Source organism: Sphingobacterium sp. GW821-FHT03E03, from assembly GCF_059420745.1.
In genome coordinates this window covers 403,701-634,386 of record NZ_JBWKUH010000001.1, presented here as the reverse complement: position 1 = coordinate 634,386, position 230,686 = coordinate 403,701, and the positions used below count along the sequence as shown (strand labels likewise).

At 40.2% G+C, this 230,686-nt stretch carries 177 protein-coding genes and 2 tRNA genes (2 of these 179 only partly in view); 105 read left to right on the top strand and 74 right to left on the bottom strand.

The annotated features are described in order from the left end of the window. Positions 1–52: the 5' end (the start) of a winged helix-turn-helix transcriptional regulator gene (locus AC07UV_RS02545; protein ID WP_495182624.1), read on the bottom strand. It extends 308 nt beyond the left edge of the window; the window shows 52 of its 360 coding nt (coding positions 1–52); its start codon is at positions 50–52; its stop codon lies off the left edge, out of view. Between the two features lie 157 nt (positions 53–209). On the opposite strand from AC07UV_RS02545, the gene AC07UV_RS02540 reads away from it, so the two are divergent. Continuing rightward, positions 210–740, top strand: coding sequence for an NAD(P)H-dependent oxidoreductase (locus AC07UV_RS02540; RefSeq protein ID WP_282253555.1), 531 nt, complete (start codon positions 210–212; stop codon positions 738–740). A 101-nt stretch (positions 741–841) separates the two neighbouring features. On the opposite strand, the gene AC07UV_RS02535 is transcribed toward AC07UV_RS02540, so the two are convergent. Then, on the bottom strand, positions 842–1,471 hold the full coding sequence (locus AC07UV_RS02535; protein ID WP_495182623.1) for an SDR family oxidoreductase: 630 nt from the start codon (positions 1,469–1,471) through the stop codon (positions 842–844). Between the two features lie 396 nt (positions 1,472–1,867). Between AC07UV_RS02535 and AC07UV_RS02530 the strand changes: the two genes are divergently transcribed. The 4 genes from AC07UV_RS02530 to AC07UV_RS02515 all read left to right on the top strand — a co-directional run bounded on the left by AC07UV_RS02530 (position 1,868) and on the right by AC07UV_RS02515 (position 6,824). Further along, complete coding sequence (locus tag AC07UV_RS02530; RefSeq protein WP_495182622.1) at positions 1,868–2,767, top strand: dihydrodipicolinate synthase family protein; 900 nt, start codon at positions 1,868–1,870, stop codon at positions 2,765–2,767. Positions 2,768–2,848: 81 nt separating this feature from the next. Then, on the top strand, positions 2,849–4,306 hold the full coding sequence (locus AC07UV_RS02525; RefSeq protein ID WP_495182621.1) for an aldehyde dehydrogenase (NADP(+)): 1,458 nt from the start codon (positions 2,849–2,851) through the stop codon (positions 4,304–4,306). 231 nt (positions 4,307–4,537) lie between these two features. Beyond that, a complete protein-coding gene (locus tag AC07UV_RS02520) occupies positions 4,538–5,536 on the top strand; it encodes a 4-hydroxyproline epimerase (RefSeq protein ID WP_495182620.1) in 999 nt (332 codons plus the stop codon). Between the two features lie 22 nt (positions 5,537–5,558). Next, positions 5,559–6,824 (top strand): NAD(P)/FAD-dependent oxidoreductase, encoded by a 1,266-nt coding sequence (locus AC07UV_RS02515; RefSeq protein ID WP_495182619.1) that lies wholly within the window; start codon positions 5,559–5,561, stop codon positions 6,822–6,824. Between the two features lie 136 nt (positions 6,825–6,960). Here AC07UV_RS02515 and AC07UV_RS02510 read toward each other — a convergent pair whose 3' ends face one another. The 3 genes from AC07UV_RS02510 to AC07UV_RS02500 form a co-directional block, all read right to left on the bottom strand. Next, positions 6,961–8,634 carry a M1 family metallopeptidase gene (locus AC07UV_RS02510; RefSeq protein ID WP_495182618.1) on the bottom strand — a complete coding sequence of 558 codons (1,674 nt, stop codon included), beginning with the start codon at positions 8,632–8,634 and terminating at the stop codon, positions 6,961–6,963. 4 nt (positions 8,635–8,638) lie between these two features. Beyond that, positions 8,639–10,813 carry a S9 family peptidase gene (locus AC07UV_RS02505; protein WP_495182617.1) on the bottom strand — a complete coding sequence of 725 codons (2,175 nt, stop codon included), beginning with the start codon at positions 10,811–10,813 and terminating at the stop codon, positions 8,639–8,641. A 70-nt stretch (positions 10,814–10,883) separates the two neighbouring features. Beyond that, entirely contained in the window at positions 10,884–12,272 is a 1,389-nt protein-coding gene (locus AC07UV_RS02500) for an aminopeptidase P family protein (RefSeq protein ID WP_495182616.1), read from the bottom strand. A gap of 480 nt (positions 12,273–12,752) precedes the next feature. On the opposite strand from AC07UV_RS02500, the gene AC07UV_RS02495 reads away from it, so the two are divergent. Beyond that, the gene (locus AC07UV_RS02495; protein ID WP_495182615.1) at positions 12,753–13,637 is read left to right on the top strand and encodes an AraC family transcriptional regulator; all 885 of its coding nucleotides are present in this window, start codon (positions 12,753–12,755) and stop codon (positions 13,635–13,637) included. A 334-nt stretch (positions 13,638–13,971) separates the two neighbouring features. On the opposite strand, the gene fabF is transcribed toward AC07UV_RS02495, so the two are convergent. From fabF to AC07UV_RS02480, 3 genes are all read right to left on the bottom strand, one after another. Then, positions 13,972–15,210 carry a beta-ketoacyl-ACP synthase II gene (gene fabF, locus AC07UV_RS02490; RefSeq protein WP_282253565.1) on the bottom strand — a complete coding sequence of 413 codons (1,239 nt, stop codon included), beginning with the start codon at positions 15,208–15,210 and terminating at the stop codon, positions 13,972–13,974. A gap of 62 nt (positions 15,211–15,272) precedes the next feature. Continuing rightward, entirely contained in the window at positions 15,273–15,866 is a 594-nt protein-coding gene (locus AC07UV_RS02485; RefSeq protein ID WP_495182614.1) for a TetR/AcrR family transcriptional regulator, read from the bottom strand. A gap of 85 nt (positions 15,867–15,951) precedes the next feature. After that, a complete protein-coding gene (locus AC07UV_RS02480; protein ID WP_495182613.1) occupies positions 15,952–16,578 on the bottom strand; it encodes a helix-turn-helix transcriptional regulator in 627 nt (208 codons plus the stop codon). 197 nt (positions 16,579–16,775) lie between these two features. Between AC07UV_RS02480 and AC07UV_RS02475 the strand changes: the two genes are divergently transcribed. The 5 genes from AC07UV_RS02475 to AC07UV_RS02455 all read left to right on the top strand — a co-directional run bounded on the left by AC07UV_RS02475 (position 16,776) and on the right by AC07UV_RS02455 (position 21,363). Beyond that, positions 16,776–17,402 carry a superoxide dismutase gene (locus tag AC07UV_RS02475; protein ID WP_495182612.1) on the top strand — a complete coding sequence of 209 codons (627 nt, stop codon included), beginning with the start codon at positions 16,776–16,778 and terminating at the stop codon, positions 17,400–17,402. Between the two features lie 45 nt (positions 17,403–17,447). Then, complete coding sequence (locus AC07UV_RS02470) at positions 17,448–17,939, top strand: DUF2480 family protein (protein ID WP_495182611.1); 492 nt, start codon at positions 17,448–17,450, stop codon at positions 17,937–17,939. Between the two features lie 6 nt (positions 17,940–17,945). Next, complete coding sequence (locus AC07UV_RS02465; RefSeq protein ID WP_495182610.1) at positions 17,946–18,497, top strand: NADPH-dependent FMN reductase; 552 nt, start codon at positions 17,946–17,948, stop codon at positions 18,495–18,497. Between the two features lie 305 nt (positions 18,498–18,802). Beyond that, positions 18,803–20,725 carry a sensor histidine kinase gene (locus AC07UV_RS02460; RefSeq protein WP_495182609.1) on the top strand — a complete coding sequence of 641 codons (1,923 nt, stop codon included), beginning with the start codon at positions 18,803–18,805 and terminating at the stop codon, positions 20,723–20,725. A 14-nt stretch (positions 20,726–20,739) separates the two neighbouring features. Beyond that, complete coding sequence (locus tag AC07UV_RS02455; protein WP_282253572.1) at positions 20,740–21,363, top strand: response regulator transcription factor; 624 nt, start codon at positions 20,740–20,742, stop codon at positions 21,361–21,363. Positions 21,364–21,381: 18 nt separating this feature from the next. On the opposite strand, the gene cydB is transcribed toward AC07UV_RS02455, so the two are convergent. After that, positions 21,382–22,458: a cytochrome d ubiquinol oxidase subunit II gene (cydB, locus tag AC07UV_RS02450; RefSeq protein WP_282253573.1), complete on the bottom strand. Its 1,077-nt coding sequence runs from the start codon at positions 22,456–22,458 to the stop codon at positions 21,382–21,384. 6 nt (positions 22,459–22,464) lie between these two features. Further along, positions 22,465–23,802 (bottom strand): cytochrome ubiquinol oxidase subunit I, encoded by a 1,338-nt coding sequence (locus AC07UV_RS02445; protein WP_282253574.1) that lies wholly within the window; start codon positions 23,800–23,802, stop codon positions 22,465–22,467. A 101-nt stretch (positions 23,803–23,903) separates the two neighbouring features. Between AC07UV_RS02445 and AC07UV_RS02440 the strand changes: the two genes are divergently transcribed. Then, positions 23,904–24,890: a hypothetical protein gene (locus AC07UV_RS02440; RefSeq protein ID WP_495182608.1), complete on the top strand. Its 987-nt coding sequence runs from the start codon at positions 23,904–23,906 to the stop codon at positions 24,888–24,890. Between the two features lie 291 nt (positions 24,891–25,181). After that, positions 25,182–26,546 carry a sulfatase-like hydrolase/transferase gene (locus AC07UV_RS02435; protein ID WP_495182607.1) on the top strand — a complete coding sequence of 455 codons (1,365 nt, stop codon included), beginning with the start codon at positions 25,182–25,184 and terminating at the stop codon, positions 26,544–26,546. 367 nt (positions 26,547–26,913) lie between these two features. Here AC07UV_RS02435 and bglX read toward each other — a convergent pair whose 3' ends face one another. The 5 genes from bglX to AC07UV_RS02410 form a co-directional block, all read right to left on the bottom strand. Beyond that, positions 26,914–29,190, bottom strand: a complete 2,277-nt coding sequence (gene bglX / locus AC07UV_RS02430) for a beta-glucosidase BglX (RefSeq protein ID WP_495182606.1) — start codon at positions 29,188–29,190, stop codon at positions 26,914–26,916. 169 nt (positions 29,191–29,359) lie between these two features. Continuing rightward, a complete protein-coding gene (locus AC07UV_RS02425; RefSeq protein ID WP_495182605.1) occupies positions 29,360–30,745 on the bottom strand; it encodes a glucoamylase family protein in 1,386 nt (461 codons plus the stop codon). 76 nt (positions 30,746–30,821) lie between these two features. Beyond that, positions 30,822–32,252: a RagB/SusD family nutrient uptake outer membrane protein gene (locus AC07UV_RS02420; RefSeq protein ID WP_495182604.1), complete on the bottom strand. Its 1,431-nt coding sequence runs from the start codon at positions 32,250–32,252 to the stop codon at positions 30,822–30,824. Positions 32,253–32,271: 19 nt separating this feature from the next. Next, positions 32,272–35,379 (bottom strand): SusC/RagA family TonB-linked outer membrane protein, encoded by a 3,108-nt coding sequence (locus AC07UV_RS02415; RefSeq protein ID WP_495182603.1) that lies wholly within the window; start codon positions 35,377–35,379, stop codon positions 32,272–32,274. Between the two features lie 265 nt (positions 35,380–35,644). Further along, positions 35,645–38,530 carry a helix-turn-helix and ligand-binding sensor domain-containing protein gene (locus tag AC07UV_RS02410; RefSeq protein ID WP_495182602.1) on the bottom strand — a complete coding sequence of 962 codons (2,886 nt, stop codon included), beginning with the start codon at positions 38,528–38,530 and terminating at the stop codon, positions 35,645–35,647. Positions 38,531–38,851: 321 nt separating this feature from the next. Here AC07UV_RS02410 and AC07UV_RS02405 point away from each other — a divergent pair, with 321 nt between their 5' ends. The 11 genes from AC07UV_RS02405 (at position 38,852) to AC07UV_RS02355 (ending at position 63,330) form a co-directional block, all read left to right on the top strand. After that, positions 38,852–41,953: a SusC/RagA family TonB-linked outer membrane protein gene (locus AC07UV_RS02405; RefSeq protein ID WP_495182601.1), complete on the top strand. Its 3,102-nt coding sequence runs from the start codon at positions 38,852–38,854 to the stop codon at positions 41,951–41,953. Positions 41,954–42,073: 120 nt separating this feature from the next. Next, on the top strand, positions 42,074–43,588 hold the full coding sequence (locus AC07UV_RS02400; protein ID WP_495182600.1) for a RagB/SusD family nutrient uptake outer membrane protein: 1,515 nt from the start codon (positions 42,074–42,076) through the stop codon (positions 43,586–43,588). A 288-nt stretch (positions 43,589–43,876) separates the two neighbouring features. Next, positions 43,877–46,966: a SusC/RagA family TonB-linked outer membrane protein gene (locus tag AC07UV_RS02395; protein WP_495182599.1), complete on the top strand. Its 3,090-nt coding sequence runs from the start codon at positions 43,877–43,879 to the stop codon at positions 46,964–46,966. Between the two features lie 11 nt (positions 46,967–46,977). Continuing rightward, entirely contained in the window at positions 46,978–48,546 is a 1,569-nt protein-coding gene (locus AC07UV_RS02390; protein ID WP_495182598.1) for a RagB/SusD family nutrient uptake outer membrane protein, read from the top strand. 18 nt (positions 48,547–48,564) lie between these two features. Beyond that, positions 48,565–50,019 (top strand): alpha-L-fucosidase, encoded by a 1,455-nt coding sequence (locus AC07UV_RS02385; RefSeq protein ID WP_495182597.1) that lies wholly within the window; start codon positions 48,565–48,567, stop codon positions 50,017–50,019. Positions 50,020–50,056: 37 nt separating this feature from the next. Continuing rightward, the gene (locus AC07UV_RS02380) at positions 50,057–52,531 is read left to right on the top strand and encodes a glycoside hydrolase family 2 TIM barrel-domain containing protein (protein ID WP_495182732.1); all 2,475 of its coding nucleotides are present in this window, start codon (positions 50,057–50,059) and stop codon (positions 52,529–52,531) included. 4 nt (positions 52,532–52,535) lie between these two features. Further along, positions 52,536–55,106 (top strand): glycoside hydrolase family 95 protein, encoded by a 2,571-nt coding sequence (locus AC07UV_RS02375; protein ID WP_495182596.1) that lies wholly within the window; start codon positions 52,536–52,538, stop codon positions 55,104–55,106. Positions 55,107–55,125: 19 nt separating this feature from the next. Further along, positions 55,126–56,313 carry an alginate lyase family protein gene (locus AC07UV_RS02370; protein WP_495182595.1) on the top strand — a complete coding sequence of 396 codons (1,188 nt, stop codon included), beginning with the start codon at positions 55,126–55,128 and terminating at the stop codon, positions 56,311–56,313. Positions 56,314–56,398: 85 nt separating this feature from the next. Further along, the gene (locus tag AC07UV_RS02365) at positions 56,399–58,465 is read left to right on the top strand and encodes a glycoside hydrolase family 88 protein (protein ID WP_495182594.1); all 2,067 of its coding nucleotides are present in this window, start codon (positions 56,399–56,401) and stop codon (positions 58,463–58,465) included. Positions 58,466–58,546: 81 nt separating this feature from the next. Then, entirely contained in the window at positions 58,547–59,092 is a 546-nt protein-coding gene (locus AC07UV_RS02360) for a hypothetical protein (RefSeq protein WP_495182593.1), read from the top strand. Between the two features lie 62 nt (positions 59,093–59,154). Further along, positions 59,155–63,330, top strand: coding sequence for a hybrid sensor histidine kinase/response regulator transcription factor (locus AC07UV_RS02355; protein WP_495182592.1), 4,176 nt, complete (start codon positions 59,155–59,157; stop codon positions 63,328–63,330). 280 nt (positions 63,331–63,610) lie between these two features. Here the strand turns inward: AC07UV_RS02355 and AC07UV_RS02350 are convergent, their stop codons facing one another. Continuing rightward, positions 63,611–64,810: an MFS transporter gene (locus AC07UV_RS02350; protein ID WP_495182591.1), complete on the bottom strand. Its 1,200-nt coding sequence runs from the start codon at positions 64,808–64,810 to the stop codon at positions 63,611–63,613. Positions 64,811–65,074: 264 nt separating this feature from the next. Here AC07UV_RS02350 and AC07UV_RS02345 point away from each other — a divergent pair, with 264 nt between their 5' ends. Next, the gene (locus AC07UV_RS02345; RefSeq protein ID WP_495182590.1) at positions 65,075–66,265 is read left to right on the top strand and encodes a M20 metallopeptidase family protein; all 1,191 of its coding nucleotides are present in this window, start codon (positions 65,075–65,077) and stop codon (positions 66,263–66,265) included. Position 66,266: 1 nt separating this feature from the next. On the opposite strand, the gene AC07UV_RS02340 is transcribed toward AC07UV_RS02345, so the two are convergent. The 3 genes from AC07UV_RS02340 to AC07UV_RS02330 form a co-directional block, all read right to left on the bottom strand. Next, positions 66,267–66,944: a YiiX family permuted papain-like enzyme gene (locus tag AC07UV_RS02340; protein ID WP_495182589.1), complete on the bottom strand. Its 678-nt coding sequence runs from the start codon at positions 66,942–66,944 to the stop codon at positions 66,267–66,269. 319 nt (positions 66,945–67,263) lie between these two features. After that, positions 67,264–68,220: a hypothetical protein gene (locus AC07UV_RS02335; RefSeq protein ID WP_495182588.1), complete on the bottom strand. Its 957-nt coding sequence runs from the start codon at positions 68,218–68,220 to the stop codon at positions 67,264–67,266. Beyond that, positions 68,213–68,707: a hypothetical protein gene (locus tag AC07UV_RS02330; protein WP_495182587.1), complete on the bottom strand. Its 495-nt coding sequence runs from the start codon at positions 68,705–68,707 to the stop codon at positions 68,213–68,215. Before AC07UV_RS02330 ends, AC07UV_RS02335 begins: the two co-directional genes overlap by 8 nt. A gap of 399 nt (positions 68,708–69,106) precedes the next feature. Here AC07UV_RS02330 and AC07UV_RS02325 point away from each other — a divergent pair, with 399 nt between their 5' ends. The 9 genes from AC07UV_RS02325 (at position 69,107) to AC07UV_RS02285 (ending at position 80,371) form a co-directional block, all read left to right on the top strand. Continuing rightward, positions 69,107–69,916 carry a phosphoribosyltransferase family protein gene (locus AC07UV_RS02325; protein WP_495182586.1) on the top strand — a complete coding sequence of 270 codons (810 nt, stop codon included), beginning with the start codon at positions 69,107–69,109 and terminating at the stop codon, positions 69,914–69,916. Continuing rightward, on the top strand, positions 69,909–71,417 hold the full coding sequence (locus AC07UV_RS02320; RefSeq protein ID WP_495182585.1) for a nicotinate phosphoribosyltransferase: 1,509 nt from the start codon (positions 69,909–69,911) through the stop codon (positions 71,415–71,417). The genes AC07UV_RS02325 and AC07UV_RS02320 overlap by 8 nt, the downstream gene beginning before the upstream one ends. Beyond that, positions 71,407–72,189 (top strand): NAD(+) synthase, encoded by a 783-nt coding sequence (nadE, locus tag AC07UV_RS02315; RefSeq protein ID WP_495182584.1) that lies wholly within the window; start codon positions 71,407–71,409, stop codon positions 72,187–72,189. The genes AC07UV_RS02320 and nadE overlap by 11 nt, the downstream gene beginning before the upstream one ends. Before the next feature lie 62 nt (positions 72,190–72,251). Further along, the gene (locus tag AC07UV_RS02310) at positions 72,252–73,166 is read left to right on the top strand and encodes a cysteine hydrolase family protein (RefSeq protein ID WP_495182583.1); all 915 of its coding nucleotides are present in this window, start codon (positions 72,252–72,254) and stop codon (positions 73,164–73,166) included. A 4-nt stretch (positions 73,167–73,170) separates the two neighbouring features. Continuing rightward, complete coding sequence (locus AC07UV_RS02305) at positions 73,171–73,875, top strand: NUDIX hydrolase (RefSeq protein ID WP_495182582.1); 705 nt, start codon at positions 73,171–73,173, stop codon at positions 73,873–73,875. A 175-nt stretch (positions 73,876–74,050) separates the two neighbouring features. Next, entirely contained in the window at positions 74,051–74,863 is an 813-nt protein-coding gene (locus AC07UV_RS02300; protein ID WP_495182581.1) for a hypothetical protein, read from the top strand. 209 nt (positions 74,864–75,072) lie between these two features. Then, complete coding sequence (locus AC07UV_RS02295) at positions 75,073–77,550, top strand: tetratricopeptide repeat protein (RefSeq protein ID WP_495182580.1); 2,478 nt, start codon at positions 75,073–75,075, stop codon at positions 77,548–77,550. A gap of 8 nt (positions 77,551–77,558) precedes the next feature. Further along, positions 77,559–80,132 carry an SEL1-like repeat protein gene (locus AC07UV_RS02290; protein ID WP_495182579.1) on the top strand — a complete coding sequence of 858 codons (2,574 nt, stop codon included), beginning with the start codon at positions 77,559–77,561 and terminating at the stop codon, positions 80,130–80,132. Between the two features lie 8 nt (positions 80,133–80,140). Beyond that, complete coding sequence (locus tag AC07UV_RS02285; RefSeq protein ID WP_495182578.1) at positions 80,141–80,371, top strand: hypothetical protein; 231 nt, start codon at positions 80,141–80,143, stop codon at positions 80,369–80,371. A gap of 66 nt (positions 80,372–80,437) precedes the next feature. Here the strand turns inward: AC07UV_RS02285 and AC07UV_RS02280 are convergent, their stop codons facing one another. Further along, positions 80,438–80,974, bottom strand: a complete 537-nt coding sequence (locus AC07UV_RS02280) for a YfiT family bacillithiol transferase (RefSeq protein ID WP_257091754.1) — start codon at positions 80,972–80,974, stop codon at positions 80,438–80,440. 224 nt (positions 80,975–81,198) lie between these two features. On the opposite strand from AC07UV_RS02280, the gene AC07UV_RS02275 reads away from it, so the two are divergent. Next, positions 81,199–81,864 carry a DUF2625 domain-containing protein gene (locus AC07UV_RS02275; RefSeq protein WP_495182577.1) on the top strand — a complete coding sequence of 222 codons (666 nt, stop codon included), beginning with the start codon at positions 81,199–81,201 and terminating at the stop codon, positions 81,862–81,864. Between the two features lie 5 nt (positions 81,865–81,869). Here AC07UV_RS02275 and AC07UV_RS02270 read toward each other — a convergent pair whose 3' ends face one another. The 3 genes from AC07UV_RS02270 to AC07UV_RS02260 form a co-directional block, all read right to left on the bottom strand. After that, a complete protein-coding gene (locus tag AC07UV_RS02270; protein WP_346087579.1) occupies positions 81,870–82,715 on the bottom strand; it encodes a hypothetical protein in 846 nt (281 codons plus the stop codon). Positions 82,716–83,034: 319 nt separating this feature from the next. After that, positions 83,035–84,345: an NYN domain-containing protein gene (locus tag AC07UV_RS02265; protein WP_495182576.1), complete on the bottom strand. Its 1,311-nt coding sequence runs from the start codon at positions 84,343–84,345 to the stop codon at positions 83,035–83,037. Between the two features lie 424 nt (positions 84,346–84,769). Continuing rightward, the gene (locus AC07UV_RS02260) at positions 84,770–85,615 is read right to left on the bottom strand and encodes a helix-turn-helix domain-containing protein (protein ID WP_495182575.1); all 846 of its coding nucleotides are present in this window, start codon (positions 85,613–85,615) and stop codon (positions 84,770–84,772) included. A 96-nt stretch (positions 85,616–85,711) separates the two neighbouring features. Here AC07UV_RS02260 and AC07UV_RS02255 point away from each other — a divergent pair, with 96 nt between their 5' ends. Continuing rightward, a complete protein-coding gene (locus tag AC07UV_RS02255; protein ID WP_495182574.1) occupies positions 85,712–86,920 on the top strand; it encodes a CynX/NimT family MFS transporter in 1,209 nt (402 codons plus the stop codon). A gap of 123 nt (positions 86,921–87,043) precedes the next feature. Here AC07UV_RS02255 and AC07UV_RS02250 read toward each other — a convergent pair whose 3' ends face one another. After that, on the bottom strand, positions 87,044–88,903 hold the full coding sequence (locus AC07UV_RS02250; protein ID WP_495182573.1) for a CocE/NonD family hydrolase: 1,860 nt from the start codon (positions 88,901–88,903) through the stop codon (positions 87,044–87,046). A gap of 500 nt (positions 88,904–89,403) precedes the next feature. Here AC07UV_RS02250 and AC07UV_RS02245 point away from each other — a divergent pair, with 500 nt between their 5' ends. The 6 genes from AC07UV_RS02245 to AC07UV_RS02220 all read left to right on the top strand — a co-directional run bounded on the left by AC07UV_RS02245 (position 89,404) and on the right by AC07UV_RS02220 (position 95,192). Next, positions 89,404–90,732, top strand: a complete 1,329-nt coding sequence (locus AC07UV_RS02245) for an inositol-3-phosphate synthase (protein ID WP_120260811.1) — start codon at positions 89,404–89,406, stop codon at positions 90,730–90,732. Positions 90,733–90,930: 198 nt separating this feature from the next. Further along, the gene (locus AC07UV_RS02240) at positions 90,931–91,671 is read left to right on the top strand and encodes a nucleotidyltransferase family protein (RefSeq protein ID WP_495182572.1); all 741 of its coding nucleotides are present in this window, start codon (positions 90,931–90,933) and stop codon (positions 91,669–91,671) included. A gap of 13 nt (positions 91,672–91,684) precedes the next feature. Beyond that, entirely contained in the window at positions 91,685–92,569 is an 885-nt protein-coding gene (locus tag AC07UV_RS02235; RefSeq protein WP_346087569.1) for an ATP-grasp domain-containing protein, read from the top strand. Continuing rightward, positions 92,550–93,503: a CDP-alcohol phosphatidyltransferase family protein gene (locus AC07UV_RS02230; protein WP_495182571.1), complete on the top strand. Its 954-nt coding sequence runs from the start codon at positions 92,550–92,552 to the stop codon at positions 93,501–93,503. Before AC07UV_RS02235 ends, AC07UV_RS02230 begins: the two co-directional genes overlap by 20 nt. Then, entirely contained in the window at positions 93,493–94,482 is a 990-nt protein-coding gene (locus AC07UV_RS02225; protein ID WP_495182570.1) for a lysylphosphatidylglycerol synthase transmembrane domain-containing protein, read from the top strand. Before AC07UV_RS02230 ends, AC07UV_RS02225 begins: the two co-directional genes overlap by 11 nt. A gap of 2 nt (positions 94,483–94,484) precedes the next feature. Beyond that, positions 94,485–95,192, top strand: a complete 708-nt coding sequence (locus AC07UV_RS02220) for an HAD family hydrolase (protein WP_346087564.1) — start codon at positions 94,485–94,487, stop codon at positions 95,190–95,192. Here the strand turns inward: AC07UV_RS02220 and AC07UV_RS02215 are convergent, their stop codons facing one another. From AC07UV_RS02215 to AC07UV_RS02185, 7 genes are all read right to left on the bottom strand, one after another. After that, positions 95,193–96,065 carry a helix-turn-helix domain-containing protein gene (locus AC07UV_RS02215; protein ID WP_495182569.1) on the bottom strand — a complete coding sequence of 291 codons (873 nt, stop codon included), beginning with the start codon at positions 96,063–96,065 and terminating at the stop codon, positions 95,193–95,195. It lies immediately after the preceding gene. Positions 96,066–96,067: 2 nt separating this feature from the next. Continuing rightward, positions 96,068–96,676 (bottom strand): M15 family metallopeptidase, encoded by a 609-nt coding sequence (locus AC07UV_RS02210; RefSeq protein WP_257091735.1) that lies wholly within the window; start codon positions 96,674–96,676, stop codon positions 96,068–96,070. Between the two features lie 202 nt (positions 96,677–96,878). Next, the gene (ppk1, locus tag AC07UV_RS02205) at positions 96,879–98,948 is read right to left on the bottom strand and encodes a polyphosphate kinase 1 (protein WP_495182568.1); all 2,070 of its coding nucleotides are present in this window, start codon (positions 98,946–98,948) and stop codon (positions 96,879–96,881) included. A 166-nt stretch (positions 98,949–99,114) separates the two neighbouring features. Next, positions 99,115–99,492, bottom strand: coding sequence for a hypothetical protein (locus tag AC07UV_RS02200; RefSeq protein ID WP_120260818.1), 378 nt, complete (start codon positions 99,490–99,492; stop codon positions 99,115–99,117). Between the two features lie 10 nt (positions 99,493–99,502). Further along, positions 99,503–100,081, bottom strand: coding sequence for a DJ-1/PfpI family protein (locus AC07UV_RS02195; RefSeq protein WP_495182567.1), 579 nt, complete (start codon positions 100,079–100,081; stop codon positions 99,503–99,505). 77 nt (positions 100,082–100,158) lie between these two features. Continuing rightward, entirely contained in the window at positions 100,159–100,722 is a 564-nt protein-coding gene (locus AC07UV_RS02190) for an NADPH-dependent FMN reductase (RefSeq protein ID WP_495182566.1), read from the bottom strand. 106 nt (positions 100,723–100,828) lie between these two features. Beyond that, on the bottom strand, positions 100,829–101,764 hold the full coding sequence (locus tag AC07UV_RS02185; RefSeq protein WP_346087558.1) for a 1-aminocyclopropane-1-carboxylate deaminase/D-cysteine desulfhydrase: 936 nt from the start codon (positions 101,762–101,764) through the stop codon (positions 100,829–100,831). Between the two features lie 18 nt (positions 101,765–101,782). Between AC07UV_RS02185 and AC07UV_RS02180 the strand changes: the two genes are divergently transcribed. Beyond that, positions 101,783–102,829 (top strand): RluA family pseudouridine synthase, encoded by a 1,047-nt coding sequence (locus tag AC07UV_RS02180; protein ID WP_495182565.1) that lies wholly within the window; start codon positions 101,783–101,785, stop codon positions 102,827–102,829. A 20-nt stretch (positions 102,830–102,849) separates the two neighbouring features. Further along, complete coding sequence (locus AC07UV_RS02175; protein ID WP_495182564.1) at positions 102,850–103,716, top strand: aminotransferase class IV; 867 nt, start codon at positions 102,850–102,852, stop codon at positions 103,714–103,716. A 39-nt stretch (positions 103,717–103,755) separates the two neighbouring features. On the opposite strand, the gene AC07UV_RS02170 is transcribed toward AC07UV_RS02175, so the two are convergent. Beyond that, a complete protein-coding gene (locus tag AC07UV_RS02170; protein ID WP_259180645.1) occupies positions 103,756–104,331 on the bottom strand; it encodes an NADPH-dependent FMN reductase in 576 nt (191 codons plus the stop codon). Positions 104,332–104,548: 217 nt separating this feature from the next. Here AC07UV_RS02170 and AC07UV_RS02165 point away from each other — a divergent pair, with 217 nt between their 5' ends. Then, entirely contained in the window at positions 104,549–105,085 is a 537-nt protein-coding gene (locus AC07UV_RS02165) for a hypothetical protein (RefSeq protein ID WP_495182563.1), read from the top strand. Between the two features lie 314 nt (positions 105,086–105,399). Further along, positions 105,400–106,326 carry a polysaccharide deacetylase family protein gene (locus tag AC07UV_RS02160; RefSeq protein WP_495182562.1) on the top strand — a complete coding sequence of 309 codons (927 nt, stop codon included), beginning with the start codon at positions 105,400–105,402 and terminating at the stop codon, positions 106,324–106,326. 93 nt (positions 106,327–106,419) lie between these two features. Here the strand turns inward: AC07UV_RS02160 and AC07UV_RS02155 are convergent, their stop codons facing one another. Continuing rightward, positions 106,420–107,001, bottom strand: a complete 582-nt coding sequence (locus tag AC07UV_RS02155; RefSeq protein ID WP_120260825.1) for a PhnA domain-containing protein — start codon at positions 106,999–107,001, stop codon at positions 106,420–106,422. Positions 107,002–107,174: 173 nt separating this feature from the next. Here AC07UV_RS02155 and ypfJ point away from each other — a divergent pair, with 173 nt between their 5' ends. Further along, complete coding sequence (ypfJ, locus tag AC07UV_RS02150; protein ID WP_495182561.1) at positions 107,175–108,044, top strand: KPN_02809 family neutral zinc metallopeptidase; 870 nt, start codon at positions 107,175–107,177, stop codon at positions 108,042–108,044. A 73-nt stretch (positions 108,045–108,117) separates the two neighbouring features. On the opposite strand, the gene AC07UV_RS02145 is transcribed toward ypfJ, so the two are convergent. Together AC07UV_RS02145 and fabG are read right to left on the bottom strand one after the other, a co-directional pair. Then, positions 108,118–109,098 (bottom strand): LuxE/PaaK family acyltransferase, encoded by a 981-nt coding sequence (locus tag AC07UV_RS02145; RefSeq protein WP_495182560.1) that lies wholly within the window; start codon positions 109,096–109,098, stop codon positions 108,118–108,120. A 171-nt stretch (positions 109,099–109,269) separates the two neighbouring features. Further along, positions 109,270–110,013 carry a 3-oxoacyl-[acyl-carrier-protein] reductase gene (gene fabG / locus AC07UV_RS02140; RefSeq protein ID WP_495182559.1) on the bottom strand — a complete coding sequence of 248 codons (744 nt, stop codon included), beginning with the start codon at positions 110,011–110,013 and terminating at the stop codon, positions 109,270–109,272. 316 nt (positions 110,014–110,329) lie between these two features. On the opposite strand from fabG, the gene AC07UV_RS02135 reads away from it, so the two are divergent. The 3 genes from AC07UV_RS02135 (at position 110,330) to AC07UV_RS02125 (ending at position 113,733) form a co-directional block, all read left to right on the top strand. Continuing rightward, positions 110,330–111,829 (top strand): malate:quinone oxidoreductase, encoded by a 1,500-nt coding sequence (locus AC07UV_RS02135; RefSeq protein WP_282253646.1) that lies wholly within the window; start codon positions 110,330–110,332, stop codon positions 111,827–111,829. A gap of 214 nt (positions 111,830–112,043) precedes the next feature. Next, positions 112,044–112,664, top strand: coding sequence for a nicotinamide riboside transporter PnuC (gene pnuC / locus AC07UV_RS02130; RefSeq protein WP_495182558.1), 621 nt, complete (start codon positions 112,044–112,046; stop codon positions 112,662–112,664). Further along, positions 112,639–113,733, top strand: a complete 1,095-nt coding sequence (locus tag AC07UV_RS02125; RefSeq protein ID WP_495182557.1) for an acyl-CoA dehydrogenase family protein — start codon at positions 112,639–112,641, stop codon at positions 113,731–113,733. Before pnuC ends, AC07UV_RS02125 begins: the two co-directional genes overlap by 26 nt. Positions 113,734–113,856: 123 nt before the next feature. Here the strand turns inward: AC07UV_RS02125 and AC07UV_RS02120 are convergent. Further along, positions 113,857–113,928: transfer RNA gene (locus AC07UV_RS02120), tRNA-Arg, on the bottom strand. 392 nt (positions 113,929–114,320) lie between these two features. After that, positions 114,321–115,223, bottom strand: coding sequence for a site-specific tyrosine recombinase XerD (gene xerD, locus AC07UV_RS02115; protein ID WP_495182556.1), 903 nt, complete (start codon positions 115,221–115,223; stop codon positions 114,321–114,323). A gap of 235 nt (positions 115,224–115,458) precedes the next feature. Between xerD and AC07UV_RS02110 the strand changes: the two genes are divergently transcribed. Then, positions 115,459–118,314 carry a M16 family metallopeptidase gene (locus AC07UV_RS02110; RefSeq protein ID WP_495182555.1) on the top strand — a complete coding sequence of 952 codons (2,856 nt, stop codon included), beginning with the start codon at positions 115,459–115,461 and terminating at the stop codon, positions 118,312–118,314. Between the two features lie 144 nt (positions 118,315–118,458). Here AC07UV_RS02110 and AC07UV_RS02105 read toward each other — a convergent pair whose 3' ends face one another. Beyond that, positions 118,459–119,319, bottom strand: a complete 861-nt coding sequence (locus tag AC07UV_RS02105) for a sigma-70 family RNA polymerase sigma factor (RefSeq protein WP_028068906.1) — start codon at positions 119,317–119,319, stop codon at positions 118,459–118,461. A gap of 387 nt (positions 119,320–119,706) precedes the next feature. Here AC07UV_RS02105 and AC07UV_RS02100 point away from each other — a divergent pair, with 387 nt between their 5' ends. Next, complete coding sequence (locus AC07UV_RS02100; protein ID WP_120260837.1) at positions 119,707–119,928, top strand: helix-turn-helix domain-containing protein; 222 nt, start codon at positions 119,707–119,709, stop codon at positions 119,926–119,928. Here AC07UV_RS02100 and fmt read toward each other — a convergent pair. Next, positions 119,925–120,842 carry a methionyl-tRNA formyltransferase gene (gene fmt, locus AC07UV_RS02095; RefSeq protein WP_495182554.1) on the bottom strand — a complete coding sequence of 306 codons (918 nt, stop codon included), beginning with the start codon at positions 120,840–120,842 and terminating at the stop codon, positions 119,925–119,927. The two genes, AC07UV_RS02100 and fmt, sit on opposite strands and share 4 nt — an antisense overlap. Positions 120,843–120,991: 149 nt before the next feature. Here fmt and AC07UV_RS02090 point away from each other — a divergent pair, with 149 nt between their 5' ends. The 12 genes from AC07UV_RS02090 to AC07UV_RS02035 all read left to right on the top strand — a co-directional run bounded on the left by AC07UV_RS02090 (position 120,992) and on the right by AC07UV_RS02035 (position 135,966). Further along, a complete protein-coding gene (locus tag AC07UV_RS02090; RefSeq protein ID WP_495182553.1) occupies positions 120,992–122,209 on the top strand; it encodes an ABC transporter permease in 1,218 nt (405 codons plus the stop codon). Between the two features lie 115 nt (positions 122,210–122,324). Continuing rightward, positions 122,325–124,448 (top strand): cation:proton antiporter, encoded by a 2,124-nt coding sequence (locus AC07UV_RS02085; RefSeq protein ID WP_495182552.1) that lies wholly within the window; start codon positions 122,325–122,327, stop codon positions 124,446–124,448. A 25-nt stretch (positions 124,449–124,473) separates the two neighbouring features. After that, complete coding sequence (gene icd / locus AC07UV_RS02080; protein ID WP_495182551.1) at positions 124,474–125,736, top strand: NADP-dependent isocitrate dehydrogenase; 1,263 nt, start codon at positions 124,474–124,476, stop codon at positions 125,734–125,736. A 14-nt stretch (positions 125,737–125,750) separates the two neighbouring features. Next, positions 125,751–126,008 carry a hypothetical protein gene (locus AC07UV_RS02075; protein WP_495182550.1) on the top strand — a complete coding sequence of 86 codons (258 nt, stop codon included), beginning with the start codon at positions 125,751–125,753 and terminating at the stop codon, positions 126,006–126,008. Between the two features lie 186 nt (positions 126,009–126,194). Next, complete coding sequence (serC, locus tag AC07UV_RS02070; protein ID WP_223582652.1) at positions 126,195–127,262, top strand: 3-phosphoserine/phosphohydroxythreonine transaminase; 1,068 nt, start codon at positions 126,195–126,197, stop codon at positions 127,260–127,262. Between the two features lie 158 nt (positions 127,263–127,420). Continuing rightward, positions 127,421–128,368, top strand: coding sequence for a D-2-hydroxyacid dehydrogenase (locus tag AC07UV_RS02065; RefSeq protein WP_495182549.1), 948 nt, complete (start codon positions 127,421–127,423; stop codon positions 128,366–128,368). Positions 128,369–128,492: 124 nt separating this feature from the next. After that, complete coding sequence (locus AC07UV_RS02060; RefSeq protein WP_495182548.1) at positions 128,493–129,806, top strand: aspartate kinase; 1,314 nt, start codon at positions 128,493–128,495, stop codon at positions 129,804–129,806. Between the two features lie 14 nt (positions 129,807–129,820). Further along, complete coding sequence (gene lysA, locus AC07UV_RS02055) at positions 129,821–130,981, top strand: diaminopimelate decarboxylase (RefSeq protein ID WP_282253679.1); 1,161 nt, start codon at positions 129,821–129,823, stop codon at positions 130,979–130,981. Positions 130,982–131,084: 103 nt separating this feature from the next. Next, positions 131,085–131,846, top strand: coding sequence for a prolipoprotein diacylglyceryl transferase (locus AC07UV_RS02050; RefSeq protein WP_495182547.1), 762 nt, complete (start codon positions 131,085–131,087; stop codon positions 131,844–131,846). Between the two features lie 3 nt (positions 131,847–131,849). Then, complete coding sequence (locus tag AC07UV_RS02045; RefSeq protein ID WP_120260848.1) at positions 131,850–132,086, top strand: hypothetical protein; 237 nt, start codon at positions 131,850–131,852, stop codon at positions 132,084–132,086. Positions 132,087–132,100: 14 nt separating this feature from the next. Further along, the gene (locus tag AC07UV_RS02040; protein WP_282253682.1) at positions 132,101–133,504 is read left to right on the top strand and encodes a radical SAM protein; all 1,404 of its coding nucleotides are present in this window, start codon (positions 132,101–132,103) and stop codon (positions 133,502–133,504) included. A 137-nt stretch (positions 133,505–133,641) separates the two neighbouring features. Then, a complete protein-coding gene (locus tag AC07UV_RS02035) occupies positions 133,642–135,966 on the top strand; it encodes a mechanosensitive ion channel family protein (protein WP_495182546.1) in 2,325 nt (774 codons plus the stop codon). Positions 135,967–136,016: 50 nt separating this feature from the next. Here AC07UV_RS02035 and AC07UV_RS02030 read toward each other — a convergent pair whose 3' ends face one another. Next, positions 136,017–136,847 carry an AraC family transcriptional regulator gene (locus AC07UV_RS02030; RefSeq protein ID WP_495182545.1) on the bottom strand — a complete coding sequence of 277 codons (831 nt, stop codon included), beginning with the start codon at positions 136,845–136,847 and terminating at the stop codon, positions 136,017–136,019. 106 nt (positions 136,848–136,953) lie between these two features. On the opposite strand from AC07UV_RS02030, the gene AC07UV_RS02025 reads away from it, so the two are divergent. Continuing rightward, positions 136,954–137,868, top strand: coding sequence for an AEC family transporter (locus AC07UV_RS02025; protein WP_495182544.1), 915 nt, complete (start codon positions 136,954–136,956; stop codon positions 137,866–137,868). A 134-nt stretch (positions 137,869–138,002) separates the two neighbouring features. Next, positions 138,003–138,449 (top strand): DoxX family protein, encoded by a 447-nt coding sequence (locus AC07UV_RS02020; RefSeq protein ID WP_282253687.1) that lies wholly within the window; start codon positions 138,003–138,005, stop codon positions 138,447–138,449. A 45-nt stretch (positions 138,450–138,494) separates the two neighbouring features. Here the strand turns inward: AC07UV_RS02020 and purL are convergent, their stop codons facing one another. Further along, the gene (gene purL / locus AC07UV_RS02015) at positions 138,495–142,169 is read right to left on the bottom strand and encodes a phosphoribosylformylglycinamidine synthase (RefSeq protein ID WP_495182543.1); all 3,675 of its coding nucleotides are present in this window, start codon (positions 142,167–142,169) and stop codon (positions 138,495–138,497) included. Positions 142,170–142,742: 573 nt separating this feature from the next. On the opposite strand from purL, the gene pheT reads away from it, so the two are divergent. From pheT to rny, 4 genes are all read left to right on the top strand, one after another. Further along, on the top strand, positions 142,743–145,139 hold the full coding sequence (gene pheT / locus AC07UV_RS02010) for a phenylalanine--tRNA ligase subunit beta (RefSeq protein WP_495182542.1): 2,397 nt from the start codon (positions 142,743–142,745) through the stop codon (positions 145,137–145,139). A 40-nt stretch (positions 145,140–145,179) separates the two neighbouring features. Beyond that, positions 145,180–145,485, top strand: coding sequence for a hypothetical protein (locus AC07UV_RS02005; protein WP_077432703.1), 306 nt, complete (start codon positions 145,180–145,182; stop codon positions 145,483–145,485). Positions 145,486–145,542: 57 nt separating this feature from the next. Beyond that, positions 145,543–145,833 (top strand): cell division protein ZapA, encoded by a 291-nt coding sequence (locus AC07UV_RS02000; RefSeq protein WP_077432704.1) that lies wholly within the window; start codon positions 145,543–145,545, stop codon positions 145,831–145,833. Between the two features lie 419 nt (positions 145,834–146,252). Next, a complete protein-coding gene (rny, locus tag AC07UV_RS01995) occupies positions 146,253–147,806 on the top strand; it encodes a ribonuclease Y (RefSeq protein ID WP_495182541.1) in 1,554 nt (517 codons plus the stop codon). 160 nt (positions 147,807–147,966) lie between these two features. On the opposite strand, the gene AC07UV_RS01990 is transcribed toward rny, so the two are convergent. Continuing rightward, a complete protein-coding gene (locus AC07UV_RS01990; protein WP_495182540.1) occupies positions 147,967–148,620 on the bottom strand; it encodes an HAD family hydrolase in 654 nt (217 codons plus the stop codon). A gap of 140 nt (positions 148,621–148,760) precedes the next feature. On the opposite strand from AC07UV_RS01990, the gene AC07UV_RS01985 reads away from it, so the two are divergent. Further along, entirely contained in the window at positions 148,761–149,288 is a 528-nt protein-coding gene (locus tag AC07UV_RS01985; protein WP_495182539.1) for a DUF962 domain-containing protein, read from the top strand. Between the two features lie 156 nt (positions 149,289–149,444). Here the strand turns inward: AC07UV_RS01985 and AC07UV_RS01980 are convergent, their stop codons facing one another. Then, positions 149,445–150,770 (bottom strand): ABC transporter permease, encoded by a 1,326-nt coding sequence (locus tag AC07UV_RS01980; protein WP_495182538.1) that lies wholly within the window; start codon positions 150,768–150,770, stop codon positions 149,445–149,447. Further along, positions 150,763–151,698 carry an ABC transporter ATP-binding protein gene (locus tag AC07UV_RS01975; RefSeq protein ID WP_495182537.1) on the bottom strand — a complete coding sequence of 312 codons (936 nt, stop codon included), beginning with the start codon at positions 151,696–151,698 and terminating at the stop codon, positions 150,763–150,765. The genes AC07UV_RS01980 and AC07UV_RS01975 overlap by 8 nt, the downstream gene beginning before the upstream one ends. Before the next feature lie 191 nt (positions 151,699–151,889). Here AC07UV_RS01975 and yihA point away from each other — a divergent pair, with 191 nt between their 5' ends. The 3 genes from yihA (at position 151,890) to AC07UV_RS01960 (ending at position 155,229) form a co-directional block, all read left to right on the top strand. Next, positions 151,890–152,519, top strand: a complete 630-nt coding sequence (gene yihA, locus AC07UV_RS01970; RefSeq protein ID WP_165308090.1) for a ribosome biogenesis GTP-binding protein YihA/YsxC — start codon at positions 151,890–151,892, stop codon at positions 152,517–152,519. A gap of 98 nt (positions 152,520–152,617) precedes the next feature. After that, positions 152,618–153,472: a UbiA-like polyprenyltransferase gene (locus AC07UV_RS01965; protein WP_165308089.1), complete on the top strand. Its 855-nt coding sequence runs from the start codon at positions 152,618–152,620 to the stop codon at positions 153,470–153,472. A gap of 80 nt (positions 153,473–153,552) precedes the next feature. Continuing rightward, on the top strand, positions 153,553–155,229 hold the full coding sequence (locus AC07UV_RS01960; protein ID WP_495182536.1) for a PNGase F N-terminal domain-containing protein: 1,677 nt from the start codon (positions 153,553–153,555) through the stop codon (positions 155,227–155,229). Positions 155,230–155,314: 85 nt separating this feature from the next. On the opposite strand, the gene AC07UV_RS01955 is transcribed toward AC07UV_RS01960, so the two are convergent. Beyond that, on the bottom strand, positions 155,315–155,776 hold the full coding sequence (locus AC07UV_RS01955) for an Lrp/AsnC family transcriptional regulator (RefSeq protein WP_104381061.1): 462 nt from the start codon (positions 155,774–155,776) through the stop codon (positions 155,315–155,317). A 158-nt stretch (positions 155,777–155,934) separates the two neighbouring features. On the opposite strand from AC07UV_RS01955, the gene AC07UV_RS01950 reads away from it, so the two are divergent. Together AC07UV_RS01950 and AC07UV_RS01945 are read left to right on the top strand one after the other, a co-directional pair. Next, positions 155,935–157,002, top strand: coding sequence for a PLP-dependent cysteine synthase family protein (locus tag AC07UV_RS01950; protein ID WP_108633246.1), 1,068 nt, complete (start codon positions 155,935–155,937; stop codon positions 157,000–157,002). A gap of 125 nt (positions 157,003–157,127) precedes the next feature. Continuing rightward, a complete protein-coding gene (locus tag AC07UV_RS01945; RefSeq protein ID WP_495182535.1) occupies positions 157,128–158,774 on the top strand; it encodes a protein-disulfide reductase DsbD family protein in 1,647 nt (548 codons plus the stop codon). Between the two features lie 547 nt (positions 158,775–159,321). Here AC07UV_RS01945 and AC07UV_RS01940 read toward each other — a convergent pair. Together AC07UV_RS01940 and AC07UV_RS01935 are read right to left on the bottom strand one after the other, a co-directional pair. Next, positions 159,322–161,919: a DUF5686 family protein gene (locus AC07UV_RS01940; protein WP_495182534.1), complete on the bottom strand. Its 2,598-nt coding sequence runs from the start codon at positions 161,917–161,919 to the stop codon at positions 159,322–159,324. 301 nt (positions 161,920–162,220) lie between these two features. Next, the gene (locus tag AC07UV_RS01935; protein ID WP_495182533.1) at positions 162,221–163,909 is read right to left on the bottom strand and encodes an RluA family pseudouridine synthase; all 1,689 of its coding nucleotides are present in this window, start codon (positions 163,907–163,909) and stop codon (positions 162,221–162,223) included. A gap of 150 nt (positions 163,910–164,059) precedes the next feature. On the opposite strand from AC07UV_RS01935, the gene AC07UV_RS01930 reads away from it, so the two are divergent. From AC07UV_RS01930 to AC07UV_RS01885, 10 genes are all read left to right on the top strand, one after another. Next, positions 164,060–164,533: a Dps family protein gene (locus AC07UV_RS01930; protein WP_120260870.1), complete on the top strand. Its 474-nt coding sequence runs from the start codon at positions 164,060–164,062 to the stop codon at positions 164,531–164,533. Between the two features lie 141 nt (positions 164,534–164,674). After that, complete coding sequence (locus AC07UV_RS01925) at positions 164,675–167,134, top strand: glycoside hydrolase family 31 protein (RefSeq protein WP_495182532.1); 2,460 nt, start codon at positions 164,675–164,677, stop codon at positions 167,132–167,134. A gap of 2 nt (positions 167,135–167,136) precedes the next feature. Next, positions 167,137–169,095 (top strand): 1,4-alpha-glucan branching protein GlgB, encoded by a 1,959-nt coding sequence (gene glgB / locus AC07UV_RS01920; RefSeq protein WP_282253701.1) that lies wholly within the window; start codon positions 167,137–167,139, stop codon positions 169,093–169,095. A 90-nt stretch (positions 169,096–169,185) separates the two neighbouring features. Further along, positions 169,186–170,598 carry a glycogen synthase gene (locus AC07UV_RS01915; RefSeq protein WP_282253702.1) on the top strand — a complete coding sequence of 471 codons (1,413 nt, stop codon included), beginning with the start codon at positions 169,186–169,188 and terminating at the stop codon, positions 170,596–170,598. Between the two features lie 6 nt (positions 170,599–170,604). Further along, positions 170,605–171,888: a glucose-1-phosphate adenylyltransferase gene (locus tag AC07UV_RS01910; protein ID WP_120260874.1), complete on the top strand. Its 1,284-nt coding sequence runs from the start codon at positions 170,605–170,607 to the stop codon at positions 171,886–171,888. A gap of 63 nt (positions 171,889–171,951) precedes the next feature. Continuing rightward, complete coding sequence (locus AC07UV_RS01905; protein WP_282253703.1) at positions 171,952–172,707, top strand: hypothetical protein; 756 nt, start codon at positions 171,952–171,954, stop codon at positions 172,705–172,707. Between the two features lies 1 nt (position 172,708). Then, complete coding sequence (locus AC07UV_RS01900; RefSeq protein WP_282253704.1) at positions 172,709–173,491, top strand: M90 family metallopeptidase; 783 nt, start codon at positions 172,709–172,711, stop codon at positions 173,489–173,491. Between the two features lie 74 nt (positions 173,492–173,565). Next, on the top strand, positions 173,566–175,347 hold the full coding sequence (locus AC07UV_RS01895; RefSeq protein WP_282253705.1) for a DUF4091 domain-containing protein: 1,782 nt from the start codon (positions 173,566–173,568) through the stop codon (positions 175,345–175,347). 241 nt (positions 175,348–175,588) lie between these two features. Continuing rightward, positions 175,589–177,322, top strand: a complete 1,734-nt coding sequence (locus AC07UV_RS01890; protein ID WP_282253706.1) for a thiamine pyrophosphate-dependent enzyme — start codon at positions 175,589–175,591, stop codon at positions 177,320–177,322. A 661-nt stretch (positions 177,323–177,983) separates the two neighbouring features. Continuing rightward, positions 177,984–178,451: a hypothetical protein gene (locus tag AC07UV_RS01885; protein WP_282253707.1), complete on the top strand. Its 468-nt coding sequence runs from the start codon at positions 177,984–177,986 to the stop codon at positions 178,449–178,451. Here AC07UV_RS01885 and AC07UV_RS01880 read toward each other — a convergent pair. Then, on the bottom strand, positions 178,431–178,826 hold the full coding sequence (locus AC07UV_RS01880) for a diacylglycerol kinase family protein (RefSeq protein WP_282253708.1): 396 nt from the start codon (positions 178,824–178,826) through the stop codon (positions 178,431–178,433). The two genes, AC07UV_RS01885 and AC07UV_RS01880, sit on opposite strands and share 21 nt — an antisense overlap. A gap of 276 nt (positions 178,827–179,102) precedes the next feature. Between AC07UV_RS01880 and AC07UV_RS01875 the strand changes: the two genes are divergently transcribed. Beyond that, entirely contained in the window at positions 179,103–180,275 is a 1,173-nt protein-coding gene (locus AC07UV_RS01875) for a MalY/PatB family protein (RefSeq protein ID WP_495182531.1), read from the top strand. Between the two features lie 97 nt (positions 180,276–180,372). On the opposite strand, the gene AC07UV_RS01870 is transcribed toward AC07UV_RS01875, so the two are convergent. Then, positions 180,373–182,535, bottom strand: a complete 2,163-nt coding sequence (locus AC07UV_RS01870) for a S46 family peptidase (RefSeq protein ID WP_282253710.1) — start codon at positions 182,533–182,535, stop codon at positions 180,373–180,375. Between the two features lie 227 nt (positions 182,536–182,762). Here AC07UV_RS01870 and AC07UV_RS01865 point away from each other — a divergent pair, with 227 nt between their 5' ends. Then, positions 182,763–183,701 (top strand): hydrogen peroxide-inducible genes activator, encoded by a 939-nt coding sequence (locus tag AC07UV_RS01865; protein WP_282253711.1) that lies wholly within the window; start codon positions 182,763–182,765, stop codon positions 183,699–183,701. Between the two features lie 6 nt (positions 183,702–183,707). Next, the gene (locus AC07UV_RS01860; protein ID WP_282253712.1) at positions 183,708–185,507 is read left to right on the top strand and encodes a chloride channel protein; all 1,800 of its coding nucleotides are present in this window, start codon (positions 183,708–183,710) and stop codon (positions 185,505–185,507) included. Between the two features lie 139 nt (positions 185,508–185,646). Here AC07UV_RS01860 and AC07UV_RS01855 read toward each other — a convergent pair whose 3' ends face one another. The 7 genes from AC07UV_RS01855 to AC07UV_RS01825 form a co-directional block, all read right to left on the bottom strand. Further along, a complete protein-coding gene (locus AC07UV_RS01855) occupies positions 185,647–186,237 on the bottom strand; it encodes a riboflavin synthase (protein ID WP_223582711.1) in 591 nt (196 codons plus the stop codon). 642 nt (positions 186,238–186,879) lie between these two features. Then, positions 186,880–187,473 (bottom strand): RNA polymerase sigma factor, encoded by a 594-nt coding sequence (locus AC07UV_RS01850; protein WP_282253714.1) that lies wholly within the window; start codon positions 187,471–187,473, stop codon positions 186,880–186,882. A gap of 207 nt (positions 187,474–187,680) precedes the next feature. Further along, positions 187,681–189,171, bottom strand: coding sequence for an arylsulfatase (locus AC07UV_RS01845; RefSeq protein ID WP_282253716.1), 1,491 nt, complete (start codon positions 189,169–189,171; stop codon positions 187,681–187,683). Continuing rightward, on the bottom strand, positions 189,168–190,691 hold the full coding sequence (locus AC07UV_RS01840) for a sulfatase family protein (RefSeq protein WP_495182530.1): 1,524 nt from the start codon (positions 190,689–190,691) through the stop codon (positions 189,168–189,170). Before AC07UV_RS01840 ends, AC07UV_RS01845 begins: the two co-directional genes overlap by 4 nt. Positions 190,692–190,745: 54 nt before the next feature. Further along, a complete protein-coding gene (locus AC07UV_RS01835) occupies positions 190,746–192,401 on the bottom strand; it encodes a RagB/SusD family nutrient uptake outer membrane protein (protein WP_495182529.1) in 1,656 nt (551 codons plus the stop codon). A gap of 19 nt (positions 192,402–192,420) precedes the next feature. Then, positions 192,421–195,813: a SusC/RagA family TonB-linked outer membrane protein gene (locus AC07UV_RS01830; protein ID WP_495182528.1), complete on the bottom strand. Its 3,393-nt coding sequence runs from the start codon at positions 195,811–195,813 to the stop codon at positions 192,421–192,423. A 226-nt stretch (positions 195,814–196,039) separates the two neighbouring features. Beyond that, positions 196,040–197,212 carry a FecR family protein gene (locus tag AC07UV_RS01825; protein ID WP_495182527.1) on the bottom strand — a complete coding sequence of 391 codons (1,173 nt, stop codon included), beginning with the start codon at positions 197,210–197,212 and terminating at the stop codon, positions 196,040–196,042. 256 nt (positions 197,213–197,468) lie between these two features. Between AC07UV_RS01825 and AC07UV_RS01820 the strand changes: the two genes are divergently transcribed. Then, positions 197,469–197,885 carry a hypothetical protein gene (locus AC07UV_RS01820; RefSeq protein WP_282253721.1) on the top strand — a complete coding sequence of 139 codons (417 nt, stop codon included), beginning with the start codon at positions 197,469–197,471 and terminating at the stop codon, positions 197,883–197,885. Between the two features lie 56 nt (positions 197,886–197,941). On the opposite strand, the gene AC07UV_RS01815 is transcribed toward AC07UV_RS01820, so the two are convergent. The 3 genes from AC07UV_RS01815 to AC07UV_RS01805 form a co-directional block, all read right to left on the bottom strand. After that, positions 197,942–198,811: a DMT family transporter gene (locus AC07UV_RS01815; protein WP_495182526.1), complete on the bottom strand. Its 870-nt coding sequence runs from the start codon at positions 198,809–198,811 to the stop codon at positions 197,942–197,944. A 95-nt stretch (positions 198,812–198,906) separates the two neighbouring features. Next, positions 198,907–199,617, bottom strand: coding sequence for an alpha/beta hydrolase (locus tag AC07UV_RS01810; RefSeq protein WP_495182525.1), 711 nt, complete (start codon positions 199,615–199,617; stop codon positions 198,907–198,909). 74 nt (positions 199,618–199,691) lie between these two features. Then, positions 199,692–200,264, bottom strand: coding sequence for a Crp/Fnr family transcriptional regulator (locus tag AC07UV_RS01805; RefSeq protein WP_495182524.1), 573 nt, complete (start codon positions 200,262–200,264; stop codon positions 199,692–199,694). Between the two features lie 442 nt (positions 200,265–200,706). Between AC07UV_RS01805 and AC07UV_RS01800 the strand changes: the two genes are divergently transcribed. Beyond that, the gene (locus AC07UV_RS01800; protein WP_282253725.1) at positions 200,707–201,789 is read left to right on the top strand and encodes a sensor histidine kinase; all 1,083 of its coding nucleotides are present in this window, start codon (positions 200,707–200,709) and stop codon (positions 201,787–201,789) included. 7 nt (positions 201,790–201,796) lie between these two features. Beyond that, complete coding sequence (locus AC07UV_RS01795) at positions 201,797–202,519, top strand: LytR/AlgR family response regulator transcription factor (protein WP_282253726.1); 723 nt, start codon at positions 201,797–201,799, stop codon at positions 202,517–202,519. Positions 202,520–202,609: 90 nt separating this feature from the next. Here the strand turns inward: AC07UV_RS01795 and AC07UV_RS01790 are convergent, their stop codons facing one another. The 8 genes from AC07UV_RS01790 to AC07UV_RS01755 all read right to left on the bottom strand — a co-directional run bounded on the left by AC07UV_RS01790 (position 202,610) and on the right by AC07UV_RS01755 (position 212,333). Then, a complete protein-coding gene (locus AC07UV_RS01790; protein ID WP_495182523.1) occupies positions 202,610–203,395 on the bottom strand; it encodes a DUF4249 domain-containing protein in 786 nt (261 codons plus the stop codon). 128 nt (positions 203,396–203,523) lie between these two features. Continuing rightward, positions 203,524–205,851 (bottom strand): TonB-dependent receptor, encoded by a 2,328-nt coding sequence (locus AC07UV_RS01785; RefSeq protein ID WP_495182522.1) that lies wholly within the window; start codon positions 205,849–205,851, stop codon positions 203,524–203,526. 158 nt (positions 205,852–206,009) lie between these two features. Then, positions 206,010–206,798 carry a hypothetical protein gene (locus AC07UV_RS01780; protein WP_495182521.1) on the bottom strand — a complete coding sequence of 263 codons (789 nt, stop codon included), beginning with the start codon at positions 206,796–206,798 and terminating at the stop codon, positions 206,010–206,012. A gap of 415 nt (positions 206,799–207,213) precedes the next feature. Continuing rightward, the gene (locus AC07UV_RS01775) at positions 207,214–207,726 is read right to left on the bottom strand and encodes an AAA family ATPase (RefSeq protein WP_495182520.1); all 513 of its coding nucleotides are present in this window, start codon (positions 207,724–207,726) and stop codon (positions 207,214–207,216) included. A 618-nt stretch (positions 207,727–208,344) separates the two neighbouring features. After that, positions 208,345–208,420, bottom strand: a tRNA-Lys gene (locus AC07UV_RS01770). Positions 208,421–208,562: 142 nt separating this feature from the next. Beyond that, positions 208,563–208,841, bottom strand: a complete 279-nt coding sequence (locus tag AC07UV_RS01765; protein WP_495182519.1) for a hypothetical protein — start codon at positions 208,839–208,841, stop codon at positions 208,563–208,565. An 87-nt stretch (positions 208,842–208,928) separates the two neighbouring features. Then, positions 208,929–211,769 carry a heavy metal translocating P-type ATPase gene (locus AC07UV_RS01760; protein WP_495182518.1) on the bottom strand — a complete coding sequence of 947 codons (2,841 nt, stop codon included), beginning with the start codon at positions 211,767–211,769 and terminating at the stop codon, positions 208,929–208,931. 264 nt (positions 211,770–212,033) lie between these two features. Continuing rightward, the gene (locus AC07UV_RS01755) at positions 212,034–212,333 is read right to left on the bottom strand and encodes a hypothetical protein (protein ID WP_495182517.1); all 300 of its coding nucleotides are present in this window, start codon (positions 212,331–212,333) and stop codon (positions 212,034–212,036) included. A 202-nt stretch (positions 212,334–212,535) separates the two neighbouring features. On the opposite strand from AC07UV_RS01755, the gene fbp reads away from it, so the two are divergent. Beyond that, positions 212,536–213,543, top strand: a complete 1,008-nt coding sequence (gene fbp, locus AC07UV_RS01750) for a class 1 fructose-bisphosphatase (protein WP_120256995.1) — start codon at positions 212,536–212,538, stop codon at positions 213,541–213,543. Positions 213,544–213,661: 118 nt separating this feature from the next. Next, positions 213,662–215,110, top strand: coding sequence for a L,D-transpeptidase family protein (locus tag AC07UV_RS01745; RefSeq protein WP_495182516.1), 1,449 nt, complete (start codon positions 213,662–213,664; stop codon positions 215,108–215,110). 52 nt (positions 215,111–215,162) lie between these two features. Here AC07UV_RS01745 and AC07UV_RS01740 read toward each other — a convergent pair whose 3' ends face one another. Continuing rightward, on the bottom strand, positions 215,163–216,752 hold the full coding sequence (locus tag AC07UV_RS01740; protein ID WP_495182515.1) for a DUF3943 domain-containing protein: 1,590 nt from the start codon (positions 216,750–216,752) through the stop codon (positions 215,163–215,165). 168 nt (positions 216,753–216,920) lie between these two features. On the opposite strand from AC07UV_RS01740, the gene AC07UV_RS01735 reads away from it, so the two are divergent. Further along, positions 216,921–218,453: a SulP family inorganic anion transporter gene (locus AC07UV_RS01735; protein WP_495182514.1), complete on the top strand. Its 1,533-nt coding sequence runs from the start codon at positions 216,921–216,923 to the stop codon at positions 218,451–218,453. Position 218,454: 1 nt separating this feature from the next. Here the strand turns inward: AC07UV_RS01735 and AC07UV_RS01730 are convergent, their stop codons facing one another. Then, positions 218,455–219,045, bottom strand: coding sequence for a methyltransferase domain-containing protein (locus tag AC07UV_RS01730; protein WP_495182513.1), 591 nt, complete (start codon positions 219,043–219,045; stop codon positions 218,455–218,457). Between the two features lie 241 nt (positions 219,046–219,286). On the opposite strand from AC07UV_RS01730, the gene AC07UV_RS01725 reads away from it, so the two are divergent. Further along, entirely contained in the window at positions 219,287–220,171 is an 885-nt protein-coding gene (locus AC07UV_RS01725; protein ID WP_495182512.1) for a bestrophin family protein, read from the top strand. 119 nt (positions 220,172–220,290) lie between these two features. On the opposite strand, the gene AC07UV_RS01720 is transcribed toward AC07UV_RS01725, so the two are convergent. Continuing rightward, positions 220,291–221,175: an NAD(P)-dependent oxidoreductase gene (locus AC07UV_RS01720; RefSeq protein ID WP_495182511.1), complete on the bottom strand. Its 885-nt coding sequence runs from the start codon at positions 221,173–221,175 to the stop codon at positions 220,291–220,293. A 140-nt stretch (positions 221,176–221,315) separates the two neighbouring features. On the opposite strand from AC07UV_RS01720, the gene AC07UV_RS01715 reads away from it, so the two are divergent. The 7 genes from AC07UV_RS01715 (at position 221,316) to AC07UV_RS01685 (ending at position 225,684) form a co-directional block, all read left to right on the top strand. Further along, on the top strand, positions 221,316–221,672 hold the full coding sequence (locus AC07UV_RS01715; RefSeq protein WP_495182510.1) for a winged helix-turn-helix transcriptional regulator: 357 nt from the start codon (positions 221,316–221,318) through the stop codon (positions 221,670–221,672). Positions 221,673–221,846: 174 nt separating this feature from the next. Further along, on the top strand, positions 221,847–222,374 hold the full coding sequence (locus AC07UV_RS01710) for a hypothetical protein (protein WP_495182509.1): 528 nt from the start codon (positions 221,847–221,849) through the stop codon (positions 222,372–222,374). 267 nt (positions 222,375–222,641) lie between these two features. Continuing rightward, complete coding sequence (locus tag AC07UV_RS01705; RefSeq protein WP_495182508.1) at positions 222,642–223,184, top strand: hypothetical protein; 543 nt, start codon at positions 222,642–222,644, stop codon at positions 223,182–223,184. A gap of 70 nt (positions 223,185–223,254) precedes the next feature. Continuing rightward, positions 223,255–224,052 carry a hypothetical protein gene (locus AC07UV_RS01700; protein ID WP_495182507.1) on the top strand — a complete coding sequence of 266 codons (798 nt, stop codon included), beginning with the start codon at positions 223,255–223,257 and terminating at the stop codon, positions 224,050–224,052. Between the two features lie 85 nt (positions 224,053–224,137). Then, complete coding sequence (locus AC07UV_RS01695; protein WP_495182506.1) at positions 224,138–224,938, top strand: class I SAM-dependent methyltransferase; 801 nt, start codon at positions 224,138–224,140, stop codon at positions 224,936–224,938. Positions 224,939–224,996: 58 nt separating this feature from the next. After that, positions 224,997–225,191: a hypothetical protein gene (locus AC07UV_RS01690; protein WP_495182505.1), complete on the top strand. Its 195-nt coding sequence runs from the start codon at positions 224,997–224,999 to the stop codon at positions 225,189–225,191. Between the two features lie 235 nt (positions 225,192–225,426). Continuing rightward, positions 225,427–225,684 (top strand): hypothetical protein, encoded by a 258-nt coding sequence (locus tag AC07UV_RS01685; RefSeq protein ID WP_495182504.1) that lies wholly within the window; start codon positions 225,427–225,429, stop codon positions 225,682–225,684. Positions 225,685–225,710: 26 nt separating this feature from the next. Here the strand turns inward: AC07UV_RS01685 and AC07UV_RS01680 are convergent, their stop codons facing one another. From AC07UV_RS01680 to AC07UV_RS01670, 3 genes are all read right to left on the bottom strand, one after another. Then, a complete protein-coding gene (locus AC07UV_RS01680) occupies positions 225,711–226,247 on the bottom strand; it encodes a hypothetical protein (RefSeq protein WP_495182503.1) in 537 nt (178 codons plus the stop codon). Positions 226,248–226,308: 61 nt separating this feature from the next. Then, positions 226,309–227,169, bottom strand: coding sequence for an AadS family aminoglycoside 6-adenylyltransferase (locus tag AC07UV_RS01675; protein WP_495182502.1), 861 nt, complete (start codon positions 227,167–227,169; stop codon positions 226,309–226,311). Positions 227,170–227,288: 119 nt separating this feature from the next. Then, positions 227,289–227,747 carry a hypothetical protein gene (locus tag AC07UV_RS01670; protein WP_495182501.1) on the bottom strand — a complete coding sequence of 153 codons (459 nt, stop codon included), beginning with the start codon at positions 227,745–227,747 and terminating at the stop codon, positions 227,289–227,291. A gap of 345 nt (positions 227,748–228,092) precedes the next feature. Between AC07UV_RS01670 and AC07UV_RS01665 the strand changes: the two genes are divergently transcribed. Then, the gene (locus tag AC07UV_RS01665; RefSeq protein WP_495182500.1) at positions 228,093–229,292 is read left to right on the top strand and encodes an MFS transporter; all 1,200 of its coding nucleotides are present in this window, start codon (positions 228,093–228,095) and stop codon (positions 229,290–229,292) included. A gap of 57 nt (positions 229,293–229,349) precedes the next feature. Here the strand turns inward: AC07UV_RS01665 and AC07UV_RS01660 are convergent, their stop codons facing one another. Further along, positions 229,350–229,901 carry a 5' nucleotidase, NT5C type gene (locus AC07UV_RS01660; RefSeq protein WP_495182499.1) on the bottom strand — a complete coding sequence of 184 codons (552 nt, stop codon included), beginning with the start codon at positions 229,899–229,901 and terminating at the stop codon, positions 229,350–229,352. 110 nt (positions 229,902–230,011) lie between these two features. Between AC07UV_RS01660 and AC07UV_RS01655 the strand changes: the two genes are divergently transcribed. Beyond that, on the top strand, positions 230,012–230,686 hold the 5' portion of the coding sequence (locus AC07UV_RS01655; protein WP_120257019.1) for a DeoR/GlpR family DNA-binding transcription regulator. Its footprint extends 72 nt past the window's final position; only the first 675 of its 747 coding nucleotides appear in the window; it begins with the start codon at positions 230,012–230,014; its stop codon lies beyond the right edge, outside the window.

Genomic DNA, 230,686 nt, shown 5'->3' with positions numbered 1-230,686 from the left:
CTAAAATTTGTTTATTGGCAAAATTGGTTGAACTCTCTTTGATTTTTGTCATCACACACATTTTTTATAGTACCGAACATTGGGCTACCTGTGAGCCAAAATAAGGAATATCTCGCTATTTTTGAGTCAAAATAATCGAGTTAATAAAACAATTACGGCTATCGAATGCCGTGTTAATTAGCATCCAAACTATTGAATAATTAGCTATAATGAAAACATTGGTCATTGTAATACATCCAAATATTAAAGAATCACTTATTAATAAGAGGTGGATCGAGGAATTGGAAAAACATCCGGAGAACTATGAAATCCATCAATTGCATGAAAGATATCCAGATGAAAAAATTGACGTTACTGTGGAACAGCAATTGATTGAAAAGCATGATAAAATCATATTTCAATTTCCATTTTATTGGTTTAACTGCCCTCCATTTTTTAAAAAGTGGTTGGATGAGGTATTGACCTATGGCTGGGCATATGGAAAGACGAGTGGTTACAAGTTAGCAGGAAAGAAGATCGCTTTGGCCCTTTCTGTTGGGATTGACGAAGTAGAATATAGTGCAAATGGAAAGTATAAATATAGCCTAGATCAATTGACAAGTCCTTTTGAGATTACATTCAACTATGTTCACGCCAATTATCAACCACTTTTTGCATACTATGGTATCGAAAAACATGCTTCCGAAGAATGGGTTGAACAGAGTGTACCCCATTATCTCAATTTTTTAGAACAGTTGTAGACGATCAATATGAATTGAAATTTTTGCAGGATTTGGTAAGTTAGACTTACTAAACATCAAAGGCATCTTTTAAATAGAAAGATGCCTTTGATGATGGTACACTATCGTGTTGTATACCCTCCATTGGCAAAAATGGTTTGTCCGGTAATCCACCAACCATCTGTCACCAGAAATTCGACTAGAGGAGCAATATCTTTAATGTCAGTCAGCCCCCCAAGTGCAGAAGCGGATTTATGGTAAGCTACTGCATCCTCGCTCTCTTGTCCATAAAAAAATGGTGTATCCATTGGACCAGGAGCAACTGCTGTCACCGAAATACCTCGATCGCCAAATTCTTTGGACGCAGCACGCGTAATATGTTCAACGGGTGCTTTCAGTCCTTCATATGTAGAATAAAACCCTGTGTATGCCGCAAGTAACGATGTGACAATCGTGCAAACTTTACCATTGTTGTTCAATTTTTTGCCTGCTTCTTGGATAAAAAAGTAGGCAACTTTGGAATTAATATCACTCATGCTGTCATATTCATCCACTGTTGTATCTACGATCGGTTTTTTTAATACTTTACCGACCGTATTAATTGCAATATCGATTCCTCCATATTGCAACACCGCCGTATCAAAGAGCTTGCTCATATTTTCGATCTTAGTAAGATCCGCTTGAAACAGGATCGCTTCCGCTCCAGCAGCCTTTACTACTGCCAGTGTTTCTTCTGCATCTGCCTTGCTCACTGTTATAATGGATCAAATACATCAACACAATATATTTCACAAATTTTAGTGTAATGTAAAAACGAAAAAAGGTTTTCAAACGGGGAGAATGAAAACCTTCAATAACCAATTATAAACCTAAATTATGATAAGACAAAGGTAGTGTGTTTTGTACACACTTGCAAGGGTTTTTAAATAAAATGCTTGTTTTGTATTTTATATTAGTTATCCAGTTATGATATTACTAACTGATGTTTTATTATATTGATTCTAATTGTATTTTCCAGTTATAAGTCTTTGGCCAGTGGATACTCATAAAAGGTCAATATTAGGTCAGAGTTGATTAATTCATAAGAAGACTGAGCAACTTATTGCATATAGATTTGTGTTAAGGAATTTAAAAAAATTTATTAAACTATGGCACAATTGAATTGGGAAGGAATTTATCCAGCAATGTTATCTCCATTTGATGAGAATGGAAATTTGGATTTTGACATGTTTGCAAAGAACATTGAAGCACAGGTAGAGGCCGGAGTCCACGGATTAATTATTGCAGGGTCATTGGGCGAAGCTAGTGTTTTGAGTAATGAGGAAAAATACGAGTTATTAAAACATGCATTGAAAGTAGTGAATGGACGTGTTCCTGTTTTGCTCAATATTGCGGAGAATACGACTGCCGATGCCATTAAAGTTGCAACAACCAGTGAAAATTTGGGCGCGGATGGATTGATGTTGTTGCCTCCTATGCGTTATAAGTCTGATGATAGGGAGACTGTTGCTTATTTTCGCGCTGTTGCGCAGAGCACAACATTACCAATTTTAATCTATAATAATCCTGTTGATTATGGTACCTATGTGTCTTTGGATATGTTTGAGGAACTGTTGCTGGAGCCAAATATTCAGGCCGTGAAAGAGTCAACACGAGATGTAACTAATATTACTCGTCTGAAAAACCGCTTTGACGATCGCTTAAAGATCCTAGCGGGAGTGGATACGTTGTGCTTAGAATCTTTAATGTTGGGGGCTGACGGTTTGGTTGCGGGACTGGTGGATGCCTTTCCAAAGGAGACTGTTACAATGTATCGTCTGGCTCATAAAGGCGAGTATAAGCAAGCGCTAACGATATACCGCTGGTTTATGCCTTTATTGGAATTGGATATTCACCCCAAGCTCGTTCAATATATCAAATTGGCGGCTACAGCGGAAGGGATTTCAACACCCTATACAAGAGCTCCGAGATTACCATTGATTGGTGAGGAAGAGCAACGGGTTAAAAAGATCATTGCTGATGCAATAGCAACAAGACCCTTATTATAACAGGGCTTCTTCAAGTTATATTCCGACGGCGAAGACTTGGAAAGTTTCTACTGAACATTTAAATTGGCAAAATAGAAAAGAATGATTCAAAACGAAAATGAGATTGATGTTGTAGTAAAGCAGGCTGAAGCAGGGTTTCAGTTTCTACAACAACGAAATGTGATCGAAAGAGCAAAATTGATGCATACGATTGCTGATGAAATTGAAGCAATTGACAGTATACTGATAGAAACTGCTCATTTGGAGACCGCTCTACCTGTTACTAGACTTGAAGGTGAAAAAGTAAGAACAGTGAATCAGTGGCGTATGTATGCAAATGCGGTTCATACAGGTTTGTATAGTGAGGTTAGAATTGACCAAAGTCCCGATGGAAAGATCGATTTACGTAAATACAATAAAGGATTAGGGCCTGTGGTTGTCTTTGGAGCGAGCAATTTTCCATTTGCTTTTTCCACCGCTGGTGGAGACACTGCAAGTGCCATTGGAGCTGGATGCTCCGTCATTGTTAAAGCTCATCCCGCACATGTCAAAACATCTCAATTGATGGCCGACGCCATCCATCGGGGAATTTCAAAATACGGCGCTCCTGCTGATATCTTTAGCCATGTTATGTCCAATTCATTTGAAATAGGACAGCAATTGGTTAAACACGGGTTGGTAAAAGCGGTGGCTTTTACGGGATCGTTTACTGGGGGGAAGGCCCTGTTTGATTTAGGGCAATCAAGACCTGATCCCATTCCGGTCTTTGCAGAGATGGGTAGTATAAATCCTGTATTTGTTTTGCCGGACTATTTAAAAGACAATGTCGAAGCATTTTCAAAACAATATATTGGATCATTAACATTGGGTGTGGGACAGTTTTGTACCAACCCTGGAGTGTTGATTGGCCTTGAGGGAGAAAAATTGGATACACTCAAAGCTCATCTGAAGCGTGAAATACAATCTGTTGCTGCTGGTAAAATGTTACACCAAGGTATATTGGATCATTATAATCAGTTGAGAGGCGAGATGATTGGATGTAACGGGGTCAATATATTGGCAGAAGGCACAGATAATGTGCAAGAAGGTTTTGCTCAAGCGATGTTGGTGGAAACAGATGCAGCACAGGTATTGCGCAATCCTGAACTAATAGAAGAGGTTTTCGGACCATTTGGATTGGTTATCTCTTGTGCCGATCGTCATGAAATGAAGATTTTAATGGAACATTTGGTTGGTCAGATAACCTTGACTTTCGCAGCATCTGACGATGATATGTGGAAATACCAGGATTTGTTCACCATTGCACAGAACAAATGCGGAAGACTGTTGTTTCAAGGTATGCCAACTGGTGTTGAAGTAAAACACGCTATGCAACACGGCGGGCCATTTCCAGCGACGACCGATTCACGCTTTACCTCTGTAGGACCCGATGCGATCAAACGTTTTCTCCGTCCAATCAGTTTTCAAAATTGGCCGAATGAGTTTTTGCCGAAAGAATTGCAAGATGGTAATCCGCTGCAAATAGAACGATTGGTAAATCAGCATTGGACAAAAGAATAATAACGCTAAAAAAGATTATAAATCTATCATGATTTATTCAAACCGGATGATTGAGCTCACGAATACCTCAAAATACCAATTTGGTGAGTAAACGACTTTATTTATACCGATGAGACCAACACTTATACCGCCGAAAGCTGTGTGAAACGAGCTCATGAATACCATTGAAAATAAATACTTATGAATAATATCTCAATCTAAAAATAAATGATGAACAAATAATTTATACAAATGAAAAAGACTTTTTTTTGTATTGACTCGCATACCTGTGGATGCCCGGTACGATTGGTTGCTGGCGGCGCCCCACTTTTAAAGGGTAACTCAATGATGGAGCGGAGACTGCACTTTATGCAAGAATATGACTGGATTCGCAAAGGATTGATGTTTGAGCCCCGTGGACATGACATGATGAGTGGAAGTATGCTTTATCCACCTTTCAATACAGAAAATGATATGGCTGTTCTTTATATTGAAACCAGTGGCTGCCTGCCTATGTGCGGGCATGGTACAATTGGTACAGTTACCATCGCTATAGAAGAGGGATTAATCCAACCAAAGATACCAGGAAAATTAAGATTGGAAACCCCCGCTGGGTTGGTGCATATCGACTACGTTCAGGAAGGATCAAAAGTAAAAAGTGTCAAGTTAACAAACGTAAAATCTTTTTTATATGCAGAAGACCTAACTGTCGATTGCCCAGATTTGGGCCTTATTTCTGTTGATGTAGCGTATGGCGGAAATTTTTATGGTATCATCGACCCCCAGACTAATTTTAAAGATATCAAATTTTATTCAGCGAGTCAGTTGATCCACTATGGTAAAATAATTCGAAAATTACTTAATGAAAAATATAGATTCACCCATCCTGAGGACTCTAATATTCATGGATTAAGCCACATACAGTGGACGGGAGAGCCTGTACATATTGGCTCCTCTGGACGGAATGCTGTTTTGGTCGGCGAGAATGCGTTGGATCGCTCTCCCTGTGGCACGGGTACTTCAGCACGCATGGCACAATGGTACGCAAAAGGTAGGCTGAAAAAAGGTGATGAATTTGTGCACGAAAGCTACATTGGCTCTCAATTTATTGGTAAAATAGAAGGAGAGACTACGGTCGACGGAAAGCCAGCGATCATACCTTCGGTAGAAGGCTGGGCAAGAATAACAGGATACAATACCATTTTTTTGGATGATGAAGATCCATATTTTGGCGGTTTTCAAGTGATTTGATAGATTAATTGATAATAATAAAGTGAAAGAACATAAAAGAGGTACAGTAGTCGTAATAGGTGCTGGAATTGCTGGGCTTGCTTCGGCCTATTATCTTGTTAAAGATGGATGGGATGTGAAAATCCTGGAGAAAAATGAGGTTGATAATAATTGTTCCTATGGCAACGCTGGAATGATTGTGCCAAGCCATTTTACCCCATTGGCGGCACCGGGAATGGTGGCGCAAGGAATAAAATGGATGTTTAATAGCAAAAGCCCCTTCTATGTACGGCCTTCGTTAAATCCACGATTGATAGATTGGGGATTGAAGTTTTTTAAACATGCAAATCGGACACATGTTGAGCAGCACGCAACTGCGATCCGTGACCTCAATCTTTACAGTAGTCGGTTATACGATGAATTGAATGCAGAAGATGGTTTCGATTTTGAGTTGGAACAAAATGGTATTCTGATGATGTATAAATCTAACGAGGTGAAGCACGAGGAAACCGAATTGGCGCATCGCGCACAAGATCTTGGGTTAGACGTAGAAGTATTAGATGCGGACGCTGTAAAAGTACTGGAACCGAATCTCAAACTAGATATCTTGGGTGCGGTACTTTATCGTTGCGATGGAAAATTATATCCCCCGAAGTTAATGCAACAGTTGATTCAGTACTTGAAAACTGCAGGTGTGGTGTTTTTTGAGAAAACTGAAGTCCAAAAATTTATTACAATCGGAAATACCATTAAAACTGCCGTAAGCAACAAGGGGAATTTTGAAGCTGATGCATTTGTACTAACAGGGGGAGCTTATTTACCGCAATTGATGTCAAAATTGCATGTCCATACACCACTTTTGCCCGGAAAAGGTTATTCCTTTATGTACGACACAAAAGGAGAAAGGAAATTAAATCATGCGGCATTATTACTTGAGGCCAAGGTTGCTGTCACGCCAATGAACGGCCAGATCAGATTTAGTGGCACCATGGAATTAGGGGCTGCAAACGACAAAATTTATGAAAATCGAGTGAGGGGGATTGTAGAATCTATACCCAAATATTATCCCGAACTACAGATCGATTATCCTAAAGACAAAATATGGTATGGTTACAGACCCTGTTCACCGGATGGATTGCCTTATTTGGGAAGATTAAAAAAATACGGCAATGCTATTGTAGCTGGAGGAGGAGGGATGATGGGGCTGAGTTTGGGACCTGCCTATGGCAAGATCGTTTGTGACCTATTGGCTGCTAGAGAAATTGAGCCCAGTATTGTCGGATTTAAACCAGATCGTTTTGACCGTTAACAATTCGTTTTATAAACAGTTGCCCCAAAAATAGGATTACCTGCTTTTGGGGCAACTGTTAAATTTTTGTCTCCAAAGTCTTCAAAATCATGCTATTTTCTCGTATCGTATCTTCCAGCATGCTTTTGAATAGCTGTTATTCTGATAAAAGGCCTATATAATAATTGAATGTATCGACATCGATGTTTCCCTTATTTAATCCCGCAATTTTTATCGTTCTGAACTGTTGATCTAGTTGAATGAGCTGTCTCTTTTTGCCTTTTATTCCAATATGGATTGGCATCTGAAACCCTTTGATCTCGCTAATCCACCTACCCATTATTCTACCAGAAGCATCTTGTTGGATTTCTAATGTTGGAATAGAGGTATGCTGAACATACTGTTCAAATACTTTTGATAGATCCAGACCAGACTGCTGGCTTACATAATTCACAATGTCACTGTAATTTACCTGTTGATGATAGAATTTACTATTCAAACCTCGTAATATAGCACGCCATTTGTCGTCATTATCTATCATAGTACGGATCATATTGAGCATGACACCTCCCTTTGGATACATATCACCAGAACCTTCTTTGTTGACGTGATATGGCCCTTGCATGGGGCTGTCATTGTGAATGCCACTTCGGATACCATGCGCATATGCCTGGCTGGCTTCTTTGCCGTAGAAATAGTCTATAAATAAACCCTCAGAATAATTTGTGAAACTCTCATGAATCCACATATCCGCGAGATCGGCAGAAGTGATATTATTGCCAAACCATTCATGGCCCGATTCGTGGACTACAATGAAATCCCACTTTTGCCCCCAACCTGTTCCCGAAGCATCGTTTCCACGATATCCATTCTGATAGTGATTGCCGTAGGCAATAGCACTTTGATGCTCCATACCCGTATGATAGGTTTCGACCAGTTTGTAACCATCTTCATAAAAAGGATATGGACCAAACCAATGCTCAAATGCTTCTAACGTCTGTCTGGCATTTTTTTGAAGATGAGCCTTTTTTTCTGTTTTATCATTCTCCCGCAAGATATAGTAGTCAACATCCAAAGGACCTTTTTCACCTTTGTATTTTTCTTGAAAATGAATATAGTCTCCGATATTGATGGCTACATTGTAGTTGTTGATCGGATTGGCAACTTTCCAATGGTATTTGTTGTATCCATCCTTCATTTTTTCCACTTTTACCAATCGCCCATTAGATACGTTCATTACTTCTTTTGGGACAGCAATAGAAATCATCATACTGTCGACTTCATCGTATTGATGGTCTTTATTAGGCCACCAGACGCTAGCGCCCATGCCTTGGCAGGCTGTAGCCACCCAAGGTTTACCATTGCTGTCTTTTTTCCAGTCGAAGCCTCCGTCCCAAGGAGCGCGGGCTGCCTCTGTGGGATGACCTTCATAATACACCGTGAATTCACTTTGCGTACCTTTGGTGATCTTAGTAGGAAAGTTCAAAAAAACAGCATTGTATTCTCTTGTAAATGAAAGCTCTTTCCCTTGATAGATAACCTTATTAATTTTAAGATTCGCAAATAAATCAAATTGTAGACGCTCAAAGTCTTCCGTAGCCTTAAAGCGGAATAAGTTGGAACCTGAAATGAATTTATTGTCTACATCTACTTTCACGTCCAAATGATAATATTGAATATCGTAGCAAGTACGTAATGGCGTGAGATATCCCCGCAATGAATCCGCTCGCGTGAATTCATTTTTTTCCTTCATCAGTTGTGCGTGGGATTGCTGGAGGCCTGCGACTAAAATACCGCAGGTACCTAGTGTATATAATAGTGTTCTTTTCATTCGCTTATCTTCCGCCTGGAGGGCAATGTAGTTTTAAATAATTCGTGAATAATGTTTTTAAATGTTCATGTGTGCCCTCGCCCTCACTAATGGAATGACTACGGTTAGGATAGGACATTAACTGAAATTGTACATTATTTTTTATGAATTCGTCTATAAGAACTTCCGCATTCTGATAATGAACATTATCATCTCCTGTTCCGTGTATATACAGTAGATTTCCTTTGATATTTTTTGCATATTTCAATGGCGAACCATTCTCAAAGTCTGCTAAATTTTCTTGTGGAAGTCCCATATAACGTTCTTGATAGACATTATCATAAAGTAGTTGATTGGCAACAGCGGCTATTGCTATACCTGTTTTATAGATTTGTGGGTATTGTCCGAGCAAATTGAGTGTACTCGAACCACCACCACTCCATCCCCAGACTGCGATGCGCGAATTGTCTACAAATGACCATTTTAATATTTCCTGTGTGGCTAATGCCTGATCACGAATATTGAGCTGACCAATGTTGCGGTAGATACTTTTGCGCCATAGGCTACCTTTAGGTGCAGGTGTGCCACGGTTGTCCAAAGAAATATAGATGTATCCATCCTGGGCCATATTTCCTCTATATAAGCTGTTATAACCCGCGCTAAAGTTGTCGATTACAGTTTGTGAAGCAGGTTCACCATATACCATAAAGACTACCGGATACTTTTTATTAGGATCGAAATTCAGCGGTTTGACCATCCAGCCATCTAGTTCTACACCTTCAGTAGTTTTAACTTTGAAAAATTCTGCTATGCCATCACTGACTTTCTTTTCACGTTTAACCTCAAAATCCACTACTGTCCGGTGAGTAGGGAGTTCGATAATAGCGTCTTGTTTGAGCTCAGCACGGTTGCTAAAGTTGAAGATAGCGATCTTCCCATCTTTTGAAATATCATAGTCGCAAGTTCCCTCGAAAGATGCTGGTGTGAGCCTTTTTGGTGAGCCACCTTTAGTAGAGACACTATACAAATATTTTTGAGTCGCATTGCTGGGAGAAGCAGTGAAATAGATTGTTTCTCCTTTTGGATCTAGAAAATCAAGATTAATAATGTCATAATCTGCTTTAGTAATGAGCTTTTCATTGCCTTTTAAGTCAATTTGATAGATTTTTCGCCAGCCATCTTTTTCCGATACCCATATAAATGCTTTTCCATCCTGTATCCAGTCCCAGCCCGAAGGATCATTATTATTCCATCTTGCCTTGATGTCTATCCAGGAATCGCTCGTTTCGTGATGTATTGCTTGAGCTTCATGGGTAGCAATGGAGGCTATGTAGATCTTACTTTCGTTTTGTTTCCTATTGAGTTGCTGAAAAATAAGCTGTTTGCTGTCCATACACCATTCCATACGTGGAATATAATGCTGTGCAGGATCTCCCGGAATATTTATGCGGCTATTTTTTTTGCTAGCAAGTTCATAAGTCCATATGGAACAGGCGCTTGGAGACTGTCCTACTTTCGGATATTCCACTGGGATGGTAAAAGAGTAGAGACTATCCGTATTATTAATCATTAGAAAATTTCGGATACTGTTTGCGTCAAGCTTCCAGTAGGCGATAGAAAGGCCATCAGGCGACCATCTAAAACCATCTTTGCAACCAAATTCTTCCTCATAAACCCAATCGAAAGTTCCATTGATCATACGGTCTGTACCATCCTTCGTTACAGCGTTTATATTTCCATTTGTGAGATCCTCCACATAAATATTATGGTCTGCTTTGTTGACGTAAGCTACTTTATTGGCTTGAGGATTAAATTTGGCAAACATCAGTTGGGATGATAGAAATTGGCGGCCTAATTGCGTCAATTGATTGGATTTCTTGTTGTATACCCAATAATCACCTCTTGTATTTTCTCGCCAAACCTTTTTGCTATTGGTGTAAATTAATATTAGCTCCCTATTCTTGGAGATAGAAAAATCCTCAACCTTTATTGCCGTATTGCTGCCTTTTGGAATAAGAGATTGCTGGGATAAAAAGATTCCCCGGTTTCCATTTTTTGGATTGACGATCTCAATCCCTTTATCCGAAAACTCATAATATTGATCACCAATATCAGTCCAGAGTCTTTGCGCAAAGAGAGGATTGGATAGGTAAAGAACCAATAACAGTTTTGCGATAATAAAATGTCTAATTCTATTCATTTGTATGTGATTATTTATTTGTCTATCATTTAATCCAGAGGAGATGTGTTACTTGGGATCTCCAAAGTATTTAATCGATTGCATTGTCTTTTAGGCGATAGATTTCTTGCACTTCACGTTCGAGGTATTTTCCGAGACGACGATAACCATGTTCCTCTATCAGATAATTGTCTTCAATACGAATTCCTCCCAAATCGAGATGTTTCTTCAGAAAGTCATAATTGACAAAATCCCTGTGCAGATTTTGCTGCTCCCAAAGCTGCGTCAGTTCAGGGATGAGATAGATCCCCGGTTCCACGGTAAGTACATTGCCAGCTTCCAATTCCTTGCCCAATCGCAGGGATTTCAGACCGAAGGTCTTAGTGTCTTTAGGTTCGGATATGCTGTAACCCACGTATTGTTCACCCAGATCTTCCATATCATGTACATCTAATCCGAGCAAGTGACCTAGTCCACATTGAAAGAATAACGCGTGCGCATGGTTAGCAACAGCATCCTGAGAGTTGCCTTTCATAAACCCGACCTGTATCAATCCGTCTACGAGTGCTTCACAGGCTTTTAAATGGATATCTTTAAAACGGATTCCAGCAGTTAACAACTGCTCAGCAGATTTAAATGCGTGTAAAACGATCTGGTAAATTTCCTCCTGTAAAGAAGTAAAACGTTTACCAACCGGAAAGGTACGGGTTAGGTCGGAAGCATATCCCAATGATGTTTCAACTCCAGAATCATTCAGAAGAAGGTCGCCTTCATGAACTTGATGGAACTGCATATGGTTGTGCAAGATTTCGCCTCTTTTGGTAACGATTGGTGGATAAGAAAACGACATGCCCTGATCCTGTGCAAAATGCTGCATGGCATTGCTAATCTGATATTCATAACGACCGGGTTTGGTCATCTGGATAGCAAGACGGTGCATGTCTACAGCTACATCTACAGCTTTTTCCAGTTCAATAATTTCCTCTACTGATTTAATACTTCGTTGTGCGGCAACAGCTTGAATTAAAGCTATAGATGGTTGAAGCTGGTCAATAGGACAATTAAACAATTTCCCAAGCAATATTTTATTGTGCGATTGATAGGGGGGAAGGTAATGAAGTATATTTTGATCGCTTTTTTTTAGATAGTCGAAGAGCTGATCAAAAGGATGTAATTTATTAATTCCTGAAAGAGCGGCTTTTTCTGCTAAGGTTTGTTGTTGTCCCATCCAGACGATATCGTCGATGGTCATTTCATCTCCAAATAGTAGTGTTTCTCCCAGATCAATATCGATTACAGCAGCTAATCGAGGAGCTTTTATACCAATATAATATAAAAAACTACTGTCTTGGCGAAATGGATAGGTATTGTGTTCAAAATTGATCGGGTTCTCAATATTCCCTAAAAAAAGGATTTTTCCAGAGGAAAATTTTGAAATGAGCTCGTTCCTACGGGTGGTATAGATTTCTTTCTTAAACATATTTGTGAAAATTAAGAGAGGCAACGTATAATTAAGATTTAAAACGATATTATTTACATAAATAATATACGAGCTAATATCGCAAAATTTAATCTTTTAATCTTGAAGACTCTTATTCAAAAACGGTATTGTGATTGATATTTTAACGTTGTTACAATTGCTTATTTTTAATAATTGATACATGAAAACAAAATAATATCGAAATTTAATAAAGTTCTATGTTTATATTGAATATTAATTATCACAATTTATCAAAGTCTAATTGTATTTTAACCTTGTTTTTGTAAGATATTAAGTTTTAATGCCTGATTTTATCAAATGCTGAATGGAAAATTTGCGGATTGCTAAATATTATCACATTATATACATATTTTGTTTTTGTTTTTTCATGGATTATGATTAATATGTTTACTTGTTTCGTAGTTATTATATTTATATTAACTAAACAGCAGTAAATACAAATATAAACTATGAAATCCTATGAAAACGCTCCAATTTAATGTGCCGACAATGCAAGGCCAAAGTTTAACAGTACAAGAGGATATTTTAGAAACTTTTTATCCGCATCTTCACCGACATCAAGAAGCTCAACTCATGTGGATAGTAAAGGGAAGAGGAATATTGATTGTTGAAGATACATTACATCCTTTTAAAGAAAACGATATTTTCTTTTTGGGTGCCAATCAGCCACACGTATTTAAGTCGTCTTCGCAGGACGGTTTTTCAAATGAGTCTCGTTCTATCTCGATTTTTTTTGACCCCAATGGTAAGCTCAAGTTCTTGTTCTCATTAGAGGAATTTGAATCATTAAATCAGTTTATCTATAATAATTCCTGTGGTTTTAAAATTCCTAAGGAATACTTTGAGCAAATTTCAGAACGAGTATTACAACTGAAATCTTCCGACCAAATGGATAAATTGATGCATTTTTTCTATCTATTGAGGTCTTTGGCGAGCATATCAAAGGAGACGGATCCGCTCTGTGCAGAAAGAGCAGAAGTGATCTTAGATACGATTCATAGTTCGAATCGGATCAATGTTATCTGTAATTATATTAAAGAAAATCACAAACATGATCTTAGTCTAGAAGAGGTTGCTGATTATGCGAACCTTACACCACAGGCATTTTGTCGATACTTTAAAAAACATTGCGGCGTTACCTTTGTGACTTATCTCAATAGAATTCGAGTGAAGGAAGTATGCAGTCAATTAACAGAAGATCACTTAGATAGTGTTTCGTTTATCGCATACAGTTGTGGATTTAACAGTATTACAAATTTTAATAGAGTGTTTAAGCAGATCATTGGCTGCAATCCAAAAGAATATGTACAACAATATAAGCAAACACTATATTCTGTTATCTAGGGTAGTTGTGGTGAAGATCCGAAAATAACGAGCTTGTTGATTTCAGGTAGTATTTGGAACTAATTGTCGTCGTGTAGGAGCTGCATATTTCGATGGTTTTCGTATCAGCAGAGACGATCAAAACATTCAGTTATAAACACTTTTTCATCAGGTCTATTGTGTAGGAAAAATAAAGAAGGTTAGATTTATTATCTTTAAGGACGTTGAATAGACATAAAAAAAAGGTTTTCAAACGGGGAGAATGAAAACCTTAAATAACCAATTATAAACCTAAATTATGATACTACAAAGATAGTGTGTTTATTACACTTTGTCAAGATCTTTCTAAAAAATATTAAATCTTTTTAAACAGAATACTTGAATTGTGTCCGCCAAAGCCGAAAGCATTGCTCATTGCTGTTTGAACAGTCTTTTCCAACGGTTGATTGACAACGATATTGATACCTTCAGGAATTGCAGGATCAATATTTTCGATATTTATAGTTGCTGGAATGACATTATTGTTTATTGACTTTATGGCGATAATTGCTTCTATTGCTCCTGCCGCACCGAGTAGATGTCCTGTCATTGACTTGGTTGAGCTGACCCAGAGGTTGTTAGATTTGCCGAATGCAAGTTGCATAGCCTTCAGTTCAGCGATATCACCAACCGGGGTAGATGTGGCATGAAGATTCAGATAATCCAATTGGTCACTGTTAATTTGAGCTTCTTCCATTGCCAGTGACATTGCTTTGGCTGCGCCTATGCCTTCGGGATGAGGAGAAGTCATATGGTAGGCATCAGCAGTCATCGAAGCTCCAACAAGCTCTGCATATATCTTTGCTCCCCTTTTCTTAGCATGCTCATATTCTTCCAATACCAAGGCTCCAGCCCCTTCGCCCATGACAAATCCATCACGATCTCGATCAAATGGTCTACTTGCCGTTTTAGGATCATCGTGTCTGCTGGACATTGCTTTCATCGCGGAAAAGCCGCCAACTGAAGCCGGAGTAATAGGAGCTTCTGAACCGCCGCTAATAAAAACTTTAGCCTTTCCTAATCGAATATAATTGAATGCGTCCATGAAAGCAGTGTTGGAGGTCGCACATGCGGATACCGTTGTGTAATTGATTCCCTTTAGCCCAAATTTCATCGATATCATTCCTGAAGCCATATTGACAATAAGTCTGGGAACGAAAAACGGACTAAACCGTGGAATATAATTGCCTTTTACATAACTTTCAACTTCATTTTCAAATGTTTCCATTCCGCCCTGACCAACGCCCCAAATGACCCCAATATCAAATGGGTCCATGCTGTTGGGGTCTAAACCGGAATCTTCTAAGGCTTGAGAGGCGCTATACAAAGCATATTGCGTAAATAGGTCACTTCTCTTGATTTCATTTCTATCCAAGTATTTCTCCGGTTGAAAGTTCCTGACTTCACTTGCGATTTGCGTTCGAAACAGAGACGCATCAAAACGGCTAATGATAGCTGTATGATTTTCACCACGTAAGATATTATCCCAGAATGTATCAACATTCTCTCCCAGTGGGTTAATTGTTCCCATGCCGGTAATTACAACTCTTTTCATTTTTTTATTTTTTTAGAATTAATGCGTTAATATACCGATTGGTATGTGTTTTATTGAGAAAATTAAATTTTTATCTCCCGATCCACCATGTCTTTCATATTGTCTATTACGATGGTAAGATCTTTACCACGTCCGGAGATTTTTGCAAGTAAAATTCCACCTTCAATCATCGCCATGAAGGTAATTGCAAAGTGTTCAGCAGAAATATGCTGTTTAAACTCTCCACTCGTAATTCCTTCTTCTAATATAGAAATCAATCGTTGCCGCCAAAGCGTAAATGATCGTTTGACTTTTGGCGTTAAAAAAGGGAGCGAGTCATCAGCCTCAATAGCAGCATTCATCAACGGGCATCCTCCTGATGCAGCGATGTTTTTGAAATTTTCTTTGTAAAAATCAAAAAATGCATAAAGCTTCTTTAAAGCAGTTCTGTGTTGACTAATCAGCTGATCTACACCATCAGCAATTTTTTTACTTTGATAGGTATAAACATGAAGTGCCAGGTCATCTTTATCTTTGAAATTACCATAGATACTGCCTTTAGTTAAACCTGTAGCTGTAGTGATGTCTGAAAGTGAAGTAGCAAAGTATCCTTTTTTATTAAAGATAGGGGCTGTCTTCTCAATGATAAATTGTCGGGTCTGTTCTGCTTTTGACATGATGACGCTGTTCTTTGGTTTCAAAGATAAAAAATACTTTTCGGTATATTATTAATTTCTGTAGGATGCGACTGAAAAAGTTACATTATTTTCTTTCCGTTATGCGGTAAGTGCAACGGGAACCATTTTCGATAATGTATTCTATTCTGCTGATCGAATATGATGGGCCGATAAGCTGTTGAAAATTGCGAAGTTCTGAACGACAAAAACCTTGACATTCAGTTGCTGCGGCACATATGGGACAGTGATTTTCAATGAGGAGATAAGATTCGGCTTCTTTTTTCCATTCGGCCATATATCCTTCTTCCGTTCTCTTGGTAGCGATAATATCAAGTTTTTTTTCGATAGATCTGGTATCAGATATGGCATTCATATATTTCTGATATACTTTTGACTCGCGGTCGGTGATTAATAGATCCAAGGCATTATCACCAAGCACCTGTTTAATGGATTGCAGGAGTTGTACAGTAATTTCAGCATGACTATCTGGAAATTTTGCAAGCCCTAATGGTGAAAGGCAATAATAGGAGGATGGTCGGCCTATGCCTTCACTTCTCGCATAAGATTCTATTAGGTCCTGATTAGCAAGATTGAGCAGGTGTTTGCGGGCGCCCTCTTTTGTAATACCCAACTCTGCCGCAATAAGCGCAGCCGTAACCTCGCCTCGCATTTTTAATAACATTAATATTCTATCTGCTGGAGCCTTCTGCATTTGACAATTAAAAAGTTGTTTTAATGTTTTCTGAACAAAGATACTATTTTTTCAATTGTTGCTATAATCAATAGTATTAAAGTTTTTGTCTAGCAGAGGATAAATTTTATGACATCAATAAAACAACTATTTGGTTGTTTTATTGATGTCTATTAGTTAGTTTTGATTCATTATTAAAACAATAAAACTAAAATAACATGAGCAAATTTCAATTACCAGATTTATCATATGCCTATGGGGCACTTGAACCTTATTTTGATCAGGAGACAATGACGATTCATCATCAAAAACATCATCAGGCCTATGTTGATAATTTAAATAAAGCCGTAGTCGGTACAGGTGCTGAAGGTATTGAATTGCAGGATATCCTGGCGGAGGTGAGCCAATATAGCCCAGCTATTCGCAACAATGCCGGAGGGCACTACAATCATTCCTTGTTTTGGCAAATTTTATCTGCAACACCGAAAACAGTACCTACTGGAAAGTTGGCAAAGGAAATAGATGCAACTTTTGGTTCCTTAGATGAGTTGAAAACAAGGATAAAAAATGCAGGACTCGGACAATTTGGTTCTGGATGGTCTTGGCTTTATATTAAATACAATGGTACTTTGGATGTAGTAGCGACGCCCAATCAGGATAATCCTTTGATGGATACCCAATTGACAAGTAGGGGTGTGCCTATCTTGGGTGTTGATGTATGGGAACATGCCTATTATTTGAAATATCAGAATAAAAGAGCAGACTATTTGGATGCGTTTTGGTCTGTCTTAGATTGGTCCGCCGTCGAAAAACAGTACGAAGAAGTGATCGATAAATTGATTTAAAACCTTGAACATTCAATTAAGCGGGTATACTAATTATAAAATAACATGTTTGTAAATAAGGTTGAAAATTCGGGTATATTGGCGCTCGATCTCATTGATTTCAAAACTACACTTGAAATTATAGAATTTGACATCAAAGCTCTTTTTTACCAAGAAATGATCGTCAAAGAAAAGGAGTTTAAAGCGGCTCTTGCCGCATTGGAATTGACACCCTTTGTAGGCAAAGCTGTTGCTTTTACTTGTTCTGTTGATGCCATCATTCCCCCCTGGATCTATATGGCTTTAGCCGATAAATTCCATCCTAATGTGGCTTGTTACGATTTTAAACGTGTGGAAGCATTGGAATTGGAATTATGGACCCAAAATTTGAAGCGGGCAGATTTGTCTCCGTATCAGGATCAAAAGGTGGTTGTGAGGGCAAGGCCAAATATGCCAGAATCACTTTATATGCTAGCTGCTGCACGCTTAATTCCGATTGTTACAACATTGATGTACGGAGAGGTCGGAATGCCAAAGGTTATTTTTAAAAGAGCATAAGAAACAATGAAAGCATTAATATTTAATGGCGCCTTGGAGCGTAGGCAAGAATCTACTTCCGGAGTATTGTCTAATTATTTCGCTGAACAATTGAATCAGCTAGGTATTGAGAATAGTGTTTTTAACCTTGCGGATAGTGGAATACCACTATTTGATACAAGTCTCAGCAGGATACCCAATAGTGTAAAGATCATGAACAATCTCTTTCTGGAGGCAGACCTGCATTTTTGGCTATCTCCTTTATATCACGGAAGTGTACCGGGGGTAATGAAAAACTGTTTGGATTGGCTAGAGATAAGCGCAAAGAACAGTCCGGCATATCTCACCGATAAAAATATCGGACTGGTTTGTTGGGCGGATGGTGTACAGGCCCTACAAGGGATCAACGCTATGGATGCAATAGCAAAATCATTACGGGCATGGACTTTACCTTTTAGTGTACCTATTGTTAAAAGGGAACTATTTGAAAACACAGACTCAAGGGAGATCTCGTCGGATTATAAACGTAAATTGGACCTGTTGATCAATATCGCAACCACACGAACAGCAGTATTTTAAACACTGTTGGCACGTTCCTGAAAATAGTATTTTCTTAAAAGCAGTTTAAAAATTATTGTTACATTATTAATAATAAAGCACCTCGATATTCATTGAGGTGCTTTATATGTTTTCAAAATTGCTTAGTTTTGAGAAACTGTGTGTTGAAGTGTTCGTAGTATTCACTCAATTTCCCAGAATAGCACATCTATAGCGTTGCATCTCAAAAAAATGCAATAAACTGTTATTATTGTTTCATAATTATATAAGGTGTCTGATTAATGAGGTTACATTGTAGAGTTTTGTTAAAGTTAATTACCTGTTGTATGCTGTGTTTCACTCTACAGCGTACAAATGCCCAAAGTTTTCTGCCATTAAATGAGGATAAATATCGGGCGGATGCCGAAATGCTATTGAAGTCGACCTCAAGTGACAGTATACAGGCAATACAATACTTTTATCTGGCAGATTACTACCGCTTTCGGGATACCGTGAAATTCTGGGAAAATATGCGGCAGGGAGAGCGATTAGCTAAGCCTTTTCGAAGCCTTCACGCCATGGGAGCGCTTTACAAAAGCTTCTACTATGGACAATTTTTAGACAGTAAACGTGCTGGGATTGAAGCACAAAAGTGCGTAGACATTCTTGGAGATGCCAAACAGCCCTTTCAACAGGGACTTTTGGCCAAAGCTTGGTATAATCTGGGGTTAATTCGATTTCCGAAAAAAGGTTTTGCTGATTTACTGGATATACTCAATGGTAAATGTATGCCCTATGCCAAAGCACACGATCCCCTCATGGAAGGCGCAATAAACACCATGATCGGTATGGCCTTTATGTCATCCAATCAATTGGCAAAAGCAGATGAGTATCATCAGATAGCGATCAAACAGCTGGAACAACAACCAGAGAGCACACCGCTACTGGTAGCCTATTTAAACGCTGTTAGCACCTATTGCTACCAGGTTAAATCAAAAGAGGCCCGGCAATTGTTAGATAAGGTCAAGGTAATGTTAGGAGACAACCCCAACTCTTCTCAGTTACCCAATTACTATTACAATGAAGCGCTCTATTTTACGACAAAGCAACAGACAGATGAAGCGTTACGTATGTTGAATATTGGTTTGGAATGGTCGAAGAAAATGAACAATTGGAAATCCTATCAGATGATGCTGTTTAGAAAGTTTAATGTCTATTTGATGCAGAAAAAATATGCTGAAGCGAAACTTCCATTGGAAGAAATTGTAAAAAATGGATTGTTGACACGTGATCTTTACAACAGTAAAATTGTTTATAGCCAATTGGCTACTGTGAATGAATTGATGGGGGACTACAAAGAAGCACTTAAGATGTCCAATGTAGCGAGTAAGCTCTCTGATAGTATTCAGAAAGTCCAGCTTTTGGAGAAGATGAACGAAATGGAGGCTAAATACAAAACTGTAGAAAAAGAAAAATTGATTTTAAATCTGCGTGCTGAGAAAGATCGCAATCAATTAAAGGTTTTTCTTGTTTTAGGCATTGCTATTTTGCTTTTCATTGTAGTTTTATTTGTCACCTTTTCCTATAGAAAACAACGGAAACTGAATCGACAGATCCAGATTAATCATGAGATTGCTTTGGAGAAATTGGCGAAGGAAAAACAGCTGCAAATCTCCGAATCCATGCTCAAAGCGGAAGAACAGGAACGGCAGCGTATTGCACAAGATTTGCACGATAGTATTGGCGGCATGCTGACAGGATTAAAATTTAAGATCGCTGGAGAGCAAGCAGGTGAATTCGATTTGACGAATGAATTGCCCCACAAACTGAACGATATTTTGGGTGAAGTTCGACGGATATCGCATAATCTGATGCCCGAGTCATTACGGCAATTTGGTCTAATAGCAGCATTGGAACAATTGTGTCTTTCGATGAGAAATAATAAGGTTCAGATCCAATTTGAAAATTATGAGGACGACGTACGTCTGGACTTTCAAAAAGGGTTGGCAATCTATCGGATCGTCCAGGAGGCGATCTCAAACGCCTTGAAATATGCAGATGCAGACCTTATTATTGTTCAAGTAAGTAAATCACAGGGAATATTGCAGGTTTTGATAGAAGACAATGGAAAAGGTTTTGACTCTTCTGCGGCAAATTATGGAATGGGATTAAATAATATGGTCAACAGAATCAAATGGATCAATGGATCTATTGCTATGCAGAGCAAACTTGGATCGGGTACGCAAATTGAAATAGGAGTAAGTGTTTAGTTAAAAACTAATGTATGAAAATTATTGCCGTGTTAGACGATCATCCCTTATTATTGGAAGGGGTGACTTCTTTTCTCAATAACCAACTCGGGTATAAAGTGTATTCATTTCTGGAGGAAGTATCATTGATCGAATTTTTGGATACGACGAAAGTAGATTTGGTGCTTATGGATATGCAGCTTTTGAACACCAGCGGATTGGACGTCTGTCTACAGGTGAAGAAGCTGTTTCCCGTGGTTCCAGTTGTTGCATTGAGCAATTTAGCGGATCGTAATCTTATTTTTCAGTTTATGCGAAATGGCGGGAATGGTTATATACTAAAGGATGTTTCTAATGACGAATTCCTTCGTTGTGTACAGCTTGGACTTGATGGAAAGAAAGCGCTTTGCGATAGGGCAAAGGATCTTTATGCCGGAGCTGTCACCTCCATGGAAGATCTTCCACGTTTAACACGAAGGGAAAAGGAGATTTTGACGATGGTTGCCGATGGCTATACCAGTAATCAGATTGCGGAGAAACTATTTTTAAGTCCCGTTACGATAGAAACACACCGACGTAATCTTCTGACCAAATTTAAAGTGAAAAATATGGTCGAATTGGTACAATTTGCGCTAACTCATAAATTACTGGGGCTCTAGCTTGTCGGAGCGATTATGCTAATGCTCACCATAGCCTACATCATCCAGTTTTCCTTTAAAGACCCTAAATTGAATAATAAAATAAGCTACCACCAAAATTGCTGCAAAAATAAACCATCCCAAACCTACAGAGAGGCCATATTCATGTGCTGCGGCATTCTGGATGGTAAGCGAGGGGTTTACCTCATTGGTTGATGGTAATAAGGTTGGAAACATAGAGGCCACTGTGGTTGCAAAGCTTCCCAGTATAAATAGGGAAGAGAACATAAAACCCGTACCATCTTTTTTGAACGTCCTAATCCAAAATTGTCCCAGCAGGCCAATCGCTGCAATCAACGGGAATATCCAGAGCCAATAATGATTTTGCAGATTATTTAAGGAGATTGGTTTTACATAATGCCAGACATAAGCAGATAGAATGACCAATACAAGTAATACGAAATTCAATTTAAATATGATGTCTTTAAGTCGCTGATTTAGGGTGCTGGATGTTTTTAATATGACCCATCCTGCACCATGGATAGTCAGTGTGACGACCGCTACTAAGCCTAGTATCACTGTGAACCAGTCAATGATACCTTGATGTTCAGCTAAAGGATCGAAAGTTGGGTTCCAGAGTGCGAGGAAGAAATAATGCGGTTCTTGCGTGGATACCCCGTTTTCAACCATCCCCAGATTGACTCCACGGACGACGTTGCCTAAGGCAGCGCCAAAGAATAGTGCTAGGAGTAAGCTAGCTAAACCAAAAGCTTTATCCCATAATGCTTCCCAAAGTCGGTGATGTATTTGTCCTCTTAGCTCAAGACTTATCGCCCTAAAGATCAGTAACCACAATACGAGCATCAGAGGGAGGTAGAATCCGCTAAAAGATGACGCATAAAGTGTTGGGAAAGCAAAAAATAAAACACCACCAGAGGCAATCAGCCAGACTTCATTAGCGTCCCAAAAAGGCCCGATTGCATTTGTTACAGCCTTTTTCTCCTCTTCGGTCTTTGCGAAGAATAAATGTACAATTCCCGCTCCAAAATCGTAACCATCAAGGACAACATAAATGCCCAACATGAAAGTCAATACAATAAACCAGAATATTTCCATAACAAATTAGTTTAAAGCAATATGAGGCTCGGGGCCTTTTCTAATAATTTTCAATACTAACATAAGGAACAACAATCCCAAAAGAATATAGAGTCCGACAAATCCCAGTAAAGTAAATAACGTATTACCAGAAGATACCGTGGGCGATACCCCATCTACCATCCGCATCAGATTGTATACCAACCAAGGTTGTCGTCCTAGTTCGGATGTATACCAGCCTGCCGTATTGGCGATGTAGGGAAAAGGGATCATAAACATAATGATCCACAGTAACCATTTGGTCTGATATAACTTATTTCGCCAAAGTAAAAAGCTGCCCAATACCATGATTCCAATAAATATTGTACCTAAACCAACCATGATGTGATAGCTATAATAGAGCCCCGGAACATTCGTTGGATGTAATGAGTCGTTAAACTCATTCAGGCCTTTTATCTCTGCATCCCAACGTTGGTAGGTAAGGAAGCTTAAAACATTAGGAACCGCAATTTTATTGTCCAGTTTTTTGTTTTCCATATCAGGTTGACCGATCAGGATAATTTCGGATCCCCCTTTTTCTGTTTTGAAGATACCTTCCATCGCTGCGAATGATGCTGGTTGATATTTTACCACATTTTTGGCAGCTAGATCTCCTGTAGGAAATGCGAGCATGACAGATGAAATGGCACCAAAGATTACGCCGCTTTTAACGAATATTTTTCCAAATTTACTATGTCTATCGCTAAGGAGGTAGAAAGCTCCTATAGACGCAACAAAAAAAGAACTTGTAACCAAAGATCCAGCTTGATTGTGGAGATAAGAAGGCCATAACCATGGATTGCTAAATAAAGAACTGAAATTGTTCAGCACAAACTTGCCATTTTCGAGAATTTCATAACCTACAGGGTGCTGCATCCAGGAATGCGTGGCAATAATTAGAAATCCACTGGCCCAAGATCCAATGAATACCATCAAACCGGAGAGAAAGTGTAGCTTGTGACCAAGTAATTTTTCTCCGAAGAGAAACATTCCCAAAAAGGAAGACTCCAGGAAAAATGAAAACATTCCTTCCATTGCTAAGGTCTGTCCAATGATTCCCCCTGTAAGTTCGGAGAATTTTGCCCAATTTGTGCCAAATTGAAATTCCATGGGTATACCTGTCACAACACCCATTGTAAAATTCAGTGCAAAGATTTTCATCCAAAACTTTGATGCATTGTTGTAATCTTCATTGTGTGTTTGTAAAAATTTCCATTTGAAATAAACAATCATCAATGATAATCCCATAGTCAGTTGGGGAAATAAATAGTGGAATGTGATTGTAAAGGCAAATTGAAGCCGATTGTAAAGAATCATGTCTTCCATGGATGCGATTTTTGGTTAATGACATTTAAATATAAAATTTTTTTGTCCTATCTTCGCCCCGACAATAGAAAATTGCGAAAGGGAAGAGGAGCACAAGTGGCATGAAAAAAGTGATAATTTTAATGGGTGTTTTGCTAATACCCATACTTTTTATTCTACTCAACAACAAGGACAGAGGCAAATTAGTGGCCGACAATGTCGTATTTAGAGATAAACTATCCGATTACGGATTGTTCAAAGGGAAAATAGCTAATCTCATACCCAATGATCAAGGGGTTTCTTATGAGTTGGCTTCCGCACTGTTTACAGATTACGCCGACAAAAAACGTGTTATTTTCCTGCCAAAAGGAAAGAAATTAGTGGCTTCTGATGATGGATTGCCAGATTTTCCAGATGGAACCATTATCGCCAAATCTTTTTTTTACCCAAAGAAAGACACGATACAAGCGTCTACATTAGTACTGCTTGAAACACGTCTCCTGATCAACAAAGAGGGGCAGTGGAATGCAGCAACCTATCAATGGAATTCGACCCAAGATGAGGCCTTCTTATTAGCCGATAGTGCAGTTGTACCTGTTGCATTTTTAGATAATAAAGGAGTGAAACGACAGACAAATTATATCATTCCTTCACGCACAGACTGTATGGCATGTCATCGTCAGGGAAATCGTATGCTCCCGATAGGTCCCAAAGTCAAAAATTTAAATCGGGTCGTGTTTCGGGATACTGACACAATTCAACAGTTAGCCTATCTGAAAGATAAAGGTATAATAGATATCCTGCTAGCGAGACAGCTAACTTCGTTACCTAGCTATGATGACCTTAGTCAATCTAGCGAGCACCGGGCAAGAGCCTATCTGGAGGTGAATTGCGCGCATTGTCATAACCCGATGGGAACTGCCTATATGACGATGCTTGATCTTAGATTTGAAAGTCCAATAAACGAAACTGGGATTTGGCTCAAACAGGCAAAAATTATCGGACGAATGTCTGTACTAGGTGAGATGCATATGCCTCAAAAAGGAACCTCTATACTTCATGAGGAGGGGATAATGTTAATTAAGGATTATCTTCAGTCCCTCAAATAAATAATCGTTAATTTTTTAAGTTGTTGGTAATTAGTGTATACGGAGATGTTTTGCTCATCGTAAATCGGATTTTGTTTGTGTTTTAATAAAATCTATAGGATTAGTAGATTATATTGAAATATCTTTTATATTTGTGATAGATAAATTTCCCTTATCTTTTCTCAAATTGACAGCAGGGGAGGCGCTCGCCTCCCTCAATGTCTTCAAAATAGAAACAAGTTTTCGATTGGCGTTGGCACTTGTCGGTATTTTCTTATCTTGCAGCACTATTTCCAATTAACTAATGCGATCATGATGCGATTTACTAAATTTTTCATGGCAATGACCATGTTTCTCTTCGTTACATTTGTTCATGCACAAAATAAGAAGCCTAATATAATCCTGATTCTTACCGATGATTTAGGGTACAGTGACCTCGGTTGTTATGGCAGTCCAAATATATCAACCCCTTTTTTGGATTCGATCGCCAGTAAAGGTGTGCGGGCAACAAACTTTATGGTGTCAACCCCCTCTTGTACCCCCTCGCGGGCATCTTTGCTGACTGGGCGTTATGCTTCCCGTTATAATCTACCTGCCCCAATCGGTCCGGGATCGAATCTTGGCCTACCGGATGAGGAAGAAACGATTGCCGAATTGTTAAAAAAGGTAGGGTACCGAACAGCATTAATTGGTAAGTGGCATCTAGGCGATAAACAATCTTATCATCACCCTAATAAACAAGGGTTTGATTTTTTCTATGGGATGTTGTATAGCCATGACTATCGCGACCCCTACGTAAAAACGGATTCTGTGATTAAAATTTTTAGAAATAGAAGACCGGAGGTCGTCGCACCTGATGATTCGGATTTAAGTGCATTGTATCATAAAGAAACGGTGGATTTTATCGAAAATCAAGATAAAGATCATCCATTCTTTTTATATTATGCGCACAACTTCCCACATCTTCCATTGGCTTTTGCGAACAAAAAGAATAAGTTTGCCGATCAGCAGAATGCAGGCCCCCTTGGGGCCGTTATGCGTCAGTTGGATCATAATTTTGCTGAACTTTGGAAAACCGTAGAGAGAAAAGGACTAGCAGACAATACAATTTTGATCTTCTCCAGTGACAATGGACCTTGGATAGCTTATCCTTCACGAATGTCAGATGATCATGCGACAAAAAACTGGCACGTAGGCACAGCCGGTGTATTTAAAGGATCGAAAGCTGAAACGACTGAAGGTGGAGTTCGTGTTCCATTTATTGTATACGGAAAAGGATATGCGCAGGAAGGCAAGGTCATCAGACAGGCAATCAGTAATCTAGATGTATTGCCGACAGTGGCAAAATGGACAGGAGCCCCTCTTCCAAAAAGATCCATTGATGGTCAGGCAATAGATGCTTTATTGAGTGGTAAAGCAGAAGATTTAAAGGCTCAACATCGACCTATATTTCTAGTAAACTATGGTCATGTTGAGGCTGTTCGAGCTGGTGATTGGAAATATAGACGAATACCGGCAGGTGTTAACCAGATATCAGGAAAGCCATATGATGCGGTAGAAGAATTGCATAATATTGCCTGGGATCCAAGTGAGCGAACCAATATTCTAAATGATTATCCCGAGAAAGCAGCGGAATTACGTTTATTGTTTGAAAGCTTTGATGGGAATATGAAATAATAAAGAGATTAGGGATTTACGCTAACAGTGCTAATTTCTCTGTAAGGAGTATTGGGCCTATTTTTGAAATTGTCCTATTTGTTTTATTAGGTTGTTTACAGATGCTGGTACTTAACGTATAACCAAGTTAACACCATCTTCGTCAGTAAAACCCTATTAGCAGATACTTTATAAGGTTTTAACAGGGGGTTAATAGGGGTTTATCCCTGTTATACCCCTGTTAACCCCCTGCTAACCCCTTGTAAATACCCTATTAATACCGAAGTTGGTATTAATCAATAGTTAATTTGTACCCCAACCACTAAGCAGACAAGTAAAAGCTGTCTAAAAAGTAATGTAAGTCCCTGATAAGCGGGGTAAATCGACTTTAAAGCAGCTTAAAATCCTCCTCCTTTACATCACGGCTATTGGGGCCGATGTAAACTTTGAAATCTCCCGGTTCGGCTACATAGTTCAGATTGTTATCAAAGAATTTGAGGTCTTTAACTCGAATCTCAAATTTAACAGTCTTCGTTTCACCTTTCTTTAAAAATATTTTTTGAAATCCTTTTAGTTCTTTTACAGGACGGGTGACCGAACCTACCAAATCCTGGATATATAATTGAACAGTTTCTTCGGCGTCATAATGCCCTGTATTGCTAATAGTAATACTCGCTTGAATATTACTGCTGTTGTCCAATGTGTTTTTATCAAGATGAACCTCTCCATAGGTAAAGCTCGTATAACTCAATCCATAACCAAAAGGGTAGAGTGGTGAATTGCTTACGTCTAGATAATTCGATTTGAATTTTTCAAAATCACCTGAATTTCCATAAGGTCTGCCCGTATTTTTGTGTGCATAATAGATGGGGATCTGTCCAACATTACGAGGGAAAGTCGCTGTAATCTTTCCAGAAGGAACAACATCTCCAAACAATACGTCTGCAACAGCCTTTCCGGTTTCTGACCCACCAAACCAAACATTTAATATGGCTGGCACATGGGTGTCTTCCCAGGTGAGTGTCAGCGGTCTACCTGTAAATAATACAAGTACAACTGGTTTTCCTGTTGCCAATAGTGCTTTTAGTAAATTCTGCTGATTTTTTGGAATATCCAGTTCGGAACGACTGGAACTCTCACCTGACATTTCCGACGATTCTCCAAGTGCAGCAACAATGACATCCGACTGTTGCGCGACTTTCACTGCTTCCGCAATAGTTTCCTCTTCTTTTCGGGGATCTCTGGCTATAGTACGGCCAAACATTGTCGCATGTTTCTGGTAGTTTGAATCTTCAAGTAGATTACTGCCCAGATGTGTGAGGATATTTACTTTATTGCCTAATACCACTTTCATTCCTTCCACTAATGATTCTGTTTTCTCCAATTCTGCACTCACACTCCAGGTTCCCTGCATATTGGCACCTGAGTTGGCTAAAGGGCCAATCACAGCAACTGTTCCGGATTTCCTTAAAGGGAGTGCTTGTTTTTCATTTTTAAGAAGGACAAATGATTTAGCGGCAATTTCTCTTGCTTTGGTATGATTGGCTGCAGAACCGATTGTCGTTTTGGCACGCTGCTCATCGCAATAACGATAGGGATCTTCAAATAATCCCAGTTTATACTTCGCTTCTAGTACAAACCGACAAGCTCTATCAATATCAGTTATTTTAACTTTACCTTCATCAAGTGATCTTTTCAACGTGGTAAGAAAACCTTCGCCGACCATGTCCATATCAATTCCGGCATTTAGGCTCAAAGCAGAAACTTGTTGTAGATCTCCAAGTCCATGTGCTGTGAGTTCGTTGACCGCTGTGTAGTCTGTTACAACCAAACCTTTAAAGCCCCATTGCTCACGTAAGACATCTGTCATTAACCATTTGTTTGCCGAAGCGGGTACACCATTGATATCGTTAAAAGAGGTCATGATACTTCCTGCACCGGCATCTAACGCTGCTTTGTAGGGGGGTAAATACTCATTGTACATCCGATGGAGACTCATGTCTGTACTGTTGTAGTCTCGCCCGCCTTCTGCGGCGCCATATAATGCAAAGTGCTTGACACAAGCCATCATGGTGTTATGTGCTGCTAAATTATCCCCCTGAAAGCCATGGACAATGGCCTCAGCAACTTTTGAACTTAGGTAAGTATCTTCACCCGACCCCTCAGAAATACGCCCCCATCTCGGATCTCTGGAAATATCCACCATTGGCGAAAATGCCCAGTTAATACCATCGGCAGTAGCTTCTTCGGCAGCAATACGGGCAGACTGTTCAATTAAGTTCATATCCCAGGTAGCGGCAAGTCCCAAGGGAATAGGGAATACAGTACGATAACCATGAATAACATCCATCCCAAAGATAATAGGAATCTTAAGTCTAGACTGCTTGATTGCAATTTCTTGAGTTTTGCGAATTTTGGATGGTGTACTCATACTGAAAATGCCGCCGATCTGGCCATTTCGGATTTTGGCTTCCACATCCGTAGAAACGGTAGTTCCTGTTGTCGCCTCCCCACCGGTGACTAGGTTAAGTTGTCCAATTTTTTCTTCGACGGTCATCTTAGCCATAAGCTGATCAATGAAACGGTCCATTTTCTGATTGGATTGGGCTGGGCTTGTATGCCAAGCTAAAAATGCAAGAAGGAAAGTACCTACTACTTTTTTCATCGTATTATTTTTTTGTGTGCGTGTGGATTTTGTATTCCTCGCAACATTGTAAGTTTATGTAAAATGTTCAATATGCTTCTTGAACCTCTTTGATAGGATGTAATGTTGTTTTCGTGGATGGAACCATTTTCAACGTGTGACGGATTGAAAATGATTCCGGAATTTACCACTACTTTAAATAAGGACTTGTAAAACCAAGTTTTTTCAATCCTTGCTGAATCTCTGGTGCTTGCATGAACAAGTTCCAGATTTTTCCTGTTCTATAGTTCTCGATCATGACAATGATCGGTCCTTGATCGATCGCTAGATAGCGTTGCGGAAACCAATTGGCGGTTTCACTATAGGCATCATAATAGCCATATTTACCCCAAACTTTGGCTCCCAGTTGCCTATTCAGATATTGTGCAAATTGAATACTTTCATGTGGCGAGTAGGGCATAGAAGACAGTGCTGCCGTAGGCGAGATTACGCCGGGGTCATTGTCCGGATGATGCGCATCGTACCCCTTGATGGAATAACTAGCTGTCCAGCCCCAACCTTTGTCTACACCATAACCTTTATAGCCTTTTGGGTTTTGCCCGGCATATGCCAAGTTTATTTTGACATGATTGCGTGTCGCTTCCCAATAATCAGCATACTGATCTTTTAGTCCTTTCGGACTTAGACCCAAGTAAGAATAGTGTTCCCAGAATAAAGGACCCACTTCGCCTTCTTTGGCATTGTGTTTAAGTACTAATGGGATATCGTATTTTTTAGCATTGCTTTTAATCCCTCCAGATCTAGCCCATCCCTCATGGTATACACTTGGAGCGATAGGATGAGAGGGAGAGGAGGCTGCTAAAACATAAGTGATTAGACATTCATCGTAACCCTTGATGGGATGATTCTGCTGAAAATTAAATTTTGGGCTCCAATGCCAATACAGCACGTTTTGTCCATTTGTATAATGATTCCAGTCTATTTCTTTCCAAAGTTTATCGGCTTTTTGTGCGACTACTTTGGCGGCATCGCTTTTATCTTTCAGATACTCACGAACGGTGATGAGACCCTGTGCTAAGAAAGCTGTTTCAACAATATCTCCGCCATTGTCTTTTTCGCTGAAAGGTTTGGCTGTGCCTAATTCGCCGTCATACCAATGTGCCCATGCACCACGAAATCGCTCTATTTTGGCAAGATAATCCATAATGTGGTTGAGCTTTTGCGTACCTTGGTCCACCGTGATAAATCCGCGTTCCATGGCGACGATCATTCCCATCAGACCAAAACCACTTCCGCCGATGGTCACCACATTACGATCATTCTCGGGGTAGACTCCATCCATATGAATACGTTCGCGGGCTAGGCCTGATGTAGGTTCGGCACCTTCCCAAAAATATTGAAAGGTCTGTTGCTGAATATTCGTCAATAGGGAGTCTTCATTTACTTTATTTTGACCTATAGAATCTTTTGTGGACGGATCTGCGGATCCGTTGGTAGAGGCGTTTTGGCATGAACTGCTGAGAAGAAGGGCCAAAGCAATACCAGTAAGGCTCGGATATGCTATTCGTTTTCTCATGGATAAAATATTTTTTAAGAATCTTGAAAAATGTCCAAACGACCATAGGCCATTTGGACGGTTTATAGTTTGTGTGTTACCAATCTGGATTTTGCGGCATTTCCGGAGTCTGAATACGTTGGTTTTCTGGAATTGGAAAGAGCAACATTTTATCCTGAAACGTTTTTCCATTTGCAGCCATAGCTGTTTTTGCTTGTTTAGTACGAACAAGATCAAACCAGCGGTCGTGCTCAAAGGCCAGTTCAAGACGTCTTTCTTTCCAAATCAATTGACGGAGCTGTGCTTGGTCTGTGGTGGTTATGTTTGGTAATTTAACACGTGTGCGAATAGTATTTAACGCGTTTAACGCCTCACTGCTATTACCTACTTCATTGGAAGCCTCAGCAAGGATAAGGTAAATTTCACCCAAGCGAAGATAACGAACGTTTTTATCCCCATCAGCTGCACCACCATTGGCAGAAGAGTAAGCTTTTTCATTATACATTGGATTTTCAACACCATTGTCAATCAACCGTCCATCGTAAAGCGTTTCACCTCTGAAAATAATGGTCGCATCGCGACGGATATTGTCTTTTTCAGCATTGAAAGCATCCAACAAATTCTGGCTTGGTATGTTGAAGCCCCAGCCTAGATTGACAGCGCCACCACGTGGAGCCTGTACTTGGCTATATTGTTGTATACCATGGGCAATGGACGTACCTCGTGCTTGCCATTCAAATAGCGATTCCGGACCATTTTCCCCTGCTAAGCGCCAGATTGTCGCATAATTCGATTCAAGACTATAACCTCCGGAATTGATAACGGTTTTAGCCATATCAGCTGCTTGCTGCCATTTACTTTGATATAAATATACTTTTGATAACAGGCCTTGAGCAGCGCCTTTAGTCGCCCTTCCTAGGTCCTTAGCTGCATAAGCGGTTTTAATGGGAAGGTGATCAATAGCAAACTGGAGGTCAGCTTCGATATAAGCATAAACCTCAGATGCTGGTTCCCTTTTAATTAAATCACGTTCTTGAATAGGAATATCCCCCCAACCGCGTACAAGGTAGAAGTAGTTTAATGCACGTAGAAAACGAGCTTCGCCGATCAGCCTATTTTTATAAGCCTCATCCGTTAATCCAAATTTTTCAGTATAATCTATTGCTTGAGAGGCTCGCCCAATTGATTTATACCAGCGTATCCACATCGATTGGAACGACCCTGCCGTTGACGTGTACGTTAGGTTATCCAACAATAATTTATCACCTCCCGCATCGGTGGCGGAACTACCTTTATCTGCATTATCCGAAATCATTTCTGTTATTCCCAAAAAGGAAAAAGCATAGTCCCACTCGGTGAACATCCCATATATACCATTGACGAATTGCTCTGGAGTATTGACCGTTTCACTATCTCCTGCTTCCACGCGTTCTTTTGACGGAACATCCAGAAAACTATTGTCTTTACAGGATTGCAAGGCGAATCCGGTACTTAAAAGAATTGCTATATAGAGTTTATTAATTTTCATGGTGTTGTAATTTTAAAGATTAAAATTGCATATTAAGTCCAAAAAGGAAGTTACGCGTGGTTGGGTAGGCTCCAAGTTCAACTCCTGACGTTAGATTCGGGCTTCCATCGCCAGCCAATTCAGGAGAGAAACCACTGTAATTCGTGAACATAAACGGATTTTGAGCTGTTACATATAAACGTAATTTGGATTTTGAACTATATAGGTTATTAAAAGTATAACCTAACGTGATATTGTTGATTCGGAAATAGCTTCCAGACTCTAAGTAATAATTGGAAGGTAAATATGATCTATCTGCTCCTGGATGCACATTTGTAGGGTTATCTGGGGTCCAGCGGTTTTCAAAAGTTTCTAAATCAACATTTTGACCCGCGTTCATCCGTGCACTTCTTAATCCATTGTATATTTTGTTGCCCGAAACCCCATATCCCGAAAGATTAAAGTCTATCATTTTGTAATTAATCCCCAAATTGATACCGTAAGTAGACGATGGTAAAAATGAACCAAAGAATACACGATCGCGTGTGTCAATGATACCATCGTCATTTTGATCTTTGAATTTCAAATATCCAGGTCTAGCTGGCCCATTTGATGGGTAATTTTTGACATCTTCGGCATTCTGAAATACTCCATTTGTTTCGAACATCCACCATCCATAAATGGGTTGTCCAACACGTAATTGTTTTGTTAATTCTCCATTGCCTAGGCTTCCCCCTTGATCTCCATCGTATGCAGCTTTGACTTCCTTAACGGTGTTTTTGTTATACGAGTAATTTACACCGACAGTATAACTAAAATCCGGAGAAATAGACTTGTTCCAGTTTAGAGCGAGTTCGATTCCTTGATTTAGGATTTTGGCTCCATGATCATAAAATTTTTCCTCATAAGCAGAAGTATAAGTCGGAGTGACCAGTAAGATGGCATTCGTATTCATTTTATGATAGTAGTCAATCGAACCAGAAAGTTGATTGTTTAAGAATGCAAAATCTAATCCAGCCCCAGTTTCTTCCGTAACCTCCCAACTTAAATTTTTCGCCGGAGTTCCATAGGCACTTCCGAATACCATTGTTTGTTCAGGTCCAAATACATAATTGTAACTCGAACTTTCTGGACTTTGTAGAATTGTCGATACGTTTAACGGAATGTCTTGATTACCAAGTTTTCCCCAGTTTCCACGAATTTTCAATAAGTTAATCCAGCTAATATCTTTCATGAAACTTTCATTGGTGGCTGTCCATCCTAATCCAACAGACGGGAAGGTGCCCCAGTATTTTCCCGTATTGCGAAATACACTAGAACCGTCACGTCGTAATGTTGCTGTTAAATAGTATTTACTATCATAGTTATATTGAACACGTCCAAAGTAAGAAGCCAGTGCTCGTGGAGTATAGTAGGTCTGCAATGCAATCCGATTATAGTCTGCGCCTGAGGTGTTATTAGCAAGGTTAATATTCCAGTATTGCTCTTTTTCCGGAACATCATATCCTGTCATACTCGTCATGCTATTGATATCATACTTCTCACGCGACATCCCTAAAACAGCTTCAATATGATGCTTATCAAAGCTTTTGTTAAATGTTAAGAAGTTTTCCCAAGACCAACGGAATTGTTCTAGATCAGCATAGTTCAAACTATTATTTGCAAATTGGATGTCATTTGGAGAGGCCGCTTTATTTGCTGCAAAGTCTGCATCTGTTCTCTGCGGGTTAGCGTTGAGCCAACGATCTTTAATATTAGTGAAAATACGTTGTTTGGAATAGAACTTATTGCCACCAATACGTGAATTGACTTTTAAATAGTCGGTAATTTTAAATTCGCCTTCAAAACTACCTTGTAGACGAAGTGTATTTATTTTTTCATTTTGGCGGAGAACCTCATATAAGGGGTTTCCTTCATCGTTTAATTTGGCAATAATATCGTCGGGGCCGCCAGTTATTCCCCCGAGACCAGTGCTTTGATTATAATATCCTGTCGCATAACGGCCATTATCATAACGAACAGGCATTATTGGAGCTTGTCGATACGCTGTGTTAAATGCGCTATATGGCTTTGGCGTGGAGTTTGTTAAGGTCAGATTTAGATTTTGACTGAATTTCAGACGATTATTTAAGAATTTGTATACATTATTATTACGGATAGTGTTTCTAACATATTTTGAACCATCTATAATACCATTTTCGGTAAAATTGTTAGCAGATACAAAATAGTCAATTTTCTCAGTTCCCCCAGAAATATTGAGGGAGTTATTAAACACAGAACCTGTTTTTAACAATTCATCATACCAATCTGTATCATATGTTTGTTGTGTTTTTAGGCTATATTTTTCCCCTGTAGAAGACCAATATTCATTTGCATATTGTGCAAATTGTGATGCATTGGCCATTTTTACTTTATTCAGAATAGTTTTTAGTCCAGCATAACTTTCATAATTGATATTAACAGTGCCTGCCTTACCTTTTTTTGTTGTAACGATAATGACGCCATTCGCAGCTCTTAAACCATAGATAGAAGCCGAAGAAGCATCTTTCAACACATCCATAGATTCGATATCCGAAGGGTTGATGTTGTTGATGTCTGTTTGTGCAATACCATCAACGATATATAATGGATTTCTCCCACCCAAAGCTGTTCCCAAACCTCTAATAATGACATTTGGAGATGAACCCGGAGCTTCATTGGCTATAATATTTAATCCCGCCGCTTTACCCTGAATGGATTGCATTGCTGACATCGCTGGTTGTTTGGCAATATCTGAAGATTTCAATGAGCTAATTGATCCCGTGAGGTCGGCCTTTTTCTGTGTACCATAACCGATTACGACAACCTCTTCCAACGCTTTATTTTCGTTCTCCAGAAAAACATTAAGTTGCGTTTGGTTTCCGATGTATACCGTTTGTGTACGGTAGCCTAGAAAATTGAAAACTAAGGAGTCGGTAGGAGAGGCGTTGATCTGAAATTTACCCGTTGCGTCGGTTTTGGTAGATGCTGCTTTCCCCTTGATACTAATGGTGACCCCTGGCATGGATATCATGCTGGAACCATCTTTGACCACTCCTTGTATAGAAGTTTGTCCATAGGCAACCGAGACGACCATGGATGTCAAAAATAATGCGGATAGATTCCTCATATCGTAAAATTTTGGTGTTTGTTTAAAAATTCAATTGGTTATTCCCTCAGCAAATATGTTGATGTAGTACAAGTTTGCCAAAATTTAACGTTTGCACATCACTACTACACTGTATTTATACTTTCTCAATGTAATTTTAGTTTAGTTTTAATATTTTGATATTGAGTTGTTTATAGTTTGTTTTTATACAAAAAAAAGAACGCTTTAGTGTTGTTTTTACACTAAAGCGCTTGTGTGGTAATGATGTAGTCTTTGTAGCGAAATTTTAACGTTCCAACAGAAATTCGGACAGGTTTTTGTCAGTTGGTATACCCAATTTTTTGCGCAATCGGTAGCGTCTGATCTCGACACCTCGTGTACTGATGTTGAGCAGAGAAGCAATCTCTTTACTGGACATATTGAGCCGTAAATAAGCACATAGTTTTAGATCATTGGGAACGAGATCTGGAAATTCTTGCTTTAATTTTTTAAAGAAATTTTCATGTGATTCATTGAAGCTTTTCTCAAAAATATGCCAGTCACGATCGTCATTATGCGCGTCTTCGATTAACTTATTTATTTTTTTCAATTCGTCAGAACTGAGTTTGTTTCCTTCCGCATCTTTGAGCTGTTTGAGTTCATCATGCAGATTATTCAACATTTCATTTTTATAAACGATATTGAGCGCAGCATTGGCCAGCTCTTTGTTCTTTAGGCTGAGCTGAGCTTCTAACTGTTGGTTCTTTAATTTAATCCATTCCTTCTCCTGTTGTTCGGCATCTCTTTCCAGGGCAACTTTCTTTTCTTCCAGCCATTTTCGCTTTGCTTGAAACTGTCTCTTTCTTTCTCGTTGAAGATTGAAGTTATAAATTAGATAGATCAATCCCGTAACCATCAAGATATAGCAGATTTTTGCCCACCATGATAGGTACCAAGGATATTTAATTGTAAAAGATATTGTCCGTATTTCAGAAGTCAGGCCCGTATTCGTTCTAGCTCTTATCTTGATTTCGAAATGCCCATACGGTAGGTTTGTGAAGTCTTGATAAGCTGTTTCACTCCAGTCGGACCATTTATCCGAATAACCCTCTAAGTAATACTGATATTGTAATGGTGAAGAGGAGTAATAGGGACTTGAGAAACTCACCCTGAGATTATTTTCGGATGAAGCCAACCTAAGATCTCCATTCGGTATAATCGTTTCTCCGGTTGTGAGATTGATTAATTGCGCAATCTGAGGCGGAGGCAATATGTATTTACGATCTTGATCTGAATTCCTATAGATCGCAAAACCATCATCTAATCCGATGAGATAGTAATGATTTTCGATCGGTAGAATGTTTTCATAATTACTCATCATGCGATCCTGCAAGGGGCTGAGCAGATTGGAATCTATTTTAAGCTTTCCTTTACTATCAAAGTCTACTTTAGCGATTTTTGTTTTCTGGATAAACCAATAACTGTTGGTAGTGATTGGGATGACCTTATTTGCATTTTTATAACTTCCTAAGGCATTATTTAATTCGCTTGCATAACTAAAGCGTTTGACAATATTATCAAACTGCATGAATCCACTATCAGTCGCAAAAACAAGATTGTTTTCTAATGTGTAAATGCCCGTAAATCTTCTTTTGGAAGCAAGACTATCTTGCTTCGAGGTAAATTGAATTTTTGCTTGTAGGAAACTTGGGTCAAGATCAATCAGCTGCACTTGTCCCCAATCTCCAATCCAGAAGGAATGATTGTCTTTTTGGGCGAGGAATCGAACTGGTTCCTTAATCGAGGGAAATTGTTGTGCAAATCGAAGCTGCATATCATCAAATACGAACTTTGATAATCCTGTATAATTCCCTTGAAGAATATTCTTTGTACCGAATATAGGTTTGAATATCCAACCGCCCGTAATTTTAGAGATCTTTTCCAGTTTCCCGCCAACCAGTTTAAAGGTTCCTTCATTGTGACCGCAGATTAGTTCAGCACCAAATATGGCCAATGTCCAAACCTGACCATTTGAATTGGGAACCTGAACAAAATCTAAGGAGTTGTAATTGTTTAATCCCTTCCATTCGCTAACGAATAGGCCCTTATTTGTCCCTAAGTAAATTTTTCCCTGATAGATAATTGAGGTATATACCGTGCCGATTTTACCTATAAAATCGGTATAAAAAGATAAAGAAGAGTTGATTTCAATGCGGTCAATCCCATTGTCTAACCCTACCCAGATATTCTGTTGTTTATCTTTTGCAATGCTGAGTACAGTATTGTTCTGTAGTCCATTATTTTTATTGATATGTTGGACTACTTCTCCATTTTTATTGATAATAATTACACCATTTTGAATGGTTCCAAACGCATACTGCCCTCCAAATAAATAGATACCGTTATTGATTTGGGATTGACTTAGTATTGGATTAGCGGGAATTGACCATGTTCGGATGTTTCCGCTGGAATCCATAAGATAGAGCCCGTGATGGGCGGTTGCGATAAGTGAATTATTTCTATCAAATGGTAATATTGCTAGAACATTTTTGTCTTTAAGGATATCTTTGCCTGGTACAGGTACTAATTTATTCGCTTTGAATTCATGTAGGCCACTTGGGAGCTGTTCAAAAAACAGTTGATTGTTAAGTTGATGCGGAAATAAAAAAGGCTCACCTTTAGCCGTGAGCGGCCTAATTGTATTATTCTCCCATATATAGGCCTTGGAGAAAGTATGAAAAAATACACGATGATCCTCAACGATAATTTTCCATATTTCTTCGTTTGGAAAATAAGTCTTGTCTTTGACCAGCTTGGAAAGGCTATGATAACTCATCTCTCCAAAAGCCTTTGAGGTCCAATATCCGAATTCTCCTCGTCCACCCGTGTATACTTTTCCCGTTTTATCAACAGCTACACTGCGGACAGTCGAGTGGTTTGGGAGCGGGTACATGCGCCAGTATTGTCCATCAAACCGCAATAATCCTTCTGTATTGGCACTGTAGATTCGTCCTTCATGATCAATTGCTAAAGACCAATTCTGGTTTCCCGCTTTGTATTGGCTTTTTTTGTATTGCTTTACAAAAGGCGTGCCTGTAGGTATGATTGTCTGGCAATAGCCAGTATTCATATTAAGCATAAAAAAAGCGCAAAACCAAAAGATATAGGCAACGCTATATTTTTTTGATATCATCGAATCCCTCACTTTAAATTGATTTGAAAAGCAATATATAGATTTTATCGCAAAAGGGAGAATGCCTACTGCAGATGAATGTCATTATAGACATTCAAGCTTGTTTTTTTGACTAAATAGTCGAAATCGTTTTCGCATTTTTAATAGCCCAATTCATTGAAGGCTACTCGTTTTTTAATTACCTTGGAAACAAATAACCAAACAAAACACGACGATGACTTGATCAAATCTTTAAAAATTAGATTTGGATTCAAACGAATTGCTCAAGGAGTGAATCCATTAATTTAAAACGTAAACCCAAAAACACTAAACAGTAAAATTATGAAATCAAAGCTTTTCAGAAGAGGGCCCTGTGCGCTTATTCCCTATGCTTCCATGGCAATATTTTTGTCACCTGGATTATCATTGGGGATAACTAAAGGCGAAGACAGAGGTATCTATCATCAAATTAATCAGGAAGAAACAGAAATCAGAGGTAAGGTTTTAAACAAAGAAAATTCTGCATTGCAGGGTGTTTCCATAAGTGTAAAAGGAGTCGCTGGTCGGAGTACCCAAACGAATGATAAAGGAGAATTTATACTTAAGGCACCCTCCCGTGCAACATTAATTTTTTCGTCCATAGGTTACGCTGGGCAGGAAATTAAACTTACTACAAATCAAAAGACCATAGAAATTGTCCTTCAATCGAACGAGTCATTGATGGATGAGGTCGTCGTCGTGGGGTATGGAACACAGCGAAAAAGTGATTTAACAGGTTCCGTGTCTTCCATTAACGCGAATCAAATTAGTGCGTTCCCCTTGGCAGGTACTGCGCAAGCCTTACAGGGAAGAGCTCCAGGGGTTTCAGTTACCAGTACGAATGGAGAACCCGGTAAAGCTCCTCGTGTACGGATTAGAGGTGGTAGTTCCATCAATGCAAGTAGTGATCCATTGTATGTGGTTGACGGCTTCCCCGGCAGTTCGGCTCCAGCTCCTGAAGATGTTGAATCGATAGAAGTATTAAAAGACGCTTCTGCAACAGCTATTTATGGTTCCAGAGGGGCCAATGGCGTGATCATGATAACAACGAAAAAAGGACGCTCGGGCAAACCTGTTATTGAATTAAATAATTCCTTTGCCTCACAGAAAGTAGGAAAGCGCCTTTCGCTATTAAATGCTTCGGAATTTGCCGCCTATATTAACGATACCTATACGAATGCTGGGAACAATAATCTACCATTTAAAGATCCGGGATCCCTGGGTGAAGGAACCGATTGGCAGGACCTTATTTTTAGAAATGGAAACCAGTTGAATAATCAAGTTTCCGTTTCCGGTGGCAGTGACAATATAAGGTATTATACCTCCGTCAGTCATTTTGGACAAAAGGGAACTGTGATCAATTCCGATTTTAGAAGACTCTCTGGGACTTCAAATTTAGAAATGAAGGTTTCTGATCGCATCAAAATCGGAACAAGACTGCTGTTTAATCGCAATAAATTAAACGGTGTAAGGACACAGGAAGGAAGTAGCGGAACGACAGGTGCAGGGGTGATCTCCGCAGCCTTGCGTTTTGAACCTACACAGGGAGTTTACAATGAGGAAGGAAAATACACCTTGAAGCAGTTCGGTGACCCACACGATAATCCGGTGGCTGCTGCGATGGAAAGGAAAAACGAGGTGATTACAGATCTGTTTCAGGGGAATGGATTTGTGGAGTTGGGGATCCTCAAAAATCTGATCTTTCGTAGCACCTTTGGTGTACAGGTCAGTAATCAACGTACAGGTAATTATGTCTCAAAAGAACTTGTCGAAGGAAGAAATTTCGGTGGAGTTGGATCGATCGCGGCACATAAAAATACCAATTTGATCAATGAAAACTTCCTGACATATACACAAACCTTTCACGAAAACCATAATCTGAATGCTATGGCTGGTTATTCCTATCAGAGTTCTAGAAATGAAACCTGGCAGGCCAATAATCGAAATTTCATTTCAGACAGCTTTAGCTATTGGAATCTAGGTGCTGGTTCCAATTATCAAAATGCATCTTCGAATCTTGAAGATTGGGTAATGTCTTCCTTTTATGGTAGGTTGAATTATAATTATAAGAATCGCTATTTCGTTACCGCGACAGGAAGGTACGATGGCTCTTCCAAATTTGGAGATAATAATAAATGGGCTTTCTTTCCTTCGGGAGCACTCGCCTGGAATGTGAGCCAGGAGCCGTTTATGAAATCGATCGATTGGCTGAGCAATTTAAAATTGCGAACAAGTTATGGTGAAACCGGAAACTCGGAAATTGGTTCCTACCAATCTTTGGCTAGATTCTCACCTACCTTGACAACAATGGGCGGAAGTCCAGTTAACGCAGTGCGTCCCACGAATGTTGCCAACCCGAATCTGACTTGGGAAACGACCAAACAGACAGACGCCGGATTGGATATCGGCATTCTAAAGAGCCGAATCAACCTATCAGTAGACTATTATTACAAAAAAACGATCAATCTCTTGTATCAGGTGCCACTGCCGCTCTATTCGGGTTTTACTACGGCACTTCAGAATGTAGGAAGTGTACAAAACAAAGGTTGGGAATTTGGTTTGCAGACAACCAATCTCAATGGCGCCTTTGGATGGAAAACAGATTTTAACATCAGTTTCAATCGCAACAAGATTTTGCAGCTTCCTGGAGGCGAGATTCGATATAATACAATCCCTGGTCACATGCTTTCAACGGATTCGCAGCTGCTCCGTGAAGGAGAGGTACTCGGCGCATTTTTTGGATGGGTGACAGATGGAATTTATCAGCAGGGCGATGATTTTAGCGCACAACCAAATAAGAAACCTGGAGATATTCGCTATAAGGATTTATTTGGGCGTGATAAAAATAATCAATTGATCGCCGGTGCAAATGGTGTTGTCAATGCTGACGACCGTACGATTATAGGCAATCCAAATCCTGATTTCACCTTCGGTTTTAACAATGATTTTAAGTATAAGAATTTTGATCTGAATATTTTTATGCAAGGAAGTTACGGCAATGATATGTTGAACATCACACGAATGGAACTGGACTGGATGGCCGGAAAAGGAAATGCTACAAAGGATGCACTACGACGCTGGACACCCGAAAATACCAATACTGACGTACCAAGGGCAAGCTCAACCAACAATCCCGAAGTTTTCTCGCGCTGGGTGGAAGATGGCTCTTACCTCCGATTAAAGAATCTTGCTCTTGGCTATAACTTTTCAGAAAAGTCACTCGAAAAAATTCATCTAAAATATTTAAGAATATATGTCAGTGCACAAAATATATGGACATGGACCAATTATACGGGTTTTGATCCTGAGGTAAGCTATCAGGACTCTAACCGAAATGTCGGATTAGATTACATGGGCTACCCCAATATTAAATCGTATACACTTGGCCTAAATCTGAGATTTTAATAGCACGGATAACATTTTAAGGTATTAATGATGAGTGAATTAAAGATAAAATAATATATAATTAGAGTGTATCATTTCAGTTAACAAATCGAAATACACACTTGTTAATAATTCATACGAATGAAAAAGATAACCATATATCGTATTATACTTACAACGCTGTGTTTTACCAGCTTGTTTTCCTGTACCAAACTGAACGAGGAACCGGTAAGTATTTTGGATCCTAAGCAATATTTTAAGACAGAAGCGGATGCAGAAGCTTCAGTGATGGGAATTTATGGGCTGCTGGCCAATGCAGATTTTTATGGACGGCGATTGACCATGGTACTGCAACTATTGGGTGATGACATCGATATAGCGGATATTGGTACGCAGTCTAGTCGGATCCAGTTGAACAGTTTTACACATGATGCGAGCAATCAGGATCTGCTTGCGGTATGGAAAACCGCTTATTTGGGTATTGGCGCGGCAAATGCCGCCATAGATGGTATTCCGGCCGTCACAATGAATGAGGCTAAAAAATCCGCACTTATTGCCGAAGCGAGGCTACTTCGGGCTTTATATTACTATCACTTGGTTCAGCTATTTGGAGATATCCCCTATATGGGTGAATTCGTCAGTGATCCAAGCAAAGTAATTGCAATCAGCAAAACTCCGGCAGCAAAGGTTTATGACAATATTATCGCAGACTGCGAATACGCAATAGCGAATCTGCCGGATACCTATGCCAATAACAACAAAGCGAGACCATCCAAAGGAGCCGCTCAGACGTTGTTGGCTTCGGTCTATATGGTCTTAAAAAAATGGGATGATGCCGCCAGGATGGCTGAGACTGTGATCAATGATGCAAACAAATACCAGTATGCATTGGTTAAAGATTATAATAGCCTATGGGATGCTGATCTTGGTTTTCAGACTGAACATGTCTGGGTGGTTGATTTTCTGGGCGGAATTACCGGAGAAAATGCATCCAACCAGGATTATACGGCGCCGATGACCGGTGTACGGGATGCCGATATGTTGGGATGGAGCGTTATTGTACCATCAAATGGTGTGTATGGTAGCTTTTCTGATCAAGATTACAGAAAGAAAATCAGTTTTCTGACCGAAACACCGATAAAAGGAGTGATGACACCTTATCAGAAATGGAAATGGCCTCGTATACATACCGCAAAATGGTGTTTGCATCCGGGTACGAATGCTGGAGCGGATGGTTCGGATTCTGATATCAAACATGTTATCTTTCGCTATGCTGAAGTTCTTTTAATGGCAGCTGAGGCATTAAATGAAAGTAAAGGCGGACCAACAGAGAAGGCTTATAGCTATATAAATGCCGTTCGGGCTAGAGCAAGGTATACGCCACAGGGCGTACAGAATTATCCTGCCGACCTGGCAACGGGTATGTCGCAGACAGACTTTCGAAAAGCTGTGCAGGAAGAACGTCGTGTTGAATTAGCTTTTGAATGGAAAAGATGGTATGATATCAAACGTTGGGGACAAGTAGTGGATGCATTTACTAGGCAGGGAGCCTATGAAAGCCAGCCAAAAGTAAAAGATTTTCATGCACTGATGCCTATTCCTCAAGATGAAATCGCACGTAATACAAATTTACTGCCTCAAAATCCAGGGTATTAGAACAGCAATATCGGACTTCTTTGGAGCTAAATGAAAGAAAATATCAACTTGTAAATAGGTTGATATTTTCTTTTTAAGAATAGATAATACTTTTTTATACCATCGTCAAGAATGAAACAGCGATTGAAAATTTAATTTTCTTCAAAATCCATCTAATTCTGCTGGAAATCAAGAAAAAAGACATTTTTTCCACCTATTCGAACGAAAAATCTCCCTCTAGAGACCGACTATTTTTGATATTTGGTTTCATTTATTGAGTTCACAATAACCACATAAACCAAGAGAACTATGATAACACCGATAACCAAAACGGTAGGGAAGGGTTTGCTTTTTTTTTCGCTGATGAGTATGGCTGCACCAAATGTGTTTGCCCAGTCTCAGCTAAAAATATCCGGAAAAGTAACCTCACCTGCAGGCGAACCACTTGCAGGGGTGACAGTACAGATTAAAGGCGCAAAGAATGGAACCGTTACAGATGTATCCGGCAATTATCAGATTCTTGCCAAGGATATTGATGTATTGATTTTTTCACTAGTTGGTAGAGAAAAAACAGAAATAGCTGTTGATAAAAAAGATCATATCAATCTAGTACTACAAGAGTCAAGTAGCCTAATGGACGAAGTCGTCGTTGTAGGTTATGGAACACAGAAAAAGAGCAATTTGACTGGAGCAGTTGCTGCAGTAGACGGAAAAGTGCTGAATAAACGAATTGCGACTAATCCTACACAATTACTTCAAGGGCGTATGCCGGGACTTCGTGTGACACAGGGATCCGGAGAGGCGGGTAATGAAAATGTGAATTTACAAGTTAGGGGCTTAGGTTCTTATGGTGCTTCTTCCGCACCATTGGTCATTGTGGATGGGATTCCCGGTAGTCTGGAAAACCTGAATCCACAGGCGATTGAAAATATTACGGTATTAAAAGATGCGGCCTCAGCAGCAATCTATGGAGCAAGAGCCGCAAACGGGGTGATCCTTGTGACAACCAAACAGGGTAAATCCGGAAAAGCACAGCTGAGTTACGATTACAATGTCGGAATCACAAAGGCTTCAGCATTACCTGATTTGGTCTATAATTCGGTAGATTATATGACGCTATATAATCAAGCTGCTAAAAATTCTGGGATCACCAATGCGAATTCGCTGTTCAGCCAGGAAATGATTGATGCGTATAAAAATGCGACAGACAAAACGCTTTATCCCGACTTTAATTGGTTGGATGCCGTGTTTAAAACTGTACCGGTGCAAACACATAACTTAAGTTTAAGCGGTGGTGCCAATGGAACCAATTATAACGTTATCCTCGGTTACGTTGATCAGCCCGATATTATGATCGGGACTTCCTTTAAGAAATATAATCTCCAATTAAATCTGAACTCAAAAATCAATGATAGAATAAGTTTTGGTTCAAGCATTACGCTGAATTACGGTGATCGAAAATATCCCAGAAATGGCGCCGAAGATCAGTTCCTGTCAACAATAAGTCAATCTCCGTTATATGGTCCTGTACTTCCAGATGGTAGTGGGCGATATACCTCAAGAGCATATCCTTTTCAGTCACCCAATAAAAATCCTGTAGCCGTTGCTGAAAATGCATTCACAAGACTGAACAATTACTTTATGCAGGGTAATATTTTTGTCAATGTAAAACTGTTGGAGGGTTTAGAATGGAAAACCAGTGGTGGTCTGACCTATGGATTTACCAAAAACTATACCAACAAGCCTGTGATCAATCAATACATGTGGCAGGCAACACCAGATGCACTGCCAGCACGTCAATTGGATGTCGGAGGACAAGGATTGGAGGTGACTGATGATAATAACGTGTATCCTGTGGGATATACCCAACTGACTTACGACAAATCATTTGGAGACCATAATTTGAAAGTACTGGCCGGTACACAGGCAGAATATAACAAAACGCAAAAATTATTTGGCAGTCGACTGCAATTCCCTAATAAGGATCTGTTGGAATTGGATGGCGGCGGGGCAGGACAACAGTCCAATAGTGGTATCACGAATGAATGGTCTCTAAGATCCTATTATGGACGTTTGAATTACGACTACAAAGGTAAGTATCTGTTGGAAGGAAATGCCCGTTATGATGCTTCTTCACGTTTTCCCGAAAATCGAAAATGGGCCTTTTTTCCATCTGTATCAGCAGGATGGAAGATCTCAGATGAAGCTTTTTTTGGTGAACGACTTAAAGAGGCAGTCAATGAAGTCAAACTTAGGGCTTCCATCGGAACCCTCGGAAATCAGAATATCGGAAACTATCCTTATCAAACTGTTTACAGCTCAGCTTTTGCCTATCCCTTTGAAGAAACCTTACAGCAGGGAGCACGTCAGGTTGCCATGGCAAATGAACGCATCAAGTGGGAAAGTACCAAAGTATTGGATTTTGGAATTGATCTTGGATTCTGGAATAATAAGTTGACAGCCTCCTTTGACTGGTACAATAAAGTGACCTCTGATATTCTGTCATCATCAACAGCATTCCCTTCCTATATCGGTCTTACTGCACCGACGGTAAATTATGGAACGTTGCGTAATCGAGGGATAGAACTCGGGCTTCAGTACCGCGAAAAAATAGGTGAGGTTTCACTAACATTGAATGGAAATATTCAGGCGAATCGCAATAAAGTAATAAAATATGGGGCCGAACGTATTTCAGGAAATACAATTGTTCGAGAGGGGTTGCCCTATGGTAGTTTCTACTTGCTGGAAAGTGTAGGGATATTTCGCTCGAAGGAAGAGATCGCAAGTTCGCCAAAACAACAAGTCCCAGCGCAACCTGGCTATTTGAAATTTGCGGATGTCGATGGCGATAACAAGGTGGACAATAATGACCGCGTTGTAGTACCTGGGGCATTTCCAGATTTTGATTATTCATTTAATGCTACCGCAGTATGGAAAAACTTTGATTTTACGGCATTTTTCTTTGGATCTCAAGGCCAAAAAATATTTGTTAGCGAATGGGGAATTGTTCCTTTTAGACAAGGGGGGACTTTCACGCGAGAATGGATGGACGCTTGGACACCGGAAAATCCAAATGCATCGTTGCCGATTGTAGGATTAGACAATTCACCAGCAGCAAATAATGTACGGACGGCCTCTACATTTTTCTTGAAAGATGGATCTTTCTTACGATTGAAAAATATTCAAATAGGTTATAGTATCCCACAGAATACATTATCAAAGGCAGGTATTTCGGGACTACGCGTTTATTTTGCCGCAGATAATCTGGTTACTTTTTCGAAGTTCCCAGGTTTAGATCCAGAACGTGGTGTATCGTCTAGTGGTGGGGCGACTTCAGGACGTTATGTCACCCATCCTCAAAATAAAGTTTTTGCATTTGGTGCAAATATCACCTTCTAACTGATGAGATCATGAAAATTATACTAAAAAAAACATATCTATATTTTTGTTTGGCGGCTACCACAGCGCTGGGCAGTTGTGCTAAAGATTTCTTAGATAAAAACCCAACGGATAAAATACCTGAATCAACTTTTTGGAAAACTCAGGCGGATGCAGACCTTGCGCTATCGGGCGTATATGAATTCTTATGTCGGGGGTATAACTCTACATCTTCTTCCAATGCCCGAGGGGGCTGGGGTGGGGCCAGCATGTTCTGGGACGGCTTGTCCGATGATGCATTCATATCAAGCACATCCAATAATTTTAATACAATTTCTAGAGGTGGATTGACCTCAACGACAGGCGGTATGCAAGCGGAAGGCTATGAAATCTCTTATCAGGCAATCGCGGCTTGTAATAAATTGATTGCCAATATAGATCGTATCACCAGCATGAGCCAGCAGGATCGGGATCGCTATAAAGCCGAAACCCGTTTCATTCGTGCGCATTATTATTTTTTACTGACTAATCTTTATGGTGATGTGCCACTGACACTTGAGCCACTGGGTTTGGATGATGCCAGCGCTAGACTGGGAAGGACTGAAAAAAGCAAAGTTTTAGAGGCTGTTTTAGCAGATCTTGATTATGCCATTGAAAAGTTGCCAAACACCGCGTATAAAGGACATGCTGTCAGAGGTGCCGCACTCGGTTATAAAGCAAAAGTATTATTGACAAATAAAAAATGGGCTGAAGCTGCTGAAGTAGCAAAGATGGTGATGGATGAAAACAAATTTTCAATTTATCAAGGTGGCTATCGGGATTTATTTAGAAAACCTGGTCAAAATAGTAATCCTGAAATTATGTTTTCAGCGCGTTTTTTACCACCTAATATGTATAGCCCCGCAGATATGATGTACTCCTATTTAATGACGGTACAACCGCTGGGGTATCTGGTTGATTCTTATTATTGTATTGATGGCAAAGATATTAGTACTTCTGCCAAATATGACGCGAAAAATCCTTATGAAAATCGTGATCCCCGATTGAAGGCAACTATTATCTATCAGGGGGTATGGCGTGGAACGACAGTTTCCTCTGCCTTCGATCCTGTCGCGGCGGATGTTAAGGGGGGCTTCTTGCCCAGGAAATATATCAATGAAGCCAAATGGCCAACCAGCTACGCTACACAAAGTGATCAAGATTGGGTATTTCTTCGTTACGCGGATATTCTGCTGATGTATGCAGAAGCAAAAAACGAAAGTGCTGGACCTGAGCAAACAGCTGTCGATGCATTGAATCAGGTACGATCCCGTGCAGATGTGAAAATGCCTTTGCTGCAATTTAGTTCCGGATTGACAAAAGAAGAATTTCGCACTATTATCCGTCACGAGCGACGTGTTGAATTGGCGCTGGAAGGACAGCGTTACTTTGATCTAAAGCGGTGGGGACTTATAAAACAAGTCATGGACAAAACCAAAGATCCCGATGGTGCAATGCGCCTATTTGCTGAGCGGGATACCTTATGGCCTGTACCACAGTCCGAAGTAGATATTGCTAAAAGTTTGGGAAATGATAAATTTACGCAGACAAAAGGTTTCTAAAATATAACCATTATAGGCATGAAAACTAAACTCAAGATGTACAAAATACTATTCCTGATACTCTTGGTCTCAGGAATATCCAGTGGCGCTTCAATAGCGCAGGAAAATAAACTACCTGATAGTCTACGGATGAAATGGTGGGAGGAAGCCAGATTTGGGATGTTTATCCATTGGGGCGTATATGCACAATTTGGCGGTGTCTATCGTGGTCATGAACAGGCTCGGGGTGGAGCGGAATGGATTATGAACCGTTCAAAAATCCCTGTTGACGAATATCAGGCAATGGCAGGCCAATTTAATCCTGTACAATATAATCCCGACGAATGGGTGCGGATGGCGAAAGATGCTGGCATGAAATACCTCATTATTACGGCCAAACATCACGACGGTTTCGCATTGTTCGAAACCAAAACCAGCAAATGGAATATGGTTGATGCGACTCCTTATGTTAAAGATCTGTTAAAGCCTTTGGCTGCAGCGTGTAAAAAGTACGGCGTCAAATTAGGTTTCTATTATTCGCAAGCACAAGATTGGAATAACCCTGGAGGTTCAGCTGCTCGAAAGGTAATGCGGGAAGGCTGGCCCAATCCTGACTCAGCCAAAATAGATGCCTATACCTTAGCACATAAAGGCCATTGGGACCCAAAGCAAGAAACTGCGAGTTTTGACGACTATATCAAAAATGTATCTGTACCACAGGTGAAGGAACTTTTGAGTAATTATGGTGATATTTCCGTCTTGTGGTGGGATACACCAACAAATATGACCGATGAAGCGGCAAGCATGTTACAGGAACAACTGCGCCTGCAACCCAATATTATTACCAATGATCGCTTGAAAAGACCAAATTTTCCGGGTGATACAAAGACGCCAGAACAGAAAATCCCAGATTGGAGCGAGTTGGAAGGAAAGCATTGGGAAACCTGTATGACCATGAATGGAACCTGGGGGTTTCGTACGTCTGATCAGAAATGGAAGTCGGCAGAAACATTGATCCGTAATTTGGTTGATATCGCATCAAAAGGCGGGAATTATTTGCTCAATGTCGGCCCGAAACCAGATGGAAGCTTTCCGCAGGAAAGCATAGATAGGTTGGCGACGATAGGCAAGTGGATGAAAATAAACAGTGAAGCAATTTACGCAACCAAAAGCAGTCCGCTGCAACCCTTTGAGTGGGGAAGATGCACAATGAAGGAACAGGGCGACAAGACCCTGCTTTACCTGACCATATTTGATTGGCCTCAAGATGGAACGATCGTTCTTCCAATAAAAAATAAAGTTTTAAAAGCCAGTTTTTTAGCGAATGGTAAAACGCTTAAAGTGAAATCGCAGTCTGATGCGATCAAAATTGGAGTTCCCAAACAGGCAATTGATCCTGTCGCAACTGTGATCAAAATTGAGTTGGCTGGAAAACTAGAAAGAGAGAAGACAGCCACAGCAAAGAAAATGAAAACCGGAGCCTTGGATGAATAATCTGAATCCAAAGATTAAGAAAAGAGAACCATATTTAATGATAAAGGAAAATAAGTTTTATAAAATACTTGCATTGTTATTGGGATTTGGAGCTTTACAGCTCCAGGCTCAGGAATCAAAGCGAGTCGACCGGGAATGGGACTTTCTGAAGAGCGATCTTGGGGGCATTTGGGAAGCTGTACGGCCGGTCGGGGCGGGCAACCCAGAATCCGTTCCACTATGGCAAACAGTTAGTTTGCCGCATTGTTACAATGCCTTAGATGCTGTTGATCCAGCTGTCAATTATTATCAGGGCCCAGGTTGGTATAGAAAGACATTAACCATTGAAAATCCGTATCCAAATGGTCGTACATTGCTTCATTTTGAAGGTGCAGGACAAAAGTCTACGGTTTATATCCATACGCAAAAGGTTGGGGAACATGTCGGTGGCTATGACGAATGGACAGTGGATATTACTGAGGCTGTCGAACAGTTTAAAAAAACGGAAGCCTATAAAACACAGTTTAAAGGGAAGATACCGGTTTCAATTCGGGTAGACAACTCGCGTGACCTCGAAATGATTCCCTCAGATCTATCCGATTTTAACCTATATGGAGGTATCTATCGCCATCTGAATTTAAAATATGTACCACAGACAGCCTTAGAAAAAGTCTTTGTTAGCCCTACATTGGATGCAGATGGAAAACAGGGGGTATTGCAAATCCGTGGTCGTCTATTAACACAATCCAACAGCTCAAATTTTGATGTCGAAACACAGCTTTATGACCCTTCCGGTAAATTGCTACTGAGTCAAACACCGGTTGTTCGTTCGGTGGAAGGATCACTTGACTTTGGAAAATTAACGGTTAAAAAACCTGAATTGTGGAGCCCAGATCATCCCGCTTTGTATCGTTTGGTAACCATCGTCAAAAGCAATGGACAGACATTTAAAGAAGAGAGCCTTTTTGGTTTCCGGCATGTAGAATTTAAAGATAATGGCCCCTTTTTATTAAACGGAAAAAGACTTTTGCTTCGGGGCACGCATCGTCATGAAGATCATGCTGCTGTAGGAGCGGCAATGACAGATGCACAGATTTTACAGGAAATGACGATGATGAAAGAGATGGGCGTCAATTTCATTCGGTTGGGGCATTATCAACAAAGCCGCAGGGTGCTCGAAGCCTGTGATAGTCTTGGTATTTTGGTTTGGGAAGAAATCCCTTGGTGTCGCGGTGGCTTGGGCGGTGAAATCTATCAGCAACAAGGGAAGCGGATGTTGACAAATATGATTGAGCAGCACTATAATCACCCTTCGATCATTATTTGGGGGCTCGGTAATGAAAATGATTGGCCCGGCGATTTCCCCGAATTCGACAAAGAGAAAATCAGAACATTTATGCGTGAATTGCACGTCCTTTCCCACCAATTGGATCCCAGTCGCAAAACCGCCATACGACGTTGTGACTTTTGTAAAGATATTGTTGATGTGTATTCACCCTCTATCTGGGCTGGTTGGTATCGTGGAGTGTATACAGACTATAAAACGGCCTCGGCAGAGGAAATGAAAAAGGTCAAACATTTTCTTCATGTGGAATGGGGCGGAGATAGCCATGCTCGCCGCCATGCAGAGGATCCGGATCGGGCACTAGCCAAAATAGAAGGTGATGGTGCCACCGATGAACGGGCTGGCGATGCATCCCTCGTGGGGGGTGCTGCAAGAGTTTCCAAGGATGGGGACTGGAGTGAAAGCTATATCTGTAATTTGATCGATTGGCACCTCAAGGAGCAGGAAACCATGCCTTGGCTTACGGGTACCGCATATTGGCCCTTCAAAGATTTTTCGACACCTGTTCGGCCAGATAATCCGGTTCCCTATGTCAACCAGAAAGGTGTTGTCGAACGCGATTTTACGAAGAAGGAGTCCTATTATGTATTTCAATCGTATTGGACTTCAAAACCCATGTTGCATATCTACGGACACTCTTGGCCTGTTCGTTGGGGAGAGCCGGATGAAGCAAAGATGATCAAAGTATATTCCAATGCAAAGGCGGTCGAACTATTTGTTAATGGCGAAAGTCAGGGGATAAAGAAAAGAAATAGCCACGATTTCCCCGCTGCCGGATTGCGTTGGATGGTGAAGTTACGTGAGGGAAAAAATCAGATCAAAGCTGTTACCAAAAATGGTAAGGAGCTTATGATAGATCAAATTGAACAAGTGTATCAGACACAGCGTTGGGGCAAACCTGCGAAATTACAGGTTGAAGAAATTGCACAGGAAGATGATATCATAACGGTGCAGGCCAAGGTATTGGATAAAGATGGTATTCTTTGTCTGGATGCCAAAAACTGGATCTATTTTGATGCTACAGGAGATGGTGAGCTGATCATTGATCAGGGAACATCCATAGGGGCGAGAAAAGTACAAGCATACAATGGAAGAGCCTTGATACGGCTTCGCTTATCTACAGGAAAAGCAGTTGTGTCCGGACGGATGGACGAATCAAAAAGTACTTTGTTGACAATTGAAAAATAGGGAGATGATAAAATTAAGCACTAATTTGAGCTTTTTTCTTTTGCTCGGGATAATGGTCACTGTTACGTGTGGTCATGCACAACATAAACAAAAGAAGCGCCAACTATGGTACGATAAACCTGCTGCATATTGGGAGGAGGCACTACCATTGGGTAACGGTACGACAGGAGCCATGGTTTTTGGCGGGGTGAACAGGGATCGTTTTCAGATTAATGATAATACCCTGTGGTCGGGCGAACCTGAGGCTGGAAACAACCCCAATGGTCCGCAAATTTTACCATCAGTACGTGAAGCTATTTTAGCTGGGAAATATGAAGAGGCTGCTGTGCTCTGGAAGAAAATGCAAGGCCCTTATTCAGCACGTTATTTACCCATGGGTGACCTATGGCTGGATTTTCATCAAGAGGAGAAAGAGGTGAAAGCTTACCGGCGGGATTTGGATTTGGAAGGGGCGGTGAGTACCGTAAGTTATACGTATAAAGGTGTTCAATATCAAAGAGAAAGCTTTGTCAGCTACCCCGACAAAGCTTTGGTCATTCGCTTAAAAGCAAATAAAGCTAAATCGATCACTTTGGATCTGTCCATGACCAGCAAACTGAAAAGTACCGTTTCGGCACTCGGCAATGATGTACTAAGCCTTTTGGGTAAAGCTCCCAGTTTTGTGGCCAATCGGGATTACGAACCTAAACAGGTGGTTTACGATAGCATTGAGGGAAAGGGGATGACTTTCGAAATGCGTGTTAAAGTACAGGCAAAAGGAGGGAAGGTACAGCAAGAAAAGGATAAGCTTCGTATCAATGGTGCTGATGAGGTGCTATTGTTACTGACAGAAGCGACCAGCTTTAATGGTTTTGACAAATCGCCGAGCCAAGCTGGAAAAGATGTAAAAGCGACAGTTAGCAGTTTAATGAAACAGGTCGCGGTAAAAAACTTTACAACACTGCTTGCTGATCATCAGAAGGATTATAGATCGCTGTTTAACAGGGTAGATTTTGAACTGGCTGGAATTTCAACACATGGAAATTTGCCGACCGACCAGCGGATTATGCAATTTTCAAAAGGTCCTACAGATCTGGATTTACTGACTTTGTATTATCATTTTGGACGTTACCTGCTGATCGCAAGCTCGAGACAAGGTGGAAGACCTGCCAATTTACAGGGGATTTGGAATGATCATGTACAGCCGCCTTGGGGAAGTAATTACACCACGAATATCAATACCGAAATGAATTATTGGCTGGCAGAAAATACCAACTTGTCCGAATGCCATCAGCCCCTATTTGATTTTATGGAGGAACTGGCGATCAATGGAGCCCAAACTGCAGCTGTCAATTACAATATAAAGGAAGGCTGGGTAGTTCACCATAATTCGGATCTGTGGGCCAAGACCTCTCCTCCGGGAGGGTATGACTGGGATCCTAAAGGTATGCCACGATGGTCTGCATGGCCAATGGCCGCTGCTTGGTTCAGCACACATCTGTGGGAGCATTATCGTTTTACAGGAGATAAATATTTTCTCCAAAATAAAGCCTATCCACTGATGAAGGGGGCTGCTCAGTTTATGTTACATTGGCTGATCGCTGATCCTGAAAATAAATATTTGATAACAAACCCTTCTACATCACCTGAAAATACAATTAAAATAGCAGGAAAGGAATATCAATTGACCATGGCATCCACGATGGATATGGCCATTATCCGCGAGCTATTTACTGCGGTTATTCGCTCTTGCGATGTACTGCAGATCGACCCTGAGTTTAAATCGACATTAGAACAGGCGAGTGCAAAATTATATCCTTATCAGGTTGGACAGTATGGTCAACTGCAAGAATGGTTTAAAGATTGGGATGATCCCAAAGATCAGCATAGACATATTTCGCATCTTTTTGGACTCTATCCTGGTAACCAGATTAGCGTTACAGAAAATAGTGAATTGGCCGCTGCGGCAAAAAAATCACTGCTTTTGCGTGGTGATGTGAGTACAGGTTGGTCGATGGCATGGAAAACAAATTGGTGGGCAAGATTACAGGATGGAAACCACGCTTATAAAATTCTTAAGGATGCGCTGAACTTTATTGATCCCAAACTGGATCGCGCTCAGATGAGCGGTGGTGGTGCTTATCCGAACTTATTTGATGCACATCCCCCTTTTCAGATCGACGGCAATTTTGGCGCAACAGCTGGAATGACTGAAATGCTTTTGCAAAGTCACGATGGTGCTATTCATCTATTGCCAGCACTGCCCGATGAGTGGTCGACAGGGCATATTAAGGGAATTAAAGCCAGGGGAAACTTTACGGTAGACATCGATTGGAAGGATAATAAATTGCAACAGACACGCATCGTTTCCAATATAGGTGGAATATGCAAGTTGCGGACCTCTATGCCAGTGAAAGTAATTGGAACGAATGGGAATAAAGTCAATGGGGCTGAAAATGAATTGCTATACAAGCCAAGTTCATTGAAATACCATGTCCTTGACCGCGAAAAATTATCGCCTTTATCAACCAAAGAAACTTTTGAAATTGAATTTCAAACAGTCGAGGGCAAGGAGTACCGCATTATCCCGATATAGCTCATAAAAATCTAAGGAAATGAATTTAAAATCAATCTTCAGACTAGCCTGCACATTTATTGGGATTGTGCTGCTCCCCCTGTTCGCTGGGGCGAATGAACCCAATGGATCTTTCAAGAGTAAAATCATGACGGTTTTGCGTCCTATTATAAAAAAGCAATCAAAATGGGCCATGAAGCAAAAGCCCTTGACCGTGACGGCTTACCCTGCAGTTCGAAGTAGCGGTGGTATCCATGACTTTTACTCGGAAGGCGACTATTGGTGGCCAGATCCAATGGATGCGGGCGCCCCCTATGTCCAACGGGATGGTATGAGCAATCCAGCCAACTTTGTTGACCATCGAAAAGCCATGATCCGTTTTAGTCGAATTATCGGCGCCCTAGCTTCGGCCTACCGTTTGAATCCGGATAAAAAATATGTGCAGCAGGCGTTGGTTCATTTGCAAGCTTGGTTTGTCGACTCGGAGACGATGATGAATCCAAACCTGCTGTATGCCCAAGCAGTACAAGGACGATTTACAGGTCGCGGTATCGGCATTATTGATACTATTCATTTAATGGAAGTGGCGCAGGGCGTAAAAGTGCTCGAAAATGATCCAAACTTTCCACAGTCAACCAAAGATGCCATACATCGTTGGTTTGCAACATATCTGCGCTGGTTGACTGAGCACCAATATGGTAAAGACGAAATGAATGCAGCAAACAATCATGGCACCTGTTGGGTTATGCAGGTCGCATCCTTTGCCAGTTTAGTGCAGGATACAGCTTTGCTCAAGATGTGTGCTGAACGCTACCAGCAAATTTTATTACCCAGCCAGATGGAAAAAGATGGTAGCTTTCCCCGGGAGCTCCAACGGACCAAGCCTTTTGGATATTCCCTCTTTAATCTAGATGCCATGACCATGATTTGCCATATCCTGTCTACAACAAATGAACCGTTGTGGCAATATACGTTACCCGATGGACGTACAATCAAAAAAGGGGTGGATTTTATGATACCTTATATTAGTGATAAGAACAAATGGCCTTATCAAAAAGACGTGATGTACTGGGAGCAATGGCCTATTGCTCAACCTGCTCTTATCTTTGCTGCAACCGCTTACCAAGACGGCAGCTATTTGAAACTTTGGGTTGAGCTCGATCATAATCCCAAAGAGGAAGAGGTCATTCGTAACTTGCCCATCCGTAATCCTTTAATATGGTTGTAATGCTGGGATACCAATTTTATCCAGCCATAAATCTTACCAATTAACCTTTTATTTAAACAAACCTAAATGTAATATGATTTTCAATATGAATATACTGCTGTCAAAACATGTCGATGTTTCGAATCGTTTTATCCGAAAAAGACGATTTATTGTTTCGATACTGAGTTTGACAACTATCCTTTGTGGCATTCAGGAAACAAAAGCGCAGAGCGCAAACCAATTGAAAAAAGCTTGGGATCTTGCGGATCGACAGTCGCAATTGCTCTATAAAGAACTACAGGTGCTAAAAAAAGCTGATTCTACATTAGCATCTCCACGTACACTCTCCGAAAATAACGAGTTGGTGGCCGTTAAACGTGGCGATTGGACAAGTGGTTTTTATCCTGGGGTTTTATGGTATTTATACGAGAAATCCGGAAAACATAAATGGAAAGAACTGGCGGGTGAATTGACCGGAGCTATCGAAGACGAACAGTATAACGGGAAAACCCATGATATGGGCTTTAAGATTTTCTGTAGTGTTGGTAACGGTTATCGTCTTACGGCCAATGCACATTATCGCGATGTCATTATCCAATCCGCTAAAACTTTGGCAACACGCTTTAATCCTAAGGTTGGATGCATCCGTTCTTGGGATCATAATAGCCATCGTTGGGATTTTCCGGTCATTATTGATAACATGCTCAATCTGGAATTGCTTTTTGAAGCAACAAAATTGACCGGGGACTCTAGCTATTATCATATCGCTGTAAGTCATGCAAACACAACGATGAAGAATCATTTTAGATCGGACTATAGCACTTACCATGTAATTGACTATAATCCTGCGACAGGTGAAGTACAGCACAAAAATACACATCAAGGATTTAGTGATGAGTCTACCTGGGCTCGGGGAGAAGCATGGGCACTCTATGGTTATACCATGTGCTATCGTGAGACCGGTGATCCAAAATACCTGCAGCAAGCTGAAAAGGTCGCGCATTGGCTTTTTGACCATCCACGTATGCCCAAGGATTTAATCCCTTATTGGGATTTCGATGCACCTCATATTCCGAATGAACCGAGGGATGTTTCAGCTGCCACCGTGATCGCGTCGGGACTATTTGAGCTGAGTACATTTAGCAATCAGGGGAAAGACTATTTGAGCAAAGCGCGGACAATAATGTCTAATCTGATTGACCACTATATGTCCCCTCCAAATAAAAATAAAGGGTTTATATTACTGCATAGTACCGGGTCAAAACCCTCCAATACCGAAGTAGATAAGCCATTAAGTTACGCAGATTACTATTTTTTAGAAGCCTTGCTTCGGGAGGAAAACTTGCGTTCGGGACGGGCACAGTCAAGCCTGGTTCGAAAAGACCCCGAAGGTAAACTCATCTATTTTCCGGATGATAAGGGAAATATGGTCCCTGATTTCAGTCGGGTTGGTTATCACCAAGGAAATCGACCGCTCCCAGCTGTAGCCAGCACTATTTCATTGCATCCTACAGCAGATGGAACTGATCAGCAGATGATACAACGTGCCATCGATGAAATCTCAAACAAACCCCTTGATAAAAACGGATATAGAGGGGCGATAACGCTGAAAAAAGGAATTTACAATATACCTGGAAGTCTACTGATCAAATCGAGTGGTATTGTGTTGAGAGGAGAGGGGGCTGCCGAAGGTGAAACGTTATTGCGTGCCACGGGAAAGCAACAACGTAGCTTATTGAAAATTTCTGGTGACGGAAACTATGTCGAAGATCAGGCTAAAGCGCAAGTGCTTGAAGCAATATATATACCTGTCGGAAGTAAGTATGTCGTTGTCGATGATAGTCGTGATTTTCAGAAAGGGGCATCAGTACTCCTTTCTTATGAACTCAATGCGGCGTGGATTAAAGCGGTCAAAATGGATCAAATTATAGCAAGGGAAGGAACAAAACAATGGACAACTAAGGAATATAAACTAAAATTTGAACGTGTTATTTCTTCCATTAGTGGAGACACGCTGTTTTTAGATAATCCAGTTGTCATGGCCATAGATCCGAGGTTTGGTAAAGTCTCTGTCATACCTTTTAAGTTTGCGGGACGTATTCAGGAAGTGGGGGTTGAAAATCTACGTTTTGAATCCGAATTTGTCAACGAAACAGACGAAAACCATGCTTGAATAGCTATTGAGCTTGATAAAATTGAGAATGCATGGGTACGCAACATTACCGCACGCTATTTCGGTTATGCGGCAGTAAGCTTGGGAGCCTTCGCAAAACAAACATCCGTTATCAATTCGAAATGTCTGGATCCTAAATCTCAAATTATAGGGGGACGTAGGTATTCATTCAATAACAATGGTCAACTCAATTTATTTAGACAATTATATACCACAGAAGGACGACATGACTATGTCACGGGAGCAAGAACTTTGGGACCAAATGTTTTTAGTTTGTCCACTGCAACGAATACCCATGCAGATATTGGACCACATCATCGTTGGGCTGTAGGCACCTTGTACGATCAGATTACAACTGATGGCGAGATTAATGTTCAGGATCGCGGTAACTGGGGGAGTGGACACGGTTGGGCCGGAGTGACACAGGTATTGTGGAATTGTAAAGTCAAGAGTGCAGCCGTACAACAACCTTGGGCTTCCGGGCAAAATTTTGCAATAGGGGTGAATGGCGAAAACAATCATGGTCGGTTTAAAGACAGGACTGCCGGTCTTTGGGAAAATCAAAATAAAAAATTGCTCTTAGAGTCACTTTATGAGCAACAATTGAACGATAGATTAAATAAATAACTATTGGTGTTTATAGAATGGAATGATTATTTTTATCGTATCCAATTTCAATTATATTCCTCATGATGCCATTACGTATTTGTATACTTTGGGTTTTTAGTACGCTGTTTGTCCTTTCTATTTCTAATGCACAGGAGAAGAACTATCGTTTTTTACATCTTGATGTAAACGAAGGTTTATCACAAGGTAGTGTTTTTGCTATCGAACAAGATCACCTGGGCTTTATGTGGATTGGTACCCGTGATGGCCTGAATAAATATGATGCACGTAAGTTTACAATTTATAGAAGCAATCCGCAGGATAGCCTTTCCCTGGAACATAATTTTATACAAGCAATTACCCAGGACAAGAAACAGCGACTTTGGGTAGGGACAACAGGTGGTCTTAATTTATACAATCGGAATGCAGATAATTTTACGCGTATTCCTTTGCCAGTCGTTGAGAGCACAAGTGGGAAAATAGAAGTGAATGTGCATCAAATTTTCCAAGATTCAAATGGTGTAATTTGGATTGCTACGAATGTTGGATTATATCGGATAAAAGAAGGTGCTCATTTGGAGGCGGAGCTTGTTTTCAATGAAATTACGGTTGAAGGGAGCAATGGCCGCTCGTATTTTAGAAATTTTAGAACAATATACGAGGATGGCAAGAAAAGATTGTGGTTTTGTACAGATGATGCAATCGTACTGATGCAGTCCGCTTCCAGGGATGGCAATAGATTGAAAGTGTTGCGGACCTATTTCAATCAGAAAGGATTGGTTAATAAAGTAAATCAACGATTTCAGGCTGTTCTGGAATTTGCTCCCGGTGTTTTTTGGGTAGGAACAAAATACAATGGAATAAAAATAATCAATGAAAATACAGGAGAGGTATCTTCTTTGAATACAGATGACAGTCCTACTGCAAATTTGGCAAATCAGGATGTACGTTCTTTGAAGAAGGCTTACGATGGGAGCATCTGGATTGGAACATTTAATGGCCTTTATTTATACCGAAACGGGAAAATATTATTTATACAGGCCGATGATAACAATCCCAATAGTTTGAGTAATAACTCTATTCGACCAATATTTCAGGATAAAAGGGGGTCTATCTGGATCGGTACTTATTTTGGCGGGATTAATATCTACGATAAAGATATCCCGAATTTTCAAAATTTCACCCATCAATCTCGACGAAATAGCTTGAGCTACAATGTTGTCAGTGCTTTTTTGGAGAATCCAAATGGTGAGCTGGTTATTGGGACAGAAGGTGGTGGATTGAATTATTTCAACCGATATACCAATTCATTTTTTAACGAGCGACATGATAAAAGTAGTGCGGGAAGCCTAAGCCATAATAATGTAAAATCTATCTGTCGCGATCGGGAGGGTAATTTGTGGGTCGGCACTTATGATGGTGGATTAAATTTAAGACGTAAAGGACAACAGGTTTACGAACATTTTCGTTTTGATCCAAATGTCATCAATGGACTGGCAAACAATAACGTGTATGCACTACTGGAGGATCGCCAGGGCGATATTTGGATCGGAACATTTGGTGGCGGTTTGCAGGTACAACGGAAAAATCAAAAACCCGGTTATTTCCAGACCTTCAACGTTGCCGGTAAACAGTTGAGCTCAAATATGGTCAGAGCACTCATGGAGGATTCCAGCGGTAATTTATGGATCGGCACTTCTAATGGACTAAATCTTAAAATAGCAGGTACCGATAAATTCATATCGTTTTTGAATCACAAAAATGACTCACTTTCAATCAGTGGTAATGATATTATTAGTATTCATGAAGATAGAAAAGGACAAATCTGGATTGGAACCTATATGGGAGGTTTAAATCGCTATCTGCCCGAAAAGAAAGCCTTTAAACGTTTCAATGAACAAAATGGCCTTCCAGTCAATAATGTTTTTGGTATTCTGAGTGATCTAAAGAACAAATTGTGGCTAAGCACAAACACAGGGATTACCTGTTTCGATCCGCAAGCGGGGAGTGTTAGAAGTTATACAAAAGTGGATGGTTTGCCTGGTAATGAATATATTCAAAATGCTGCCGCCATACTGCGGGACGGAAAATTCGCTTTTGGTAGCTTTTCTGGTTTTACCCTATTCAATCCAGACAGTCTTAGCGTCAATAGCTATGTTCCGCCAATACAGTTTACAGATCTTAAATTGTTTAATCGTACCGTTAGACCCGGAATTGATGGTGTAATCCCCAAGGATATATCCATGATGGATGAATTGGTATTAGATCACAATCAGAATGTATTTAGTCTTGAATTCAGTGTGTTAAATTATGTTCATCCTGAAAAAAATAACTATGCCTATTATTTAAAAGGTTTTGATCAGGAATGGAATTATGTAACCAATCCAGTCGCCACCTATACGAACTTGGATCCGGGGAATTATGAACTCTGGATAAAAGGGTCAAATAATGATGGTATCTGGAACGAAAAGGCGCGGGTTTTAAAAATAAGAATTCTCCCTGCGCCATGGAAAACATGGTGGGCCTATACCGGTTATTTTTTGATTTTAGGCTTTGTTGTATTTTTGATTATTCGTTTTTTTTATGGTCGAAATAAACTAAAACGCGACCTTTTGATTAGGAAGCTCGCTTCAGAAAAACAAGAAGAATTGCACGAAGCTAAACTGAATTTCTTTACAAATATCTCACATGAGTTCCGTACACCTTTGTCATTGATTATAGGTCCCTTGAACCAGTTGAAAACGGATCATTCCCTATCGGAGTACGCAAAAGAACATTTGGGATATGCCACACGGAATGCTGACCGCTTAATGAATCTGGTTAACCAGCTGCTTGATTTTCGAAAACAGGAAGGTGGAAAAATGAAACTGAATTATCAGAAAGTCCTGGTCGCCGAATACCTTAAAAGCGTTTTATTAAACTTCCATTTTATAGCAGAGAAGAATAATATCCAGTTTTTTCTTGAAAATAATATTTCCACCGATTACCAGGCATATTTTGACCCTGAGCAGTTTGAGAAAGTGCTTGTCAACCTCATTTACAATGCCTTTAAATTTACCGATAAGGGGGGACGGATAAAAGTACAAGTTGAACTCGAGGGCAATGGCGATGCAGCTAAATTACTTGTTTCCGTCTGGGATTCCGGTAGAGGTATCCCTACAAAAGATATCCCCTTTGTATTTGAACAGTTCTATCAGGCAAACACCGAGGGTTTTGTCGCCACAAGTAGCGGGATAGGACTTGCATTGTCAAGATCCATCATACATTTACATGGAGGCTTGTTAACTGTTGAAAGTAATATGGCGAAAGAAGCTCTGGCGTACAATACTGTTTTCCGGATTAGTCTGCCGCAGCAGAATTTGGGTATGGATGCCTCAAGTACCACGGATCTTTTAACGGATATGGCTGAATCCGACGTGACCGTACACACGGATCAACAGGTGAATGAGCACGAAAAAAACGATATTGAAGCGGAGCGCATAGCGGATGAGAAACCGGTTATTCTTGTTGCCGAAGATAATGTGGAGCTGAGATGTTTTCTTTGCGAAAACTTACGCAAGAAATATGTGGTTTTAGAAGCCAACGATGGAAACGAAGCGCTGGCACTGGTTCACGCCAAACAGCCGGATATTATTATTTCAGATGTGACGATGCCAAACTGTGATGGTATAACACTGTTGCAACAAATAAAGAACGATAATAGCACTAATCACATTCCAGTTATTTTATTGACTGCCCGAACGGCGGATCCATATATCACTGAAGCTTTTGAAGTGGGAACTGATGATTATATCACCAAACCATTCAGTATGCCACATTTGATCCAGAAAATATCAAACATCATACAGACGAGAAAACGTTTGGAGGAAAAATTTGTTCAAAATTATCTTTTGGGAGGACAGGGGACAGAGACAACCGAAAGAACGCGCTTTTTGGATCAGGTATTGCGTATTGTGGAGGAAAATCTAGGCTGCGAGGATTTCGGTGTACAGGAGCTGACGAAGGCAATAGGCGTTAGCCGATCAGTTTTATACCGTAAGATAAAACAGCAAACTGGTTTGAATCTGGTTGAATTTATCAATATGGTACGTCTGAAAAAAGCTGCACAAATACTGTTGAATAATAGTGAATTGAGTATTAGCGAAGTTGCTTATCAAGTAGGCTTCAATGATCCAAAATATTTTAGTAAGACCTTTAAGAAATTCTATAAAGAAAGTCCACGTACCTATATCGAGAAATTTAGTGTTAAAAATAATTAAGCTCTCACAAGCACCAACAGCAGTGAAAATCAACTGAAGGTTCTTTCTGGCTAATAAACCGAGCGTAGCGAGTTCATCGATGCTTAATGAAAAACGAATCAATAAAATAGACAATAAAAAAAAGGTTTTCAAACGGGGAGAATGAAAACCTTTAATAACCAATTATAAACCTAAATTATGATAGTACAAATATAGCTGTTTTAAACTTGTCCTGAAAATAAATTAGCAACCTTATTGGATTGTGTAGCTTAAAATCGACAAAGTCTTTTATGTGTTTTAGCTATAGCCTATTCGTTTTAGCTAGCTTACTAATAAAAAAAAGTGTGAGCAGCCCCAAAGCCGCAAATACGGCGTATCCCAATCCGATTTCAAGTTGAGAAGAGGGATTGATTAAACTGACTGTACCGTAACTCAGGGAGGACGTTAACAGGTAAGTAATTCCACCGACCAATCCGCCCGCTATTCCTGCTGACAATGGGAATCGCCCCAAACAATAACTGAAATAATTATTGAATATAAATCCGGCGGAACAATGTACCGCAAATGCGAAGAACGTCAGTGTATATAAATTTGTTTGATAAGGGGATACCACAATCATCAATAGTACCAGGATAATCTGGATAAAATTAGCGATACGCAATTTAGGTATTAAGGCTCTTTTGATCAGCGCTTTTCCAATAAAACCACCGCACATCCAAGCTAATCCCATGATAAGTGAGGTGTAGCCTGTCGTGATTGCTCCGTAACCCAATTGATGCTCGATAAAAAATGGGCCACTAAGGTTATAAAACATGACTAATCCGTAAGATATTCCGCACATCAACACGCCAAAAGTAAAATCGTTTGTCTTTAACATCATTTTAAATTCGCCGATAAGATAGTTGACATGTAACGGTTTTCTTTGTTTAATTGTCTCGCCAGAGAAGATAAATTCCAGGACAAAAAGTATTGCACTATAAACTGCGAGGACCATAAAATTTGAACGCCATCCAAACTGCGTTTGTAAGTATCCACCAATAAAGGGGGCTATAATAGGTCCGATAGACCAGACGATGGTCATGATACTGAGATAGTGCTTGCGTTGCTCGCCCTCGTACACATCGACAAAGTAAGCCCGTTTGGAAATGACGACGAACGCAGAAAGAATTCCCTGAAGAATACGCATGCCGTAAATAATCCAGATATCATCAGTAGTTGCGGTTATCCAAAAACTAAGGATAAAGAGAAAGAGTGAAATTAGGTTGATTCTATATCTTCCCCACGCATCCACGAGTGCGCCCGTGAAGAATTGAGCTACACCGTAGCTGATTAGAAACAATGATAGTGTTAACTGGATACGGCTTTCACTGAGACCAAACTCCAAGGCCATTTGAGGCATCGAAGGAAGATAGATATCAGTAGCAAGACCTGTAATTGGAACAAGTGCAAAAGCCAGTATCGTTGGAACAAAAGATTGTCTGGGTTTAGTGTTTTTTTCCATCGTGATAATTTGTCGACAAAAATAATTCCATTGATGGATACAAAATATATAGAATTCAAACAAATTATTGTGAAAATCAAACAGCCTGATCACAATGCCCCCAAAGCAAAAATATTGACGCGATTATGACGCTGTGCGGGTTCGCCTAATAGACTTGGTATTTCTTCCCCTGGCTTTGGCATACAATATTTTTAACTTAACTTGTTGGACGATTTATATAAGATTATCATAATAGAAATATCGTTTTTAACTAATATCTCGATAATGAAAGACTTGAACGCTGAAATTGATGCTATTTTCCCGAAGATTGTTGCTATCCGTCGGCATATCCATCAGCATCCTGAACTGTCTTTTCAGGAATATGAGACGAGTGCCTATATCCAGCAACAATTAACCGCACTCGATATCCCATTTAAACTTGTGGCCAATACAGGCGTAGTTGCCCTATTGGAGGGCGAAAAATCGCCTAGTGATACTATTGTGGTTTTAAGGGCTGACATTGATGCGTTACCGATTCATGAGCAGAATGATGTGTTCTATAAATCTAAAAATGAAGGTGTCATGCACGCTTGTGGACATGATTTTCATACAGCAAATCTATTGGGTGTAGCTTCAGTCTTAAAGGGGTATAAAGCTGAATTTTCAGGAAGAATTGTATTACTGTTTCAGCCTGCGGAGGAAAAAATTCCCGGTGGGGCAATCCAGATTTTGGAATCCGGTATATTGGAATCTTTTGGTGGAAAGATTAAAGCTATTTTGGGAATGCACGTAAGTCCACGTGTTCCGTTGGGAAAAATAGGCTTACGACCAGGGAGGTTTATGGCTTCGAGTGATGAATTTTACATGACGATCAAAGGGCGTGGTGGCCATGCTGCTGAGCCACATCGGGCCATAGATCCAATTATGATCGCTGCGCAGCTGCTCACGACTTTACAGCAAGTGGTCAGCCGTAAGGCGAATCCGGATATCCCATCCGTCCTTACTTTTGGTCGTTTTATCGGTGAGGGGGCAGCTAATGTTATCCCTGAAGAAGTAAAATTGGCCGGAACCTTCCGGACAATGGACGAAGCCTGGCGTAAAGAAGCGTTGGAAACAGTTGCCGAAATTTCGCAAACATTACCTGTAGCTTTGGGAGCGACAGTGGATGTCGAGGTTCGACATGGCTATCCTGCGTTGAACAACAACCCTGAATTGACCCAGCAGGTGAAAAATATCATACAGACAACCATGGGAAATGATGTGGTACAGGATTTGGAAATTTGGATGGCAGCAGAAGATTTTGCTTATTACTCTTATCAATATCCGGCTTTGTTTATGTTGGTAGGGACGAATAATAACGATAATGCGACTCAACATGGGCTTCATAATCCTCAGTTCAACCTCGACGAAAAGGCGTTTAAAATAGGAATTTCAGTTTTTGTAAATGCTGCACTGTCCCTCTTGAACGAGTCTTAAATTAATTGCTTGCTACCGTTGTCAAAAGCTTACTATTGAAAATAGATGCAGGGGAAATGACTGTTTCCTCTAAAGGGATTCGATTGCCGTAGCGTTCTTTGAGTTTGCTTTTGACCTCGAAGCTACTAAGATCAAAATCTTTGAGTTTTTCCAGTTTGCCCACTTCGATTCCAGCACCGCGTTGATAGATTTTCCAGATTAGTTCCGAACAATAAATTCGGTTATCCGACCATTCGAATGTGGCATCGTAGTTTTTACCCAAAAATTCTTTACCGATTCCCTTCATTTTAGCTAAAACTTCTGCCGATAGTACTTTGTCTGCCTCTTTAAGTCGTTTGATGACATAATGTTTGTTTTTTCCTCGAGCGATCCAATCCGTCATGCTGGTCACTGTGACGGGTTGAACAGCCTCCAGCACGTAAGGTTTTCCATCCTCATGAAAAATAAGACCACAGTGAGAGTAAGGAGAACCTGTGGCTAGTTGCACAGCTTTACACTGCGGCGAGACGGATGACTGAAAGATCATATCGCCATCTTTTAACAGGGGTAGCATCGCGCTACTGTTAACTTTTTTATCTAAAGATCCGTTTTGAGCTTTCGTTGCATTAATCTGGAAATAAGATCGCCCGATCAGTAGCGTGCAAATGAGCAACAAGACAAATAAAGCTATTTTTTTCATCTGTGTAGTTTTTTAAATAGGATCATATCATCTGCTATTATCTTTTATTCCAGTAAGATACGAAACGTATTGGCATAATTTATAGATTTATCTGTATGACCTTATTTTGGTAACGTTATTTTAGCTGTTGTTAGTATGCGCTGATTATGAATTGCTTTTTCAATCTTGTTATTCCCTTAAATAGCTATGCTTTTATTCAATCCCTATACTACCAGAAGTAGTGCATAGCATAAGTTGTTGTCCTTATCTTATGGTTATGAATTGTTTTTAAGTTTAGTTATTAGGGTGATAGATAGTTTGATGTGTGATAAGTGTTGTTTTATTTAAAAAGATCAGATAGCTTTTTTGCTTTCACCTGCTCTGCGAGTTGGATTGCATTAAGTACTTCTGTTTCATATTTGTATACCTTTTCTGTTGAAGCACCATGATCCAAAAGATAGCGTGCGATAACCTTGTTTTTTTGTTGTATTGCTTTACCGAGCAAGGTGCATTGTGTAAAACTGTAGTCGAATTTGACCTCATCTATACCCAAGATGTCTAAACTGTTTAAGGATGTTTTTTTGATAAAATCCATGTCGTCCTGTTCGATCGCTATTTTAAGCAATTCAAAGTCATTGAAATTCTTATTCTTTGTCAAAAATGAGTTGTAAAAGAACTTTGCCACAGCGTAGTTTTTATTGGCTAACATATTGTGGATCGCATTGTAACCAAATTCTGCTGTGTTTGAGAAATCGTTCAAATGGCTTAAAAACAAGAGTATGTTTTCTTTGGGGACGGTCCCCCAGTTGAGTCGCTTTAATTGTTCCAAATCGTTTGCCGCAAACAGTGCTGTCAGCTCTTCAATGAATTCTAAGGAAAACAAATGGTTGTCTAACCTGGGTTCGGATGGCAAATTGCTTGTTCTTAATATGTTGAGTTCGTTGTCAGTAACTCGATAATTAACGGACATCGGAGCCCCCTGATAACTACTGATTTTAAGTTCTGAGTCAGTTAACTCATATTGTTTCAGCCTAAGATTCTCGGCGTTTGTGCCTGGGAATAGGGTATTCAGATTCAATACTATAGCAAGATAGCTGCTGTCATTTACCTGTAGATTATAGTGTAAATAGCCGTCGTCACTGATCGAATAGGGACTGAACAGCTGCTGCTGGAGTTGATCGGGAGAAGCTGCCCAAGTCTCCTGCGGCAATAAGAGTGTGCTTAGACTGATAAATAAACAGCATATATACGTTGATATCCGCAAAAGCAATGCTCGAATGAAATACAGTTTATTCATCAACATATTGCGTTAAAATTGCTTCGATCTCATCTATAAGTTTATAGGAGTCTGATTCCAGCAGATCAATTTCTGCTTGAATGGCCGGAGTAATCGGCAACTGCATCAGTTTTCGATATACTTGAATGTCCAGATCAATACTCCTGAGTTTGAGTTGAAGCAAATATTGCCCTTGCTCGGTTTGTAGGCATAGTTGGTTGAACGCCTGTTTCAATCGCTCCAGTTCGGCAATCGTTATGTTGTGGTCATTTTCAGCCGCTAGACCGTAATTGGGGTATTTTTCACCTAATTGATTGAACGCATCAAGATATTCCTGTTCCGATAAGGAATGTATATTCATGTAAAGCAGGTTATAAGCGTATAAGGCTTCCTGATTTTCCTCACTGACCGGAACGTCCTGATAATCTTCGACCAACTGCGTGATGTCCTGATATTCAGTTTGTAAAATAGCTTCAATATCCTTATTGATTAAATTTTCTTTGTTCATGCGAATATTTTGTTCTTTTGGCAGTCAATGTTGCGATCAATTCGCTTGACTTATTTGTCTTAAAGACAAAGATCCGATTTTCAGCGAAAGGTACTATCCCTGTATTCAGCTAATTTTATATGGCCTCTTGGTCGTTTTGTATTTCTCATTTTCAAGCGAATTTTAGCGTTTGTTTGTGTATGCTTAGATGCCAAAGAAAGTAAAACTGTGATTTTATATTGTGCGTTATTAATAAATAAAGTGTTTTTAATAAAATTTATTTAATTGATATTTAGCTGATTGTATCTTAATTTTGATTCGTTGAGTAAAAAATACTCAATAAGTTTTGTCAAAGTGAAAATAATACGCATATTTGTTGAGTAAAAAGTACTCAACTAGAGTGGTTGTAAAAAAAGAAAAATGATTATATTAAATAAACATCAGCTCATCACCGAACAGTTTCCAAATGGAGAAACGAAAGTGAAGGATTTTGATCAGTGGATCAAAGCGGATAATCTGCTCGAATTTACCTATCAGGAAGATGGCGATTTGATCCGTTTGTTTTTTGTCAAGAAGCGACTTGAGGAAGAAGGGGCGAGATGTCAATTATGGATTCGTTATATGCCCTATAGTCGTATGGATCGCAAAATTGAGGGCGACCTGTTTACCCTAAAATATGTCGCTGCATTTATCAATAGCCTGCAGTTTGATAAAGTATATGTTGTAGAGCCACATTCCGAAACAACCCTTACATTGTTGGAAAATAGTGTAGCGATTTATCCTGCGCTAGATTGGTTGCCGAAACTAATGGAAAAACTCGAATTTTCAGATAATGACCGAATTGTATTTCCGGATAAAGGGGCAGCAGCACGCTATCTAAATAGTGGCTACGAAGATGCCTGTGTCTTTGAAAAGCAACGCAACCCACAAACAGGACGTATTGAAGCGATGGAATTAAAAACAGGTAACATTGTAAAAGGTGCCAAATGCATAATTGTCGATGATTTATGTTCTGCAGGTGGAACATTTCTCTGGGCCGGAAAAATTCTAAAGGAGATGGGGGCAAATGAAATCTACCTGTTGGTGACCCATTGTGAGCCAAGGATTTTCAAAGGTACTTTGTTGGAGGAAGATTCACCGATCGACCTTGTTTTCACAACAGATTCTATGATGAATACCATGCATCCGAAATTAAATTATATCAACTTAACAACTGAAAGCTATGTTTAGAGCAATGAGCAAAAATCCGATTCTCTGGACCGACGGTTACAAATTGTGTCACAAGGATCAATATCCAGCACATACAGAATGGGTATACGAAACCTGGACTCCCCGGATGTCCCGGATCGCAGGAATAAGCCATGTTGCCTTCTTTGGATTGCAAGGTGCTCTGGCGGAGATCAGTAATTCTTTCGATGAATATTTTTTCACCCAACCTGAGGATACAGTTGTTGCGCAGTATGAAGAAGCCATTCGTGAAGTTTTCGCGATGACCAATAGCAATTTTGCGAGCACACATCAGTCACAACATATACGCGATTTACATCGTTTGGGCTATCTTCCGATTAAGGTGAAAGCTTTGAAAGAGGGGAGTCTTGTGCCGATAGGCGTGCCGATGTTTACGATCGAGAATACCCATCCAGATTTCTTCTGGTTGCCAGGTTATCTTGAAACGCAACTCTCTGCTTATATCTGGTCGCCAATGACCGCGGCGACTATCGCCGATCAATACAAGCGATTGTTGACAGGTTTTGCTGAAAAAACAGGCGATATCAATAAAGTATTCACCCAAGCTGGAGACTTCTCAATGCGTGGTATGGGATCGCCTGAAACCGCTTATCGCACTGCCGGCGGACATTTACTAAGCTTTGGCGTTTCCGCAACACTCTCTGTTCGGGAATACCTCAAAACCTATTACGGAGCTACAAGTGATGTCATGATGTACACCCCTTCAACAGAGCATAGTGTGATGTGTTCTTACGGTGAACAGGAGGTTGAAGCCTTCCAACATTTGATTACGGAGGTTTACCCCAGCGGAAACATTTCTATTGTGTCCGATACCTATGACCTATGGAATGTTGTGGATCACGTATTGCCACAATTGAAAGACCTGATCATGGGACGGGAAGGAAAAGTTGTCATTCGACCAGACAGTGGCGATCCTGTTAAAATTATTTGTGGTGATCCGGAAGCTGATCACGAAACAATTCAAAAAGGGATTGTCGACCGTTTATTTGAACTCTTTGGAGGGACGGTCAATGCGAAAGGCTTCAAAGAACTTGATCCACATATTGGTGTTGTATATGGCGACTCCATCACTGTGGAACGGGCAACTAAGATCTGCGAAGGTTTGATGGCGAAAGGTTTTGCCTCGACCAACACAATACTTGGAATAGGATCCTATACCTATCAGTATGTCACAAGAGATACCTTTGGCTTCGCTTTAAAGGGAACGGCCGAAATTGTGGACGGTCAGTTTAAAGCTATTCAAAAAAGACCGGCCACAGACACCGGTAATTTTAAGAAATCCCAAAAAGGTATGGTTGCCGTTGTATTTGAAAACAATGATTTTCGCTTGATAGACGATCTCAATCCAACGACCATCGAACAATTGAATGATAGCAACCTGCTCAAAGAATGTTTTGTGGATGGGGCCTTTGTCAGCACAGCTAGCTTTAAGGAAATAAGAAATAGATTACAAACAGAATCAATAAGAGTATATGGAAAATAACCTAAGAAAACCGTTTTTCATCAATGATGAAAACGTTGGACAGTATGCACAACAAATGGCATCATGGATTGCGGGACAAGTGAATGCGGCAAACCGTCAAGGTTTGGTACTGGGCATGAGCGGCGGGATTGACTGTAGTGTGGTTGCTTGTCTATGCCACTTGGCGAAAGTAGATGTCCATTTAGTGATGATGCCCTATGGTAGTGACATGAACAATAGCAAGAGTCATGCACATGGGATGGAGCTTATTGAAAAATTTGATTTTCCCTACCATATCTTTGATATCAAACCAGCGGTGGATGCGCTGACGATCAATAACGAAGCCTATATTGCAGCTTCAAGCGAATCCAACCGTGTCTTGAGCTTAGCCAATATCCGGCCACGGGTCCGCATGACTTACCTCTACCAATTTGCACAATTGGGAAGCCGTTTTGTGATCGGTACCGGCAATATGGCCGAAGCGACCGTAGGTTACTTTACCAAATGGGGAGATGGCGCTTATGATCTTAATCCCTTGGCTATGGTGACCAAGCAAGAAGTATATACACTGGCAAAATACCTAGGTGTCCCCGAATCCATTCAATATAAGAGTCCTTCAGCAGGTCTATGGGAAGGACAGACAGATGAAGAAGAATTGGGCATGAGCTATGCACAGATTGACGGATTTATTCTGACCGGAACATCCGGTGAGCCGACGATAGATGAACTGATCCGTAGACGTCAACAACAATCTGCTCATAAGTTTGCTGCGATTCCAACTTTCAAAGGCTAATAAAAGTAGAGCTGATAGGAAAAGGTTAGGTTTAGGACACATACAATACATAATTATTGAAGATGAAAACAAGATATGAACAGATTGTTGATGTAAGAGAGATCGCATCCGAAAAAAGGGATCATATTCCGTCCATATTGTCATTGGTTGGGCAGGAGCAAATCCTGCCTGCTGCATTGGATAAAAAGCGTACACTGCTTTTGGCGATTGATGTACAGAACGATTTTATGGAATCCATTGGCAGTCTACCGGTAGCTGGTTCGCGTGCTGATGTACAACGGCTGACCCAATGGATGTACAACAACATGGATTCTCTGACACAGGTCATGTGCAGCCTTGACTGTCATTCACTGCTGCAGATTTTCCATGCAGACTGGTGGGTGGATAAGCAAGGAAATCAGCCCAAACCTTTTACGGTCATCCGTCACAAGGATCTTATCGATGGAACATGGACTGTCGCCAATGCGGACACAGCTGAACAATCTCTAGCGTATCTTAAAAATTTAGAAACCGAAGGGAAAAAGGAGCTTTGCATCTGGCCCTATCATTGTTTAGAGGGCAGCTCGGGGGCGCAATTGGAAAGTCAATTTACCAATATGCTCTATTTTCACAGCGCTGTACGTCAAGTCAAACCCCTATTGGTTTATAAAGGACAGGATCCCTACACTGAAATGTACGGTATCATCAAAGCCGAATACGATGACAATAAATTTGTCAATCATGCCGTGCTCGAGGCTATCCAGGCCTACGATGCCATTTATATCGCTGGACAGGCATCAAGTCACTGTGTATTGGCATCTGCAATGCAGATATTGGAATATTTTGCGGAGGATAAAGCGATTACGTCCCGCATTACCCTACTGATAGACTGTATGTCACCTATTGCTGGTTTCGAAGAATCTACACAGCAGGCTTTTGATTCACTGCATGAAAAATACGGCATACAGATCAAAAAGTCCACAGACGTAATTTTATAACAAGATGGTCAGTACTCCAAAAACATATAACTACGAATACCCCAGACCCGTCGTTACAGTCGATTGTGTAATCTTTGGTTTTGAAAAAAATCAACTTAAACTGTTATTAACCAAACGGGCGATAGAACCTTACTTAGGGAAATGGGCATTTCCCGGTGGCTTTATTCAGGAGGATGAAACTGCGGATGAATGTGCGCTACGTAAATTGTCCGAAGAAGCTGGACTCAGCAATATCTTTCTTGAGCAGCTCTATACCTTTTCGGATTTAAACCGTGATCCCCGGGGACGGGTCATCAGTATTGCCTATTATGCCTTAGTTAAACCTAACGAATATATCCTGGAGGCTGGACTTGATATCGATGCGGTGCAATGGTTTAGTTTGGAGGAGGTAGCTGATTTGGCTTTCGATCATCAGCAGATCTTGTCTGTTGCGGTCGAACGCCTCAAAGGTAAAATCCGTTACCAGCCCATCGGATTTGAACTGCTGCCGGCACAGTTTACCTTACCTGACCTGCACAAATTGTATGAAACAATTCTGCAGCGTTCGATAGATCGCGGTAATTTTCGCAAAAAGATACTGAGCATGGATCTGTTGATCGACCATAGCGACATGCAAAAGGATAGACATGCCAGAGCAGCAAAAATCTATAGTTTTGATAAAGAAAAATACGAAGAACTCAAAGAAACAGGATTTTACTTCGAAATCTGACAATTTACCTTATCCATCAGGCTCATGAAACAACATGAGCCTTTATCCATTTCAATATTTAGCGTTTACAAGTCGAATATCGATTGTCACAGCGCTTAAATTGACTTACCTTTCCTATTATGTGATTGAAATACGATATTAGATTGAAATATCTTAATGGTGAATTATCTGTTGTATGAAAAAAGTACTTTATTGCGCTGGTCTTGTTTTGTCGCTATGTATGGCATGTCAACAAAACAAGGTAAAAAATCCTGTTTCCCCTCCAATAAAGGAGGCTATTGTAAGCGAAAAGCCAGCGGTCGATTCGCTTGTCTTTCAGGATAAAATGATCAGAATTTATAAGATAGATTCCATCAGCTTTTTTAAGGAACAGCAAAATACGGATTATAGGAGAGATACCATCGCTTCGATCAGCGATGTAAAAGTCGCGAAAAAGCTATTGCAGGGCCGTGTCGTATTTGGAGACTATATTCCAGGTAAGGCCATGGAAATTGATACATTGGTGGAGGGGGATGTAATTGCTCAGGTACGACTTAATGATGGTCGCTTACTAACGGCCGGAAAAACAGAAGGTGCCATTGATCTGTTGGAGAATATGTTTGTAAAATATTTTCCATCTGAAGAGATTTTGTTGTTGGAAGGAGGACATACGACAGATCAGGCACTTGATTTGCGTCAGGGGAAATGGGATATCGAAGAAATCGGCAATTTAGACTATGTCTATTTCTCTAAGCATAAGAAATATAGATTGAATGGCATGTTTAACGGGCAGGAATGTTCCAGTTACTTTTTGCAAAAAAAGGAAAATGAGGTCTATCTGACCTATGCGCAGACTCCCCTGGACTGGAATGATAACTTTGAACTATGTACCCTAAAAGAGATCTTTTGGAAAGGAGATCAGCAGCTATACTTTCGGAATTTTTTCTATGGGGCACCGCACGATAAGCGAGCGGGTTTCTATAGACTGGATATTATTTCCGAAAATTGATGTCATCAATAGGGATGCATCGAATCTCAAATTGCTTTTCCTGGCAAACTGCCCTTGCAAGTAGGAATTAGCAAAAGGAAAAATCCCTGTTTTCCGCTAAGCAGAATATTTAATAATAGCTGTATTTTTACTGCATCAGGTACAGTGCTTGCCGTTTTCATCTATTGAGGTAAGCGCGATCTATTTTAAGACTATCGGGCAATAAGGTTATGGCGCATCGCATTTATATATATAACGTAAATCCTAAAACAAAAGAAACATTTGAAGCACATCTGGCCGAATGGAATTATGAAATTCCAGCTCTGATGTTCCCGCTATTTTCTTCGGGTATCCGTTCCCAAGGAACACAGCTCTATGCCAATAAGGAAGACGGTATTGCAAGGTTACGCTATTTTTATGCGCTGCTTGCTGATGTTTATCAATTGCATTACAAAAAGAAGTATGCAGAACCGGTCAACAAGATGTTTGAATTTTTGGAAAGTTTGCCATTCGATACCTTTCAAATCGATGGACGGGATGTCTTCAATATGAATGTAGAAAAACATACAGCACAGGCAAGTGACTGGGTAGATGAGATCAGGACGACGGGAGCTTTATACACACAGGCCCTTGAGCAGCAGCGTTTGGATCCTCTTCAGAAGATCTTGCAATTATCAGGCTATGATACTTTTCTGGAAATGCTCGAGACAGACTGGATTAACTATGGTTTGGGTTTGTGGGAAGAACATGCTTTTCAGCAGGAGGGAACCGAAGTCTTTGAAGAAAATGGAAAACAAGGATTAAAGGATGCTCTTGGTAATATTCTGGTCGCTGCGAAATATGATGAACTATTTGAGTTCAATGAAGCGGGGATTGCATTGGTTGAACTGGACCATCTATTTGGTTACATCAATGAGCGGGGAGAGGAGATCATATCCTGTCAGTACGTTGAAGCATTTGACGCGCATGTTATCGATGGGGTTAATTATGCTGAGGTTGAAATCGAAGGGAAACGTGGTATATTGAATATTGATAGCAAACAACTTTCATTACCTGCTGCCTATGATGATCTGGACTGGTTTGCCCGTGGTTTTTTGAATGCAAAGCAAGGTGATAACTATTTTCTTTTTGCCGCTGATGGAACACAGGTTATTACCGAATCGGCGGATGAACCTTTTGGATACGATTACAGTAAGCTTTTTTATAAGCGGCAAAAAGGGACCATGAAGCGGAAATACTTTCGTATGGATGGTCACTATTTGGGCAGTTTTCTGGAAGATAGCCTACAGGCTCTTCCCAATGCCTATTTCTGGATCAAACCCAATAAGTTGCAGCGCAAGATTTCAATCATCAAGCCTGACGGTACTGTGCTGGATGAAGAGATTGACCGTATCATCGTCCTTGATGATTATCGTAGCATCGCATACCTGAAAAATAAACAATGGCAGATTTACGCACTTGCGCATGATCTATTCCGCTTAGTCGATCGATCTATTGCTAAAATCTTGGTCGATAGCATTAAAAACTTCCGAAAAGATGTCTTTGTTGTCGCCTGTGCTGAAGGGCAGGGGATATATGAAGCTTATCTTGATCAATGGCTACTCGAACCTGATCCGGCTTATCTAAAAATCGAATATTGCTATATGGACTTTATGCGTATCCAACAATCCGAAGGAATGCGCTATTTTGATACAAAAGTAAATTTCTGTAGCGAACTTTACGATTATGTCAGTGCGCCGATTCATGATCCACATCCGGAACGAAGCGAAGGTGAATTCTTACTTTTATTTAAAGGAGAAAGGGTGTTTTATGTAGATCTAAAACGAAATGTCGCTGAATTTCCTGAAACAGCATTTGGCCGTTTGTATGCCGAAAAATATAATTTGCAGGGAGCTGACCAAAGCTACTTTGTACAATTTTATCAAGCATGGACAAAACGAAAGGGGGCGGGGTACGAATCTTATCTTGATAACGAGACGTTATACGAAAAAGCGCGGAAACTAAATTGGGCCGGTAAGATAGCCGAGGCTATACCTTTGTTGACTATCGGTGCCTCCCGGGGTAGCGCTGACTGTCAATACCTTCTTGGCAATATCTATTGCGATACAGATCATGAAGATTTTCTGGATATTCCTAAAGCAATCGGCTTCTACAAGCAGGCTATCGCACAGGATCATGCACAAGCTTGGACGAACTTAGGGTTCATCTATGCTACGGGCCTCGGTCTTCCGCTTGATATTCCCAAAGCCTTAGCGGCATACCAAAAAGCCGCGGCACTGGGGGAAGGGCAGGCAATGAGTAACCTTGGTCACTGGTATTATGAAGGGGAACATCTGGAACAGGATTATGTGCAGGCCCTACACTACTTTAAACAGGCTGAAAAAGACGGCATCACTAACGATGCCCAGGTAGCCGAAATTTATTACCAACAGAAAGATTACGCCAATTTATTACCTTATCTGAAAAAGGATAAAGACGGACAGTATGCTGCGATTTATTATGGTATTTTGTATGAGGAAGGTTGGGGCGTAAAACAGAGTATGGTGAAGGCACTGCGTTACTACGAACAGGCAAACGAAAACGCTGCCTATGCTTATGCCGTCAATCGTCTCTTGTATTACTATAAAAATGGAGCGTTTGCAGATGCAGCTAAATACAACTTTTGGTTGGATTTTGCTAAAAACAATGACGTTGATATTGAAGAATAAAAAAGAATATGGCACATCGAATTTATATTTATAACACAGATAAAAAAGATCAGGAGTATTTCCATGCTTATTTGGGTGAATGGAACTATGTTATTCCAGATTTGTTGCTGCCCCTGTTTGCCGCAAATCCAAAAGCAAAAGGTACCTTGGTATATGCTGAAAAAGAAGCGGGTGTTTTAAGATTAAGGAAATTCTATGATCTGCTTATTCAAGAGTATAACTTGATATCCAATGCTGCTGTCCTATTGACCATCGAAAAAATGTTCGATTTTCTGCATGGACTTCCATTTGAATGCTTCCAGATCAATGCGCGTGATGTTTTTAATATGTCTGAGGTGAAACATAGCCAACAAGCGAAGGATTTTGCTTTTGAAATTCATGAGAAGAACCTGTATTACGAAAAAGCAATAGAGAAGCAGTCGTTATCAGAGCTTTATCCTATTTTGAGCCGTTCAGGCTATGATTCCTTTTTAGCGATGTTAGAAGCTGAGTGGAGCAACTATGGATTGGGCTGGTGGAATACGGAAGCGATTGATAGCCTTGATAACCAGTTTTTTGAAGAAAATGGACGCTGGGGAATCCAGAATGCGAAGGCTGAGGTGAAAGTTGAACCCCGCTATGACGAGATCGGAGTCTTTGATTACAATGGCTTTGCAGTTGTTGCGAAAGAAGGTTTGTTTGGTTATTTAAATAGAAAGGGCGAAGAGACCATCCCTTGTATGTACGCCTCTGCTGAGCCTGTACAGAGCGGCCGTGGTACCATTGTAGGAAAAGTGAGTTTAGCGGGCAAGCATGGCTTGGTGGACGTGGAGACTGGCGCTACAATTATTCCCTTGAACTATGCGGTTTTGGACGATTTTGCTTATGGATTCTACCAGGGACAGCGGAACGGAAAATATGACATTATCGATGCCGAAGGTAAGGGCTTTCATACGGAAGGTTCTGATGAACCTTTTGAAATAGACTACGAGGGTTTTATTTATCAGCCGATAGCAAACAGCAAACTACGTAAATATTATTCCAATCAAGGTGTTCTATTGGGCAAATATCCAGAAGGGGTTTTGAACGAATTGTTGTTTGATTTTTACGCGGTCAATTTAAACAATAAAAAAAAGAAATCAGTCCATGCAGCAGACGGCTCCCTTTTGGTAAAAGATGTGGCTGTGCTAAATGCCATGAATGGGCTCAGCGCATTATATTACCTTTCGGAAGGCAAATATTTTCTGTATGACCTCGCTAGCAAGGGTTTTCTTCTGCAAGATCTGACGATTAAATCTATACAGGGAGGTGCCGATTTTGGTAATGGTGCCTATAATTGTTATATCATCGAAACCGAATCGGAAAGAGGAATCTATCACACAGAGACTAAAAGCTGGCTGCTACCATTGTCAGCATATTATGCCACAATCAGCTATGCGCTGATGGACTATTTTATCCTGCAAGATCAGGTGGGCGGATATTATTACTACGATACTGATAGCAAAGAACTGAGTGAATCCTTCGATTTCATCTGTGGTAGTGTACGGCATTATCAAGATCTAATGATGTTGCGCGACCGCAAACTGTTCAATAAAGGATATGAGGGATTGGAAGAGGTGCCCCAAGATCAGTATGGATATTATATCAAGGCATTGGACAAGCTGGAAGGGAAGGAGCTCGAGGTTTTTGATCATTTTTTTACCCAGTGGAAAGCGGATCGGGGCGTAGATTTTGAATCCGCTTATGATAGTTATACCTTGTATCACATGGCCATGGATTGCTGCAGAAATGGAGACGTCGAAAGTGCTATCCGTTACTTTACATTTTCAGCTGATCAGGACAATGAAAGCAGTATGTATGAACTTGGTAATATCTATACGGATACCGATAATGAAGATAAACGTTTTCTGGACCTGAAAAAAGGAATTGCATACTATGAGCGTTCCGCCGGAAAGGGGTATGCAGCTTCTTGGAATAGCATCGGTTATCTTTATCAGCATGGAATAGGTTATACTTCGGATCTAAAAAAAGCTTTTGAGGCCTATAACAAAGGGGCTGACCTTGGGAATGGCTATGCATTATCCAATTTGGGTTATTTCTATTTTAGTGGGACCTATGTAGAGGAAGATCTAGAAAAAGCATTGGATTACTACAAAAAAGCGGAATTGAAGCTGGTTGAAAATAATCGCAATATTGCTTCGATTTATTATAGTTTAGATGACTATGACCGTCTACTTGTTTATCTGAAGAAAGATAAAGCGGATAGCTATTCCAATATTTATTACGGTTTGATGTATGATGCGGGGTTAAAATTTAAAAAGGACAGTAAAAAAGCCGTTCATTATTTTGAGCGGGCAAATCATTATGGTGTTTATGAGTCTGCTACAGAAAGCTTATTGGGTTATTATAAAAATGATCCCGACTTTATGGATCAGGAAAAACATGCCTACTGGTCGAACTTTGCCCGACAACACGAATTGGATATTGAACCCGAATTGTTGATTTGGGCGAATGAGAAAAGTGGGGGAGTAGAAGCAAAGGACGAACCTACAGAAAATAGTAGTTCATCCTTTTTTAGTAAACTGTTTAAAAAGAAAAAATAACCTGCACGATGTTATCTTCTGCGAATTTAGATTTCACAGGTATGCTGATCGACCTAGCCTTTATGCTATTTTTTGGCGTAGGTGCAGGTTATTCCCTGATTGTGGGGATTATCCATATCGTCCAGAAAAAGACCAAAACGTTTGGCTATTATCTGCGGACATTTTTGATCGCCGGTATCGTAGGCCTTGCTTTGGGAGCCTTTGGTGCCTTTATTATCACGCTGTCGCTGATGGCCTAGGAATAGGTAATTCTCAAGGGGGCGCATAGATTTTTTTGGCAGTTACCTGAAAATAAGACTTTATCGTTAGACCGATCTATTTTTTGCGTTGACGATATGCATCAAATGGTGATTACAATGCCAGGCATAGAGACCTATATTTACTTTAAGGGAAATATACCGTTTTGTAACCGGATGAATAAAGGCTCGTTCAAGCTGCTCATCACTCAGGCTCTTAAGCAAGATTTCCCAACGTTGGTGTAAGCCTTCTAATAATTTAAGGGAGCTTTCGATTGGATTGTGTTTTGAATCCGGAAGTTCGGCCCACAGGTTTTCTTCATAGAGTTTTATCGTAGGGTCATCTTCTGTCAGCGCTAACTTAAAACGGACAAAGCTATTCATGTGGCTATCAGCGCAGTGATGCACCACCTGTCTGATGGTCCAACCGTCTGGACGATATCGTTTCTCCAAAGCGATATCTGGCAGGTCGCTGACTTCGGATTTGAGTCGCGCGGGGAAATCTGCGATTGTTTTTATCCAATCATTCAGTAGTTGCTTGTCTATATGATCTGGTACGGCAAAGCGGCCTATGGGATACCTAAGTTTTTCTAATTCATGTTGCATGGTTTAAATTTAACGAAAATTGCTTCAATGTTCTTATGTTTTGTGCGTAAAGTAACGGTTAAATCCTGTTTTGGACTTTAGTTAATGAACTTATGTGATTTGGATGACAGGAAGAATTGTGGTAATTTCGGCAATTCAAGATGCGTCGCTTTATTCTTCTTTCTACGGCAGATGAAGTCGTAAGGGAAGTAAGTATGGTTTGTTTTGAATATAAAAGACAAGGAATGAAGAGTCTAAATGAGTTGATTAATCCGACAGATTCAGGATGGGGTCTGGTCGAAGAATGGATGAAGGGAGCAAGCAATTCTTATGAGGTACTGCCCAGAAATCCAAAACGGGCAGATGAGGAGTTACTACGAGCTCAGATGACCACAAAATCACCTATGGGTGCTATTATTCATCAAACCGGTGGAATACTCATCGATGGCGGATGGCTACGGATCCTCGGCTCTGGTTCGATTAAATTGAATCGAGGTATCATGGAGTGGAACAAAGGGAAAAGCTTTGACAAAGAAGGGGAGAAAGGTGGTTTTTTGTTAATTGCCGATGATGTTTTGGGCGGATATTTCGCGATTAATGCTGGAGCTTTGGGTGAGGGCATAGGACAGGTCTATTATTTTGCACAGGACACCTTGCAATGGGAAAGTTTGGAGTGCGGCTATTCTGATTTTATTTATTGGACATTGAAGGGTGACATCCGTCAATTTTATGAAACATTTAAATGGAAGGAATGGGCTGAAGATGTACAAAAATTGGATGGAAATCAGGTGTTTTCATTCTATCCTTTTCTATGGACAGAAGAAGCGCGTGATTTGCGCAAGGTTGATAGAAAAGTAGTGCCTATTGACGAAAACTACCATTTCACAATGGAGTTTGCCGGTGGAAGATAAACCTGTTACCAGTTGATGATCAACAGGTTCTTTGCCGCACGGAGACTACATTTCTGATATTTGGAATAGGCTTTTGCTGCTCTTTCCTGAATTTGTTCGTTGCTTTCTCCGTTTATATACCCTGTTAGCGCATCATGGAGACTGTAGGCTTCTGGACACATCAAATGGCTTGTCCAGAGAATGGGGTTTACAGTTTCCTTATCGATATGAGGTGCAAAATACTTTTTACTATAACAAGCGAGGATAATCGCATTCCGCTTTTGGCGGTCGGTGTTTTTGAAACGCTGGTCTAGTTGGAAATCCATAAGGCCATCATGTCCGATATAAGCATTGAGTTTTGCATTGCCTGCTATTCCGATAATCTTGTTGTCTACCTGTAGTGTATCTTTTAGCTGGCCATGAAGGCCTCGGAGAAAATCAACTGTACACAGCTTGATCTCTTTGCCATCATAGGCATCCGCAACAAGGTAATAGTTTTCAGATCTGTGTTTATAGACCAAACGCTCGAGGATTGCACCTTTTGCTTTATACTTTTTTACAAATTTCCAATCTTTACTGCGATTGAAATAAGTTTTTATACCATATTCGCAGCCCCAATAAAGATTGTTGGCCGGATCTTGACCGTTACCGATTGCTTTGGGAACAGGTACGATTCCCTGATAAGTATTATCACATAATGCGACAAGTACATGAATTGTACGCGTTGTGGAATCATAAGGCAGAACGTCCGTGTGATTATTTTCACTAGTCGACGGTTGCGCTGAATCTGCGGCGCCACGTTGCCCACATGCGAGAACTATGAGGGTACTGCTTAGTACCCATATATAATTGAAAGCCTTTTTTATCTCCATTGTATTAAACAAGAATGAATGATCTTATTTGTCGGTACATCAGTTCCGATATTTAGTCTGCCTTGGATTTTTTTATCAGGGTCATCATCCTTAAATAATGTCTAAGGTCATTCTGAATATAAACAAATATAGCTGGAAAATAGTGATGATATACTCCTTGTTTTCAGGGAATTTTAATCTGCTGCTGGATCAGACGCTGCTGATGCAATAGGTACATGAGAACGTGCAAGATCTTGTATCATTTGAAGTACAGATTGAACAATTATCTTGGGTTCAATCTGTACTTCAAGTGTTTTTTTCAGTCCATCCGGCGCTAAAATTAGCGGGATTGATTTTGGAGTGTATAGGTATGCTCGTTGAGTTTCGTAATTTCTAGCTGGATACCTTCCGCTAGTCCAAGTTGGGTTGCGGCCTCTTTTCCTAGTTTAAGGACATGGAATCCACGACCACGGTACGTGAAATTGCACTCATACTCATTGGAATCAATAACGATCCGGAGCTTTTGTGATTTCGTTGGAAATAGAGGCTTAAAATCTTTCGTAATTCTGATTTGCGCTTTTTTTGTATCATCCGCCGTAATTTTATTTCCTGCTGCTGGAAATAACATATGATTGGGAGAATCATTTTGAACGATATTTTCTACTGCTTGTTGTTCCTCTTTCTGTTGAACTGCTGGAAGCTCTTTGGAAGGATTTTCCGCTACCACTGCATCTTGCGGCTTTTTATTTTGGCGACCTTTTTTTCGTGCATTTTGATTGGTAGGTTTTGCCGTAACTTCCTGTGATTTTGCGTCAGTGGTTGCTACTGTTTTTTTGTCTGCATTTGTTGGTGATGAGCTGACAGCAGATAAAGGTCGTTTGATAATATTTCGAATGTAATAATGTTTTATTCGCGATTTATCCGTGTTACGTTCTTCGATTTCAAAATCCTCTGTATAGGCTTTAAAAAGGTGAGACATTTTATCGTAACCATAATTTCGCGCATCAAAATCTGGTTTTCTTTTATTGAAAAGACTACCAATTTCCCCTAAAAATGCCCATCCATTTTCATCTGCGGTGTCATCAACGGTGTCTTTTAATAATTCCAGTGTCTCTTCGTCAAGCACTGCTATGCTGGTTGGATTGTCTACAGGTGCCGCTTTGGGCTGATTCTGCTGTTTTTTCTTTGTGTTAGGTTCCTTTTTTGGATTCTTTTCAAAGATCTCAACATAAATAAATTTGTCGCAAGAAGCGATGAAAGGTTTCGGCGTTTTTTTCTCTCCAATACCGATCACCAACTTACCCGATTCTCTTAAACGGGTTGCCAATCTTGTAAAATCGCTGTCGCTCGATACAATACAGAAGCCATCGACCCTGTCGGAATGTAGGATGTCCATCGCGTCGATAATAAGAGCTGAATCGGTGGAGTTTTTACCTTGGGTATAGCTATACTGCTGGATGGGGGTTATCGCATGGGTGAGGAGCTTATCCTTCCATTTTTCGACATAAGGATTGGTCCAGTCACCGTAGATCCGTTTGATCGTCGGGATACCGTAGCGTTTGACTTCGTTCAGAATCTCTTCGATCTTTCGATAAGAAACATTATCCGCATCGATTAATATTGCGATTTGTAAATCCCCATGCTCTGCCATATGTGTTTATTTATATTTTCGATGTATTTGTATGTTTATGTTACGAATAGGATTCTCCTATTTTGAACATATGGTTAAAAATACACTATTGTTGAAGAATTATTGAATTTTTTAAGAATTTAATTTGAATGATGATTATCTGAAGGCTGCTATTTAGTAAGATTTCCTGCCCTATTTTATACATGAGATTATAACAGGATCAGCCATAAAAGGTACGTAAAATAGAATTTAATAGGAAGTATAGGGACAAAAAAAAGGTTTTCAAACGGGGAGAATGAAAACCTTAAATAACCAATTATAAACCTAAATTATGATGCAACAAAGATAGTGTGTATTTTACACATATGCAAATGTTGTTTATTATTTTTGATGAATCGCTTAAATTTTGTAGCTAAAAAACTACAAACACTTTCTTGTTATGCCGTTAAAGCTCAATAAAAGCGGAGGGCCGGTAGCCCATGACAGCATAAAAACTATTTGTAAAAGCCTGTACACTTTGGTACCCAACTTTGTAGGCAATCTGGGATATGGTCAGTTCACCTGTGCTTAATAATTCAAGACTTTTAATTATCCGCAACAATTGCTGGTATTTAACCAGTGTCATTCCCGTTTCCTTTTTAAATAATCGTTCGATCGTGCGCAGGGAAAGATTGGATAATAACGCAATTTCTTCCATCTTAATAGGATGGGTATAGTGGTCGTGTAGGTGATTTAAGACTATCTGTAATCTATTTTCACTCGGCAGCGTAATTTCTAGATGCAATATGCGGGATCCGAAGACGGGGAGTTCGTTAAGGAGTGCACGAAGGAAAATTGTTTCATGTTCATTTTCTTCGGTCAATTTTGACCATTTTTCGGCATATAGGATCATCTCTCTTAACACCTTCGGAGCAGCGAATATTTGAACCTTTTCGAAAAATGGATCTTCCTGTTCGATATCAAAAAAGACGATCATTAACTTGATACTCTCGGAATGTGAATTGGTCTTATGTAAAGCATTTGAGGGAACCCACGCCACATGATTCTGGGGGAGGAGGTACATTTTTCCCTCAACGGTGAGGTATTGAAAACCTTGCTCGACATAAATCAACTGCGCCTTACGATGGGTATGTAACGCATCGTCGTGAACCCAATTTTCTTCGAACCAGACAAAATTAGATTTTTTTATATTATCAATTGTATCAATATGATTGGAACAGCCCATGTCGTTATAAATTAAATCAATGGCAAATTTAATTAAATAACTGAATATATCTTTGCAACAAATCATCTTGTAGGTGTATTCATCATGCGGTAATACCGTATACTAGTGGAAGGATCCATCCGCTAGACATTAGCTATTACACCCAAGAAATAAATAATTTATATGAATAATAATATGCAAAAATCAAACACTGCATCCTGGAGCTGGTTGTCTGTATTGGTTGTTATTTTAGTTTCAACGAATCTGAGATCGCCGATTACGGCTGTGGGGCCTGTTTTGGGGCAGATCAGTGACTATCTTACATTAGATAGCTTTCAAAGTAGTTTATTGACGGCAATTCCACTTTTTATGTTTGCAAGTTGTTCGGTCCTGGTGAGTAAGTATTCCCACGTTCAGGGTATGCATCGTTTTTTGTTGTTTGGATTGATTGTCCTTGCTGTGGGCATCATTGTGCGGGTAGGGGGCGGTACAGCCTCTTTGTTTGTGGGATCCGTCATGATCGGCTTAGGAATCTGTGTGGGTAATGTTGTAGCTCCAGGGTATATTAAAACCAGTTTTCCCAATAACATCGGACTGATGACTGGCATTTTTGCTGTAGCAATGAATTTAACAGCAGCATTCGCATCAGGCTTTAGTCTACGTCTGGGTGACTGGACTGGCTTTGGATGGAGAGGTTCCCTGGGTGTTTGGGTGGTCTTGGCGATAGGATCTATTATTGCTGTTTTTTTTGATCAGTTACGTAGGCAGAAGGATGTTATTCCGGAGCATAAAAAGCAAGTACAGACTGGGATTGGGCATATTTTTAAATCCAGATTGGCTTGGTATATCAGTATATTTATGGGAATTCAATCATTGGTTTATTATAGTTTGATTTCCTGGTTGCCCAAGGTATTGGTCGATTATGGGATGGCTGCAAAAGACACCGGTTGGTTGTTGTTTTTGATCCAGATTGCAATGATCCCCATTATGTTTGTCGGGCCTATTATTGCGCACCGAATGAAAGATCAGCGACTGATGGCTGTTGCTGTTGCGGTGGGTATGTTGGGCAGCATTTTGATTTTCTTTTTATATAAGCTAGATGGGATCTATGTTGCAGCCATATTATTAGGGCTTTCCAATGGCCTGTCGTTTAGCCTTTCTATTCTCTTTTTTAGTTTAAGGGCAAAATCGACAGCGAATGCAATCAAAATTTCGGGAATGGCGCAATCAGTCGGGTATATGATTGCTGCATTCGGTCCACCGATTTTTGGAAAATTGCATGAGATAGACCCATCCTGGAACTACTCCTTTTATTTTCTTGCGGCTAGTATTGTCCTGTTGTTATTGACAGGAATAAAAGCGGCAGAAAATAAATTCGTGGAAGAATCATAATCGCGTAAACAACATTTGGTAAATGCTAGCAGCCCCATTATTTTAAAATAATGGGGCTGCTGTCTATGTGGATAGCTTACTCATGAACCACTTGTTGATATTGTCAAGTTGGTTCACCTCGATTTAATCTTTTAAGATGTCAAATTCGATATAGGTCGCATTATTGACATCATGGAAAATGCGCTGTGTTGCTTTACGGAAGTCGGCTTTGGTCGCAGTATAGGGTTCCATAAATACCTGTGGATTCCGTTCCGCCAATGGGAACCAGGAATTTTGTACCTGAACCATGATACGATGTCCTTTTTTAAAGGTGTGCGCAACATCCGGCATCACAAAATCTACTTTTTCCACGAGACCGGGAGTCAATGCCTGTGGTTTGTCAAAGCCGTTTCTGTATTTTCCAGCCATGATTTCGCCTCTAACCATCATTTGGTATCCCGCCATTGTTTTTCCTTCAAAACTGGGGGCATCATTGGGATAAACGTCGATGAGTTTAACAACATAATCCGCATCGGTACCTGTTGATGATACTTTAAGGAAGTTTTTGATCGGGCCGACAATGGTAATGTCTTCGGTCAAAGCTGCTGTTTGGTAGACCATGACATCGGGGCGATTGGCTGCAAAACGTTGATCATCGACCATGTACTCGCGTGTACGGTTTTGGATGAGTCCGCCTTGATGCGGAACAGGTTTGTTAGGGTCCGTTACATATTCATCCCATGAATCCGTGCGTTGGACTTTCTCAAAACCAAGTTTGCCCTGTGGCTGAAAATAAAGTTTTTTTGTCTCGACATTTTTCGGTGGCCATTGTTCGAATTGCTTCCATTCATTACTCCCCGAAATAAAGATATTGGCCTCGGCAGCAGAGAAGCTACCTTCTTCTTTTAAGTAGTGACTGAAAAAGGGCTGTTCAAATTTTTCCTGATAGGTGATACTTGTTTTTTTCTCAAATTGAATGTCGCCCAAATGATCTCCTGCTGCGCGAACCCATCCACCGTGATACCAGGGACCCGCAACCAAAATCGAATTATTTGTTTTGCTTTTTTCTTCAATAGATTGATAGGTTTTAAATGTACCATAGGCATCTTCGGCATCAAAAAAACCGCCAACAACCATCACAGCTGGTTTGACATCTTGTAGATAATTGGTGATGACACGTGATTTCCAAAACTCATCGTAGTTGGGATGCTTAAAGAGGTCGTTCCAGAATTTGACCGAATCGCCAAAATACTTTTCTTTGAGCTCTTTGGCGGTTCCGCCTTCAAGGAAAAAATTATATTTATCGACCTCGTTGATCTGAATGTTACTTTTGAATTGATCGGGGGTTATCGGTTTTGGACGTGGCACACCAAATGTTGACATAAATGTGAAAGCATCCTGCAGGAATAATACACCATTGTGGTGAAAATCATCCCCAATAAACCAATCGGTCACCGGAGCCTGTGGCGAGACCGCTTTGAGGCTGGGATGGGTCTTGACTAGCCCCACTGTGGAGTAGAAACCCGGGTAGGAAATCCCATAGAGACCCGCTTTTCCATTGTAGTTCTTCACATTTTTCTGTAGCCATTCGAGAGCGTCATAGGTGTCTGTGCTCTCGTCGATCGCTTTTTTATCTTTACTCAGGTTTGTTGGTCGAACATCTTCAAAATCACCTTCACTCATCCATTTTCCACGGACATCCTGATAGACAAAGATATAGCCGTCCCGCATCATCGATGGGAAGTTGCCCAAACTTTTCTTGTACTCATTTTGGCCATAAGGCCCCACGGTATAAGGTGTTCGGTTTAATAAAATTGGATATTTCTTGGATTTATCTTTGGGGCTGTAGATTACGGTAAACAATTTCTTGCCATCTCGCATCGGAACCGTTACTTCGGTTTTCTCATAATAATCCCGAACATAAGCGGAATCTGTGGCAGTCTGTGCATGGAGCTGGCTCCCGGTTAACAATGCTAAAGCCAGAAACGAAATGGTAGTTTTCATTGAAATAATTATTTAGGAATGTTGATTTTTCATGGTTTACATAAACATCTTACAGTCGTTTAGCCTAAACTCACGACGGTTTCATCAATTATCAGCCTAAAGGTAACGTTCCCGAAGTCATTTTCCAATTTTATTGTCATATTTATATAGAATAGAAAAAGAAAAATTGACCAATTTTTTAGAAAGAATAACTTTTTTCGAATTGTATTTGGATTAGTTTTTTAATGTTAATATATTGAGTTAAATTAGTTATGATTATATTTTGTTTTCGCAAGTATGATCAAATACCTTATATTTCAGTGAGATGGACGATATAAGCTCGGGCTGCTTATTCATTTCATCTCGTTTCTTTTGCCTTCGAATAGGCATCGAAACAGCAATTGTCATGATTTTATAAATAAAGTGACGATGGATATGAAATATGTTTTTTTAAGCTAATTTTAAGAATTATTTTATCATAAAACATCAATTAAATAACAATTTAAGTATATAGAATTAATATGGGACAACAAGTGAAAGATGCCAATGGTAAATTGGGGATTCTTATTCCGGGATTGGGTGCTGTGGCTACAACATTGATCGCTGGTGTGGCATCTATAAACAAAGGTTTTTCAAAACCAATAGGATCTGTTTCTCAATTGAGCAGAATCCGTTTAGGTAAGCGCACGGAGAATAGAAATCCTTTAATCAAGGATTTCGTCCCTTTGGCAAAGTTGGAAGATGTGGTTTTTGGTGGTTGGGACGTATATGAAGATAACGTATATGAAGCTGCTTCAAAAGCACAGGTGTTAGAACAAGGCCAACTTGATGCTGTAAAAGCTGAATTGGAAGCAATTCAACCAATGAAAGCTGTGTTTGATCGCAATTTTGTTAAAAATTTGGACGGCACGCACATCAAATCAGAGAAAACACGTCGCGAATTGGCTGATGCCGTACAACGTGATATCCGCGAATTTAAAGAAAAAAACGGCTTAGACCGTGTCGTATTAGTATGGTGTGGTTCTACTGAACGCTATATTGAAACAAACGAAGCTTTCTCAACAATTGCAAAATTAGAAGAGGCTTTGGATAATGACGATCAACGCATTCCGCCAAGCATGATCTATTGTTATGCGGCTATAAAAGAAGGCGCTCCTTATGTTAATGGTGCACCAAACTTGACATGTGACGTTCCTGCGATCGTTGAGTTAGCTCATGAATATGGTGTTGCAATTGCTGGAAAAGACTTCAAAACTGGTCAAACATTGATGAAAACAATTGTTGCTCCTGGTCTTCAGGCAAGAGCACTGGGCGTTGAAGGTTGGTTCTCAACAAATATTTTAGGTAACCGTGATGGATTGGTATTGGATGATCCTGAAAACTTCAAAACTAAAGAAGTTTCTAAATTATCTGTATTGGAAGAAATCTTGGATGCGAAAAAGAATCCTGAACTATATGGTGATCTATACCATAAAGTACGTATCAATTACTATCCACCTCACGGGGACAACAAAGAATCTTGGGATAACATCGATATCTTTGGTTGGTTAGGTTACAAAATGCAAATTAAGATTAATTTCTTATGTAGGGATTCAATTTTAGCGGCTCCGGTTGCATTGGATTTGGCATTATTTATTGATTTGGCGCAACGTGCTGGCATGTCAGGTATCCAAGAGTGGTTATCATTCTACTTGAAATCCCCACAAACTGCACCAGGTTTACCTCCTGAGCATGATATCTTCAAACAATTAATGAAGTTGCAAAATACCTTGCGTCATATTATGGGCGAGGATTTGATTACGCACTTGGGATTAGATTATTATCAAGAGTTAGTAGACAGTATTCAATAAATTACCTTTATAAAAAGGGGAATAATTGCTTCGGGCAGTTCTTCCCCTTTTTCTTCGGGACAATTATTACATGAACTTGTATAACCCGCTCTATTTAGAGATGATGGAGGGGGCTATCAAGCAATTGTCCGGAAATAACCCGCTGTAAATTTTTGCGTTTGCAAACGTTAAGATCGTGACAGGGGTTTTACTTTTTTAATGAATGATTTTATTTTGCAATTAGAAGGAATGGAATTTGCTATCATTGCGGCGGGAGAAGGATCTCGATTGCGAAAAGAAGGCTTTAATTTGCCTAAGCCCCTGCTACCTTTACATGGTGTTCCATTAATTGAACGATTGATTCGTGTCTTTGCTAAAGAAGGTGCGCAAAAAGTGCACGTTATTATCAACAGACAATCACCTGAATTGAAGACATTTTTAACGCATACAGCATTCGAGCTTCCTATCGTCCTGATCGAGGAGGATACACCAAGCTCCCTACATAGTTTTGCCTTATTGGTCGAAAGCAATCCAGATTGGACCTCCTGTTGTCTGACAACCACAGATACTGTTTTTAGACCCCATGAATTTCACGAATACCTAACAGCTTTCCAACAAAAGGAAAATGCAGACGCTTTTATGGCTGTCACACCATTTGTCGATGACGAGAGCCCGCTTTATGTGAACACAGATCAGGAGCTAAAGGTGGAAGCATTTTTAGATCAGGCTACAGCGGAAACAAAATTTGTTTCAGGGGGTATTTATTGCTTTCGTAAAGCGGCAATGAGCTGTGCATTAAGTTCCGTTGCGGCAGGAAATTCCAGAATGCGTAACTTTCAACGTGCGCTTTTGGAAAACGATTTGCATGTTGAGGCATTTGTGTTTGAAAAAGTAGTCGATATCGATCACTTGAAAGACCGTGTTGTAGCGGAACAGTTTTTGAGTGAGGAAGTTAGTTAGTAAAATGAGCGAAATGATTTCTATTTTAGGCGTGACGCGTAAAAACCGTTTTTCTCCCAATCATGTGGGGAATGACGCTGCAATATTTAATGAAGTTGTGCTAAAATTGACCGAGCAAGGTGCGTCAGTTGAAATTTGTAATGAAGACGAGTTCTTAGCTTTGGATGCTATCAAACAGAAGAATGTTCTGACAATGGGAAGAACAAAGACTTTGGTTAAGAAGCTGCAATCCCTTCAAAATAATGGTGTTAATGTATTGAATTCAGGTTTCGGTATTGAAAGCTGTTTTCGGAAAAATATGACGCTTAAGTTGCTGGAAGGGGGGATTCCCTATCCGAAGAGTATCGTCATTTCAACGGTCGCAGACATACAGGCTATTTTTGAGAAACTGAAAGGAAAGGGTGTCTGGATCAAACGTGGTGACTTCCATGCAATCCATAAGGAAGATGTCACTTTTGCCGCCAGTCTCAAAGAAGCACAGCATATTCTAAACGAATATGCGCTCCGGGGGATTAAGGAAGCCGTTATCTCCGAGCATCTGGCAGGAGATCTATTAAAGTTTTATGCGGTTAGGGATACCGATTTCTTTTTCTACTTTTATCCCTATGAACATAATCATCATAAGTACGATTTGTACGAACAGATCAATGATGAAGTTGTCCATTTTCCATTTGATTTGGCTAATTTAAAGCAAGTAGCCAATCGTGCAGCGGAAGTACTGGATGTCCATATCTATGGCGGTGATGTGATTATTGATGCAAATGGAGATTTTCATATTATTGATCTAAATGATTGGCCCAGTTTTGCTCCTTGTCGGGCAGAAGCAGCTGAAGCCATTGCGCAAATGGTTTACCATAAATTTATTGAAAAGAACCACAATGCAGAGAGAACAAGTTAATGTAATCGAAGAAGAGAATTTGAGTGCATTCGAACAATCTTTAAAATCCAACGATACAGAAGAGAAAATAGATATTTGGTTTTATAGACCAATTGGTTTTCGTATTGCACAGGTATGTGCTAAAATTGGGATTACACCCAATGCTGTAACAATCATAAGTATTTTCTTTGGTGTTGCGGCCGGTATTTTATTTTATTACCAAGAACTATGGATTAATGTGATCGGAATGCTGTTGTTGGTCTTTGCAAACTCTTTGGATAGTGCAGATGGACAGTTGGCCCGGATGACAGATAATAAAAGTCGCTTTGGTCGCATTTTGGACGGCTTTGCGGGCGATTTTTGGTTTGCTTCCATCCATATTGCCATCTGTTTGCGCAGTATCAATGAAGGCTGGCCGGAATGGTTGTGGGTATTTTGTATCCTTGCTGGGGTGTCCCATATGTTGCAATCTGCAATGGCTGACTATTACCGCAATGTCCACCTCTTTTTTATCAAAGGTAAGGCAGGAAGCGAATTGGATAATACGCGTGATTTGAAAGTCGATTACGATGCCTTATCCTGGCGGAAGAACTTTTTTAGCAAGTTTGTGTTGAATGGTTATATGGGCTACACCCGAAATCAGGAAAAGCTATCCCCAAAATTGCAGAAGTTATTGCATATCGTCAAATCCCGATACAAAGATGATTTGCCCCAACAATTGATGGTTGATTTCAGAATGAAAAATAAACCATTGATGAAGTACACCAACATTGTGCAGTTCAATACACGGGTAATCTTCCTTTTTGTTTGGTTGTTTATCGGTCAACCGTGGATTTACTTTTTCTTTGATATGTTTGTTTTAAACCCGATCTTAATCTATATGTGTAATAGACAGGAAAAGGTAAGTGGTTATTTTGTTGATAAATTAACAAACGATCCAACTTATGGGGAGTAAAATCTATAAAGTACTCTTTATGCTGATTGGTATAGGCACCTTGGCCTATATGATTCATGCAATGGGGGGTCAGGAGATTTGGACGAATCTGGAGAAAATTGGTTGGTGGTTTTTGCCGGTATTGGGTAGCTGGGCTGTTCTTTACTGGATGAATGCCATGGCTTTTAAAGCGATTATTCAGGAGCCGCAATTGCCGCAGACCAATGTTCCTTTCTGGAAAGTTTTGCAATTAACGGTGTCTGGTTATGCCATTAATTACATTACGCCATTTGTGGCGCTAGGGGGAGAACCTTACCGCATTATCGAACTGAAAAATTATGTTGGCGGTTCAAAAGCCGGTTCATCCGTTCTGTTATATGGTGTTATGCACATTCTATCCCATATTTTATTTTGGGTGGTATCCGTTTTCCTGATTCTATGGTTTGTACCGGCGAGTACCCTGGTTGATGTTGCCTGTGCCGTAATTTTTGTTATGGCTATTGTATGTACCTGGTTATTTACAAAATTCTATAAAAAAGGAATTACAGTTTCTTTATTAAAGACCCTGTCGCGCTTGCCCTTAGTTGGAAAGAAAATCAATAATCTGCTGGAGGCAAAGTTCGAAACATTGAACGATGTTGACCAACAGGTGAAGAATCTATTTCAAAATCGTAGAGACCGATTTTATACAGCTCTCCTCTGGGAATTTGTTGCCCGGGTAGTCGGCTGTTTTGAAATCTATTTTATCGGCCTGGCACTGGATATCAACATTGATTTTATTGATGCGATGATCATTAGTTCCGGATCCTCGCTATTTGCTAATTTGGTGTTTTTCTTCCCAATGCAATTAGGGACTCGTGAAGGTGGTTTGGCGATGGCTGTGATGAGCATAGGCCTGCCTGCTTCGGTCGGTATTTTTATGGGGATTGTGACAAGGATCAGAGAGATTGTTTGGATTATGATTGGTTTAGGTTGGATGAGTTTAGTTAAAAAGAAATAGCAATGGATAAGTTTATAATTAAGGGAATCATTTTTGATTACGGAGGTACATTAGATACGAATGGGGGACATTGGGGGGCAGTGATATGGTCCGGTTACGAAAAATATCAAGTTCCGGTTAACCTGAATTCCTTTCAAGAAGCCTACGCCTACGCCGAACGTCAAATGGCGATTCAGCCGATTATCAAACCAGATTTTAATTTCCTTGAAGTACTTGAAGCGAAATTGAAAGTACAGTTTGAATATCTTATTGCCGCCGGCTATGATCTGGATATGCAATTGGCTGATAAAATCGCATTTGACGGTTATTCTCTTGCCAAAGATACTGTTGCACAGGTAAAGCCATTATTGGCCGTTATGGGCGATCAATATCCCATTGTGATGGTATCCAACTTCTATGGAAATCTAAAAGCTGTATTGGCTGATTTTGGAATTTTATCCTATTTTAAAGCGGTTGTTGAGTCTGCGGTAGTGGGAGTACGTAAACCAGATCCTGCAATTTATGCACTTGGTGTCGAGGCGATGGGTTTGCCTGCTGCTGAGATCTTAGTCGTGGGTGATTCCTATAGTAAGGATATGGCTCCAGCAAAGGCTGTCGGTTGTCAGACGCTATGGCTGAAAGGACAGACTTGGGGAGAAGATAAACTACAGGATACTTCTGCCGCAGATAAACAATTTAGTACCATCTTTGATCTCAAGGATTTTGTTTAATCAGGCTTTTTGCCTAAATTCTTTAGGCGATATGCCTACATTTCGCTTAAAGAATTTTCCAAAAAAAGACTGATCTGAGAAATGTAACTGTTTCGCGATTTCTCCGATCGATAGCCCTTGACGGAGCAAACATTTAGCCTCTTCCACCAAAACATTCTGAATCAATTCTATTGCCGGCTTTCCGGTGAGTTCTTTCGTGATCACCGAGAGGTGTTTGGGTTTAATACCTAATTCTGAAGCGTAAAACTGTACCATATGTTCCCGACGGAAAGATTGTTTTAATAGCAAGTAGAAATTGGCCAATATTTCCCTTTTCCGTGAAGGTACCACGGGAATATTTTTTATGTTTTGGCTGGCTAAACGCGCGATCTCACAAAACAGCACTTCCGTCAGCGACTTGATAATCTGTGGCTTGAAAATATAGTCCCCACCTTGCTTGTCGTAATGAATAAACTGCTTGAATAGGTTAGACAAGTTTGCGGCATCTGGTGCCGAAAGTGAAAAAATGTGATTGCTATCCAATGCGAGCGACTTTTTTGTGAAGTCAAAAAAGTCTTTTTGAAATTCCAATTTAAACGTAAAATCTATACTAAAGAAAATCAGATAGACTTCACAGTCCCAAGATTTGGTGACAGATGCTCCATTGACTTTCGACGAGGGATGAGTCAAGAGCAGATGATGCTGTCCAACTTGTACCCGTTCGTCATTTATAATAAAAGAGGTTTCCCCCTTTTTTATTAGGCAGAGTGAATAAAGGCTCTTGTTCGCCAATATATGCTGTTGCTGTGGGCTGAAGACCGGTTTGGATTTGTTTCCCTTGATGTGAAAAGCGAAAAAATCTCTGTTGTCAATGAGTTTATCGATAGAGGACATGCTTACTTTACAATAAAATCAAAATATGTTTTACGATAGGGTTCATCCTTTAAGGTATAGTGCCACCATTCCTTATCGTAGGCCTTAAACCCAAATTTAGCCATAGCCTCACGTAGTATCCTGCGGTTTTCTTTTTGTTTTGCAGTTAGTTTGGTATAGTTATGATGAGAGACGGCACCAAAGAAATCAAAAGGACCGCCCATATCTATTTCTTTGTGATCTTTAAGACTGACCAATGTTAAATCGACTGTACTACCGCGACTATGTCCTGATTTGGTCGCAATAAAACCGAGTTTAAATAAGTTTTTCTTATCTAGCTCTGGATAGAACTCCCGCTTAGCGATCGTATCTTGGGTGGCCAGTGACCAGGCTTTAAAATGATCAACTGCGCGTTGCGGGCGATAGGCATCAAAAATTTTTAATGCCAAGCCTTGATTGTTTAGATGTTGTTCAACTTGCTGTAAGGCCAATGCGGCACGCTTCGTCAGGATCGCAACAGGTTTTTCGTAGCCACGGATAGGTTTTCCTGTAAAATTGTGGCTTCCAAAATAACGTATTTCGAGGGTAATTGTCGGGATGAATTCTTTTACGTAAACGAAGTTTGCTGGCATCTTTTGTTGGGCTTTCGTTTGGAAGGCAAAAAAAGCAAGACAAATGGATAGACAGAAGTTGAGTTTCATAGGATGAAGATACAAATTTGATGCTCAATTCTAGCATTCGGCTATGCGCTTAAAACGTAATGCAAACAATAACAAGAAGATGAATAAGAAAAGCCTCAGGAAATGAATGCCTGAGGCTTGTCAGAAATCAGACTTAATGATCTGTTATTTTTCTTTTTAAATAGTTGTAGATCTCAATCTGCGAGCGGCAAGGCTCCTTTTTATTTTCGACGTAGTGGTTGCTTAGGGAGTTGTTCAGAATGCGAGCTTTAACATTATCGGTTAGTTGAATGTAAAGCATTTCCTTTAAATCTTCCTTGATTTTTTTACTGGTGATTTTTACAGCAGCTTCAATACGATGATCTAAATTTCGGGTCATCCAATCCGCCGAGGAGATATACATTAATTCTTTACCGGCATTGTAAAAATACATGACTCGGGCATGTTCTAGATATTCGTCGACAATTGAAATTGCATTCATCGGAGATTTAAATGTTTTCTGGTTCGTCGCACAATAGATCCCACGGATGATAAGGTCTATTTTAACTCCAGCTGTTGCAGCATCATAAAGCTTTTTAATCATATCTTTATCACTCAGCGAGTTTACTTTGACAATGATCGCTGCTTTTCGACCAGCCTTAGCTTCTGCGATTTCCAGATCGATAAAATGCAGCAATTCCCTGCGCATATCAATTGGACAGATCAATAAGCTTTTACAGTTTTTGATCATCTCAGCGGGGTCTGATTTTGGTCTTCTGAGGTAATTGAAGACTTTATTGATATCCGCAATGACATCTCTATTGCTCGTCAACAGGCAGTAGTCCCCATATAATTTGGCCGTTTTTTCATTGATATTACCGGTGCTGACAAAGCCATATTGAATTGTTTTTGCACCAGTCCGCTTTTTGATGACACATAATTTGGCATGTACTTTTTTATTGGGAATTCCCGTTAGGACCTTGATGCCTTCCAATTCAAGTTTTTCTTTCCAGTCCAGATTATTCTCCTCATCAAATCGTGCCCGCAGTTCAAGCATGACCGTTACTTCCTTACCATTCCGGGCAGCATTTATCAATGCATTGGCGACTTTGGAATTCGAAGCTAAGCGATAGGCTGTAATCTGTATCGTTTTCACATCCGGATCCATTGCGGCTTCACGTAGCAGGTCAATGATAGGCCGAAACTCATGATAAGGAAAGGAGAGCAGAACATCTTTCTTCAAAACTGTATCGGTGACACGTTCATAATTTTGAAAATAGGGATGTGGAAATGAAGTTCTCTCCTGTGGTTGGTGATAGGACTTAAACACATTTGGGAAGTCCATAAAATGCTTGAAATTATGGATCTTTTGTCCAGGTATGATACTATCTTTTTTGGATAGGTTGAGTTTTTTGATCAGAAACTCGACGAGTTTTGGATCCATCTCCTGATCAAAGATAAAACGGGTCGGTTTACCTTTCCGTCTATTTTTGACGCCTTTGCTTATCTTCTCAACCAGTGTTGTATTGATGTCGTTATCGATATCGAATTCTGCATCTTTCGTGACCTTAAACACATGTGCATGGAATACATCGAAACCGAAATACGAAAATATCAATGGAAGATTGAACTTAATGACATCTTCGAGAAGAATAATATGTTTTTCATCCTTTGGTGCCGGCAATTGGACGAAGCGTCCGTTCTGGCTAGTGGGAATTTCAATTAGTGCAAACTTAGTTTCGTATTGCCATTCGCTTTTTCCCATGGCGATACCTAAATAGAGGCTCTTGTCACGGATATACGGCATTGGGCGAACATCATCTAGAATTAACGGAATGACATTCGACTCCACATCATCCTGATAATACTCACTGACAAACTGCTGTTGCTCCGGACTAAGCTCCTCACTCGTCTTGATAAAGACGTTTTGCTTGGCCATATCTTTTTGGATCCGGTTCCAGGTGTTATCAAATTTCTTTTGTTGTTTGATTACCCGAATATTGAGTTCTTCTAAAATTAATTGCGGATCTTCATAAAAGGATTGATTGGCACTTTTGTCCTTGAGGTCTATGGCACGTTTGAGCCCTGCCACACGTACACGAAAAAATTCATCCAGATTATTGGAAAATATACCTAAAAATTTGATCCTTAGGGGTAACGGTACAGTTTCATCTGCAGCCTCTTGTAATACCCTGCCATTAAAGCTCAACCAACTGATATCTCTAGGAATAAATTTTTTCACCATAACTAAATATACATAAATTTAAGAAGCAAAACTATAGCTCTAGGCGCGATAAACGAACTTTTTCGTGTTAAAGAATTATTAATTTATTTTTTCTTCATCTACTTCCAAAAAAATACCCCAAAAAGTGCAAGACCTTTTGGGGCGAACAATATCGTTGACTGTGTTGTTATTTCTTTTTTCCGTATTTTTTTGAAATCTGGACCGCTTTGTACTTGGTGCCATCAAAATGCGGGGCATCAATTGCCAATGTCGTAGGGTAAGGAGCTGTACGATCGAAAAAATATACGGTGGTCGTACTGCCATAATCGTTGACTGGCAGGAGCTCCAGACAGGCTGTATAATCTGCATTCAATAGGTCGCCTACTGTGACAGCATAGATACGGATAATGCCACCTTTATTTTGCTCATTCCTAACAAAAGCAACTTCCTTAAATCCGCCAGGAAGATCTTCGATACTTTTTTGATTGAAAGTATCTTTTAAAATAAAACCCAACAACACTAAAACCGGGATGACCAAAAGCCATACCTTTTTATTCTTCTTCATTAAAATACGCTTAAATAGTAATGTTTATATCCAATAATTTATAAAATTCTTTTAAGATAGCCTGATGTCCGGGCCAAGCAGGAGATGTGACCAGGTTTCCATCTACAACAGCCTGATCAGCGGGAATATTTTTCCAGATACCACCCGCCAATTCAATATCCGGCCCTACGGCGACATAGGCTGTCAATGTACGCCCGGTCAGAACCTTTGCTGCTGTCAATACCTGAATCCCGTGGCATATTGCCGCAACAGGCTTATTTTTTTCAAAGAAATGTCTGGTAATTTCTAATACACGTTGGTTAAGACGGATATATTCCGCCGAACGGCCACCTGCAATATAGAGTCCATCATATTCTTCAGGGGTGACCTGATCAAAATCCTTATTGATCGCGAAATTATGACCCCGTAATTCCTTATAGGTTTGATCACCTGTAAAATCATGTACCGCGGTAGGCACCACATCGCCCTTTTTTCGGTCAGGGGCAATGGCATCAACTGCTATTCCTATTGATCCCATCGCTTGAAATGGAACCATCGCTTCGTAGTCTTCTACAAAGTCTCCAACAAGTAATAATATTTTTTTTGCCATATCAAAAACCTCTTTTAGTAGGTTCTGAATTTACATATTAAAAGAGGTTTTTACAATGGTTATTTGTTAATCTTTTGTTAACCTTGAACCGTTAATTTTTCTGCAAGAGCACGTTTAGTCTTACGTACTTTAGCCTCGAGCTGGCTTTTTAAAGTAGGATTGGTAATACCTTTTCCTTCCTCAAAATTTTTATGAAATTCAGGTAGGGAGAATGAGTCCAGGATATCAGCACCATCCCAGGTAATTCTATTGACTGCTGCATTCAGTACAGTTGAGCCACCCATTGGACCGGGAGAAGTAGCTAATAAGAAAACAGGCTTACCATTGAAGGTTTTGCGATTCGGAATCCGTGATACCCAGTCAACAATGTTTTTGTAAGCTGAAGTATAGGAGCCATTATGTTCCGCCAGTGAAATAAGCAAGAAATCCGCGGCATCCATTTTTGCTGCAAAATCATGCGCTAATTGTGGAATGCCTAATTCTACTTCCTTATCATAAGAATAGATAGGCATTTCAAAATGATTGAGGTCAAGAAGCTCTACACTATCATCAGCTTCTTTGTAATATTTGGAAGTACTTGTTACAAAAGTTTTATTGATAGAATTCTTATTACTTGTTCCTGCAAATGCTAATATTTTCATCTGTGTACGTTTTAATTTTTAAACTGGTCAAACTTACAACATAATCACAAAAAAAATGTCAGCAAAATGTCTGCTAGGGGCATAATAGCCTATTTATTGACCTAGGTCAATGAAATGCAAAGCGTTCGTACATCCCGAGTAGTCCGGTGAGCCCACCTGTATGAACAACCAGTAGCTGATCTGCTGGTGTGAAATAATCTTTTTTGATGAGATCATCTACAGCATAAAGCAATTTTCCGGTATAAGTAGGCTCGATCATAATCCCTGTACTGCTGATAAAATGCTGTGTGAATGCAAGGAGTTCAGGTGTAGTCTTAGCATACCCTCCAAAATGATAGTCCAGATGTAAGATAGGTGCGGCAAGATGGGGGTAGAGTTGAGCAACTTCATCATTGATAAAGCTGCCGTTTTTGAGTACGGGTACCCCGTGTATCTGAGTGAAAAGATCTTTTTTGTCAATTGCGTTGGCAATTCCGGCAAGCGTAGTTCCAGTACCACAGGCAGTAAAGATATGTTGGTAGTCCTGTTGGAGCTCATCGACAAGTTCGGCGCAGCCTTTGGCTCCCAAGAGGCCATAGCCTCCTTCATGGACATAGAAGGCCGTTGGATCCTGACCGAAATAGTCGCTATAGAGCTTTTCTTTGTCCCTATAGGAATCCCGGTCCACATAAATAAGGTGCATCCCGAATAATTGACACATGGTCAGAACCGGATTATTAACCTGTTCGTCACCTCTGACGAAAGCTGTCGTTTTGAGCCGGAATGTTGCTCCTGCACAAGCGGTCGCTAGTAAATGATTGCTCCATGCACCACCAAAAGTAACGATATGATTTTTTTGGAGCTGCAATGCCTCCTGAAGATTGTACTTTAATTTTCGCCATTTGTTGCCCGAAATAAAAGGATGGATCAGGTCGTCCCGCTTCAGTGTTACCTTGATGTGCTTTTTTTCCCATAAAGGTAATGTGACTTCTGTTTCGGGGCTATGGATTTTGAATGGCAACATAACATTAAATGAAAACAAATTTAACGAAAATTGTTTCATTTGGTTTATTTTTGTAGAATGACAGAACAAATGGGATCGCAAGATCAAGAAGAACAAGAGTTATTTGAACATCTACGCATTGAAGTGGATAAGGGGCAAGCTTTACTCCGTATTGATAAATATCTGATGAATAGGGTGGAAAATGCGACAAGAAGCAAAATTCAGCATGCCATTGAAGCAGGTTCTGTCATGGTTAACGGAAAAGAGATCAAGGCGAGCTATAAAGTCAGACCAGAGGATGTCATTACGTTGGTATTACCAGATCCACCACGCGATAATGAGGTTTACCCCGAAAATATTCCCTTAGACATAAAATACGAAGATGACGATGTCCTTATTGTAAATAAAGAAGCTGGGATGGTAGTTCACCCAGGTTATAATAATTATACAGGTACATTGGTCAATGCATTGACTTATCATATACAGCAGCTGCCACAGTTGCCGGGAAATTCAGACCGTCCCGGTCTGGTACACCGAATAGATAAAGATACTTCCGGATTGTTGGTGATTGCTAAGAACGAAAAATCGATGGCATTTTTGGCTAAGCAATTTTTCGATCATAGCATTACCCGTAAATATATTGCCTTGGTATGGGGTGATTTGAAAGAGGATGGAACGATTACTGGTTACATTGGTCGTCATCTGAAAGATAGGCGTATTATGGCCATGTACGAAAGTGAGGACAAAGGAAGATGGTCAGTGACGCATTACAAAGTACTGGAACGATTGGGTTATGTGACTTTGATCGAATGCCAGTTGGAGACGGGGCGTACACATCAAATTCGTACGCACATGCAATCCATTGGTCATCCATTGTTTAATGACGCAATGTACGGCGGGGATAAAATATTAAAAGGAACTGTCTTCTCAAAATATAAACAATTTGTGGACAATTGCTTTAACCTGCTTCCACGGCAGGCGCTTCACGCACAGGTATTGGGATTTATTCATCCGACTTCAAAAGAAAATATCTATTTTGAGGTACCATATCCTGAAGATTTTCGTTTAGCTTTAGAAAAGTGGCGTGGTTACGCCGCAAATTCCATGGCTGTAGAAAATGATTAAAATTTAGAAAACAAATAAAGATGCCGACAAACTATATCAATTTTAACGGCAATGTAGTGCCGGAAGAACAGGAAATATTTAACGTAGAAAATAGAGGCTTTCGCTATGGTGATGGATTGTTTGAAACCATGTTGTATAAGGATGGTGATATTCGTTTTCTGAATTTTCATGTAGCGCGCTTGCAACAGGGGATGGAATTGATACACCTTGATGATGCGAATCTTTTTGATGAATTTTTTATCCGTTCAAGATCGGAGGAGCTGATTCGTAAGAATAACATGTTGGGACAGCAGGTACGTATTCGATTGATTGTATTTCGGATGGGTGGAGGATTGTATAGTCCAACCACAAATAAACCGGGATTTGTCTTGCAGGTACAGCGCTTAGAACCCAATCTACGAGATAAGAAAGTCGGTCTGATCGTGGGCTTATATAGTGAGTTCAAAAAGCCTTATAGTGATTTGTCAAAACTAAAATCGCTCAATTCGCAAATTTATGTACTGGCGGGTATCTATAAGAAAAAGATGGCTTTTGATGATGTATTGATCTTAAATCAGGAAGGTTACCTTTGTGAGTCCCTGACCTCAAATATCTTCGTGTATTACGAAAAAATATTATATACGCCTGCGCTATCCGAGGGATGTATCGAAGGTGTCATGCGACGGGTAGTGATGGATATGGCTCGGTCTGAAGGGATTGAAGTTGTTGAGGCACAAATTAGCGCTGAAATCATGAAAAGAGCGGATGAGATTTTTTGTACCAATGCGGTACAAGGGGTGCAATGGGTCATGGGCTACAAGCAGAAACGCTATTTCAATAAAATATCACGGATATTGCAAGAAAAGTTGCTGAGCTGGAATTATGATTCAAATGAGGAGCAAAGCTAAGTTTGGGAGAAATAATTGATAAACATACAAAAGCCAAAATTAATCTTGGCTTTTTGTATGTACTATTCTGATAATCCAGTGCTCAAAAGCCTTTTTGAAGTCAAGCAGGAAGTCTTTTGTTTTTTGTAATTCAACTTTTCCGCTCTCGCCGATACAATCTTTTATATTACCAAGATAAGCTTCGGGTTGCTGCATCGGAAAGATATTGACAAATACCAAGGACTGTCGGATATGATGGTTTGCACCGAAACCACCATAAGCTCCTGTTGAAGAGGAGATGATGGCTCCCGGTTTGCCATCCCATTTATTCTTCCCGTATGGCCGGGATCCTACATCTATTGCATTTTTTAGTACAGCAGGTACCGAGCGATTATACTCGGGGGTAATGAACAGAATAGCATCCAATGCTGCGACCTCTTTACGAAACCGGATATAACTTTCGGGCGGATTGCCTTCGTCGTCAAAATCCTGGTTGTATAAGGGGAGATCACCAATTTCAAGAATACGATAGTTAAACTTGTTAGGTGTTTGTTCAAGAATAAAATCAGCTATCTTTCTATTATAGGATTGTTTCCTTAAACTGCCGACGATGATTCCAATGCTGTAAGTATTCATACTGAAGTTCAATTAAAGTATTAAAAGTATTATTGGTTGAACAATTTGCTCCCTAAAAAGTTTCCCTGTTTTTGAATGTAAAAATAAAACTAAGTTGTTTGTGCTGAATAGATTAAGTTTTTGTTAACAAAAATTAACATTTATCATTTAATCTTTTGCATACAGTTTGTTGTCGTATTGTAAAGAATAAATTACAAAACTAAGGGAGGAGCTACTTATGAAAAAAATGTTTTACACCGCTGCTATCGTTGCAGGTCTTTTTGTGGCCGGGACGGCTGATGCACAGGTAAGTATCAGCGTAAATATCGGAAGTCAGCCAAGTTGGGGACCGGTGGGTTATGATTATGCCCGTTATTATTACATGCCTGAATACAATATGTATTATGATGTACCTGCGAGATGTTATGTTTACTATGACAATGGAGGTTGGATAAGAAGGGCGAGTTTACCAAGAAGATATCGGCATTATGATTTTTATAGGGCGCATAAAGTAGTGATCAATGATCGCACACCTTGGCATCACCATGACCGTTATAGAAGCAGATATGGCCACTCACGGGGCAGACAGGTTTCTATCCGGGATAGTCACCATGGACGTAGTGGATATTCCTTTGCGAGTGAACGTAGTGTAAGACGAGATCATTCCTGGGGTGAGAGCAATAGAAGACATAACGATAGAGGAAGAGGGCGTGGGCGCGGATACGGAGATAGAGATAATGACCGGCACGAGCACGGACACAGAGGGAGACATTGAGATTAATTGGATGTGTCTAGTTTGAGTATCTTAATCGTTTAATAGGAAAGGGACTTGTCGTAAGACAGGCCCCTTTTTTATAGCATTGATTTTGGTTGAGTTAGTCTTTTGTATAGTGTAATCTCTAGATAGATGCTAAAATTTTATAACGATATATTCAATAAAATAAAGTGTAAGGAATAAATCACAGGATATAAAGCGTTGATTCATGAAAATTATCTTAATTTTGCGACACGAGCATACGAAGAGACTTTAATAAAGTAGGGCATTTTGTGTGCAAAAGATAGCATGTGGCGTGTAAGTTAATTTATGTAATGGGAAAAGTAATTAAATCAAGCTTTGTATTGATGGGCTTGGGAATAGCTAGTTTAGGATTACAGTCTTGTAATCAAAACAGCGGTAAAAAGGAAGAAAAGGGTGTTACTGTAGATTCTGTACAGCACAAGAAAGATAGTCTAATTGTTGTGCAGGATTCTATTACAAAAGTGGATTCGCTGCGCAAGGATTCCATTACCAAAATGGAGGCGAATGTTTCCTATAGTGGTGCCAAAGATACCACAGTTTTATTGACGGACTCTGTTTCGCCGCGATATATTTACCTTACTTTTGATGACGGCCCGCTTAATGGTAGCCAGTATTTGGATTCTATCGCAACAGCGAAGGGTATCAAGATCAATGCATTTTTGATTGGCGAACATGATAAGATGAGCAAAAAATTGCACGGCTATACAGAACGGTATAAAAATAATCCACTGGTCGATTGCTACAATCATAGTTATTGGCATGCGCATAATAAGTATAGTACATTTTATTCAAATCCACAGACGGCATTTGAAGATTTTGAATTGGCAGAACAATCTCTGGGCCTGGAGCACAAAATCGTGAGACTCCCCGGAAGAAATATCTGGTATGTGGGTGACCGTAAAAAGGTTGATCTAAAAAGCGGCGCTTCTACCGCAGAGCTACTACACGAAAACGGTTATAAAATTATGGGTTGGGATTGCGAATGGAAGATTAATGGTGTGACAGGTAAGCCGGATTTATCGGTTAACCAGTTGTATACACAGATGAAGAACTTGCTTCGTAAAGGTACATCCTACACAAAAAATAATGTTGTCCTGTTGACCCATGATAATATGTACCAAACGAAAAAAGGCCAGAAATTACTGTCAGATTTAATTGATAGTCTTAAACAACATCCAAACTATCGCTTTGAGTTTATGCGCAATTATCCACAATAGGGAATTTCCACAATCAATATAATTTAGCCCTAAATCAGTAGTATAAGATTACTGGTTTAGGGCTAAATTTTTATAGCGGAAGAATTCCTCTCCTTAGTTTTGTTTGCGTAGATATTTTGTCAATATGACAATTGTCTGGCCTTCAATTTTTCCTTCGATCTGCTCAATATTATCAGCTACTAATCGGATATTTTTAACCACAGTACCTAAGGTTGCTTTGAGCGAAGAGCCTTTTACATCCAGTGTTTTTGTCAGCACAACAGTATCGCCTTCTAATAATCGCTGTCCGATGCTATCTTCATGAAAAGAAACGTAACCGTCGTTTTCATGATCTCCGGTTTTCTTTGCCTCGGCTAATGTTTCATCATCAAGGTAGAGGATATCGAGTGCTTCGGAAGCCCAGCCTTCATTTTTCAGACGATTTAACATGCGCCAGCAGACAATCTGTACAGCAGGGATTTCTGACCACATGGCATTTGGTAGAAATTTCCAGTCTTCGGGATTTAATTGCTCTGTTTTGTTGAGCTGGTTGGCCAATGTTGCTGAAATCAGTAGGGTGTTATCCAAAGTTGAACTGGTTTCCGGAGGTAATGTATAGGTTATTAAGTCCGTTACAGTGTCTGTCAGCTCACATTTTCCGCCAGCTCGCGCTAGTAATTGTTCTTCTAATTTCATATCTGTTTCTATAAAAGCCCAAAAATAAGAATATAAATTGTAGTAAGTTGTCGTTGCTAAAATAAAGCTGGTCTTTCTCTAAAAAAAAATAGGATGAGCTGTTATATTGGTACTGAATTTGTACGCTAACGAAGTTGGAAAAGATTATTAACTGAAATAAATATACAAATCATATGAAATGGCAAGGAGGTAAACAAAGTGGCAATTTTGAGGATCGTAGAGGTATGTCCGGTGGTGGAAAGCTAGCATTGGGAGGTATAGGGGGGATCATCGTCTTGGTTATTGGTTTTCTGATGGGGGGCGATCCCATGCAGTTGTTGCAACAGGCGCAAAATATGGGTGGGCAAACGGAGCAGTCTGGGCAACCGCGCGAACTAAATCCTGAGGAAAAGAGGTTGACTGAGTTTTCGTTGACTGTACTTCAGAGTACAGAAGATGTCTGGGCTAAGCTATTTAAAGAGCAAATGCAGCAAAATTTTACGCCAACTACCCTGGTTTTTTATGATGGTGGTACGCAGACAGACGGTTGTGGGATGGGACAGGCTTCGTATGGGCCATTTTATTGCCCTGGAGATCAGAAAATCTATTTGGACCTGACCTTTAACCGCGAACTCTCCGATAAATTTGGTGCCAAGGGGGAATTTGCGATGGCTTATGTTATTGCACACGAGGTAGGGCATCATATTCAACAGCTGGTTGGATTATTACCCAAAACCAATCAAGCCCGTGGGAAACTGAGTGAACGTGAAAACAACAAGATTTCGGTCATGACTGAACTTCAGGCAGATTTCTATGCCGGTGTGTGGGCGCATTACCTCAATGAATACACGGATATAAAAATAGATTATAACGATATCGTGGATGGTATGAAAGCCGCAGAAGCGGTAGGGGATGATAAATTGCAGACGGCTGCGCAAGGCTATGCTGTTCCAGAATCTTTTACACATGGAACCTCAGCGCAACGAATGGCCTGGTTTAAGAAAGGATATGACTCAGGAGACATGCGCGCCGGAAATACGTTTGAAGATCCAAGTCTGAGATAGTAAGAACAGATTCCATAAGTGCTACCAATTGTAGTATGGTAAAGATAAGCCCTATAAATTTTTATGGGGCTTTTTATTGAACCAATAAATTACAGCCTCGAATATCGCTTTGGTCAAAACGCCCCAGTATCTCAAATGAACCATCCTGATACACTTTTCCGAGATCCTGTGTTGCTATAAATGAACAAGAGTAGCGGTTGGCTAAGTCGATGACATTAATGCCTCCGGTTCTGTCGGAGGAAATTAAACTCAACGGGTCATTTGTATCACGAATTAATACTTTCATCCATTTGGGCAAATGGAAAATCCCTTGACCCGAAGAGTACCCCTGTGACAATAATTCGGTCATGCCATATTCTGAGTGGATCCCACTGACCTTAAAAGCATCCTCAAGCAGTTGGTGAATTTCCTGTTTCACCATTTCTTTGCGTTTACCTTTCATTCCGCCAGTTTCCATGATAATCAGTTCCGGAAATTCAAAAGCATATTGCTCAATGAAATCAAGCAAGGCATAGGTGACACCAAAAAGGATGGTTTTAGTTCCGTTATCTTTTAATTGAACAAGTGTATCGTATAACTCCTGATGATTGTAGAGGAAATAATTACTCTCCGTTTGTTTACTCTGTTTCATCAAATCATCGATCATGTAGATCAGGGACGAACCACTTCTTTCCAGATAGGATGGGAGTAGGGCCAAAACAGCGATATCCGTAATCGGTCCATAGAAGTCTTCGAATATACGTCGAAAAGTTTGCTCATAGATGGATACATCGGCAACAAGATGTTTGGATGTGACCATACCTGTTGTGCCTGAGCTTGAAAACACAATTTGGGGGTCCATTCCGGCAGCCAGAACTTTTTGTGTTTTGAAAAATTCTATCGGCAGGAAGGGGATCTCGCTATAATGCTTGACTTGATTTTTTTCTTTACCTATCAGCGAAACATAGTCTCGGTAAACCTGACAATGCTGCAGTTGGAAGTGATAAGTTTCTATACAATGTTGATTAAAGTCGTCCTCTGTTTGAATTGCAAAAAAATCCGTCCAATTCGTCATAGCATTTAAATTTTGATGGACAAAATTAGCTAAAATTTAGAAATATTGGGTAGCAAAGCCAAAGCTGGAGAGTCGCAATAATGTAAAACCGTCTGCGGGCGAATTTTGGTATTCGGAATAATTATAGAAAAACACTGGTGTCGACTTTAGGACACCAGTATTTGATATATTTTACAACATACCACCATCAACAGGAAGAACCTGTCCAGTGACGTATGCGGATAAATCAGATGCAAGGTAAAGACAGGCATTGGCTACATCTTCTGGAGATCCAGCACGTTTCAAAGGAATTCCTGCTTCCCATGTCGCGATCACTTTAGGATCCAATATATCTGTCATTTCTGTACGGATAAATCCAGGGGCAACAACGTTTGCACGGATGTTACGTGAACCCAATTCTTTAGCAACGGATTTGGTGAATCCTATGATACCAGCTTTGGAAGCGGCATAATTTGATTGACCAGAATTCCCTTGGACGCCAACAACGGAAGACATATTGATGAAAGAACCTTTACGGTTTTTCATCATTATTTTTGAAGCAGCTTTTGTAACATTAAATACGGATTTCAAGTTGACGTTTAAGACGTCATCCCAGTTTTCTTCCGTCATACGCATGAGCAGACCATCTTTTGTGATGCCGGCATTATTGACTACGATATCCAGGCTTCCAAAATCTGCAACGATTGCATTGATTAATTGTTCTGCTTCTTCAAATTTTGAAGCATCAGAACGGTAGCCGATTACTTTTGTTCCGTAGGCTTGAAGCTCTTTTTCTAGCGCTTGTCCCTTTTCTACAGACGAAAGGTAAGTGAAAGCAACATGGGCGCCGTGTTGTGCAAACACTTCCGCAATTTTTCTTCCAATTCCTTTTGATGCTCCAGTTACCAAAGCAATTTTTCCTTCAAGTAGTTTCATATAAGAGTGTAATGTTATTCGTTGATGTTTTTGCAAAAATGTTAAAACTATATTATAACACAAAATCTTTCGATAAATAACGGTTCAAAAAGCAATGAGCCTTTGTCTTATTTCGAATTATTTATTGCCGTATCGATGAACGATATCCCATGTATGACCTTAGAAAACTGGAAAAAGTGGAATTTCAATTATGCTTAGGATTATTTTAATAAATCAATGGTATTTTTGAATAAGTGTTTCTAAAAAGTACAGTTTTTTGACAAAAGACTTGGGGGTTTACCAAAAACTATATTAAATTTGCATCAATCACAAAAACATGAGCAAAAAATCAAATAAAGAAGTTGACGTTGTTCTAATCGGCGCCGGGATTATGAGTGCTACTTTGGGTACTCTAATCAATGAATTAAGCCCAGACGTTAATATTGAAATTCTCGAGCGTTTGGATGTTGTGGCGGCTGAGAGTTCTGACGCTTGGAATAATGCTGGTACAGGTCACTCGGCCTTGTGCGAATTGAATTATACACCGGAACAAAAAGATGGTTCGGTAAAAGTTGATAAAGCTGTTAAAATTGCTGAGCAATTTGAGGTTTCTAAGCAGTTTTGGTCGTACTTGGTTGATAAGGGTATTATTGCCCAACCGGAGAACTTTATCCGCAGCATTCCCCATATGAGTGCGGTTTTTGGTGAAAAAGATGTGAAATTCCTGAAGACAAGATGGGAAACAATGAACACCCAGACCTTGTTCAAAGGCATGGAATATACCGAAGATGCAACGCTATTGAAGTCATGGATTCCTTTGATGATGGAAGGGCGGGATGCAAGTGAGAAAATTGCTGCAACCAAAATGGATCTAGGTACCGATGTGAATTTCGGTTCATTGACACGTGATTTGATTAATAACCTAGCAAACAAAGAAAATATTTCAATTTCATTAAACCACGAAGTTGTCGACATCGATCGTGAAGACGATGGCCGTTGGGAAATCGAAGTGAAAGATTTGAAAACAGGGGTAAAGAGGGAGCTAAAAGCGAAGTTTGTGTTTATCGGCGCTGGAGGTCACTCCTTGTTATTGCTGGAGAAATCTGGTATTCCAGAAGCAAAAGGTTACGGTGGATTCCCTGTAGGAGGGCAATGGTTGAGATGCGTAAACGAAGAAATTATCAATACGCACCATGCTAAAGTCTATGGTAAAGCATCTGTTGGCGCGCCACCGATGTCTGTACCGCACTTAGATACCCGTTATATCGATGGAAAACAAGCCTTACTTTTCGGTCCGTATGCTGGTTTCTCAACCAAATTCTTGAAGCAAGGTTCTTATTTTGATTTACCTGCATCGATCAAATTATCCAATATCCGTCCGATGTTATCGGCAGGACTTGACAATTTGCCGTTGACGAAGTATCTGATCACGGAAGTGATGAAATCTCCTAAAGATAAATTGGAATCGCTGAAACAATTTATGCCAACAGCTAAATTGGAAGATTGGGTTATTGAGAAAGCCGGTCAACGTGTTCAGGTGATTAAAAAGGATGAGAAGAAAGGTGGAATTTTGGAGTTTGGTACAGAAGTGGTTTCAAGTGCAGACGGTTCTATCGCCGCGCTATTGGGAGCTTCTCCAGGTGCATCAACTTCGGTGGCAATCATGATCAGTCTATTGAAGAAATGTTTCCCTGAGCGTGCTAAATCAGATGAATACCGCAAGAAACTACGCGAGATGATTCCTTCGCATGGTAAATCGTTAAATGATGATGCTGAGCTTTGTAGAGAGACGCGTATCCGTACGCATAAAGCGTTGAAATTAATTGACATAGATTAATTTCAATAAACAATATACTTATGGGGTGCTCGGAAATGACAATGTCATCTGGGCTGAGATTATACCCAATAAAAGCGATTGTACGACCTTGTGCAATCGCTTTTATATACCTGATCCGGATAATGCTGGCGTAGGGATTTTAATTTCAATAAAAACATCCGTTTTTTCCGCTCATAAGTTTATTATGTAATTCCACGAACTAATAAACAATTGAATGACTTCTGATACAATTTTCGAGGCTTTTATTCAACAAATGCAGCAAGCCACCATAGCGGAATGGCTGGGGGTATGTTTTGGTATCTTGCAGGTTTGGTTTTCAAGGCAAAATAAATCGATCAATTACCTCTTTGGGATAATAGGCATTATCATATCTGTATATGTATTATTCCACGCAAAATTATATGCTGAAATCTTGTTGCATCTCTATTATTTGGTGATGAGCATCTATGGCTGGATCTATTGGAAATATAGCAGTGATACGATCGTACCGATCAGTCGTAGTACAGGCAGAGATTGGCAGATTGTTGGTTTTATCTGTGTAGCCGGATTCCTATTGTTCTATTTTGGCCTGGTGCATTTAACTGATTCCGATGTTCCGTTATGGGACTCTTTTGTTTCCTGTACAGCCTGGGCAGGGATGTGGCTATTGGCAAAGCGTAAGCTTGAAAATTGGATTTTATTGAACATCAGTAACCTGATGGCAATTCCCTTGCTTATACACAAAGGTCTATTCCTTTATGCTGGTTTAACCTTATTTTTATTTGTGATGGCTTTTAGTGGCTATTTTAATTGGCGGAGAATATTAAGTGATGAAAAAAAATATGCAGCTGACTGATGCAGCTATTGCTGTTCTAAAAGATCAGCAACGGAAAGCAATTCAGCAAAAGAGTTTGTCTGATGAGCAGCTTGAACTGATATACCTGAACAAGTGGTTTAAAATCTGGGTACCAGAATCTCTGAATGGCTTGGGGCTGGATCTGGTTAGTGGGCTTTCCCTGTTGAAGGAGCTAGCCTACTGGGATGGGGGATTGGCGTGGACGGTAACTTTATGTGCGGGAGCGAATCTTTTTGTTGGTTTTATTGACTCCGAAGTTGGGCAGGATATTTTCACTTCAAAACAGGTATGTTTTGGAGGAAGTGGACAGATTGCAGGCATCGCTGAGCGTGAGGGCAAGTCTTATCACTTGAAAGGGCTTTGGAAATATGCCACTGGAGCACCCCACCTGACACATTTTACCTTGAACGCCTATATCCAGGCGGATGGACAACAACTGTTGGATCAGGATGGAAATCCACTTGTAAAATCTTTCTTTGTCGCGCGTGAATTTGCATTGATTCATTACGATTGGGATACTTTCGGGCTTGAGGCGACAGCATCGCATTCTTTTTCACTAGATAATATACAGGTAGACGACAACCAGTCTTTTCTTATCGATGCCTCAAAAAGTACACGACCTGAGCTGCTCTATCAATACCCTTTTATGCCATTTGCGGAGTTGACCTTATTGGTGAATTTTATGGGGATGTACGGTCGGTTTTTGGATCTGATCGAGAAGTTATTTGTATTGAAGTCCAATCAGGGGAAATGGGAGCAAATGGAAAGTAAAGCTGCTTTCCGGAAATTGGATGAAATGCAGCAGGACTACACAGCTAGGGAAAATAGTATCCTGGAGCTTGCGACTCGTTCTTGGGAGAATCTCAAAAATAAGGTTGATAATACCACGTTATATGAGTGTATAGCAATAGAAAGTAGAGACTTTGTGGAGATTATTCTGTCCAATGTGATTAAACTCTATCCCCATACTGGGATTTCGGGCGCTGCCACTGACAATGAAATCAATATTTTGTTTCGGAATATATTTACGGCATCTCAGCATAAATTACTGCAAAAGAATTTGTCCTAAACGTTAGGCTGGATCTGGATCTGCAGTAGAATTTTAACTGGAGATTTCTGACAATTTTGGAGTTATGATTGTTAAATAAAAAAGACGATCAATTGATCGTCTTTTTTATTGTTAAATAGGAAGTGTCCCCGACGAGATTCGAACTCATATCGTCAGAACCGGAATCTGAAATTCTATCCATTGAACTACGGGGACGTGTCGCAAAGATATACTATTTTCTAGATCTTACAAATAATCTTTGCTATAAAATTTAAACTTTTGAACTGGGAATTTACGATGTACATCTCTAGTGGTTTTTGACCTCTCTGCTTTTATAATTTGCGTCATTCCGCTTTTCTGCGCTAACTTTTTGTCTATAAGCAATATGTATTCAAGTGAGCCCTTGTTGTATACTACGATATTTATTCGCTGGCTTTATTCTGAACTCAAATTCCTTTTGGGATTCAAACTGAAATAAATATAATCGAATCTTGTTTCAGCAAAAGTAGGGTAGAGAATCTTGTCGTTAAATCGATAACTAAAGTTCATGAATTGTCCCAGGGGCAAAGAATAGCGAATACAATGACTTGCATAAACATGTTAACTGATTACGATCTAGGGTGGTATTGTGTGATGATGGAATGGAGGTAATCTCGATCAATATGGGTATATATTTCGGTTGTCGTAATACTCTCATGCCCCAGCATATCTTGTACAGCCCTTAGATCTGCACCACCTTCAACGAGGTGGGAGGCGAAACTATGCCTAAAGGTATGGGGACTGATTATCTTTTGTAGTCCAATTTTCTGAGCAAGCTCCTTAATGATCAGAAAGATCATCACCCTAGACAAAGCCGAACCTCTTCTGTTCAGAAATACAATATCCTCATTTCCATTCTTGATCTTAATATGTGATCTAATGGAATCCAAATAAAGCCTGAGATGTTTGATCGCTTGTTGGCCAATCGGAATCAGTCGTTCTTTGCTACCTTTACCTTCCACTTTGATAAATTCTACGTCGAGAAACAAATTGGAGATCTTGAGATTGACGAGCTCGGACACACGCAATCCACAACCATATAAAACTTCAATAATTGTTTTATTGCGTTGCCCCTCCGTGGAAGAAAGATCGATGGCAGCTATCAGTTGATCGATCTCATGAATACTCAGTACACTAGGGAGTTTCCTCGCAAGACGTGGAGCCTGTAGCAATTCTGTTGGATTATTATCTAGTTCATGTTCAATGATCAGAAAACTAAAAAAGGTTTTTAGTCCGGATATCAAACGGGATTGTGTGAACGGTGAGATATTGAACTCCTGTAACCAGTGTAGAAAATCCTGAATATCCTTCCTGAAGATTTTGTTTAAAAGGAGTCCGTTGTCCTCACAATAGATTTGGAATTTGGAGACATCGTTGAGGTAAGCCTCGATCGAATTAATACTCAAACCCCGTTCGAACTTTAGAAATTGCTCGAATTCTTTTTTAATGACCTGCCAGTTGCTAAAATCCATTTGCAACAAAATTACAATTAACTATTGTTCTTTTCGAAAGATATTCTGTATTTTTAAACGTGTTTTTTACAAACCATATGCTATAGCAATGATACGCTCCATCCCATAAGGGATATTAATAAATATTATTTATCTGTATTTTACTATTTATCGGGACAATTGGTCTCCAGTTCCGTTTACCCTAATATAAACAATTAGCAAAAAATAACTGACTAAAAAAAAGAGATTTTTTTGTATGAAATTCATTAAACCACTTGCATTAGCCTTTTTACTTCCGGCTACATTTTACGGCGTAGAGGCAAAAATGCCAACTACTTTAACGGCACATGCCAGGGCTATTCTATCGCAGGATAGTCTGGCCTTAAACCAAAAGTTACCTTTCGACAATGAAGTTGTCACTGGTAAATTGAAAAATGGATTTACATATTTTATCCGCAAAAATACTGAGCCTAAGGGGCGTGTTACCATGTATTTGGGTATGAAAGCGGGTTCAATCCTAGAAAACGAAAAACAGCTTGGATTGGCGCACTTTTTAGAGCACATGAACTTTAATGGCTTGAAGCATTTTCCGAAAAATGAACTTGTCAATTACCTTCAGAAAGCTGGTGTACGATTTGGCTCGGACCTGAATGCCTACACAAGCTTTGATCAGACCGTCTATCAATTACCTATCCCATCTGATGATCCGGAATTGCTGAAAAATGGACTACAGGTCATGCGCGATTGGGCACAGGATGCCTTATTGGACGGCGAAGAAATTGATAAAGAACGTGGTGTTATTTTGGAAGAGAAACGTGGTGGAAGAGGTGTGCAGCAACGTCTGCAAGATCAGTATTTTCCTATGGTGCTTAATGGCTCCCTCTATTCAAAACGTCTACCTATTGGTACCGAAGAAATTTTAAAGACTTTTCCGTATACTGAAATACGCAAATTTCATCAGGATTGGTATCGACCAGATTTACAGGCGCTCATTATTGTAGGTGATATTGATCCCAAAGCAATCGAGGAAAAAGTGAAAGTATTATTTTCGGATATGACAATGCCGAAAAAGGTGCTTCCACGCAAAGAATACAAGGTCGATTTACTGAATAAAAACCAATTTTTGACTATTTCGGATCCGGAATTGCCTTATACTGTCGCTCAGATCTTAATCAAAAATGAGAAAGACAAGGTTGTGACTGTCGGAGACTACCGTAATGAATTACTCAAAAATATTTTCAATCAGATGATTGCTGGTCGTTTTTCTGAACTGATGCAGCAACCGAATCCACCTTTTATGCAAGCTGGTGGTAGTATTGGTGATTTTGTTGCGAATTTAAATACCTTCTCTTTATTGGTTGTACCTAAACCGGGTGAACTGGAGTCTGGATTTAAGGCCATGCTGACTGAATTTGAACGCATTCAAAAATATGGTTTCACGCAGACCGAATTGGATCGTGCGCTCGCCGATATGAAGAAAGGAAATGAAATGGCATATATCGAGCGGGATAAGAAGAAATCCGATAGCTATGTCAACCGTTACCTGAACTATTTCATCGACAATGAGCCGGCCTTGAGCAATGAAGCTTCTTATAGCTTAACGAAACAGTTATTGCCTACATTGAAACTCGAAGAGGTGAATGGCCTGGTCAAAAAGTATTACACGGATTTAAATCGTGATATATTAATTATGGGACCAGAAAAGGAAAAGGCGAACCTGCCTACAGAACAAGCTGTTTTGGGATGGGTGAAGGCGGTCGAAGACAGTCCGGTTTCTGCCTATGAGGATAAGGTCTCCAATCTTCCCTTGCTTTCCAAAGAACCTATTAAGGGTACAATCGTGTCCTCAAAGGATGTCACTGCTGTCCAAGCTAAAGAATTGGTTTTGAGCAATGGCGTGAAGGTGATTTTAAAACCTACAGATTTTAAAAATGACGAAATCCAGATTATGGCCTATAGTCCTGGAGGAACGTCGTTGTATGCTGATGCTGATTATTTCTCCGCTTCAAATGCCTCATCATTAGTCGATGCGAGCGGCGTCGGACAAATGAGCAACGTGGAGCTGACTAAATATCTTGCCGGAAAAGAAGTGTCGATTTCGCCATATATCTCGGAACGATATGAGGGTCTTTCAGGTAGCACAGACAAAGAAGGCTTGAAAAATGCTTTTGAGCTCATTTATGGCTATTTTACAGAACCTCGTCTGGATAATGACGTTTTCCAAAGTACAATGACAAGAGCAAAAGGATCGCTAGAAAATAGATTGAGCGATCCAAATAATGTTTTTTCAGATAAAGTGAAGGCGGTGCTCTATGGGAATAACATTCGCCGACAAAATGCTACTGTGGAGACGCTAACAAAAATCGACCGTGATCGTGCATTGGCAATTTATAAAGAGCGATTTGCAGATGCTTCAGATTTTGTATTTACCATTGTAGGCTCATTTGATGAAGCACAGATTAAACCGTTCATTGAGACTTATCTTGCTTCCCTACCTGCGGTCAAACGAGGAGAGAATTACAAAGACTTAAATATTCTGGAACCGAATAAAGGGGAACGAGTGGTTGTTCATAAAGGCAAGGAAGAAAAAGCAAGTACCCAATTGGCTTATTACGGAGACTATAATTATAGTGAAAGTGAGAATGTCAATATGGAAGCTTTAGAAAGTGTATTGACAATCAAATTGCTTGAGCGATTGCGCGAGAAAGAAGGTGGTGTTTACGGTGTTGGTGCCCGTGCCAGCTTCGGTAAATTACCTAAAGCACGCTATGCCTTTTCAATTGGTTTTGGTTCGGCAGTGGATAAAGCGGATGCTTTGATTGCTTCTGCTTTGGATGAAGTGAAAAAGATACAGGATCAAGGTGCGGATAAAGTGGATATTGAAAAATTCGTGGCTGAACAAAAAAGACAGAATGAATTGAGTTTACGTGAAAATGGCTACTGGCTGAATTACATTTCGAGTTCTTATCAAAATGATTTGGATATCACTAGATATAAACGTCGGATGGAGAACCTGAATAAAGTTACGCCAAAATCAATACAAGATGTAGCTGGAAAATACCTGAAGAAAGATCGGCTTTTCGAATTCATTTTAATGCCAGATTCTAAATAAAGAATAGCATTGATCCAATATCGATGTAGGGTAGAGGCTGTTTGCTAAAAGCAAGCAGCCTTTGTTGTACAAAAAACTTTATTACACAAAAAAATCCCAATCATTTCTGATTGGGATTACCAAAAATTTCAATAAATATCTCTTTTAACCTAAATAAGATTTTAAGATTTTGCTTCTTGAAGTGTGTCTCAAACGTTGAAGAGCCTTGTCCTTAATTTGACGGACGCGTTCACGTGTCAAATTGAATTTCTCACCGATTTCTTCGAGCGACAGTTGGTGGTTGGAACCTAATCCAAAGAATAGAACGATGATTTCACGTTCTCTTTCTGTTAAAGTTGCCAATGATCGCTTGATTTCTTCTGATAGAGATTCATCAATTAGAGAACTATCGGTGTCTGGGTCATGGTTTTCCAATACATCCAAGAGTGTGTTTTCTTCACCTTGAACGAAAGGTGCATCCATAGACACATGACGTCCAGAATTACTTAGGGTATCCGAAACCTTGTCAACTGTGGTTTCAAGGATATCCGCCAATTCTTCTGGAGATGGTTCCCGCTCGTATTCTTGTTCTAGTTTTGAGAAAGCTTTACTGATTTTGCTTAGAGAACCTACTTGGTTCAATGGCAGACGTACGATACGTGATTGTTCAGCAATTGCTTGAAGAATAGATTGGCGAATCCACCAAACGGCATAAGAAATAAATTTAAAACCCTTTGTTTCGTCAAAACGTTTAGCCGCTTTAATTAAGCCCAGGTTGCCTTCATTGATTAAATCACCTAAGGTCAATCCTTGATTTTGATATTGTTTTGCTACTGATACTACGAAACGAAGGTTGGTTTTAGTCAATTTTTCCAAGGCAACTTGGTCGCCTTCGCGGATGCGCTGTGCTAATTCTACTTCTTCTTCTGCTGTAATTAAGTCTACTTTACCAATTTCGTGTAAGTATTTGTCCAAAGACTGGGACTCACGATTGGTGATAGATTGTGTAATTTTGAGCTGTCTCATTAATTTTTATTAATTCTCCTCTCTAAGAAATGTTTGCGAAAATACGAAAAATTTTTGAATTATTAATGGAAAATGGATTATCTAACCTCTCATCTATAATGAGTTATGATTTTGTAAATCTTCATTTTACACTATCAAAAACTATTCCATTTAAAATTGTTTTTCTTTCTCAATTGTGGCTGTAATATTCAACTGATTGATATTTAAAGCGCTAACAAATTTTATTTTTTTCTATTCTCAAGTAATTTATCTAATGATATCAGATATGTTACGTAAAACGTATTCTTTGAATTTATTTTAAAATGATAATTTTATGATAAAACAAAAAGATATATGTTTTGTTTTACAAGAGACATTAAATAAATTTAAAAGAATAAAAATTATAATATGCCAATCTTAATTCATTTGGATAAAATAATGAAAGAGAAAAAAATGTCACTTAACCAATTGAGTGACAGTGTAGGGATTACACTTTCTAATCTTTCAATCATAAAAAATCAAAAGGCTAAGGCCCTGCGATTAGATACACTTGAAGCAATATGCAAAGCGCTAGACTGTCAGCCTGGTGATTTGTTGCAATACTATGATGGAGATGACGAGAAAAACTAGAATCTATAGCCTTTTAAAAAGTCTACCACATTCATTTTCTTCTTGCCTTCCAGTTGAAGTTCCGATACCATGATATAGCCATCTTGTGTCGCAAACTTTAAATAGCTTTTTTGGTCTGTCTCTATTGTTCCCGGTGCAGCAGTAGTAGCTGTTTGCTCTTTTTCTGTTTTATATATTTTTAATACCTTGTCATTGAGTACAGTAAATGCCGTTGGATATGGACTAAGTCCGCGTATAAAATTATAAATAACATCAGTAGATTGATCCCAATTTATTTTACAATCTTCTTTAAAAATTTTCGGTGCGTGTTTCAACGTTTCTGTTTGGAGGATATCGTCTTGGCTTTTCGGCTGTAAATTTCCCGCTTTCAGCTGTTGTATTGTTTGAAGGAGTGTTCTGGCTCCCGCAACCATCAGGTTGTCGTGAAGATCTCCAGCTGTGTCAGTTTCATTTATTGTAACTTTTTCGGCTAAAAGTATATTTCCAGTATCAATCTCATGTTGCAATAAGAATGTAGTCACTCCGGATTCTTTCTCCCCATTCATAATGGCATGATTGATTGGAGCTGCACCTCGGTATTGGGGGAGCAAAGAGGCATGGACGTTAATGGTTCCATGTTTCGGCATATTCCAGACAACTTCAGGCAGCATACGGAATGCCACCACAACCTGAAGGTCGGCTTGATAGTTTTTGAGTTCGGCAAGAAAGGCCTCATCCCGAAGTTTGACTGGTTGAAGGACGGGGATATGGTGTTGGGTAGCGTATACTTTAACGGCTGATTCATGTATCTTTTGCCCACGACCTGCCGGTTTGTCCGGTACTGTAACTACAGCAACCACTTGTTCGCCAGATTGAATGAGTGCATCAAGTGAAGCAACGGCAAAGTCAGGAGTGCCCATGAAAATAATACGCATAAGAGCTGTGTTTTTTGTAAAATCCTTAAAATCAATAAAATCGTTGGGATGATAGAAATCATCTGCGAAAACGCTAATAATTTGCTATTAAAGTTTTGTAAATAACAAATTTTTATAACTTTGCGAAGTTACATAAATATATTGAAAGCTTGAATTTTCCTTATTTTTTAGCAAATCGAATAGCATTTTCAGGTAAACGGACGTTCTCAAAATTGATCGTTCGGGTTACGATCGGTGCAATTGCGCTAGCCATTGCTGCCATTATCATATCTATTGCGGTTTTGCGGGGATTTAAGGGGGAGATCATCAGCAAGCAACGTGGTTTTTTTGCGGATGTATTGGTGCTACGTTATGATCTCAATAAATCGTATGAAAATTCACCCATCTCACTTACGCCTCAACTCCATAAGTCTATATTAGCAGACCCTGAAGTATATTCCATTAATCCATTTGCAACCAAAGCTGGAATTATCAATGTGAACGACGAAGTGGAAGGCGTGGTTTTGAAAGGTATTGATTCGCTGTACGATCAGCAGCCTATAAAAAATATGCTGCTCGAAGGGAGTACGATAGATTTTAAATCCGAGAACACCGATAATCAGATCTTAATTTCTAAATATCTGGCAGACAGATTGTTGTTGAAAGTAGGCGACGATTTTATTATGTATTTTGTCCAGGAGCCGATCCGTAAGCGAAAGTTTGTCATCAAGGGAATATTTAATACCGGGTCGGAGGAGCTTGATAAAGTTTACGTAATCGGATCTTTGAATGTCATTAGGAAGCTGAGCAATCTTGATGATAATGAGGTCGGTGGCTATGAGATTCGAATCAAGGATTTCAGCCAACTCCAACAGACGACACAAAAAATAGAAGATATGCTGCCTATTGATATGCAGGCAATCAATATTAAAGACCAGGTGCCCGATATTTTCCAGTGGTTGGATTTATTGGATATGAACACCAAAATTATCTTTATTTTAATGACTGTGGTAGCTATTATCAATATGATTTCAGCTTTATTGATCACCATCCTTGAGCGCACATCCATGATTGGTATATTAAAGGCTTTGGGTTACCATAATGCCGGTATACGCCGGGTCTTTATGTATAGTGCCCTGTATCTCATTGGGCTTGGTCTGTTGATTGGAAATCTTATCGGATTAAGCTTTTATTTTCTACAGGATTATACCCATTTTTTCAAACTGGATCAGCAGACCTACTACATTTCTTATGTTGCCGTAAAACTCTATTGGTCCGACGTTATTTTGGTCAATCTTGCGGTGGTATTTATTGGCATGGTTTCCTTGTTTATTCCTTCGATGTTAATCACTAAGATTAGTCCGATAAAAGCAATTTCTTTTAAGTAAGCCCTTTTTTAGGCGTCGTTTTGTTGGAAAAATTGTATTTTTAGAGCTGTTAGCTATTTTGCGGCTGGTAACGAAAAATAAGTTGACACATTTTACCCATAGCATACGAGCACATATGAATAAAACTTTCGAGCATATTTCCCACGCTTTCGAAGCGCCCCTACAGAATCCCGTACTTATTTTTTCACTGGTACTCTTTATTATCCTACTTTCACCCATTATCCTCAGACCGATCAAGGTGCCGGGCATTATTGGTTTGATCATATCCGGTGTTATTATTGGACCCCATGGATTAAATTGGCTGGAAAAAAACTCTGCAATTAATCTGTTTTCCACGATAGGGCTTTTGTATATTATGTTTATTGCCGGTCTGGAATTGGATATGAATGAATTTAAAAAGACCAAGAACAAAAGTTTGCTGTTTGGTTTTTTTACATTTATTGTGCCTATAAGCATAGGTTATCCTGTTTGTCATTTGTTGTTGGGGTACGATGTACTGGCGAGTCTTTTGATCTCGAGTATGTTTGCGACGCACACCTTGGTATCTTATCCCATTGTGAATAGTTATGGTATTTCCAAGATGGAAGCTGTGGCGATTACGATTGGTGGTACCATCCTGACCGATACGGCAGTACTGATTATATTGGCTGTTATTACCGGAGTTTCACAGGGTAATATTGGAAACGAATTTTGGGTTACACTTGGGATTTCCTTCGCCATATTCCTCTTTATCATGTTCGGTATTATCCCGCGGATCGCAAAATGGTTTTTTGAGCGGTTGGGCAGCGAAAAGACATCAAACTATATTTTTGTACTTTCCGTAGTATTTTTTGCGGCATTCTTAGCGGAAATTGCGGGACTGGAACCGATTATCGGGGCCTTTGTAGCTGGTTTGGCCTTGAATAAATTGATTCCGCATTCTTCGGCTCTGATGAATCGAATTGAGTTTATCGGGAATGCTATTTTTATTCCTTTTTTCCTCATATCAGTCGGTATGATCGTGGATGTGAGTGTCATTTTAAAAGGACCTCAGGCATTAATTATAGCGGGTACCTTGACCGTCGTTGCAATCGTGGGGAAATATGCCGCTGCTTGGCTGACACAGAAAACATTTAAATATAGTCGTGGGCAGCGCAACTTGATTTTTGGCTTGAGCAGCGCTCATGCTGCAGCGACTTTGGCTGTTATTATGGTCGGTTATAAAAATGGCATCATTGATGAAAATGTCTTGAATGGTACGATTTTGTTGATCTTGGTAACTTGTATTGTTGCCACTATTGTGACAGGGAATGCTTCCCGGAAAGTGGTTATGGATGGGGATCAAGATGAAGAGCATACTGACGTGGTGAAGGAGAAAGACGAAAATATATTGATCTCTATTGCAAATATGGACAATATGGAACCTATCCTTGACTTTTCCACTTACATCAAGAGTAAAAAATGCACTCAGCCTGTGAATATTGTATCCGTGGTAAAAGATAATGAACAGGCACAGCTGAATATGAGTAAAGCCCGCAAAAATTTGGACAATATGGTGCGTTATGCTTCTGGTTCGGAGACCAATGTTAATATCAGTGCAACGATAGATTTAAATATTGCAAGCGGTGTAGCTCGGTCAGCGAAAGAAGTTTCTGCAAATTGTATTGTGCTTGGTTGGCCAAGCGCAGCAAATTTTATGGATAAATTTGTTGGTGAAAAAACAGAAAGTATCCTCAACAGAACATCGGCTAATGTGATGCTCTGCCATTTTAGAAAACCTTTTATTTCCAATAAAGCTATCGTTGTATTTGCACCGCCAATGTGTGAGGCAGAGTTTGGTTTCGAGTATTGGTTGGAGAAGGTTATTAAACTTGCACAGGAACTATCGGTTCCAATCTCTTTTGTTGTGGATACGCGCTCCACATCTGCAATTGAGGCGCACCTGGTCGAAATAAAGAACTCTGTGCCAGTTACTTTTAAACACTACGATGACTGGGATAATTTACAGGGATTAAAAGCGTTTAAGGACGAAGAGTCCATGTTCATTTTTGTGTCTGCACGAAATGGAGAGGTTTCATATCGCGATTCGTTGGATGGTGTGGCAAAAAAATTAGATCGGATCTATGCAAACGAAAACCTTGTTTTGGTGTTTCCTAGTAGGGTAGAGAATGCGCACATCGACGAATACGAGGATGTTGAGGCTGCTCCGATATTCCGAAAGATTAGTAAAGAGATTGGAAATATGTTTAATAAAGGATAGTTGCTATCCGCAAAAAACGCTGATTATGTCAAATAAGATTACAATGTCCAACGATGGAACACTACAAGTTCCAGATTCCCCAACGATTCCTTTTATCATAGGTGATGGTATAGGTCCTGACCTATGGCATGCCGCCGCGCGTGTTTTTGATAAAGCCGTGGAGAAGTCCTATAACGGACAACGAAAAGTCAGTTGGAAGGAAGTTTTGGCAGGAGAGAAAGCATTTGATGAAACCGGAGAGTGGTTGCCCAAAGCGACATTGGATCTATTGCGCGAATACCTGGTTGGTATAAAAGGGCCTTTGACCACACCCGTAGGTGGTGGCATACGCTCCTTGAATGTTGCCTTAAGGAAGGATTTGGATCTCTATGTCTGCCAGCGACCGACGAAGTGGTTCCAAGGTGTGCCATCTCCGGTCAGACATCCAGAATATGTGGATATGGTCATATTTCGAGAGAATACCGAAGATATCTATGCTGGGATAGAGTTTCAGGCGGGAAGTGCAGAAGCCAATAAACTACAGGATTTTTTACATGACGAACTTGATATTGACTATAACTTTTCGAGTACCACGGGGGTAGGGGTCAAGCTGGTTTCTGAAGAAGGATCCAAACGCTTGGTTCGAGCAGCGATTGAACATGCTATTCATTATGCATTACACTCGGTGACTATAGTGCACAAGGGTAATATTATGAAATATACAGAAGGTGCCTTTAAAATCTGGGGTTTCGAGGTTGCAGAAACAGAATTTGCGGATAAGACCTATACTTGGGGGCAATGGGAACGTACCAAAGCAGCGCAAGGTGAGGCCGCGGCCAACCAGGAACAAAAGGAAGCCTTGGCTTCAGGTAAAATCTTGATTAAGGATATTATCGCAGACAACTTCCTGCAACAAATCTTGCTTAATCCGCGCGACTTTTCTGTGGTGGCAACCTTAAATCTAAACGGGGATTATATCTCGGATGCTTTGGCAGCCATGGTAGGCGGTATAGGAATTGCACCGGGGGCCAATATCAACTTTAAAACCGGTCACGCTGTTTTTGAAGCGACCCATGGTACAGCACCTCGGTTTGCGAATACCAATACCATGAATCCTTCATCCGTTATCCTCAGTGGTGTGATGATGTTTGAATACCTGGGTTGGACAGAAGTAGCGGCGGCAATTGTGCGTGCATTGGGGGAAACCATTATTGCGAAAACGGTCACTGTTGATTTTTACAATCTGATGGATGATGCGACCTTAGTGAAAACCAGTGAGTTTGCTGATCGGATCATCGAAAAATTATAAGGATTTTCTTTTTTATGGACTACGACCAACTTCCTCCTTTTGTAAAGGAATCCACCGTTTTTAGTACGGAAGATAAAATTAATCTGGCAAAGTTAGACCGACTGCCTACACCGTTAGAGGTGGATGAGATTACGTCCTTGCCAGAAATTTACGAATTGTTAAATGCCTTTATTGGAGACCAATCCTCCCGTAACGTCCATCTTCAGCTTAAAGCAAAGGAGTATTTGCAAGATAATCAATTAGATATGGCTTGGAAAGTGATTCTTCTGTGATTGTTTTAATAACCAATAGGGATCTACTTGTGTAATATTTTTATTGAAATGATTCAGAATTTTGTAAATTTTCAATAAAAAAACAGAATAGTTGAAAAATATATAATTTTATTTTACCTTTGATTTTTAAAACAACAGATTGCTTTACTAGGGTTCTGAATGAGCAATCAAACAAAAATAACATCAATGAAACATAATTTTGGAGCAGGTCCATGTATTCTGCCAAAGGAAGTATTTCAACAAGCCTCAGAAGCTGTAATTGATTTTAACAACACAGGTTTATCAATTTTAGAGATCTCTCACCGTTCCAAAGAGTTTGAAGCAGTGATAGATGAGGCGACTCAGTTAGTAAGAGAATTATTAGCCGTACCACAAGGATATTCGATTCTTTTCTTGCAAGGTGGAGCGAGTCTGCAATTTGCGATGGCACCACTTAATCTTTTACCTGAAGGCGGTAAAGCTGCTTATTTGGATACAGGTGTATGGGCAACAAAGGCCTTAAAAGAAGCGAAGAAATTCGGAACAGTAGATGTTGTAGCTTCGTCGATTGATAAAAACTATTCTTATATACCTAAAGGGTATTCAATCCCTTCGGATGCTGCCTATTTTCACTATACTTCAAATAATACGATTTACGGTACTGAGGTGTTTGAAAAACCAGCGACGGAATTACCAGTGGTTGTAGATATGTCTTCAGATATTTTTTCCCGCGAGATCAATGTCGCAGATTACGATTTGATCTATGCTGGAGCACAAAAAAATATGGGTCCTGCTGGCGTAACACTAGTTATTGTGAAGGATGATATTTTAGGTAAATCAGGACGTGTTCTACCTTCGATGTTAGATTATAAATTGCATATCGATGGCGGTTCCATGTATAATACTCCTCCGGTATACTCGATCTTTGTTTCCATGTTGAACCTACGTTGGTTAAAAGCAAAAGGTGGTGTGCCTGTTTTAGAGCAAGAGAATATTATTAAAGCACGTGCTTTATACGATGAGATCGACCGCAACCCTTTATTTAAAGGCACTGCTGCTGTTGAAGACCGCTCGCGCATGAACGTGACTTTCGTGATGGATACTCCTGAATTGGAAGCGGAATTCTTAGCTTTGGCAAAAGAACGTAATCTGATTGGTATCAAAGGACACCGTTCGGTAGGTGGCTTTAGAGCTTCTATCTACAATGCATTGCCTTTGAGCAGTATAAATGCGTTGATTGATGCCATGAAGGAATTTGAAGACACACGCAAATAGTCTATTCAGTCAAAAGTATTTTGATGAAATCATCGGATTTATTCCGTTCACGTCGCTGTCCGAATGAATCTGATTGCTTCATCGCTTAAATAAACAATCAGGGTGTCACAGATTCATGTATAGAATGAAAAATCGACATTCATAAATAAATATAAAGGATGAAAATATTAGCAAATGACGGTATCGATCCACTAGGAAAGAAAATGTTGGAAGATGCTGGTCATACTGTAGATACAAATCATATACCACAAGAGGAGTTAGCTGAAAAGCTGCTTGCTTATGATGCAATCACTGTACGTAGCGCAACTAAAGTTCGTCAGGAATTAATTGATGGCTGCCCAAATTTGAAAGTAATCGGTCGTGGTGGTGTAGGAATGGATAATATTGACGTGGAATACGCACGTTCAAAAGGTATTGCTGTTGTCAATACTCCTGCTGCATCTTCTTTATCGGTGGCTGAATTGGTTTTTGCGCACCTTTTAAACGGTGTACGCTTTTTATATGACTCCAACCGCAAGATGCCTGTTGAAGGAAATACCAAATTCGGTGCTTTGAAAAAAGCCTATGGTGCCGGAACTGAGCTTCGCGGTAAAACAATCGGTATTGTTGGTTTTGGCCGTATCGGTCGTGAAGTAGCTAAAATCGCGATCGGTCTGGGAATGGATGTAGTCTATACAGACCTATTTGAAGGACCCAAAGGCTTAACGATTGAACTTTCTGGTGGTATTCAGGTTGAGGTTCCGATCAAACAGGTGGAAATGGAAGAATTATTGAAAGTTTCTGATTTTATTTCCTTACACGTACCATTTTTGGACAAACCAGCAATTGGCGCAGCAGAGTTTCCGCTGTTAAAAGATGGTGTTGGACTGGTCAACGCTTCTAGAGGCGGTGTTATTGATGAGTTGGAATTAGTGAAGGCATTAGATGCAGGTAAAGTAGCATTTGCAGGTTTAGATGTGTTCGACAACGAACCTACACCACGTGAGGAAATTTTAAAACATCCAAAGATTTCGTTGACACCACATATTGGCGCAGCGACAAATGAAGCACAAGAAAGAATCGGCGAAGAATTGGCCGGTTTACTGATCGAAAACTTGAAGAAGTAATTCTTCCGCATAGAACAAATATATGCGGCACAAAACTTTCATGATTTTGTGCCGCATTTTTTTTAATATACATTCATGAATTGCCTATATTGGCGCACAGAAATTTAATAATTGTAACTTTAGTATGAAAGTTTTAAAATTTGGTGGTACTTCAGTAGGAAGTGCAGTACGTATCAAAGGGTTGTTGGATATTGTAAACCCTTCGGAACGTCAAATCGTTGTGTTGTCCGCGGTAGCTGGAACGACAAATGCTTTAGTAGAAATTGGTCAAGCTTACACAGCAGGTAAGAAGGACGAGGCTAAGGATTTGATCAAGAAGCACAAGGATAAGTACGAAGACCTTATTGAGGAACTTTTTAATACTGAAGCCGGTTATAAAAACGGGAAGGAATTAATCGACTATCATTTTAACCTGATCTCTAGCTTGGCGAACGAGCTGTTTACGTCGATAGAAGAAAAAATTATTTTAGCGCAAGGTGAATTGATGTCCACAGCATTATGGCATTTTTACCTCAATGAAATCGGAATTCAGTCTGTCTTATTGCCGGCGCTGGATTTTATGAAAATCGACGAGGACAATGAGCCAATGGTGGAATACATCGGTGATAAATTGAGTACTATTCTTGCTCAACATCCCGAAAATACCTTGTTTATTACACAAGGATTTATCTGTAGAAATTCTTTTGGTGAAATTGATAACTTGCGCCGTGGCGGATCGGATTATACAGCTTCATTGATTGGCGCCGCTATCCGTGCGGATGAGGTTCAGATCTGGACAGACATTGACGGTATGCACAACAATGACCCGCGTGTCGTAAAAGGGACAACACCAATTGCGCATCTTAGCTTCGATGAGGCGGCAGAATTAGCTTATTTTGGGGCGAAGATATTACACCCACAATCGGTATTTCCTGCGCAAAAATATAATGTGCCAGTACGTCTGTTAAATACGATGGAGCCAAATGCTAAAGGAACATTAATTAGCAAAGATGGTGCACAAAAAGGTTGTATCCGGGCAATCGCGGCAAAAGATGGTATCACCGCAATTCATATTCATTCCTCAAGAATGTTGCTTGCTTACGGTTTCTTGCGTCGTGTTTTCGAGATTTTCGAACGCTATAAAACACCGATCGATATGATCACTACCTCAGAAGTAGCGGTTTCGTTGACCATAGATGATACAACAAATTTAGCCGATATCATTAAAGAAGTAGAAGATTTTGGATCTGTTACCGTAGATGGCGATCAGACAATTGTCTGTGTAGTCGGTGACTTTGGTTTGAATAGCCATGGCTATGCTGCACGTGTACTTGATGCTGTAAAACATCTTCCGGTCCGTATGATTTCATACGGTGGTTCGGATTTTAACGTATCCATTTTATTGAATTCGGATCATAAAACAGAGGCTTTACGTTCATTGCATAATCGTTTATTTTAAGAATTAGGTTTTATATGATAAATACAGCTATTGCGGCAAAATTTGCAGAGAAAGAAACGCCGTTTTATTACTATGACTTGGCCGTGTTAAACAAAACCTTGGAAGCGGCTTACGTAGCTTCCCACAAAAGGGGATTCCATGTTCATTATGCATTGAAAGCTAATTTTAACGATGTGTTGTTAAAAGCTATGCAACAGATCGGCTTCGGTGCGGACTGTGTGAGCGGAAATGAAGTGAAAAAAGCTATTGAGTGTGGTTTTGCACCTCAGAATATTACCTTCGCTGGCGTTGGGAAATCGGATAAGGAGATCAATTATGCATTACAACAAAATATCTTTGCATTCAACGTAGAGTCTATTCAGGAGCTTGAGGTTATTAACGAATTGGCATCAAAACAAGGTGTAAAAGCGAATGTTGCATTGCGAATAAACCCGAATGTGGATGCGCATACACACCATTATATTACAACAGGACTCGACGAAAACAAATTTGGTATTCCAAATGCGGATTTGGAGAAATGTGCCGCTGTTCTTAAGAAATGTGATTTTATAGAATTGGTAGGCTTACACTTCCACGTCGGATCTCAGATTACCGATATGACGGTATTCAAAAGTTTGTGTGTTAAAGTTAATGAGTGGAAAAACTGGTTTGAGGAGCGTGGAACACAGATTCGTGTGTTGAACGTCGGTGGGGGCCTTGGGATAGATTATAAAAATCCAGACGGTAATCCAGTTCCAGATTTTGAAGCTTATTTTGACATTTTTGATCGTTTCCTAGAGCGTAAGCCGCATCAGGAAGTTCATTTTGAACTGGGCAGAGCTTTGGTTGCTCAATGCGGAAGCTTGGTGAGCCGTGTATTATATGTTAAGAATGGTGTCAAGAAAAACTTTTTGGTACTGGATGCAGGGATGACTGAATTGATGCGACCAGCCTTGTATCAAGCTTACCATAAAATAGAAAATATTAGTGAAGGCAGTGCTACAGAAGCATTAAACTACGATGTCGTAGGGCCAATCTGTGAATCCTCGGATTGTTTTGGAAAGGAAGTACCTTTGCCGGTGTCAAAACGTGGTGACTTGATCGCTATTCGTTCTGCAGGAGCTTATGGTGAAGTTATGGCTTCCCGCTATAATTTGAGAGAAGAAATCAGATTTGTCTACAGCGATCAATTGTAGGTAGCTATCCTAGACGAAGATAAGGAGATAAAGCCGGTTCATTTGTGAACCGGCTTTTGTTTTTTGGTGATAGATATCTGAATTGTCTTTTGTATACTTGCTTATGCTAACTGCAATCGAATTTCCTGTTACCATTGATTTATTTGGAAAGACCTTTCTATTGCATCTCTTTATGGAAGGTTTGGGGATGTTTATGGGCATGCGTTATTATCAGCTCCTGAAATGGAAAGATAAGGAGAGCTTAGGTCATACCAACTCACTTTTAATTGTCATTGCAGCTGCTGTAGGAGCCTTGATCGGATCTCATGTGATCGGATCGCTTGAGCGCCCGGCGGAATTGTTTAGTGCCCTAAGTAAATGGCGTTATATCTGGCTAAATAATACGATTGTAGGTGGTCTGGCGGGTGGACTGGTCGGGGTGGAACTGATGAAAAAAATCATGCGCAAGCAAGAGAGCACGGGGGACCGCATGGTTTTTCCGCTGATTGTTGCGATTATGATCGGGCGGATAGGTTGTTTTTACACTGGGGTATTTGAGCAGACCTATGGCCTGCCTACGGAATGTCCATTAGGGATGTACCTTGGTGATGCTTATCGAAGACATCCCGTTGCCTTATACGAAATTGCATTTTTGATTCTGCTATTTATTTCCCTACAATGGTTTAAACGGAGATTTATATTCCAAAATGGCGTACTGTTTCAGTTTTTCATGCTTAGCTATTTCAGCTTTCGTTTTTTATTGGATTTTATCAAGCCAAGGGTAGTTATTCTTTTCGGAATGAGTACAATACAAATTACCTGTCTTGTCGTGATAATTTATTATATTTATTTATTGAATAATACGCATATAGAAAGGAAGGTCTAAATTATGTATTTACTCGAAGGGTCATTTGGTTCGGAAAACACAGCTGTATTGGGCTTGTTTTTACTGTTTGGAGGAGCTATAGTCATCGGAATAGCGCTTTTGGTTATTATTATTGGTTCGATTATGAAATCCAATAATAAAGAGTCTACATTTAATGTCAACCTTTGGCTTAAAGTGCTTTTGGGTGGTGTTGGAGCGATGATCGCAGGTGGAGTTGCCTGTGGAATAGCATTAAGTTAATAACGATAAGATATATGCCAGTTAGAAATTATACCTATTACGATTATACCATTAGTTTGTGTCCAACCTGTCTTTCGCGTGTAGGGGCAAAAATTATCATCGAAGATGAAAAGGTGTTTATGACCAAAAATTGCCCTGATCATGGTTTTTTCAAAACCCTGATCGCCACAGATGTTGAATACTATAAAAATATCCGAAATTATAACAAAGCGTCTGAGACGCCATTGAAATTTGAGAACGAGGTTCATTTTGGCTGCCCGTATGATTGTGGCCTCTGTGTCGATCATGAACAACACAGTTGCCTGTCTATCGTTGAGGTGACCGATCGTTGCAACCTGACATGTCCGACCTGCTACGCCATGTCTTCACCTCATTATGGGCGGCATCGTTCACTGGAGGAAATCGAACGCATGTTTGATAAGATTGTCGAAAACGAAGGGGAGCCTGATGTCGTTCAGATCAGTGGCGGAGAACCAACTATTCATCCGGAGTTTTTTAAGATTTTGGATATCGCTAAAACGAAACCAATTAAGCATTTGATGCTGAATACGAATGGTATTCGGATTGCGAATGACCCTGGATTTGCCGAACAGCTCGCCACCTACGCTCCGGAATTTGAAATTTACCTCCAATTTGATTCTTTCCGCCCGGCTGTGCTGGAGAAATTTAGAGGAAAGGATTTGACTGATGTGCGGAAAAAGGCGATTGACAAGCTCAATGCGTTAAACCTAAGTACGACACTTGTCGTTGTCCTGGAAAAAGGAACCAACGATGATGAGATTGGAGCGATATTGGATTATGCTTTGAACCAGCGTTGTGTTCGTGGTGTAACCTTTCAGCCTGTAGAAATTGCCGGTAGAAATGCGGAGAATGCACAGCAGCATAAGATGACCCTCACTGAGGTCAGACAGGAAATCTTAGATCAGTACCCGCTCTTGCATTCGCATGATATCATTCCGGTACCTTGCAATCCAGACGCTTTGGCTATGGGCTATGTGCTTAAGATTGGTGATGAAAGAATTCCGCTAACACGGCATATTGACCCAGCTGTACTCTTGAATAATCAGTCACGCAATACCATTGTGTACGAACAGGACACTGGTGTTCAGATGCAGTTGCTGGATATTTTTAGTACCGGTATTTCGGTGGATAAAGTAAAACCAAAGGTCAATCAATTGCTTTGTTGCCTGCCTGATGTGTGTGCTCCTGAGCTGGATTATGATAATCTTTTCCGCATCATTATCATGAATTTTATGGATGCTTACGACTTCGATGTCCGTGCGGTCAAAAAATCCTGCGTACATATTGTCAATAAAGATTTAAAGTTAATCCCCTTTGAGACGATGAATCTGTTTTACCGTGATGACAAAGTCAAGCGTTTGGAGGAACTTAAATTATCGGATGCTATACGATTTTAAGCTTAGATAAGCTATTTTTGTCGGAAAAATAATAAACATCATCCGCTTTCCTGAAACTTCGTTTTGCGGAGTTCTCCTGTGAGACATAGATTATTATTTAGAGAGATTAACAAATTGGGCGTATGAAATTGAGTAGCATGAAGCATTTCATTGTTTTTATAATAAGTCTATTGGCATTGCATCTGTACGCTATTGGACAAGATTCGGTTCAGGTAAGAAGAAGTGTTAGTACCGATAGATCGCAGCCGCATACTGGTTTAAATAGAAGATCTGGTTCCGATTCGACAAGAGTAGGGAATGATTCGCTGCGGAATGACCTGCGTAAGGTAAATTTGACATTTTTGTCCAATATCCGTACAGCGTCTATGGCTGAGTTTGTCGCCCAGCTAAATGAAAAATCCAATGGGTATGCGGCCACAAGCGCTAATTCCGCAAAAGACTCTGTTGCAGTTCTAAAAAATGCGATTGCTGAAGAGATTAAACAGCTTAAATCTATCAAAGGGAGTATCGCTAATTATTCCAGCAGCTTGAGTAGCACACAAGAGCAGATCAAGAATATAGTCAATCGCTATGCTATCAGTGCCAATAATCACGCACGCGCTCATCAATACCTGAATAGTGCTGAACAGAGGTTGAGCGCAAAGATGGATTCGTTGGAAATGATCAATCGGACAATCGATGAGCTTATTCTGAAAGATCACCGGCATCTTAATCGCTTAGACCTTGTCCCTGAAACAAAAGCTGCTGTAAAGAAGTCGGATTCGGCTCCAAGTAAAAGCTCGATCTGGAAGGCAAATACGACAAGTATTTCAAAAGATGTACTTCTCGACAATATTCGCAGTAATTATAGTAACAATAAATCCATTGATAAATATGTCAATCGTACAGATTGGGCGAGCCGGATTCTGTTGATTGTGCTGGGACTGGCCTATTCGTATTGGATTGTGCGGGTTGCCTATGTGCTAAAACAAAATGATCCATCCAATAAGATAGCCATTGATGCTATTGTTGGAAAAACGATTATTTTTCTGCTAACCTTATTGCCCTTTGTCAATTTCTTCACGCCAACTTTCATCTTACAAGCGTCTCAATTGGTGATCATGTTGATTTTTATGTATTTGCTAAGACATAAAATGACTGGACAGCAGCGTAAGATCGCGCTGATTCTGATCATCTTTTACCTATTGGATGTCTTTGTCAATATGATTGTGAGTGATGATCTCTTTTTACGTATTGTTTGTATTGGTTTTAATCTAATCGCATTGGGATTGGTAAGCTATACTAAACGACGTATAAAGAATTCAGAAAGTCCGGGTTATATCAGTAATTTTATCTATGTGGTATTTGCGATATTAAATATCACGGCGATCACGTTGAATGTCATTGGGCATGTGGAGCATTCGCGCAGTTTCAGTATAGCCTGTGCGGTGGGTTTGGTGCAGTCATTTACCCTACAATATTTTACGGACATGATCAAATTGGATGTCCGTAACCAATTCAAAAAAGACCGTTTGGTGGCGGGATTTTGGATGCGCTTTAATGAACAGCGCACGTTGACTATTATAACAGAGATCCTTCGGATTGTATGTATCCTGTTGGCAATTATTGTTTTGGCCAATAATCTTCAGTTTATCGAAACCTTATTGGCGCTTAGTGAAACATTCTTTGGAAAGGTGCGTAGTATCGGCAGTATATCGTTCACCTTGGGGAACCTTGTTGTTGCGGTTTTGCTCTTGCTGGTCGCCAATTGGTTTCAAAAGAACATCAGTCTCATCGTACTCGGTGGTGAAGATGGTCAGTTAAATCAGGCCTATAATCAAAAAATGACGCTGTTTCCGTTATTCCGTTTAGCGATTATTCTGATTGGTTTTTTTATCGCTATTTCCGCTTTGGGGATGAGCTTGGATAAACTTACCGTCGTTATCGGGGCGCTGAGTGTGGGGATAGGTTTGGGGATGCAAAATATCATCAACAACTTTGTATCTGGGATTATTCTCGTTTTTGATAAACCTTTCCGCGTGGGAGACCAGATTGAACTCGCCGATAAAAAGGGGCGTGTCAAGGAGATCGGTATTCGTGCGAGTGTATTGAAAACTGCCGATGGTGCTGATGTAATTATTCCAAACGGTGATTTGCTATCGGGTAGATTAGTCAATTGGACATTATCTCAAGAATACAGTCGGACAAGTTTTGTCCTACATATCGATCGGAAGACGGACCTTGACGAAGCCAAACAATGGATTAATGCAGCTATAGCGGCGAGTCCACATTTCGTTAAGGAAAGAGATAGCGGTATCAGCGTGCAAGACATCAGCGAAGAAATGATTTATTTAAGTGTTTTCTGCTGGGTGAATTTCGCGGCGAATGCTTCATCTCTGAAAAATGATGTGTTAGTTGTCCTCTATAAACAGTTTGAGGAAAAGGGACTGAAATTCTATAGTGTATTGCCTCCCAAATCTTGATAGGCAACTCGCATCTTTTGTCTGTTGTATATCTGCTGTACATCATAGGATTATTTTGACTGTTGTTGCCGATAGGCTTTGGGGCTGTAACCCTTTGTGCGCTTGTAGAAATGGGATAAGTGGCTCTCGTCGACAAAGCCCAGTTCTTCGGCTATCTGTTTGAGTGTATATGCCGTAGATTTAAGCCGATGTTCGATTAATTCGGTTCGGTAGATATTGATGTAGTCTCTTAGGCTACTACCAAAATTTTTCTTGAAATAAATACCAAAATACGTTGGGGAGATATTAAATTTCTGAGCAATTGTTTTTACCTGCAGATACTGTGGGGTAAAGATATGCTGATGGATATAAGCTGAAATAGAGCTATCCATGTGAAGTGTATGTGCCTGTGGCAAGCGTTGTATTTCGGATATTTCCTTATAGCGACCGAAGATAGCAACCAGTTGATCAAACAGCCATTGTGATGTCTGATTGATAGCGGCAATACAGTATAACCGAACAGCTTCCATGATATGGGAATAGATCAAACGATCGTGATCGGTCATGTGCAATTTACTTTCTCGCAATCCTCTGTCGTTCATTAATTCCATAATCCAGGCGTATAGTTTTTGCTGACGCCGATTTTGCATAAAATAGCTATCCGTAAAAAGAATGAATAGAAAATGTGTTTTTTCGTGAATATTAAAGTAATGTTTATCTGCTGGGCTAACAAGAAAAATATCACCGCGTTCATAATCCAATTCAAATTTATTGATGATATGCTTCCCCTGTCCGCTGCGTATATAAACAAGTTCATAATAATTTTGCTCATGCATAGGCAGGTGGAAAGTGTCTTCCACAAACTCACTGATCAATAATGGCTCGAATTGTTTCTTTCGCATGATTTTTTGTATGTCGTATTAAATGTACATAAAAATAATGTATTTATACATGTTTTTACTAAGCATACTATTGCACTTTTGTGTCGTATAAAATTGTAGAGAAAACATGGTTAATTTTATAATTATTGCGTTTTGTATTGCTGCTGGTATGCTTTTGCGAAGGACAAATTTAATCCACGGTGAGGCGCATAAAGGAATCAATACCTGGATACTTTATTTTGCTCTTCCAGCGGTTTCGTTTAAATATATTCCAAAGATCGTATGGTCGTCACAGTTGTTGTTTCCGATCTTTTCGGCAGTTTTGGTCTGGGCCGGAAGCTGGTTATTTATGGAATGGTATTGTAAGCGAAAATCGTATAAGCAGCGTTCCAGGAGCAGTCTGGAATTGGCGGCAGGCTATAGCAATACATCCTTCATCGGATTTCCATTGATTATGGCTTATTTTGGCGAGGCACAACTACCGATTGCTATAATTTGTGACCAGACGACATTTATACTATTAGCTACTACTGGTATCATCAATGCGCTTAAAGCGAATCTTCAGGAAGGGCAATCCATTGACGCTAAATTTATGATCAGGAAACTGATTACTTTTCCGCCATTGATCGGTTGTCTTCTTGCATTGACTTTATCTCAGTTTATTGATTTTAGTGTTGCCGAACCTTTTTTTGATAAACTCGTGGCGACAGTAGGACCATTGGCACTATTTTCTATTGGTTTACAGTTGAAATTCGAGGGTTGGCGCCAACAGTTCGCACAGATAAGTACAGCTATGATCTATAAATTGATTTTGGCTCCCACATTGGTTTTGCTATTTGCATTGTTACTTGGAGTAAAAGGACCTGTGGCGCGAATCAGTATTTTCGAAGCTGCCATGCCTACCTTGGTCACCTCCGGGATCATCGCTGAACAATATCATCTCAATGCAAAATTGGTGAATCTTGTTATCGGTTTTAGTATTGTAATAGGGCTAATAACAACGGCCTTATGGGATCTTGTGATCCGGTTTGTGATTGGCTAATGTTTAGCTCAACTTTTTGAAGAGCTTCGATTCCAGGTGGGAGACAATGCCTTGTGTATTAAAATGATAGTGACAACAACTTTTTTGTTATTCAGTTGTTATAGCATTATAACCATCTATAAAGGAGGTATATTATGAACCTGATACATAGAATTGAACATTGGGGAAATGTCCATCATCCACAATGGATTGATTACCTAAGAATTGCCTTGGGCATAATGATCTTGGCCAAGGGTATAACTTTTGTAAATGATAGGCAAGTGGTTGAGCACATGATCGAACAAAGTAGCTTTCATCTTTCGATTTGGGGAGCTGTTCACTATGTGGTATTTACGCATTTGGTTGGCGGGTTATTCCTTATTTTGGGTTTTCAAACTCGTTTAGCTTCTTTGTTATTGTTGCCAGTCTTGGTGGGAGCTGTATTTTTTGTTAATATCACCAATGGTTTTAGTTATGTGAATTCCGAATTGTGGCTTTCTATAGTCGTATTCTTTTTGTTGATCTTTTTTATGGTCATGGGATCTGGAAAATATTCCCTTGACAATATGATGAACAAACCAGGATATAAAAGGGATATCTAAAAAAGAGGCTCCTTCATAGATGAAGGAGCTTTTATGTTGTACTTATTACTTGCTTTGATTGTCAATCCAATTGCGTGCATTGACGAAAGCTTCTAACCAAGGAGAAACTTCATCCTGACGTCCTTTTGGATAGTTTGCCCAATGCCATTGGAAAATTGAGCGCTCGATATGCGGCATTGTGGCCAAATGGCGACCAGTTTTATCGCAGATCATCGCTGTATTGTAATCCGAGCCATTTGGATTGTGTGGATATTGCTCATAACCGTATTTCGCAACAATATTGTATTGTTCCTCTGCATACGGTAGATTGAATTTTCCTTCACCATGTGAAATCCAAACACCCAATGTACTTCCTGCTAATGTGGAAAGCATAACGGAGTTATTTTCCTGAACTTTCACGGAAATGAAATTTGATTCGTGTTTGCCCGAAGTGTTGTGCAACATTTTACCATGAACCTCGTGCTCCGGATTAATCATTTCCAATTCCATAAACAACTGGCATCCATTACAGATACCAACCGAAAGCGTGTCTGGGCGTGCAAAGAAATCGGTCAATGCCTTTTTCGCTTTCTCATTGTAGAGAAATGCTCCGGCCCATCCTTTTGCCGAACCCAGTACATCCGAGTTGGAGAATCCACCAACAGCACCTATAAATTGAATGTCTTCCAAAGTCTCACGGCCTGAAATCAAGTCAGTCATATGAACATCCTTCACATCAAAACCTGCTAAGAACATCGCATTTGCCATCTCGCGTTCCGAGTTGGAGCCCTTTTCCCGAAGAATTGCCGCTTTTGGACGTGCTTTACTTCCGTCGATCACCGGTTTTTTGCCGTTGAACTGACTTGGGAAGGTAAATGTTAAAGGTTGATTTTTGTAGTTATCGAAACGTTGTTGTGCAGTTCCGTTTTTCGATTGTTTCGAATCCAATAGGAATGAAGTGGTCGACCAAACATCACGTGTTGCCGCAACATCAAAGCTGAAGTTCTCTTCTCCGTTTTTGATGGTAACGGTGCTTCCTGCTACTGCATGGCCAATTTTTATGGCATCTACGCCAGCTTCTTTAACAGCTTGCTCGAAAACAGTATCATTTTTAGCTTGAAGTACAAGTCCAATATTTTCACTGAACAATACTTTTACAGCATCAGACTCATTTAATCCCGAAAGGTCATAATTTGCAGCCAAATTCACATCTGCAAATGTCATTTCCAAAAGGGTCGTGATCAAACCACCGGATCCGATATCATGACCGGCTTCGATTTGGTTATCGTTGATTAATTGCTGAATGGTATTGAATGCTGTTTTGAAATAGTTCGCATCTTGGATTGTAGGAACTTCTGTACCTAATTTGTTGACAATCTGAGCGAAAGACGAACCACCTAATTTGAAGTTGTCTTTTGATAGATTGATGTAGTAAATGGATCCTGCATTTTTGTTTAAGACAGGTTCAACTACTTTGGTAATATCCGTACAATTTCCAGCTGCTGAAATAATCAATGTACCAGGAGCAATTACATTCTCACCATTTGGATATTTTTGCTTCATCGACAAGGAGTCTTTTCCTGTAGGGATATTGATTCCTAATGCGATTGCAAAATCCGAACAAGCTTTGACAGCCTGATAAAGTCGAGCATCTTCACCTTCGTTATTTGCTGCCCACATCCAGTTGGCTGACAATGAGATGCCTGCAAGACCATTTATAATCGGTGCAAATACGATATTTGATAATGATTCTGCGATAGCAGTTTTACTAGCCGCTGCCGGATCAATTAATGCTGCGACAGGGGAGTGTCCTATCGTTGTTGCGATACCCTCTTTTCCTTTGTAGTCAAGAGCCATGACACCAACGTTATTTAAAGGTAACTGTAATGGACCTGCACATTGTTGTTTGGCAACACGGCCACCCACACAACGGTCCACTTTATTGGTCAACCAATCTTTGGAAGCCACAGCCTCCAATTGTAGTACCTGATTTAAATAGCTTGGGATATTCGCGGAATCATAGGTAAGATCCGCATAATTACGAGCAACTATTTTATCACGCATAAAGGTCTTTGGTGATGAACCAAAGAAATCCTCTAAGGCATAATCCATTGGTTTGGCACCATTGCTTTTTGATGCAAATGTGAAGCGGTGATCTCCGGTGACGTCACCTACGGTGTACATTGGTGCACGTTCACGATCAGCAACACGCTTTAGGATTGCAATATCATCTTCAGCAATCACCAGGCCCATTCTTTCCTGAGACTCATTACCGATGATTTCTTTTGCTGAAAGAGTAGGGTCACCTACCGGAAGTGCATCAAGATCAATTAAACCGCCTGTTTCCTCTACCAATTCGGATAGACAGTTGAGGTGTCCACCAGCGCCATGGTCATGAATAGAAACAATTGGGTTATGATCTGCTTCAACTAAGCTTCGTACAGCATTAGCCGCACGTTTTTGCATTTCCGGATTTGAGCGTTGAATGGCATTCAATTCAATACCTGACCCGAAAGCGCCTGTATCAGCAGAGGATACCGCTGCACCGCCCATACCGATACGGTAATTTTCACCGCCTAAGATGACGATTTTATCACCTATTTTTGGGGTATGTTTTTTGGCTTGATCCAATTTTCCATAACCGACACCACCAGCTTGCATGATGACTTTGTCATAACCAAGCTTACGGCCTTCTTCTTCATGTTCGAAGGTCAGTACAGATCCCGTAATCAAGGGTTGTCCAAATTTATTCCCGAAGTCAGAAGCTCCATTGGAAGCTTTGATGAGGATATCCACTGGTGTTTGGTAAAGCCATTGGCGTTCTGGCATTGCTTTCTCCCAAGGACGATCTTGCAATAGACGTGAATAGGCTGTCATATAGACCGCGGTACCCGCCAAAGGAATCGCGCCTTGACCACCGGCCATACGGTCACGAATTTCACCACCAGATCCTGTCGCCGCTCCAGAGAAAGGCTCTACAGTCGTTGGGAAATTGTGGGTTTCGGCTTTTACGGATAAAACAGAATCGAAAGATTTTTCCTCGTAAAAGTCAGGCTTGTCAGCGGATTTAGGTGCAAACTGGGTGACCCGTGGGCCTTTAATAAAGGCTACGTTGTCTTTATACGCAGAAACAATCTCATTTGGATTTGTTTCGGAAGTTTTCTTGATTAATTTAAATAGGGAAGTAGGCTGTTCTTCACCATCAATGATAAATGTACCATTGAAAATCTTATGTCTACAGTGCTCAGAATTGGCTTGTGAAAAAGCAAAGACCTCGGAGTCTGTTAAAAGACGGCCCAATTTGGTGGCAAGATTGTTTAGGTAGGCCACTTCTTCCGGATTTAATGCCAATCCTTCGGATTTGTTGTAGGCATCAATGTCTTCAATTTCCAAGATAGGTTCTGGCGTGATGTTGACCGTGTATATATTCTGCGTCAACGTACTGAACTTTTGCGAAATCATTGGATCGAAATCATTGAAATCTGCTGGTACCGGTTGAAATTCTTCGATACGAACAATTCCTTCAATACCCATGTTCTGTGTGATTTCTACTGCATTGGTACTCCAAGGAGTGACCATCGCTGCGCGGGGGCCTACAAAGTAATGGTTAAGGGTTTGGTCGTCGAGTTTTTTGGCGTTGCCGAATAGCCAGTTGAGTTTAGTAATGTCTTCTTGTGATAAAGAGTTTACGCTTTGAACACCATATACGGTGTTCGATGGGTTCTCAAAGAAATGAATCATTATAAATGTTTGTTTTGAACGTTCTTCAAATTAAAGCACAAAGTTACATATTATTTTTATGGAAATGATTGAATTTTGATTAAAAAATAGCGGTTACTATTCGGTTTAAAAACAGTGAAATAGCGGTTCTTATGTAAATAAATGTAAAGTTGTGTTAATTCGTGTAAATAAATGTTATCATTCTACCCGCTGTTAGGATAGGTCGCTTGTAGGTGGTAGATTCGTAAACCCTATTCCCTATGAGTATAACATGATCGAGCCTTGGGATGTAGATCTAATGCGCATCCCAAGGCAAAGATTGAATTAGGCTGTCGATCAACCAACTTCATAGTCATCTTCTATTCGATTTTTTTCAATCTTTAAAAATCCTGTTTTCTCAGTGCATTATAACGAGCAAGGTGGGTGGCAATCAGGATATAGCAGATTGCAAAGAATGCGAGTAACAGTAAGACTATAGTAGGGCGAGCGCCTGGGAAAATGCATATATTGACAGGGATAAATTGATATACTACGCAATTATAATTGCATACAAAGTCAAATTTATCTAAGTTTGTGCATCAAATCAAATTCGAGATGAACATTTCATATAATTGGTTAAAACAACACGTTAATATAGATTCGACGCCGGAGGAATTATCTTTGATCTTGACAAACACAGGATTGGAAGTAGAGGCACTGGACGTTGTACAGAGTATCCCCGGTGGATTGGATGGTTTGGTCGTTGGCGAAGTAAAAACTTGTGAGCAACACCCGAATGCTGATAAATTGCGCATTACTACAGTTGATGTAGGCACTTCTGAATTACTAAATATCGTATGTGGGGCGCCAAATTGCCGTACTGGATTGAAAGTAATTGTGGCAACAGTAGGTACAACATGTCACCCCTTGAGCGGAGAACCCTTTAAGATTACCAAATCTAAAATTCGTGGCGAAGTATCCGAAGGTATGTTATGTGGTGAGGATGAAATCGGTTTAGGTACATCGCATGCCGGTATTGTTGAATTGCCAGCTGATGTTGCGGTAGGGACATTGGTGAAAGATCATTTCAATATTCAGGATGATTACCGTTACGAAATAGGCCTTACACCGAATCGTGCGGATGCGGCATCCCATTTAGGTGTAGCACGCGATATCGCTGCTTATTTCCGTACGAATATCCTAAAAGCGGATGTTTCGGCCTTTCAAGCGGCTGAGGAAGCTGGTACAGCTGTTGTCGTCGAAGACACTGCAGCTTGTCCACGTTATAGCGGGATCAATATTTCCGGTGTTCAGGTTGCAGAATCGCCTGATTGGTTGAAAGAAAAATTAAATGTGATCGGTGTACGTCCAATCAATAATATTGTCGATATCACCAATTATATATTGCATGACCTTGGCCAACCATTGCATGCGTTTGATGCGGATAAAATTGCTGGTAACAAGGTGCTTGTCCGTACAGCAAAAGAAGGGGAGAAGTTTGTGACCCTAGATGCTGTGGAACGGACGCTTTCTGCTGAAGACCTTGTGATTGCTGATGCTGAAAAACCAATGTGTATCGCTGGTGTTTTTGGTGGTGCACATTCAGGTGTTTCGACAGAAACAACCAATGTGTTTTTGGAATCGGCTTATTTTAATGCTGTATCAGTGCGTAAGACCTCTAAAAGACATGGTCTGAAAACAGACGCTTCATTCCGTTTCGAACGTGGTACAGATCCTAACATTACTGTAGAAGCGTTAAAACGTGCGGCATTGTTGATTCAGGAAATTGCTGGGGGGAAGATATCTTCGACCCTGAAAGATGTATATCCTGTCGAAATTAAACCATTCTCATTCCATGTGAGCTATGCGAACGTGGTACGTTTAATTGGGCAAGCAATCCCACATGAGGAAATTAGAGCCATTATCGTTGCCCTTGGTATTGAGATTGCTTCGGAGACAGCTGCGGGACTAGATGTTTTAGTGCCTGCTTATCGTGTCGATGTAACCCGCGAAGTGGATGTGGTGGAAGAGGTATTACGGATTTACGGCTACAATAACATTGAACTAAAATCCCAAATTAAGGCTTCCTTAAACACGGTCGAAAAACCAGATAAAGAAGTCGTCTTAAATCAGCTTGCGGACTTATTGATCGGTAATGGATTCCGTGAAATATTGGCAAATTCGTTGACAAAGCTTGATTATGCAGACGACAGTGAAACTGCTGTCAGATTGTTCAATCCCTTGAGCTCGGACTTGGATACCATGCGTCAAAACATGTTATTCTCCGTGTTGAATGCCATTGAATATAATCAGAAGCGTAGAAATTTTGATCTGAAATTTTTTGAATTCGGTAAAACTTATGCGTTGGACGGTGAGGGATATAAAGAAACGCAGCATTTGACTTTTGCAATAACAGGCAGAGAGGAAGCTGAACAGTGGAATAGCAAAAAAGGTAATGTCAATTTCTATAACCTTAAAGCTGCAGTTGATACCATTGTCAAACGTCTAAAGATTGAGGGCATACAAATACAAGATGCACCGAGCAATCATTTTGCCTACGGATTGAGTTATATGAAAGGTCAGAAATGTCTGGTTTCTTTCGGTGCGGTAGCTAATGCCAACTTGAAAAAAGCAGATGTTGAGGGGCAGGTTTTCTTTGCAGATTTTGACTGGGATGTCTTAATGAAAATCATTCGCAAGAATAGTATTCAATATAAGGAAGTGTCGAAATTCCCTGCTGTACGTCGTGATTTATCCCTGTTGATTGACGAAAATGTGAGCTTCGATAAGCTTCAATTTGTCGCTCAAAAGACCGAACGCAAGCTTTTAAAGGAGGTAAATGTGTTTGATGTGTATAAAGGTGATAAAATTCCGGAAGGGAAAAAGTCTTATGCTCTGAGCTTTATCTTGCAAGACGAAGAAAAAACATTGACCGATAAACAAATTGATGCGATAGTTCAAAAATTAATTGTTAATTTTGAGAAGGAACTAAGCGCAGAGGTGCGTGGTTAATTAGATATATAACATTAATTGGTAATATTCGATTTACGCTATGGCAACATTGTCTTCACAAATGAATCTGATCGTTGAGAAAACGAAAAACTTAATTCAAATGTGCGAAGTCTTGCAAGAAGAAAATGATTTGCTTAAATTAGAGGTACAATCCTTAAAAGTGGCTTTCGACGCGAGCAACGATAAAAGCAAGCAGTTGGAAGAGAAAGTCAAGGCGCTGGCAGTAGCCCGAACCTTGGATTCAGAAACGGATAAGGAAGCAATTAATGAAAAAATACTTGACACAAAACAAAAAATTAACGATTTTGTGCGAGAAATAGACAAGTGTATTAGTTTGTTGAAGTAGTTGGAATTTGGAGATTATCGGAATTTAAACTAATACAACGTTAAAAAGCTCAAAGAAATGGGAGAGATTTCCATAAAAATAAATATCGCAGATCGTGTTTATCCCCTTCGGGTGGAAAGCGCGGAGGAAGAAGTGATTCGACATGCTGCGAAATTGATAAATGAAAAAGTAAAGGAATTGCAGGAAAACTATACTGTTAGAGATAAACAGGATTTGTTATCCATGTGTGTATTGCAGTTCGCTACGCGAATGTTAAATGCGGAGCGACAGTCCCAGAACCACGAAGTGGGGCTGGAGAATTCAGTACAGGAGCTTGATCAGTTGTTGACGGATTTCTTTAACAAATAAATTTACGTTCTTTATATTTAGAGCTTAAAACGACGAATTTGCCGCAATTAAATTCGGGTTGTCACTATTTTAAACTTAACGCTTCAATATTACAGGCGCAAAAAGATATAGGCCATTTTGCGAAAGCCATCTGGGTCATAATCTAAGCCTAATTATGTAATCACGAAGTTTAATAATACATGAGACCTGTTTAAATTTAATTGCGGTTTTTTTTTGTTTTGAAACCATCATGCGTTGGACCTGTTTGCATACAATGTAAACCCTGTCTGATTCAATCGCTGGTATTCCTGAAAAAAGTATATCTGGATACCAATGGCGTTAAATCAGCTTGTGTCCAGTTCAAAAAATGGCGAAGATATTTATTCTATTGAAATTTAATAATTAATAAAAACAAACATATATAATACAATTATACATACATGGACGTCGCAATTTATATCATAATTCCTCTGATTGTTGGTGTAGTTATAGGTCGTTATCTGCTGGTTCTGTTATTCAAAAAACAAGAACAGGAAGCCAAAGATAAGGTAAATAGCATACTAAAAGATGCAGAGCAAGAAGGAGAACACATTAAAAAGAAACGCCTTTTAGAGGCTAAAGAAAAATTCCTTCAATTAAAATCCGAACATGAAAAGGAGGTGAATCAACGTAACAACACCATCAACCAAAAGGAAAATACGTTGAGACAGAAAGAACAATCTATTAACCAAAAGCTTGAAAGCATCAATCGCGATAAGCAGGATGTGGATACCAAAAAGAAGCAATTGGATAAATTGGTTGAACTTAATGAAAAGAAATCCGAAGAAGTTGAGGCTTTAAAATTACAACAGATCAAACAATTGGAGAGCATCGCTGGTGTTACAGCTGACGAAGCTAAAAACCAACTGGTGGATTCATTGCGCGAGGAAGCTCGTTCCCAAGCTATGATTCAGATCAAGGATATTGTAGACGAAGCGAAATTAACCGCGACGAAAGAAGCGAAAAAAGTCGTTATCCAAACGATCCAACGTACAGCTACTGAATCTGCAATCGAAAATACCGTTTCCATTTTCAATATCGAAAATGATGAGATCAAAGGTCGTATTATTGGTCGTGAGGGCCGTAATATCCGTGCATTGGAAGCTGCAACAGGTGTAGAGATCATCGTGGATGATACACCGGAGGCAATTATCCTTTCTGGTTTCGATCCAGTACGTCGTGAGATCGCCCGTTTGGCTTTACACCGTCTTGTTACGGATGGCCGTATCCACCCAGCTCGTATTGAAGAGGTTGTAGCAAAAACACGTACACAGATTGAAGACGAGATTGTTGAGATTGGTGAACGTACTGCCATTGATCTGGGTATTCACGGATTGCATCCTGAACTGATCCGTATGGTGGGACGTATGCGTTACCGTTCTTCCTATGGTCAGAACCTTTTACAGCACTCCCGTGAGGTTGCCAATTTTGCAGCAACAATGGCTGCTGAGTTGGGATTGAATGTAAAACATGCCAAACGTGCTGGACTATTGCATGATATTGGTAAAGTGCCTGATGATAACCCTGAATTGCCGCACGCAATTCTAGGTATGCAATTGGCTGAAAAATATAAGGAGCATCCAGATGTTTGTAATGCCATTGGCGCTCACCACGATGAAATTGAGATGACAGCCTTAATTTCTCCTGTGGTACAAGCCTGTGATGCTATCTCAGGAGCACGCCCTGGAGCACGTCGTGAAGTTGTTGAAAGCTACATCAAACGTTTGAAAGAACTTGAAGATTTAGCACTTTCTTACCCTGGTGTTGAGAAAACTTTTGCGATACAGGCAGGTCGTGAATTACGTGTCATCGTTGAGAGTGAAAAAGTATCGGATGCGCAATCAGAAATATTAGCAGCTGATATCTCAAACCGTATACAGACTGAAATGACTTATCCAGGTCAGATTAAAGTGACTGTCATCCGGGAGACAAGATCCGTATCTTACGCGAAATAACGTATGGAAGAGTCCTGAAAAACAATACAGGATCTTTGGTAAACGAATAATAAAAACGCCTCAATCATTTATTGGGGCGTTTTTTTGCTGTATATTTTGACGCGGGGAAGTTTTCGGCGGTCCACTTGAGCGAACATAGTTATTTCTTCTGAAAATCTGTTTATGTGCCAAAAAACTCCATTAAATCATCCACACTATGCAGCAGATAGGTTGGCTTTTCCTTCATAAGTTCTTCCTCACTGCCATAACCATAAAGCACAGCGATGGCATCCATGCCCGTTTCTCGGGCGCCAATTAAATCATGCTTGCGGTCGCCAATCATAATACAGTGCTGTGGATCAACCAAGTTGGCCTTGTCCAATACATACTGAATGACACTTGTCTTGGTCGGTCTAGAATCGTCCAATGCACTTCCGCCAGCAAAATCGAAGTAACTGTCGATTGCAAAATGCTGTAAAATCTTATGTGCAAAAATTTCGGGTTTGGAGGTCGCTAAGTATACCTTATAGTCTTTCGATTTTAGTCCTTCCAGTAATTCGGGGATGCCATCAAAGAGCAGATTCTCATATAAACCCTGGGTCGCAAAGCGTTCACGGTATTTGTCCACACAAGCCAAAGCTTCCTTTTCTTCAAATCCATAGGTATGCATGAAGGTATCTTTCAACGGAGGGCCAATTAATGGCTTCAGACTATTTAAATCAGGCGTATGTACTCCTTTTGCTTCGAGTGCATACGCAATGCATTTGGTGATGCCTTCAGCAGGGTCTGTCAGCGTACCATCGAGATCAAATAAGATATGTTTGTAAGACTTCATGTTGCAATATTACGTAATTGGAGAGGAGATTGCCAGTTAAAGGTCGAAGAAAGCATATAATGACAAGTGACAGACCAAAAAAATGAGAATATTATTCCGCTCGACGGTTTATGCAGATCAATATTTATTAAATTTGCCGAATGAAACAAAAGAAGAAAGTTCAGGAAGTAGAACCGAAACGTCCAGTAGATACCTATTTTGAGGAATTGGATGCTAATTTTCAAGATCCAACCAATCGTATTATTCAGATCATCTTTTTGCCGCTGTTATTCTTCGGTGTGATGGGCTGTATTTGGATGATTCCTTTTCCACAGTTTGAATTCTTAGTAAAGCTCAATTGGCATACTTTTTTGAATTGGGGTTCTTTCTTTATTGCGGTTGTTATCTATTTTTACCTTAAGCTATCTGCAACCCTGTCTTATGCAATTTTATTCTCGATCGGGGTAATGAGCTATTTTATTGTGCAATTGGAATATGTGCAAAAAAATGGTGGCCCTGCAGTGATATGGGTATGCCTTGCGATTGCTTTGCTCGCACTTGCGGCGTTGTACGTTGGTAAAGGAAAAGAGAAAAAAGCAATAAGCGGAAAACAGTTTCTGCAATTCCTGCTCATTGGCCCGATATGGTTATGGCATTTTGTATTTCAGAAGTTCAATATTCGGTATTAAACGTTCTATAGGATGGGTGTCTTACTAGGAAAACATGCTTTTGTAGCAAAATAAGAGAAGATTCTATCCTATACATGATATCAGAAAGGCCAGATTGCACAATGCGATCTGGCCTTTTCTATTTATTTTTTTGACTCGTTATCGTGATCAACCCGATCAATTTTTATAATTGAACCATTTGATGATTTCCTTAAGGCTTGCCTTTTTACCATAGATCAGGATGCCAACACGATAGATTCGGGCAGCCACCCAAGTGATCAATAAGAATGTCAGGATCAACAAGGTCAATGAGGTTAATATCTGCCACATCGGCACGCCAAAAGGTATCCGAACCAACATGGCAATAGGTGATGTGAACGGAATAAAGCTCAACCAAGTGGCAATTGGCCCATTGGGATCGTTGATAATGACACCAAATGAAAGGATATATGTTAACAATAGGGGCATGGTAATGGGCATGGAAAACTGATTGGCTTCTGTTTCATTGTCTACAGCGGAACCAGCAGCGGCAAAAATAGCGCTATACAGTAGGTAGCCGGCAATAAAAAACAGAAAGAAAAAGATGATGACTTCGGTAAAATTAAAGCTTTGGATGGAGGCGAGAATGGAGGCAGATCCGCCTTGTCCGATTGCTTTGGATACCGTTCCCATATTGCCAGCTGCGGGCTGACTGGCAGCAACCTCCTGCATATCCTGCGGATTGACAAACAACAGTGTTGCCGTTATAAAAAGGCCTCCTGTAAGTAGCAGCCACATCACAAATTGAGTGAGCCCGACCATCCCAATCCCAACAATTTTACCCATCATAAGCTGAAAAGGCTTGACGGAGGAAATAATAACTTCGATAATACGGTTGCTCTTCTCTTCGATGATACCACGCATCACCTGTGCGCCATACAGAAACAGGGAGAGATAAACCAGGATAGCCAGTGCGACACCAAGTCCCATAGCAATCGCCGTATTACTGTTTTTCTCTTCACCGTCAGCCGTGATCTCTTTGGCATCGATAGCGACTTTGGGTTTAATGGACTGGATAATCTGCAAGTCTATTCCCTTAGCTTTATACTCTTTTTCGCGGATGATTTCTTCCAGTTGTCCGCCAATGATCTCCTGCGTGACAAAACTTGTTTTGCCACTGGTAATCAGTTCGGCCTTCTGGCTGCTAAGAATATCCTTGGGAATGTACAAGATCGATTGTTTTCCTTCGCTCTCTGTGAGCTGCTTTTTTTGCTCCTTTAGATCTAACTTGCTGATTGTATAGCTTACGTTTTTATTGCTTTGGAGTTTCCCTGCAAATTCACCCAGCTCATCAATCACAAAGACCTCGGTGTGGGCATCTTTGAAGCTTTTTTTAGTCAGGTAAAACATGCCCGCATACAATGCAAAAAAGAATAGGGGCACGGCAAAGGTCATCACAATAAAAGATTTTTTCTTGACGCGGGACAAATATTCCCGTTGAATAATAAGTAATATTTTATGCATGATCGTTGGCTTTAGGTGAGACCTCAGTAACTTTTTGGATGAAAATATCCGCCATGGAAGGGACGATTTCTATCAATTGATTTAGCTGTATTTGTGGTAGAAAATGCATTAATACATCATTTATATGAATATTGCTATTTAACTGAATTATAGTTATGTATGTTTTTTCAGTCCTTGTAGACGTTATGACCTCGAAGAGAGCGTCGTTTGACAGAAGAAAATTATCTTCGGTTGCTGTATATTCCAATTTGTAGGTCTGATTCCGGTATTCTTTTTTTATCGCTTGAACAGAGCCATCCAGTATTTTCTTTGATCGGTTGATGAGCGCAATATTATCACAAAGTTCTTCGACCGTTTCCATGCGGTGTGTCGAAAAGATAATGGTGGCCCCTTCCTTATTCAATCGTAAAATCTGCTCCTTGATGATATTGGCATTGACCGGATCAAATCCCGAAAAAGGCTCATCCAGGATAATCAATTGGGGCTGGTGAATAACAGTGGCGACAAACTGTACTTTTTGTTGCATACCCTTACTGAGGTCTTCGATCTTCTTGTCCAACCATGAGGATATATCAAGACGTTCGCACCAGTCGTGTATCCGATGTAAAGCTTCTTTTTTGGAAAGCCCTTTCAACTGCGCCAGATAAAGCATCTGATCACCTATTTTCATTTTTTTGTAGAGCCCCCGTTCTTCGGGCAAATACCCGATTTGGGAAATATGCTGTGGTCCCAAAGCTTCGCCGTTAAAGAGGATTTGGCCGGAATCGGGAGCGGTAATCTGATTGATAATCCGGATAAGGGATGTTTTGCCGGCTCCATTCGGTCCCAATAACCCAAAAATTTTACCTTTTGGAATCTGAATGGAAACATCGTCCAATGCACGATGATTGGCGTAATCCTTAGTGACATGATTGATTTCTAGTAACATCTTTTTAGGGTTTAATTAAATTCAGTATGGCGAAAAATATAGCATATAGCGTTTGTTATCAAATATACGCTTGTTTATTTTGACTATTAGTATGCGGCCACCCTAAAATGTTACAGATTGGCCGTTCAGTTTTTTACCGCATAGCCGGGTGAAACCTTGCCAAACGGATTCATTTAATGTACCTTTGTTCCATGGAAGTAAAAAAAGCCGAATTCGTGTGTAGCAACACGAGAGTTGACAAATTACCTGCGCCAAATTTGCCTGAGTACGCCTTTATAGGCCGTTCTAATGTAGGTAAATCTTCTTTGATCAATGCAATGACAAATAAGAAGGGGCTTGCCAAAACCTCTCAAAAACCCGGTAAGACTCAGTTGATCAATCATTTTATTATAGATGACACCTGGTATCTGGTCGATTTACCCGGTTATGGATTCGCTAAGGCGTCCAAAACAAGTCGTAATGAATGGGAAAAATTCATTCGCAGATACCTCACGCATAGAGACAATTTACAATGTGTATTTGTTTTGGTAGACAGTCGTCTCGAACCACAGAAGATCGACCTTGATTTCTGTTATTGGTTGGGTGAATGCGGTTTACCCTTTATGTTGGTCTTTACCAAAGCAGACAAACAATCAGCAGTAAAATCTGATGCGAATATTGCAAAATTTAAAAAAGAGCTGTTGCAATGGTTTGAGGAGGTGCCGCCGATCTTTTTGACCTCGGCTGAGAAGAAAGTCGGTCATGAGCCGATTCTGGAAACCATTGATGACGTCAATCGCCGATTTGTGGGGCCTGAGCCGGAAGAAAGAATGCCGTTTTAAGTAGTTCAAAAAATTAAAATTAGTTAACATCATGGCCTGGTCAACCTGATCATTGCCCAGAGTTTGGAAAACGTTTTAAAATCCATTAAGATCACCGCATGAAGAAGTATCTTTCTTTAGTTTTGTTTGCACACAGTGTATTTGCATTGCCATTTGCCCTTATAGGCTTCTTTTTGGCCCTGCATACCACTGAATATACCTTTTCCTGGAAACTGTTGCTATTGATGTTATTGTGCATGGTAACGGCCCGGAATGCAGCCATGGCCTTCAATCGGTATTTGGATCGGGACATTGATGCCATTAATCCCAGGACGGCAATGCGTGATATTCCGGCAGGGAAGATTTCGGCCCGGAATGCACTGATCTTTACCATAGTCAATTGCTTACTTTTTGTCATGGCGACTTATTTTATAAATTCCCTGTGTTTTATGCTGTCGCCCATTGCACTCTTCGTTGTGCTTTTTTATTCTTACACCAAACGCATTACACCGTTGTGCCATTTGGTCCTTGGTGCGGGACTGGGTTTAGCACCAATAGGGGCCTATATGGTGATAACGGGACAATTTGCAACTGTCCCTGTTTTGTATGGCTTTGCTGTATTGACCTGGGTGAGTGGCTTTGATATTATTTACGCATTGCAGGATGAGGCCTTTGACCGGGCGAATAAGCTGAACTCCATTCCGGTATGGTTGGGAACAAAAGGAGCGATGCGGGTATCCGAATGTTTACATGTGCTATCTTTTATATTTGTTTTAATACCAGCTTTTTTAATGCCCGTCGGCTGGATTTATTATTTAGGTGTGGTTTTCTATGGTGGGTTGTTGATCTATCAGCATACGCTGTTTTCGTCGACAAATCTAAGTCGCGTAAACCGCGATTTTATGACCACCAATGGTTACGCTTCCGTCATCTTTGCGGTCTTTTATCTTTTGGATATCTGGTTGATAAAATAAACGTTTTAGCATAAAATAAGAAAGGCTTTAGGAATTCCTAAAGCCTTTCTTATTTTTGTGTCTAATCCAATATGTATACGATGAAGAAAAATATCCTTTTTGTTTCAATGTTATCTCTGTCATTGTCCTCTTATGCCCAGAAGCTAACGAGCTATGTGATCCAGTATAATCAAAGTTTTAATGGCAATACACCTGCCAATCAGAATGGGGTAGTGGTCTATGCCAATGTGAATGAAACGTATGTCAGCTCGGAGAAAGATCTAAAAGGACAATTATCGCCGCCCTACGAGCGTGTGTTGGTGGAGTGGTCAGCCGGAAATAACCTGCTTAAAATTGCGAAACTGAAAGATGGTTCCCTCATCCTAACAGGGGATGCTCAGGCGCTTTCCAAGCAGAAATTTACACCGACCAATGAGACTAAGACCATTTTGGGCTATCCCTGTAAAAAAGTGGAAACCAGTATCAATTCCAATAAGATTGAGCTATGGTATACGGATAAACTAGGGGTAAAGGGAGCCCCGAGCGAACTAGGGCAGGATCTGGGGTTAGTATTGGAAGTAATCAGAAATGGCAATACAAGGACTTTCGCAACGAAAGTAGAGAAAGTCAATACAATCCCTGATCAATTGAAGCTAAAAGGAAGCGAAAAGCGCTATGATGAACTTTCCTATAAAGACCTTATTTGGAAAAATCGTTTTATCCGGCTTCCTATCTTTCAAAAAGAGCGCATTCGTTTTTCCGAGGATGTCAAATCTGATTCAATCCTGCGTTTTGCGAATGGTACAGTCATTGTCAAGAAGGTGAAAATACCGAAAATCAAACTTAGCGATAATGTGTTTGTTCAGCTTGTGGAGCAATCAAAAGGTGATGCCTATGACCGCACCGGATCTGTTTTTATTATCCCTGCCAATAAAGCACAGAGCTTTTTGGATGGGATGAAAAGCGGGATGTCGACCTTGCCGAAGTATGAAAATGGTAATGGGAAAAGCTACCAAGGTGTGATAAGGACCGCCACTTTCGAACCTATCGTTGAATTGATGCGGTTTTTTACTCCCTTTGGTGTTAAGCAGTTTAACTATCTTCAGTTAAAGGATAAGGTTTGGCAGGATTCAGTACTTTACAGGCAGGATGTGTCGGAGTTCGCTGGGATGTTGAGCGAACAGGAAGTGTATGTGGGGGCCTTTATTGGCAACTATGATAAGAATGGTCATGAAGTTAGCGTCGAGCTCACCATTCACCCTGGTTTTGAAGCTGGATCGGAAGGAGAATTAAAAAAGACCATGTCCTTATTTACGACGACCAATGTGATGGAAATGGGCGGTCAGGAGTATGGATCTATGTTTGATCAGGATAAAGGGCTGACGCTCTCGTTTCGTTTGGATCAGGACGCTAAAAATGTACAATTACGCTATATCACAACCGGTCATGGTGGTTGGGGAAATGGCGATGAATTTGTACCCAAAGAAAACCGTATTTTTCTAAACGATGCCCTACTGTTTAAATATACACCCTGGCGTAACGATTGCGGTTCTTACCGTCTGTCCAATCCCGCTTCGGGTAATTTTGCCACGGGATTATCTTCGTCCGATTTAAGTCGTTCCAATTGGTGTCCGGGAACGGTTACTCCTCCGATTTACATCGATTTAGGTGATTTAAAAGCTGGTGATTACAAATTGCAGGTTCAGATCCCACAAGGCGCTCCGGAGGGAACAAGTTTCAGCAGCTGGAACGTCACCGGGACCTTACTGTTCGATTAGACTGAATGATACAGGTGAGGTATTGATCTTATTGAAATCAATACCTCATACTTTTTTTAGGGGGTACTTGGCCTGTCCCTAGGTATTATAGTGGATAAGCAGTTTCACTCTTTGTTTCCGATAATACAAAATAAGTCTGTACGGTATTGACCTGCGGGAGCACCGCCAGACGGTGTCTTAAAAAGATGTGATAAGCGTCCATGTCTTTGGTAGCAATACGCAACATGAAATCATAAGATCCAGCCATCTGATAGCATTCCATAACTTCGGGAAACTTCGCCACTTCTTTTTCAAATTCGTTCAAAACCTCAAAGGTATGTGCTTTCAGGAATACCTGCGAAAATGAAATCAGTCCAATCCCGATTTTGTGCCGATCCAGGATCGCTACCGTTTTTTTGATATACCCCAGTCTTTTTAATTTTTTTACCCTTTCGTGCACTGCTGCGATTGATTTATTCAATTCAAAGGAGAGTTCCTTATTACTTAATGAAGCATCGTGCTGTAATAAGCGCAATAATTTTAGATCGATATCGTCCAATTCCATAATATGAATATTTTCGGTGTTGTTGCAAAATTACAATGTTGTAATGAATAATTTATTGTTAGTTATGTCTTTTTATTGAATTTTTATTGAAATTATAGTTTTGTATTGAATAATATCTTGTTATTATCCAATTTTGCAACAGAATAATCATTTATATAAAAATGGCTGAACAAGAATTACTAAGTGCATGTTTATCGCCTGCATTGGACAAAAGATTTAAGCATTTGTGGAGATTGGTCGGTAATACGCCAATGTTGGAATTGCAGTATACCTACAAAGGTAAGCCAGGCCGGGTGTTCGTGAAATGTGAGAATTATAATTTAACAGGTAGTATCAAAGACAGAATGGCTTTATATATCCTGTATAAAGCATATATGAATTGCCAGATTAGACCGACGGATGTTGTTATTGAAGCTACGAGCGGAAATACAGGAATTGCTTTTTCGGCCATTGGTAAAGCTTTAGGCCATCAGGTAAAGATCATCATGCCAAATTGGTTGAGTAAAGAGCGTACCGATATTATCAGAAGCATGGGGGCTGATATTCAGCTGATCAGCAAAGAAGAAGGTGGTTTTTTGGGGAGCATTCGTTTGAGCGAAGAGCTTGCTGCCGCTGGTGGTGTTTTTCTTCCACGACAGTTTGAAAATCAATATAACGCTGAAGCACACGAGAAAACGACCGGTTATGAAATTGTGAAGCAACTGGAAGAACAGGGTTTGATCGCTGACGCCTTTGTGGCGGGAGTGGGAACAGGTGGGACCGTCATGGGGGTAGGGCGTAGCTTGCGGAAGGCTAATCCAAATGTTCGTGTACATCCCTTGGAACCGGCGGAAAGTCCAACATTAACAACAGGACATAAAGTCGGTTCACACCGCATTCAGGGTATATCCGATGAATTTATTCCGGCAATAGTGAATTTGGATGAACTGGATCGCGTTGTTTGTGCCAACGATGGCGATTCGATCATTATGGCCCAGAAGCTGTCAAGGCAATTGGGGCTTGCCGTTGGAATTTCCTCGGGAGCCAATGTTATTGGAGCAATTAAGTTACAACAGGAGTTAGGGGACGAAGCAGTTGTCGTCACGCTACTATGTGATGACAATAAAAAATATTTAAGTACGGATTTGGTGAAAGAAGAGCCTGTTAAACCGGGCTATTTATCCAGCGATGTTGATTTTCTGGGTTTTCAACCAATTTGTAGGCTGCCAAATCCTGTATTTGGAGCATAGTAAGATTCAGTTTCATATGTTTATAGTGAACTCGGGGAGTGTATTGCTCCTCGGGTTTTATTTACACAAGAACAAATGAACAGGTCTCAAAGCAAAATAAATTATGAAAAACACACGATATTCTGATGAAAACTAATTTTAAACTATTAACCCTTTTATTCCTGCTCATCTTTCCTCTTGCTATGTTTGCGCAGCAGGACAGTACGGTTAGCCCGGATTCTCTATCTTTTGAAGAGTCACCTGACACGGTTACAGCTCAAGCAGACTCCAGTAAGACAACGGTGGCTGCCACAGCTAAAGCAGGTGGTTCGGCAGAAGGTGGAAAAAAGTCACTTTGGAGCATTTTTATCGCAGGCTTGGTCGGAGGCTTCGCGGCCTTGTTGATGCCTTGTATATTTCCGATGCTTCCTTTGACCGTAAGCTTCTTCACTAAGCAGTCCGGTAGCCGCGCCAGTGGCATTAGTAAGGCTTTATTGTACGGATTATTCATCATTGTGATCTATGTCGCTTTGGGAATGATTATTACCATTGCATTTGGTTCTGATGCACTCAATGCCCTTTCGACCAATGGGATTTTTAATTTTATTTTCTTTTTGCTGTTGGTGGTATTTGCGGCCTCATTCTTCGGTGCATTTGAAATTACCTTGCCGAGCTCTTTTGTGAATAAAATGGATGCCAAGTCCGATAAAGGTGGACTTGTAGGGCTATTTTTTATGGCATTCAGCCTGTCGTTGGTGTCGTTTTCCTGTACGGGGCCGATTATCGGAACGCTCCTGGTGGAAGCTGCATCAAAAGGTGAACGATTGGGGCCTGCCATAGGTATGTTGGGATTCTCCATTGCTCTGGCCATTCCATTTGGCCTATTCGCTATGTTCCCATCGATGCTTAAATCGCTGCCAAAATCAGGTGGCTGGTTGAACAGTGTAAAAGTGGTGCTTGGTTTTTTGGAGCTGGCTTTGGCATTGAAATTTTTGTCGAATGTAGATTTGGCTTACCATTGGAACTGGTTGGACAGAGAAGTATTCCTCTCCTTATGGATCGCTGTATTTGGTTTGATGGGGCTTTATCTGATCGGTAAAATTAAGTTTTCCCACGATAGCGACCTCAAATTTCTGTCTGTTCCGAGAACAATACTCGCTATTGTTGTTTTTTCCTTCGTGGTGTATATGATTCCCGGTTTATGGGGCGCTCCCTTAAAGTCTATTTCAGCCTTTTTGCCGCCATCGGCAACCCAGGATTTTGATTTATCCACTGGAGTTGGCGGTGGTCCTGCTGCGCATACAGATGGAAAAGTCAAAAAATATGCTGAAATTTTTCACGAGCGTGGTACACCAAAAGGCTTTGATCCCTATTATGATTACGATCAGGCTTTAGCAACGGCTAAAGAGCTTAATAAACCTGTTTTGATTGATTTTACGGGCTGGAATTGTGTTAACTGCCGTAAAATGGAGGCAAATGTATGGACAGATCCTGCGGTAGCCAAGTTGTTGAAAGAAGAGTTTGTAATGGCCGAGTTATTTGTGGATGATAAAACTGAACTGCCTGTCAATGAGCAGATAGTTTCTACATACAGCAATAAAAAAATAAAGACTATCGGAAACAAAAACAGCGATTTTCAAGCTTCCGCATTCAATAGTAATTCGCAGCCATTGTATGTAATTGTTGATCCGAACGGTCTGGTGCTGGTTCCTCAAAGTGGGGCAAATTACAATGTTGAAGAATACAAAGCATTTCTACAGAGCGGTGTAGATGCATTCAAAAAGAAAAACTAACCATCGTCATATTCTAATTTTATCCTCCTTGCTGTTTGCAAGGGGGATTTTTTTTGTGTAAACCTTAGTTTTTCGACCATGCAATGCTTCTTAATATCATACTTTTCTAGGGATTCTTTCGGTCACCATCGAGTTCGCTTCGCCAACGCTTCGGCACAGTGTCGTATCTACTTCACCCTAAAGTCGGGGTGAATCCGTATTGAGTCCATGATGAGTCCGTGTTGAGTCCGAGTCTAGGACGCATTTATCAGATACTCATGGCGTAGTAAACACGCTCACACCTGGTAGCAGAGGCGAATCTGTCCCAAATCTGTCCCGAATCAGATACAAATATGCCCCGAATAACTCCCCGAACTTGGAGTCAGTGAGGGTTAAAGTTTTTGGGGTTTTTCGCCAAGCCGAACCGCAATCGGATAAATCGACAAAGAAAGATGGGGAAATACCGCGGGATAAGGATCAAATGGGAGACGCTGTAAATAAGAAAAAAGGCCCTGTCATTCTCTCGATTGACAGGGCCTCAAATTATAATATAAATTTACGGAAACTATTAGAAGTCAAATTTGACGCGGGCACGGATCCCCCAAGCCGGAGCATCCACATGGTCAAGGTAATTCAAACGTTTGACGTAGTCCACACGCAAAATTTTAAAGATGTTGGACAGACCGATACTGGCTTCCATATAAGGTTCAGAGCCGAAGGTATATGAACTTTGGATATCTTGTGCATTGCGTTGCCATGCAAAGACTTTTGAACCGTAATTCGGATCGTCAGGATCGTTTTCTTTACGAAGACCACCATATACGCCTTTGAAACTAAATACCTCGCGTAGCTTGAGCTTTTTGATCAATGGGATCTTATTCAACAGGAATCCATTCATATAATACTGCAGATTGATAGAGGCGTTGTGATCACTGACAAATTCCAGGAAGTTCATCAAGTTATACGAGTTTAACTGATACGCATAGGTCTGGTTGGCCCGGTGGATTGTCAGGAAAGGAAATGGAATCTCTTTTCCAGCGATGTAATTTCCCTCTGCAGTCACATCGGCGTAACCAAATTGACTTAGGTAAAAACGCTTGAATGCGCCCACGTTAAAACTATGGTAATTATATTCCCCTTTTGCCAGACCTTTAATACCTGCTGTATAATTGAATGTGAATATGGGATATTGATTGAAGATCGGCGTACGATAGATTTTACCTTGGTAAAATTCTTCGTGCGGAGCGTATCTAAAGTTGACCGATAATTCTGTTGTATTTAATTCGTTGAACAATTTGTTTTGTCCATTTTCATCCAGCATTTGATAGGTTAGACTACCCGCGGGAGTTTGTTTGTTAATGTTAAATCCAGCACCAATAGCCAAATGGTTCAAGAATTCTTTTTTATATTCCAGTCCGTAGTTGGTTTCGTAGATATAACGGTCGTTATCACCACGTTTGAAAGATAACAAAAAGTTATCTTCCTGAACGAATTCGAGCTTTTGTCCCGGAATCTTCGTATCTTTTTTATAAGAGGCCCTGATATAGTGCATAGGGAAGGAGTATACCGATTTGTTGTTAAAGGCATAAGTCCCACTGAAAAAGTACTTCCATTTCTGATCCTTGAATCCATAAGCCGCATAGCTCTCTGCATAGAAACGTTTGCTCAATGATTCGGTCGTACGACCACCCACACGCAAGCGAAAGCCTTCAACAGGGTTGAAACTGTAGAATGTATTTACCGGACCAATTTCCACCGGACCGGCTTGCTTGTAACCCGAAAGAAGCAGGGCTGCGATATCCATGAAGGTTCTGAAAGAAGGAATTTTCTGTAGCGTATCTATATTGTGGTAGATATTCAGTTCATTCTGTGCCAAAGCCAACGGACGTTGTGTTTCAAATAAGGACTTTGTCGCTTTTTTATTCTCGACATTGTAAGCTATTACCGTTGATGGACCATCGTAAATGCTATCGGGTTGTTGCACACCGACTTTATAGTTGTTGTAATCGACCGTTCGGCTTCCGCGGATACCCATTCCTTTTTCAGTTAATGAAAAATCAATTCCCAATGTACTTGTCTTCAGGTAGAATCTGCTCTTATTGTCTTTTTCGAATTTGAGCTGAACCTGAAGGTCGCGTACAAAATTTAGGTTGATATCATCCGCAACAGTCATATTCGCTCCTTGAACGGCATAATTGCCATCCAGCGTAACATATAGTTGCCCTTTAAACAACATATCTGCTTTATTGCGGGGAACGAAGCTCAATTCGACCAGCCAAGGCTGAGAAGTTTTGATGGTATCGGTAATGAAAAATTTATAAAATGTCGGTGCAGAGTTCGCAATCGGACTCAAAAACTGGTTGGTTACCAATGAAATGTTGTTGTCATAGATATCAACTTGTTCGTAGAGTTTATTAAAATAGGCTGCCAGACCATCATTATCTATAAATTTAGGGTCAAACTGCGCGCGTTGATCCCCCAAAATATATTGTTTGGTTTTGCTCGGATCTTTACGGTAGTACACTTTGGATATTTTCTCTTCGATAAAAGCCGGCAAAACATATTTATTGGCGGTTTTAGCCGAGTCATCGGTTTCGAAAAGAAATTGATAGTTCTTAAAGATCTTTTTGTTGACGAATTTTTCTGAAAGATTGCTCAATCCCAAAGACATTTTCTCGTATTGATCAAATTCAGCATATTGTTGTCCCGACAGACGGTTTTTATCTTTATTTTCAATCACCTTACGTATCAGGGCAACGGCAGGATTGTCTTTGTTGCTGTATTTTTTCTTTTTGGCTTTGACAACAACTTCCTCCAGCATGTTGTCCTGTGCATCCATCAGGATTTCCTTGGTCTGTACAGCATCGTTGGTAACGAAAGCATCTTTATTGTCATAGCCAACATAGCTTGCTCTGATTTTGACATAAGATGTCGGGAAAACCAGCTTAAACTCACCATTTGCATTGGTCGATGTTGAGGTTCCTGCAGCAGCAGGCGCGCCAACGACCGCAACAGTGGCGTAAGCAATGGGGGCCTTTGTCTTTGCATCTTTGACCGTACCCGTCACCGTTTTGGTCTGCGCGAATGCAAGAGATGCTGATAGCAAGAATGTTATCGAGAAAAAGAGTTTGTTTATGAAGGTCTGTGCGTTTATTTTAGCTTCCATTATATTGCTATAATCTTGAAAATTCAAAATTGTTTTCTTGTTTTTACTTTATTTCTGACTTTATAAGTATTAAAATCAAAAAATCAGTGAACAAAGGAAACAAAAAATTAAGAATAATTAAAATCTTATTGTAATGTAATAAAAGAAACGTAGTTCCGTCTTTTAAGGTTTAAATAGTTGTTTTTTAGCGGTTTGTCTTAAATTATTGATTTAGATCAATAATTTAACCTCCACATTTTGACTTCACGATGATTTTCCAGCCCACTATTTATTGACTTTTGTAACGATATAGTCAGTGCTGCTAAAAATCCGACGGGATTTGAAAAGAGATTTCCTGTCTGGAGCCCGGGTGAATAAATTTAATAAAAGCAGCATGCAGGTGTAACCTATTTGCTTTTCTGCCATATAGATCATCACCCAAGATCGGGGTATTCAGCCCTTCTGGGTGTACAGCGTGCATACGGAGTTGATGTGTCCGGCCTGTTAAAGGATAGAAGCGAACGCGTGTTTTACCATTTTCGACAGCAATTCTTTTCCATTTGGTCTGTGCCGGCTTTCCATAGGTATAACAGACCATTTGTCGGGGTCTGTCATCCAAATCTACACGAAGAGGCAGATCAATCAGTCCACATTCCTGTTCAATAACACCATCGAGTAAAGCAATGTACTCCTTGGTTATGGTATGTTGTATAAATTGATCCTGTATGAATTGATGCGCCATCTTGTTTTTGGCTACCACCAAAAGCCCCGAAGTGGACATGTCCAGCCGATGGATAATAATCGGGCCGGCATTTGGATAGCGTTTGAGAACACGAGTATAGACGGAATCTTTCACATATATACCGGGGACGGATAAAAATTCTGCGGGTTTGTTGAAGACAATAATATCTTCATCCTCATAGATCTGCGGGAGTTCCGTTTGCAAGGTGGTTTCCTGTTGCATGGGATTCGGGTCGACCGTAAGTCCCTGAAGCATGTAACCCAGAATAGGTTCACATTTTTTACGGCAAGCCGGGTAATAGTTTTTGTGCCGACGGATTTCGGACAAAGGGGAGCAGCCCCACCAGAATTCGGCCAAAGCGATAGGTGTGAGATTATTGCTGTAAGCATATTGCAATAATTTCGGCGCTGCGCATTCACCTGAACCAGCGGGTGGTGTACTTTGGTCAAAGTCCTGAAAAACAGCAACGACATTCTTGTGCTGCCCTGTTGCATTAAAAAAATTATATTGTTCAAAAAGTCTCTTTTGCAAATTTCCGGATCGCATTTTACGCTCTTCTTTCAGTACAGAAATCTCGGAAAGCAATTGTTGGATCCTAAGGTTTTCAGATTCCAGCGCCAGACGCATGTCATATTGATAGCGTTGGAGTACCTGTTTGTCCTTTAAGCTTTGACTACGCATATCCTCCATGAGTATTTCGTAGTCCTCATCCGATAGGAGGGGACGCAGTCTTGTTCGGGTTTCCTTGCGTTCTTTTTTCTGACTTCTGAGTTTTGTTTTGAGCAGGTCAAGCTGTGTATCCCATTGACCTTTTAATCTATTGAGATTGCTTGTTATTTGTTCAAGTTCTTCACTGTTTTCAAGAAATTCAATTTTCCTGTTGAGGGCATTTAAGTGTACCTCTTCATTCAGAAAGAAGCCATCCTCTTCCAGCATATCAAATATTGGGGGAACAAAGTATTGGTGTTTATTGCTGCCAGCAAGCTTGCCAGATACAGCAGCCAGGTATCCGAGCCGATGCTGTTGATCTCGGACAACCAGTATACCAAACATCTTGCCTATGGCAAGACTATCGTTATTTTCTTCAAGACCAAAGTTATGCGTCCACTCGTTTTGTGTCTCCAGGTAAGTCTGGAGTTGTTCCGCAGCGATAATGGCTAGCGGATGTGGTTCATAACAAAATGGAAAGGTAAATCGCAAAGGGAGTTCGATACTCGAAATATCCTCTTTGAATGTATGAAAATAAGCGTTGTTGTCTAAAGTACCCACAGTCTTCCCTCTAATAATATTCTGGATGCAAAAATAAGGTTATTATGCGATTGAAATGACATTTCAAACCCAGTTTTTTTTTGTTTCCCCCGCTTTTTTGGGTAAATTTAACTAAGCAATTAAAAGATATAGTTAACAAATAAACACAATATGAAAACTTCAATTGGAATTAAAGATGCAGACTTAAAAAAAGTTGCGAAATTGCTCAATGTCTTATTGGCTGATGAGCATATTATCTATATGAAAACACGCAATGCGCATTGGAATGTTGAAGGAGCTGATTTTCACGCTGCTCATTTATTTTTAGAATCCCAATACGATGAGTTGGCAGAAGTTATTGATGAAGTGGCGGAGCGTGTACGTACATTGGGGCACTATGCGGTAGGCACATTTGATAAATATTTAAAATTAACACGTTTGACAGAATCGACATCTGAAAAGACAGATAGTCAGTCTTATTATAAAGAGCTGCTATCGGATCACGAGTCTATTGCGATGTCAATTCGTGGGGATATTGCTGTCGTTGAGGGGACCGCTGATAATGGCACGGAGGATTTTTTGGTGGGTTTATTGGAAAAACACGAGAAAATGGCTTGGATGCTGCGCGCTCATTTTATAAAATAGCAGATGTAGTCCCACTTGATGTGAATAATCCCGCCCCTTTTGAGGATCGGGATTTTTTTTTATGTTTTGTTGTCGGCGCAGGATAATTTTTCTATCTTAAAGAGGAATTAAGCCTTCAGAAACTTTTAACATATTACAACTATGCTTGAAGACGACAACCTAAATCAAACCACACTAAACGAGGAAGAAAATGATGGTACTTTGGAAAGTATGCATCATGTGAATAATCCGGTATTGGATTTGCCTAAAATTGAAAAGAAATACCTCGAGACAGTTATATCCCACAATCAAAATGACAAGTCATACTATTTTTCCGATGGTAAGGCAAAAGTCGAGATTAAGATCGTAACAGATGAGATTGTACGTGTTCGATTGGCTCCCCAGGGGACGTTTTTGGAAGATTTTTCCTATGCCCTGGCAAAGAAAGACCATCGTGTCAGTATACATCAATGTAAAGAGGAAGTGGACCATTATAGTGTCCATACAAACACCATTTCCTGTCGCATCAATAAAAGCGATTTTTTGATCTCCTTTTCTGATAGAGCGGGTAAACTGTTTAATGCCGATCTGGCTGCAATGCACTGGGAAGAAAGTCCGGACTTTGGCGGTTATTATGTCTACAGTACCAAAGTTGCATTTGAAAATGAAGCATTTTATGGACTGGGCGATAAGGCTACTAAGCTTAATCTTCGTGGCAAACGATTAAAAAATTGGAATTCGGACACTTATGCTTTTGCTTATGACCAGGACCCTTTATACAAAACCATTCCTTTTTACATTGGACTGAAGGACGGTGAAGCTTACGGTATTTTCTTTGATAACACGTTTAAGACCTATTTCGATTTTGCCGCCGAGGATCCCGGAAAGACCAGCTTTTGGTCGGAAGGCGGTGAATTACAATACTACTATATTCATGGTCCGCATATCATTGATGTGATCCGCAGGTACCATACTTTGACAGGGACACATTATTTACCACCACTTTGGGCTATCGGTTATCATCAATGCCGATGGAGTTATTATCCGGAAGCCAATGTGCGTAAAGTGGCCGAAGAATTCAGAAAAAGGCAGATCCCATGTGATGCCATTTACCTGGATATTGATTACATGGATGGCTATCGCTGTTTTACATGGAATAAACAATATTTTCCAAATCCGAAAAAAATGATTGCTGATCTTGCAAACGAAGGTTTTAAGACGGTGGTCATGATTGATCCGGGGATTAAAGTGGATGAAAACTATTGGGTATTTCGAGAAGGTAAAGAGAACAAATATTTCTGCCGCCGGGGGGATGACTATTTTATGGAGGGATTTGTCTGGCCCGGACGTTGTCAATTTCCCGATTTTACAAATCCTGAGGTTCGACAGTGGTGGGGAACTTTATACCAGGGGCTGGTGGAAGATGGTGTAGCAGGTTTTTGGAATGACATGAATGAGCCTGCTGTTTTTGGCCGCGGAACTTTTCCGGATGATGTCAGACATCAATACGATGGACATCGTGGATCGCATCGAAAAGCACACAATGTCTATGGTATGCAAATGGTGCGCGCTACCTATGATGGCTTAAAGAAATTGTACAAAAACAAAAGGCCATTTACCATTACACGAGCAGCTTATGCTGGTACACAACGTTATTCTTCGGTTTGGACCGGAGATAATTTAGCGAGTTGGGAACATCTCAAGCTGGGCACCCTGCAGTTGCAGCGATTGTCCACTTCAGGGATGTCTTTTTGCGGAACGGACATTGGTGGATTTACAGGAGAACCAGATGGGGAACTATTCACAAGGTGGATGCAATTTGGTGTTTTTTCGCCATTTATGCGTGTGCACTCCGCAGGGGATACCCGTGATCGGGAACCTTGGAGTTTCGGTGAAGACTGGGAAAAAATAAATAAAAAGTTTATAGAATTGCGGTATAAACTGTTACCCTATATCTATACCTGTTTTTGGGAACAAACTAAATACGGCTATCCGATTTTGCGTCCAATTTCGATGGTGGAGCAACATATTCCGACCAATTGGCAGCGTGAAGAAGAGTTCTGTTTTGGTGATAAGATATTGGTATCACCAGTGTTGCAGCCCGGTCAGAAGAGCAAGATCGTTTACCTTCCTGCAGGAGATTGGTTCTACTACTTCAATAATGAGGTTTATGTCGGTGGAAAGGAACATACTATTGCAACACCACTGGATGAAATGCCGCTATTTATTCGTGGTGGATCTGTCATACCGGAATATCCAGTCATGCAATACACCGGAGAAAAGAAAGTGGAAGAACTACAATTGAATATCTATTTTTCTGAAGGAGTACATCGTTCATACGTTTATTCCGATCATGGTGATACATTCGCGTACGAGCAAGATATTTATTTAGAAAAGTGTTTTACATTGTCTGGATTAAAAGATTCCCTTTCAATCAAGCAGACCCGTGACGGATTATTTACCGAACGATACGAAGAGTATAAGCTGCAATTGATAGGTCTACCATTTGCAGTGAAAAAGGTTAAAACAGATGGGATTGACACAAAAATACAAAAAGATGAACAAGGGCGATATTGGATTAATGTCGCACGTGAATTTGAAAACATATTGATAGAGGGTTAAACATGGCCAATCAAGTAATACCGCATAGTCTTTTTTCGGAATTTGATGTTGCGCTGTTCCAATCGGGCAGGCATTTCAAATTGTATGAAAAATTTGGTTCGCATGAGCTGGAAGTAGAGGGTGAAAGAGGCGTTTATTTTGCGGTTTGGGCCCCAAATGCAAAATCCGTTTCCGTAACGGGAAACTTCAATTTCTGGGACAAGGAGAGCCATCCTTTACATGTCCGCTGGGACACAAGTGGAATCTGGGAAGGTTTTATTCCCGGAATAGCCAATGGTGAAACTTACAAATATTGTATTCAGACCTCTTCAGGAGAAGAGCTTGAAAAAGGCGACCCATTCGCGTTCAAATGGGAGGTAGCACCTAAAACGGCATCCATTGTCCATTCTAATTGGTATGAATGGAATGACGGAAACTGGATGAAGGAGCGTGTCGTAAAAAATAGACTGGACCAGCCATGGTCAGTCTATGAACTGCACCTTGGCTCATGGGCACGAGATCCGGAGAGCCCAGATACGCTATTAAACTACCGGGAGATTGCTGTACAGCTTGTGTCTTATGTCAAGGAAATGAATTTTACACATGTGGAATTTATGCCTTTGATGGAACACCCCTATTACCCCTCATGGGGATATCAGATTACAGGCTATTTTGCGGCAAGCTCACGTTATGGCTCTGCACAGGATTTAATGTTCCTGATAGAAGCGCTCCATGCTGCCGGAATTGGGGTGTTATTGGATTGGGTACCTTCACATTTTCCTGGTGATGCGCATGGGCTTTATCGCTTTGATGGTACAAGCCTTTATGAACATGAAGATCCGCGAAAGGGTTTTCACCCCGACTGGCAATCGTATATTTTCAATTATGGTCGCAACGAAGTGCGCTCTTTTCTGATCAGTAATGCTTTTTATTGGTTGGATCGTTTCCATATTGATGGACTTCGCGTGGACGCTGTCGCATCCATGTTGTATCTGGATTATAGCCGGAATGCCGGTGAGTGGATTCCGAATGAATTCGGCGGTAATGAGAACCTGGAAGCGGTACAATTCCTAAAAGAGTTTAATGAGGCTGTTTATGCACATTTTCCGGATGTACAGACCATCGCTGAGGAATCGACCTCCTGGCCTGGTGTGAGTAAACCAACCTATGCTGGTGGTCTGGGCTTTGGAATGAAGTGGATGATGGGATGGATGCACGATACCCTAGATTATTTTAAGGAAGATCCGATCAATAGAAAATACCATCACGACCGCATCACTTTTGCCACGGTATATGCTTTCCATGAAAATTTTATGCTCCCGCTGTCACATGATGAAGTTGTTTATGGAAAACAGCCTCTGATTTACAAAATGCCAGGCGATGAGTGGCAGAAATTTGCTAACCTAAGGGCGTTATACTTGTTTATGTATACTTTCTTAGGAACGAAATTGTTGTTTATGGGTGGAGAGTTTGGACAAACGTCCGAATGGAATGTGAATAAATCGCTCGACTGGCATCTGTTGGAATTTATGCCACATCAGGGTATGAAAAAATTTGTAGCCGATTTAAACGCGACCTATCGGCAACAACCCAGCCTCTTTCAAAAGGCTTTTGATGCTTCAGGGTTTGAATGGATAGATGCTGGCGACCGTGAAAACTCGGTACTGGTCTATTGGCGTAAGGCATTTGACCAATGGGATGATACCGTGGTTGTGATTAATTTAACACCTGTTGTACGTGAAGATTTTCGTATCGGACTGCCTTATGCAGGAGAATGGGAAGTTGTTTTGAGCTCAGACGATCTTAAATATTTCGGTTCTGGAGTCAGTAGTCAACATGTGGAAAGTGAACACCTGCATTGGATGAACCAGGTGCAGTCTGCTCAGGTCAATCTTCCTCCGCTGGGCGGGTATATTCTTAAACGTAAGAAGGTTTTGAAAGAGGCGGTGCCTGTAAAACCGGGAGAACGTGTTCCCCTGTGATCGTGTATTGTGTCGGTTGGAGGAGTTAGTAAAAGTAAATTTTAAAAAGGATAAGCTCCATTCGACTGATGGAGAAAAAAATATGTACAGATGAAAGTATTTCATTTAAGTGTCGAATGCTATCCAATAGCCAAGGTTGGTGGTCTAGCGGATGTGGTGGGAGCATTGCCGAAGTATCAAACTAAACTCGGGGTAGAAGCAGCAGTGATCATGCCTTGGTACGATCGCCCATTTGTTAAAGACCATTCCTTTGATGTTATTCATGAGGGTACTTTTTTTCAGGGATCTGAACCATTAGATTATAGTGTTTTCAAGGAAAGAGATAATATACTGGGTTTTGAACTCTATTTGATTAAAATTCCAGGTAAATTGGACCGCCAGGAGGTTTATTGCTATCCCGATGAGGGCGAGCAGTTTATCGCCTTTCAACATGCTGTATTAAACTGGTTCAAGGCAAAAGCGATTGTACCTGATATTGTGCATTGCCATGATCATCACGTCGGTTTAATGCCTTTTCTGATGAAATATAGCAATGAATATAATTTCCTTGTTGATGTAAAGACGGTTGCGACAGTTCACAATGGTCAGTACCAGGGTTGGATACACTGGAGCAAAGCGATTTTATTGCCTGGTTTTGATAGTTGGAAATGGGGACTCCTGGACTGGGATGGTCTGATCAATCCACTTGCAGCGCTGATCAAGTGCTGTGATGCCTATACGACTGTTTCGGAGGGCTACCTTGAAGAACTTTATGTGGATGCGAACGGACTGCAGCATCTATTTTATGATGAACGGCATAAGTCGGTGGGGATTGTCAATGGAATCGACTGGGATATCTGGAATCCTGCTAAAGATTACACCTTGATTGAAAATTATGATCTTGCTTCGGCTTTTGCCGGTAAACTCAAAAATAAGCAGGCATTAGCACAGCAGTATAAAATTAATCCTACACTTCCGTTATTGGTCTTTATTGGGCGTTTTGCGACGGAAAAAGGAGCCGATTTATTGCCGGATATAATTTTAGATTTGACTGAAAATTTTTCAGGCAGATTGAGTATATTTATACTGGGTGCTGGAGATCCAGCGATTCAGGCACGGGTAAAAATGCTCGTGGATGAACAGATAGAAAATTTTGATGTGTTCTTTGGTTATGATGAAAATCTTGCGCATTGGCTTTATGCAAGTGCAGACTTTCTTTTGATGCCTTCACGGGTTGAACCGTGTGGACTCAATCAGCTTTATGCCATGAAATATGGGACCTTGCCGATTGTACACACTGTGGGTGGTCTAAAAGATACAGTCATAGATTTAGAAAACAATGGATACGGTGTTGGTTTTGACACGCTTGAGGTAGCTGATATCAGAAAGGCTATTGTCCGCGCGGTCGAATACTATGAAAATAGGTCTAAATTTGAAGACAACCAACACAAAATAATGAGTTTGGATTTTTCCTGGGATAAATCCGCAGCGAAATACTTAAATCTATATAACCAATTAATTTAATTTGATATGTCACATCACAATGTAGTAGCTATCGTCTTGGGCGGAGGAAGGGGCTCGCGTCTGTATCCGTTGACCGACCAACGGTCTAAACCAGCTGTTCCTATTGCAGGAAAATATCGCTTGGTTGATATCCCCATCTCGAATTGTCTCAATTCGGGATTCAATAAGATTTTTGTATTGACACAGTTTAATTCGTCCTCGTTGAATTCGCATATTAAAAATACGTACAATTTCAGTATTTTTAGTAAGGGTTTTGTCGATATTTTGGCGGCCGAACAGACTAATGATGGTGACAAATGGTTTGAAGGTACCGCAGATGCCGTGCGCAGATCGTTCAAGAAGCTAGCAAGTATAGATTACGATTATGTCTTAATCTTGTCGGGGGATCAGCTTTATCAGATGGATTTTGATGCACTGGTGGATTTTCACGTACAGAACGAAGGCGATTTGACGATTGCGACCATTCCTGTCAATGGCAAAGATGCAACAGGTTTTGGAATCCTTAAATCGGATGAGCATAACCACATCACATCGTTTATAGAAAAGCCCAATAGTGAGCAGTTGGTGGACTGGAGTTCAGAAGTGAACGATCATTTGAAAGCCGAGGGCCGTGAGTACCTGGCATCCATGGGGATCTATGTGTTCAGTAAAGGTGTGCTAAAGCGCCTGTTGGAGGAAAACAGCGGAATGGATTTTGGAAAGGAAATTATTCCGGATGCGATTGAAGATATCAACGTACTCAGCTATCAGTATGAAGGCTATTGGACAGATATTGGAACAATAGGCTCATTTTATGAAGCCAATATTGGACTGACGGATAATATTCCAGCCTTTAACCTATTTGATAAAAATACGGTTTTTACCCGACCACGTATGCTACCGCCATCTAAGATTTCGGGCACGACATTGATTAATTCGGTTATCTCCGATGGGTGTATTATCCATGCTGATAAGGTAGACCGTTCGGTGATCGGTGTGCGTTCACGTATTGGTATTGGTTCTGTGGTAAGGGGAACCTATATGATGGGATCGGATTATTACGAGGATTTTTCGGATATGGATGAAGCAAAAAGAAAAAATATGCCCATTGTGGGTGTGGGTGAACGCTGTTATATTGAAAATGCGATTCTGGATAAAAACTGTCGTATTGGAAATGATGTTCGCATCAATGGCGGCCCCCATTTGTTGAACGCCAACCATCAGACTTATACCGTTTGTGATGGTATTGTTGTGATCAAAAAAAATGCGGTTATCCCGAGTGGAACGACAATCGGGCTCGCGACTGTATAAATTTATTAAACAAGGGAGATAATATATTGTTATAATTGCATGTTATTGTAATAAATAAATGCTTTGAAACAGATTATCTCCCTTCTTTTTGTATTGATCACATTTGGCGCCTGCGATACCTCTTTAATGGTACAAAGCACAGGTGTATTACGGGATGCTTCACGAAAATTTGAACTCCATAATGGTGACCGTCGTATTATTTATATCCCGATGCGGCATTTAGGGACACGTGTATATTATGATCAGGTACAAGCTGCGGTAGATTCGCTCCAAAAATCGGGCTATGTTGTCTTTTATGAAAGTATCGCCTATCAGGTAGATAGCGCCGCACAACGTGATCTATACGACCGTAAGTTCAGAAAATTGACCGGTAACCGTCTCGGCTTACAACAATGTATTGAAACTCCCGGAGATACATCAAAAGTGCTAAGGGCACCTCTGTACCGTAAATTGGGACAACGCATTATCAGCCAACCGGATTATTCTTTTTTTCTGGTTGACTATGGAACCGCAGTTAATGCCGATATTCCTAAAAATAAATTATTGGATGATTTTGAGTATCGCTATGGTACGATACAGCTGGATGCCTGCGATTATGATACCCCATTAAGTGCACCCTATAGTTGCAAACCCATCAAAACAGCGCTCAAGAATAAGTTTGACAAAGAGTTTGTCATGCAACAACGCGAGGAAAATCTAGCTTCTCTAGTGGCTGACGCTCCGCAACAGAAAATTTTAATCTTATTTGGTACATCTCATTTTAAAGGCTTTTTGCGTAATTTGCAAGCCAGAGATCCCCATTGGATCAAGATAAAATAATATGTTAGGAAAGATTTTTATTATACTGCTCGTACCGGTAACCATCTATGTTGTCTATTACCTGTTAAATCGTACCGCGAAAAATAATAAGACGATTAAACGTGTCTTGAGTGATGAGGGGAAGGATATCCTGGAAAAGGAGGTCGCTTATTATCGCCGTCTGACTATTGCGGATAAGCAGGAATTTGAGTCACGCTGTCTTGCATTTTTGGATACCGTCAAGATAGAAGGGGTGGGCGTCACGTTGGAATTGAAAGATTATATGTTGATCGCAGCCAGTGCAATTATTCCGATCTTTGCTTTTAAAAAATGGACCTATCCAAACTTAACCAATATTATGGTCTATCCCTCACATTTCAATGCCGATTATCAATTTGAAGGTCATGCGGATCGGAATATCATGGGAATGGTTGGAGAAGGTGCCATGAATGGTCAGATGATTTTATCTAAATCGGCATTGGAATATGGTTTTCAAAATGCAACTGATGGTCAGAATACGGCTATCCACGAATTTGTGCATCTCATTGATAAAACAGATGGTACAGTAGATGGTGTGCCCAGTTATTTATTGGACAAGGCCGCTGTAATTCCGTTCATGAATTTAATACGGGAGGAAATCAACAAGATCAAACAGCATCAATCGGATATTGATACCTATGGTATGACCAATCCGGGTGAATTTTTTGCTGTCGCATCGGAATATTTTTTTGAAAATCCAACGAAATTTCAAAAAAACCATCCAGCACTTTATACTGCACTTTCTAAAATTTTTGAGCAAAGTTAAGTGGAGATAAATAAAATTTTAGTATTTTTAAAGCAAACAGAAAATGTTTACTTTTTTTGTTAATTACAACTGTTATGCCTAAAACTACTATTTATTCTACTATTGCATTCGCATGTCTATTATTTTGCGGCAATAATCAAGGTTTTTCTCAGGGGCGTTATGCTGTGGGAACGACCTTTACTGAAATGGCGGACCCGTCAAGGGATACGCTTTCTGATTGGTCAAATGTTAAACCTGGTTTGTACGCATCGTTTGTGTCGATCGATAAACGTTTTCCAAAATCTTTAAATCCGAACATCGCTATCCAGTCCAATAACAAGGTGGATGCCTGGAAAGGGGAGCAGGTATCTGCGCAGATACTCCTGTGGACTAGTTCAGCAGCCGCTGATGTTGTTGTTTCGACAGGTGAGTTAAAATCAACTACCGGCAAATCTATTTCTGCTGAAGCGGTACAAGCACGATTTGTTCGTTATGTGATGACAGATGAATTTGCCGAGGGATGTGGCTATCGTAAACCTGAGGATTTTAAGGCCGCACTTTCTGCAGATATGTTGGATGATCTTAAAAGCTATAATCTCGAAGCAAAGCGCGTCCGTCCAGTATGGATTACGGTAAAAGTACCTGCTAGAGCAGCGGCAGGTCAATATAAGACAGTCATTGCTGTTAAACAAAAAGGTAAGGTGATACAAAATTTGGATTTGACTGTTAATGTTCAAGATCAGGTATTACCGCCAGCTTCACAATGGTCATTCCATTTGGATCAGTGGCAACATCCATCATCCGTAGCACGTGTCAACAATGTTAAGATGTGGAGTGATGAGCATTTTGAAGCCTTAAAGCCAACAATGAAGCAGCTGGCTGCTGCAGGGCAGAAAGTTATTACGGCGACGTTAAATAAGGATGCCTGGAATGTACAGACCTATGATCCCTATGCGGATATGATCACCTGGAAGAAAGCAAAAGACGGATCCTGGAGTTATAACTATGCGATATTTGACAAGTGGGTGCAATTTATGATGGACCTGGGAATTAACAAACAGATCAATTGTTATTCATTATTGCCATGGAATAATGAAGTGCATTATTTTGATGAAGCAAAAAATGAACTGGTCAATGTTATCGCAAAACCCGGAACGCCAGTGTTTGAGGAGCTATGGACACCTTTCTTAAAGGATTTTAGTAAACATGTCAGCGCCAAGGGTTGGTTGAAAATTACCAATATCGCGATGGATGAGCGGGCACAGGAGCAGATGGATCCAGCAGTAGAACTTTTGGAACGTGTGGTACCTGAATTTGGAATTGCTTTTGCAGACAACCATAAAAGTTATAAGCGTTATCAAAAAAGTACCGATATCAGTGTCGCTGTAGGCGATCCTTTCGATCAAAATGATTTAATTGAAAGACGTAAAAAAGGGTATATCACTACATTCTATGTTTGCTGTTCAGATGAGTTTCCGAACCAATTTACATTTTCTGATCCGGCAGAATCGACCTATATGGGGTGGTACGCACTCGCTGCGGGATTTGATGGCGCGCTACGTTGGGCCTTTAATTCCTGGGTAGCCAATCCGCTACAGGATTCGCGATTCCGTACATGGCCTGCTGGAGACACTTATATTGTTTATCCACAAGGTCGTAGCTCTATTCGTTATGAGCGTATGTTGGAAGGTATTCAGGATTTTACCAAAGTGAATATACTGAAAGAAAAGTTGGAAAAATCTAACGATCAAACGAATTTGGCAAAACTGAACGCAAAAATTGCCAAACTAAAAAAATCTAGACGTTATGCTGCGTGGAATGATGATCTCAATGATGCTAAAGCATTTGTAACCGAATTATCCAATAAGATCAAGTAAACAATCTTCATAGAGTTGAATAAACAGGCTGCTCCTCGATACGATGGGAGCAGCCTGTTTTTTTTAGGTAGCGTCTTTCTTGCAAAACGTGGCCTGCAATCGTCATCTCTGTTCTGAAAACAGCGGATCGATCTGTATGTACTTTCTTCAATAGTAGAATACCCAAAACCATTGTTTCGCAATATTGTTGTTATAAAGAAGCGATAGTCGTGATATCAAAATCTTAAATCATCATATGGGTATGAAAAATGTAGCACACCAGATCGTTGGTATTTTAAAAGATGCGGGAATAAAACGTATTTATGCCGTGACGGGAGATAGTTTGAATTTTTTTAATGAGGCAGTTCATGAGGATGGAACCATGCAATGGATACATGTCAGGCATGAGGAGGTTGGTGCATTTGCTGCGACCGCCGAAGCGGATCTGCACGGGATTGCCTGCTGTGCTGGAAGTAGTGGGCCAGGCCATGTTCACCTGATCAATGGCGTTTATGAGGCACATAAGACACGTGTTCCGATGCTGGTGATTGCTTCAACCTGCGCCACCTACGAGTTTGGTACAGACTACTTTCAGGAGACTAATCCGATCAAATTATTTGACGACTGCTCGTGTTATAATCAGATGATTACCCGGCCGGAACAGGTGCAACGTATGGTTCAGAATGCACTACAGCAGGCAATCTCAAAACGGGATGTTGCTGTTATCGGTCTTCCGGGGGATGTCTCCGAAATGGAAGCTGTCCATATGAACACTTCGGCAAAGGTATTCTTTACGCAGCCGCAGATCAGACCCTCAGAGCTTGAAATCGGGCGTTTGGCACAATATATTAATCAGGCGGATAAAGTGACTTTATTCTGTGGCGTAGGTGCCCGGAATGCGCAGAAACAAATTGTTGAACTCTCCGAGAAAATTCATGCGCCTGTGGGGTATTCATTTAAAGCTAAGTTGGATATTCAACGGGATAATCCCAATGAAATCGGTATGACGGGACTTTTGGGGACGGCATCGGCCTTTCAGAGTATGCACCATTCGGATCTGATCCTTCTTTTGGGAACTGATTTTCCTTACAAGGATTTTATACCCACCAATAAAACAATTGTTCAGATCGATATCGAGGGCGAGAAACTTGGTCGACGCTCGATCGTAGACTATGGCTTGGTGGGGGATATTGAGCACACATTGAAAGCTGTTCTACCCTTTGTGGAGGCGAGAACTGATTCGAGTTTTCTCGAAAAACAATTGGCGGCCTACGAGAAAGTAAAAGAAGATCTGATGATCTATGTCGAAGATTCGGGTAGTGAATGTGCTATTCAACCGGAATTTGTGGCCCATACGATTGACCAAAAGGCGAGCGATGATGCTATTTTTTTAGTGGATACCGGCATGTCCTGTGTATGGGGAGCACGTTATATCAATCAGCGACGAGATCGCAAAATGCTCGGCTCATTTAATCATGGCTCTATGGCGAACGCAATGCCGATGGCGATTGGAGCAGCATTGACACATCCCGAAAGACAGATCATAGCCTTCTGTGGTGATGGTGGCCTTTCGATGTTGCTGGGAGATCTGGCTACGATAAAACAGTATAATTTGCCAATCAAACTGATGGTGTTCAATAACCGTTCACTCGGAATGGTCAAATTGGAAATGCAGGTTGCCGGTTTAAAAGATCAGGAAACTAATATGGTCAATCCAGATTTTGCGATGGTCGCACAGGCGATGGGGATCCGTGCTTTTACGGTGACGCAACCAGAAGAGGTCGAAGGTATCTTGGATGAAGCATTCCGTATAACGGACGAGCCGGTACTCATCGATATCTTTACCAGCCCCAATGCCTTAGCCATGCCACCCAAAATATCATTTAGCCAAATGAAAGGAATGACCGAAAGTATGGCTAAATTGATGCTATCAGGTAACTTTGAGGAAGTATGGGACACCATCAAGTCAAATTATAAGCACTTGAAATCGCTCTGATACACGTAGATAACTTGTATATCTATGCTAAAAAAAGCCTCTCCAATATAAAATAGTTGGGGAGGCTTTTTGTCTAGGAAAAAAATAGGGTATTCGGACTATTGATTGAATTAAGTGAATTACTGATCAACACTGGCGTTGAACGAACCAAAGGCTCTTCAATAACTCCTCTTTACAGCGTCGAAGTTTTTCTATTTTCGATTCCGAAGAAATAGAAACATTCTCTTTAACAATAATAGCCAAATCTGTTTCAATGGATAATTTAGTGAGGGATGTAGACCCACTATCAAATTTCTTAAAGCTTACATCTTTCATACTAATATTGGTTAAGAATTTCTGAATTTTATAATGTACAATTTACTAATAAAAATTAGCTTTACAATAAGCTATGAATAATTTTATTGTTACTAAATTGTTTATTTTTAATATTTTATCGAGCTATAACTTATAAACAATATTGCTGCAATTTTTGTTTTCTGAATTCCAAAATATTAAATGTTAGTTATTTAAAACAATATGTTGTTTTGATTGCTATTGATATTAATAAACAGGGAAGGCGGAATCTATTGTTCATAAGCTGCGGTTAGCTCGTCAATAAATTCCCGTTGGCGCTGATTTTTTTCAGTTGCTGCCACGTATTTAAGAAAAATTAATTATTCGCATGAAAATAATCAATATTGGATTGTCACTACTGATTTTTGCTACCGCTTGTCAGCAAAAGGACAAAAAGAAAGATGACCAGGCACAAATGGGATCGGATACCACAGGTCTTGCAGCAGCAATTGCTGAAAATGGAACCTATCAATACCTCAAAAATGGCGATACAATTTCGTTAACAATCGCCATTGATGGCGATAATGTGCATGGTGACCTCAACTACAAGTGGAAAGAAAAAGACCGAAATGTTGGGCATATTGATGGTGTTCTGAAAGACGGTATCTTGTTGGCGGACTATACCTTTGCTTCCGAAGGACAGCAATCCGTTCGGCAGGTGGCTTTTAAATTCTCCAAAAACCAAGCTGTTGAAGGTTTTGGTGATATGGAAGAAAAAGGAGGGAAGATGTCTTTTGTTGCGCCTGATAAATTGGCTTATGATGAAAAATTTGTCCTAGAAAAGCTGACCCAATGAGCACCATAGCAGGAGTTTTGGGATAAATATAATCAGTCCGATCAGTAGCGCTGTGATACTGCTCAGCATGACCGCGGCAGCAGCAACGTCTTTGATCCTTTTGATGTTGGGATTTTTTTCTTGGCAGACAAAATCAGCGAGATGTTCTAATGCCGTGTTCAGCAATTCACAGACAAGAACAAAACCAATGGAAAAAATAATTGCTAGCCACTCATAGGGGCTTATTCGGAGGAGGTACGATAGTACGATTGCTACAACTGCGGCAATGAGATGTATCCTGAAATTATGTTCTTCTTGCCAAACGATTTTTAAACCATTGAAGGCATAGCTAAAACTTCGGATTCTATCTTTCCATGAAAAGTTGCTTCGGGCCATAGTCAATCTGCTAAATTTTATGTAAATATAACCTTTCCCTTCGTTTTTGATTGGCTCAAAATGTAGTTTACTTCCGGAACCCTTATCCTTATCCTAACCTGTCATCCTTGTCCTGACCTGCACTTTTACTTACTAATGGCACATATCTCAAATAGCTACTACTCCGATAGAGCTCTAAGGGCAGCGGATTTTAGTCTGGACTTATCGCTATTTTAGTCGCTGATTTTTCCCAAAAGTATTATTGGAAATGCGTAGTATTTTTGAGTAAATTGCTGTATGATCTACAATTTTGATAAAATAATCGACCGTAGGGGGACTGATTCGGTAAAATGGAATCAACAGGACTATGCCGATTTAATTCCACTCTGGGTTGCTGATATGGATTTCCCTGCATCCAAAGAGATTATTGACGCGTTGACCACACGTGTTCAACATGGTATTTATGGCTATGCAAAAGTGCCGGATGCTTTTTATGAGGCTGTATCGGACTGGTCTAAACGTAAACATGGTTTTCATTTGCAGCGCGAGTGGATACTTCCGGTTTTAGGTGTGGTGCCGGCTTTGTTGGCAATCGTCGCTGCATTAACAGAAACGGGGGATAAAGTACTGATCCAGGAACCTGTATACCATTGTTTTTTTTCATCGATCGAACGCAATGGTTGTGAGGTGGTTTCCAATGACCTATTGTATAAAGATGGGCAATATGCAATTGATTTTGTAGATTTTGAAATTAAGGCGAGTGATCCGAAAGTGAAGCTCTTTATCCTCTGCAGCCCACATAACCCTGCAGGTCGGGTTTGGACAAAAGTCGAGCTTGAACGCTTGGGTAAGATCTGTCTAAAGCACAATGTTCTTGTTATTTCGGATGAAATCCATTGTGACTTAGTATTTGAAGGGCATCAGCATATTCCTTTTGGAACGATCAATCAAGCCTTTTTGGCGAATACAATCACTTGTATTGCTCCAAGCAAAACCTTTAATCTTGCAGGACTGCAAGTCGCCACGGTCATAGTCGCGGATCCTATCTTAAATAGAAAAGTGCAGGATGCCTTTCTTGCCAATGAGATAGCGAGTATCAGTCCTTTTGCGATCACGGGTTTAATAGCTGCTTATCAACAGGGGGAGGATTGGCTACAGCAAGCGCTAGCCTATATTTATAATAATTATATTTATTTAAAAAACTATATAGCGGAGCATCTGCCGACCTTAAAAATTATTCCACTTGAGGGTACCTATTTGGTTTGGATAGATTGTACCGCTTTAAAGCTTTCCAGCCGAAAAATAGGACAAATACTATTGAAAGAGGCCCATCTGCAGGTCAATGTCGGTGCCATGTACGGTAAGGGAAGTGGTTCTTTTATCCGGTTGAATATCGCCTGTTCGAGGTCTATTTTAGAGGAGGGATTAGCGAGGCTGAAGCAGGTCTTGCTGAATTTGCCAAAAGAATAACGAATTATTTAAGGTTATTGATTTACTCCAATATTAAAAAGCACCTGAACGGTTTGGTTCAGGTGCTTTTTAACGTATAAAACGCTTTTGGTAACGATTAAATACCCATTTCCTTTAAAATAAAATGAGCATTGTCAATCTTATCAGCAACCCAAAGTACATAACGGATATCCACACCGATAGAGCGGCTATAACTTTCATTCCATGCAAAATCGTTGATTGTAGCATCATAGGCACGGTCAAAGTTTACACCGATCAACTCACCATTTGCATTCATGATCGGCGAACCTGAGTTGCCCCCTGTGGTGTCCATATCATACAATATATTGACAGGAACTGAGCCCAGGTCTTTCTTTAAATAGGGGCCAAAGTTCTTATTGAGATACGCCGTCTTGATTTCTTGCGGATAATCGAAATCGGATAGACCAAGATTCCCTTTCTGAATAATACCTTCGATGGTTGTGAATGGTTTCATATAGGTAGCGTCAGCAGGAGCATAGCCTTTAATATGTCCATAAGTCAAACGCAAGGTGGAGTTAGCATCTGGAATAAAGTTTTTGGCCTGAAAGATTTCCTTGACAGCGACATAGTCACCCATCAGTTTATTCAACACACCTTCACGTCTTTTCTGCTCAGCGGCGAAGATGACAATATCATTGTCTAGCTCATTTTGAAAATTCAATAGTTTATCATTAAATTGGCTTAACGCGTTTGCATTCGCTAAAACCGTATTTAAAATATAAGTTTGATCCGCCAATTTACTGCCATCGATGAGCTGTGTAGCATAGGTATTGGCAGTTTCGCCATTCAATTGGAGTTTCTGAATTGATCCAAGCTGATTTTTACCTTGAAAAGCAGCGGCATCGGCAAGCATCTTACCGAAAATATGTTGGTCTGCCTGTTTGTTGTAACTTTCGTAAGTGTCCTGAATACTTTTTTTGAGCTGTTCGACATTATAGTCGAATAACTGTTTTGCGGCATGCGAAGAGCGCTCTTTACCCATTGCTACTTTTAGGGTGTTGAGATCGCGGGCAACTTTCAGCAAACTGGTACTGTTATAAATATTGTTAATCCAAAGCTCTTTCAAGGCATCTTGATCACTGATTTGATAATAAGCGGCAATATCGTTTAATAGATTGCCATATTTACCTTTAAGTTCGGGTTTACTCAAGATAAATGCTGCAAGCGCCTCATCTTCCTGCTTTTTGGTTGACAGGAGATCTATGCCGCGCAACCCTTTGAGCTTGCCACGGTAATTTTTAAGCACGTTGGCGTTGCGTTTGATCCGTGTCGCCAAAGAGAGTGCAATATCCGTATTGTCTTTCCCAGCTTCCTCCATTTGTTTGTTCTGGAAATCATACAAATTGGAAACGTAAGGCAATAAATAGTCTTGTTGGTATTTGATATACTGCGCCGGACGATGTCTGAATGTCTTCCCCGGATAACCTAGGATAAAGGTGAAATCATTTTCTTTCACACCATTTGGATTAACTTTCAGGTGCTTTTTTGGTTGGTAGGGCACATTATCTTTTGAATAGGGAGCTGATTTTCCATCTTTACCCACATAGGCCCGAAGGAAGGAATAGTCACCTGTATGACGTGGCCATACCCAGTTGTCAGTCTCACCGCCAAATTCACCAATATTTTGGCGTGGAATATAAACAAGACGCACATCTTCGATTGTTTTGTAGCGAAATAGCACATAGCTTTTGCCAATGAACATTTCGGATACTTCAGCTTTGATTGTTGGGTCTTCTTTTTCAGCCTGTTTAACAAGCTCTTCTTGTTTTCTTTTGATTGTATTGATGCGCTCGACCGGGTCACTGATATTGGCTACGGCATTTAATATTTTAACAGATACATCTTCGTATGAATCTGTAATTCTGATCTTTAATCCTTTTGCTTCAATCTCCTGCTCCTGATTTTGCGCAACAAAGCCATTTTTAAGATAATTGTTGATGGCGGTACTTGCCAATTGAACTGCAGAAAAGGCACAGTGATGGTTGGTAATAATCAGACCACGGTTGGAGACGAATGATCCTGTACATCCACTGACTTGAACCAGGGCATCCACTAATCCAACTTGGCCGGGATTGTAAATATCCTTCTCACTGATCTTTAATCCGGCTTTCTTTAAACCCGCTCTATTTAAATCGCTCAATGGGTACATCCCTTCATCTGGGTTCGCATTTGCGTATGGGATGTTCGTTGTGGATAATAATAGTGCTAGTGCAATTGTCGTATGATGTATAAACTTCATGGGATTTTTTAATATCAACTGTTATAAATCTCCAAATTTAAGAAAAGCTTTTTGATGAATCCGACTTTTCGATCAACTATTGTCATAATAGCTGGTCAATTCTCGCTTTTTGGCAAGATATTTATTGTATAATATGATCAGGGAAGCAATGGTCAAACTTTAAAATATTGTGTATTTGCCATCGTTTTACAGGAGTATTCGTAATTTTGCGCTTTAAAGATTTTAACATGACCTTAATCCAATTGGAATATATCATTGCTGTTGATACCTATCGTAGTTTTGTTGCCGCAGCCGAAAAGTGTTTTGTGACACAGCCGACCTTAAGTATGCAGATCCAGAAACTGGAGGAGTCTTTGGGGGCTAAAATCTTTGACCGGAGCCGTCAGCCTGTTGTGCCTACTGAAATTGGGGAGAAGATTATTCTTCAGGCAAGGTCAGTCCTGACTGAAAGCCGTAAGATCAATGAAATTGTACAGGACAAGAAGGGGGAAATCGAGGGAACACTAAAAATCGGTGTTATCCCGACAATTGCGCCCTATTTATTGCCTAAGGTATTGACCACGTTTATGGAGAAGTATCCAAAACTGCAATTGCAGATCTGGGAATATACTACCGAACGTATTGTTCATGAGTTGAAGGTTGGGCTTTTGGATTGCGGTGTACTATCTACCCCCTTAAATGATCAGGGCATACTGGAGTCCCCTCTGTTTTATGAAAATTTTGTCGCTTATATATCTGAAAATAGTCCTTTGTTTTCCAAGAAAGTGTTGAGTGGAGATGATATCGCCGATGATAAGCTCTGGTTGCTCAATGAAGGACATTGTATGCGTGGACAAGTACTTAATATTTGCCACCATAAGCACAATCAAGATCTCTCCGGACGTTTTGAGTATAACACCGGTAGTGTTGAGACACTTAAAAGAATGGTGGATATCAATGACGGTATCACAATCTTGCCCGAGCTATCGATTTCAGATTATGTGGATGAACAGCTGGATAAGATCCGTTATTTCAAATCACCGGAACCCGTCCGCGAAATATCGTTGGTTACGACACAAAATTATGTCAAACGACATGCAATTCAGGCATTGGAAAAGGAAATATTAGCGGTTGTACCTGATAAATTTAAAACAAAAAAGAAAAAGGAAGTGTTGAGCTTTCAATAAGAAGACATGGCAAATCTCAGTGTACGTTTTTTTAAGAAGATAGATCAGATCAATCAATGGCGAATGAAAAAAGTTTCGAACAGAAACTTTATTATTCTCCTGGCCTTTTTAGTTGGAATTGTTGGCGGTCTGATGGCGTCTGTATTAAAAAGACTAACGCATTTTATTGCGGCCACAATCCAGGATGATATTGATTGGAAGGTTAAATATTCGGTTTATTTGATTTTCCCGTTGATCGGGATCTTACTGAGTGTGTTTTTTGTTCGGAAATTTCTGAAAGGAAAGAAGATGGAGCATGGTATCACCCCGATTATCTATGCCATCAGCCGAAAGGGAAGCCGATTGGACCCAAGTAATATCTATTCGCAGGTCGTCACTTCGGCGATTACGGTTGGATTTGGAGGTTCCTGTGGATTGGAGGCTCCCGTGGCATTAGGGGGCTCGTCGATAGGTTCTAATATTGCCCGTTTTTTTGGTCTGCAATATAAGGAAGTCACGATGCTTTTAGCCTGTGGTGCGGCAGCAGGAATTTCGGGCGCATTTAATAGCCCTTTGGCTGGAATGATCTTTGCGATTGAGATATTGCTTCCGGAATTCTCCATTCCGGTTTTTATTCCACTTTTGATTTCTTCGGCCTTGGCGTCCGTTGTATCGCGGCTTTTGTACAGTGAGCCGCTATTTAGTACGTTCAATTCGGATTGGCAGGTTTCTGCCTTGTTATTTTATTTGTTATTGGCGGTATTGATTGGACTGTATACCATCTATTTTGCCCGTGTATCCAGTTCGGTAGGAAAATGGTTTGCTAAAATAAAGAATCCCTATAACAAAGTATGGGTAAGCGGAATATCCTTAGGGATTATGATTTTCGTATTTCCAGCACTTTATGGTGAGGGGTATATTACGATCCAGCAGATTCTCAATGGACAATTTAACTCAATTGTAAAAAACAGCTTGTTTTCTGATTATAAAGATATGGGATTGGTGGTGTTGGGTTATACCATTTTGACCTTATTTGGTAAATCTTTTGCTGCACTATTTACGTTGAATGGAGGCGGAAACGGCGGGGTGTTTGGACCGAGTCTGGTGATGGGCGGCCTATTAGGCTTTGCCTTTTCTTATGGGGTCAATCTGACCGGTATTGCGGAGCTTAACGTCCCAAATTTTGTAGTTGCCGGTATGGCAGGTGCGCTGAGTGGTATTATGCATGCACCGTTGACGGGTATCTTCTTAATTGCAGAAGTCACAGGAGGCTATACCTTAATGGTACCCCTGATGTTGGTCTGTTCACTTTCCTACTTGATTAATCGCGCGGTATTGAAGCATTCGATCTATACAAAAGTATTAGCCGAATCAGGTGATCTCATTTCTTACGAAGATAAGGACCGCTCCGTCTTGAGTATGATGCGGATTAAATATGTTCTGGAAACCAATTTTGTGATTCTGAGACCCGATGAAACGCCTAAAAGTAGGCAGTCAGATATTATCCACAGTAAACGTAATATTTTTCCGGTGGTGAGTTATGAAGGTAAATTTATGGGGCTTCTCTATAGCGAATTTTTATTCTCGGTGCTGTTAGGAGAGGTCGAAGGGGGGGAGACTCCATTTGAAAAATTGGCACAGAAACCAAACGATACAGTAGGGATCAACGAGAATATGGAAATTGTGATGGCCAAGATGAACAAAGATGACACCTGGATATTACCGGTACTTGGGGATGAAAATAAATATATGGGCTTTGTGTCCAAGTCCAGTGTTTTTAATAAATATCGGGCGTTACTTATCCGTCAGGGACATTATTTAGAGTAAACGGATCTGGATTGGTGTAAACATAATCTGGAGTACAATCATGTTCTCGGATAGATGGTTGGTGGGAAATCGTTTATTGACCAGATACTTACATGGACTTAAAGGTGGTAAAATCCATGTAAGTATAGTTTGGGCTGAATTAGCCACGCATGGCCATAATTTTTGTCACGTATTTTCCAATAATATCAAATTCAAGGTTGATTGTCGTACCTACTTCAACCTGTTGAAGATTGGTATGTTCGAGTGTATAAGGAATGATTGCAACAGAAAACTGGTCATCACGAGAATCTACCACTGTCAGACTAATACCATTAACGGTAATGGATCCTTTTTCTACTGTAATATTCTGTTTGGAAGGATCGTATTGAAAGGTAAAAATAAAACTACCATTTTCATCGGTTTTCTGTATACAGGTTGCGGTCTGATCGACATGACCTTGGACAATATGCCCATCAAATCTTCCACCGGCTAAGGTACAGCGTTCGATATTAACCAGGTCTCCAACTTTCAACTGTGCTAGATTCGTTTTCTGTAAGGTCTCATCAATCGCTGTTACTTTGTGTACCTGATCATCAAGTCCAACAACGGTCAGACATACCCCATTGTGGCTTACGCTCTGATCTATTTTAAATTCATTGGAGATCGGGGAGCTCACATAAAAATGAATGTTGCTTTTTTCGTGTTCAATACGTTCGATTTTTCCTAAGGTTTCTATGATTCCGGTAAACATACACTAAAATTTTTGATTCAATCAAAGTTACTAAATAATCGAATTAAACATGGTTTTCGCCAACAAAATCGACGCATGAATGACAGAATAATTTATGGTAAATATAATTCATGGAAGGGATAAATACTGTAATAGAATCTGCTTTGATATAGTATGCTAAAAAAACGGCTTCTGAAAATAGCAAAAAGATTGTGTGTATATAGTACACTTACTATTCCTTTTGTCGTAGCTATGCCAAAACAAATTTATGGGAATTGAAAAAAAATATTACAAAATTTTTGTTTATATCATTTGAAGCATTATCTTTGTCATAGGTTTAGGTTGATTGCCTCTTACAAAGAGGTATTTATAAAAGCTTAGCAGGTCGCCCGACCAAATGCTAAGCTTTTTTTATTTTGCAGTAATATGCTGTTTTACAGTTGATTATGTTTTCATTCTGCCCGATCATTTCTTTTTTTGAATTGCCTGTTTTTTTATTGGTTCGTATTTTTTTAAATTAAGAATAAGCTCGCTACGCGCTGTTTATTGGCCAGAGTGTATACTTATTCGATTTTCATAGCTGTTGCTGCTTGTGGAAGTATGAAAACTTTATTTTTTCGGTATAACTATACGATATGCTGTTACCGGAATAGATTGATTTTTTTAGCTTTTGAAAATATGTAAAGCGGACATTGAGATGAGCAGAAGGTATTCGAAATTTTTGGATCTGAAGCGTTCTTTTAAGGCAAGGAGTGCCTTGGAACGTGCATAATAGACATTTGATGGGGTAGTGTCCAGTACCTTACAGATTTCTTCGGTATCTAAATCCTCCAAAAAGCTCATTTTACATATTTTAGCCTGCTGTTTTGGTAGTTTATCGATTTCAGCCAGTAATAGCTCCGTTAGCTCTGTCCTAAATATTTTTTTTAGAATATCGTCCTCGGGTAGGGATAAATTCTGAAGGATATCCAATTCTTCGGTCTGCATTTTAAATCGGGCCGATCTTTTCATATCGATACAGGCATTCTTTGTGGCGATATACAAAAATGCTTTGAGGCTATCGTAATTGTCCACTTTCTCTCTGTGATTCCAGAGCTTGACAAAGATATCAGATACAATTTCTTCAGCATCGGTTTTACTGCGTAGATAGGAAAAGGCAAAATAACGTAGCGCATGGCCAAAATGGTCCATGAAAAAGCACAATGCGCTTTCATTACCCTCTTTTAATGCGTTAATATGCGACTCTAGTTGAAGCATGTTTGGTTATCAATATTTTTCTTTCATTGCCCTAAGATGGACATAATGACCGATATCATGGCCTTTATTGTTGTTCAATAGGATATTTACGGGCAGCCTCCCAACATAGATACTAACAACGAAGTTACATAAAAAACTTGGGTTGTTATGCTTGAAAGCATAACAACCCAAGTTTTTTAACGGTGAATAAATGAGATCCGGAAAAATTTATTTTTTTACTAGCTTACTGTCTATGATTTCCCATTCTTTTATGTGTGCGGGACGGTGTTCAGTAAGGATAATTTCATCAAAATGACGGAGCAATTCGGGGTGTTTATTCGCAATATCCTTTCGCTCCCAGGGATCCGTTTCTAGATCATACAATTGCCATTTTGCTTTTGGATTATTTTTTAAATCGAGTTTAATTGCCTTCCATTGTCCCTCACGTATGGCAACCTGACCACCCTTTTCGGGATACTCAAAGTATAAATATTGGTGTTTTTTTTGGTTCTTTTGTCCCAACCAGGTTGGCAACAAGGACAGTCCATTGGTATTACCGGGATCCTGTTGGACCAACTGTCCAAAGGTGGCCATCAGGTCATATTGTGCTGAGATGACAGCTGTCTCGGTGTTTGCTTTGATTGTTTTGGGCCAACGGACGATCAATGGAACTTTAATTCCACCTTCAAACACATCCATTTTTAACCCTCTGAGTGAATCGACGCTCTTGAAAAAGCGATAATCTATACCACCGTTGAAACCAGTTCCATTGTCGCTGGAAAACAAGATAATGGTATTGTCGTCCAGACCCAGGGATTTAATATGTTCCATGATCAGGCCCACTTGATCATCCAGATAAGTGATCATGCCTGCATAGGTAGCTCTTGGATAAGGAGTGGCCGTGTAGCCATCCTGCCCATAGTAAGGATGGTCATGGAAAAGATCTTTATACCGATCCACATATTCCTGGGGTACCTGTAAAGAAAGATGGGGTAAGGTGTACGGAAGATAGAGGAAGAAAGGACTGTTTCGGTTCTTATCAATAAATGCCAATGCCTTCTCCGTCATAATTTCAGGGGCATATTGTTTGCCACTGAATTGCTCAAAATCTTTGGCTGTTGCTTTGGTGGAGTCGAGTGGAATATGCACAAACTTTTCTTTGTTTTGGAGTGGATATTTTTGCTCGTTTTCCCAAAGATGGCTTGGATAGTAATTGTGAGCCTGCTTTTGGTCCAGGTAACCAAAGAAGTAGTCAAATCCCTGTTTGTTGGGACTTCCCGTTGTATTTTGCATGCCTAGCCCCCATTTTCCGATAGCGCCAGTATGATAACCTGCTTTTTTAAATAGGTGAGCCATGGTGTAGGTTCCCTCGGGCAGGGGCATTTGTCCACCTTCCAAGCTATCGGCAAACCCGCCCAATTCATAATTACCCCGAATATAGGACTGACCACCATGTTTACCTGTCAATAACATGCAGCGCGCTGGGGCACAGACTGGTGTACTGGTGTAATGGTTGATAAAACGAAGTCCCTCTTGCGCCAACTTTTGCAGGTTGGGGGTTTTGATCAGCTGTTGTCCGTAAGGTTCTGTCTCGGCATAGCCCAAGTCATCCGCATAAAAAAAGATGATATTGGGCTGTTTTTTGTGCACTTGTTTTTGTTGTGCAAAAAGCATCCCCCATCCCAGTAGGATGAGGGTAAGACCTATTCCTTTTTTCATTTTTTGCGTTCTCCTTCCAACAACTGTTTCAACTCAGTCACTTTTTCAGGATATTTAGCAGCAACGTTGTTTTTTTCTCCGATATCATTTTTGAGGTCGTATAATTGATCTTCGGGAAGATTTCCTGTTTCTGTATCCGTCAATTTCATATAGGCGGTACCGTCGCTTGGCGCAATATATTTCCAATCGTCTTTGACAATAGCCAAGGTTTGTGCATGTTGGATCATCGTGCTACGTCCTTTGGGATCTTCGCCGGTTAAGGTTTTCAATAAGGCCTTGCTATCTTTTGCTTCATCAGCTTTTAATTTTACACCTACGAGCTGCGCACTTGTTGCCAACAGATCCATTTGACTGATCAATGCATTGGATACCTTACCTTTGGCCACCCCTTGTCCGCTGACGATAAAAGGTACACGTGTCCCTCCCTCAAAGATACTATATTTGCCACCTCTGAGCGGTCCTGCTGGCTGGTGTCCATTAAGCTGGGCCACGGCGCCGTCCACATAGCCGTCATCCAATACCGGACCGTTGTCGCTACTGAAAATGATAATTGTGTTCTTGTCCATGCCCAGTAGCTGCAATTGTTGTTGAATCTGTCCGACTGTCCAATCCAATTGAAGAATAGCATCTCCCCGGTAACCGAGCTTACTTTTGCCTCTGAATTGTGTGGCGGGCATACGTGGTACGTGGGGTTCCGTTAAACAGAAGTAGAGGAAGAATGGCTTATCCTGATGTTGTGAAATGAAATCTTGTGCTTTATGTAGAAAGGTTGTGGAAACTTCTTCGTCTACCCAGCGTGCACGTGTGCCGCCGCTCATGTAGCCAATCCGTCCGATGCCATTGACAATTGTCTGGTTGTGCCCTTGGCCGGGAGAGGATTGCATTTTGAGTAATTCGGGATGTTCTTTGCCCGTAGGATCATTGCCTATTTTTTTCTCATAATCGACAAGGATGGGATCGTTTGCTTCAGCGGCGACAACCCGATCATTTTCTAAGAAAACGGTCGGAACCCGATCGGCCGTTGCAGGGAAGATAAATGAGTAATCAAAACCAACATCGTTAGGTCCGGGTTTGATGGCTGCATTCCAGTCTTTTTTGACCTCGCTGCCAAGTCCCATATGCCATTTACCGACAATTGCTGTTGCGTAGCCTGCATTTTTGAATACTTTGGGCAATGTGATTTTGTCTGTCGGTACTATCAGCTTGGCATCTCCGGGCAGGATACCTGTACCCGTCTGGCGCCATGGATAGGTACCTGTCATCAAAGCAAAGCGAGATGGGGTACACGTTGCGGAGGTACTATGTGCATTTGTAAAGCGCGTACCGCTGTGCGCCAATTTATCCAAGTTTGGGGTTTCAATCTGTTGGGCTCCATAGCTGCTCAAATCACCAAAGCCAAGATCATCCGCATAGATATAGATAACGTTTGGTTTATTCAGTTTTTGTGCAAATGAAGTCAGCGGAAGTGTCATCGCCAGACTCAAAGAAAGTAGGATCGTAAGAGATAGGGTCTTTTTCATATTGTGCAAATACGTTGATCGGGTGTCGTCTTTTTGTTGACGACACCCAATATACTATTTTAAATTTGGATTGATATCAATTTCACTTTGGGGGATCGACCAGTGATTATCCTGGCCTGCTCTGAAGGACTTTTTGGTTACATACCAGCGACTATAATTGTCTCTGCTACTACCTGTTTTCACGCGGATATTTTTGGCATCGGGAAATGCGGCACCATAGAAATCACCATTTAAAACATCTTTGGCTGTATCCCAACGCAAGAGATCCCAATAGCGGATACCTTCTAAGGCTAGTTCCACACGTCTTTCATTGCGTAATGCCGTCTGGACTGTATTTGCGTTTGCGACAGCGATAGGAGGCATATTGACACTGGCACGTCGGCGAACTGCATTGATGGTTTTATCCAGCAGTTCGGTCGTCAAGGGATCACCATTTTCGAGTTTGGCTTCTAGGTAGCTCAATAGCACCTCGGCATAGCGAATAATAGGAAGATCTGTTCCGGAATTCTGTAAATTACCGCTAAAATTTTCAGCGTTAAATTTACGAAGACCATAACCCGTGCGTGTTGCTTGCTTGGTGGTTGTGAGCTGGTCAATGGACAGGGTTGAATCTGGATGCGAGATATACCGGAGATTTTTGAAACGGTCCCCGTTGCTGATGACAGTGAATCCTAGTCTAGGATCCCGATTTTGGGTAATATTCTGTGCGTTATATCGGGGATCAGTATAGGAAAAAGGAGTTCCATCCGCAAAGGTATAGCTCTCCACTAAGCTTCCCAATGGACAATGGAGATGCCAGCCACCGGCTATTGCTGGAAAATTATGTTGAAACATACCATTTCCGGCAAGGTCTACAAGGTATTGTGTCGCAAAAATGATTTCTTTACTGGATTCATTACTGCCATCAAAAAGACTTGTATAGTTGGGATCAATACTATTTTCATTGGCATTGATGATATTTTCGTAGGTCTTAATTGCTGCGGCGTAAGATTTTTCGGCTAATTGTAGACGCCCCAGAAATGCATAAGCGGCTTGTTTCGTCGCGCGACCCCGTTCTGCTGCGGGTAATTTACCGTAGCTTGGAAGATCATTTGCAGCTTCCTGCAACTCACGTTCGACAAAGGCAACCAATTCCTGTTTTTTGTTTTTGATGATATGATTGGCTTCGTCGGGTGTTAATGTTTTGGTCACCAATGGGGCATCCCCCCAATACTGTGATAGGTAGAAGTATTGACAGGCGCGAATAAAACGTGCTTCAGCCTTAAAGCGGGTCAGAAGTTCGGGTGAAATCGGTGTTTTATCTACGTTCTCTAAAAAGAAATTCGCACGGGCGATCCGTTTGTAGGAGAGCGTCCAATAGTCAGACAGTATACCGATATTATTGGTGAGTGTGCCATCGGACAATTTATTGAAGGCTGAATTATCTCCGCGGCGGTCATAGGCATTATCAGAGGCAAACTCAAGGTATAGCAAACCATGGTAGGACCACCAGTCTGAGGGGCTAAACTCGGCCTGGCTATTCATCTGTATTTCACCTTTGTAAAGGCCTGTGATTGCAAGCCGTGCATTAGTCTCGCTGCTCCAGAATGTATCATTGGCAAATCTATCCAGCGGGTTTGTATCCAATTGTTTTTTGCAGCTTATGGTTAGACTGGAGGCAAAAAATATACAAAGGACCAGTTTTATATTTTTATAGGTTATACGTTTCATGTTATGGTTATGAATTGATTTAAAAACTAAGATTTACGCCGAACGTGAAATTGCGCATAATGGGGTAGTATGCCCCACTTGAATTGATCTCCGGATCCCAACCTTTTCTATAATTGCTGCTTGTAAATATATTCTCAGCATTTGCATAAATGCGTAAGCCTGACAATTTCCATTTAGTAAGAAGGTTTTTGGGAATGGCATAACCCAATTGTACATTTTTTAAACGGATATAGCTGGCATTCAACAACCAATAGTCCGATAATTGTGTATTGGGGCTTCCGGTATTTGGTAATTGTTCAAATCTTGGGTACACGGCATTTCGATCCGGATTTGCGGTAGTCCATCGGCCATCTGCTTGCCAACGTTGGATATTCCCATTTTGGTTTAGTGCAAATCCAGCATAGTTATTTAATAAACCCTGTACACCACTTACACCCTGGAGTAGGAGACCAAGGTCAAAGCCCTTGTAATTAAATCCAAGATTTATTCCATAGGTATATTTTGGGATACGGGATCCGATAACCGTTCGGTCATAAGTTGCATCCACCTTACCATCAGGGACACCGTCCGGTCCACTGATATCCTTGTATCGGATATCGCCAGGTTGTGACTGTGGATTAATACTTTTTTGATCAGCCCAAGATGTCACATCAGCAGCATCAACAAATAAACCGTTGGTCTGATAGCCATAATAAGCCTGTATCGGATAGCCGATAAACAAATCGGATCCATTACCAATCATACCGTTGGCCTGGTTGATATTACCAATCCCCAAATCGACCACCTTATTCTTGACTGTGGAGAAGTTCAGATTGACGTTATAGGAGAATTCATTGATCTTATTTTGATGACCTAAAGTAAATTCCCAGCCAGTATTTCTAAGTTTTCCAGAGTTTTGTATACCAACTTCAAAGCCTAATACCTTTGATACGCTAGAGTTGGGGCTGACTAAAATATCGTAGGTAAAACGATTATAATAGGTGCTGCTAAAGGTCAATAGATTTTTAAATAATGCGATTTCGAGCCCGGCATCGGCTGTTCGGGTGGATTCCCAGCGTAAGTTTGGGTCTACAATCTTTACACGGGCTACTCCAGGTGATATACTATTTCCGAAAGGATAATTGTACCCCGTATTCAAGATATTTTGGTAGGGATAATTTGACACTACTCTTGAGGTAAGATTCTCCACAATGTTTTGATTACCTAAAATACCATAAGAACCTTTTAATTTTAGCTTAGTAATCCAGTCGAATTTATCTTTTATAAATGATTCTTCACTGATCAACCAACCCGCAGCAAGTGAAGGAAAAATAGCATACCGTTTACTTGTAGGAAAGCGGGATGAACCATCGTATCGAATCACACCTTCTAAGAGGTATTTTTTTGCGTAATTGTACTGAACTCGGCCAAAAAGCGATTCCAATGCCCATTCGGTTGCCGAACCCGAGTTGGTTTGTCCATCTGGCGAACCAATATTTAATTCTGTAAGCTCATTGCTCGGGAAGTTTTGACGATATGCGGTAAGTCCTTCACTATAACCTTTTTCAAAGGAATAACCGGCAAGGATTTTAACAGAATGGTCGTTGAATGATTTGGTATAATCGGCTAATGCCTGAAAGGTTTTATATGTCGTATAGGGGGCGCTCTGTTCTAGTGTAGAAGGAGCAAGGGTAATGGAGCTATTAATGCGCTGTGCTGCACGAAACAGTTTGGAACGACCATTGGTCTGGGTATAACCACCAATTGCCGAGAGTGTCAGATCCGAAATTGGATTCCAGTCAAAGCGTGCATTTCCGGAGATATCGGACACTTTCTCTCTGTAAAATGATTCGCTTTCAAGAAAAGAGACTGGTGTTCCTTTTAGGTTATTTCCGGCTCCCCAGTCGCCATTGCTCATACGGATCGGAAATGTTGCGGGATAACGGATAACCTGGGAGATAATATCAGTCATTCGCCAAAAATCAAGTGTTGCCGGTGCTGCGGGTTCGTCGGTGTCGGTCTGTATCGCCGATACTCTTGTCGTTAATTTAAGTTTATCACTCAACTTGGAAATCAGATTGAGTCGAACATTGTATTTATTAAAGTTGTTTTTGATGACAATACCTTTCTGATTGAGGAATCCGGCAGATAGCGTATACTGTATCTTTTCGGTTGTATTGGAAATATTCAGGTTATGTCCTGTCTGGGCCGCCTGCGATTTAAATGTGCTACCAATATAATCGCTGTTGGGGTAATTGTCCAGATCGGTTCCGTCCTTATATTTCTGAATTTGTTCTTCAGTATAACCACCACCGCCGGTTGTGGTTTTATTGATGAGGCTGGCATATTCCCAGGAGTTGACAAACTCGGGAAAGGCGGTTGGTTTTTGAATGCCAAAATATCCGCTATAATTAACGGCTAATTTTCCGGCTGTTGACCCTGTTTTGGTGGTGACCAGAATAACACCATTGGCGGCTCTGGCACCATATATTGCTGCTGATGAGGCATCTTTCAAAACAGAGATGGAGGCTACATCATTGGGGTCGATATCATTGAATGAACTGGTTGGAATACCATCGACCAGTATAAAGGCATCGGTGGTGGCACCGAAGGAGCCTACACCTCTGATCTGTATGCTATTGTTGGCCGCACCGGGTTGCCCCGAACGTTGGATCACTGTCACACCAGGCATCTGTCCCGTTAGTGCCTGCGCAAGTTGGGGAGCCGTTCGTTTGGCAAGCTGCTTACCATCAATCTGCGAGACCGAACCGATCAATTCCTTTTTTTTCGTAGCGCCATAACCCACGATCACCACCTCTTCCAAGGCGTCAATCTGTTGATTAAGCGTAATATCAAGATAGATTTGTGTATTTAAGGGAATTTCTTTCTGTTGAAATCCAATCATCTTAACAACAAGTATGGCATTGGGATCATTGACATCCAGCTGAAAATTTCCGCTGGCATCTGTTGTGGTCGCTTTGCTTGTTCCTTTGAGTGTAATTGTCGCTCCAGAGATTGGTTGCCCCTGGCTGTCATGGACATTTCCCTTTACGGTCCTTGTCTGCAACATAAACGCATAGTTTGCTGGACTAATGACAGCTGAGTTATTTGCTCTTACTGCGGTGACGACAAGCATATTGTCTTTGAAACTCCAGCTAATGGGTTTGTCTTTCAACAGTACTGACATCGCTTTTTCTAAAGGCATATTCTTTACATGCCCCTCAATTTTTATTTCGGCGAGTTCCTTACCATTTAACAGAAAGGGAACACCGCTCTGCTTTTGGATGGTTCGCAGAACCTGTATAAGCGATGTTTTGTTTGCATCTATGGTAATAGATTGTGCGTATCCAGCTGCTGAGAGTTTGACAACACATGCAAGCGTAAAAAAGGCGCTAAGCTTCATTTTGGTCTTCCATTGTTTGGGTATGTCCATAGCTATAGGTTTTCTATGAACAAGAAATTTAAAATTCATAAATTTGTTGAATTAGGGATATAATCTGTTTGTAAACTGGTTGAGTGAATCGGTCAAAAATGGAGATCGCTAATGTATTGGCCGATTAATGTTGGAAGCATTATTCGGCTTTTTTTTAGCGGCTCTGATTAGCTTCGTTAAGTTGGCTTTTTCATCTGTATAATTTAGTTTTTGGTTATATAATGGGTTAATTGGATACGATGAGCTTACGAACACCATCTTCCTGGATCAATTCAAACTGGATATTACTTCTTTTTAAAATTTCCAATACCGCGGATAAACTTTTTGTCCGCTGAATTTCACCGTATAAATAGGTCTCTTTGATGTTATTTTTATAAATAATCTGGAGATCATACCATTGACCAATTGCCTGTAGGGCGGTATGGAGATCTGTCTCATTGAAATAGAATTTATTGTCAATCCAGGCAATGTAATTCTGTGGGTCTACGCTTTTTTGTGAAAGGCGTCCCGATGACAGGGTGGCCTGTTGATTGGGTTTGAGCTGTATTTGCTGTCCATTGGCTGATAAATTGATCGAACCTTCGACAAGTGTCGTACTGCTTTTTTGTTTTGAATAGGTGTTGACATTAAATTCGGTACCTGTTACTTCAATCAATTGACCATTGGACTTTACACGGAAGGGAACTTTTCTATTTTTAGCGATTTTAAAATAAGCTTCCCCATCTACTTCAACAAGGCGTTGGTCTTGTGCGAATTGCAAGGGGTATTTGAATGATGTCTTTGCATTAAGAGTAACCTCTGATCCATCTGCCAAGGTAATTTGCAGCATGCTTCCAGCTGCTGTATTGACGGTCGCAATCAAATCTGTATTGGGAACTGTCGATTGAATAAGACTACCATCGGCATATTTCAAGCCGCCAGATGTGACCAATGCACCTTTTCCATTGTCCAGTTGGATTACTTTTCCGTTCGAGAGCCGTATTTCAGCATGATTGTTCGGTAATTCGACATCATGTAGGACGATTCTATTGGTATTGGGCGCCGAAGGCTTCCAAATAAATTGATAGATTAATCCCGCAAGAACAACACAAAACAGAGCTGCGGCATAAGGCATAAGTCGCCTGATCCTGTTGATACGAACAGGTTTCTCTTGTGTATGGATCGTTGCCAGGGTTTTTGTTTTGAGGCGTTCAGACCAATCTGTCGCATCTGATTCCTCCAGTGAGATCCGCTGTCTCAAATCCCGTACAAGATCTTCTTTTTGCAACAGATCATCAAGATAAATGCCATGCGTAGGGGATTCGGCTAACCAGGAGGACAACGCATTTTTTTCCATAGGCGATAAATTGCCCTTTATGCATTTTACAATCAGTTGCTTGATATCTTCTGTTAGCCTCATGGTTTATAATTTTAGATAGATACGTAGCATGGAGAGGAAATCTTAGTAAAAAAATAAAAAATTTGTATTAACTGTTCGAATAGAACGGATCTTGTGTGCAAATAGCAAAATATGAGTTGCGTATCGGCGAATGTTTGATGTTGCTTTTTAATTTTTGGATTAGTTTGCACCTTTAGGAATAGTTCATCTTTTGTACCAACAATCTGTTCTAAAGGACAATGAACAAAAGTATATATAAAATGGTTATGAACGCAGAATGAAAAAACAATTGGCTTATATCTTCTTAAGAATTACAGGTTTCAGTGTCTTGACGACCTTTATCTTGACGGCGATACTTCAGGCTAATAATGAAGCTGCAAAACGGGCCCGTTGCTATATGCCTTTGTTTACTGAATTGCTGTTATCATTTAGTGTTCTGTGCATTTGCCTGCTTACATTGGGGATCTTTTTGAATAGCAATCCGCGCTTTAGAAGCAGCCGCCTTCGTGTAATCTTATCCTTTACCTTGTTGCCTTTTGCGGCAATTGTGCTATTTACCTATCTTCTTATCGTGGCGGATGGTATGCCAAGTTTATTCGGACTCTTACATATACTAGCCACATTGGTACCGGTCTGTGGTTTGATTTTATGGGAACATTATAAATTTAATAGATCATTAAGCAAAGGAAACTGAAAGAGGTCCTTATGTGATCATCTTGAGGTAACAACATAGAGGACCTTTCAGTATTTTTAATTTCGGAGATTGATAAGGGTAACAGCGACTAGGATAAGTAATATACCTGCCCACTGAATTCCATAAACAGCCTCATGGAGTATCAAAACTGCGGAGATGGTGGAGACGGGAATCTCCAGGCTTGAGATGATATTTCCCAAAGCGATACCGGTCTTAGGGATTCCTCGGGTAAAGAATAGCGGTGGTAGAATTGTGCCAAACAAAGCAATGATCAATCCCCAGGGTAGGGCAGGTAGTGTCATTTGTTGTACGATATGTACATTCCAGAAAACGATGATCAGGAGAAGTCCTCCAAGTACTAAAAACTGGCTTCGAACAGGACTCGGCAGCTGATTGGCGATATTGCTGGATGAAAAAATGGCAACAGCATAACTGATACCGGCACCGAATCCCAATAAAAGACCTCTACCGTCCAAGATCTTTGTTTCCTGAAAGATATTGGTTGAAAGAGCTGTTCCCAACAGTACAATAAGGACTCCCATAATCTTTGCTCTTGAGGGAATTTGTTTCCTGATCAGCGCTTCGACGATTAGACTTATCCAAATAGATTGCATGAGTAGAATAATTCCCACAGATACAGGGATATATTGTATGGCAAGGTAATACAACGTTGAGGTCAGGCCCAGTGATGTTCCCCAGGCAATTAGTTTTAATTTTGCAGCAAAGCTTGGTGGTTGTGGTACTGTTTTTTTTGATTGGGAAAAATAATTGAAAACCAGTAGAAATAGAAAGCCGATCAAGAATTGCAAGAAGGTCAATACACTAGTATGGATATCCAGTTGATTGGCGAATTTGACTATGGTCGCTAATAGGCCGTAGCTGCAAGCACCAGCGGCAACGTAGAGAATAGATTTATAATCCTTCATAGCCAAAATACTGATGAAATAAGACCAATTGATTGGCTAGAGATTTGCTCCAATAAGCGGTATCGTGTCCACCTGGAGACTCGATATAAAGATGTTCAATATTTTGTGCAGTTAACTGCTGGTGTAGCGATCGGTTCATCTCCAGCATTTGGACATCTTCGGTTCCACAATCCAAAATATAATGTTGCCCCGCTATGGGCCATTTTATCCACGTTGTTATAGATCCGAAAACTTGGAGACAAATCTTTTAGTTCCCCAAGCACCCTGTTCACTTGGTAGCCTTGATATCCTTTCCCAAAGCGATTAAAGTCAATGGCACCACAGGAGCTTCCGACAATGGAAAAGATCTGGGGATAGGCAACACCGATATGTAATGCACCATATCCGCCCATACTCCATCCGAGCAAACCCCGCGAAGTTTTATTTGCCTGTGTGGGGTAGTTGTGATCGATATAGCCAACCAGCTCCTCTGCGATAAATGTTGTGTATTGTTGCTGTGTATCAATAGGGCTGTCCACATACCAGGAGTTATAATTTCCATCTGGAATAATATAAATCGTTTGGAAAGCCGCCGCCTTTTGGGATAGAGCTGGAATATCCTGTTCGATCGTCCTTGTGGGGTTGCCACTATAACCATGGAGAATATAAACGGTTCTATAGCGAACACCTTCCTGGATTTCAGGTGTTACGATGATGGCATCAATATTTTTGTGCATCTTGGTGCTGTAGACTTGCTGATGGACGATATGCTGTGCATCTACCGAAAGGAAGAGTGCCAGGAAAAGAAGGGTGAATACTATTTTCATTGCTTAAGAATTTATTGTTACACTGCAAAATTCTCAAGGATATAGTTAGAAAACATGTACAAATGTTGACGGAATTATTGTTTTAATTCTTTACGAATACGGCTCAACTGGGTAGGAGTAACACCAAGATAGGAGGCGATATGGTGTTGTTTGAGCCGCTTAAAGAGAGCCTGATTCTGATACAATTCAAGATAACGTTCTTTGGCTGATTCCCATTTCAGGTTGATTTCAAGAGGTTCTTTTTTTACGACCCAGTTTTTTTCCAGGTAGGCGATTTGGAAGAGTGCTAAGTCGTGATGTTGTGCTACCAATTCAAGGAAAAGCTTGGCAGAATATTGAATAAGTTGTACATCTTCAAGCGCTACAATCGTGAAATTACTAGGTTTTTCTTCAATGATAGCTGCTGTGGATGCGCAAAAGCTGTTCTCTTCAAAAAATAATTTGTAAATGATGTCGCCTTCGGGATCCAGTTTGTAATAGCCCAATAAGCCACTATAAACAAAATAATAATATTTTGCATAGTCGCCAGCACGCAAGATCAATTCGTTTTTCTTATAGCTTTTGGGCTGACAGATCTTTTTCAACGCTTCAATTGTTTGCTCGCTTAATGGGAAATATTTGTTCATTTCGAATAGCAGTTTTTCCATTGTTAATTTCTCTGAATGTGATTTTTTATTGAAGTGTTGATACCGGTATTCAATGGCTAAAGTTACTGAAATATATATTGTGAGATGTACCTGATCGTTCTGCAGGGAAAAATTTGACCCATAGGAAATCCAACCTTTAAAATTTTGCATGTAGTGGCGTAAAAACACATTTTGAAATGTTGATAGATATGGCTATTTTTAAACCTTTCATACAATTGCAGTATAGCCTTATTAGCTGCTTTTTCGTCTTGATTATAGTGTTTTTTTTGTGGTTAATGGTCAGTTTAATAGGGTTTTATAGCTTTGTTTGGCTATTAGTGCTTGAGGTGTATTGGTTCAAAGGAAAATAGTCAAAATACTAGAAAATGGTGTATAGAAGATGGAATGCAATTAAGCTGGCTGTGGATAGTATTGGATACATATCTTTTGACAGATCACTAACATGAAAAATTCACAGGTAATCATCGGTTACGAAAATAGTCTTTTTATAGATTTTGTTGTCGATAAAAAATATCGTTGGATTCGCCATTGTTTGTTGATCGGCGTGATTGTTGGAATTCATTTTTTGCCAAGCAAGAAGGCGGAAGTAGATCCTACGAGTAGCCTGTGGCGTCTTTTCGAGACTTTGCTGTCCATTACAATTCTGTTGAGTCTTTTTTACATCAATCATTATATCCTAATCCCTGTCTTTGTACTGAGAAGTCGGTTTTTAGCTTATGCGGGGAGTCTTCTTGTCGCTTATACATTTATTTTTTTAGTGTTGATGTATTTGGAGCGACAGGAATTGCGGTTTATCCAAAAGCCGGATCGATCCTACCTGGATTGGGAAGATTATTTGATCATCGTTATTTTATTGACCATATTTATAGCAGCAGTCAGTAGCATGAAGCTATTTAAGGTATGGATTGTTAACCTCATTCGATTCAAAGAATTTGAGAATAATACGCTGACGATCCAATTGGAGCAGCTTAAAAGCCAAATTAATCCTCATTTTTTGTTTAATACGCTCAATAATATCAATTTTCTGATTGATGAGAACCCCAAATTAGCTTCCAATGTACTGCTTAAATTAAGTGATGTACTCAGAAATCAACTTTATCTATCAAAGGGCGATTCCATCGAACTGGGGAAAGAAATTGCAGTCTTAAAAAATATCCTCTTTATGGAGGATATTCGTAGGGATAAATTTGTCGTCGATTTTACTATTGACCAACAGATGGAACAACTGCATGTTCCACCATTTCTATTTATTCCTTTTGTTGAAAATGTTGTTAAACATAGTGCACATCAGGCGATGGAAGGCGGGCAGCATGTGCAGATTGCGTTTTCAATTCAAGCTGAACGTATTTGTTTTACCTGTGTTAATCCGAAGAAAAGGAAAATGCAGGCTGCTGCGTATGGTGGTCTCGGATTGAGTAATATCCAAAAACGATTAGAAATTTTGTATCCGAATAGCTATAACTTGCAAATTGATGATTTCGATGATAGGTATAAGGTGTTTTTAAGTATTCCGATGGGAACGTAATAAGACTATGGATAAGCTAAGTATTAAATACATTGTGATTGAAGATGAACCTTTGGCGAGGAGGGGGCTGGTAAAATTATTGAAAGGTTACGATTTTTTGGAATGCCTCGGCATGTATGGTAATACGGAAGATGCCCGTATGCTGATGGAGGAGCAGCCCCTTGACCTGATTTTTTTGGATATCAATCTACCAGAAGAAAGCGGTTGGGATTTTGCTCAATTTATCCCGGCCCATATACAGATTATATTTACAACTGCTTATCCCAATTATGCATTGGAAAGCTATGAACTGAATGCGTTGGATTATTTGTTAAAGCCTATTGCAGAGGATCGGTTGAAGAAGGCTTTGGATAAAGCCGTCAGCCATTTTCAACAAAAAGTGATGGAGAAAGGTATTGTACCGCCTACTGACCATATTTTTGTAAAGGCTGACCGTAAGCTTTTTCGCTTGGAGCTAAATGAAATTCAGTACATTGAAGCCATGAAAGATTATGTGATGATCCATGCAAAAGATAAAAAATTAATGGTGGCAATGAATATAAAAACGATATTCAATCAATTGCCCAATACAGACTTTGTGCGGATCAATAAATCCTTTGTGGTCAATCTAAATAAAGTGGAGAGTGTAGACAGCCATTGGGTGACAATCGCCGGCTTTGAGATGCCTTTGGGGGCAAGTTTTAAAGATGATCTTTTGGAACGTATTAAAAAGCAGACTATCAATAGGTAAAAAGCAGGCTAGGCAGTGGCTATTAGTTATTTCATCGTAAGGAAATGATCCCTTTTGGATACGTATCCTTGCGACGAAATCGCATCGAAATTAATCCACTTGAACGCTTTTGGTAGAGAAGGTATGCGCACTAAAACAGCCAAGTGTGGTAGGACTGATGTTGGTAGGCGGGTTACTCGGTGTCACACCGGAATTGGCAGATTGCTGCATCAGGCTATACCAGTAGTTGTATACCGTTTTATCTACACAGAGCATTTCTACACGAATACGATCACCGGGGAATATATCGAGATCATCTGGACGCAATGTTAAATTGATCTTATTCCCATTGTTGAAGTCGTCGTTGACGGCATAAATATCTTTCAATTGCTTGTCGTTTAGAAAAACGATAAATCTATACTGATTGATTTGATCGGCCGGATCCTTATAGAAGACTTTAATATTCCGTTTTTCCTTATCACCAAATTTTGGTTTTTCGACAGAAATAGAGTCCAGGGAAACGATTTGTGGCATTTGCGAAGTTGCCTGATATTTATCTTGATCAATGCGCACTTCCATTGTGTATGTTTCTCCTGGGGTTCCTTTCAATTGCTGTGTTTTGTATGTTCCGGCCTCCGTTTCCACGAAGATATATTCCTGCTGTTTCTGATCTCTGACGATGACCGTCGCTCCACTTACTGCAGGGTAGTTGTTGCCGCCAGAGAAGGCTGCATTTCGGCTCAGTTTTATTTCTTGTTCTGTTGTTGTGTTATTGATGACGCCTTCAATAACCAATCGACCGACTTCATCATTGACCTGAATGTCGATGACTTTCTCACAGGATGAAATGAAGGCTGTAAGGATAATTATACTGGAGATAATAATACGATGTTTCATATATAAATATTTTATGAGCTTGCTATGCTCGGTTTGTCCTTGAAAAGGTCATAGGAAATACCCTGTTTATTTTCGTCAGCGTTTGTGTTTTTGGAATTGGGGTATTTCATGTTTTTTAGTAACAGGGGTTAAAATTTAAAATTCCAGGTAAAGGAGGGGATAGGGATACCGAAGATGCTTGTTTGGACAGCTTCCGTCGCATTAGCAACGGTTTTACTGTCTCTAAAGGCGATTCTGTAAGGGTCTTTATGTCCATAGACGTTGTAAATGCCAAATGTCCAGCTTGACTGGTAGCGTTTCCCCGGTTTCCCCTCGAAGGTGGCGGCGATATCCAAGCGATGTGATGCGGGCATACGATAAGCATTGCGCTCCGAATAGGAGAAGGTCGTATTGCCGCCAACAGTGTATTTTCCCGTTGGGTATGTGACAGCCCTTCCTGTTCCATAAACGAAATTACTGGAGAAGGTCCACTTTTCATTGAGCTTATAGATACCAACAATGGATACATCATGGGTGCGGTCCTGTGTTGCAGGAAAGTACTTTCCGGCGTTGATCTCATCAAATTTGCGTTCGGTTTTAGACCAAGTATAACCCACCCAGCCATTAAAACGGCCATATTTTTTCTTCAGAAATAATTCGACACCATAGGCTCGCCCTACGCCATAAACCAGTTGGGATTCGACGTCTTGGTTGACAAGCAATTGCGCGGCATCTTTATAATCGATTTGATTTTGTAGATTTTTGTAATATACTTCCGCCGAGAACTCATATAGGTTATCTTTAAAGTTTCTGAAATAACCCGTGGAGATCTGATCGGCAATTTCGGGCTTGATATTCTTGCTGCTCATCACATAGAGATCCGTCGGATTGGCGCTTGTAGAGTTTGTCAATAGGTGAATATTTTGTGTATTTCTATTGTACGAAGCTTTGATGGACTGTTGTTCATTGAGTAGATAACTTACACTAAAACGAGGTTCTAAATTGAGATAATGTTGTACTAGCTCTCCGGATTTGTAATGTTGTGAGCCAATTGTATTGCCCGCCGCATCATAAGTACTAAAAGTTCCCGGACCAACCAGCAACATCGAGCTTAAACGCAGGCCATAGGCCATATTTAGTTTGTCGTTTACCTTCCAGTCGTCACTGGCGTAGGTCGCCATTTCGTAACCAAAGCGATGTTCGACATGTTTATCGTTAAAACTGGAACTGGCGGTTGTTGTAATATCACCCGGTGCGATATCATGTCGGGTAACGTGCAATCCAAATTTTAGTGCATGGTCAGAACTTGCGTAATATTGGAAGTCCTGTTTAAAATTTAGATCGGTAATCTTAGATGTTGCTTTAAAGCCATCGTTGCGGTCCAAGCCTTCGATAACATAGTTAAATTTGCTATAGACAAGTGACGTGTTTGAGAATAATTTATTATTGAAAATATGGTTGAACCGTAGCGTTCCGGTCGCATTGCCCCAATTGGTACCGAAAACATCCTGGAGGCCTAACACATCTTTACCAAAATACCCGGAGAGATAGATCGCATTTTTATCGTTAAATCTATAGTTGACCTTCGCATTGATGTCATAAAAGTATAGTGTACTTTTATTAATTGTTGTATCAGAGGAGGCTTTCATAAAAAGATCCATATAGGTACGACGGGCAGATAACATAAATGAACCTTTGTCCTTGACCAGTGGCCCCTCTACTTTAATGCGGGAAGCAATTAATCCAACACCACCCTGAACAGTGGTTTTCTTGTTATTACCTTCATTCATTTTTACATCGAGCACTGATGACAGCCGTCCTCCGTATTCAGCAGGCATACCGCCTTTATAGATACTGACATCTTTGATGGCATCTGAATTGAACGTAGAAAAGAAACCGAGTAGGTGAGTGGCATTATAGACGGTAGCTTCATCCAATAAAATTAAATTTTGATCGGCACCACCACCACGGACATAGAAACCTGTATTTCCTTCGCCGGAGGTTTTAATGCCCGGCATTAATGTGATGCTTTTTAAAATATCGCGTTCTCCTAAAACTACCGGAAGCTGATTGATCTGGTTCATATTGAGTTTTTCAACCCCCATTTGGGGTGAGGAAACGTTTTTATTGTTACGTCTATTGGATGAGATGACAACTTCATCCAGTAAGGTCTGCGATCGCAGTGTGAGATTAAGGGCTTGATCCCTGTCTAATTCAATCGTGTCAATACGGGTATTGTATCCCACATAAGAGGTGGAGAGTAGATACCTTCCTTCGGGGGCAGCCATGGAATAAAAACCATAAGAATTACTGAAACTTCCAGACTGGGGAAGTTCGCGTAGTTTGACCGAAGCACCAATAAGTGTTTCTCCTGTTGATACGTCGGTGATTGTTCCGGATAATGTATAACGCTTTTGTGCGAGTGCGGTGCTGCCAAGTGAAATAGAAAGTAATAAAAAGGGTAATGATCTGAGCATACTGTGAATTTTTCACGAAAATAATGGTTAGTAAACCGTGAAAAATTTCTTTTATAGCAACATGGCTAGATATTATAGGAACCTATTGTTTTGACGACTTTTTAGTGAATCAAAATTGGCTGTGGCATCCAGTTTTTTTATTATACAAACTTATTTCTTTATTCTATTTCGGCCGAATACAGTAGATATTCGGTTCCATTGAGTCCTACGTATATGTATTTATTTAGATCACCACGATAAGCAATGAACAACGGATATTGATGTACCCGTAAGGGATTATTATAGTATTCTTCTATGGAAGCATACTTTGCTTTGATCAGAATTTCACCTGTTTCCTTATTTTTTATGCCCTGGAGTAGCGTTTGTTCGTTGGAAAAATAGGTGCATGGTATCTCTGTGAATTTAGGATAATAAATCAATCGAATCCCTTCGTCAATAAACATTTTATTTTTTTCTTTAAAGTCAGCCATGGACTGATCGTCAGGGAATGCGATTTGACTCGTTTGATTGTTCTTTATTTGTTGAAATAGGGTTGTATCATCCACCTTATTTATCGTATGTGATGTGGAATTTTTAAAGAGCTGAATGAGTGTTTCTCCAGTTTTAAAATCTGCTACATCATACTTATAAACCGGTTCACCATTTTTGTCGATACGGTAACGCTCACCATGGCGTTGAACCCAAGCGTATTCAGCTGATCCATACTTTACAATTTCGGGTTTGTTGACATGAAAAGTCTGGAAGTTGAAATCTTCTTCAAATAATCCGGCGCTTTCGTATATAGCTGGCAGTTTTAGGTCAAGAAGACTGTCACAGTAACCATATAGACTATCGTTTACCAAGACCGGAATTAAATCGGGGTAGGACAAATTAGTCGCTAGGGGTTTGGTTTGTGCATACGTAAAAGCACGTATGAATAAAAAAAGGAGAATGAAAGTAGCCCTCATTTGATTATGTTTTGTCTAATATATCAAAAATACAGTAAGATGAGCTGAATTATTATCCATGAAATCAGGGATTTTTAATCAGTCGTGAAACACTGGAAAAGCAGACTGTAAGTATACATGAAGTATCGATCAAGTATGGACTAAGTATTACTTTAGTCTTTCATACAAAGTACGCTGGGCATGCTTTTATTGTACCTAATACCTAAGAAATATATACTATTGATGTCTTAGATAAGAAAATGCACAGTGAAAAAATACATTTACTTTGCAGATCCAACTATAGAAATATGCTTCCGAAATGGGAAAAACCAATCTTTCGAATAGTTTGCCATTAGCGAGTTTTAAGGAACTGCATTTAAACCTTTTATAATAGACGCGCAAAAATTGAGATCGTTAATCGGCGATAGGTCATATTCTATGATGGAATTCTGGCAATTACCTGATCTCTTCGTTCTGATAATGTACCGTATACTTCAATTACAGGTATCCCAAAATCTTCAATCCAATCACGAATTACATTATCAACCTGGTTTCTAATTTTTGACAGTTCTATCTTATGGTTTGGTATCAGATCCGGTTCTTCAATAGGAACAAAGACAAAAAGATCAATTTCTGCAATAAGTGTCTGAGCTGTTTCATAGAAATGTTGGACATTTCTATGTGGATCAAGAACATGAAGATAAGCTAAGATGTCAATGACACATCGGTCAAAGATTACATCGTCTCCACTTTCTAAAATCAGCTTGGCTGAACAATTAAATTGTGCAACGAAATCCTCGGGAGTGGGGACTTCTGAAAATTCATAACCTGAAAATTCCAATTGATAATATGGCTCTAGTTCGAGCGTATACCCCAGTAGGTTTTCCAGAAGTTCTTCCGCCAATGTTGTTTTTCCAACCTTGTGTGCGCCAAATATTGCAATTCTCATATTTCAGTTTATTTTATGATCCTGTCGGGATTGGCTCAGTCCCAATATTCCCATGTACTTTCAATCACGGTGTCGATTAATATGGGCAATATACTCATCTTGTTTGGATCTGTATCTGCAGTGCATCGTTATGACGGAAAGACCATCACGGACTTTAAAAGCAATGAAGGGCAGAAAAACTAAACGGGAACTTTTATTTCCACTCTTCTTGTCAATGTTTAATATATCCTACTAGGACATTCTTGTCACTTTGCTTGAGACAACATACTAATTAGCTTGCTATTTCTTTGCTGTTTGAAGCCTATTTTATTACCATTATACCAAAGAAACAGCAAAGAAATACCAAAACAGAAGCAAGCCAGGTCCCTAGAAAGTCCGAAGAAGGTTCGAAGAAATGGCCTACAATAAGCAATAAATAACCAAAGGATCACCAAAGGATGACCAATAAATAAGTAAAGAAATAGCAATAAATAACCAAAGGATAAGCAAAGAAATACTGCTGTCTTATTCTGGAATAGCTATACAGATTAATGAATAAACCCCGAACCCGGCCGCCCCTTCTTTCGAACTCTGAGCTGTCTAAACAAAAAAAGCTAATCTTGCGATTAGCTTTTCTTTTGGTGATCCCGCTGGGATTCGAACCCAGGACCCATACATTAAAAGTGTATTGCTCTACCAGCTGAGCTACGGAATCTTACTTCTTTATTTTTGAACTATCGTTCCTTGTTTGAAGTGATGCAAAGATAGGGTTAATCCCTATTCCTCGCAACTATTTATGTGATAAAAATGCGTTTAATGTGTTTAGACCTTCATTTTTAGCTGTTTATTTTTTATCACTAAGACAAAAAATCGCGATCTTCATCGGATAATGTAGACTTAGGGCCCTGATTGTCGTCCTCTGATTGATCAAAAACCACCGTTTTTTTCTGTTGTTTCGCCTTTTTACCGCTTTTTAGGAGAAAGGCAAAGAGTACTCCCATTGCAAAAAATGTCAATAGGAGTTTCCATAACGCTACTTTGCTCTCCACAAAAAGATCAATATTGATCGTTTGCGAATTTTTGAGAGAAACTAGCGTTACGATAACCGATACAAGTATTAGAAGTATATTACGCATAATAAATAATGATAAATATATGTCATTAAGAATAGCGAATATAGTTAATTATCTATTTTCGTTGCTATCAAGCGCCTTTCTTTTTGTTTACTTCTTATCTACTTCTATTGTTGCACGGTTTAAGCGTAGTGAGTTTAAAATCACGGATACGGAACTAAAGCTCATTGCAGCAGCAGCTATCATTGGTGATAATAGGATGCCAAAACTCGGGTATAGTAGTCCTGCAGCCAAGGGAATGCCCAAAATATTATAGATAAAGGCAAAGCCTAAATTCTCTTTGATATTTCGGAGAAGTTTCTTACTCAGGATTTTGGCTTTAGCGATGCCTATTAAGTCTTCCTGTAATAGAGTCAGGGATGCACTTTGTATCGCTACATCTGTTCCTGTTCCCATAGCGATACCGATATCGGCTTGCGCAAGGGCAGGAGCATCATTAATACCATCACCAGCCATCGCCACAATATGTCCCTGTTCTTGTAGTTTATGGATTTCCTGTAATTTATCTTTCGGTAATGCATTTGCTTTGAAATGTTTAATACCGACCTGCTCGGCGACGGATTTTGCGGTGTGTGCATTGTCTCCTGTAAGCATAATTACATCTACATCGTGCTGAAGCAGGTAGTGAATGGCCTGTTTGGAAGAGGTTTTGATCTGATCGGAGATGTTAAAGTAGCCGAGTAAATCACTTCCTTTCGAGAGATAGGAAACGGTTTTGCCATTGGATTGGGCTGACCCGACCGCTTTTCGTATTTCGTCTGGGATGATCACCTGCATGGATTCCATCAATAATTGATTACCGAGGGCAATCAATTGATTGTTAATATGCCCCTTGATACCTTGTCCGGCAACGTTTTCGAAGTCTGCAACCTGTTGTTCTATTTTATTTCCTTCCTTTTTTGCTCGATCAATAATAGCTTGCCCGAGTGGATGGGTGCTGTTGCTGTTGAGGGCGGCGGCTAATGATAATATTTCGTTGATACTGCTCTTAGCGGTGGGTTGAATGTCATCAACGGTGGGTTTACCTTCAGTGATTGTTCCCGTCTTGTCTGTTAATACAACATCTACCTTGTTCATTTTTTCTAATGCACTGGCATCTTTGATCAAAATGCCATTTTTGGCTCCCTTGCCGACACCGACCATGACTGACATCGGAGTTGCTAGGCCAAGCGCACAAGGACATGCAACAATAAGAACTGCCAAGGCATTGGCAAAACCATAAGCCAGTGATGGCGCAGGACCCCAGATCCACCAGGCGAAGAATGTCAACAAAGCGATAACGATCACAATCGGAACAAATATTTCTGATACCTTATCTGTAAGGCGTTGGATGGGAGCTTTACTTCTGCTGGCATCATTGACCATCTGAATGATCTGAGCCAATATGGTGTCCGAACCGATACGTTCTGCTTTCATGAGAAAACTTCGTTCACCGTTGATGGTTCCGGAGCTGACCTTGTCACCTTCCTGCTTTTCGACAGGCAGGGGTTCGCCTGTCAGCATGGATTCATCAATGCTCGTCGTCCCATTTGTAATCTGTCCATCGACAGGGATTTTATCTCCGGGTTTTACTTTCAGGGTATCACCGATCTTAATCTGATCGACGCCAATTTTTACGTCGACACCATTTTCGACCCGGGTAGCGTCAGATGGGCTGAGTTTAATGAGCTCTTTGATTGCTGAATTGGTTTTGGAATGGGCTTTGGCTTCCATTACCTGCCCAAGGAGAACCAATGTTAGGATAACAGTAACGGACTCAAAATATAATGCGATATATCCGTGATGATTTTTTAGGTCAGCTGGAAATAACTGCGGGAAAAACAGGCCAATAATACTATATACAAACCCTGCGCCAGCGCCAAGGGCAATCAAACTAAACATATTCAGACGCCAGGTTTTAAAAGAAATCCAACCGCGTTGGAAAAAGGACCAACAGGTATAGAAAACCACGGGCAGGGATAGAAATAATTGTATCCAGCCTGACCAATCCAGTGGAATTATTTTTCCGATCGGATTACCGGGAAGCATTTCTCCCATGGATAGAATAAATATCGGAACCGTAAACAGGATGGATAGCCACAGTTTCATCCGGAGATCTTTATAAGTTCTATCATCGTCGGCATCATTTCCCCCAGCGATAGAGACAAGATCCATACCACAGATCGGGCAGTTTCCGGGATGATCCTGAACAATTTCGGGGTGCATCGGACAGCTGTATTGTGTGTTTTTGGTTAATTCGGGGACTTTCTCCAAGTTCATACCACAAACTGGACAGTTGCCCGGTTGATCATAGAGCTTGTCGCCCTCACAATGCATGGGACAGTAGTATTTTCCGGCTGAACCCGCTTTCTGTTGGTTGGATTTTGCAGCGGCAGAATGGTCGTTGTGGGCATGCTTATGCTGGTCATGTCTATGTTGTACCGATTCATGTTGGTGATGGTCATGATCCTGTGCTCCAGATTGATGTTGTTGTCCAGTATGATTATGCTGCTGTTCCATCTTTGTCTGTGCGACAACCGTTGGAGCTTGGTCCGCGCTGTGCGTATGATCAGGATAATGATGTTTGTTTTCATTATTTTCCATCAGTACAAGGTACATCCCACAAACAGGGCAGCGCCCTAGTTGATCGTAGCTTTTATCACCTTCGCAGTGCATGGGGCAATAGTATTTGCTTGACGCAGATAGCTTTGGTTGTTCCGCATCTGAGGTTTCTTGTACAGACTTATTTAGTTCGTCGATATGATAATTACCTAATTTAGTGAGGGTTTCCTGTAGTTGTCCCATCGAAATTTCTTTTGCAGATTTTATTGTCAGTAGCGGTGGATCTAGTGTCACTTTAGCCTGAACTCCAGGAAGCTGATTGATGGCATTCTCAATTGTTGTTCTACACCAGTCACAGGACATGCCAGAAAGTTTATATTGGTATTGCATAGCATTTTGTTGTACAATAAATTTAAGGGTTATTGCTTGGGTAATGTTATACTTTTACACTGTTTATTTGTAATATTTCAAAGTGTATACCCATTCTTTCGGAAAGGAAATCAATTTGTTGGATAAACGATGATCTTGATATCACACCTAAAATAAACAAACAAAGTGGGCTATTTGTTTAGCGTGATAATACCCAACGAAGCAGGAGCGGCGAAGGGGAGGATAAAGGATGAGCTAAGCTGTGTTGGGGATCAAGGCCGGCTTCTAGGAAAGCAGCATGGCTTCTGGATGCTTCATTAGGCTTTGGACAGTTAGTTTGTCTGCTAACAATGCTTCGTGAAAAGGTGCTGGAACCATTATTTTAAAGGTCTTACGCGCTGTTTTAACAAAAAAAAGTGCCCCATGGCTGACCTGCTTGTCATCAATAATCAATGTATGTTGTGTAACAAGTTGGCTGCCTAGTTTTTCCTTTTCAACGAGCTGTATAAATTGTTGCATTGTATCAATCTGTTTTGCCAAAATTACCAAATACTTATCATTTTTTAGTTTTTTTTTATTTGGCAATATTTAAAAAATATCTACTTCTGGTTGTGCTTTGTTATCTTTTTGTAGTTGATAATCGTTTTAGCAAATGAATGTTTTCAAGGAAATACGCAATCGATTGCGTATTTCGTCTGCTAAAGTTTAGCTGAACAGGGGTTTGGCTTTGCTAAAATATGTTTTACTTTTTTAGCTTTGTGCAACAAATATCCAATAAAACACTATTATGAGTGGTATAACAACACTAGGTCAATTTATTATTGAAAAACAAGCCGATTTTCCATACGCGAAAGGCGAGCTGTCCAGACTCTTGCGTGATATCGGAATTGCAGCAAAAATTGTTAACAGAGAAGTCAATAAGGCTGGATTGGTTGATATTCTGGGGGATGCGGGTCAGACCAATATTCAGGGGGAGGGACAGAAAAAGCTGGATGTGTACGCTGATGAGCAATTTATTAAAGCACTTCAAAGTGGGGGAGAATGCTGTGTGGTTGCCTCTGAGGAACATGAAAACCCAGTTTACATGCAGTCTGGAGTTTCTAAAAATGCAAAATATATTGTTTGTATAGATCCACTGGATGGTTCGAGTAATATTGATGTGAATGTTTCTGTAGGTACCATTTTTTCGATTTATCGTCGGCTTTCGGATACCGGAGTATCGTGCAATAGCAATGATATTCTGCAACATGGAACCAAGCAGGTTGCAGCAGGATATGTCATTTATGGAAGTTCAACAATGTTGGTTTATACCACAGGGAAGGGCGTGAATGGTTTTACATTGGATCCTTCAATCGGTGAATTCTGCCTATCACATCCCGATATGAAGATTCCCGAAGCTGGCCATATTTATTCGATCAATGAGGGAAACTATTCAAAATTTCCGAATGGCGTTAAGCAATATATCAAATATTGTCAAATGGAAGATGCTTCTACCCAGCGCCCCTATGCATCACGTTATATTGGTTCTATGGTTGCCGACATTCATCGTAACCTATTGAAAGGAGGGATATTTCTTTATCCAACAACCTCGGCCCACCCGAATGGAAAATTACGATTGATGTATGAGTGTAATCCGATCGCTTTTATTATTGAACAAGCCGGAGGTAAAGCGACCAATGGATATCAACGTATATTAGATATTGAACCAAAGACATTGCACCAACGAACGGCAGCTTTTTTGGGGAACTCCGAGATGGTCGAACTCCTCGAAGATTTCCTGCAAAAACAGCAGTAATTTATTCTGTAGTGATTCAATGACAGGTAAAATTCGTTTGCCAATAAGAATTATTTATCTTTGTGATCAGAAAATGGCTTCATTATTGCGAAGCCATTTCTTTTTCATTATTTGTTGTATGTTACGTATTTTAGTTTTTATTTCCTTCGTTTCAATTGTATTTTTTTCCTGTAAAGAGAATCCTCCGACTTATGGCGATATGCTCGCAAAGGGTTTCGAGCAAAAATCCTATAAAGAATTTGATACAACGGCCTATCTGAAGGTATTCCATGAGGTGTATGGTAAACAGAAGTCCAAACTGCATAATCCGAGTTGGATGAAGGAGTTGTCTGATTCTACTGAGGGGATGACTTTAATCGCTGGGCATCTATTTGATGGAAGCATTGATACCTTATTGCATTACCTAGAACGAAGTGAAGAACATGGGATCCGGAGCAGTTACTTTCATACGACAGAGATTAAGGAAACTTTATTTTCTCTTCGCAAACTGAAGCCAAAGGATGTAGCGGAATCTTATCCGCTTTTAGCCAAATTGGATCTTCTAGGGACAGATGGCTTAGTGGCTTATGTAAGCAGTATAAAATATGGTGTAATCAATCCAAAACGTTTGTACGGAAGGTATTTTGTTCCTCAAAAACGTATGAATTATGCTGGCGTTGTGCATCTATTGGATAGTGTGGAGATTGGACCATTAATGGCTGGTATTCAACCAAAAAACCAGTATTACATTCAATTTCAGGATTTGTTGGAAAACGGTAACCTGGATCATGTGCAAAGAACGAAAGTGCTGATGGTGCTGGAAAAATTACGTTGGATGGGTGAGTCTTTTCCGGAGAAATATGTTTTTGTCAATATTCCTGAACAGCGATTGCACATCATGGAAGAGGGAAAAACCAGCCAATTGATGAATGTATGTGTGGGCGAAACCGATAATCCGGCATATACCCGTAAAGGTGAAAACCATGAAACTCCGGTCATGCAGGGCATCTTGGATGCCATGCAGGTCAACCCTGTATGGAATATCCCAAGTAGTATTGTGAAAAAAGAATTATTGGCAAGTGTACGGAACAATCCGAACTATCTTGCTTCACGTAATATGGTGGCATATTATAAAGGAAAGCAGGTGGATCCCAGTACCGTAAATTGGCAATCCGATTCGGTGGAGAAATTCCGCTTTAAACAAAATCCGGGTTCAGACAATTCGTTGGGCAATGTGAAATTTTTGTTTGAAAATGCTTATTCGATCTATCTTCATGATACACCTGCCAAACAAATGTTTGGACAAACCAATCGTGCTGTAAGCCATGGTTGTGTACGTGTTGAGAAGCCTGTAGACTTGGCCGGTTACCTGGTCAATAATGAGAAGCAAGCTGAGAAAATTGCCAAGGAAATCACAACTGACTCCATTTCCAAATCGCGTTGGGTAACACTGAAACGTCAGATGCCTGTATACTTGACTTATTATACCACTTGGCTTGATGATGAGGGGAAATTGGTTTCTTATCCAGATATTTATGGATATGACCCACGTTTGAAAGAGGCGATGAAAAAATATTGGACAAATTAAAAAAAGACCTAACCGGAAGACGGTTAGGTCTTTTTTTATCATTTAGCTTGTTTTAGTATTCGGAGTTGTAGGCTAAAGCCAAACGGATAAAAGGATAATCTTTATTGATATTGTTGTGGTCTTGGTAATGACCTTCAAGTCTAAAGTATCCAGAGTAAAGATTGACCCCAAAGTTTTTCCAGATCCGTACAGATGCGCTGGTGGATGCGGTATGAAGATAGTGGTGAGATTTGTTACCACTGATTGTGACGAAATATCCACCACGGTAATCTATACCAAATTTGAAGCGATTGAGCGTACTCAGTGTTGCTGATGCACGGACATCTGCTCCAGGTCCGTAGTCGTAGGTACGACTTTCGCCAAAATGAAGATAGGGATCCGGTACTGCGGCCAGTACGACTGGGCCACCGCCCAGAATGGTGGTCAACTTGGTCCGTTTACTGATGTTATAATTGGAAAAAATATTGTAATTGATACTTTGTGATCCATAATAGAACGCTTCATTACGCAAAAAGTCAAAATGAGCGGAAACGATACCACGATGTCGGCCTGTTAAATTGGATAATATTCGATTTCCATAGAGAGAAGCGTAAACATTAACTGCATTGACCATGGAACTGTCATCTGATCCAATCTCAAGATTTAGAAAGAAGTCGTCAAATGGTTTCTTTTTATCGACATCATCGTTGTTGTAAATCAGTTTAATGCGCGTGTAGATGTCATTCTTTCCCCGGCTCAGGACATTATGCTCCTTGGCATCAAATCTGCGGATTCCCAACTCTACTTCGGTATGGACCAAAGAACTGTCAACCACGGCACCTTTGGTTGTATTTCCCCAGCGGCCGTCGAGCAGCCGATTTAAACCATTCATCGGATTGATCAACATCGCCAAAATTTCCTTTTTATTACGTTGTCCTTTCGTGAGACTTGGTCTGGCGAGCACATGGTGTGAAAGACGATGGGTCATCTCGCCGAGAATTGTTCCGCCGAAACTGGTATTGATAATATCGTTGATCGAAGGCGGCTCTGTCTCACCTGCTGTCTCCCAGATGTAACTTCCGGCAACTGTCGCGAGCGTAGACTGTAGGAAACTAAAATTGTTGGATCGGAATGAATTGAAATAGAACTGACCATGGTAAGGGTGGGCGATCTGATTTGTAGCAAAGAGATTGTCATCCCATGTCCAAGCGGAAAACTTCAAATGACTGAAGAAATTTTTGAAGGAAATATGGGAGACAGGATCTTTCCGTATGAAATAATTGACTGATGCAGGTATGGCCTGAATAGAAAACCATTCGATTCCAGCCCGTAGAAAGTTTTTCTTTTGATAATTTACGATACTATCGGGTAATTTGGCATTGATCCGATCGGAAATCCATTTCGTCTGTTGCATCGATACGGTGATGCTATCCGTCAATTTTTTTTTGGGGCCAATAGGGATTATGTTGTTTGTTGGTGATTTTAGCTGCGTGCTGTCTGCTAGCAATGGTGGATTTATGATTGAAAATGGTACGACAGGCTGACTCGTATAACTGGATCCGCTAGCTGTGGAATTGGCAAAGACCAAAGGCCCAAAAATGGCAGTAAATAGATTTACAAGTAAAAATAAAATAGAGCGATATGTACCTGAATGCTGTTTCATAAGGGTTAATATACTGTTTTGCAATAAAACTTGTAATGAATAACAAATAGTTGCTAAAAGTGTTTTTAGGATTGTGATTTCTTTGTTTTTTAGCAGCGCATAGCTTGCTGATTTGCGGTACGGATTGTTACCTTTGCAGGGCTTTATAACTGTTCAACTGATTTTGATATGAACAATACCTTTGAATTTTTTAATGTGCGATCCATCAATTTTAAGAACGAGCTATTTGCTGGTTTGACGGTTGCCATGACCATGATACCGGAATCACTTTCATTTGCAATATTAGCGGGATTGCCTCCTCTGACAGGGCTTTATGCGGCTTTTTTAATGGGGCTTGTGACAGCTGTTTTGGGAGGAAGACCGGGTATGGTATCTGGTGGAGCGGGTGCGACTATTGTCGTTCTGATGGCGCTTGCAGCAAGTCATGGTATCGATTATCTTTTCGCCGCAGTGGTCCTGGCAGGTCTATTGCAATTTTTGGTCGGTCTTTTTAAATGGGGTAAATTTGTTCGGCTGATTCCGCAGCCTGTTATGTATGGTTTCTTGAACGGATTGGCCATTATTATTTTCATGGCGCAGGTTGTCCAATTTAAAGTGAGCAGTGGAACAGGCACAGCCTGGATGTCAGGGTCGACACTATATATTATGGGGGGACTTACATTGTTAACGATGTTGATTGTTATCGGTTTTCCCCGGCTGACAAAAGCAATTCCTGCCTCGTTAATAGCTATTTTAGTCGTTTTTGGTCTGGTTTCCCTGCTGGGTGTCGAAACCAAGAAGGTCGTGGACATTGCTTCAGTCAGCGGATCACTGCCACATTTTCATCTGCCCAATGTTCCCTGGAGTTGGGAGACATTGCAGTTGATCTTTCCATATTCCCTGGTGATGGCTGCTGTGGGACTTGTTGAGTCTCTTTTAACCCTTAATATGGTTGATGAAATTACAGCTAGCAAGGGGAACGCAAATCGTGAGTCTATGGCGCAAGGGATAGCAAATGCAATTAACGGATTTTTTGGTGGAATGGGGGGATGTGCCATGGTGGCCCAGACGCTGGTGAATCTGAATGCTGGTGCACGGACCCGACTATCCGCTTTTATCGGGGCCATAACAATCCTGGTGATTATCCTGGTCGGTGCTCCTTTTATTGAGCAGATCCCAATGGCAGCACTTGTCGGGGTGATGATGATGGTGGCGATCGGAACTTTTCAATGGGTGAGTTTCCGGATCATCAATAAATTTCCGAAATCAGATATTTTCGTTGGCATTCTTGTTGCTGGAATAACAGTGTTATTGCACAATTTGGCCTTAGCTGTACTTGTTGGTGTCGTCGTGTCTGCATTGGTTTTTGCCTGGGATAATGCGAAACGGATACGGGCTAGAAAATACCTCGACCAAGATGGTATAAAGCATTATGAAATATATGGTCCTCTTTTTTTCGGATCTACAGCTAATTTTTTGGATAAGTTTGATATCTCTGAGGATCCCGATCGCGTCATTTTGGATTTTAAGGAAAGTAGAGTGGTTGACATGTCGGCTGTAGATGCGTTAAATAAAATCACGGAGCGTTATGCCGCACAACAGAAGAAGATAGAGCTTTGGCATCTCAGTGAGGATTGTCGTTCCTTACTCAAAAATGCCGAGGGAATCGCTGTCGTTAATATTAGGGAGGACCCGACTTATCAGGTGATGCCTGGTAAATAAGCTATTTCTTCCTTAATGCAATGAAAAGCTCGCTGCCTTGTCTTTGGGGGATGCTGTTAAAACAGTCCTCCATTTTTAAAATATCAAAGGCTACTTGAAACAGTCGTTGATATTTCGTTTTGTTTCCGCCAAAGGGTGGACCTGCTGATTCAAATGCTCTGTTAAACAATAGACCTGCAAGGATACCATGTGGTTGGAGCAGATCGGCGATTTTGTTGCTGTATCTTTCACGTAGAATCGGATCTAATGCACAGAAAAAAGCCTGCTCGAGAATATAATCGTATTTTTCGCCATGTTCAAAAAAATCTTCGCAGATAATCTGGATCTGTGCAGCTTCACCAAACTCTTTTTGAACCTGATTGACTAATGTTGGTGCAATATCAAGTAAAGTGATGTTTTTAAACCCTTTGTCAAGTAGCGCTTTCGCTTCGTGTGCATTTCCACAGCCAGGGATCAAAATAGAAGCCTCTTTGGGAATTACCGTTTCCGCATATTCGATTAATGCCGGTGAGGCATAACCGATATCCCATCCGGTCTCTCTGTTTTTATAGCGATTGTCCCAATATTCTTTATCTAAATCCAATATATCCATCGTATTATACGCCTGTTAAATCAAGCGGATACAATTTAAGGAAATCTTGTGTAATACGGCATTATTTTTGTTTTTTTACCTGAAAATCTGTCCATAAGATCAGCAATAATGTCAATAGAGATGATGAAAAATAATTCGCTTTATTGTAGGTTTTTAACATTTTGTTTTTAGTCTTTTAAAACAAAAAAACAACTTTCGGATTTATATGATGTATTATTTCAATTAAAAGAACGATTGTTATATGTTACTTAATAAGAGGATCTCTGTCTCATACTTCTTAAAAACCATTCAGACTGATCTGGTTCGAATTGTATTTTTTGGCTGTCTGGTGGGCCTACTGGCAAAACACAAAGACTTCCTCACATTGGAAATTCCCTTATCTTTAATTGCCATCGTTGGTACAGCCATATCGCTTTTGTTGGCTTTTCGAACTGCGCAATCTTACGATAGATGGTGGGAAGCCCGTATTGTTTGGGGCGGAATTGTCAATGATTCACGTAGCTTAATTCGTCTTTTGCAGACTTTTATCAGTAAAGATCAGGACATCCATCTAAAAATGTTTGTTGAAAGACAGATTATATGGAATTATGCCTTGAGCGAATCGCTGCGAAAGGAGCCGTATTCAAAAAGGGTAAGCGACTATTTGGAAAATTATCAAATTAATGACACCAATGCTGTTTACGGAATTTTAAATGCGCATGGAAAGCATTTGCGTTTATTGGCCCAGGAGGGGTTGATTACTGAATTTCGGCAGGTTGCTGCAGACGAGATTCTAACGCGGTTTTCGGATTCAATGGGGCGATGTGAGCGCATAAAAAATACGGTTTTTCCGGTGTCCTATGGTAAGCTGATCCATTTTCTGATTTATCTATTTGCGCTCTTATTACCCTTTAGTCTGAACGATGATGTTATCTTGGTCAAAATGATGCTGACGATCGGAATTCCCATTATTTTTATTATTATCGAACGTACAGCCATCTTAATGCAAGATCCTTTTGAAAATAAACCCATGGATACGCCGATGACAACGATCTGCCAGACCATTGAGATGAATCTATTGGAGGCTATTGGCGAATTTACTCCAAAACCAACTGCACCTGCCGAGCAATTCTATTATATTCTTTAATTGGTTGATCGTAAATCTTAATTATAATCGGATAGCTTTGCTCACCAGATTTGGTTTCATAAAGCTATCCGATTATAAAGTTTTTGTGTTGAACTACTTTTAGGTGATCGGGCTCCTGGCTATTGCGGTGTCCGCAATGTCTTAATTACGGCAGCAAATTCTTCCTGTTCATAGCCCGCATCTTTTGCTCTTTTGAGCCAATTTGCTACAAACTGGGGAAATTCACTATTTATTCCACTTAATTTTGCTGTCGCAAGGATTCTTTCTGTTGCCTCTACCGAGATGGCGAGTGGGCTTTGGGAAAGCTTAAAATCTCCGCTACTGATCACAGCCCCCTCATGCTTTAAAAATTCGCCCATTCCAGGAGCAATTTCTGCGATGATATTGCCATATTCCCTGACGTCAAAATTTTCAGATTCGGCAATTAAAGCACCATGTAGAAAACCTGCTGCTGCGCCGTAGATATAGGAAAGTGTAGCTGTGTCCATGGCTGCTGCTGCACCAATATTTTCGCCTAGATATTTTAGATTCCCACCCAAAATTTTCAATGTATCTTCGATTTCAAGATATTTTCTGCTATTGCCCGAAAACAGTATTGTTGTATCCGGCTGCGCCATCTGTTCTGGCGCCACCTGTATCGCTCCATCAAGGTAATCGGCTGTTTTACCATTAAACCAGGTTTCGCTTAAACGTGCTTCCTGCGATGTACCTGTAGTCAATTGCACAATGAGTTTACCCGCTAATGCATTCCCTGTTTCGATTGATGAAAAAAGATCATTCGCTACCGCATAGTTATGAATGATAATAATACTCACTGGGCTCGCCTCAATGGCTTCGCTGATGTTTTTCGCTAATCGAGCACCTTCTTTTACCAGTTGATCTGCTTTAGCGGCGGTTCGATTGAATACGGTGACCTGAAAACCTTTTTGTAGATAGAGCTGCGCTATTTTTATACCCATAGGACCTAGGCCGATAATGCTGATTTGATTTTTCAATGTTTCCATATGTTTCTTTATTTATTTTTATACAACAAATATGAGGACAAGCCGGTACGTTGACAATAAGGGAAAAAGGATTCACCCAGGGAAAAATTATTCCCTATGGAATTGCAAAATTCAGTAGTTTTAATGAAAATTATGAAATTATGTATAGTAGAAAGATTCCCGAAGATCTTGACTGTGGTATAGTCGTCACAATGAAAATACTTGGTGGAAAATGGAAAGCCTGTATATTGGATGGCATCAGCAAAGGTATAAAACGTCCCAGTGAATTGCATCGTGCTATTCATGATGCGAGTCCAAGAGTAATCAATATGCAGCTTCATGAATTGGAACAAGCTGGTATTATCGTGAAGAAAATTTATCAAGGACTTCCACTTAAAGTCGAGTATAGCCTGACTGACTTGGGGATTAGCTTATTGCCCGTCATAGCAATCATTGATAAATGGGGTATTGAAAACAACTATTTGGTTGAAAATTTGAGAGAGCAGATTGTAGGCTGATACCGAAACCTGAAAATCATGAAAACAGACATATTGTAAAAGGACGATAGCGAATTGTAAATAAATCTATTATTGTGGCGGTAGTGAACTAGCTTTATCCCAGCAGTCAGTTGGGCTTTGATAATGGGCAATTTGAAAAATAGCCTGCTGTTAATCCAGAAGAGATAATTGTATATGAAACAACCGCTACAAGCTGAAGCCTTTAACTTTGATCGAATACTTTCGTATAGCTTATATGCCGCTTTGATTTCTTTTGCGCTCATGTTCGCTAGCACACTATTAATTCGCAATATTCATCCCTTATGGAATGCAGTCTTAGTCATAGGTTTCCCGTATTCATTATTTGTGTCGAAAATAAAATCGAGAGCAGATGATATGATTTTTGAGGAAAACCAAATCATTGTGAACGGGAAAAACATCGCTATTCAAGATATTAAATTCTTTCGAATATTTGATTCGTTAAGGTTATATTTTGTCTTGCGAATAACTTTAAAAACAGGCCAACAGTATATTCACTACCTTCCAGTTTCGGCAAAGCAAGATCTGGAAAACTATTTTGAAACAGAGGAGGTAAGTAGCAGCAAAGGATCTTTTGATTTTATTGCCAAATATTATTCCTTATTGTATGTTTTACCAGTCATGATATTGCTAGGATTAGCTTATTCATTAGGTACGCAACTGTATTATTATTTGCAGTATTGATAAAATAAGGATTTCATAAAAGCGGATAAAAGTAGTAATGAAAAAGCTGTAAGGGGAAAGAACGCTTAAATTAAGTCAATTCCTGTACGACTCTAACTCCGAAACGTTGTAATTGATAGGCGGATATTCATTGGGTTCAGGCGAATATTAGACCGGTCTAAAAGTGGTGCCAGCTTATTCTATATTTGATTGTTGGGTTTGTTATCTCAGGATACTGCTGCAACAACGGATTGGTTTAATTAAGGTATTACTTTTAATGATAATAATATGAAAACAATGAAAAGGACTGTGATGACTCTGCTAACAGCTGCAACTTTTGCGATATCAAGTTGTGGTGGTGGAAAGGATCAACCGGCAACTCCAATTAATGCAGATCAGTTTGAAAAACTAAATCAAAACAAGGATAATGCTGGTAAGCGCTTTAGTTTAACAGGATACCCTTACCTTAACAGTGACGTAACAGTCCGTAGCGATATGGAAATTGCTGTTTCGTTGTATTCCGAACCAAAAGGAAAAGGTGATTACATCGGCAGTATAGATTTGGGGTATAAGGACAATAAAAACGGAATGTATATCCCAGAGAAGTTCACAGCAGATGATTTGCAGGTTTTTGATAATGAAGGAAGCAGTCTTGGGATAAATGATAAAATTACCATTTCTTTCGAGATGGATCTGGATACCAAACGTCCACCAAGAACGGGTATTAAAAAATTGGAAAAAGACGAAAATGGCAATCCAAAGATGGTTGAACAGCAGCCTACATACTATGGAGATGGGCCATCTGATATAAAAATTGAAAAGGCGAAATAGTTGCTTTTCATGTGTTTTTTAGGCAGAGGGATGATAAATGAATCATGTTATATTTTAAAATTTGAACGTCATGTTGGCACTGGAAAATTATAAAATACTGCTACTGGTACTATTTGCATCGCAATCTTGTGGGAATAATGGCCAGAAAACAGGCGGCGACACATCTCATCTGGTTGATCATCATGCTGAAATCATAACGTATAAAAGCGATTCTACCAATGAATTGGTGCTGAACTTCAGGGATCATAGTTATTTTTATAAGGAAACAAACCTTCCCCTGAAAACGGGGGAGGATGTGGGCTATGAGAATCAATCCAGAGGATCCTTTGTAATTAAAAATGATACCCTAACTTTTTTCTCTCAGATGCCATCGCAGATCGATGTTAAAACAGATTGGTCTACTGGTACGGAATATCTCCCCTTGTATCAAACCAATGAGGAACTTGATACCAGCAGTGTGAAAATATACTTTGACAATATTGCCGAACCGCAATATTATCGAGCATTTGAATTAGCTAACGGAAGAATTGAAAAATTGGCGGTGAAAGCCTGTGTAACAAATGGAGACTTTGGCTGGATAAAAACGGAAAAAGACCAGATTCCATTGTACCAATATTTAATTATTGAAAAACCTAAAAGCAATAAACTTTTAATCATTGACAGCCTGAATACAGCGCACAGTTATTTTTTTGACTTTGATCATATTCCTTTTCGTTCATTCCACTTTTTTACAAGAGCTTATTGGAGTTATTACGATTTTACAGGACTGACATTTGTGCTTGCAGACAACAGGCTCAAATTAACAGAGAATAATAGGTTAGGACGTTATCAACATTCCAATATTAATCTGACCTTCTTAAAACAATGAAGTATTCAGCTGTTAAGAACGTTAATTCTTCTTTAAGCATGAGTTAATGTTATAAATAATACGGATAAAAAAGGTAGATTTAGCTATGAATAAAGAACAGCACTATTTGGATATAAACAGAGCGTCCTGGAATAGTAGAACGGATTCACATCTCAAGTCGGAATTTTATGATCTCCCGGGTTTTCTTCAAGGGAGAAGTTCTTTGAATGATATTGAGTTAGATCTGCTTGATGATATTCAGGGGAAAACAATATTACATTTGCAATGTCATTTTGGTCAAGACACAATTTCGTTGAGTAGGCTCGGTGCTGAAGTCACGGGGGTCGACTTGTCCGATAAGGCTATTGAAAGTGGACGAAAAATTGCTGAACAGATAAATGCCGATGTTCGTTTTATCTGTTGTGATCTATACGATCTGCCGAATCATTTGGATCAGCAATTTGACTATGTTTTTACGAGTTATGGTACAATCGGCTGGTTGCCTGATTTAGATGAATGGGCAAAGGTTATTTCCAGATTTTTGAAGCCCAATGGGAAATTTGTGTTTGTTGAGTTCCATCCTGTCGTTTGGATGTTTGATGATAATTTTGAAAAAATAGGTTATCGGTATTTTAATTCAGGAGCAATTATAGAAACTGCAAACGGAACTTATGCGGATAGAAATGCGGCTATAACAGAGGAGTATGTCATGTGGAATCATGGTATAAGTGAAGTGGTCAATAGTCTGATTAAAAATGGACTCCAAATTGCGCAACTTGATGAATTTGATTATTCCCCCTATAATTGTTTTAACGGGACGATTGAATTTGAAAAGAATAAATATCGGATTGAACTACTGGAGGACAAAATTCCAATGGTTTATGCGATAGTGGCCATAAAGAAATAACATCTGAGCGTTGGACGATCAAAAAAAGGAACTATGATCAAGCATAAATGGTGTACAGGTGCATTCCGTACGCTTACCGGGACATATTCTCGGTGTTGAGGCGATATTTGGTGGAAAGGACGAAACGTTAATCCTTCATCACGATGCAGGTAATGGCGCAGAACCGTACATAAAAGGGATTTTGATGGCTGTAAGTAAGTTGTCGACCTTTGAGGGCTTGAAGCGTGGGTTGGACACCGTAATGAATATATAGAAGCGAAGATACCGAATAATCCAGATTAAAAAATCAGAATATTTTATACTAAAATAATTAGTATAATACTGTTTTTTATTTTTATATTTACATACTTATTTAGCATATGATCACTTATTCGTAAGCCTATTTTGGATATTTAGGAGAAGTGTATGAGTGCTCCGATATGGTTGAGATCTTTTAGATAGGCTGACCATACGGTTTTACAGATTAGACTAAATTTGAGTTAGATGCTATGGAAGATACAATTGGACAGTTAAATACAGCATATAAAGGACAGATTTTCCGCATTACATATCAGGAAAGAGATTTTCAGATTCAATTGTTGAAAAAGTGTCCGACAAAAGAAGAAACAGCATTGGATATTCTGTTAGATGGTCTCTTGCAAACTTTGGTTAAGAACAAAGAGAGATGGTCTTTTCAGCAGCATGAATTGGACCCGGATCTTGCAAATCATATCTGGCGGGCCATCTCTCTCCGGTATAGACTTTGATAGGAATCAAAGTACCCAGTTACTTATTAATTTACGCCAGGTCCAATAAGTTCCGTGGTAAGGCCTATAAATCTCAATAGATTTTTACTGTCAAAAATTAAAGTAGCATAATGTTTTCCCTTTTTAAAGGTAAGTTTTGAACCTCCTGGAAAGGTACTTCCTTCCTCCATTTTTTGCGTTTTGGCCGCATATTTACTGAATTTAGCTGCGCTTTCCTTAAGCGTGGTTTTGTTCATCACGAGATTAAAAGGCAAGCCCTCGACAACAAGCACTTGATCTTCTGGGATATCAAAAAAGATTTCATTGATGGTATTATCTTTTCCAAGACTGGTATATAGTTCCAGGCCGGAATTGGTCAACCATTTGGCATATTTTTCTTCATTGGCATCTTCATAGTAGACCGTTTTCGCATTTAAAGCTGTTTCGATCTTTTGCACTGTCTGTGGGAAAATAAATTCTGAATCCTTGTTTAGGAGCGATCTTATTCCTGCATGGTTTTGCGAGAAAACGCTCATGGTCAATAGCAGGAAGAACATATTCAATGTTAGTGTTTTTATCATCATAATGATCAATTTTGAGTTGTGGAAAATACAATAATTAAAGATATTAAAAAATTAATCAAATTCATTTCGTATTTAGGGCATTGAGATATATTCTGATATCCTGTTCGAGTTTTGTAGGGTATGTATAGCCCAATTTATTCGCTAGTTCCCTGCCAATTTCGGCGACGAGATCGGCCATTGCAAATAGGGCCGTCCAATTTTCATTGATATCGCCGGCTGAAAAAGTCCGCATTACTTTTCCCCAGGTTTGCTCGGTCAGGTATTTTTTAAATAGGCGTCCATGTTTATTGGTTGTGATGTTCCAATCATGCTGGTTAGCGATATACCACTCAATCAGCGGTACCAGATAATCGGTACGTATATTGTTTTCGGACATAAATTTTGCATAAAAAATATCCTCTCTTACGAGACACTTGGCGACATAAGTACAGTCCCACCAAAAATCATTGAGTAGCTGTCTGAATTTTTGCTCGGTAGGTTTTTTTATGATTGACACTCGATAGGAGGGTTTTTGGATCGCTTCCGTTATGCCCTCTTTGTCAAGGAGTACTTGATAACCAATATCCCAATCTTCACATAACGGGCTTTGGCGCACCTCTTCCAAAAAATTAGGCTTACTATATAACTTAAAATCAACTTTTATGTGATCTGTATATAAAACCATTTTCATGGCATGTTTGCTATCGAAGTAGCTTTCATCCTCTTCAATCATGGCGATAGGAGTGCCAAAGTTATTCAGCCAATTCTTATTGGTGAGATACTTGGTGTTGTCATCAAATACAAGTTCGATGTCTAAATCACTTAATTCATCAACTGGCGCCAGTGGATTTACCAAGGAGCTTGTTAGGAGAACTGCCCGAATATCCGTATTGTTTTGTGCCCAATCAATAATCTGCTGTAATTTTTCTGCTCGAGTTAACATATTTTTAGTTTATTTATGGGGAATAATCCCGTTCATTTATAAAGAAAGGTGTTGGAACGGGTTTATTTTCAAGTGATTTTAAAATATTAGGATTTGCCTTGCAGAAAACGACAACCAATTTAAAAACCGAAAAGTCCGCTAAAGATAACAATACAATAGATTCCCATCGCCAACAGCAGATTGATGCACAGCGCTGCATATTTCTTCTTCACTAATAACCAAATTGATTCTATTACCGTATAAATGAGGAGCGGAATTCCAAAACCGAGCATTTCGAAATACAATAAATAGCCAGCACCCAAGCGATCATTTTCTTTATGCATATACCATTGGGAAATAATGATAATAAGGCCAATTAGTATTAAGATACCCAATCTTATTAAGAGATGTCTTTTTAATTGTTTATCTCTCAAAATAGGTGCGCGAATGAAGAAGACCGTTCCTGCAAAGTAAGCTATGATGAATATACTCCCTATAAGCTGTCGGAATGTATAAGATATATTAAACCAACCGTTTGTATAGAGTGAGCCTATAATTAGTGTTGATAAAAGAAAATAGCCTATCGTTTTATAGTTCATGTGGTAAAATAAACATTTTGCCCATACCGGATGACTCAAGCCTTTTTGTTGGAAAGATTTCACTTTCTAATAGTAATTTAGCTATAAATCATGATTATAGCAAAAATAGAGGGTGAAGATTAATGTGCCAAAAAATGTAGGGAGATATTAGTCCTTGAAATAAAAATTATAAACGATTACTAATGACGGTATTATTTAATGGGATTGGTTTTTTTGTTGCTTTAATTTGCATTTTTTGCAATATTATGCAATAATATGCTTCTATTTTGATTTATTATTGATAGTTTTGTACGACTAAGCCTAGACAAGTCTATCGCTATACTATTTTAGTTTATCTCAAATTATATGGAAATTAAATCATTACCCATTCGTCCGGATACAGCGAGAAATGCTGTCAGGTTTATCTTTTTTGTGTGTGGGTTGGGACTCGCCAGTTGGGCACCTGTCGTTCCTTATGTTAAGCAACGGCTCGGAATAGATGATGGTGTATTGGGACTTTTGATGCTTCTTATCGGCGGCGGAGCTCTTTTTATTATGCCATTTTCGACCATCCTTCTGAATAAATTTGGAACAAGAAAAATTATCTTTCTTTCGGGTATCACACTCGCACTTATACTGCCAATGTTGTTAATTGCTAATTCCATCATAACAATGGGGATTACACTATTCTTTTTTGGTATGTGTATGGGAGGAATAGAAGTTTCCGCAAATGCGCACTCAATCCTTATCCAGAAACTCTTTGATCGGCCGATCTTATCCGGTCTGCACGGTATTTTTAGTGTGGGAGGATTAACGGGGTCGCTCGGATTAGGACTGTTGATAAAGCTAGGGTTTCAGGCTACCTATGCCATGTTATTGATCTCCTTACTGATCGTTGTAATTATGTTCGTCATGTACCGTAGGTTGTATGCGCATGATGATGAAATACGCATTAATAGTCATCATGATGATAAGAAAATGGCTGCAGGTCAGTCCAAATGGGCTGGTTGGTTCAATTTGCATGTTTTATTTCTGGGCATGCTCTGTTTCTGTGCTTATCTCTCCGAAGGTTCAATGTTGGATTGGAGTGCAGTATTTTTACATGAGGAAAAAAATGCACCGCTTGAAATTGCGGGGATAGGATATGCTGCCTTTTCCATCGCCATGGCAACAATGCGACTTTTTGGCGATGTACTTGTTGTCCGGTTAGATCATCGGGTTGTTGTGGTCGGAGGGGGACTCTTAGCGGTATTCGGTTTGCTGGTAGCTGTTTTATCGCCTTCTTATTGGGGTGCATTAGCCGGGTTTATTCTATTGGGCTTTGGTGCCGCTAATATTGTTCCGATTTTATTTAGTCATGCCGGAAATTTAAAAGGGGTTGGGGCATCAGCAAGTATTCCGGTTATGTCAACATTGGGGCACTCGGGACAGTTGTTGGGCCCCGCCTTGTTGGGTGGAGTTGCCCAATTTTATGGAATTTCAGTCTCGCTTATCGTCGTTGCTTTTCTTATGCTTTCACTTTCCGTGTCTTATTGGACTTATTGGAAATTCCAGGCTAGAAGATAAATTCTTGCAAACTATAGCTGGGCAATTACCTCTTGTGATTGGCCAGCTATAACTTACTCAGTTGAACGTTTTATTTTGCAGGTCAGCAACAAAAAAACGATGTGCATCAGTCCAGTTCTTCAACCGTTCAAATCGGTGCTCATTGACATTGTGAAATGTATTAAACATAAGCCCTTTTCCAGAAAAACTGTCTAGATTCTTTAGATGATCGTCAATAAGAAAATCGGTGTCGATAATACTTTTATTCCCACAGAATACGATGTTCTTCCACGAAATAAATGGAAAATACTCCTGTAGCCATTCCCGTTTCTCTAAAAGACTATTGGGAAATTCCATTGCGGCAGATACGACAAAAATCTCATAATAGTTTTGTAATTCCTTCACCACGTCTTGTGCATCTTGTGCAACAGGAATACTGCGGAAAAAGCCTGGTGTATGCAAATACCGTAAGACTGCCGTCTGATCAGGTAAACAATTCGCTTCCTTCAGCCCTATGATATCGTTTTCATTTATCCGTATACCCGTTTCTTCAAAATAATGTGAAAGATAGTGCCGTTGGATGTCTGCAAGTACACCGTCCATATCAATGGAAATTGTCTTTTTTATCATAAGTTTTATCTTTATTATTGCACAAATGTAATTATATAATTGCAAAATATTGCAATTATAGCAAGTTTTTGCAATTCATTTTATTCTGGTAAATCTATATATTTGTTCCTATGCTAAAGTACGATCGTCTGCAAACCATTTTAGATATCACCAATAGGGAGGGCTCGGTTTCATTTCAAACCTTGAGCAAAAAGCTTTCGGTATCTGAAGATACCATACGGAGAGATATCAAGGAATTGAATGATCGGGATCTTCTTCGCGCAGTACGGGGGGGAGCTCACAGCATTGTGCAAAAAAAATATCATTATCGTGATCGCGAGAAAGCAGGGTTGGAACAGAAAAAGATTATTGCACAAAAAGCTTTATCATTAATAAAAGATGATCAGGTACTTTTTTTCGATGGGGGTACATCTATCCTGGAGTTGACTAAAATTTTACCAAAGGATCTTAAAGTCACTATCATTACGAATAGTTTTCCTGTCGCGAGTGTGATCGAAGACCATCCTTTGATCGATATCATATTTTTGGGAGGCCGACTTTATAAGTCCGCCTTTACCACTTTTGGCAATACTACGTTGGAAAGCATTGCCAATTTTAAAGCTGATTTATACTTTTTGGGCGTTTGTTCAATTACTCCTGAAAATTTGTCCTGTAATTATCAGGAAGATGCTGAAACGAAACGTGCAATGATGAAACAGAGTGTTCGCATCGTTGGATTGTGTACTTCCGATAAATTTGATACGGAGTCAAGCTTTATCATCGATAAAACCAAAAAGCTTGATATC

Bases quoted from the DNA above. Each gene is read 5' to 3' on its own strand.
- AC07UV_RS01965 (WP_165308089.1), top strand. From the start codon at position 152,618: ATGAAGAAGTATCTTTCTTTAGTTTTGTTTGCACACAGTGTATTTGCA.
- AC07UV_RS02435 (WP_495182607.1), top strand. From the start codon at position 25,182: ATGATGCGATTTACTAAATTTTTCATGGCAATGACCATGTTTCTCTTC.
- AC07UV_RS01710 (WP_495182509.1), top strand. From the start codon at position 221,847: ATGAAACAACCGCTACAAGCTGAAGCCTTTAACTTTGATCGAATACTT.
- bglX (WP_495182606.1), bottom strand. From the start codon at position 29,190: ATGAAAAAAGTAGTAGGTACTTTCCTTCTTGCATTTTTAGCTTGGCAT.
- AC07UV_RS02210 (WP_257091735.1), bottom strand. From the start codon at position 96,676: ATGCCAGCAAACTTCGTTTACGTAAAAGAATTCATCCCGACAATTACC.
- AC07UV_RS02165 (WP_495182563.1), top strand. From the start codon at position 104,549: ATGAAAAAAATGTTTTACACCGCTGCTATCGTTGCAGGTCTTTTTGTG.
- AC07UV_RS01895 (WP_282253705.1), top strand. From the start codon at position 173,566: ATGCCTAAAACTACTATTTATTCTACTATTGCATTCGCATGTCTATTA.
- AC07UV_RS02480 (WP_495182613.1), bottom strand. From the start codon at position 16,578: ATGCAGAAGGCTCCAGCAGATAGAATATTAATGTTATTAAAAATGCGA.
- AC07UV_RS01980 (WP_495182538.1), bottom strand. From the start codon at position 150,770: ATGCATAAAATATTACTTATTATTCAACGGGAATATTTGTCCCGCGTC.
- AC07UV_RS01675 (WP_495182502.1), bottom strand. From the start codon at position 227,169: ATGTTAACTCGAGCAGAAAAATTACAGCAGATTATTGATTGGGCACAA.
- AC07UV_RS02000 (WP_077432704.1), top strand. From the start codon at position 145,543: ATGGGAGAGATTTCCATAAAAATAAATATCGCAGATCGTGTTTATCCC.
- AC07UV_RS01670 (WP_495182501.1), bottom strand. From the start codon at position 227,747: ATGAACTATAAAACGATAGGCTATTTTCTTTTATCAACACTAATTATA.
- AC07UV_RS02175 (WP_495182564.1), top strand. From the start codon at position 102,850: ATGCCGACAAACTATATCAATTTTAACGGCAATGTAGTGCCGGAAGAA.
- AC07UV_RS02455 (WP_282253572.1), top strand. From the start codon at position 20,740: ATGAAAATTATTGCCGTGTTAGACGATCATCCCTTATTATTGGAAGGG.
- AC07UV_RS02505 (WP_495182617.1), bottom strand. From the start codon at position 10,813: ATGAATAGAATTAGACATTTTATTATCGCAAAACTGTTATTGGTTCTT.
- AC07UV_RS02405 (WP_495182601.1), top strand. From the start codon at position 38,852: ATGAAATCAAAGCTTTTCAGAAGAGGGCCCTGTGCGCTTATTCCCTAT.
- AC07UV_RS02155 (WP_120260825.1), bottom strand. From the start codon at position 107,001: ATGAAATTAGAAGAACAATTACTAGCGCGAGCTGGCGGAAAATGTGAG.
- AC07UV_RS02445 (WP_282253574.1), bottom strand. From the start codon at position 23,802: ATGGAAGACATGATTCTTTACAATCGGCTTCAATTTGCCTTTACAATC.
- AC07UV_RS02335 (WP_495182588.1), bottom strand. From the start codon at position 68,220: ATGAATAAACTGTATTTCATTCGAGCATTGCTTTTGCGGATATCAACG.
- AC07UV_RS01930 (WP_120260870.1), top strand. From the start codon at position 164,060: ATGAAAACTTCAATTGGAATTAAAGATGCAGACTTAAAAAAAGTTGCG.
- AC07UV_RS01720 (WP_495182511.1), bottom strand. From the start codon at position 221,175: ATGGAAACATTGAAAAATCAAATCAGCATTATCGGCCTAGGTCCTATG.
- AC07UV_RS01765 (WP_495182519.1), bottom strand. From the start codon at position 208,841: ATGCGTAATATACTTCTAATACTTGTATCGGTTATCGTAACGCTAGTT.
- pheT (WP_495182542.1), top strand. From the start codon at position 142,743: ATGAACATTTCATATAATTGGTTAAAACAACACGTTAATATAGATTCG.
- cydB (WP_282253573.1), bottom strand. From the start codon at position 22,458: ATGGAAATATTCTGGTTTATTGTATTGACTTTCATGTTGGGCATTTAT.
- AC07UV_RS02275 (WP_495182577.1), top strand. From the start codon at position 81,199: ATGAAGAGTCTAAATGAGTTGATTAATCCGACAGATTCAGGATGGGGT.
- AC07UV_RS02500 (WP_495182616.1), bottom strand. From the start codon at position 12,272: ATGTTTAAGAAAGAAATCTATACCACCCGTAGGAACGAGCTCATTTCA.
- AC07UV_RS02520 (WP_495182620.1), top strand. From the start codon at position 4,538: ATGAAAAAGACTTTTTTTTGTATTGACTCGCATACCTGTGGATGCCCG.
- AC07UV_RS02510 (WP_495182618.1), bottom strand. From the start codon at position 8,634: ATGAAAAGAACACTATTATATACACTAGGTACCTGCGGTATTTTAGTC.
- AC07UV_RS01870 (WP_282253710.1), bottom strand. From the start codon at position 182,535: ATGAAGTTTATACATCATACGACAATTGCACTAGCACTATTATTATCC.
- AC07UV_RS02135 (WP_282253646.1), top strand. From the start codon at position 110,330: ATGAGCAAAAAATCAAATAAAGAAGTTGACGTTGTTCTAATCGGCGCC.
- AC07UV_RS02410 (WP_495182602.1), bottom strand. From the start codon at position 38,530: ATGATATCAAAAAAATATAGCGTTGCCTATATCTTTTGGTTTTGCGCT.
- fmt (WP_495182554.1), bottom strand. From the start codon at position 120,842: ATGCGTATTATTTTCATGGGCACTCCTGACTTTGCCGTTGCTTCACTT.
- AC07UV_RS01805 (WP_495182524.1), bottom strand. From the start codon at position 200,264: ATGGAAAAACTGCTATTCGAAATGAACAAATATTTCCCATTAAGCGAG.
- ypfJ (WP_495182561.1), top strand. From the start codon at position 107,175: ATGAAATGGCAAGGAGGTAAACAAAGTGGCAATTTTGAGGATCGTAGA.
- AC07UV_RS01680 (WP_495182503.1), bottom strand. From the start codon at position 226,247: ATGATGATAAAAACACTAACATTGAATATGTTCTTCCTGCTATTGACC.
- fabG (WP_495182559.1), bottom strand. From the start codon at position 110,013: ATGAAACTACTTGAAGGAAAAATTGCTTTGGTAACTGGAGCATCAAAA.
- yihA (WP_165308090.1), top strand. From the start codon at position 151,890: ATGGAAGTAAAAAAAGCCGAATTCGTGTGTAGCAACACGAGAGTTGAC.
- AC07UV_RS02250 (WP_495182573.1), bottom strand. From the start codon at position 88,903: ATGAAAACTACCATTTCGTTTCTGGCTTTAGCATTGTTAACCGGGAGC.
- AC07UV_RS01760 (WP_495182518.1), bottom strand. From the start codon at position 211,769: ATGCAATACCAATATAAACTTTCTGGCATGTCCTGTGACTGGTGTAGA.
- serC (WP_223582652.1), top strand. From the start codon at position 126,195: ATGAAACATAATTTTGGAGCAGGTCCATGTATTCTGCCAAAGGAAGTA.
- AC07UV_RS02525 (WP_495182621.1), top strand. From the start codon at position 2,849: ATGATTCAAAACGAAAATGAGATTGATGTTGTAGTAAAGCAGGCTGAA.
- AC07UV_RS01660 (WP_495182499.1), bottom strand. From the start codon at position 229,901: ATGATAAAAAAGACAATTTCCATTGATATGGACGGTGTACTTGCAGAC.
- pnuC (WP_495182558.1), top strand. From the start codon at position 112,044: ATGACTTCTGATACAATTTTCGAGGCTTTTATTCAACAAATGCAGCAA.
- AC07UV_RS01865 (WP_282253711.1), top strand. From the start codon at position 182,763: ATGACCTTAATCCAATTGGAATATATCATTGCTGTTGATACCTATCGT.
- AC07UV_RS02170 (WP_259180645.1), bottom strand. From the start codon at position 104,331: ATGAATACTTACAGCATTGGAATCATCGTCGGCAGTTTAAGGAAACAA.
- AC07UV_RS02005 (WP_077432703.1), top strand. From the start codon at position 145,180: ATGGCAACATTGTCTTCACAAATGAATCTGATCGTTGAGAAAACGAAA.
- AC07UV_RS01740 (WP_495182515.1), bottom strand. From the start codon at position 216,752: ATGAAACAGCATTCAGGTACATATCGCTCTATTTTATTTTTACTTGTA.
- AC07UV_RS01665 (WP_495182500.1), top strand. From the start codon at position 228,093: ATGGAAATTAAATCATTACCCATTCGTCCGGATACAGCGAGAAATGCT.
- AC07UV_RS01890 (WP_282253706.1), top strand. From the start codon at position 175,589: ATGAAAAATGTAGCACACCAGATCGTTGGTATTTTAAAAGATGCGGGA.
- AC07UV_RS01960 (WP_495182536.1), top strand. From the start codon at position 153,553: ATGAAGAAAAATATCCTTTTTGTTTCAATGTTATCTCTGTCATTGTCC.
- AC07UV_RS02425 (WP_495182605.1), bottom strand. From the start codon at position 30,745: ATGAGAAAACGAATAGCATATCCGAGCCTTACTGGTATTGCTTTGGCC.
- AC07UV_RS01990 (WP_495182540.1), bottom strand. From the start codon at position 148,620: ATGAAGTCTTACAAACATATCTTATTTGATCTCGATGGTACGCTGACA.
- AC07UV_RS02295 (WP_495182580.1), top strand. From the start codon at position 75,073: ATGGCGCATCGCATTTATATATATAACGTAAATCCTAAAACAAAAGAA.
- rny (WP_495182541.1), top strand. From the start codon at position 146,253: ATGGACGTCGCAATTTATATCATAATTCCTCTGATTGTTGGTGTAGTT.
- AC07UV_RS02345 (WP_495182590.1), top strand. From the start codon at position 65,075: ATGAAAGACTTGAACGCTGAAATTGATGCTATTTTCCCGAAGATTGTT.
- AC07UV_RS01875 (WP_495182531.1), top strand. From the start codon at position 179,103: ATGATCTACAATTTTGATAAAATAATCGACCGTAGGGGGACTGATTCG.
- AC07UV_RS01940 (WP_495182534.1), bottom strand. From the start codon at position 161,919: ATGGAAGCTAAAATAAACGCACAGACCTTCATAAACAAACTCTTTTTC.
- nadE (WP_495182584.1), top strand. From the start codon at position 71,407: ATGGAAAATAACCTAAGAAAACCGTTTTTCATCAATGATGAAAACGTT.
- AC07UV_RS02225 (WP_495182570.1), top strand. From the start codon at position 93,493: ATGGGGAGTAAAATCTATAAAGTACTCTTTATGCTGATTGGTATAGGC.
- AC07UV_RS02495 (WP_495182615.1), top strand. From the start codon at position 12,753: ATGAAAACGCTCCAATTTAATGTGCCGACAATGCAAGGCCAAAGTTTA.
- AC07UV_RS02255 (WP_495182574.1), top strand. From the start codon at position 85,712: ATGAATAATAATATGCAAAAATCAAACACTGCATCCTGGAGCTGGTTG.
- AC07UV_RS02110 (WP_495182555.1), top strand. From the start codon at position 115,459: ATGAAATTCATTAAACCACTTGCATTAGCCTTTTTACTTCCGGCTACA.
- AC07UV_RS02235 (WP_346087569.1), top strand. From the start codon at position 91,685: ATGATTTCTATTTTAGGCGTGACGCGTAAAAACCGTTTTTCTCCCAAT.
- AC07UV_RS01835 (WP_495182529.1), bottom strand. From the start codon at position 192,401: ATGAAACGTATAACCTATAAAAATATAAAACTGGTCCTTTGTATATTT.
- AC07UV_RS02265 (WP_495182576.1), bottom strand. From the start codon at position 84,345: ATGGCAGAGCATGGGGATTTACAAATCGCAATATTAATCGATGCGGAT.
- AC07UV_RS01915 (WP_282253702.1), top strand. From the start codon at position 169,186: ATGAAAGTATTTCATTTAAGTGTCGAATGCTATCCAATAGCCAAGGTT.
- AC07UV_RS01845 (WP_282253716.1), bottom strand. From the start codon at position 189,171: ATGAAAAAAGGAATAGGTCTTACCCTCATCCTACTGGGATGGGGGATG.
- AC07UV_RS01840 (WP_495182530.1), bottom strand. From the start codon at position 190,691: ATGAAAAAGACCCTATCTCTTACGATCCTACTTTCTTTGAGTCTGGCG.
- AC07UV_RS01780 (WP_495182521.1), bottom strand. From the start codon at position 206,798: ATGAGGGCTACTTTCATTCTCCTTTTTTTATTCATACGTGCTTTTACG.
- AC07UV_RS01685 (WP_495182504.1), top strand. From the start codon at position 225,427: ATGGAAGATACAATTGGACAGTTAAATACAGCATATAAAGGACAGATT.
- purL (WP_495182543.1), bottom strand. From the start codon at position 142,169: ATGATTCATTTCTTTGAGAACCCATCGAACACCGTATATGGTGTTCAA.
- AC07UV_RS02370 (WP_495182595.1), top strand. From the start codon at position 55,126: ATGAATTTAAAATCAATCTTCAGACTAGCCTGCACATTTATTGGGATT.
- AC07UV_RS01925 (WP_495182532.1), top strand. From the start codon at position 164,675: ATGCTTGAAGACGACAACCTAAATCAAACCACACTAAACGAGGAAGAA.
- AC07UV_RS02200 (WP_120260818.1), bottom strand. From the start codon at position 99,492: ATGAAGAAGAATAAAAAGGTATGGCTTTTGGTCATCCCGGTTTTAGTG.
- AC07UV_RS02085 (WP_495182552.1), top strand. From the start codon at position 122,325: ATGAATAAAACTTTCGAGCATATTTCCCACGCTTTCGAAGCGCCCCTA.
- AC07UV_RS02060 (WP_495182548.1), top strand. From the start codon at position 128,493: ATGAAAGTTTTAAAATTTGGTGGTACTTCAGTAGGAAGTGCAGTACGT.
- glgB (WP_282253701.1), top strand. From the start codon at position 167,137: ATGGCCAATCAAGTAATACCGCATAGTCTTTTTTCGGAATTTGATGTT.
- AC07UV_RS01900 (WP_282253704.1), top strand. From the start codon at position 172,709: ATGTTAGGAAAGATTTTTATTATACTGCTCGTACCGGTAACCATCTAT.
- AC07UV_RS01825 (WP_495182527.1), bottom strand. From the start codon at position 197,212: ATGAGGCTAACAGAAGATATCAAGCAACTGATTGTAAAATGCATAAAG.
- AC07UV_RS02185 (WP_346087558.1), bottom strand. From the start codon at position 101,764: ATGAAACAATTTTCGTTAAATTTGTTTTCATTTAATGTTATGTTGCCA.
- AC07UV_RS01695 (WP_495182506.1), top strand. From the start codon at position 224,138: ATGAATAAAGAACAGCACTATTTGGATATAAACAGAGCGTCCTGGAAT.
- AC07UV_RS01800 (WP_282253725.1), top strand. From the start codon at position 200,707: ATGAAAAATTCACAGGTAATCATCGGTTACGAAAATAGTCTTTTTATA.
- AC07UV_RS01880 (WP_282253708.1), bottom strand. From the start codon at position 178,826: ATGGCCCGAAGCAACTTTTCATGGAAAGATAGAATCCGAAGTTTTAGC.
- AC07UV_RS02230 (WP_495182571.1), top strand. From the start codon at position 92,550: ATGCAGAGAGAACAAGTTAATGTAATCGAAGAAGAGAATTTGAGTGCA.
- AC07UV_RS02025 (WP_495182544.1), top strand. From the start codon at position 136,954: ATGGTTAATTTTATAATTATTGCGTTTTGTATTGCTGCTGGTATGCTT.
- AC07UV_RS01950 (WP_108633246.1), top strand. From the start codon at position 155,935: ATGGCTGAACAAGAATTACTAAGTGCATGTTTATCGCCTGCATTGGAC.
- AC07UV_RS01795 (WP_282253726.1), top strand. From the start codon at position 201,797: ATGGATAAGCTAAGTATTAAATACATTGTGATTGAAGATGAACCTTTG.
- AC07UV_RS02440 (WP_495182608.1), top strand. From the start codon at position 23,904: ATGAAAAAAGTGATAATTTTAATGGGTGTTTTGCTAATACCCATACTT.
- xerD (WP_495182556.1), bottom strand. From the start codon at position 115,223: ATGGATTTTAGCAACTGGCAGGTCATTAAAAAAGAATTCGAGCAATTT.
- AC07UV_RS02245 (WP_120260811.1), top strand. From the start codon at position 89,404: ATGGGACAACAAGTGAAAGATGCCAATGGTAAATTGGGGATTCTTATT.
- AC07UV_RS02465 (WP_495182610.1), top strand. From the start codon at position 17,946: ATGAAAGCATTAATATTTAATGGCGCCTTGGAGCGTAGGCAAGAATCT.
- AC07UV_RS01820 (WP_282253721.1), top strand. From the start codon at position 197,469: ATGAAAAAACAATTGGCTTATATCTTCTTAAGAATTACAGGTTTCAGT.
- AC07UV_RS02040 (WP_282253682.1), top strand. From the start codon at position 132,101: ATGCCAGTTAGAAATTATACCTATTACGATTATACCATTAGTTTGTGT.
- AC07UV_RS02460 (WP_495182609.1), top strand. From the start codon at position 18,803: ATGCTGTGTTTCACTCTACAGCGTACAAATGCCCAAAGTTTTCTGCCA.
- AC07UV_RS02045 (WP_120260848.1), top strand. From the start codon at position 131,850: ATGTATTTACTCGAAGGGTCATTTGGTTCGGAAAACACAGCTGTATTG.
- AC07UV_RS01700 (WP_495182507.1), top strand. From the start codon at position 223,255: ATGTTGGCACTGGAAAATTATAAAATACTGCTACTGGTACTATTTGCA.
- AC07UV_RS01790 (WP_495182523.1), bottom strand. From the start codon at position 203,395: ATGAAACATCGTATTATTATCTCCAGTATAATTATCCTTACAGCCTTC.
- AC07UV_RS01705 (WP_495182508.1), top strand. From the start codon at position 222,642: ATGAAAACAATGAAAAGGACTGTGATGACTCTGCTAACAGCTGCAACT.
- AC07UV_RS01985 (WP_495182539.1), top strand. From the start codon at position 148,761: ATGAAACAAAAGAAGAAAGTTCAGGAAGTAGAACCGAAACGTCCAGTA.
- AC07UV_RS01885 (WP_282253707.1), top strand. From the start codon at position 177,984: ATGAAAATAATCAATATTGGATTGTCACTACTGATTTTTGCTACCGCT.
- AC07UV_RS02145 (WP_495182560.1), bottom strand. From the start codon at position 109,098: ATGACGAATTGGACGGATTTTTTTGCAATTCAAACAGAGGACGACTTT.
- AC07UV_RS02420 (WP_495182604.1), bottom strand. From the start codon at position 32,252: ATGAAAATTAATAAACTCTATATAGCAATTCTTTTAAGTACCGGATTC.
- AC07UV_RS02220 (WP_346087564.1), top strand. From the start codon at position 94,485: ATGGATAAGTTTATAATTAAGGGAATCATTTTTGATTACGGAGGTACA.
- AC07UV_RS02340 (WP_495182589.1), bottom strand. From the start codon at position 66,944: ATGAAAAAAATAGCTTTATTTGTCTTGTTGCTCATTTGCACGCTACTG.
- AC07UV_RS01860 (WP_282253712.1), top strand. From the start codon at position 183,708: ATGGCAAATCTCAGTGTACGTTTTTTTAAGAAGATAGATCAGATCAAT.
- AC07UV_RS02190 (WP_495182566.1), bottom strand. From the start codon at position 100,722: ATGAAAATATTAGCATTTGCAGGAACAAGTAATAAGAATTCTATCAAT.
- AC07UV_RS02415 (WP_495182603.1), bottom strand. From the start codon at position 35,379: ATGAGGAATCTATCCGCATTATTTTTGACATCCATGGTCGTCTCGGTT.
- ppk1 (WP_495182568.1), bottom strand. From the start codon at position 98,948: ATGGTGAAAAAATTTATTCCTAGAGATATCAGTTGGTTGAGCTTTAAT.
- AC07UV_RS02215 (WP_495182569.1), bottom strand. From the start codon at position 96,065: ATGTCCTCTATCGATAAACTCATTGACAACAGAGATTTTTTCGCTTTT.
- icd (WP_495182551.1), top strand. From the start codon at position 124,474: ATGTCAAATAAGATTACAATGTCCAACGATGGAACACTACAAGTTCCA.
- AC07UV_RS02105 (WP_028068906.1), bottom strand. From the start codon at position 119,319: ATGAGACAGCTCAAAATTACACAATCTATCACCAATCGTGAGTCCCAG.
- AC07UV_RS02020 (WP_282253687.1), top strand. From the start codon at position 138,003: ATGAACCTGATACATAGAATTGAACATTGGGGAAATGTCCATCATCCA.
- AC07UV_RS01910 (WP_120260874.1), top strand. From the start codon at position 170,605: ATGTCACATCACAATGTAGTAGCTATCGTCTTGGGCGGAGGAAGGGGC.
- AC07UV_RS02395 (WP_495182599.1), top strand. From the start codon at position 43,877: ATGATAACACCGATAACCAAAACGGTAGGGAAGGGTTTGCTTTTTTTT.
- AC07UV_RS02030 (WP_495182545.1), bottom strand. From the start codon at position 136,847: ATGCGAAAGAAACAATTCGAGCCATTATTGATCAGTGAGTTTGTGGAA.
- AC07UV_RS02305 (WP_495182582.1), top strand. From the start codon at position 73,171: ATGGTCAGTACTCCAAAAACATATAACTACGAATACCCCAGACCCGTC.
- AC07UV_RS02300 (WP_495182581.1), top strand. From the start codon at position 74,051: ATGAAAAAAGTACTTTATTGCGCTGGTCTTGTTTTGTCGCTATGTATG.
- lysA (WP_282253679.1), top strand. From the start codon at position 129,821: ATGATAAATACAGCTATTGCGGCAAAATTTGCAGAGAAAGAAACGCCG.
- AC07UV_RS02365 (WP_495182594.1), top strand. From the start codon at position 56,399: ATGAATATACTGCTGTCAAAACATGTCGATGTTTCGAATCGTTTTATC.
- AC07UV_RS01830 (WP_495182528.1), bottom strand. From the start codon at position 195,813: ATGGACATACCCAAACAATGGAAGACCAAAATGAAGCTTAGCGCCTTT.
- AC07UV_RS01730 (WP_495182513.1), bottom strand. From the start codon at position 219,045: ATGGATATATTGGATTTAGATAAAGAATATTGGGACAATCGCTATAAA.
- AC07UV_RS02470 (WP_495182611.1), top strand. From the start codon at position 17,448: ATGTTTGTAAATAAGGTTGAAAATTCGGGTATATTGGCGCTCGATCTC.
- AC07UV_RS02530 (WP_495182622.1), top strand. From the start codon at position 1,868: ATGGCACAATTGAATTGGGAAGGAATTTATCCAGCAATGTTATCTCCA.
- AC07UV_RS01745 (WP_495182516.1), top strand. From the start codon at position 213,662: ATGTTACGTATTTTAGTTTTTATTTCCTTCGTTTCAATTGTATTTTTT.
- AC07UV_RS02355 (WP_495182592.1), top strand. From the start codon at position 59,155: ATGATGCCATTACGTATTTGTATACTTTGGGTTTTTAGTACGCTGTTT.
- AC07UV_RS02385 (WP_495182597.1), top strand. From the start codon at position 48,565: ATGAAAACTAAACTCAAGATGTACAAAATACTATTCCTGATACTCTTG.
- AC07UV_RS01850 (WP_282253714.1), bottom strand. From the start codon at position 187,473: ATGCTTCAACTAGAGTCGCATATTAACGCATTAAAAGAGGGTAATGAA.
- AC07UV_RS02180 (WP_495182565.1), top strand. From the start codon at position 101,783: ATGACAGAACAAATGGGATCGCAAGATCAAGAAGAACAAGAGTTATTT.
- AC07UV_RS02050 (WP_495182547.1), top strand. From the start codon at position 131,085: ATGCTAACTGCAATCGAATTTCCTGTTACCATTGATTTATTTGGAAAG.
- AC07UV_RS02375 (WP_495182596.1), top strand. From the start codon at position 52,536: ATGATAAAATTAAGCACTAATTTGAGCTTTTTTCTTTTGCTCGGGATA.
- AC07UV_RS01855 (WP_223582711.1), bottom strand. From the start codon at position 186,237: ATGTTTACCGGAATCATAGAAACCTTAGGAAAAATCGAACGTATTGAA.
- AC07UV_RS02485 (WP_495182614.1), bottom strand. From the start codon at position 15,866: ATGTCAAAAGCAGAACAGACCCGACAATTTATCATTGAGAAGACAGCC.
- AC07UV_RS01785 (WP_495182522.1), bottom strand. From the start codon at position 205,851: ATGCTCAGATCATTACCCTTTTTATTACTTTCTATTTCACTTGGCAGC.
- AC07UV_RS01735 (WP_495182514.1), top strand. From the start codon at position 216,921: ATGAACAATACCTTTGAATTTTTTAATGTGCGATCCATCAATTTTAAG.
- AC07UV_RS01715 (WP_495182510.1), top strand. From the start codon at position 221,316: ATGTATAGTAGAAAGATTCCCGAAGATCTTGACTGTGGTATAGTCGTC.
- AC07UV_RS02195 (WP_495182567.1), bottom strand. From the start codon at position 100,081: ATGGCAAAAAAAATATTATTACTTGTTGGAGACTTTGTAGAAGACTAC.
- AC07UV_RS02240 (WP_495182572.1), top strand. From the start codon at position 90,931: ATGAATGATTTTATTTTGCAATTAGAAGGAATGGAATTTGCTATCATT.
- AC07UV_RS02290 (WP_495182579.1), top strand. From the start codon at position 77,559: ATGGCACATCGAATTTATATTTATAACACAGATAAAAAAGATCAGGAG.
- AC07UV_RS01810 (WP_495182525.1), bottom strand. From the start codon at position 199,617: ATGAAAATAGTATTCACCCTTCTTTTCCTGGCACTCTTCCTTTCGGTA.
- AC07UV_RS01775 (WP_495182520.1), bottom strand. From the start codon at position 207,726: ATGAGAATTGCAATATTTGGCGCACACAAGGTTGGAAAAACAACATTG.
- AC07UV_RS02285 (WP_495182578.1), top strand. From the start codon at position 80,141: ATGTTATCTTCTGCGAATTTAGATTTCACAGGTATGCTGATCGACCTA.
- AC07UV_RS02270 (WP_346087579.1), bottom strand. From the start codon at position 82,715: ATGGAGATAAAAAAGGCTTTCAATTATATATGGGTACTAAGCAGTACC.
- AC07UV_RS02390 (WP_495182598.1), top strand. From the start codon at position 46,978: ATGAAAATTATACTAAAAAAAACATATCTATATTTTTGTTTGGCGGCT.
- AC07UV_RS02125 (WP_495182557.1), top strand. From the start codon at position 112,639: ATGAAAAAAAATATGCAGCTGACTGATGCAGCTATTGCTGTTCTAAAA.
- AC07UV_RS02320 (WP_495182585.1), top strand. From the start codon at position 69,909: ATGTTTAGAGCAATGAGCAAAAATCCGATTCTCTGGACCGACGGTTAC.
- AC07UV_RS01725 (WP_495182512.1), top strand. From the start codon at position 219,287: ATGTTACTTAATAAGAGGATCTCTGTCTCATACTTCTTAAAAACCATT.
- AC07UV_RS02035 (WP_495182546.1), top strand. From the start codon at position 133,642: ATGAAGCATTTCATTGTTTTTATAATAAGTCTATTGGCATTGCATCTG.
- AC07UV_RS02330 (WP_495182587.1), bottom strand. From the start codon at position 68,707: ATGAACAAAGAAAATTTAATCAATAAGGATATTGAAGCTATTTTACAA.
- AC07UV_RS02280 (WP_257091754.1), bottom strand. From the start codon at position 80,974: ATGCAACATGAATTAGAAAAACTTAGGTATCCCATAGGCCGCTTTGCC.
- AC07UV_RS02400 (WP_495182600.1), top strand. From the start codon at position 42,074: ATGAAAAAGATAACCATATATCGTATTATACTTACAACGCTGTGTTTT.
- AC07UV_RS02380 (WP_495182732.1), top strand. From the start codon at position 50,057: ATGATAAAGGAAAATAAGTTTTATAAAATACTTGCATTGTTATTGGGA.
- AC07UV_RS01975 (WP_495182537.1), bottom strand. From the start codon at position 151,698: ATGTTACTAGAAATCAATCATGTCACTAAGGATTACGCCAATCATCGT.
- AC07UV_RS02540 (WP_282253555.1), top strand. From the start codon at position 210: ATGAAAACATTGGTCATTGTAATACATCCAAATATTAAAGAATCACTT.
- AC07UV_RS02475 (WP_495182612.1), top strand. From the start codon at position 16,776: ATGAGCAAATTTCAATTACCAGATTTATCATATGCCTATGGGGCACTT.
- AC07UV_RS02160 (WP_495182562.1), top strand. From the start codon at position 105,400: ATGGGAAAAGTAATTAAATCAAGCTTTGTATTGATGGGCTTGGGAATA.
- AC07UV_RS02100 (WP_120260837.1), top strand. From the start codon at position 119,707: ATGCCAATCTTAATTCATTTGGATAAAATAATGAAAGAGAAAAAAATG.
- AC07UV_RS02065 (WP_495182549.1), top strand. From the start codon at position 127,421: ATGAAAATATTAGCAAATGACGGTATCGATCCACTAGGAAAGAAAATG.
- AC07UV_RS02075 (WP_495182550.1), top strand. From the start codon at position 125,751: ATGGACTACGACCAACTTCCTCCTTTTGTAAAGGAATCCACCGTTTTT.
- fbp (WP_120256995.1), top strand. From the start codon at position 212,536: ATGAGTGGTATAACAACACTAGGTCAATTTATTATTGAAAAACAAGCC.
- AC07UV_RS02350 (WP_495182591.1), bottom strand. From the start codon at position 64,810: ATGGAAAAAAACACTAAACCCAGACAATCTTTTGTTCCAACGATACTG.
- AC07UV_RS01945 (WP_495182535.1), top strand. From the start codon at position 157,128: ATGAAAACTAATTTTAAACTATTAACCCTTTTATTCCTGCTCATCTTT.
- AC07UV_RS01815 (WP_495182526.1), bottom strand. From the start codon at position 198,811: ATGAAGGATTATAAATCTATTCTCTACGTTGCCGCTGGTGCTTGCAGC.
- fabF (WP_282253565.1), bottom strand. From the start codon at position 15,210: ATGAAAAGAGTTGTAATTACCGGCATGGGAACAATTAACCCACTGGGA.
- AC07UV_RS02310 (WP_495182583.1), top strand. From the start codon at position 72,252: ATGAAAACAAGATATGAACAGATTGTTGATGTAAGAGAGATCGCATCC.
- AC07UV_RS02260 (WP_495182575.1), bottom strand. From the start codon at position 85,615: ATGATTTGTTGCAAAGATATATTCAGTTATTTAATTAAATTTGCCATT.
- AC07UV_RS02325 (WP_495182586.1), top strand. From the start codon at position 69,107: ATGATTATATTAAATAAACATCAGCTCATCACCGAACAGTTTCCAAAT.